Source organism: Lysinibacillus irui (genome assembly GCF_028877475.1).
GTDB classification, from domain to species: Bacteria; Bacillota; Bacilli; order Bacillales_A; family Planococcaceae; genus Lysinibacillus; species Lysinibacillus irui.
Window position 1 is genome coordinate 4093696 of sequence record NZ_CP113527.1, and the last position, 230686, is coordinate 4324381.

Annotated in this window: 243 protein-coding genes, 6 tRNA genes, 3 rRNA genes, 4 pseudogenes, 1 riboswitch and 4 other annotated features (2 of these 261 running past the window's edge); of the genes and pseudogenes, 51 read left to right on the forward strand and 205 right to left on the reverse strand. The window is 37.3% G+C overall.

The window, feature by feature from the left end; translation table 11 throughout:
- Positions 1–208: the end of an Rrf2 family transcriptional regulator gene (locus OU989_RS20570; RefSeq protein ID WP_155593299.1), read on the forward strand. It extends 230 nt beyond the left edge of the window; the window shows 208 of its 438 coding nt (coding positions 231–438); the start codon falls outside the window, past its left edge; its stop codon occupies positions 206–208.
- 48 nt (positions 209–256) lie between these two features.
- On the opposite strand, the gene OU989_RS20575 is transcribed toward OU989_RS20570, so the two are convergent.
- From OU989_RS20575 to OU989_RS20595, 5 genes are all read right to left on the reverse strand, one after another.
- Positions 257–1237 (reverse strand): GNAT family N-acetyltransferase, encoded by a 981-nt coding sequence (locus OU989_RS20575; protein ID WP_274794785.1) that lies wholly within the window; start codon positions 1235–1237, stop codon positions 257–259.
- A gap of 68 nt (positions 1238–1305) precedes the next feature.
- Positions 1306–1683: a VOC family protein gene (locus OU989_RS20580; RefSeq protein ID WP_274794786.1), complete on the reverse strand. Its 378-nt coding sequence runs from the start codon at positions 1681–1683 to the stop codon at positions 1306–1308.
- Positions 1684–2103 (reverse strand): DUF1801 domain-containing protein, encoded by a 420-nt coding sequence (locus OU989_RS20585; protein WP_274794787.1) that lies wholly within the window; start codon positions 2101–2103, stop codon positions 1684–1686.
- Positions 2104–2154: 51 nt separating this feature from the next.
- Complete coding sequence (locus OU989_RS20590) at positions 2155–2811, reverse strand: YdeI/OmpD-associated family protein (RefSeq protein WP_274794788.1); 657 nt, start codon at positions 2809–2811, stop codon at positions 2155–2157.
- A 269-nt stretch (positions 2812–3080) separates the two neighbouring features.
- Entirely contained in the window at positions 3081–3575 is a 495-nt protein-coding gene (locus OU989_RS20595) for a DUF1648 domain-containing protein (RefSeq protein ID WP_274794789.1), read from the reverse strand.
- A gap of 310 nt (positions 3576–3885) precedes the next feature.
- Here OU989_RS20595 and OU989_RS20600 point away from each other — a divergent pair, with 310 nt between their 5' ends.
- A complete protein-coding gene (locus OU989_RS20600; protein WP_274794790.1) occupies positions 3886–5580 on the forward strand; it encodes a methyl-accepting chemotaxis protein in 1695 nt (564 codons plus the stop codon).
- 68 nt (positions 5581–5648) lie between these two features.
- On the opposite strand, the gene OU989_RS20605 is transcribed toward OU989_RS20600, so the two are convergent.
- Positions 5649–6089 (reverse strand): hypothetical protein, encoded by a 441-nt coding sequence (locus tag OU989_RS20605; RefSeq protein WP_274794791.1) that lies wholly within the window; start codon positions 6087–6089, stop codon positions 5649–5651.
- A gap of 211 nt (positions 6090–6300) precedes the next feature.
- Positions 6301–6539: a binding site (T-box leader), on the forward strand.
- Positions 6540–6626: 87 nt separating this feature from the next.
- Between OU989_RS20605 and OU989_RS20610 the strand changes: the two genes are divergently transcribed.
- On the forward strand, positions 6627–8198 hold the full coding sequence (locus OU989_RS20610; RefSeq protein WP_274794792.1) for a 2-isopropylmalate synthase: 1572 nt from the start codon (positions 6627–6629) through the stop codon (positions 8196–8198).
- A 49-nt stretch (positions 8199–8247) separates the two neighbouring features.
- On the opposite strand, the gene metG is transcribed toward OU989_RS20610, so the two are convergent.
- From metG to rsgA, 4 genes are all read right to left on the reverse strand, one after another.
- Complete coding sequence (gene metG, locus OU989_RS20615) at positions 8248–9882, reverse strand: methionine--tRNA ligase (protein WP_274794793.1); 1635 nt, start codon at positions 9880–9882, stop codon at positions 8248–8250.
- Positions 9883–9938: 56 nt separating this feature from the next.
- Positions 9939–10201, reverse strand: a binding site (T-box leader).
- A 101-nt stretch (positions 10202–10302) separates the two neighbouring features.
- Positions 10303–10950, reverse strand: coding sequence for an HAD hydrolase-like protein (locus OU989_RS20620; RefSeq protein WP_274794794.1), 648 nt, complete (start codon positions 10948–10950; stop codon positions 10303–10305).
- 15 nt (positions 10951–10965) lie between these two features.
- Entirely contained in the window at positions 10966–11391 is a 426-nt protein-coding gene (gene fosM, locus OU989_RS20625; RefSeq protein ID WP_274794795.1) for a FosM family fosfomycin resistance protein, read from the reverse strand.
- A 17-nt stretch (positions 11392–11408) separates the two neighbouring features.
- Positions 11409–12479, reverse strand: coding sequence for a ribosome small subunit-dependent GTPase A (rsgA, locus tag OU989_RS20630; RefSeq protein ID WP_274794796.1), 1071 nt, complete (start codon positions 12477–12479; stop codon positions 11409–11411).
- 407 nt (positions 12480–12886) lie between these two features.
- On the opposite strand from rsgA, the gene OU989_RS20635 reads away from it, so the two are divergent.
- Both OU989_RS20635 and OU989_RS20640 read left to right on the forward strand, forming a co-directional pair.
- On the forward strand, positions 12887–13969 hold the full coding sequence (locus OU989_RS20635) for a type III polyketide synthase (protein WP_274794797.1): 1083 nt from the start codon (positions 12887–12889) through the stop codon (positions 13967–13969).
- A gap of 1 nt (position 13970) precedes the next feature.
- Complete coding sequence (locus tag OU989_RS20640) at positions 13971–14513, forward strand: isoprenylcysteine carboxyl methyltransferase family protein (RefSeq protein ID WP_274794798.1); 543 nt, start codon at positions 13971–13973, stop codon at positions 14511–14513.
- A 19-nt stretch (positions 14514–14532) separates the two neighbouring features.
- Here OU989_RS20640 and OU989_RS20645 read toward each other — a convergent pair whose 3' ends face one another.
- Entirely contained in the window at positions 14533–15726 is a 1194-nt protein-coding gene (locus OU989_RS20645; RefSeq protein WP_274794799.1) for a GTP-binding protein, read from the reverse strand.
- A 169-nt stretch (positions 15727–15895) separates the two neighbouring features.
- On the opposite strand from OU989_RS20645, the gene rpmG (OU989_RS20650) reads away from it, so the two are divergent.
- Complete coding sequence (rpmG, locus tag OU989_RS20650; protein WP_274794800.1) at positions 15896–16045, forward strand: 50S ribosomal protein L33; 150 nt, start codon at positions 15896–15898, stop codon at positions 16043–16045.
- Positions 16046–16450: 405 nt separating this feature from the next.
- Here rpmG (OU989_RS20650) and OU989_RS20655 read toward each other — a convergent pair whose 3' ends face one another.
- From OU989_RS20655 to OU989_RS20670, 4 genes are all read right to left on the reverse strand, one after another.
- Positions 16451–17176, reverse strand: coding sequence for a hypothetical protein (locus tag OU989_RS20655; protein ID WP_274794801.1), 726 nt, complete (start codon positions 17174–17176; stop codon positions 16451–16453).
- Between the two features lie 11 nt (positions 17177–17187).
- Positions 17188–17469, reverse strand: a complete 282-nt coding sequence (locus OU989_RS20660; protein ID WP_274794802.1) for a hypothetical protein — start codon at positions 17467–17469, stop codon at positions 17188–17190.
- A complete protein-coding gene (locus OU989_RS20665) occupies positions 17459–18034 on the reverse strand; it encodes a hypothetical protein (RefSeq protein ID WP_274794803.1) in 576 nt (191 codons plus the stop codon). Before OU989_RS20665 ends, OU989_RS20660 begins: the two co-directional genes overlap by 11 nt.
- Before the next feature lie 141 nt (positions 18035–18175).
- Positions 18176–18826 carry a BMQ_0737 family morphogenetic spore coat protein gene (locus OU989_RS20670; RefSeq protein ID WP_274794804.1) on the reverse strand — a complete coding sequence of 217 codons (651 nt, stop codon included), beginning with the start codon at positions 18824–18826 and terminating at the stop codon, positions 18176–18178.
- Positions 18827–19061: 235 nt separating this feature from the next.
- On the opposite strand from OU989_RS20670, the gene OU989_RS20675 reads away from it, so the two are divergent.
- Both OU989_RS20675 and OU989_RS20680 read left to right on the forward strand, forming a co-directional pair.
- The gene (locus tag OU989_RS20675; RefSeq protein ID WP_274794805.1) at positions 19062–20321 is read left to right on the forward strand and encodes a hypothetical protein; all 1260 of its coding nucleotides are present in this window, start codon (positions 19062–19064) and stop codon (positions 20319–20321) included.
- 169 nt (positions 20322–20490) lie between these two features.
- Complete coding sequence (locus OU989_RS20680; RefSeq protein ID WP_274794806.1) at positions 20491–21105, forward strand: exosporium glycoprotein BclB-related protein; 615 nt, start codon at positions 20491–20493, stop codon at positions 21103–21105.
- Between the two features lie 103 nt (positions 21106–21208).
- On the opposite strand, the gene OU989_RS20685 is transcribed toward OU989_RS20680, so the two are convergent.
- The 12 genes from OU989_RS20685 to OU989_RS20740 form a co-directional block, all read right to left on the reverse strand.
- Positions 21209–21721 (reverse strand): YfiT family bacillithiol transferase, encoded by a 513-nt coding sequence (locus OU989_RS20685; RefSeq protein ID WP_274794807.1) that lies wholly within the window; start codon positions 21719–21721, stop codon positions 21209–21211.
- Between the two features lie 81 nt (positions 21722–21802).
- Positions 21803–22282 carry a DUF4871 domain-containing protein gene (locus tag OU989_RS20690; RefSeq protein ID WP_274794808.1) on the reverse strand — a complete coding sequence of 160 codons (480 nt, stop codon included), beginning with the start codon at positions 22280–22282 and terminating at the stop codon, positions 21803–21805.
- A 71-nt stretch (positions 22283–22353) separates the two neighbouring features.
- On the reverse strand, positions 22354–23004 hold the full coding sequence (locus OU989_RS20695) for a hypothetical protein (RefSeq protein ID WP_274794809.1): 651 nt from the start codon (positions 23002–23004) through the stop codon (positions 22354–22356).
- Positions 23005–23217: 213 nt separating this feature from the next.
- Positions 23218–23982, reverse strand: a complete 765-nt coding sequence (locus tag OU989_RS20700; RefSeq protein ID WP_274794810.1) for an alpha/beta hydrolase — start codon at positions 23980–23982, stop codon at positions 23218–23220.
- Positions 23979–24761, reverse strand: coding sequence for an ABC transporter ATP-binding protein (locus tag OU989_RS20705; RefSeq protein WP_274797390.1), 783 nt, complete (start codon positions 24759–24761; stop codon positions 23979–23981). The genes OU989_RS20700 and OU989_RS20705 overlap by 4 nt, the downstream gene beginning before the upstream one ends.
- 29 nt (positions 24762–24790) lie before the next feature.
- Positions 24791–25780: a FecCD family ABC transporter permease gene (locus OU989_RS20710; protein WP_274797391.1), complete on the reverse strand. Its 990-nt coding sequence runs from the start codon at positions 25778–25780 to the stop codon at positions 24791–24793.
- Positions 25781–25814: 34 nt separating this feature from the next.
- Positions 25815–26822, reverse strand: coding sequence for a FecCD family ABC transporter permease (locus OU989_RS20715; protein ID WP_274794811.1), 1008 nt, complete (start codon positions 26820–26822; stop codon positions 25815–25817).
- 103 nt (positions 26823–26925) lie between these two features.
- A complete protein-coding gene (locus OU989_RS20720) occupies positions 26926–27897 on the reverse strand; it encodes an ABC transporter substrate-binding protein (protein WP_274794812.1) in 972 nt (323 codons plus the stop codon).
- A gap of 204 nt (positions 27898–28101) precedes the next feature.
- Positions 28102–28932 carry a helix-turn-helix domain-containing protein gene (locus OU989_RS20725; protein ID WP_274794813.1) on the reverse strand — a complete coding sequence of 277 codons (831 nt, stop codon included), beginning with the start codon at positions 28930–28932 and terminating at the stop codon, positions 28102–28104.
- A gap of 10 nt (positions 28933–28942) precedes the next feature.
- Positions 28943–29407, reverse strand: coding sequence for a DinB family protein (locus OU989_RS20730; RefSeq protein ID WP_274794814.1), 465 nt, complete (start codon positions 29405–29407; stop codon positions 28943–28945).
- Positions 29408–29421: 14 nt separating this feature from the next.
- Complete coding sequence (locus OU989_RS20735) at positions 29422–29985, reverse strand: nucleotidyltransferase family protein (protein WP_274794815.1); 564 nt, start codon at positions 29983–29985, stop codon at positions 29422–29424.
- A gap of 252 nt (positions 29986–30237) precedes the next feature.
- Positions 30238–30603: a YybH family protein gene (locus OU989_RS20740; protein WP_274794816.1), complete on the reverse strand. Its 366-nt coding sequence runs from the start codon at positions 30601–30603 to the stop codon at positions 30238–30240.
- Between the two features lie 119 nt (positions 30604–30722).
- Here OU989_RS20740 and OU989_RS20745 point away from each other — a divergent pair, with 119 nt between their 5' ends.
- Positions 30723–31211, forward strand: coding sequence for an SRPBCC family protein (locus OU989_RS20745; RefSeq protein WP_274794817.1), 489 nt, complete (start codon positions 30723–30725; stop codon positions 31209–31211).
- A 320-nt stretch (positions 31212–31531) separates the two neighbouring features.
- Here OU989_RS20745 and OU989_RS20750 read toward each other — a convergent pair whose 3' ends face one another.
- From OU989_RS20750 to OU989_RS20760, 3 genes are all read right to left on the reverse strand, one after another.
- Positions 31532–32296 carry a hypothetical protein gene (locus OU989_RS20750; RefSeq protein ID WP_274794818.1) on the reverse strand — a complete coding sequence of 255 codons (765 nt, stop codon included), beginning with the start codon at positions 32294–32296 and terminating at the stop codon, positions 31532–31534.
- 73 nt (positions 32297–32369) lie between these two features.
- Positions 32370–34001, reverse strand: coding sequence for a ribosomal protection-like ABC-F family protein (abc-f, locus tag OU989_RS20755; protein WP_274794819.1), 1632 nt, complete (start codon positions 33999–34001; stop codon positions 32370–32372).
- A 355-nt stretch (positions 34002–34356) separates the two neighbouring features.
- Positions 34357–34719, reverse strand: a complete 363-nt coding sequence (locus tag OU989_RS20760) for a hypothetical protein (RefSeq protein WP_274794820.1) — start codon at positions 34717–34719, stop codon at positions 34357–34359.
- Positions 34720–34847: 128 nt separating this feature from the next.
- Between OU989_RS20760 and OU989_RS20765 the strand changes: the two genes are divergently transcribed.
- From OU989_RS20765 to OU989_RS20775, 3 genes are all read left to right on the forward strand, one after another.
- Positions 34848–35708, forward strand: a complete 861-nt coding sequence (locus tag OU989_RS20765) for an endo alpha-1,4 polygalactosaminidase (protein ID WP_274794821.1) — start codon at positions 34848–34850, stop codon at positions 35706–35708.
- A 114-nt stretch (positions 35709–35822) separates the two neighbouring features.
- On the forward strand, positions 35823–36296 hold the full coding sequence (locus OU989_RS20770; RefSeq protein ID WP_274797392.1) for a DUF2243 domain-containing protein: 474 nt from the start codon (positions 35823–35825) through the stop codon (positions 36294–36296).
- Between the two features lie 14 nt (positions 36297–36310).
- Positions 36311–37129 (forward strand): cytochrome c oxidase assembly protein, encoded by an 819-nt coding sequence (locus tag OU989_RS20775; RefSeq protein WP_274794822.1) that lies wholly within the window; start codon positions 36311–36313, stop codon positions 37127–37129.
- 12 nt (positions 37130–37141) lie between these two features.
- Here OU989_RS20775 and OU989_RS20780 read toward each other — a convergent pair whose 3' ends face one another.
- Positions 37142–37651, reverse strand: coding sequence for a DNA-deoxyinosine glycosylase (locus OU989_RS20780; RefSeq protein ID WP_274794823.1), 510 nt, complete (start codon positions 37649–37651; stop codon positions 37142–37144).
- Positions 37652–37669: 18 nt separating this feature from the next.
- The gene (locus tag OU989_RS20785) at positions 37670–38464 is read right to left on the reverse strand and encodes a DUF2268 domain-containing putative Zn-dependent protease (protein WP_274794824.1); all 795 of its coding nucleotides are present in this window, start codon (positions 38462–38464) and stop codon (positions 37670–37672) included.
- A gap of 104 nt (positions 38465–38568) precedes the next feature.
- Between OU989_RS20785 and OU989_RS20790 the strand changes: the two genes are divergently transcribed.
- A complete protein-coding gene (locus OU989_RS20790; protein WP_274794825.1) occupies positions 38569–38829 on the forward strand; it encodes a hypothetical protein in 261 nt (86 codons plus the stop codon).
- A gap of 55 nt (positions 38830–38884) precedes the next feature.
- Here OU989_RS20790 and OU989_RS20795 read toward each other — a convergent pair whose 3' ends face one another.
- On the reverse strand, positions 38885–39619 hold the full coding sequence (locus OU989_RS20795) for a polysaccharide deacetylase family protein (protein ID WP_274794826.1): 735 nt from the start codon (positions 39617–39619) through the stop codon (positions 38885–38887).
- A gap of 270 nt (positions 39620–39889) precedes the next feature.
- On the opposite strand from OU989_RS20795, the gene OU989_RS20800 reads away from it, so the two are divergent.
- The 4 genes from OU989_RS20800 to OU989_RS20815 all read left to right on the forward strand — a co-directional run bounded on the left by OU989_RS20800 (position 39890) and on the right by OU989_RS20815 (position 41902).
- Positions 39890–40012, forward strand: a complete 123-nt coding sequence (locus OU989_RS20800; RefSeq protein WP_274794827.1) for a hypothetical protein — start codon at positions 39890–39892, stop codon at positions 40010–40012.
- 160 nt (positions 40013–40172) lie between these two features.
- Positions 40173–40475: a YunC family protein gene (locus tag OU989_RS20805; protein WP_274794828.1), complete on the forward strand. Its 303-nt coding sequence runs from the start codon at positions 40173–40175 to the stop codon at positions 40473–40475.
- 107 nt (positions 40476–40582) lie between these two features.
- Complete coding sequence (locus OU989_RS20810) at positions 40583–41209, forward strand: DUF2238 domain-containing protein (protein WP_274794829.1); 627 nt, start codon at positions 40583–40585, stop codon at positions 41207–41209.
- 48 nt (positions 41210–41257) lie between these two features.
- Positions 41258–41902: an SIMPL domain-containing protein gene (locus OU989_RS20815; RefSeq protein ID WP_274794830.1), complete on the forward strand. Its 645-nt coding sequence runs from the start codon at positions 41258–41260 to the stop codon at positions 41900–41902.
- Positions 41903–41942: 40 nt separating this feature from the next.
- On the opposite strand, the gene OU989_RS20820 is transcribed toward OU989_RS20815, so the two are convergent.
- The 5 genes from OU989_RS20820 to OU989_RS20840 all read right to left on the reverse strand — a co-directional run bounded on the left by OU989_RS20820 (position 41943) and on the right by OU989_RS20840 (position 45744).
- Positions 41943–42590, reverse strand: coding sequence for a uridine kinase family protein (locus OU989_RS20820; RefSeq protein ID WP_274794831.1), 648 nt, complete (start codon positions 42588–42590; stop codon positions 41943–41945).
- An 86-nt stretch (positions 42591–42676) separates the two neighbouring features.
- Entirely contained in the window at positions 42677–43225 is a 549-nt protein-coding gene (locus OU989_RS20825; protein ID WP_274794832.1) for a histidine phosphatase family protein, read from the reverse strand.
- Between the two features lie 20 nt (positions 43226–43245).
- The gene (locus OU989_RS20830) at positions 43246–44118 is read right to left on the reverse strand and encodes a DUF4097 family beta strand repeat-containing protein (protein WP_274794833.1); all 873 of its coding nucleotides are present in this window, start codon (positions 44116–44118) and stop codon (positions 43246–43248) included.
- 14 nt (positions 44119–44132) lie between these two features.
- A complete protein-coding gene (locus OU989_RS20835; RefSeq protein ID WP_274794834.1) occupies positions 44133–44831 on the reverse strand; it encodes an ABC transporter permease in 699 nt (232 codons plus the stop codon).
- Positions 44824–45744, reverse strand: a complete 921-nt coding sequence (locus OU989_RS20840; protein WP_274794835.1) for an ABC transporter ATP-binding protein — start codon at positions 45742–45744, stop codon at positions 44824–44826. Before OU989_RS20840 ends, OU989_RS20835 begins: the two co-directional genes overlap by 8 nt.
- Before the next feature lie 156 nt (positions 45745–45900).
- On the opposite strand from OU989_RS20840, the gene OU989_RS20845 reads away from it, so the two are divergent.
- The 3 genes from OU989_RS20845 to OU989_RS20855 all read left to right on the forward strand — a co-directional run bounded on the left by OU989_RS20845 (position 45901) and on the right by OU989_RS20855 (position 48049).
- Positions 45901–46623, forward strand: coding sequence for a response regulator transcription factor (locus tag OU989_RS20845; protein ID WP_274794836.1), 723 nt, complete (start codon positions 45901–45903; stop codon positions 46621–46623).
- On the forward strand, positions 46614–47708 hold the full coding sequence (locus OU989_RS20850; RefSeq protein WP_274794837.1) for a sensor histidine kinase: 1095 nt from the start codon (positions 46614–46616) through the stop codon (positions 47706–47708). The genes OU989_RS20845 and OU989_RS20850 overlap by 10 nt, the downstream gene beginning before the upstream one ends.
- Positions 47709–47806: 98 nt before the next feature.
- Positions 47807–48049: a hypothetical protein gene (locus OU989_RS20855; RefSeq protein WP_004231701.1), complete on the forward strand. Its 243-nt coding sequence runs from the start codon at positions 47807–47809 to the stop codon at positions 48047–48049.
- A 48-nt stretch (positions 48050–48097) separates the two neighbouring features.
- Here OU989_RS20855 and OU989_RS20860 read toward each other — a convergent pair whose 3' ends face one another.
- From OU989_RS20860 to OU989_RS20895, 8 genes and pseudogenes are all read right to left on the reverse strand, one after another.
- On the reverse strand, positions 48098–48256 hold the full coding sequence (locus OU989_RS20860; protein WP_004231699.1) for a DUF1540 domain-containing protein: 159 nt from the start codon (positions 48254–48256) through the stop codon (positions 48098–48100).
- Positions 48257–48358: 102 nt separating this feature from the next.
- A pseudogene (locus tag OU989_RS20865) lies at positions 48359–49217 on the reverse strand (helix-turn-helix domain-containing protein).
- A gap of 67 nt (positions 49218–49284) precedes the next feature.
- Positions 49285–50547: an erythromycin esterase family protein gene (locus tag OU989_RS20870; protein WP_274794838.1), complete on the reverse strand. Its 1263-nt coding sequence runs from the start codon at positions 50545–50547 to the stop codon at positions 49285–49287.
- 18 nt (positions 50548–50565) lie between these two features.
- Positions 50566–51303 carry an ABC transporter permease gene (locus tag OU989_RS20875; RefSeq protein WP_274794839.1) on the reverse strand — a complete coding sequence of 246 codons (738 nt, stop codon included), beginning with the start codon at positions 51301–51303 and terminating at the stop codon, positions 50566–50568.
- Positions 51303–52013, reverse strand: coding sequence for an ABC transporter permease (locus OU989_RS20880; RefSeq protein ID WP_274794840.1), 711 nt, complete (start codon positions 52011–52013; stop codon positions 51303–51305). The genes OU989_RS20875 and OU989_RS20880 overlap by 1 nt, the downstream gene beginning before the upstream one ends.
- On the reverse strand, positions 52010–52921 hold the full coding sequence (locus OU989_RS20885) for an ABC transporter ATP-binding protein (RefSeq protein ID WP_274794841.1): 912 nt from the start codon (positions 52919–52921) through the stop codon (positions 52010–52012). Before OU989_RS20885 ends, OU989_RS20880 begins: the two co-directional genes overlap by 4 nt.
- Positions 52922–53057: 136 nt before the next feature.
- Positions 53058–54440, reverse strand: a complete 1383-nt coding sequence (locus OU989_RS20890; RefSeq protein ID WP_274794842.1) for a sensor histidine kinase — start codon at positions 54438–54440, stop codon at positions 53058–53060.
- Positions 54437–55105 (reverse strand): response regulator transcription factor, encoded by a 669-nt coding sequence (locus tag OU989_RS20895; RefSeq protein WP_274794843.1) that lies wholly within the window; start codon positions 55103–55105, stop codon positions 54437–54439. Before OU989_RS20895 ends, OU989_RS20890 begins: the two co-directional genes overlap by 4 nt.
- A 370-nt stretch (positions 55106–55475) precedes the next feature.
- Between OU989_RS20895 and OU989_RS20900 the strand changes: the two genes are divergently transcribed.
- Complete coding sequence (locus tag OU989_RS20900; RefSeq protein ID WP_274794844.1) at positions 55476–56354, forward strand: LysR family transcriptional regulator; 879 nt, start codon at positions 55476–55478, stop codon at positions 56352–56354.
- Between the two features lie 55 nt (positions 56355–56409).
- On the opposite strand, the gene OU989_RS20905 is transcribed toward OU989_RS20900, so the two are convergent.
- The gene (locus OU989_RS20905) at positions 56410–56850 is read right to left on the reverse strand and encodes a VOC family protein (RefSeq protein ID WP_274794845.1); all 441 of its coding nucleotides are present in this window, start codon (positions 56848–56850) and stop codon (positions 56410–56412) included.
- 356 nt (positions 56851–57206) lie between these two features.
- Between OU989_RS20905 and OU989_RS20910 the strand changes: the two genes are divergently transcribed.
- Complete coding sequence (locus tag OU989_RS20910; protein ID WP_274794846.1) at positions 57207–58052, forward strand: aldo/keto reductase; 846 nt, start codon at positions 57207–57209, stop codon at positions 58050–58052.
- Between the two features lie 54 nt (positions 58053–58106).
- On the opposite strand, the gene OU989_RS20915 is transcribed toward OU989_RS20910, so the two are convergent.
- Positions 58107–58490, reverse strand: a complete 384-nt coding sequence (locus OU989_RS20915; protein WP_274794847.1) for a winged helix-turn-helix transcriptional regulator — start codon at positions 58488–58490, stop codon at positions 58107–58109.
- Positions 58491–58599: 109 nt separating this feature from the next.
- Between OU989_RS20915 and OU989_RS20920 the strand changes: the two genes are divergently transcribed.
- The 3 genes from OU989_RS20920 (at position 58600) to OU989_RS20930 (ending at position 61398) form a co-directional block, all read left to right on the forward strand.
- Complete coding sequence (locus OU989_RS20920) at positions 58600–59784, forward strand: MFS transporter (protein WP_274794848.1); 1185 nt, start codon at positions 58600–58602, stop codon at positions 59782–59784.
- Between the two features lie 192 nt (positions 59785–59976).
- Positions 59977–60375 carry a YuzC family spore coat inner layer protein gene (locus tag OU989_RS20925; protein WP_274794850.1) on the forward strand — a complete coding sequence of 133 codons (399 nt, stop codon included), beginning with the start codon at positions 59977–59979 and terminating at the stop codon, positions 60373–60375.
- Between the two features lie 94 nt (positions 60376–60469).
- A riboswitch (SAM riboswitch) is annotated at positions 60470–60577 on the forward strand.
- An 83-nt stretch (positions 60578–60660) separates the two neighbouring features.
- Positions 60661–61398 (forward strand): cyclase family protein, encoded by a 738-nt coding sequence (locus tag OU989_RS20930; RefSeq protein ID WP_274794851.1) that lies wholly within the window; start codon positions 60661–60663, stop codon positions 61396–61398.
- 29 nt (positions 61399–61427) lie between these two features.
- On the opposite strand, the gene OU989_RS20935 is transcribed toward OU989_RS20930, so the two are convergent.
- Positions 61428–62024, reverse strand: a complete 597-nt coding sequence (locus OU989_RS20935) for a DedA family protein (RefSeq protein WP_274794852.1) — start codon at positions 62022–62024, stop codon at positions 61428–61430.
- A 94-nt stretch (positions 62025–62118) separates the two neighbouring features.
- On the reverse strand, positions 62119–62892 hold the full coding sequence (locus OU989_RS20940) for a Cof-type HAD-IIB family hydrolase (protein WP_274794853.1): 774 nt from the start codon (positions 62890–62892) through the stop codon (positions 62119–62121).
- Between the two features lie 336 nt (positions 62893–63228).
- Here OU989_RS20940 and OU989_RS20945 point away from each other — a divergent pair, with 336 nt between their 5' ends.
- From OU989_RS20945 to OU989_RS20955, 3 genes are all read left to right on the forward strand, one after another.
- Complete coding sequence (locus OU989_RS20945; RefSeq protein WP_274794854.1) at positions 63229–63912, forward strand: DUF2225 domain-containing protein; 684 nt, start codon at positions 63229–63231, stop codon at positions 63910–63912.
- Positions 63913–63934: 22 nt separating this feature from the next.
- Entirely contained in the window at positions 63935–64288 is a 354-nt protein-coding gene (locus tag OU989_RS20950; RefSeq protein ID WP_274794855.1) for a hypothetical protein, read from the forward strand.
- A 145-nt stretch (positions 64289–64433) separates the two neighbouring features.
- Positions 64434–65852 (forward strand): erythromycin esterase family protein, encoded by a 1419-nt coding sequence (locus OU989_RS20955; RefSeq protein WP_274794856.1) that lies wholly within the window; start codon positions 64434–64436, stop codon positions 65850–65852.
- Positions 65853–65899: 47 nt separating this feature from the next.
- On the opposite strand, the gene OU989_RS20960 is transcribed toward OU989_RS20955, so the two are convergent.
- From OU989_RS20960 to OU989_RS20970, 3 genes are all read right to left on the reverse strand, one after another.
- Complete coding sequence (locus OU989_RS20960) at positions 65900–67075, reverse strand: DUF4272 domain-containing protein (RefSeq protein ID WP_274794857.1); 1176 nt, start codon at positions 67073–67075, stop codon at positions 65900–65902.
- A gap of 1 nt (position 67076) precedes the next feature.
- Complete coding sequence (locus OU989_RS20965; RefSeq protein WP_274794858.1) at positions 67077–68378, reverse strand: SMI1/KNR4 family protein; 1302 nt, start codon at positions 68376–68378, stop codon at positions 67077–67079.
- 155 nt (positions 68379–68533) lie between these two features.
- Entirely contained in the window at positions 68534–69388 is an 855-nt protein-coding gene (locus tag OU989_RS20970; RefSeq protein ID WP_274794859.1) for a MerR family transcriptional regulator, read from the reverse strand.
- Positions 69389–69474: 86 nt separating this feature from the next.
- Here OU989_RS20970 and OU989_RS20975 point away from each other — a divergent pair, with 86 nt between their 5' ends.
- Both OU989_RS20975 and OU989_RS20980 read left to right on the forward strand, forming a co-directional pair.
- Positions 69475–69942, forward strand: a complete 468-nt coding sequence (locus OU989_RS20975) for a GNAT family N-acetyltransferase (protein ID WP_274794860.1) — start codon at positions 69475–69477, stop codon at positions 69940–69942.
- A complete protein-coding gene (locus OU989_RS20980) occupies positions 69929–71275 on the forward strand; it encodes an MATE family efflux transporter (protein WP_274794861.1) in 1347 nt (448 codons plus the stop codon). The genes OU989_RS20975 and OU989_RS20980 overlap by 14 nt, the downstream gene beginning before the upstream one ends.
- Before the next feature lie 230 nt (positions 71276–71505).
- On the opposite strand, the gene OU989_RS20985 is transcribed toward OU989_RS20980, so the two are convergent.
- Positions 71506–72558, reverse strand: a complete 1053-nt coding sequence (locus OU989_RS20985) for an AI-2E family transporter (RefSeq protein WP_274794862.1) — start codon at positions 72556–72558, stop codon at positions 71506–71508.
- A 431-nt stretch (positions 72559–72989) separates the two neighbouring features.
- Here OU989_RS20985 and OU989_RS20990 point away from each other — a divergent pair, with 431 nt between their 5' ends.
- The gene (locus OU989_RS20990; protein WP_274794863.1) at positions 72990–73379 is read left to right on the forward strand and encodes a RidA family protein; all 390 of its coding nucleotides are present in this window, start codon (positions 72990–72992) and stop codon (positions 73377–73379) included.
- A 113-nt stretch (positions 73380–73492) separates the two neighbouring features.
- On the opposite strand, the gene OU989_RS20995 is transcribed toward OU989_RS20990, so the two are convergent.
- Positions 73493–74074 carry a TetR/AcrR family transcriptional regulator gene (locus tag OU989_RS20995; RefSeq protein ID WP_274794864.1) on the reverse strand — a complete coding sequence of 194 codons (582 nt, stop codon included), beginning with the start codon at positions 74072–74074 and terminating at the stop codon, positions 73493–73495.
- Between the two features lie 305 nt (positions 74075–74379).
- Here OU989_RS20995 and OU989_RS21000 point away from each other — a divergent pair, with 305 nt between their 5' ends.
- The 3 genes from OU989_RS21000 to OU989_RS21010 are packed head-to-tail and all read left to right on the forward strand — an operon-like array spanning position 74380 to position 77608.
- Entirely contained in the window at positions 74380–75540 is a 1161-nt protein-coding gene (locus OU989_RS21000) for an MFS transporter (protein ID WP_274797393.1), read from the forward strand.
- 21 nt (positions 75541–75561) lie between these two features.
- Positions 75562–76635: an LLM class flavin-dependent oxidoreductase gene (locus tag OU989_RS21005; protein WP_274794865.1), complete on the forward strand. Its 1074-nt coding sequence runs from the start codon at positions 75562–75564 to the stop codon at positions 76633–76635.
- Positions 76636–76666: 31 nt separating this feature from the next.
- The gene (locus OU989_RS21010) at positions 76667–77608 is read left to right on the forward strand and encodes an alpha/beta hydrolase (protein WP_274794866.1); all 942 of its coding nucleotides are present in this window, start codon (positions 76667–76669) and stop codon (positions 77606–77608) included.
- Positions 77609–77700: 92 nt separating this feature from the next.
- On the opposite strand, the gene OU989_RS21015 is transcribed toward OU989_RS21010, so the two are convergent.
- From OU989_RS21015 to OU989_RS21040, 6 genes are all read right to left on the reverse strand, one after another.
- Positions 77701–78309 carry a flavin reductase family protein gene (locus tag OU989_RS21015; protein ID WP_274794867.1) on the reverse strand — a complete coding sequence of 203 codons (609 nt, stop codon included), beginning with the start codon at positions 78307–78309 and terminating at the stop codon, positions 77701–77703.
- 14 nt (positions 78310–78323) lie between these two features.
- Entirely contained in the window at positions 78324–79262 is a 939-nt protein-coding gene (locus OU989_RS21020; protein ID WP_274794868.1) for a ring-cleaving dioxygenase, read from the reverse strand.
- 76 nt (positions 79263–79338) lie between these two features.
- Positions 79339–79932, reverse strand: coding sequence for an NADPH-dependent FMN reductase (locus OU989_RS21025; RefSeq protein WP_274794869.1), 594 nt, complete (start codon positions 79930–79932; stop codon positions 79339–79341).
- Positions 79933–80070: 138 nt separating this feature from the next.
- The gene (locus OU989_RS21030) at positions 80071–80415 is read right to left on the reverse strand and encodes a YunG family protein (protein ID WP_274794870.1); all 345 of its coding nucleotides are present in this window, start codon (positions 80413–80415) and stop codon (positions 80071–80073) included.
- Positions 80416–80438: 23 nt separating this feature from the next.
- A complete protein-coding gene (locus OU989_RS21035) occupies positions 80439–80963 on the reverse strand; it encodes a GNAT family N-acetyltransferase (RefSeq protein ID WP_274794871.1) in 525 nt (174 codons plus the stop codon).
- Between the two features lie 14 nt (positions 80964–80977).
- Positions 80978–81400, reverse strand: a complete 423-nt coding sequence (locus OU989_RS21040; RefSeq protein ID WP_274794872.1) for an Lrp/AsnC family transcriptional regulator — start codon at positions 81398–81400, stop codon at positions 80978–80980.
- Positions 81401–81505: 105 nt separating this feature from the next.
- On the opposite strand from OU989_RS21040, the gene OU989_RS21045 reads away from it, so the two are divergent.
- Complete coding sequence (locus tag OU989_RS21045) at positions 81506–81910, forward strand: carboxymuconolactone decarboxylase family protein (protein WP_274794873.1); 405 nt, start codon at positions 81506–81508, stop codon at positions 81908–81910.
- A gap of 115 nt (positions 81911–82025) precedes the next feature.
- Here the strand turns inward: OU989_RS21045 and OU989_RS21050 are convergent, their stop codons facing one another.
- The gene (locus OU989_RS21050) at positions 82026–82532 is read right to left on the reverse strand and encodes a cupin domain-containing protein (RefSeq protein WP_274794874.1); all 507 of its coding nucleotides are present in this window, start codon (positions 82530–82532) and stop codon (positions 82026–82028) included.
- 92 nt (positions 82533–82624) lie between these two features.
- Between OU989_RS21050 and OU989_RS21055 the strand changes: the two genes are divergently transcribed.
- Positions 82625–82768 (forward strand): hypothetical protein, encoded by a 144-nt coding sequence (locus OU989_RS21055; protein WP_274794875.1) that lies wholly within the window; start codon positions 82625–82627, stop codon positions 82766–82768.
- Between the two features lie 19 nt (positions 82769–82787).
- Here the strand turns inward: OU989_RS21055 and OU989_RS21060 are convergent, their stop codons facing one another.
- The 4 genes from OU989_RS21060 to OU989_RS23755 all read right to left on the reverse strand — a co-directional run bounded on the left by OU989_RS21060 (position 82788) and on the right by OU989_RS23755 (position 86456).
- Positions 82788–83909, reverse strand: coding sequence for a serine hydrolase (locus tag OU989_RS21060; RefSeq protein WP_274794876.1), 1122 nt, complete (start codon positions 83907–83909; stop codon positions 82788–82790).
- Positions 83910–84094: 185 nt separating this feature from the next.
- Entirely contained in the window at positions 84095–84538 is a 444-nt protein-coding gene (locus OU989_RS21065; RefSeq protein ID WP_274794877.1) for an SRPBCC domain-containing protein, read from the reverse strand.
- 124 nt (positions 84539–84662) lie between these two features.
- Positions 84663–86111, reverse strand: a complete 1449-nt coding sequence (locus OU989_RS21070; RefSeq protein ID WP_274794878.1) for an Msr family ABC-F type ribosomal protection protein — start codon at positions 86109–86111, stop codon at positions 84663–84665.
- A 300-nt stretch (positions 86112–86411) separates the two neighbouring features.
- Positions 86412–86456 (reverse strand): erythromycin resistance leader peptide, encoded by a 45-nt coding sequence (locus tag OU989_RS23755; protein WP_112118014.1) that lies wholly within the window; start codon positions 86454–86456, stop codon positions 86412–86414.
- A 203-nt stretch (positions 86457–86659) separates the two neighbouring features.
- Between OU989_RS23755 and OU989_RS21075 the strand changes: the two genes are divergently transcribed.
- Positions 86660–87499: a YitT family protein gene (locus tag OU989_RS21075; RefSeq protein ID WP_274794879.1), complete on the forward strand. Its 840-nt coding sequence runs from the start codon at positions 86660–86662 to the stop codon at positions 87497–87499.
- 51 nt (positions 87500–87550) lie between these two features.
- Here the strand turns inward: OU989_RS21075 and OU989_RS21080 are convergent, their stop codons facing one another.
- From OU989_RS21080 to OU989_RS21095, 4 genes are all read right to left on the reverse strand, one after another.
- A complete protein-coding gene (locus tag OU989_RS21080) occupies positions 87551–88459 on the reverse strand; it encodes a D-alanine--D-alanine ligase (RefSeq protein ID WP_274794880.1) in 909 nt (302 codons plus the stop codon).
- A 4-nt stretch (positions 88460–88463) separates the two neighbouring features.
- The gene (gene pdxR / locus OU989_RS21085; RefSeq protein WP_274794881.1) at positions 88464–89915 is read right to left on the reverse strand and encodes a MocR-like pyridoxine biosynthesis transcription factor PdxR; all 1452 of its coding nucleotides are present in this window, start codon (positions 89913–89915) and stop codon (positions 88464–88466) included.
- Positions 89916–90106: 191 nt separating this feature from the next.
- Complete coding sequence (locus OU989_RS21090) at positions 90107–91552, reverse strand: sodium/proline symporter (protein WP_274794882.1); 1446 nt, start codon at positions 91550–91552, stop codon at positions 90107–90109.
- Positions 91553–91638: 86 nt separating this feature from the next.
- On the reverse strand, positions 91639–92520 hold the full coding sequence (locus OU989_RS21095) for a LysR family transcriptional regulator (protein WP_274794883.1): 882 nt from the start codon (positions 92518–92520) through the stop codon (positions 91639–91641).
- 139 nt (positions 92521–92659) lie between these two features.
- Between OU989_RS21095 and OU989_RS21100 the strand changes: the two genes are divergently transcribed.
- Positions 92660–93355 (forward strand): L-2-amino-thiazoline-4-carboxylic acid hydrolase, encoded by a 696-nt coding sequence (locus tag OU989_RS21100; protein WP_274794884.1) that lies wholly within the window; start codon positions 92660–92662, stop codon positions 93353–93355.
- 5 nt (positions 93356–93360) lie between these two features.
- Positions 93361–94572, forward strand: coding sequence for a Zn-dependent hydrolase (locus OU989_RS21105; protein ID WP_274794885.1), 1212 nt, complete (start codon positions 93361–93363; stop codon positions 94570–94572).
- A 46-nt stretch (positions 94573–94618) separates the two neighbouring features.
- Here OU989_RS21105 and OU989_RS21110 read toward each other — a convergent pair whose 3' ends face one another.
- The 4 genes from OU989_RS21110 to OU989_RS21125 all read right to left on the reverse strand — a co-directional run bounded on the left by OU989_RS21110 (position 94619) and on the right by OU989_RS21125 (position 97597).
- Entirely contained in the window at positions 94619–95140 is a 522-nt protein-coding gene (locus OU989_RS21110; protein WP_274794886.1) for a GrpB family protein, read from the reverse strand.
- A 6-nt stretch (positions 95141–95146) separates the two neighbouring features.
- A complete protein-coding gene (locus tag OU989_RS21115; RefSeq protein ID WP_274794887.1) occupies positions 95147–95851 on the reverse strand; it encodes a class I SAM-dependent methyltransferase in 705 nt (234 codons plus the stop codon).
- Positions 95852–96243: 392 nt separating this feature from the next.
- On the reverse strand, positions 96244–97083 hold the full coding sequence (locus tag OU989_RS21120; protein WP_274794888.1) for a hypothetical protein: 840 nt from the start codon (positions 97081–97083) through the stop codon (positions 96244–96246).
- Positions 97073–97597, reverse strand: coding sequence for a sigma-70 family RNA polymerase sigma factor (locus tag OU989_RS21125; protein WP_274794889.1), 525 nt, complete (start codon positions 97595–97597; stop codon positions 97073–97075). Before OU989_RS21125 ends, OU989_RS21120 begins: the two co-directional genes overlap by 11 nt.
- Positions 97598–97736: 139 nt before the next feature.
- Here OU989_RS21125 and OU989_RS21130 point away from each other — a divergent pair, with 139 nt between their 5' ends.
- Positions 97737–98519, forward strand: coding sequence for an ABC transporter ATP-binding protein (locus OU989_RS21130; protein WP_274794890.1), 783 nt, complete (start codon positions 97737–97739; stop codon positions 98517–98519).
- On the forward strand, positions 98516–100138 hold the full coding sequence (locus OU989_RS21135) for a hypothetical protein (protein ID WP_274794891.1): 1623 nt from the start codon (positions 98516–98518) through the stop codon (positions 100136–100138). The genes OU989_RS21130 and OU989_RS21135 overlap by 4 nt, the downstream gene beginning before the upstream one ends.
- A gap of 59 nt (positions 100139–100197) precedes the next feature.
- Here OU989_RS21135 and OU989_RS21140 read toward each other — a convergent pair whose 3' ends face one another.
- The 26 genes from OU989_RS21140 to OU989_RS21265 form a co-directional block, all read right to left on the reverse strand.
- Positions 100198–100740 (reverse strand): AAA family ATPase, encoded by a 543-nt coding sequence (locus OU989_RS21140; protein ID WP_274794892.1) that lies wholly within the window; start codon positions 100738–100740, stop codon positions 100198–100200.
- A gap of 41 nt (positions 100741–100781) precedes the next feature.
- Positions 100782–101396, reverse strand: a complete 615-nt coding sequence (locus OU989_RS21145) for an ABC-2 transporter permease (RefSeq protein ID WP_274794893.1) — start codon at positions 101394–101396, stop codon at positions 100782–100784.
- Position 101397: 1 nt separating this feature from the next.
- Positions 101398–102255: an ABC transporter ATP-binding protein gene (locus OU989_RS21150; RefSeq protein WP_274794894.1), complete on the reverse strand. Its 858-nt coding sequence runs from the start codon at positions 102253–102255 to the stop codon at positions 101398–101400.
- Positions 102255–102632: a GntR family transcriptional regulator gene (locus OU989_RS21155; RefSeq protein WP_274794895.1), complete on the reverse strand. Its 378-nt coding sequence runs from the start codon at positions 102630–102632 to the stop codon at positions 102255–102257. The genes OU989_RS21150 and OU989_RS21155 overlap by 1 nt, the downstream gene beginning before the upstream one ends.
- A gap of 305 nt (positions 102633–102937) precedes the next feature.
- Positions 102938–103213 (reverse strand): transporter suffix domain-containing protein, encoded by a 276-nt coding sequence (locus OU989_RS21160; protein ID WP_274794896.1) that lies wholly within the window; start codon positions 103211–103213, stop codon positions 102938–102940.
- A 38-nt stretch (positions 103214–103251) separates the two neighbouring features.
- Positions 103252–103953 (reverse strand): YwqG family protein, encoded by a 702-nt coding sequence (locus OU989_RS21165; protein WP_274794897.1) that lies wholly within the window; start codon positions 103951–103953, stop codon positions 103252–103254.
- A 156-nt stretch (positions 103954–104109) separates the two neighbouring features.
- Entirely contained in the window at positions 104110–105753 is a 1644-nt protein-coding gene (locus tag OU989_RS21170; RefSeq protein WP_274794898.1) for a DUF4179 domain-containing protein, read from the reverse strand.
- A complete protein-coding gene (locus OU989_RS21175; RefSeq protein WP_274794899.1) occupies positions 105740–106273 on the reverse strand; it encodes an RNA polymerase sigma factor in 534 nt (177 codons plus the stop codon). Before OU989_RS21175 ends, OU989_RS21170 begins: the two co-directional genes overlap by 14 nt.
- Positions 106274–106515: 242 nt before the next feature.
- On the reverse strand, positions 106516–106752 hold the full coding sequence (gene tlp, locus OU989_RS21180) for a small acid-soluble spore protein Tlp (RefSeq protein ID WP_274794900.1): 237 nt from the start codon (positions 106750–106752) through the stop codon (positions 106516–106518).
- A 128-nt stretch (positions 106753–106880) separates the two neighbouring features.
- The gene (locus OU989_RS21185; protein WP_274794901.1) at positions 106881–108092 is read right to left on the reverse strand and encodes an MFS transporter; all 1212 of its coding nucleotides are present in this window, start codon (positions 108090–108092) and stop codon (positions 106881–106883) included.
- A gap of 143 nt (positions 108093–108235) precedes the next feature.
- On the reverse strand, positions 108236–109234 hold the full coding sequence (locus OU989_RS21190) for a LacI family DNA-binding transcriptional regulator (RefSeq protein ID WP_274794902.1): 999 nt from the start codon (positions 109232–109234) through the stop codon (positions 108236–108238).
- 75 nt (positions 109235–109309) lie between these two features.
- Complete coding sequence (gene allD / locus OU989_RS21195; protein ID WP_274794903.1) at positions 109310–110308, reverse strand: ureidoglycolate dehydrogenase; 999 nt, start codon at positions 110306–110308, stop codon at positions 109310–109312.
- A gap of 15 nt (positions 110309–110323) precedes the next feature.
- Positions 110324–111331, reverse strand: coding sequence for a zinc-binding alcohol dehydrogenase family protein (locus OU989_RS21200; RefSeq protein WP_274794904.1), 1008 nt, complete (start codon positions 111329–111331; stop codon positions 110324–110326).
- A complete protein-coding gene (locus OU989_RS21205) occupies positions 111319–112584 on the reverse strand; it encodes a mannitol dehydrogenase family protein (protein ID WP_274794906.1) in 1266 nt (421 codons plus the stop codon). The genes OU989_RS21200 and OU989_RS21205 overlap by 13 nt, the downstream gene beginning before the upstream one ends.
- A gap of 13 nt (positions 112585–112597) precedes the next feature.
- On the reverse strand, positions 112598–114097 hold the full coding sequence (locus OU989_RS21210; RefSeq protein WP_274794907.1) for a UxaA family hydrolase: 1500 nt from the start codon (positions 114095–114097) through the stop codon (positions 112598–112600).
- A gap of 21 nt (positions 114098–114118) precedes the next feature.
- A complete protein-coding gene (locus OU989_RS21215; protein ID WP_274794908.1) occupies positions 114119–115384 on the reverse strand; it encodes an MFS transporter in 1266 nt (421 codons plus the stop codon).
- 36 nt (positions 115385–115420) lie between these two features.
- Positions 115421–116254: an SDR family oxidoreductase gene (locus OU989_RS21220; protein ID WP_274794909.1), complete on the reverse strand. Its 834-nt coding sequence runs from the start codon at positions 116252–116254 to the stop codon at positions 115421–115423.
- Complete coding sequence (locus OU989_RS21225; protein WP_274794910.1) at positions 116238–117269, reverse strand: zinc-binding alcohol dehydrogenase family protein; 1032 nt, start codon at positions 117267–117269, stop codon at positions 116238–116240. The genes OU989_RS21220 and OU989_RS21225 overlap by 17 nt, the downstream gene beginning before the upstream one ends.
- Before the next feature lie 9 nt (positions 117270–117278).
- Positions 117279–118343 (reverse strand): mannonate dehydratase, encoded by a 1065-nt coding sequence (gene uxuA, locus OU989_RS21230; protein WP_274794911.1) that lies wholly within the window; start codon positions 118341–118343, stop codon positions 117279–117281.
- A 12-nt stretch (positions 118344–118355) separates the two neighbouring features.
- Entirely contained in the window at positions 118356–118976 is a 621-nt protein-coding gene (locus tag OU989_RS21235; RefSeq protein WP_274794912.1) for a bifunctional 2-keto-4-hydroxyglutarate aldolase/2-keto-3-deoxy-6-phosphogluconate aldolase, read from the reverse strand.
- A gap of 12 nt (positions 118977–118988) precedes the next feature.
- Complete coding sequence (locus OU989_RS21240) at positions 118989–119942, reverse strand: sugar kinase (protein ID WP_312506580.1); 954 nt, start codon at positions 119940–119942, stop codon at positions 118989–118991.
- A gap of 330 nt (positions 119943–120272) precedes the next feature.
- On the reverse strand, positions 120273–120965 hold the full coding sequence (locus OU989_RS21245; protein ID WP_274794914.1) for a stalk domain-containing protein: 693 nt from the start codon (positions 120963–120965) through the stop codon (positions 120273–120275).
- Between the two features lie 743 nt (positions 120966–121708).
- On the reverse strand, positions 121709–123001 hold the full coding sequence (locus tag OU989_RS21250) for a CitMHS family transporter (protein WP_274794915.1): 1293 nt from the start codon (positions 122999–123001) through the stop codon (positions 121709–121711).
- Between the two features lie 371 nt (positions 123002–123372).
- Positions 123373–124332 carry a tripartite tricarboxylate transporter substrate binding protein gene (locus OU989_RS21255; RefSeq protein WP_274794916.1) on the reverse strand — a complete coding sequence of 320 codons (960 nt, stop codon included), beginning with the start codon at positions 124330–124332 and terminating at the stop codon, positions 123373–123375.
- A gap of 36 nt (positions 124333–124368) precedes the next feature.
- Positions 124369–125046 (reverse strand): response regulator, encoded by a 678-nt coding sequence (locus tag OU989_RS21260; protein ID WP_274794917.1) that lies wholly within the window; start codon positions 125044–125046, stop codon positions 124369–124371.
- A 132-nt stretch (positions 125047–125178) separates the two neighbouring features.
- Entirely contained in the window at positions 125179–126777 is a 1599-nt protein-coding gene (locus OU989_RS21265; RefSeq protein WP_274794918.1) for an ATP-binding protein, read from the reverse strand.
- Between the two features lie 553 nt (positions 126778–127330).
- Here OU989_RS21265 and OU989_RS21270 point away from each other — a divergent pair.
- Positions 127331–128857, forward strand: coding sequence for a DNA methyltransferase (locus OU989_RS21270; RefSeq protein ID WP_404809701.1), 1527 nt, complete (start codon positions 127331–127333; stop codon positions 128855–128857).
- Positions 128858–129115: 258 nt separating this feature from the next.
- On the opposite strand, the gene OU989_RS21275 is transcribed toward OU989_RS21270, so the two are convergent.
- From OU989_RS21275 to OU989_RS21380, 22 genes are all read right to left on the reverse strand, one after another.
- The gene (locus tag OU989_RS21275) at positions 129116–130936 is read right to left on the reverse strand and encodes a hypothetical protein (RefSeq protein ID WP_274794919.1); all 1821 of its coding nucleotides are present in this window, start codon (positions 130934–130936) and stop codon (positions 129116–129118) included.
- 32 nt (positions 130937–130968) lie between these two features.
- Positions 130969–133371, reverse strand: a complete 2403-nt coding sequence (locus OU989_RS21280) for a sensor histidine kinase (protein WP_274797395.1) — start codon at positions 133369–133371, stop codon at positions 130969–130971.
- Positions 133372–133571: 200 nt separating this feature from the next.
- On the reverse strand, positions 133572–133814 hold the full coding sequence (locus OU989_RS21285; protein ID WP_274794920.1) for a hypothetical protein: 243 nt from the start codon (positions 133812–133814) through the stop codon (positions 133572–133574).
- A 16-nt stretch (positions 133815–133830) separates the two neighbouring features.
- Positions 133831–135366, reverse strand: a complete 1536-nt coding sequence (locus OU989_RS21290) for a Tn7-like element transposition protein TnsE (protein ID WP_274794921.1) — start codon at positions 135364–135366, stop codon at positions 133831–133833.
- A gap of 2 nt (positions 135367–135368) precedes the next feature.
- Positions 135369–137195, reverse strand: a complete 1827-nt coding sequence (locus OU989_RS21295) for a TnsD family Tn7-like transposition protein (RefSeq protein ID WP_274794922.1) — start codon at positions 137193–137195, stop codon at positions 135369–135371.
- A gap of 103 nt (positions 137196–137298) precedes the next feature.
- Positions 137299–138987 carry an ATP-binding protein gene (locus OU989_RS21300; RefSeq protein WP_274794923.1) on the reverse strand — a complete coding sequence of 563 codons (1689 nt, stop codon included), beginning with the start codon at positions 138985–138987 and terminating at the stop codon, positions 137299–137301.
- Complete coding sequence (locus OU989_RS21305; protein WP_274794924.1) at positions 138962–141115, reverse strand: transposase; 2154 nt, start codon at positions 141113–141115, stop codon at positions 138962–138964. Before OU989_RS21305 ends, OU989_RS21300 begins: the two co-directional genes overlap by 26 nt.
- On the reverse strand, positions 141112–141951 hold the full coding sequence (locus tag OU989_RS21310; protein WP_274794925.1) for a TnsA endonuclease N-terminal domain-containing protein: 840 nt from the start codon (positions 141949–141951) through the stop codon (positions 141112–141114). Before OU989_RS21310 ends, OU989_RS21305 begins: the two co-directional genes overlap by 4 nt.
- Before the next feature lie 153 nt (positions 141952–142104).
- Positions 142105–143907 (reverse strand): glutamine--fructose-6-phosphate transaminase (isomerizing), encoded by a 1803-nt coding sequence (gene glmS, locus OU989_RS21315; protein ID WP_274794926.1) that lies wholly within the window; start codon positions 143905–143907, stop codon positions 142105–142107.
- Between the two features lie 656 nt (positions 143908–144563).
- Positions 144564–145079: a type 1 glutamine amidotransferase domain-containing protein gene (locus OU989_RS21320; protein WP_274794927.1), complete on the reverse strand. Its 516-nt coding sequence runs from the start codon at positions 145077–145079 to the stop codon at positions 144564–144566.
- 125 nt (positions 145080–145204) lie between these two features.
- Positions 145205–146557 carry a phosphoglucosamine mutase gene (gene glmM / locus OU989_RS21325; RefSeq protein WP_274794929.1) on the reverse strand — a complete coding sequence of 451 codons (1353 nt, stop codon included), beginning with the start codon at positions 146555–146557 and terminating at the stop codon, positions 145205–145207.
- Between the two features lie 221 nt (positions 146558–146778).
- Positions 146779–147867 carry a CdaR family protein gene (locus OU989_RS21330; RefSeq protein ID WP_274794930.1) on the reverse strand — a complete coding sequence of 363 codons (1089 nt, stop codon included), beginning with the start codon at positions 147865–147867 and terminating at the stop codon, positions 146779–146781.
- On the reverse strand, positions 147860–148696 hold the full coding sequence (gene cdaA, locus OU989_RS21335; RefSeq protein WP_274794931.1) for a diadenylate cyclase CdaA: 837 nt from the start codon (positions 148694–148696) through the stop codon (positions 147860–147862). The genes OU989_RS21330 and cdaA overlap by 8 nt, the downstream gene beginning before the upstream one ends.
- 149 nt (positions 148697–148845) lie before the next feature.
- Positions 148846–149472 (reverse strand): anti-sigma factor family protein, encoded by a 627-nt coding sequence (locus tag OU989_RS21340; RefSeq protein WP_274794932.1) that lies wholly within the window; start codon positions 149470–149472, stop codon positions 148846–148848.
- A gap of 13 nt (positions 149473–149485) precedes the next feature.
- Entirely contained in the window at positions 149486–150049 is a 564-nt protein-coding gene (gene sigW, locus OU989_RS21345; protein WP_004225410.1) for an RNA polymerase sigma factor SigW, read from the reverse strand.
- A 133-nt stretch (positions 150050–150182) separates the two neighbouring features.
- Positions 150183–151088: an arginase gene (rocF, locus tag OU989_RS21350; RefSeq protein ID WP_274794933.1), complete on the reverse strand. Its 906-nt coding sequence runs from the start codon at positions 151086–151088 to the stop codon at positions 150183–150185.
- A 185-nt stretch (positions 151089–151273) separates the two neighbouring features.
- Positions 151274–151346: transfer RNA gene (locus tag OU989_RS21355), tRNA-Lys, on the reverse strand.
- Between the two features lie 12 nt (positions 151347–151358).
- Positions 151359–151433: transfer RNA gene (locus OU989_RS21360), tRNA-Gln, on the reverse strand.
- Between the two features lie 14 nt (positions 151434–151447).
- Positions 151448–151531: transfer RNA gene (locus OU989_RS21365), tRNA-Tyr, on the reverse strand.
- A gap of 15 nt (positions 151532–151546) precedes the next feature.
- Positions 151547–151622 (reverse strand) — tRNA-Val (locus tag OU989_RS21370).
- 54 nt (positions 151623–151676) lie between these two features.
- A tRNA-Glu gene (locus OU989_RS21375) sits at positions 151677–151751 on the reverse strand.
- A gap of 115 nt (positions 151752–151866) precedes the next feature.
- Positions 151867–151943 (reverse strand) — tRNA-Asn (locus OU989_RS21380).
- 269 nt (positions 151944–152212) lie between these two features.
- On the opposite strand from OU989_RS21380, the gene mbcS reads away from it, so the two are divergent.
- Complete coding sequence (mbcS, locus tag OU989_RS21385) at positions 152213–153802, forward strand: acyl-CoA synthetase MbcS (protein ID WP_274794934.1); 1590 nt, start codon at positions 152213–152215, stop codon at positions 153800–153802.
- 119 nt (positions 153803–153921) lie between these two features.
- Here the strand turns inward: mbcS and rrf are convergent.
- From rrf to OU989_RS21400, 3 genes are all read right to left on the reverse strand, one after another.
- Positions 153922–154037, reverse strand: a 5S ribosomal RNA gene (gene rrf / locus OU989_RS21390).
- A gap of 187 nt (positions 154038–154224) precedes the next feature.
- A 23S ribosomal RNA gene (locus OU989_RS21395) occupies positions 154225–157152 on the reverse strand.
- A 366-nt stretch (positions 157153–157518) separates the two neighbouring features.
- Positions 157519–159070: ribosomal RNA gene (locus OU989_RS21400) — 16S ribosomal RNA — on the reverse strand.
- The 16S, 23S and 5S rRNA genes sit together here, the layout of an rRNA operon.
- A 268-nt stretch (positions 159071–159338) precedes the next feature.
- On the opposite strand from OU989_RS21400, the gene OU989_RS21405 reads away from it, so the two are divergent.
- Entirely contained in the window at positions 159339–159995 is a 657-nt protein-coding gene (locus OU989_RS21405) for a hypothetical protein (RefSeq protein WP_274794935.1), read from the forward strand.
- A 33-nt stretch (positions 159996–160028) separates the two neighbouring features.
- On the opposite strand, the gene OU989_RS21410 is transcribed toward OU989_RS21405, so the two are convergent.
- Positions 160029–160703: a KinB-signaling pathway activation protein gene (locus tag OU989_RS21410; protein WP_274794936.1), complete on the reverse strand. Its 675-nt coding sequence runs from the start codon at positions 160701–160703 to the stop codon at positions 160029–160031.
- 151 nt (positions 160704–160854) lie between these two features.
- On the opposite strand from OU989_RS21410, the gene gerD reads away from it, so the two are divergent.
- Complete coding sequence (gerD, locus tag OU989_RS21415; protein ID WP_274794937.1) at positions 160855–161469, forward strand: spore germination lipoprotein GerD; 615 nt, start codon at positions 160855–160857, stop codon at positions 161467–161469.
- A gap of 59 nt (positions 161470–161528) precedes the next feature.
- On the opposite strand, the gene OU989_RS21420 is transcribed toward gerD, so the two are convergent.
- The 3 genes and pseudogenes from OU989_RS21420 to OU989_RS21430 all read right to left on the reverse strand — a co-directional run.
- Positions 161529–162584, reverse strand: a complete 1056-nt coding sequence (locus OU989_RS21420; protein WP_274794938.1) for a P-loop NTPase — start codon at positions 162582–162584, stop codon at positions 161529–161531.
- A gap of 72 nt (positions 162585–162656) precedes the next feature.
- A complete protein-coding gene (locus tag OU989_RS21425; RefSeq protein WP_274794939.1) occupies positions 162657–163370 on the reverse strand; it encodes an N-acetylmuramoyl-L-alanine amidase in 714 nt (237 codons plus the stop codon).
- A 131-nt stretch (positions 163371–163501) separates the two neighbouring features.
- A pseudogene (locus OU989_RS21430) lies at positions 163502–164329 on the reverse strand (DUF4822 domain-containing protein); the annotation flags it as partial.
- Positions 164330–164881: 552 nt separating this feature from the next.
- On the opposite strand from OU989_RS21430, the gene OU989_RS21435 reads away from it, so the two are divergent.
- Together OU989_RS21435 and OU989_RS21440 are read left to right on the forward strand one after the other, a co-directional pair.
- Positions 164882–165490, forward strand: a complete 609-nt coding sequence (locus tag OU989_RS21435) for an ankyrin repeat domain-containing protein (protein WP_274794941.1) — start codon at positions 164882–164884, stop codon at positions 165488–165490.
- A 17-nt stretch (positions 165491–165507) separates the two neighbouring features.
- Positions 165508–165987 (forward strand): nucleoside deaminase, encoded by a 480-nt coding sequence (locus OU989_RS21440; RefSeq protein ID WP_274794942.1) that lies wholly within the window; start codon positions 165508–165510, stop codon positions 165985–165987.
- Positions 165988–166094: 107 nt separating this feature from the next.
- Here OU989_RS21440 and rpsI read toward each other — a convergent pair whose 3' ends face one another.
- The 72 genes and pseudogenes from rpsI to OU989_RS21800 all read right to left on the reverse strand — a co-directional run bounded on the left by rpsI (position 166095) and on the right by OU989_RS21800 (position 224673).
- Positions 166095–166487 carry a 30S ribosomal protein S9 gene (gene rpsI / locus OU989_RS21445; protein ID WP_004233744.1) on the reverse strand — a complete coding sequence of 131 codons (393 nt, stop codon included), beginning with the start codon at positions 166485–166487 and terminating at the stop codon, positions 166095–166097.
- A gap of 25 nt (positions 166488–166512) precedes the next feature.
- On the reverse strand, positions 166513–166950 hold the full coding sequence (gene rplM / locus OU989_RS21450; protein WP_004233742.1) for a 50S ribosomal protein L13: 438 nt from the start codon (positions 166948–166950) through the stop codon (positions 166513–166515).
- A gap of 178 nt (positions 166951–167128) precedes the next feature.
- A complete protein-coding gene (gene truA, locus OU989_RS21455; protein WP_274794943.1) occupies positions 167129–167869 on the reverse strand; it encodes a tRNA pseudouridine(38-40) synthase TruA in 741 nt (246 codons plus the stop codon).
- Between the two features lie 14 nt (positions 167870–167883).
- Positions 167884–168681, reverse strand: a complete 798-nt coding sequence (locus OU989_RS21460) for an energy-coupling factor transporter transmembrane component T family protein (protein ID WP_274794944.1) — start codon at positions 168679–168681, stop codon at positions 167884–167886.
- On the reverse strand, positions 168678–169550 hold the full coding sequence (locus OU989_RS21465) for an energy-coupling factor ABC transporter ATP-binding protein (protein WP_274794945.1): 873 nt from the start codon (positions 169548–169550) through the stop codon (positions 168678–168680). The genes OU989_RS21460 and OU989_RS21465 overlap by 4 nt, the downstream gene beginning before the upstream one ends.
- On the reverse strand, positions 169526–170371 hold the full coding sequence (locus OU989_RS21470; RefSeq protein ID WP_274794946.1) for an energy-coupling factor ABC transporter ATP-binding protein: 846 nt from the start codon (positions 170369–170371) through the stop codon (positions 169526–169528). The genes OU989_RS21465 and OU989_RS21470 overlap by 25 nt, the downstream gene beginning before the upstream one ends.
- Before the next feature lie 428 nt (positions 170372–170799).
- On the reverse strand, positions 170800–171180 hold the full coding sequence (gene rplQ, locus OU989_RS21475) for a 50S ribosomal protein L17 (protein WP_012296051.1): 381 nt from the start codon (positions 171178–171180) through the stop codon (positions 170800–170802).
- A 56-nt stretch (positions 171181–171236) separates the two neighbouring features.
- Positions 171237–172181 (reverse strand): DNA-directed RNA polymerase subunit alpha, encoded by a 945-nt coding sequence (locus OU989_RS21480; protein WP_004233733.1) that lies wholly within the window; start codon positions 172179–172181, stop codon positions 171237–171239.
- A gap of 139 nt (positions 172182–172320) precedes the next feature.
- Positions 172321–172710, reverse strand: coding sequence for a 30S ribosomal protein S11 (gene rpsK, locus OU989_RS21485; RefSeq protein WP_004233731.1), 390 nt, complete (start codon positions 172708–172710; stop codon positions 172321–172323).
- Positions 172711–172735: 25 nt separating this feature from the next.
- Positions 172736–173101, reverse strand: coding sequence for a 30S ribosomal protein S13 (gene rpsM, locus OU989_RS21490; RefSeq protein ID WP_004233729.1), 366 nt, complete (start codon positions 173099–173101; stop codon positions 172736–172738).
- Positions 173102–173125: 24 nt separating this feature from the next.
- Positions 173126–173239 carry a 50S ribosomal protein L36 gene (rpmJ, locus tag OU989_RS21495; protein ID WP_000868344.1) on the reverse strand — a complete coding sequence of 38 codons (114 nt, stop codon included), beginning with the start codon at positions 173237–173239 and terminating at the stop codon, positions 173126–173128.
- A gap of 37 nt (positions 173240–173276) precedes the next feature.
- Positions 173277–173495 (reverse strand): translation initiation factor IF-1, encoded by a 219-nt coding sequence (infA, locus tag OU989_RS21500; RefSeq protein ID WP_004233690.1) that lies wholly within the window; start codon positions 173493–173495, stop codon positions 173277–173279.
- A gap of 86 nt (positions 173496–173581) precedes the next feature.
- Positions 173582–173659 (reverse strand): annotated as a pseudogene (locus OU989_RS21505) (type I methionyl aminopeptidase); the annotation flags it as partial.
- Between the two features lie 249 nt (positions 173660–173908).
- Entirely contained in the window at positions 173909–174562 is a 654-nt protein-coding gene (locus tag OU989_RS21510) for an adenylate kinase (protein WP_274794947.1), read from the reverse strand.
- 70 nt (positions 174563–174632) lie between these two features.
- Entirely contained in the window at positions 174633–175928 is a 1296-nt protein-coding gene (gene secY, locus OU989_RS21515) for a preprotein translocase subunit SecY (protein WP_274794948.1), read from the reverse strand.
- Complete coding sequence (gene rplO, locus OU989_RS21520; RefSeq protein WP_004233670.1) at positions 175928–176368, reverse strand: 50S ribosomal protein L15; 441 nt, start codon at positions 176366–176368, stop codon at positions 175928–175930. The genes secY and rplO overlap by 1 nt, the downstream gene beginning before the upstream one ends.
- A gap of 34 nt (positions 176369–176402) precedes the next feature.
- A complete protein-coding gene (gene rpmD, locus OU989_RS21525; RefSeq protein WP_004233668.1) occupies positions 176403–176585 on the reverse strand; it encodes a 50S ribosomal protein L30 in 183 nt (60 codons plus the stop codon).
- A 13-nt stretch (positions 176586–176598) separates the two neighbouring features.
- The gene (gene rpsE / locus OU989_RS21530) at positions 176599–177102 is read right to left on the reverse strand and encodes a 30S ribosomal protein S5 (RefSeq protein WP_004233664.1); all 504 of its coding nucleotides are present in this window, start codon (positions 177100–177102) and stop codon (positions 176599–176601) included.
- A gap of 21 nt (positions 177103–177123) precedes the next feature.
- Positions 177124–177483, reverse strand: coding sequence for a 50S ribosomal protein L18 (gene rplR / locus OU989_RS21535; RefSeq protein ID WP_274794949.1), 360 nt, complete (start codon positions 177481–177483; stop codon positions 177124–177126).
- 32 nt (positions 177484–177515) lie between these two features.
- Positions 177516–178055 (reverse strand): 50S ribosomal protein L6, encoded by a 540-nt coding sequence (rplF, locus tag OU989_RS21540; RefSeq protein WP_274794950.1) that lies wholly within the window; start codon positions 178053–178055, stop codon positions 177516–177518.
- Positions 178056–178085: 30 nt separating this feature from the next.
- Positions 178086–178484 carry a 30S ribosomal protein S8 gene (gene rpsH / locus OU989_RS21545; RefSeq protein ID WP_004233658.1) on the reverse strand — a complete coding sequence of 133 codons (399 nt, stop codon included), beginning with the start codon at positions 178482–178484 and terminating at the stop codon, positions 178086–178088.
- Positions 178485–178513: 29 nt separating this feature from the next.
- Positions 178514–178699 (reverse strand): type Z 30S ribosomal protein S14, encoded by a 186-nt coding sequence (locus tag OU989_RS21550; RefSeq protein WP_004233656.1) that lies wholly within the window; start codon positions 178697–178699, stop codon positions 178514–178516.
- Between the two features lie 21 nt (positions 178700–178720).
- A complete protein-coding gene (gene rplE, locus OU989_RS21555; protein ID WP_004233654.1) occupies positions 178721–179260 on the reverse strand; it encodes a 50S ribosomal protein L5 in 540 nt (179 codons plus the stop codon).
- Positions 179261–179288: 28 nt separating this feature from the next.
- Positions 179289–179597 carry a 50S ribosomal protein L24 gene (rplX, locus tag OU989_RS21560; RefSeq protein ID WP_053482809.1) on the reverse strand — a complete coding sequence of 103 codons (309 nt, stop codon included), beginning with the start codon at positions 179595–179597 and terminating at the stop codon, positions 179289–179291.
- Positions 179598–179632: 35 nt separating this feature from the next.
- Positions 179633–180001, reverse strand: a complete 369-nt coding sequence (gene rplN, locus OU989_RS21565) for a 50S ribosomal protein L14 (protein ID WP_004233650.1) — start codon at positions 179999–180001, stop codon at positions 179633–179635.
- A gap of 43 nt (positions 180002–180044) precedes the next feature.
- Complete coding sequence (rpsQ, locus tag OU989_RS21570) at positions 180045–180308, reverse strand: 30S ribosomal protein S17 (RefSeq protein WP_004233648.1); 264 nt, start codon at positions 180306–180308, stop codon at positions 180045–180047.
- Between the two features lie 18 nt (positions 180309–180326).
- Entirely contained in the window at positions 180327–180527 is a 201-nt protein-coding gene (gene rpmC / locus OU989_RS21575; protein ID WP_004233646.1) for a 50S ribosomal protein L29, read from the reverse strand.
- Positions 180517–180951, reverse strand: a complete 435-nt coding sequence (gene rplP / locus OU989_RS21580; RefSeq protein WP_004233644.1) for a 50S ribosomal protein L16 — start codon at positions 180949–180951, stop codon at positions 180517–180519. Before rplP ends, rpmC begins: the two co-directional genes overlap by 11 nt.
- 1 nt (position 180952) lies before the next feature.
- Positions 180953–181606, reverse strand: coding sequence for a 30S ribosomal protein S3 (gene rpsC / locus OU989_RS21585; protein WP_004233642.1), 654 nt, complete (start codon positions 181604–181606; stop codon positions 180953–180955).
- 3 nt (positions 181607–181609) lie between these two features.
- On the reverse strand, positions 181610–181954 hold the full coding sequence (gene rplV / locus OU989_RS21590; protein WP_004233639.1) for a 50S ribosomal protein L22: 345 nt from the start codon (positions 181952–181954) through the stop codon (positions 181610–181612).
- A gap of 22 nt (positions 181955–181976) precedes the next feature.
- Entirely contained in the window at positions 181977–182255 is a 279-nt protein-coding gene (gene rpsS / locus OU989_RS21595; RefSeq protein WP_004233637.1) for a 30S ribosomal protein S19, read from the reverse strand.
- Between the two features lie 60 nt (positions 182256–182315).
- Positions 182316–183146, reverse strand: a complete 831-nt coding sequence (gene rplB / locus OU989_RS21600; protein ID WP_036124661.1) for a 50S ribosomal protein L2 — start codon at positions 183144–183146, stop codon at positions 182316–182318.
- 47 nt (positions 183147–183193) lie between these two features.
- Positions 183194–183478 (reverse strand): 50S ribosomal protein L23, encoded by a 285-nt coding sequence (rplW, locus tag OU989_RS21605; protein WP_004233628.1) that lies wholly within the window; start codon positions 183476–183478, stop codon positions 183194–183196.
- Positions 183478–184101, reverse strand: coding sequence for a 50S ribosomal protein L4 (gene rplD, locus OU989_RS21610; protein WP_004233626.1), 624 nt, complete (start codon positions 184099–184101; stop codon positions 183478–183480). Before rplD ends, rplW begins: the two co-directional genes overlap by 1 nt.
- A gap of 26 nt (positions 184102–184127) precedes the next feature.
- The gene (rplC, locus tag OU989_RS21615) at positions 184128–184757 is read right to left on the reverse strand and encodes a 50S ribosomal protein L3 (protein WP_004233625.1); all 630 of its coding nucleotides are present in this window, start codon (positions 184755–184757) and stop codon (positions 184128–184130) included.
- Positions 184758–184803: 46 nt separating this feature from the next.
- Complete coding sequence (rpsJ, locus tag OU989_RS21620) at positions 184804–185112, reverse strand: 30S ribosomal protein S10 (protein ID WP_004233624.1); 309 nt, start codon at positions 185110–185112, stop codon at positions 184804–184806.
- Between the two features lie 351 nt (positions 185113–185463).
- Entirely contained in the window at positions 185464–186774 is a 1311-nt protein-coding gene (locus OU989_RS21625; RefSeq protein WP_274794952.1) for a Na+/H+ antiporter family protein, read from the reverse strand.
- A 148-nt stretch (positions 186775–186922) separates the two neighbouring features.
- A complete protein-coding gene (locus tag OU989_RS21630; protein ID WP_274794953.1) occupies positions 186923–188902 on the reverse strand; it encodes an FtsX-like permease family protein in 1980 nt (659 codons plus the stop codon).
- On the reverse strand, positions 188892–189653 hold the full coding sequence (locus tag OU989_RS21635) for an ABC transporter ATP-binding protein (protein ID WP_274794954.1): 762 nt from the start codon (positions 189651–189653) through the stop codon (positions 188892–188894). Before OU989_RS21635 ends, OU989_RS21630 begins: the two co-directional genes overlap by 11 nt.
- Before the next feature lie 96 nt (positions 189654–189749).
- Positions 189750–190763, reverse strand: a complete 1014-nt coding sequence (locus OU989_RS21640; protein ID WP_274794955.1) for a sensor histidine kinase — start codon at positions 190761–190763, stop codon at positions 189750–189752.
- Between the two features lie 5 nt (positions 190764–190768).
- Positions 190769–191458 carry a response regulator transcription factor gene (locus tag OU989_RS21645; protein ID WP_274794956.1) on the reverse strand — a complete coding sequence of 230 codons (690 nt, stop codon included), beginning with the start codon at positions 191456–191458 and terminating at the stop codon, positions 190769–190771.
- A 159-nt stretch (positions 191459–191617) separates the two neighbouring features.
- Positions 191618–192805, reverse strand: a complete 1188-nt coding sequence (gene tuf / locus OU989_RS21650) for an elongation factor Tu (RefSeq protein ID WP_274794957.1) — start codon at positions 192803–192805, stop codon at positions 191618–191620.
- Between the two features lie 136 nt (positions 192806–192941).
- On the reverse strand, positions 192942–195020 hold the full coding sequence (gene fusA / locus OU989_RS21655) for an elongation factor G (protein WP_274794958.1): 2079 nt from the start codon (positions 195018–195020) through the stop codon (positions 192942–192944).
- A 42-nt stretch (positions 195021–195062) separates the two neighbouring features.
- Complete coding sequence (gene rpsG / locus OU989_RS21660) at positions 195063–195533, reverse strand: 30S ribosomal protein S7 (RefSeq protein WP_004233610.1); 471 nt, start codon at positions 195531–195533, stop codon at positions 195063–195065.
- A 44-nt stretch (positions 195534–195577) separates the two neighbouring features.
- Entirely contained in the window at positions 195578–195997 is a 420-nt protein-coding gene (gene rpsL, locus OU989_RS21665) for a 30S ribosomal protein S12 (protein ID WP_004233609.1), read from the reverse strand.
- A gap of 99 nt (positions 195998–196096) precedes the next feature.
- The gene (locus OU989_RS21670; protein WP_132362679.1) at positions 196097–196345 is read right to left on the reverse strand and encodes a ribosomal L7Ae/L30e/S12e/Gadd45 family protein; all 249 of its coding nucleotides are present in this window, start codon (positions 196343–196345) and stop codon (positions 196097–196099) included.
- Between the two features lie 137 nt (positions 196346–196482).
- Complete coding sequence (gene rpoC, locus OU989_RS21675) at positions 196483–200166, reverse strand: DNA-directed RNA polymerase subunit beta' (RefSeq protein WP_274794959.1); 3684 nt, start codon at positions 200164–200166, stop codon at positions 196483–196485.
- Positions 200167–200368: 202 nt separating this feature from the next.
- A complete protein-coding gene (rpoB, locus tag OU989_RS21680; RefSeq protein ID WP_274794960.1) occupies positions 200369–203944 on the reverse strand; it encodes a DNA-directed RNA polymerase subunit beta in 3576 nt (1191 codons plus the stop codon).
- 242 nt (positions 203945–204186) lie between these two features.
- The gene (locus OU989_RS21685; protein WP_274794961.1) at positions 204187–204789 is read right to left on the reverse strand and encodes a class I SAM-dependent methyltransferase; all 603 of its coding nucleotides are present in this window, start codon (positions 204787–204789) and stop codon (positions 204187–204189) included.
- Positions 204790–204867: 78 nt separating this feature from the next.
- Positions 204868–205230 carry a 50S ribosomal protein L7/L12 gene (rplL, locus tag OU989_RS21690; RefSeq protein WP_274794962.1) on the reverse strand — a complete coding sequence of 121 codons (363 nt, stop codon included), beginning with the start codon at positions 205228–205230 and terminating at the stop codon, positions 204868–204870.
- Between the two features lie 72 nt (positions 205231–205302).
- Positions 205303–205803, reverse strand: coding sequence for a 50S ribosomal protein L10 (rplJ, locus tag OU989_RS21695; RefSeq protein WP_025116453.1), 501 nt, complete (start codon positions 205801–205803; stop codon positions 205303–205305).
- Positions 205804–205835: 32 nt separating this feature from the next.
- Positions 205836–205981, reverse strand: a sequence feature (ribosomal protein L10 leader region).
- 51 nt (positions 205982–206032) lie between these two features.
- Complete coding sequence (rplA, locus tag OU989_RS21700; protein ID WP_274794963.1) at positions 206033–206731, reverse strand: 50S ribosomal protein L1; 699 nt, start codon at positions 206729–206731, stop codon at positions 206033–206035.
- A gap of 116 nt (positions 206732–206847) precedes the next feature.
- A complete protein-coding gene (rplK, locus tag OU989_RS21705; RefSeq protein WP_004233593.1) occupies positions 206848–207273 on the reverse strand; it encodes a 50S ribosomal protein L11 in 426 nt (141 codons plus the stop codon).
- A gap of 231 nt (positions 207274–207504) precedes the next feature.
- Entirely contained in the window at positions 207505–208038 is a 534-nt protein-coding gene (gene nusG, locus OU989_RS21710; protein ID WP_274794964.1) for a transcription termination/antitermination protein NusG, read from the reverse strand.
- A 341-nt stretch (positions 208039–208379) separates the two neighbouring features.
- The gene (secE, locus tag OU989_RS21715; protein WP_205446172.1) at positions 208380–208565 is read right to left on the reverse strand and encodes a preprotein translocase subunit SecE; all 186 of its coding nucleotides are present in this window, start codon (positions 208563–208565) and stop codon (positions 208380–208382) included.
- Between the two features lie 49 nt (positions 208566–208614).
- A complete protein-coding gene (rpmG, locus tag OU989_RS21720; RefSeq protein ID WP_274794965.1) occupies positions 208615–208761 on the reverse strand; it encodes a 50S ribosomal protein L33 in 147 nt (48 codons plus the stop codon).
- Between the two features lie 76 nt (positions 208762–208837).
- On the reverse strand, positions 208838–209485 hold the full coding sequence (sigH, locus tag OU989_RS21725) for an RNA polymerase sporulation sigma factor SigH (protein ID WP_274794966.1): 648 nt from the start codon (positions 209483–209485) through the stop codon (positions 208838–208840).
- Positions 209486–209549: 64 nt separating this feature from the next.
- Entirely contained in the window at positions 209550–210065 is a 516-nt protein-coding gene (locus OU989_RS21730; RefSeq protein ID WP_274794967.1) for an NYN domain-containing protein, read from the reverse strand.
- Positions 210066–210067: 2 nt separating this feature from the next.
- Positions 210068–210820 (reverse strand): 23S rRNA (guanosine(2251)-2'-O)-methyltransferase RlmB, encoded by a 753-nt coding sequence (rlmB, locus tag OU989_RS21735; protein ID WP_274794968.1) that lies wholly within the window; start codon positions 210818–210820, stop codon positions 210068–210070.
- On the reverse strand, positions 210820–211260 hold the full coding sequence (locus tag OU989_RS21740; protein ID WP_396631745.1) for a Mini-ribonuclease 3: 441 nt from the start codon (positions 211258–211260) through the stop codon (positions 210820–210822). Before OU989_RS21740 ends, rlmB begins: the two co-directional genes overlap by 1 nt.
- Entirely contained in the window at positions 211245–212645 is a 1401-nt protein-coding gene (gene cysS / locus OU989_RS21745; protein WP_274794970.1) for a cysteine--tRNA ligase, read from the reverse strand. Before cysS ends, OU989_RS21740 begins: the two co-directional genes overlap by 16 nt.
- The gene (gene epsC / locus OU989_RS21750; RefSeq protein ID WP_274794971.1) at positions 212642–213292 is read right to left on the reverse strand and encodes a serine O-acetyltransferase EpsC; all 651 of its coding nucleotides are present in this window, start codon (positions 213290–213292) and stop codon (positions 212642–212644) included. The genes cysS and epsC overlap by 4 nt, the downstream gene beginning before the upstream one ends.
- 189 nt (positions 213293–213481) lie before the next feature.
- Positions 213482–213701: a binding site (T-box leader), on the reverse strand.
- A 49-nt stretch (positions 213702–213750) separates the two neighbouring features.
- Entirely contained in the window at positions 213751–215211 is a 1461-nt protein-coding gene (gene gltX / locus OU989_RS21755) for a glutamate--tRNA ligase (RefSeq protein WP_274794972.1), read from the reverse strand.
- 89 nt (positions 215212–215300) lie between these two features.
- A complete protein-coding gene (gene ispF / locus OU989_RS21760) occupies positions 215301–215777 on the reverse strand; it encodes a 2-C-methyl-D-erythritol 2,4-cyclodiphosphate synthase (protein ID WP_274794973.1) in 477 nt (158 codons plus the stop codon).
- Between the two features lie 229 nt (positions 215778–216006).
- The gene (gene ispD / locus OU989_RS21765) at positions 216007–216687 is read right to left on the reverse strand and encodes a 2-C-methyl-D-erythritol 4-phosphate cytidylyltransferase (protein WP_274794974.1); all 681 of its coding nucleotides are present in this window, start codon (positions 216685–216687) and stop codon (positions 216007–216009) included.
- Between the two features lie 11 nt (positions 216688–216698).
- A complete protein-coding gene (locus OU989_RS21770; protein WP_274794975.1) occupies positions 216699–217784 on the reverse strand; it encodes a PIN/TRAM domain-containing protein in 1086 nt (361 codons plus the stop codon).
- A 280-nt stretch (positions 217785–218064) separates the two neighbouring features.
- A complete protein-coding gene (gene radA, locus OU989_RS21775) occupies positions 218065–219441 on the reverse strand; it encodes a DNA repair protein RadA (protein WP_274794976.1) in 1377 nt (458 codons plus the stop codon).
- A 91-nt stretch (positions 219442–219532) separates the two neighbouring features.
- On the reverse strand, positions 219533–221977 hold the full coding sequence (locus OU989_RS21780; RefSeq protein WP_274794977.1) for an ATP-dependent Clp protease ATP-binding subunit: 2445 nt from the start codon (positions 221975–221977) through the stop codon (positions 219533–219535).
- Complete coding sequence (locus OU989_RS21785) at positions 221967–223076, reverse strand: protein-arginine kinase McsB (RefSeq protein WP_274794978.1); 1110 nt, start codon at positions 223074–223076, stop codon at positions 221967–221969. The genes OU989_RS21780 and OU989_RS21785 overlap by 11 nt, the downstream gene beginning before the upstream one ends.
- Positions 223073–223615: a UvrB/UvrC motif-containing protein gene (locus OU989_RS21790; protein WP_274794979.1), complete on the reverse strand. Its 543-nt coding sequence runs from the start codon at positions 223613–223615 to the stop codon at positions 223073–223075. Before OU989_RS21790 ends, OU989_RS21785 begins: the two co-directional genes overlap by 4 nt.
- A 13-nt stretch (positions 223616–223628) precedes the next feature.
- Entirely contained in the window at positions 223629–224099 is a 471-nt protein-coding gene (locus tag OU989_RS21795) for a CtsR family transcriptional regulator (protein WP_274794980.1), read from the reverse strand.
- 268 nt (positions 224100–224367) lie between these two features.
- Positions 224368–224673, reverse strand: coding sequence for a DUF4870 domain-containing protein (locus OU989_RS21800; RefSeq protein ID WP_274794981.1), 306 nt, complete (start codon positions 224671–224673; stop codon positions 224368–224370).
- A 120-nt stretch (positions 224674–224793) separates the two neighbouring features.
- Here OU989_RS21800 and OU989_RS21805 point away from each other — a divergent pair, with 120 nt between their 5' ends.
- Both OU989_RS21805 and corA read left to right on the forward strand, forming a co-directional pair.
- Positions 224794–225480: a class I SAM-dependent methyltransferase gene (locus tag OU989_RS21805; RefSeq protein ID WP_274794982.1), complete on the forward strand. Its 687-nt coding sequence runs from the start codon at positions 224794–224796 to the stop codon at positions 225478–225480.
- Between the two features lie 37 nt (positions 225481–225517).
- Entirely contained in the window at positions 225518–226480 is a 963-nt protein-coding gene (gene corA, locus OU989_RS21810; RefSeq protein WP_274794983.1) for a magnesium/cobalt transporter CorA, read from the forward strand.
- 56 nt (positions 226481–226536) lie between these two features.
- Here the strand turns inward: corA and OU989_RS21815 are convergent, their stop codons facing one another.
- Positions 226537–226746: a hypothetical protein gene (locus OU989_RS21815; RefSeq protein WP_274794984.1), complete on the reverse strand. Its 210-nt coding sequence runs from the start codon at positions 226744–226746 to the stop codon at positions 226537–226539.
- 278 nt (positions 226747–227024) lie between these two features.
- Here OU989_RS21815 and OU989_RS23760 point away from each other — a divergent pair.
- Positions 227025–227570 (forward strand): annotated as a pseudogene (locus OU989_RS23760) (protoglobin domain-containing protein); the annotation flags it as partial.
- A gap of 252 nt (positions 227571–227822) precedes the next feature.
- On the forward strand, positions 227823–228335 hold the full coding sequence (locus OU989_RS23765) for a methyl-accepting chemotaxis protein (RefSeq protein WP_404809743.1): 513 nt from the start codon (positions 227823–227825) through the stop codon (positions 228333–228335).
- A gap of 48 nt (positions 228336–228383) precedes the next feature.
- On the opposite strand, the gene OU989_RS21825 is transcribed toward OU989_RS23765, so the two are convergent.
- The 3 genes from OU989_RS21825 to OU989_RS21835 all read right to left on the reverse strand — a co-directional run.
- The gene (locus tag OU989_RS21825) at positions 228384–228863 is read right to left on the reverse strand and encodes an acyl-CoA thioesterase (protein ID WP_274794986.1); all 480 of its coding nucleotides are present in this window, start codon (positions 228861–228863) and stop codon (positions 228384–228386) included.
- A 68-nt stretch (positions 228864–228931) separates the two neighbouring features.
- Positions 228932–230359, reverse strand: coding sequence for an aldehyde dehydrogenase family protein (locus OU989_RS21830; RefSeq protein WP_274794987.1), 1428 nt, complete (start codon positions 230357–230359; stop codon positions 228932–228934).
- A 41-nt stretch (positions 230360–230400) separates the two neighbouring features.
- Positions 230401–230686: the end of a DUF4003 family protein gene (locus tag OU989_RS21835; protein ID WP_274794988.1), read on the reverse strand. It continues 683 nt past the right edge of the window; 286 of the gene's 969 nt are visible here — the last part of the coding sequence; the start codon falls outside the window, past its right edge — the gene reads right to left on this strand; the stop codon is at positions 230401–230403.

The window sequence follows — 230686 nt, forward strand, 5'->3', positions numbered from 1 at the left end:
TGAAATTGTGCGTCATACAGAAGAGGATTTTCACCTTGTAGAATGTTTCGACAAAGAAAATAATCTATGTAAAATAGCCCCAGAATGTCAGCTAAAAGGTGTTCTGTACGAAGCTTTACAAGCCTATTTAAGTGTGCTAGATCGTTACACTTTAGATGATTTCCTACATTCTAAAGAAAAATTAATGGCTCTTCTGCTAGGTAAGTAAAAATACCCGCTCAACACTTGTTGGACGGGTATTTCTTTATGAAGATGCTTATAATTGCTTTGAAAAGAAAATCATATCTAAGGCACGAATGCCGTTTTCATAAATTGGTTCTGGGTATTTACGAAAGAAATCTTTTTCAATAGCCTCCATGCGGAAGCCTGCTTTTTGATAAAAGGCAATATTATCAATACTTGAATTTGCTGTTCCAACTAGAACGGTTTGATAGCCTTCCATCTGGCATATTTCAGTGAGTTGTCGTAATACTTCCTTACCTATTCCCTTCCCTTGATACGTTGGAATAATAGCAATATTCTTCAACTCAATTGTTGTATTAGATTGGGGAATTATTAAGGCTACCCCAGCTAGCACCTCGCCACACTTAATTTTATATAAGGTACCCTGATCTAGGTAGTCACGAACTACCTTTTCACTGTCATCCGCTAGTAAGAGCTGCGGTAAGAAGTCTTCACGTTTACCATCTACTTTCTCTAGCGATGTTCTGTAACGAACAAAATCCTCCCGTTCAAAGACATTTAACACACATGGTTGCTTTTCTTTTACCTCTAACCATGAATGCTCTTCTGGATATTCACTTTCAACTCCTAATCGAATAAAAGATAGCTTTTCCTGTGCCTTTTGTGAACGGATATTAACCTTCCTTGCACCTGCAAAAACACGTAATAAACCAAGTTCAAAAAAAGCAATATCTAAGATAGCTGTTTTGGCTTCAAGATTATAGCCCTTTCCCCAAAATGGGTAGCCAAGCCAAGACCCAATATGACAGCTCTTTTTTTGATGGTCTATAAACATTAATGATGTCACGCCAATTAGTTGCCCTTCCTCATTCAAGACAACACGAGGAACTGTTTTACCTTCTTCTTCATCCACACATTCACGTTTAATAAAATTAATTGTATCCTCTACCTTACCAGCAGGTAACCCAAGCGCATCTCGAACCTGTGGCATAGAAGACAATTCATGCATGGCTTCAGCATATTTAATATCATGCTTCACTAAAGTTACCGCCATCTACTATTCCCCTTTACTAACATTGTATTTTTTAACATTCTTTAAGAATATATTCATATCCCTGACCTTCAATTATATGATAGCTGCCAGGACACACCAAAACGATCCTGAATCCACGCAAACTTTTTAGAAAACCCATAATTATCAAGAGGCATTAATGCAAGTCCACCTTCTAATATGTGCGTAACTAAATAGCTTATTTCTTCCTCCGAATCACACTCTATAAAGATAGACGTGGATGGGGTAAATGTGAAATTGTGCTGGATAACACTATCATTCACCATTAATTTTAATCCCTTTAAATGGAGAACTGCCATCGCCACTTGCTGTGAATTTTCCGTATACGACAGACTGGCAACCTCTAAATCTGTAAACCATTGCTGATACTGTTCAATAGCTTCATTCGCTTGCCCTTGAAACATTAAAAATGTAGTTGCACTTTTCATCTATTTTTTTGCTCCTTCATAGTGAGTGATCCATTGTGCTGGGGTCATTTTTGAAACAAGCTCTCCAATTAAATCAAATGGAATATATTTTGTACTTGTAAAACGAATACAGCTTTTCCCCATGTTTAACTTCGTTGGTACTCTCTTCGCATATTCTTCCTGAAACCAAGAGAGCAATGCTGGGTCTGCGTATATCCCCATATGGTATAGCGCAATATGACGTTTTTGGACTGCAAGGCTAATAAAAGGTAATGGGGTATTTGGTGTAACATGATAGCCATCTGGATAGGTTGTTAAAGGAACAACATAGCTAACCATGCCATATTGCATTGTTTGTTCAAATCCATCTTGTATATTCGTTGCAACAACATCTACAAGCTGGCTAAACGCAACACGCCATTTTTCTTCAACTTGCTCCATGTATAAATTCTCCATACCTATTGCCTCACTTTATCATTTATTTTAAAATCTTTATTCATTTGCCTCAGCTTTTGCTTTGCGATATAACTCCTTGGTTTTGTAGCCTAATCCAATAATTTCGCGCATCTCTTGTAGGCGGGCTATTTGTGTATCCTGTTTTTTAGCACTATAAATATAACGCGCCCAGTCCTTTTGATAGCCTGGTGTTAGCTCATCATAAAATGCTAAATCATAAGGGTTGTCTGCAAGTGAATCACGTAATTGAGGAATCATCCTTTCATAATCACTTACACATTGACTACTTGCCGTCTTCTTCTTCCCTTTTCCTTTACCATCTCGCTTGATGCTTAAAATTGAAAATGTATCATCTAATGACATTAGGCTAGCAAATTTCAAATCACTACCAACGATGTACTTTTCGTCGTCAACTTGGATTGCTGGAAAAATTTCATCACGATGGATAAACTGTTCATATTTTTTATTCCCCTTTTTAGGATAAACAAAAAATAAGTAACCTTGTTCTTTTAGACGAGTACCTTTTAACACTTTTTGTAAATACGTTACCATCTCCTCCACAGAGAACACAAATGAAATAATGCGATCAAAAGGTGCTTCTCCTACCTGAGAAATCCCTTCTAATGGCAAATCTTGTGGTTGATTGACTATAGCAACTGATAATTCATCATTCAGTTTAAATTTTTTCTGCATAGCTTACATTCCTCTCCTACTGCTTCTTTATTTCAATTTTAGCATTTAACAAACTGCTCATACATTTACATCTTAGTTTTGATAGTATACTGAAATATTCAAAACTTGGGTATAAAAATATTTCAAGTTTTCCTCTAGTTAGAGATGAATGCTGATGCCTCCATAGGTGATATTTTTCGGAAAAAGAAAAAGAATCGAGATGGTACTTCTCGATTCCTTTTACTTACAGTCTAATCACTTGAAATAATCCCAAGGTTTAGTTTGTTACTTTATTTTATTTTAGCGGTAGCAATAATCCCTTTAATAATCGGAATAGCCGTCCCTATTATAATGACCGGTAAAAACCACCAGCCTATGGAATTGGCTTCACCAAGACCTATACGAACCATTTGAATCGAAATAAATGCGAATAAAATGAGACACAGGTTTTTTACTTCATTTAGTATTTTTCTGCTATTTAAATAAAATGCTTTTACATTATTTTCATTCAAACGTGCTGGATAATTATGCATATATGGTACCTTTTCTAGAAGCCCCAATACAATCCATAAAAACAAACCAATGAATGGTAAAATAAATAGCTCTATTTTCGAACCCCAACGATCAACCTCACCTAAACCATTAAAATGACCAGGAATTTCGCTAGGTATTTTACCCCAGAGTAAAATAATATAAAGGATAGATACAATAAATGCACTACCACCAATATAGTCCCATATCTTTTCTGATTTAGTTTTTGGTAGTTTTAAAATTGGCCTATACATTTTTCCCACCTCTGTTCATTTCCTTTATTATTTCTACGTACAATTACGGTTTAAGTTTCAAAATTCACGAAAATTGACTTAGTATTCAATACATGCCATTAATTATCCCTATTATTAGCAGTATTATAGCCGAAAAATCTCCATTTTTTATTACTCTAATCATAATTTAATACTATCTTCAAACTATTAACTACTGTAAAAATACTCATAATACTTTGTAAAATACATATAATCTGATATAAATGATATATATACATATTTCATTATTTTGTAACATTTCTACTAATTACTGAGAAAGGATATTTCAACTATGCGATTTACTATCTACAAGAAATTATTACTCGGTTTTTTTATAGTTATTTTAGTTCTTGTTACAACAATCGGCTTAAATATAAAACAGCTGGATTCAGTAAACAAAACATATCGATTATTACTGGAGGAGCAAACTACTAAATCTATAAGTATTCAGGAATTACGTGTAATAGCTAAACAAGAAATTGTAAGTATGCGAGGTTATTTACTTCTTGGAGACAAACAAAATTTACAAAGTAATCAAGATTCACGAGAGGAATTTAAGAAAAAATCTGAAGAGTTAATGGCCACTTTGGATTCAGAAGAATCTATTAAGTTCCTGGAAGCTATTAACAAAAGTGAGCAAAACGTCCAACAATTTGCGGACCGAATGTTTTCTTTAAAAGCTGAAGGAGAAACAGAAAAGTATGAAAAGCTTGATAGTACTCAAGGTCGATTAATTATCAAACAGTTCGATGAACGTGTTGAAAACCTTTCTAATTATCAAAGTAAATATATTGAAGAAAAGATGGCTGCTACATCAAAACAAATCCAAGATATTAAATTCCAAATGATTCTTCTTGGGGTCTTCGCTGTTGTCATAAGTCTGATAATTGCTATGGTTGTAGGTAGTTTAATGTCTCGTCCTATCAATGGCATGGCTAAGGCAGCGAAAAGAATAGCTGAAGGTGATTTAACAGCCGAACAAATTCGCATTAAAAATCGCGATGAGGTTGGAGATTTAGCACTAGCATTTAATCAAATGGCTACAAACTTAAAGGAGTTAATTAAGAATGTACGTCAGAACACTGTGCAAGTTAGTGGCTCAGCAGCAGAATTAACAGCAAGTGCTGATCAAACTATACAGGCTACCGAACAAATCACTTCTTCTATTCAAGAGGTTGCTAGTGGCTCGGAGGCTCAGGGTAAAAATGCTACAGAAAGCTCTGAAGCAATGAAAAACATGACAAATGGTATACAACAATTAGCTTCTACAACAGCAGCTGTTTCTGAATTAGCAATGGAAACAAACTCAGAAGCTAAAAAAGGTAATGAATCATTACATCGTGTCATTTCCCAAATGACTACAATCAACACAGCCGTCCTAGAGTCTGCAAGTGTTGTTAAAAATTTAGATGGTCATTCTATTGAAATCGGCAATATTATTAGCATTATTACTGACATAGCAGAGCAAACAAATTTATTAGCCCTCAATGCTGCTATCGAAGCAGCCCGTGCAGGTGATCATGGGCGCGGCTTTGCTGTGGTTGCAGACGAAGTGAAAAAATTAGCTGAGCAATCAAAAAAATCTGCAGAGCAAATTGCTACTTTGATCTCCGAAATTCAGCAAGATACAAGCCGTGCTGTAGCTGTGATGGATACAGGTACCCAAGAAGTTCAAATTGGTATGCAAGTAGTAAAAGTGGCTGAAGAAGGCTTCGCCAAAATTGTTGAGCTTATTGAACAAGTATCCATGCAAATTCAAGAGGCCACAACCGTGTCTGAGGAAATGTCATCGAGCGCGGAGCAAATTTATGCTTCCTTTGATGAAATAGCAACGATTGCTCAAATGTCCTCATCCAATTTGCAAAATGTCGCTTCTGCCTCGGAAGAACAATTAGCTACAATTGAAGAGGTAGCAGCTTCTGCATCAACTCTTTCCAATATGGCAGAAGAACTTCATACGCAAGTCTCTCGCTTTAAATTAGATTAAAACAAGAAAAAGACTGCTCATTTTCTTTAGGTGTGTTGCCTATAGAAAATGGGTAGTTTTTTATTTACTTATTTGAATGCTTCTTTTATAAGAGCAATCAAATCCTTTATAGCTTTTTCCTCTTGTATTCTATAATTTTCACTATCAATTCGTAGCATCCCCTTTTCATTGATAGAAATATGATATGAACTGTTTTTGTGATAAATAATAAACATATATCCTTCGGTATAAGAAAAATGTGAGTTAGACCGTTTTACTTTTAAATCTTCTAGTGATTCGGTTAACGAGAGAAATAAAGGATTATCTTTATTAATGTTTATTATCTTGGTCGTTGATTCATTTAAGATACCAATTTTATGAACTTCTTCACCTAAATGATCTGTAGAAAGAAAATCCTTTATAAGGTATTTTGTTTTGTATTCATTGTAAAAATTTAATAAGATCATTGCTATTAAAAATAATGCTAGAATACAAATAACTTTTTTCTTTATTGAAAACAGCTCCTTCAAATTATGTAAAACTACTTTTCTTCTATCCTTAAATGTTAATCCATAAATTTAATTATATACCATTAATTACTATATAAAATAGGCATTTGCACATACCACTGAATATCAAAATTTTATTAAATTGCCACACCTTTTAGACAGAATTAAAAAAATTTTTAGAAAATTATTGACAGCGCATTAATATCCAAGTAATATTGCTTTCAATAACACATTGCAGGCCAAGATTGGAAATAGTAAAAGTGGTTGTGTACTTGTAGAGAGCCGATGGTTGGTGTAAATCGGTAGACACACATTTTGAACTCGTCCATGAGCTACTCCCTGAACATATTAGTAAGGGATGTCGGTTTCCCCCGTTAACAGGATAGACAGTGATAGCTGTCGATAAGAGGATATTTTCTGTAAAGAAAATGTCAATTAGAGTGGTACCGCGAGCATAAACTCGTCTCTATTTTTATAGAGACGGGTTTTTTTATTTTTATTAAATCATTGGCCTAAGTGTAGATTTTAAACTGATTACTACAAAAGGAGTGTTTGAAAATGGGAAGAAAAATTTGGGTGTTTGATACAACTTTACGTGATGGCGAACAAGTGCCAGGAGCTAAACTAAATCTGTATGAAAAAGTTGAGATTGCCCAGCAACTAAAAAAATTAGGGGTCGATATTATCGAAGCTGGATTCCCTGCTTCCTCACAAGGTGATTTTGATGCCGTCAGAGCTGTTGCTGAAAAGGTTGGCAATACAAATGACATTATGATCACGGCATTAGCACGTGCTGTAAAGGCGGATATTGATGCCGTCTATAATGCTGTCAAATACGCTGAAAACCCAATGATTCATATGGTACTTGGTACATCTGATATTCATGTGGAGAAAAAATTCAGCAAATCAAAGGATCAAATTCTTCAAATTGGCGTTGATGCTGTGAAATACGCAAAAACACTATTACCACAAGTTCAATATTCAACAGAAGATGCATCTCGTTCAGATTTTGAATATCTATGGAAAACGATCGAAGCTGTTATGAGAGCTGGCGCAACTATGATTAACGTTCCTGATACAGTAGGCTTTGCAGAACCAGAGGAATTTGGAGAAATGATTTTTAAATTAAATGACCGTATGAAAAATTTAGATGATAGCGTTCTTTTAAGTGTTCATTGCCACAATGACCTTGGAATGGCAACGGCTAATACGCTTGCTGCCATTAAAAATGGTGCAGATAAAGTAGAGTGTACAATTAATGGTATTGGCGAACGTGCAGGTAATGCTGCATTAGAAGAAGTTGTCATGGCCCTAAAAACTCGTAGCTCTATTTATAATGCTGAAACACGCATCAATACAAAAGAGATTATCAATACCTCTCGTCTTGTTTCTAGCTTTATGGGCTTAGATGTTCAGGTCAATAAAGCCATTACAGGAGATAATGCATTTGCTCATTCTTCTGGTATCCATCAAGATGGGTTGCTAAAATCTCGTGATGCTTATGAAATTGTCCATCCCGAAGACGTAGGTCTTGATGATATGGAGCTAGTACTAACAGCTCGTTCTGGTCGTCATGCCGTAAAAAATGCTCTTGAAAAATTAGGGTTTTCTAATCTTTCAACAGATGAATTTGAAGGGATTTTTGAAGGCTTCTTAAAGCTAGCCGATGCAAAAAAAGAAGTATACGATCACGATTTATACGTTATTGTTGAAAGCTATTATGAAAAGCATGATGCCAACAATAAGAACGCTACACACTACAGTGACCAATTCTTTGATTTCGAAGATCTACAAGTCGTCAGCAATGCAAGCTTCCCTTCTGCAAGTGTTAAGATCTGTAAAGGTGGCGAGGTGTTTAAAGCAAGTGCAGTGGGCTCTGGCCCAATTGATGCTTTATATTCAGCCATTGCAGAAATTACAAACATTGATGTAAAGCTTGTGGAGTACAATATCAATAGTGTCTCACGAGGCAAAGAAGCTTTAGGTAAAGTAAAAATTACGATTGAGCATGCAGGTGAAAAGTATATTGCTAAAGCAGCAGATACAGATATATTAAAGGCAAGCGCCCTTGCCTATATTAATGCCATCAATAGCATTGTCGTGGCAAAATTAACACCTGTGATGAATTAAATAATAGAAGAGAGCAGTATGGCTTTAAGAGTCATACTGCTTTTTGATGCTAGAGACTGTCCCTCACTAATTTTTGATACTCCTCATCAATTCGCTCTACATCTAGACGTTCAAACAATGGCGTCACATCTTGAATGATTGCAGGCAGTTCCACTTGTTCATGCCACATCATATCATTGATGCCTAACATGTTTCTTATTTTCTCAGCTGAAAACGGTAGAAACGGATGTAGTAGCTGGCCTAGATTAGCAATAATATAGACGCAGGTTGCTAATGTATGATTGCCAGCCTTCACATTTTCTTTTACCTGTAGCCATGGCTGTTGTTCGTCAAAATAGCGATTAGCCCCTCGAATATACTCAAAAATAGTCTCTAACGCCTGTTTGAAATGACCAGCCTCTATATGAGTACCAGCTTCATTAAATAGCTGAATCGTTTGTTTACGAATGTCGCTATCCACTTCCGCTTGTGGCACCTGACAAGAGAATGATTTCTCAATAAACTTCAATGTACGGTTCACAAAATTACCATAGGCTCCTAGTAGTTCACCGTTATGGCTATAAATAAATTCGCGCCATGAAAAATCAGTATCACGGTTTTCTGGCGCATTTATTGTTAAAAAGTAACGAATAGAATCTACATCATAGCGACTTAGAATATAAGGTACCCACACAGCCCAATTTTGACTAGTAGATAATTTGCGTTTTTCTAATGTTAAATATTCATTCGATACGATATGTGTTGGTAAAGCCTTAGCTCCGATTCCCATTAAAATTGCAGGCCAAATAACCGTATGGAAAGGAATATTATCTTTACCATGGACATAATACGAAATGGTTTCTTCATTCCATAAGTCTTCTATTGCTATTTGATGCTCTTTTGCCCATTCTAGACTGGCTGTTAAATACCCTGCAACTGCTTCAATCCAAACATATATCTTTTTCCCCTCAAAGCCAGGCACTGGAACATCTATACCATTTGGTAAATCCCTTGTTACCGCTCGGTCAGGGACTCCCTCTGCCAAATAGCGCTCCGTCAATCCTATAGCATTATCCCGCCAACGCTTTTCTGCCTTTGCTTCCGCTAAATAAGACTCGAGCCTTCCTTGAAATTGACTAAAGGTAAAATAAAAATGTTCTGTCTCTCTAATCACTGGCTCATTCCCACAAATTTTGCAGCGCTTATCAATTAAATCTAGCGGATCTAAAATTTCTGAGCAGTTATCACACTGGTCACCTCTTGCCTTCGCACCACAATTCGGGCATATCCCTTCGACAAAACGATCCGGTAAAAATTGCTTATCTGTCTCACAGTAAGCCTGTTCACTTTTTTTCTTGTATAAGAAATTGTTAGCAAGCAGCTGTAAAAATAAAGCCTTAACCGATTCATGATGATGCTCTGCGTCCGTTCTTGTGTATAAATCATAAGTAAATCCTAAGTCATTGAAACATCTTGTAAATTCATCATGATAATGATTGGCAATAGCCTCTGTTGTAGTATTTTCTTGTGCTGCACGAATTGAAATAGGCGTGCCATTACAATCACTGCCCGATACATATAACACCTGCTCGCCTTTTTGTCGGTAATATCTAGCCAAAATATCACCTGGTAATAATGCGGCAACATGACCTAAATGCAAAGAGCCATTTGCATACGGCCAAGCTCCTCCAATAACAATTGTCATTCTAAATTGCTCCCCTCACATAAAAAATGGTAAAAAAAATCGCCCTAATCAAATCTGATTAGGACGAGTATACCCGTGTTACCACCTATATTTACAAATAGCTCACACTATTTGCCTCTATCAGTACGTCTCATTCAATAAATAAAAGATACTGCCGCTGTTGTAACGAGTGCCCATCTCGTCGTAATCTACTTGCTAAAAAGCTTTCGGTACGAAGCTCAAAGGTCATTTTCAAAAGGGGTCATTTACCTCATTTCCACCAACAGAGGCTCTCTACAAAATGCTAGTCCAATTTACTTTTCCTTTTCAATGCTTTTCTTATAGGATTGGCACTATTTTACTCTTTCTTGTGCGAGATTGCAATGATTGTCGTTATAGCAGCCCTTCACCAAAAGTTGAGGGAGGAATGTTTGTAGGTAATTAATCTAGCGTTATGTTTAATAATGCTGTTAAATCCTCTATGACAATATCGGCCTTCGCTAATTCGTTATCTTGCGCAAAGTCAAAACGAACGCCTATCGACAGTAGCTGATTGTCATGTGCAGCCTGAATATCAGAAGATCGATCTCCTACTACTGCTCCGTCCTGTACTCCATTTTCAATTATTACCTTTTTGACCAATTCGGATTTATGACCACTTGCAATAGATTGAATGCTATAGATTCCCTTTATAAAGCGTCCTAATTGATATGTTTCAACAATTGCCTGTAAATAGTCAACCTGCCCATTACTCGCTATGTATAACGGATAATTCTCTGACAATACTGCAAGGGCTTGTTCAGCATGTGGATACAATGCCCCTTTACGATTACGTATTTGCTCAATCAACTTTACATGAAATAAGACATTACTCTCTTCACGTATTTCTACCGAATGCATAGGACATAATGTTTCCCAGACAACAGGTAATGGTACACCCATAATTTCTCGATACTTTTCTATTGGCGTTTCTCCCTGCCATAAGCCCTTTGAACGTAGTACATCAAATGTTGCATCAAGTGCAGGCTCTAAAATGAGATTGGTTTGAAATAATGTACCGTCCATATCAAAAATAAACGCTTTATTCATTGAATCACTCCTTGATTAATGATCAAAAAACTCCATATGCAGCTTTTCCTTCTTATAATAACTCAAACGGTCTTGCAAAGTTCCCGTATGAAATTCAAATTTATGGCCATCAAGGTCCGTAAAGTAAATCGATTTTTTATCCTTTTCGTCTCTTTCTCTACCTGCTAAAATATTAACCTTTAATTGCACTAATCTATCATACATTTGATCAAAGTCATCCTCAGAGATTGTAAAGGCAATATGTGTGTAGGAATGCTGGATATCATTGCGGGGTATATCCTTTTCTACATTAAGGGCAAGCCACAGCCCATTTACATCAAAATAGGCTGTAGTCTTCCCCTTTACTAATAGCTTAGCATCGAAAACATTTTCATAAAAAGCGATGGATTCCTCTAAATTAGAAACCGAAAATAGTAAATGATTGATATGTTGAACTGTCATAGAAGTGCTCCTAATGATTATTTATTTCTTTTTTTCAATCCCTTTGTAATTTGCTTCCACTTACGCTGTTCCTCAAGCTTTGCCTGGGCATTTGTTTTACGTTCGATATAAGCCAATTCTCGTTGTAGCTTAAAGTAGCTCTGCAGACGATATTGGTCCAAATCACCATCTATAATAGCTTGCTGTACTGCACAATAAGGCTCTGTTTGATGGGTGCAATCACGATAGCGGCAAGCTGTTGCTAGTTCTTCAATATCTTGAAAGCTCGACGCCAAGCTATCACCTTGATCCCATAATTGAAGTTCTCGCATTCCTGGCGTATCAATCAAACAGCCTCCAGTAGGTAACATTACTAACTCTCGATGTGTCGTTGTATGACGTCCTTTAGCATCATCCTCACGAATACCCGCTACCTTCATCAGCATTTCTCCACATAATGCATTCGTTAATGTTGATTTACCTGCCCCTGAAGAGCCCAGTAACGCCCCCGTCACTCCTTCTTGAAATAATGCCTGAATCTCCATTAATCCTTCACCAGATAAAGCACTCGTTACAAAAATATCTACGCCAAATGCCACGGTCTCCACTTCTTGAACTAGGCTTGCAACATCCTCACATAAATCCGCTTTTGTCAGTACAATAACAGGCTTTGCACCTGAATCCCATGCGGCCACTAAATAGCGTTCCATACGTCGAATATTAAAATCCGCATTCAAGCTCATAACAAGTAATACAATATCGACATTCGATGCGACAATCTGCTCTTGAATTTCTTGACCTGCCACTTTACGTGAAAAGACAGACTTGCGCTGGAATAATTGATGAATGATCGCTCGTTCCTCACCTGGCATTTTCTCTACTAGTAACCAATCACCAACCGCAGGATAGTCCTCACGAGCTAAAGACGTATAGGCATAATGACCAGCAATTGTCGCTAGCCATTCTCCCTCTTCGGCCAACACACGATAAGAATGTTTATGTTCTAAGATAACCCTTGCAGGCACACAGTTTTTCAGTTTTGGCTGTTTTTTCATTTCTATCATTTGCTCTTCAAAATAAGTTGTAAAACCTAATGTTGTTAATTTCAATTTAATTTCCTCCTAAACGTACATATCATGATGCCTTTTAGCGTAATTGCAATTGACACTTACACCATAGGCTATATCGCGGTTCAGCAATTTGGGACCACGATAAAAAAACCTTGTATCTGCAATTCGGCAGTTACAAGGTTTCACAGGCACGTTTAAAAGGTACACAAATACTCCGAGCTATAGCACGGTGTCATGTTGTATAGTTTAGGCGTGTGAAATTGAACAAACCGAATTGCAGTTCACTAAAAACAGATCTATTCATCATGTCACATCACCTACTTTCCATTTTGTTGTTATTAATATAGCTAAATTTTCAGAAATTGTCAATTCCAATTTTATAAGCATTTATTCCAATCCTCAACGCATAGAATGAACAAGACCACTAACTGCGAGGAGATGTTGGATTGCCTAAAATCATTTCTATTAGCACACATCAACCGCCCTACACATTACAGCAAGCAAATGCAGAGGAACTAACGAAAGAGCTTTTCTATGCAAAAATCCCAAAACTAGAGCGATATTTAAAGGTTTTTGAAAATGGTGGTATCGACACACGACATTTTTGTGTACCACCAGAATGGCATCGTACGAATCACTCTTTTGAGGAACGTAACGAATTATATATTGAATTAGCTACACAATATAGCGTGAACGTCATCCAAGCGTGTTTAGAAAATAACGCCTTTTTATTTTCCCCAATTTCTCCCGAAGAAATTGATGCCATTATTTTTGTTAGTAGTACGGGCATTTCAACACCTAGCATTGATGCGCGTGTTATGAACAAGCTTACCTTTTCAGATCGACTTAAACGTATTCCACTTTGGGGGCTTGGCTGCGCAGGTGGAGCAGCTGGAATTAGTAGAGCTTATGATTTTTGTAAAGCACATCCCCATTCGAAGGTGCTTGTTGTTTGTGTTGAGTTATGTAGCCTCACTTTTCAGCCAAATGATTATTCTAAAAGTAATTTAATCGGTGCATCACTTTTTGCAGATGGTGCCGCTTGTATTCTCATTTGCGGAGATGAAATAGCAATAGACACAAAAGTTCCGTCCCCTACTATTCTAGCTACAGGCTCTAAATGGATGCCAGATTCAGAAAGTGTCATGGGATGGGATGTTAAAAATAATGGGCTCCATGTCATCTTTCAAAAAAGTATTCCTGCCATTATCACCAATTGGCTAGGACCTTTCATTGAACAATTTTTAATGGAACAAGGAATGTACAGCGAACAACTTACTCATTTCATTGCTCATCCTGGAGGAAAAAAAGTATTACAAGCATATGAGGACACACTTTATCTTTCTTCCCAAAAAACCGACATTTCTCGGGAAATATTACGCCACCATGGCAACATGTCATCACCAACAGTGTTATATGTATTAGAGCAATTTATGCTACATGAAGGACAAGTGGAGGATACAGGTTTACTCGTCGCTCTTGGCCCTGGTTTTTGTGCAGAAGCTGTATTATTAAACTGGAGGGAGTAACATGATCTTCTATCTAATTTTAACTCTTGTCATTCTACAAAGACTGACAGAAGTAGTCATTGCCAAGCGCAATGAGAAGTGGATGCTTTCACAAGGAGCTTATGAAGAAGGTGCTTCTCACTACCCGTATATGGTTACTATGCATATTAGTTTTTTCTTGTTTTTAATTGTGGAAGTCGTTACAAATAACAATGGTCTCTCGCCCTTATTTCCATTATTTTTTATATTATTTATAGCTGTTCAGGCATTACGGATCTGGTGTATTCGCTCCTTAGGGACTTTTTGGAATACAAAAATCCTCATATTACCTGATGCTCAAGTTGTTCGTAAAGGTCCATATGAATATATGCGTCACCCAAATTATGCTGTCGTTTGTTTGGAAATTCTCCTTTTACCGATTATGTTTCAAGCTTACTTTACCGCGTTTTGCTTTACATTACTAAACATTACAATGCTCTCTGTACGAATCCCTATAGAAGAAAAGGCATTGCGAGATGCAACAAATTATAATAACGTATTCCAAAAGAAGATTTCGGAGTCTTAACCGAAATCTTCTTTTCTTATTAATGCCATTCCCAGTTAAACGGATTTTGTAGAAGCTCCCATGGGTTACGAAATTCTTCATCTGTTAATAAGCAGCTGTCTAACTGTTTGATAATCTCCTCTTTATCTAGATCAATACCAATCATAACAAGCTGAGTCAATCGATCTCCGAACTCCTCATCCCAATCCTCCAACACTTCTGGACTTTGTTGGAATACATCCTGTTGCTGAGTACTAGACAAAGCTGCTACCCAATATGAAACAGGTTCAATTTTTGCAGATGATCCTGCTTGTGATAGTAATAACGCAACATCCTGGTGTCTTGCACTCCAAATAATCCCCTTTGCTCGTACGATCGAGTCTGGCATTTGATCACACCACTCAACAAATCGCATAGGATGGAATGGTCTTTTGCGTTTATAAGTAAACGAAGAAATCCCATATTCCTCTGTCTCTGGCGTATGATTCTCATGGCCCAGTTCTAACTCCTTTAACCAACCAGCTGATTCTGATACACGCTCAAAGTCAAAGCGACCTGTATTTAATATGTCAACTGGATCAAGAACACCGTTTGTTGTACGAATCAGTTTTGCTTCGGGCTGCAGCGCACGCAAAATACGTTCTAATCGTTCAAGCTCTTCCACAGATACTAAATCACACTTATTTACCACAAGGACATCACAAAATTCAATTTGATCAATAAGCAGGTCTGCAACATCACGCTCATCTAATTCGCCAACTGCTTCCTTCCGCTCCAACAAGCTTTCCCCTGACTGAAAATCATGCCAAAAGCGATGTGCATCTACAACCGTAACCATCGTATCCAATTGACAAAATTTCGTTAAATCAATTCCTAGCTCCTCGTCTAAGTAACTAAATGTTTGTGCCACGGGTATTGGCTCACTAATCCCTGTTGATTCGATCAATATATAATCAATATTACCAAGTTTAGCGAGACGTTCCACCTCCTGCAATAAATCCTCTCGTAATGTACAACAAATACAGCCATTGGATAGCTCCACAAATTTTTCTTCCGTTCGTGAAATACCGCTACCATTCGCAATAAGCCCAGCATCAATATTAATTTCACTCATATCATTGACGATAACAGCAACACGTAAATCTTTCTTATTCTGCAATACATGGTTCATCATCGTCGTTTTACCGGATCCTAAATACCCACTTAATACAGTAACAGGAATTCTCTTTGTCATGTTTACAACTCCCTAAATCGTAATTATTACTATTTACAATTTGTAATTTAAACATACAATATTGAAAAATGCAAAGCTTTTTATTACCTTCAAAAATAAACTTGACAATATTTAATCTTAAATACAATAATTAAATTGTAATCATTACTATTTAAAAAGAGGCCTATTTATGCGTGTACAAGTAACATTAGCCTGCACCGAAACAGGTGATAAAAACTATATAACAACTAAAAACAAACGTAATAACCCTGAAAGGTTGGAGCTAAAAAAGTACTCTCCTCGCTTAAAACGCAAGACACTACACAGAGAAACGAAGTAATTTGAAGAAAGTAACCGTTAGAGATTAAGGTTATCCTTCTTTTGAGCAGATTCCTTTAGATGGTTGATGCCTACCTTTGAGCGGGTTCACCATCCTTTCGAGCGGTTATGCCCTTTCTTTGAGCGGGTTCACCATCCTTCTGAGCGGTTATGCCCTACCTTTGAGCGGGTTCACCATCCTTTCGAGCGGTTATTCCCTACCTTTGAGCGGGTTCACCATCCTTTCGAGCGGTTATGCCCTACCTTTGAGCGGATTCTCCATACTTACGAGCGGTTATGCCCTACCTTTGAGCGGATTCACCTACCTTCTGAGCGGTTCGAGAACCGCATTGAGAGGGTTCCATTCCAGAATAAAAATGACTGTTTCAAAAGTAAACATTTTGAAACAGTCTGTATAAATTCATAGCTATACCTGCTCTCTATTGATTTCTAATGCCAGCTCGTTTAATTTTTGATCTAATTCATCGAGTATACGTAATCTATAATCTATTTGCTCCTCCATATGAATGGACTTTTTCATTTCCTTATTCATATCATTAGTTTGTTTTTCCATTTCATTTGATAATCTTTCAATCTCTGAATTTTTCCTCTCCAACTCTTTTATCAAGTGTTGATGAAGGCTGTCCGTTTCTATTTTATCTCTATATGATTTTTCCAAGACCTCTATCATTTTTTCCATATGACTACCTGCTGCTGATGTAAAGTCGTTTAATTTTTTTTCAAGCCCTCCGACAATCGCTTTATAGTCAATATCAATTGTAGCTTCATTCGAAACTTGTTGGCTTTCCTTTAATAATTTATTTTCAGCCCGCAATTCAGCGATTTCCTTTAATAAAGACTCTATTGATGCAATTTGTTTTTTTCTTTGGACTTCTCGCTTTTGAATCTCTTCATCATATGCCTGCAGCTCCTTATCAAAGTCTCTCTTCAACTTTAAAAGCTCCATCGAAAGTTCTTTTCTAAGCCTTGTTAATTGTACATTCTCTCGTTCAAGTCTTAGTACCAATGCGTAATAATCACTGTCCCTTAGTCTTTTTACTTCATTTTTATACTTAGCTAACTCTGCCCTTAAAAAAATAATCATTTGTTGGAGCTGTATTGGATCATTGTTTTTCACAATATCATTTTCCATCGTCACACCCCCTAACCCGAATAACTTTTTAACAAATCAACCACCTCTTCAAACTGTGCTTTACTATCCTCTAGTATTTCATCTAATTGCTTCATCAACTTTGCTTCTAGTTCTCGGATATCATTTTGTCCAGTATTTTTCTTTTCACCTGAGACCAAATAGGCCATTAATTGATGTAATGTACTTTTTTCAAGAAACGCAAAGCTATTATCTTGTTCATTACGCCGATTGAGTTGCTCCTTTAAAAGTTGTTGAGTTACACTACTGTACTCTTGCTTTTGATCATCCTTCATTGTCATCCTCCTGTGCTTGACCGATACCATTAAGGTTAATAGGATTTAAAACAACAATACCATCTGTTAGCTGATCACAATATGTAAAGCCCATAATAGTGCCAGAATACGATAAATTATGGGACCATTTTATTTGAAAATTAGTAAATGAAATGGTTTCATTGGGCTCAATTGTTGTCTTCCCTACTGGTCTCAGCCAATACTCTTCTTTGCTTAACTTATCATTAAACCGTTCCCAATTAATTTGCCCTTGTGTCTTGAAATTTGGTGTGAAATTTTCATGAACATATCTCCCAGAAAAATAAAATGGAGAATCCTTAGGTACCGTTATGCACAAATAGGGGTTTGTAATAGCTGTACTACCGATGTTGCGAATATGATAGGAGCCTAAACATAAACTCTCTTGCTCAGGAATATAGGAAATATTGAACGAGGTTGTAAAATAACTAATGAGGTTAAACCTGTTTGGAATTGTCAACTCCTCAACTAACTGCTTAATTTCATGAACATAGGCGTTTGTTTGTTCTTTTAGTGCCAGTATTTTGTCTTCTATACGTTTTGTCACTTCGTACCTCCTTGTTGTTATTTACTTACAAAGCGTCTCTTCAACTCTTAGAGAACCACTTGACTCGCTAACACGACAAAATAAAAAAAGAGAGGATAACCCTCTCTTCATGATATGACTTTCTTCTATTTGTTAGCACCATTAACCCATAGGTGGGAAAATAACAGGGCATTGTTGTGGACGAACCGCAGTTGGACATGAGAATGGTAAGTCTGCTCTTGGTTCGCAGAAAGTTGCTAAGAATTCCACAGTAACTGGGAATGTAGATTGAATACTTTGACAAACAGCAACAGTAATTGTCAACGCAGAGAACGTGATTGTACCTGCTGCAGCACCTGTTCCAACAGTAAGTGTTCCAGTTGTACAAACGAAGCAATCTAAATCTGTGTATAAAATTTCAACGTCTGTTCCCTTAGGCGCACATAACGTCACTTGCTCACAGCGAGAAACTGGAATGTTAGTGCTTGTGAAAACAGTACCATTAGGTAAAGTAACGACAATTGTTAGAATGAAGTTCTTTTGAACATTTAGATGTTGCAGACAAACAGTTGATCCATCAATAGTGAATTGGCGATTCTCACGGTTTAGAATCACAATTGGATTTGTAGCTGCTGGAATTACTCGACAAGTAACAATAGCACCTGTTAAGTCAGTAGTTGCTGTAACACCTGGGAATGTAATTGGTCCAGTAGGCGAAATATCAAACGACATTTCTTTTACAATCCAGTCGTATACCTTATCAACATTTATACAGATTAGTTCCTGCGCCTGGGATGGCATATGCTCTTGCATCCTTTTGACACCTCCATAAAATTTTTATCTTTCGTTTGTAGCATATGTTTTTCAGCTATAAGTGCATGGGCTAACAAATAGTTACATTGGATATTTATTAAAATCAGCCAAGATCATTTTTACATCCAGTTCTTTCTTTATGGTAAGAACTAAAATATTGAGAGGACCGGTATATTTGTAACAGAAAGTCAATATTTTTAATAAACTAATAATGGACTGAAAGGGGTGAACTACAATGGAAGAATCAAAATTGTATACCACTCAAGAAATTGAAAATTTAAAGCAAAAAATTGAAACATATAGAGAATCGTTAACCTCGTTAAAAATGGGGACGTCAATTGAAGATTTCCTTTATATGAAGCAGGAATTTGATGGACTAAAAACACAAATGGCCCACTTAGAGGGGATCACAGAGACATTAGATACTAAACAAAATTCATATATAAAAGGATATGATGATCAAATCAGGGTTCTTTCAATACAACTTGAGTCTTTGAATCAAACCATTGAAGAAATGAACCAAGAGATTTTATCAATTTTAAATAAACTATTGCCAGTTAAAGGAGATGATACAACGACCTTACCTTCCTCCATTGAAATGCCTTCTCAAACTTATTCTAATCTTTTGCCAAGACAACCTAGAATGACACAAACAGCAGATCAAACTACAATTACATCAGCACAGCCATCTTATAGACTACTACAAAGTGTGGCAGGTAAAGCCAAAAAACACCAACCAAATGTAAATACCGGGGCTCCCTCTCCTCAAAATGGTCTACAGGCAACTAAACCTGAAGAGCGGCATTTTAATCAGCAATATTTTCAATCAATCAATACGCACCCGAGCCAAATATATAATGGCTTATACAGAAACACGACAGTTGAATCCACCTTCCATTTTAAAAATGCCACGGATGCAAAGGAAGTTCCAGTAAGTGTTTATGATCCATTACAGCCTACTTTAAGTGAAGAAAACATCGAGAATGAACCTTTACAATCTGTTCATGAATCGGAGAGTACTAAAACGACGGAAATTTTAGATGCTCCTATCGAGATTGTGAAAACAGAAAGTGAACATAACCTTCATGAGATGCCAGAAGTATCTAATGAGTCGTTAGAACAAGCTATATCGGAGCTACCTAGCGAGCAAATCAACCAAGTCATTTCAGAAAATGTAGAAGTGCCTGTAGACACATATCACTCTCCTTCATTGGAAACTGAAGAATATGTTGAAGGGTATCAAGCTGGAACAGCCTTTGAGATTCATCCATCCCTTGAAGAAGCGCAACCTGAACCTGTAATTAGGCCGATTGAAGAAGAAAATAAGCAACCCGAACCTGTAATTAGGCCGATTGAAGAAAGTAAGCAGCCCAAACCTGTAAAAGAGCTAATCGAGGAAGAAAGTAAACAGTCTGAACTTGTAAGTAAGCCGATCGAAGAAGAAAATAAGAAGGGAAAGAACTCCTTTTTCGATTTCTTTAAAAGATGGAGTTAAATTTATCGTTCTATAAAACATCCACTATGTATGACCATACATAGTGGATGTCTTTATGTTTCAAATAAAAGCTGACTTTCAGAAATCATTGAATTTATAGGTGATGAAGATATTTGCCCTTCCCCCCCTTTCACATATGAATAGAATAATGAAGAAAGGGGGTGTAAAAATGTGTTTGAATAATTCAATGTGTGGTTGCTCTGGTAATGGTCATGGTAATGGTGAATGTACTGCTCTAGGCCCATTTATCGGAATTGATGCTGCATGTATTACTCCACCGGTAGCTACAGGTGCGATTATCCCATTTTCTTCAGGGATTGACCCTGTTGCATTAGTAGCTGTTGCAGGTGGTTTAATTGGGACTGTAAGTCTTGTTGGCTTCGGGACATCTGTTCCAGGGATAGCTCTTACTGGTGTTAATATAGATTTAACAAGTACTCTTACAGAAGCGTTTAATGTTCCACGCCCAGGTACAATTACATCTATTTCCGCTACAATTTCAGCAACTGCTGCTTTAACTTTAACAGGAACAGGGACAGTTAGAGCACAGATTTACCGCGCAGTTCCAGGAAGTAACGTTTTCAGCCCTACTGCAGCATTTGTTGATTTATTACCAGCATTACCATTAGCAGCTGTAGTAGCTGGTACGATTGCAAGTGGCAATGCAAACGTATCTGTTCCAGTAAATACTGGAGACCGCTTAGTAATGGTGTTCTCCTTGACTACTTCAGGGGTTGCTGCGACTCTTCTTGGTAACGCAAGTGCAGGAATCAATATTGTATAAGAGAATGTAGATCACAACTACTAATAAAGTATTAGCATCCTTAAAAAAATGAAATCAACTGAATGAACTTATAATAGGCGATTTGCAAGAAATCGCCTATTTTTTATGCCCCCAAAGCAAACTGAATATGTGCCAAATGATGCTTACCATGCCAAGCATATAAACCGATTGCTTGCTCCAGTGTTGTCAGTCCTGAATCAGGATGATTGAATGCTCGTTGTAATTGCTCATCTTTTAAGTTACTTAGCAAGTAAACCCAACGTTCATGTAAATTTTCTATTAAATTATAAGAAGTTGCTACTGGCATTGCAGAATCTGGTAGCTGTGCCCATTCCGCTTCATTGTATGGTTTAATGGTTGGGACGTCCTCTGTTAGGGCTAGCTTAAAACGGATATAGCTATTCATGTGGCTGTCGGCAATATGATGGACTAGCTGTTTAACTGTCCAACCATTTTCTCGGTAGGTTTTTGCCAATGCTTGCTCACTTGCTCCACTCAAGGCCTCTGCAAGCTGCATCGGTAATAAACGAATGTCGTCAATCCATTCTTTTACCTGCTGTGAAGTAACCTCTTTTGGTAATTGAAACTGTCCAATAGGATATTGTAGATCTGTCATATTGTTCTCCTCCGTATCAATTGTGTTTTCTGTGCTATTCAAATGGTAGTATTATAACTTACAAGAAAAGGTACTTGCCAATTATTGACGAATATCATATATCAACGTATCAAAGTATTTCCCATTCGTATACAGCAAGAGAGCCCATTCACCAGGCTTAGGGATTTTTACACTAGAGGGTGCATGAGCATCTGCTCCATTTACTGGCCCACCAAGCACAATGCTCCATCCATCTACTAAAATTGGCTGGATGGCCTTTGATTCTTTATGATAACCTACAACCGTTAACTCTGTACTACCACTGTCATCCATTCCCCATAGATGCCACATCCACTTTTGTGTACTTAAGCTTGGCATATCAGCACCAATGACTCCCGATTTATTAGCATTACCAATGATGCCCCTATCACCGAACTCAACTGCTTTACGACTCCAATCAATCGAGGAAAAATCACTTTCCTGTACAAAATCAGGTATACCCTCTGGCATTGTTATGTTCTCTTTATCTGCACAGCCTACTACGAGTAACAATAGAACACATAACAGTACAAATCGTTTCATAACATCCCCCCCATTTCTTATAAACCGTTTTCTTTATTAAATTATTACAGATAATTCAGTAAATTAAAATGCTAAATGCCTAGAGATTTTTTAACAACAGCTACTAATGGCTTTAATGGATGGATAACTGATATAGCTGTTTGCTCTTCAAATTGTTGTGCGGCATCTACCATTGAAAGCTGCGCTACAGAGATCAACCTTTGTTCATCAGTTAATGAAAGCAGAGTCTGTAAAATGGCATCACTGTAGGCTTCCTTTTTTCCCTGCATAATGAGGTCAAATGTATTCTCAATGACTTTTGCCACGACAGTTACTGATTTTTCATGATGCTTAGCATATTGGTGAAGTCTAGCCATTGTTCCTTCAACGGTCATAGGATTTGTAAAAAGAATGGTTATAGGTTGTTGTACTTTACATATGCTTTCAAAATATAGCTCATCAATCTTTATTATGGGAATTGATGAATCGACAGTAGCATCATCCTGTAACAAGGCAATATAATTAGTACATGTTATTAAAATAGCATCCACATCACAGCTAGCTATCCATTCGATTTGTTCCTTAACCTTACGAGCTACATCACCCATTCCTTTTGATACTTGCTGCATGACTCCAGGATCTACAAAATGAAGCAATTCCATATCCTCATCATTTTGGAAAGTACGCTCTATGTACTCTATATTGGAATAATGGGCATGCAAACAGCCAATTCGTTTCTTCAAATACCTTCCTCCTCATTGGAAAGCCTCTTTTCCATTGTTACCTTACCAGATTCCCTCCCATTTCTTCTTTTCTTACAGCATATCTTAATAATTGATCTAATGCACTGGAGTAAATTACTCCACCTCAATTCATCATAGAAAGATGACCTATTAAGCATACATATTCATAAAAATAACCGCATTATCAAAAGACAATGCGGTCTACCAATTTGTTTATTTATGCATAAAGCGTATGGCTCTACTCATAACAGTTGGTACAATTGAAGCATGATTTTCGTCTAAAGCCTCGTAAAACTCAACATTCATTATTTTTTCTAGTAACGTTGCCATTTGGCGCGCATCATCCACCATAAAGGTTTCAAGTTCACCTGCACTAATAAACAATGTTTCGTTCATTTCTTGATGCTCATTCAAAAATACTGACGCACATTGTACTAATTCATGCTCATTCCACCAAATTGAAGGGCTAATAGCTAGATAGCGTTGGAAGCTAGATTGATGGTGAAACAGTTGCCAAAGCGTAAAATAACCTCCTAAGGAATGACCAAATAAAGCTTCCTGTGCTTTATTCACAGGATATTGGGCCTCAATTGTCGGCTTCAGCTCTTCCTCTATAAAGCGGCTAAAATACACTGCTCCTCCTAACTTTTCATGACCCTTCCCTTTAAATCGTGCAGGATAAATATATGTCTCTGCTGGCGCCGTAAAATCATAAAATCTTCTTTCACGCATATCATCGCCATGTCCGATGCCTACAACAACAGCTGGTAGGACCCCCGTCTTTGGTGCATTACGACTTTGTAAACGTATCGCTTCCTTTACAAGATTAAAATAAGATGAGCCATCTAGTACATACAACACCGGAAAGCCTACTTCTGGTGCTTCCTCACTTGGCACATAGATATTAATCGTGTACGTATAATCCGTTAATTTCGATGTTATTTGTTGTGTGGCATGCTCTATTTTAGTTCTCTTCATTTGTCACCCTCCTTTAAAATGTCATAGCCATAGCATACAGGTGTATTCGTTACTGGATCTTCCATAATGCGTGCATCAATATGAAATACTTTACGCATCACTTCTGCACTTACTATTTCCTGCGGCGTTCCGGTTTGTATAATAACACCTTTCTGCATCGCAATAAGATGATCTGAATATCTGGCAGCGTGGTTAATATCATGTAGAACCATGACAATTGTACAGTCGTGCTGCTCATTTAAGCTTTTGACTATATCCAGCACTTCTAGCTGATGTGCCATATCTAAATAGGTAGTAGGCTCGTCCAACAGTAAAATATTTGTTTCTTGTGCTAAAGCCATCGCTAACCAAACGCGCTGACGCTGACCTCCAGACAGCTGTGCAAGCTCTCGATTACGATATTCCATCGTATTTGTGACAGTTAACGCCCACTCAATCATTTCCTCATCTTTATTTGTTAATCGATTGACATTGTTTCGATGTGGATAACGACCATAGGCAATTAACTCCTGCACCTTTAATTGACCAGGTGCAACAGGTGTTTGAGATAGAATAGCTAGTTTCTTTGCAATATCCTTGGTCGATAAATTTTGCATATTTTGCTCTTGCAAGTATACCGTGCCTTGCTGCTTTTTTAATATACGTCCAATTGTTTTAAGAAGGGTTGATTTACCACACCCATTTGGACCAATAATCGTTGTCACCTTGCCCTCTTCTATCGTTAAATTTAAGCCTTCAAATACACGAACCTGCTCATAACCGGAAGCTAAATTTTCCATTCTAAATGCAGTTTGCACATCATTTCCTCCTATGCCTTAGATTTCACAAGTAAATACAAAAAGTAGGGAATCCCAATAATGGAAACAACAATTCCAACAGCCAGTTCCGATGGTGCAAATACGGTTTTGCCAATAAAATCAGCTAAAATTAACAAGGCTGCACCAATCAATGCACTTACCGGCATGACAAAACGGTGTTGAATACCGACCAGCTGCTTCGCAATATGAGGAGCCATTAAACCTATGAAGCCAATACTTCCTGATACGGATACACAGGCACTAACAAGCCCAACACTAGCTAATAACAGCTTCATTTTCTCTTTTTCAACAGCGATTCCTAAACTTGTGATGCTATCCTCTTCAAGCTGAAAATAATCAAGTAAATGCGATTTTCTATACACATACATTCCTAAAACTAAGAGCCAAGGTAACATCGTTAGGGCAAAAATCCAATTCGCATTATAGATAGACCCTGCCATCCATATAGCTGCAGATTCAAAATCTTGAGCACTCATTTTTAAAGATAAGAACAATGACAAAGCACCAAACCCACTATTAATCGCTATCCCTGTTAAAATTAAACGCTGCATATCTAGATGACCATTTTTTAAAGCAAATGAGAAAATCAATATAGCAGCAATCGCACCACCGATAAAACCGAACAATGGCATCATTAAAATAGACAACCAGCTACTCATATCTGCACTCACTAGTTTTAATTGAAAGAAGAACATAAAAATTACGACCGCTGCACCAGCGCCAGCATTAATTCCTAAAATCCCAGGGTCCGCTAGTCCATTGCGTGTAATCCCCTGTAAGACAACCCCTGCTAAACCTAAGCCAATGCCGACTAGTCCGGCAATAACAATTCGAGGCAAGCGAAATTCAAAAATTACTAGATCAAATTTAGGATTTGCCTCAATCCGCAACAATGTTTTAATGACATCCATGACAGACATATCAAAAACACCATTTGTTATATGTAGATAGCTCGCAAGCAAAATTAATAAAATAAGCATTGATATAGTTAGAACAAAAATATTGGAGGTTTTTTTACGCACGTTTTTCACCTCCGTGCTTGCGAACTAAATATAAGAAGAAGGGTACGCCAACTAATGCTGTTAAGACTCCAATTGGCGTTTCAAATGGATAGTTAACATAGCGACTAAGGACATCACAAAGCGCTAAAAAGAAGGCACCAATAACAGCGGCACAAGGAATGATATAGCGATAATCTACTCCAACTAAGAAACGTGTAATATGTGGGATAACTAGCCCTACAAAGGCGATTTTTCCAACAAGAGCCACCGCTGTTCCAGTCAAGCATACTACTGCTAGCATACTAATAATTCGCACTGCTTTTGTTTTCTGCCCAAGTCCCATAGCTATATCTTCACCTAATGACGTAATAGTAATGGCTTTCGCAGATAATAAAGCCAGGACTAATCCTGTTAAACCAAACGGAATAGAAAGAATAAGCATATCCATGTCCACCATATGTACTTTTGTGTTATACCAAGCACTGACTGTTTGCGAGACTTGGAAATACATCGCAATGGCAGTAGCAATACTGCTTAAAAACGTACCAATGACCGTCCCAATAATCGCTAACCTTACTGGTGATAGGCCATTGCGAATTAATGAACCAAAACCAAAGACAATGCCGGCTCCCAATGCTGAACCAAGCATAGATAATAAAATCATTTGATAGTTTGGAAGTCCGGGGAAAAAGACGATAGCTAATGTTATGACAAAAGCGGAGCCGTCGTTAACGCCCATTAATGACGGTGAAGCTAAATAATTTCGTGTAATCCCCTGCATAACTGCTCCGGCTACTGCCAAAAAAGCTCCTACTAACAATACTGCGGCTACTCGGGGAATACGTCCTGTCCGTATAATTTGATGATCAACATTCGAAGGATCAAAAGCTGCCATCGCCTGCCATACTGTCATTGCACTAATATCCTTCGTGCCATACGTAATAGAAACAAGTGCCACAAGGGCAATAAGGAAAGGAAATACCGCTAATATTGAAAATGACACTATGTTTATTTTTTTCAACTTTTACACCTTTTTCTTTACCATTTTCACACCCAAACTGTTACTGAACAAAAGGCCGGTAATAGCCCGGTGACATCACCAAATCTACTACCAGCCTGCTATACTATTTAAGTAATTTTTCAGCTGCAGCATCTAAGAATTTTACCTTAGACCAAGCCGTACCACCTTGTGCTAATGGCTCAATTGCATTAACGAAAACCTGATTATTTTGCGCTGCCTTCAAGCTCATGAAAATCGGATTCTTTTGTAGGTCCTCTAAAGCTTTTGGCGTATCCTTATTCTCTGAATCCTCGAATTGTAAGAAAATCGCATCTGGATTTACTTGAGCTAATGTTTCAAGTGATAGTTCAGCTTGCGCCTTAGCTGTAGTGACCACTTCTGGGACGGGTGCTCCTAAATCTTCATAGAGGACTGGATTTAAATAAACACCTGCTGGATAAATGTACATTACACCACCACGAACACGGATTATTAATACTTGCTTATCTGCTAATTGTTCCTTTGATTTCACTTGTGCATCAGCAACTTTAGCTTCATAGTCAGAGATGATTTTTTTAGCATCCTCTTCTTTACCAGCTAATTGTGCAAGTAATGTTAAATTTTCCTTCCAGTTTGTTGAAATATGTGAGTACGGAATCATTGTTTGAATTTTGTTCAGCTTTTCAGCCGTTTCCTCAGGGAATTTCGAAGTGCCAACGATGACATCAGGATTTAGATTAAGAATGGCTTCCGCATTTGGCTCCATTTTATTTCCTACAAGTGTAGTACCTTCAAAATCCGCTGCTAGATAAGCAGGAACTTTACCACCAACTTCTAGTACACCTACTGGCTTAATGCCGAGCATAGCAGCGTCTTCCATTGATTCTAGACTTGCAGCAACAATATTGTTAACTTGTGCTGGAAGCTCATATTTTTCACCTAAGTATGTAATTGTTTGTGTTTGTGCTTGTTCTGTCTGCGATTCTGTTGCGCTTGTATTAGTTGTTGACGTAGACTCCTCCGCCTTATCTGTCCCACATGCGGCAAGTGACAGTGCTAAAAGTGCCGGAGCACACATTTTAAAATATTTATTCATAAAAATTCTCTCCTAACAATCTTTTATTGATAATGATAATCGTTTTCACAAACAAGTCAATACACAATTGATATTCATTATCATTTACGGATACTATCCTAACAAAGTAAAAAAAGATTGTGAATGGACGATTTCGAAAATGACATGGATTTTTGCCGATTTAAATAATAAAAAAACTGCTTCTTTTTTTATAAGAAACAGCATTTACACATAGTTAGCTTCCTCCATTTTTATCTTTCGATAAGCTGAAGGTGACAAACCAGTACATTTTTTAAAGACTCTACTAAAATAAAAGCAATCTACATACCCTACACATTCAGCAATTTCAGCTATAGGAATTTCAGCATATTCTAGTAAGTCCTTTGCGCGCCGTATACGGTATTCCGTTATATAGGTGCTAGGATTCATACCTGTATGCTGCTCAAATAAATACGCAAAGCGACGGCGTTCAATTCCAAATTCTTTAGAAATATTTGACACCAAAATCTGCTCTGCATAATTCTCATGTATATACTCTAAGGCCTGTTCCATCCATTTACTAGCACTATCTAAAACCTTCATTTTTGCCGCTATAAGAATATTTTCTAGCAAATTCATAAATAAAGTCTTGGACTTAAAAATAGCCATACTTCCTGGAAGTGAGTAGCTTTCTATTATTTGCTGGACGATGTTAATGATTTGCGTGTTAAAGCCTGTATTGATTGAAAAATGTTGCTCTGCTAATGGGAAAAGAGCAGATTCCTCTGTAGGTAGACTATAATGAATAACTGCATATTCCCAACCTTTGTGACTGGTAACCTTTACTTCTATCGGCATCTGGGAACCTGCATGGACAATCATTCCCGGCTCCATAACATAGGGAGTTCCTTTAAAGCTAAAGATGGCACTACCTGCAAGAGGTATAACTAAGCCACATTTTCCTGGCGCTGTTGTTCTTCCTGTATCTTCTTCACCGGGTTCCATTCTTTTAGTAAAAACATCCGTAAATTTTACAGAAGCATGTGCAAAGTAATCAATTAAATATTTGATATCCATACGCTAACTCCTAAACATGTATAACATTCTGAATCTGTGAAAAATGATGTAAATCATGATTGATTAACCCGATAAAATAGTCAACAATGATTATCTCTGATTGACCAATTGTAAATGTCTGCTGCCATTGCTCATCTGTAAATTGCTGAAGAACTTGTAATAGCTGACTCCTTGAGGTAATAAAATCCGTGATTGTTTGATCCATATGCTGTTCCCGACTTTTCTTGGCTGCACTCGTATTTAGCTTTTCAGCATCTGGTCCTTTAGGTAGACGTTCATCAACAAAGAAAAAAGGTATGCGTTGATTTAACACAAAATCATCCCAGGGGTGAAGATGTCCTATCACCTCTGCAACTGACCATTTCCCAGGTTCAATTGGCATACGCCATTGAACTTCAGATAGAGACCTAAAATCGCTTATCCAATCCATTGATTTTTTATAGTGGTTGATAACATAGGTTTTATCTCTTTGCAATAAAGCTCACCTCTTTACTGAAGATTAATTTCTAACTTTGGCCATCTTAAGTGCCACTGTTTAAGATGCATTCTTTGACGATAAATCTCATAATTATTTTCAAGGAAAAATGGCGTCGGCTCTACAATACCTGCTCCTAGATGTCTAATCCCATACGGTGCAGCAATCTCTAGTAAACCATTTGATAATTTCACGCCAATAGCCGTTGGTATTTCAGGGAAATGAGCAATTCCATCAACAGCAGATTTGTACGGTTTACTTCCATTAAGGACGTGCATTCGTGCTTGATTTTTCACAGACCATGGCTCATTTGGAGATATCTGTTTGAGTTCCTGTTCATAGTGTTTTTCTATTTTTTCCGCTACCTTTTCTTTATCAAAATATATCACATCAATATCAGCAATCGGTGTTCTATCTTCTTTTTCATGAAGGACATCCAATACCTTTGAGCGAATGACCCCTGCACATACCCACCAATCTGGCAGCTGCAATGTTTCCACTGTAGATAAAATATCCATCATCCAATCATCTTCCACTATTAGATTTTTTAGTTCTTCCTCCGTTTGTAGCAATCTCAAGTCGTCAGCCTCCAATTTAACTTTTACACCAAACTTTTAATCTTGTCGCTACCATTTCAGGTGCATCTCGGAATATATCATGTCCAGCTCCTACAATTGATTCAACATTTAAATGTCCTATTTTCATTTGTAAGTTCTGGATACAATTTTTTCTTATCGTATCTAACTCTGCAGGTACCGTTGCATGTATTAACAATATGGGGCATTTTACATTATTCTTTTATTGATTATCCAAGTGGCATTTACATTCATTTACTGAGCACCACTCAAATGTTCGTGTATTAACTTCCATTCATCGTCAACGAATGTAAAAATATTTGTTGCTCTACCGCTACCTGTTACAAATTTTCCGTTTAGATAGCCTTCATAGTGATATGTATAAAGACAGGTAGCTGTTTTTTCGTCAACTGTTATCCAGTTTACATCTGATGCCGAATAAACTTCTTCTTTGATTACATTCCACGCATGCTTAAAGTACGCCTCAATTTCTTCTGTAGTAGTGCATGTTTTATCAGAGAACCAATAAATTGCCTGAGGATGCAAAATTGCCTTTACTTGATTAAAATCATGCGTATTTGTTGCTTGTATATACCTTTCCAGTGCTTGTTGATGTGTCATCAGCTCTCCTCCTTTTTAACAATATTATCCTAAATTTTAATGATTGTCGTGTGACATTTTGCTGTTAAAGCCTATAATGAAGATAAAATATATTATGCGTAGTATTTAGGAGGATAGCTATGTTAGCTACTATTAAAAAGCACTTAGATTGTCATGTCGTAACGTACAAAAGACCGCTACCACATTCAATTGACACTGTTTGGAAGGCCATAACTACCAATGAAAACCTACAAAAGTGGATGAGTAATCTTGAAATCATTGACCTACGTCAGCACGGTAAAATACATTTTAATATGAACGATGGAACAGATACCTATGAGGAAATTGCCATAACAGATTATGCTGAAAAACAAGTACTCGAATTTGAATGGGGTCAAGATCGCGTTAGATTTGAACTGTCACCTACAGACAATGGCTCATTATTACGATTAATTGAGACCCTACAAGAGCTAACCGACCACACGCCAAAGGATTTAGCAGGATGGCATATATGCCTTGACTTGTTATCAGATTTATTGAATGGTGTAGAACATCAAAGCTTCCCAATGGAAAACTGGCAGCAACGTTTTAACGAATACAAGAAGCTCATAGATGATGTAAGATCTTAAATTGCAAAAAACCTAGAGCAACTACTGCTCTAGGTTTTTATATTGTTGAAAAACAATCATAGCATGATTACGAAAGGGAAAGTTCGTTTCAAATGGATGTTATCTTTTTAGCAAAGATTTATGTGCTCCCTACTCTTTTAATGTGTGAGCTTCTTACTACGATATGGTTGATTGGCGTTCCAGCGTCACTCCTAGGGGATTAGCGTCACAGATGAGACCCTGGAGCGAACGTTAGGGAGTGAAGCGGCTCATCGGACGCCCCCTGAAAGGGATGCTGGCGGAACAGAAATCAACGCCTCACCTTGCTAAACAATCTTTTTCTATTGATAAAAAGCTGTAGCAATTTCAAGAGCTTTTAACGGCTCTTTGATCGAATCGAGTGTGTAGACAAGCTTTTCATCCTGCCACACAATTAAATTACCAGATTGATATACATCCAGCTGAGCTAAACCATATTGCTTTGGAATAGGTAGCATATGATTTTCTAAATATTTTACTGCCTGCTTAGCAAGCTTAATACCTGCCTCTGGGTCGTCAGTGCGTGTATGTGTGGCGATGGCCCATCTCCCTTCATTCCAACCCGTCCATAACGAGCCAGCACCCGCATCTTGATAACCCGTTATATTGTAGCCAAGATCAACTTCGTGCCCTCCATTTTGACTAAAATTATCGAATGCGATTTGTGTACTAGCCCCTTCAGCACTTTTGTATTGCTTGACGAACAATCTACAGATGGCAGTCGCAGAATTCTTTAATCGAATATCATTAATTGGCATATTTTCTTTACTTTCATAAAAGATAATTTCAACATGGTCCCCTTCAGCACGTGTTGTGGCCGTTAAAAAAGCATCATCTGCAATCGGTAATGTTGTTGGCATTTTTATTGGTATATCCGAATGGATCTGATCCTTTATTTGTTGAAGAGCTTCACCTTGTGACATAACTGTATCCCTATTGTCATTATTAGATTGTACGACGGGTACATCGATCTCATTTTCTTGTGCTTGATGAATTTTTTCATGACCAGCACAAGCACCTATGATACTACTAATCAATAGTAAAATGAGAAATAGCCATCTATTCATTGTGTTAACCTCCATCTTGTAATACCCTTTTTCGGCATTTTTCCCTGACAACGGTTAACTTAAACTTGTTTATCTATTTAAGCTTATTGATTTGCTGTGTCAGCTCATTAAACTTTTGGTCAAGCATTGCATAGTCTTTATCCTTTGCTGTAAGAAAACTCAATTTTCCTAACACCTCTTGCCTTTCCGTTTCAAGCTTTAAACGAAGAGCGACAAGATCATCCAACTGCTTTGGAGCCTCTTTACTCCATTTTTTCTCCATCTGTTGACCGCGAAGCTCCCAAACACTATTCGTTACTTTCTCTAAAAAATATCGATCATGTGATACGACAAGTATTGTCCCATTATATTGGGCAAGTGTGCGCTCCAATTGCTCACGCGAAGGTAAATCAAGATGATTCGTTGGCTCATCTAAAATAAGAACATTCCTATCCTCTAAAATATAGGCCATCAGTTTACACTTTACACGTTCTCCCATGCTCATTTTTCCTATAGTAGACGTCCAATGTGTCGGTGTAAACCCTAAATTCTTCATTAAATTGCGAACCTTGCCCCGCTCTTCAAATGTTTCTCTGTAAAAATATTGCTCTGGTGTCTGATCAATTGGTAAATCAAAAACTTCCTGCGTCAGATAGCCAATATTGGCAGCAGGAGATAGCCACACTTCACCCTCTGCTTCTAACTTGCCTAAAAGTACTTTTAAAAAGCTTGTTTTTCCACTTCCATTGTTTCCTATAATGGCGATTTTATCTCCAAATTGAGCAGTGATATTAACATCTTTAAATAACATGCGATCACCGAAACATAAAGATAAGTTCTTGGTCTCCAAAAGACGCTTACCGACACGCTGAGATGGTCCTAAAGAAAAACGAATGTCTGTATCTGGCTCCACAGCTTCAACTTTTGCCTTTGCAAGCTCAGCTTCTAATCGTTTTTTCTTAGATTTCACTTGCGAGTCTAGACGTTTTGCTTTCACACGATGATATTCCTTAAAGCCTTCTAGTTTTGTTGACTGTGCATGGCCCTTTTGCGACCATGATGTTAGCTCCTGCATTTGATCCTCAATACGCTCTATGTTTTTTTGCTGCTTTTCGTAGGCACGTTGTTGCGTTAATCTTCTATGCTCTCTTTCAGCCATATAACTTGTATAATTGCCATTATGTTCAATCAGACTCTTTTCCTCAATAGACCAGATTTTTGTAGCAACCTTATCTAAAAAATAACGATCATGTGAGACAACCATTATCGTTCCCTTATAGTTTTGTATTTGCCTTATCAAAAAAGCTGTACTTTGTTCATCTAAATGATTGGTTGGTTCATCAAGCAGTAAGAGTTGGGCATTCTGTGAAAAACCCTCTGCTAGACGCATTTTTAGCTTTTCACCACCACTTAAAGCTGTAAATGACACATTTGGCACCTGCCATTTAGCCAACAAATCTGCCTCTCCTGCTGTTACTTCTAGTTTGTCAAATTCGGCAAGCTCCTGCTCAACAAAGGCAATCTTGATATTCTGTATCCCTTGTATTGCCCCCTTAGATGGCAAAACAGTTCCTTGTATTAACTGTAATAATGTTGATTTCCCAGCACCATTTCTACCAATAATACCGATGATCTCACCTTGCTTCACTGTGCCTGTCATATGCTCAAATAGTAAAGTATCCTTTATTTCATAGTGTACATCCTGTAATTTTAAAAGTTCCTTCATTCTATCCATCCTCTCCAGTTGGAGGGACAAAAAAATCCCTCCAAGTATTTTGGAAGGATTAGTCTCTACAATATCATACACAAATAAGCTATTGAAATAGCTATGTTTGTCACTCCAGAATCTTTATGAAAAAGCTTTGGAGTAGCTAAATATTAGTATCTACTTACTAATATTAGCAATTATTATGAAAAATGGGCAGACTAATCCTATTTTTGTTGTTCGCGAAATATAAAATTTCAAATACAAAAAATAAGATTAGTTATTCATTAGCCACCCATCTTCCCTTCTTCATTAGTTACCGTCAATTGTAACATCATTTTTGAAAAATAAAAATTCTTTTACTCTTTATTAATGCTTATCTAAAACATTCATACGAACGGATTTGGTTTCTGGAAATTGTTCGGAAATACCAGCCATATCTTCTACTCCAGCGGAAACCAGCTATAAATTCCCTTCCCACAACTGTTGGGAAAAACCAAAAGCTTCTACCGCTATTCATCCAAATATAAGTATTTCTAAATAAACAGGAACGTATACCACTTGCACCTACACGCGATGTAGGGATTGTTGGTGAAAAGCCTGGTGGGGTACTCATTGGCATTTGCCCTCCCGGAGGTGACCCAAAATTAGAAGGTCCAAATGATGTAGTTTCAAAATCATCATAATCTGCCCAGCCCGGTCTTCTAAAATTATCTTCTCTAAATGGATTATTGTACACACAAACCCTCCTTTTACATTATTCAATATATGTAAAAGGGCGATTAACCGTTGAGCCATTGCCTAACTAAGACAATTCGTTTCCTATTATTGTATAATAAACGGGATATTTTTCTAAAAGGAGTCCCTATGAAAAAAATACTTTTACTCTTCATTGCTATGCTTACAGCAATAAGCATTTGGTTTATGATTACTAAAAATCCTGCTTCATCCTCTTCAACTAGTATTCAAGCAAAACTTGCAGATGTAAAGGATTATAAATATTACTTAGATAAAGGCAATGATACCATTGGCGAGGATATGACTAAGTTAGATTTAGTTATTGTGGAACCCATCGAAATGCAGCAAAAATATATAGATAATGCTCAAAAGAACGGCACTTTAGTTTATGGATATATTAATGCAATGGAGGCAGATCAATGGAATACAGTCCTCTATCGCCAGCTAGAAGAAGATGATTTTTATCGAGACAAGCAAGGTGAAAAAATGTACTTCGCACAGTGGGATTCTTATTTAATGGATATGACTTCTTCGCATTATCAAGACATTTTGCTAACAGAAATAGAGAAGCAAATTGTTCAGAAAGGCTTAGACGGTGTGTTTTTAGATACTGTTGGTAATATCAATTCTTATTTACCTGAAGATGAACAAAAGTGGCAAAATGAAGCCATGTTATCTTTTATCCAACAAATTAAACAACGCCATCCCACTTTATCGGTTGCTCAAAATTGGGGATTTAAAACGCTAATAGATTATACCGCCCCCTATGTCGATTTTATTATGTGGGAAGACTTCTCATATCATGAGGTAGGGAATGATGAATGGTCTCTCGAAATGATGAAAAAACTTGTCCATCTACGAGAGGAATTTGGTACACAGGTTATGGCAATCGGCTTTACAGATGAATTAGAAAGCCGTGCATTGGCGAAGAAGTATAACTTTAAATTTTTTTATAGCCCGGCTGGTTCATACTATAATACCTGGCAATGAGCGTAGCATCCCTCTGAAAACACTTGTTTCGGGGGGATATTTTGTTTAAGAGCTCCTCTCGTGGGTAGACTAAAAGAAATTCAACGTGAGGTGATATGCTTGGGGATGACAGAGATGTATGAGGAAAAAAATCATAAACACGAAAATCGCTTTCACTATAAGCAACGCAATATGTGGACAGGTATACTATTCGGACTTGGGGTTGTTGCATTTATAGATGAGGTTATTTTCCATCAATTATTACATTGGCATCATTTCTATGATAAATCTACAGCTAATATTGGATTAGTGTCAGATGGTTTATTTCATGCCTTCAGCTTTTTTGCTACGATTGGCTCTGCTTTTCTATTGGCCGATTTACATCGAAGACATGGATTTTGGTTAAAAAGATGGCTTGGTGGTATTTTTCTCGGAGCTGGAGTCTTTCAGCTTTACGATGGGATTATTCAGCATAAATTCATGAAACTTCATCAAATTCGCTATCATGTCGATATTCTACCCTATGATCTAGTGTGGAATATATTAGCAGCTATATTAATTGTAATTGGTATCATTTTATTATTCCAAACAACTCAAAAAGCACGTTAGGAGGGTTGCTCATTTTGCATTCTCATGAAGCTCACATCCAAAATTTTTTCACCTTTGGACAGCAAATATTAGCTTTTCCATTTTTTATAGCACTTATTTTCTATATCGTTGCTGTCATTGTTTCGAATCAACATAAAAAGCAATGGTCACATTATCGTACTAGCTGTTGGATAGTAGGATGTGTAAGTGCCCTTGTTACATTAATTGGCCCATTGGCTTCCCTTATTCATGTCAATTTTGTCGCACACATGATAGGTCATTTATTGCTTGGTATGCTTGCCCCACTACTTATGGTATTAGCAGCACCTATGACATTACTTTTAAGGACCTTACCAGTAAATACGGCACGTACTCTTTCTCGGATAATAAGAAGTCCTTATTTCCGTTTTGTTCGTCACCCGATAATTGCATCTACGCTAAATGTAGGTGGTCTATGGTTACTCTATACAACACCACTTTTCAACATGATGCACGAACATTTACTTTTATATATTTTTATTCATCTTCACATTTTTCTAGCAGGTTATGTGTTTACCATTGCTTTTATTTATATTGATCCCACTCCACATCCACACTCCTATGTCTTTCGATCCATTATATTATTAGTAGCATTAGCAGCTCACTCTATCCTAGCAAAATATATTTATGCGTATCCTCCTCAGCATGTAATAGCTACACAGGCAGAGCTAGGTGCCAAGATCATGTATTACGGTGGCGATGCAATTGAAATGATTATTGTTTATATCCTTTTTTATCATTGGTTTAAAAGCGCAAGAAATTTTAAGGCAGCTATTTCTTCTCATTCGAACTACTCAAATGAACCTAGGTTTTAGTGATTGCTGAAATTAAGTTAAATAGGATTGGATAATGCGCCAGTCCTCTAGCTTTTCAGCAATGGATTTTATATTTTTTCCTGGGATTGGACTTGTGGACGGCATTTTTTTGTAAGCTCGTCCTTCAAGCAGTTCTAGGCCAAGATGCTTTTTAAAAACTTCAAATGCCTTCGCTCCATTAAAAAGCACTAATTGGATGTTAGGATACTTTTCAAAAAGTGTTTGAAAATCATTCGGCTTTTCATTACGAATCGCTGCATCTAGACTACCTTCACGTTCACAGGTTTCAATCGTATCCCAAAGACCAATTGAATTGCTTTCTAATAATGCAATTCTTTTATCATATTCATCTGGAATATCTGTTTCCAATACTTCACCAATAATGGGCCAAAAGTGATTGCGTGGATTACCATAGTATTGCTGCTTTTCTAATGATTGCTTTCCAGGCATCGAGCCAACAATAAGCACCTTTGTTGATGAATTTACGACTGGTAATAATACATTTGTTATTTCATTTGACACAACAATCACTCCTTTTCTCTATTGTAACGGAAAATCTGATCCAGCAAGTATATCTTGGCTGGATATGGATAACGGATGATGAGTAGGATGATTCTTTATATATGTCTGCACGATCTCGTAGCCTATACAGTAGCCTATCCATAAAGGAAGCTTTCCACCATATAAAAATGGCCTATGTTTTTCAACTCCTTGAAGTTTTAAATGAGGCAAAAAATAGGTCTTCCACAAAGCTAAAAGCTCTTCCAATTTGTAGTTCTTTAACCACGGTAATAGCCATTTTTCTCCGTATAATTCTTGCACCGCACATTCTGCTAATCCCTCTAAAATAAGAGAATCCAACAAAGTCATATCTCCAAGAGACTTTTTTAAGTTGTGTAAACGGCATACATGGTTATATTCATGGGCAAACAGCGCTTGAAGTTCTCTTGTTTCTATTTCACCAATAAATAAAAAAAGTGCTTGAGGATATGCAACACCGTTTTTATTGGTCATCGTTTGCTGCTGTGTAATTGGAAAAATATAAATAGGTACTGCTGGACCATTCCATTTTTGTTGTAAATAAATAAATTCCTGTTCCACACAATCCCAAACATTGTTTTTCTTTAATTTCTCTAATTGAACTACCTCATTTGGAAGAAAAAGCCCCTGTTGCTGTAATGAAAATTGTATTTCTTCTGGCAATCCATCTTGAAATATCTCTCCTAAACGCTCACAAAGAATGGAACACTGTAAGCTATTTAGTTCTTTTTTTCTTGCCAATTTCCTTGCACTTATAAATTCCTCCAGCCACTTATCTGTTGACACGACTGCCATGTCATCACCTCTATATAGCATATGTTGGAATAGACAATCGGCTAGTGATAAATGCATCAAACCGCATATATTAGCTTGTAATGACATCGAAAGGAGGGATATGTGTGAATCCATCTGATGCTTATAATCTCTGCTGTAAATATCATGGAAAACGTGTAAGGATTTCGGATTCATCTGGTAGAGTACATGTTGGGGAAATCACAAGGGTAGACAGAAGACAGGTATGGATTCTACCTGATAGAAGATATAGTGGTTATGGTTTAGGATTTTGGGGATTCGGGGGATATAGAGGTGCCGGTTTTGGCTATGGAATAGCTTTAGGAACAATATTAGGTATTGCACTAGCTCCAATTATTTTCTTCTAAATCAAACTATGAAAAATAAGCCATTTCAAACCTAGTTGAGATGGCTTATTTTTCGTTATTGAATTTGCTCTTGTTGCTGTTTACTTTCAATCAACTCGGATATTGTGACAAATGAATAGCCTTGTTTTTTTAATGCGGGTATTATTTCTTCTAGTGCCTTAATCGTTTGCGAACGGTTCCCGCCACCATCATGAAATAAAATGACATCTCCAGGTCTTGTTCCCTTCATCACCTTTTGCACTATTTTCTTGACACCAGGCTCCTTCCAATCTTGAGTATCCTGATGCCAAGACCACATTACGACCTTGTAGCCGTCCTTAACAGCAGCATTTATCATAGCATCCGTATAATTTCCACCAACGGGACGGAATAAAACTGGGGAAAAACCAGTAATACTATAAATCGTGTCATTCGTTTGTTGAAGCTCTTCTTGCAATTTTTTGATGGAAACTTTAAATGGATGTGTATACGTATGATTTGCTAATTCATGCCCTTCTGTATAAGAACGTAAAACAAGCTCTGGATACTTCTCTGCATTTTTTCCAATAATAAAAAAGGTTGCTTTAGCATCATATTTAGCTAGTAAGTCAAGCACTGCAGCCGTGTATTTTGGATGTGGGCCATCGTCAAAGGTAAGGGCAACAATTTTATCTTCTGTATTGATATCCCATACAACTTTACCTGTCTCTTCATAATAAGGGCGCCCCTTATCTGCATAGCCTTTCATTCCTAAAAATCCCGAGATGATTAAAAAGCAAACTGTTAGAAGCAGTACATAATTACGTGTCATAGCATCACCTCCCAAGTCCAACATTCAGAACTCCGTCAACTTACTATTTACGAATTACAGTGAATTATACTTCCAAAAGGACTGACGGTTTTCTCCTTTAATTATTTCAAAAAAACATTATGAACTACATAAAATTTTGAACAATATGTGAAAGGTTATGAATAGACCTTTATTTTTTTATGATCTAATGTAAAATAAAATCATCATTGATATATAACAGATTCACAAATAAATTAAATGTTATGTAACACAATGAAGGAGATGACATATATGTGGGTTATTACGGTTTTTGAAAAAAATACGTATCGCATGTTTGAATACAGTACTAAAAGTGAGGCAACAATTGCTTTAAATAATTTTAAGCAAACCGCTTTACTTTCTTATACAAAATAAAGGTAAAGGAATCTATTCATTACGAGTAGATTTTTTTTGGTTTTTTCCATATAACTAATTGATTAGTTTAGTTGTCACCTTCTTTCACATTTTTTTAATAGAAATGTTGAACACCTTACTCACCATCACCATATGTATATAGAGAAAAGGAGTGATTTTGATGGTGACAATTGAACCTATTATGATTAAAGGGCATTTCTTCACAGCAGTAGTTGTTCAATTACCTAAAACAACGCTACTGACCATTTCCAATAATACGGGCTATATTATGTGTGGAGCATTAGATGTTGGTCTTTTAAATAGTCGCTTAGTTGATCGAAAAATTGTTGCTGGTCGTGCAGTTGGGGTGAAGACAATTGATGAGCTTTTAACAGCTCCATTAGAATCGGTAACATATGAAGCAGAGCAGCTTGGTATTACAGAAGGAATGTCTGGCGTAGAAGCACTTTTAAAAATGATTTAACATACTAAAAGCGTCAGTTCTAGAGTAACTAGACGCTTTTTCTTACTACTTCTTGAATAAGCAATTTCCCCCTTCCCCATACTGTGGGACAAAGGGAGTGTATCATTATGAATAATCGGAAACATTTTAAGATACATGTAACATTACTTGCTATCGTCCTGATTGTCTTCGTCTGGTCTGTCATTAAGCCATCCTCCTACTTAGATTGGCTAGCAGAAGTAAGCCATGGCATTGTGGCGATTATTGTTGTTGTTTGTATTTATAATAAATTTCGCTTCACAACATTTTCTTACTTTATCATTGCCCTACTTTCAATCCTTACTTTTATAGGTGGGCATTATACCTATTCGGAAGTCCCTCTTTTTAACTGGATAAAAGAAGAGTTTCATTTACAACGTAATCACTATGATCGCTTTGGCCATTTTTTAAAAGGTTTATTAGCTATTGTTATAAGAGAAATACTACTTAGAAAGACTACGCTTACTAAAGGAGCTTGGTTAACAGGCATAACAATTAGTATTTTGCTTGCAATTGCTGCATTTTATGAAATCATCGAATGGTTAAGCACAAGAGTCTCGAAGGGCAGTAAAGGGGCAAAAGACTTTTTAGGAATGCAGGGAGATCGCTGGGATGCTCAATGGGACATGTTTTTAGCCTTGCTAGGAACAATTTTAACCTTATTATTATTTACAAAGCTCCATAATAAATTATTAAAAAAACTAGACAAGTCATAAACTTTTTTGCATAGCTTATACTATAAAGCTCACGAAGGGTGGTATTGTATGTACTATGCACAGGTCAATCAACAAGCAACCCATACATCGCGTGTTATGACTGTAACTGGCAACGGACAGGTAAAGGCTACGCCCACTTCTGCTCAACTACAAATTGAAGTTCAAACACAAGGGGATAATGTCCAGGTGCCACAACAGGAGAATGCGATCATTATGAATCAAGTCATTCAATCACTCGTAGCGCTTGGTATTCCAAGAGAACAAATTCAAACAACAAGTTATACAATTACACCGCTATATCAGTTTGAAGATGGCAAGCAAATTTTTAATGGCTATGAAGTGATTAATGCCGTTACTGTCAACGTAACGAATATAGACGATCTTGGCTTAATCATTGATACTGCCATAGAGCATGGGGCAAATCGTATTGCCAACATTCAGTTCAATATTGACCATACAGATGCTTACTATCAGCAAGCATTAAGAGTAGCCCTTCAAAATGCTCTATTGAAGGCAAAAACGATTGCGGAAACCATGCATCTTCCTTTACAACCTCTCCCAATTGAAATTGTCGAGGAGCAGGTTAACACACCTATCCTTTATCGTTCTATGGTTGATGCCTCTGGAAATACACCTATCGCACAAGGGCAAGTAGCAATCCAAGCTACTGTTCGCGTAACATATCAATACTAACAAATAGAGCCTTCTGCTTGTGGCGATGAAGGCTCTTTTATTATTTTACAAAAATATTTTTCTCAATATGAAATTCATTTTGATGTGTTTTAATCACCACATCAAAATGCTGACTATACGGATGCATAAATAACTCATATTGAATACGTCGTTCATTATGTGACTGCTTTAAATAATTGAGTTCTGTTCCTCTTTCGTTTACATCACGTCCAGATCTTCTCATTAGTTCTGTAGCTTCATCTGTATAAAAGTAAATTTTCAAGTCAAATAACTCCGGATTTATAAACGCTACACTCATACCTTCAACAATCGTAATTGGCCTTTTGGAAGAAACGAAAGAACTTTTCATATAATGTGTATCGATGGTCCATAAATCTAGTCCTTCTTTTATCATCTGAACATCTCTTTCCAATGAAGGTAGATGATGTGCAGCAGGATGACAAGCAGTCATTTTAAAACGATGATCCTGATGTTGATATGTATAATCAATGATTGCCTGTTTGCGTATATCTGAACTCACAATATACGGATCCGTATTCATATAATTCACTTCATCTCGATTTAAAGCATTTATTAATTTATGGGCAAACGTTGTTTTTCCTGCAGCTCCATGCCCTGAAATGCCAATGATTATCCTTTTATCAGCTAACGTAATCCATGTTAAAATATCTTTTAAAATGGTCTCCATTATACACTCCTTCTTTTATATAGAACAATTTCTCTGAAATCATACTAAAAGGTATGATAAGACACTCCTACCATACCACCTTGTATTTAAAAATCCGGATTCCATACTCGCTCTATTCTGACATTGCTATGCTTTTTACTTAATCGAAAAACATCTGGATTGCTTAAATTTTTCCAGCTTTGAAAATCAACGTCCTTATCATAATACTTCAATAACAATGCAATGATATTGCCATGACTTACGATTACTGTACTCGCAACATTTCGAGCAAATGCTTCTTCTACAACATTTACAATTCGATTCATCGCTTCTTTACTAGATTCGCCACCATCAAATGTTAAATCCAAATCGATAAATGTTGCCTGTAATTTTTCATACCAATCCGGTAAATCTCTAGTACTTAAAAGTCGCTCTGAAAGTCTTTCCTCAATTTCTATCGTAATATTATCCTTCGTACTTAGTGGTTCTATGGATTGAATTGCTCTTAAAAAAGGGCTAGAAAGAATTCGATCAATTTTTATATCCTTGAAAAAATCTACTAAACTTTCCGCCTGCTTTTTTCCCTCCTGCGTTAAAGAGGCATCTTCAGATTGCCCTTCTGCTAGACAATGTCTAATGACGTAAATCTCCCCCATAAAAGCCCCTTTATTTGTATTTATTTAACATTTATTATACCTGCTTTACTGACTAGTTCCAACTTATTTGACGACTCTCCAATTGTCCCACTCATTGAATTTCCACTCACATCTTTTTTGTTTAAACCTTTTAAATCAACAGTAATGTCTGCTGAATCACTCGAAGCTGAAAGCTCTAATGATTGTGGGTTATTTTTATAAGAAATCGTAATATCTCCTGAACCAGTTTCAATAGATAATGATTTTTTTTCTTCTATCTCTTTCAAAACAACTTCACCGCTAGATGAAGTAATTTTCGTCTTTGTGCTAGAAACGTTAGTAATGTAGCTATCACCATTCGTAGCACTTATTAATAATTCTTCCAGAGAGCTATCTGAAATATTTATTTCCCCATCCTTCGATGTAAGTTCTCCTTTATTGGCAGCAAGCCCCTTCATTATAGTTGAGCCTGATTCACTTGATATTGTCATGACCTCAGTTGCTAAATGATTAAGGCGAAGATCGCCATAACTATTTCTTATTGCAATTAATTTAACTGAATTCTTTGGTATAGCAATGTGAATAGTTCCTTTTTCGCCAATACTAATATTTTTTAGAATACCTACTTCTGTATCTCTTTGAAATACACTTATTTTTTGACCATCTTCTTTTATTTCCACAGGGTCACTTTGTTTCTTTTGCTTATTTCCTTTAATATTAATTTTCAGTTCCTCTGAATCTGTATTTTCTAATACAATATTCCACGACTCATTGTCTATTTCTAGTATTTGAATTTGCTGTCCATCAAAAGACTTTTGTTTTTCATAGCTTTGCTCCCCATTTAGTTTCAAGACAACTAATAGTCCACCTACTAGAATAAAAAATAGTAGAGTCGTTACAATGGTTTTTTTCATCAAATCTCCTCATTTCACGTTAGATCCACTTTATCAACTTTGCGGTAGGATAGATAACCTACAAAAAACCCTACTAAACACAACATGATTGGCACAGCAATGATTTGAAATAAACTAGAGGAGGTAGAGCCATCAGAAACTGTTGCGTTAATGACAAATCCAATGAATACAGCTGATGTAATGGTTGAGGCGGTTGATTTTTTTCGCATACCAAAGTACAACGGTATTAAGCTTACGCCAGCTGTCATAAAAGCACTTAGTAGCAGCGAAGGAACTGTCTCAAGCATTTCTTTTAAGTCAGTAGATTCCCCAAAAAGACCCAATGTCGGATTTAAAAAATAAATAAGTAAATTGATAACGATTGTTGCACTTATGATGCTTACAAAACAAAAGCTAAAGACGAGAAGAAGCTTAGCCACTATAATTTTTTTTCTTTTCAATGGATATGAAAATAATAATTGAACTGTTTTATTTTTATATTCATCGATAACTAGACGTGCAAGAATAACACTCGAAAAAATAATAAAGACAATTCTAATTAAAATGTTCGTTAACGACATAAATTCTGTGTAATTCTGAAACTCACTATCCCCCTCAGACCCCACCGCCATTAATGTAACAGCTACAAAAATACCTATTATACTAATGATTAAGCCATTAAAATAACCCGCCATCCGATTCTTTTTCCACTCTAGCCTTAGTAGTTTAAGCATGTTGACTTCCCCCATTAATCAGTTTTAAAAAATACTCTTCTAAATGCTGTTGTTGCTTTTCAATACTATGAACGACGATGCCATTAACAATGAGTTCTTTATTAATTTGAGATGATGAATTATTTTCATCAAATATACGCACCCTCTGTTGACTCGCGATTTCATAGTTTCGAATGTTCAAACTCTCCAGGACATTCGTTGTTTTCTTTAAATCGTCCACCGTGATTTCAAGATATTCCATTGTTTCTTTTCGAATATCATCCATCCTGACTTCTTTTAGTAATTTTCCATGCTGAAGAATGCCTACTGTATCCGCGATAGATTCAATCTCTGATACAATATGACTCGAGATTAAAATTGTGATGCCATACTCTTCTTTTAGTAGCACTAGCAATTCACGCACCTCTTTAATGCCAATCGGGTCAAGACCATTAATCGGTTCATCTAAAATTAAAATCTCTGGCTTGGTAACAATGGCACGCGCAATCCCTAATCTTTGCTTCATTCCCAAGGAAAATTCACTAATCTTTTTATTTTCAACACCTTGCAGGCCAACTATTTTGAGAGCTTCGTCAGCTGCCTTTTTTTCATAAATGCCCATATATTCGCAATGTAGTTCTAAATTCTCCTTTGCTGACAGCCTTTCATAGAATTCGGGGTACTCAATAATGCTTCCTATTTTGCTTAAATATTGATAGGAAGTCCTCGTAACAGGTTGATTAAAAACTTTAATGTCACCAGATGTAGGTTTTATTAAATTTAAAATCATTTTCATAATGGTCGTTTTCCCCGCTCCATTCGGACCTAAGAAACCATAAATCTCTCCTGGCCGAATATTCATATTGACACTAGAGATGGTCTCTACTCCTTTAAAACTTTTATTTAATTGTATAATTTCAATAACAGATTCCACAGTTTTAGCTCCTCACCATTTTGTTTTCGTTACTTTAAGCTTAATAAAGGAAAGTAAAAATAAAGTAAACACAATGGAAAATGACCGTAATATTTTTACTGAATGAGGATTTCAAAACTAGAAGCTGTTATGATGAAAAGGAAAAGAGGGATAAAAGTGGAAACGGCAAATATCTTAATCGTGGATGATGAATTGGGCATTTTAAAATTATTAGATATTACACTACGGAAAGAGAACTTTATAAATATTGAGACTTCTTCTACGGGTAAAGGAACTCTACAGCTTGTTAAGGACAATGATTACGATGTCATTCTGCTGGATATTATGCTACCTGATATTAGTGGCTTTGAGTTATGTACGGAAATACGTAAGTATACCAACACACCTATAATTTTTGTCAGCGCTCGGTCAACAGATTTTGATAAATTAACTGGTTTAGGTATTGGCGGCGACGATTATATAACAAAACCATTTAATCCTTTAGAGGTTGTAGCTAGAATAAAAGTTATTCTTCGACGTCAAAAAATGTATGAGGCTGCTCAGCAACAACAAAGTATTAAGTACGATTTTGGTTATTTTGCCTTTAATCCGGAGTCGGCGACGCTGAAAGTAGATCATCAAATTGTTGAATGCACCGCTAAAGAACTGGAGCTTCTGCACTTCTTCTGTAAAAACCCAAATCGTATTTATACAACTTCTCAACTTTACGAATTTGTCTGGGGAAATGATGTTTATGGTGAGGAGAAGACTGTTACCATTCATATTTCGAAATTACGAAAAAAACTTGGGGATGATACGCGTAAACCTAAAATAATCGTTAATCTGCGAGGCATTGGCTATAAATTTATCCCACCAAAAGAGGGATTATTATGCGAATAAATACTCGATTTACACTACATCTCGCTTTGGGGATCATACTGTGGATACTTTTTAGCGGCATTTGCATTTTAATCGGGCTTGAAGGTATTCTTCCAATCTTTAAGCACACTGTTAGTGAAGATTATGAGAATTTGCTGGTACTATGGATTTTTTGCTTTAGCACGTTAATTTGCATTGCTGTATTTGGCTGGTATTTTGGAGGTCCGCTCGGTTTTATCATGACTTGGATTCAGCAGCTTTCACAGGAAAACTACATAAAACCAAATGGACTTTCTAAGATTTATAACCGGAAAGGCAAACTTCGTATGCGCTTTATGCTATACCAAGAGGTACTAGAACATCTACAATCCTTATCAGCAAAACTCAAGGCTGCCGAAATAGAAAGAGCCCAAGTGGAACAAGCAAAACAAGAATGGATAGCTGGTATATCTCATGATTTGAAAACACCACTTACCTATATTACAGGCTACTCTACACTATTATTAAACGATCAATATGAATGGTCGAAGGAAGAAGCACATAGTTTTATTCAGGAAATTGCTGATAAAGGAAAACATATGGAGGAGTTAATTCAAGATTTAAGTCTCGTTATTCAGTTAAATAATACAAATGGAAAACTACCCCTTCACAAAACAAAACATGATATTGTTGAATTTACAAAAAGAATTGTTGCTAACATAAGCAATTATCCACAAGCAGAAAAATATATATTGCATTTTCAAGCAGATAAAAATTCTATAAACATTGATTTTGACACTAAATACATGCAGCGGATATTGCAAAATATTTTAATGAACTCGATTATCCACAATCCTCAGAACACTGATATTTATACACATATTTTTGATAGCGATCAATTTGTTGAAATTCACATTGTGGATAACGGTGTTGGTATGTCTCCCGAGATGACAGAGAATATATTCCAACAGTATTATCGTGGGACAACTACAGATACCTCTTCTGAAGGCACTGGATTAGGCATGGCAATTGTTTATAACCTTGTTCAAGCACATAGTGGCACTATTTCTATAGAAAGCGAGCTTGCTAAAGGGACTACATTCACCATTAGACTTCCGAAAAGATAACATAACACTAGTATTTATTTCTAAAGAACATCATTCATGAAACCTTATTGTAGCTCATATAATTAGACATCATAAATTGGTTCAATAAGGAGGATTCAATGCAATCTGAAAAATTGCGACTAAGGAAGATCCAGCGTCTTGCATATGAAATCATGGATGAGATGCACAAAGAGAAACATCGCACTGAAATGCACAAATTAATTCCGATTATTGATAATTTGTCGCGGGCAATTGGAGATTTAACAGATTCTGTTGGTAAATACTCGTTGGATTATGTAGAAGAAAAAGTAAAAAATGCGCATGCACTTTTATTTAACAAAGAAAAAGTGGATATTTATTAATAAAGACAGGGATAAAGGGTAATCATATTCATGATTACCCTTTTGTCATTAATGCGTTTCAGGTTCAAATGTTTTACAGTCTGTTTCCTCACTGTTGGAAGCATGTTGTCCCTTCTGGCTGACAACATAAATTTTTTCTGCAGTACATTTGTTTCCAGAATCCCAAAATGTACAGTTATTGACTTCACAAAGAATTTCTTGTGCCATCGTTTCACACCTCCTCTTTATTAGCTTTAACAAATTAGAGGTAAACGATACGTTATTAATCAAAGTCAATCACTGGTGAGCTTGAATAACAAAGCATCAAAATCAATCCATGCTAAAGTCTAAATTAGCTGGTTGTTTAGGTAATCGTTCCTGTGAAAGCATGTTAGTTGAAGGTACCTTGTCGTCGACTTCCTCAAAGCGGAAACCATCTGCCCATACCTTACCCGAGCCAATTAATAACACACCAAAATAAATGGAATCACCTTCTTCAGGCACATCTAACACAATAGAATAGTGATTCCATTCGGTAGTCCCTTTTACAGACCGTTGATCCATATTGTCAAATTGAATCGTATCACCCGTAGCATTGTCAATGCGCATCCATGCACCACATTTGGCAGCATCTACAGTCTTTAAATAGCATGACATTTTCAAGCGCTTGCCTTTAAATTCAGCTGCTTGAAAGCCCTGCATCATCGTAGCGAATTGTCCATTATTCGCTGAAGCGGTTGAAGAATACAATACTCCCGAACGAGTTCCTGAATGAAATACCTTGTCATCTCCCACCGCTCAACATCCAACCCTTAACCTGTTCATTTGATACCACTAATTTTTCCTCCTCCGTCATGCTTAATGATTGCATCATTTTTCGATACTTCCCTGGCGGCAAAGCGTAAATTTCTTTAAAAGCTCGTGTAAAAGCTTCTTGTGATTGAAACTGAAGTGTAAATGCAATTGTTAATATCGATGCATTGGAGTACATTAAATAACTTGCCGCCAAAGCTAGTCGGCGTATACGAATATACTCACCAATTGTTAATCCAGTTTCTTGTTTGAAAATGCGACTTAGATGATATTTCGAATAGCCAGCAGTATGAGGAAGGTGCTCAAGTGTCACTTCTTCTGTCAACTGCTCCTCAATAAAGGCAATGGTCCTTTGCGTTGCCTGACTATACTCCATGTTACTCACCTCATCTTCATCATACTGGAGAAGGAAAAAGCTTTTTTGATAAAGGTTGCTAATTTTTTTAATCGATTATTTTGGTTGGCGTTGCTTCTTGTACAACAATAAGACCATCATAAGCTTCAACAGGTGTCATTTTAATGGTATACAGCATTTGTGTTAGCTTATACCATGGACGAAAATCGTCACCGACATTGCCCATTCTTTGGCTTTTAGAAAGAATACTTGCTAATTCCTCTGATTGACTAGCATGTTCAAAATCTACATAAAAAATAGTATCGTTAACCTCACTAAAAGCATCTACTAAAGCATTATGATGTTCAATCGTGTATTCCTTTCGTTCACCAGACCCATTTTGGGCTTGGAATGTATTTTTTACAAAGTCTGTACCAATCGCAAAATATTGATCTTTATATTGCTCGTTTAAATATTGTCCCATCGATTGATATCCTGCCATCGTCGCAGAGGTTTTCTCAATATGACCATTATGTGCTGACATGAATACTTTATCATGCCCTTTCGTGGCTTCATATTCAACAATCCATTGTAAATTTTCAGCTAAATATTCATCTCGTAAATTCATATAGTTTCCATCATTCAAAAATAATTGCGTTCGCTGCTTCATTATTTGAGCATATTGTGCCGCAAAGGAGAAAGCATCCTTCGATGACTTTTTCTCATATGCCTCTCTATTCGATTGTAAATCTTCAATAATTGTATCAATCGTTTTATCCAGTTCTGTTAGCTGACTATTCGATAATTCTCTCATCGTTTTGTTTGAAATATGTTTTAGCTCGTCCTTAAATTTCTCAGCATTCCCCGCATGTACATCTGTATAATAATCTAGCAATCCCTTTTTGCTATAATCATAGCGTTGCATATCATTACCATAGAAATAAATTTTATCTTGTTCTTCGACTGCCAGATTATAGTCGTGCATCCACTGCACTAATTCTACCATTTGTTCGGTTTGGTAGATGCCATAATCTAAAGCTTTTATAGCTTCCTCCGCCGTACCAATACCCTTTAAAATAAATTGGTTAATTTGCTGGGCACCTCCAAAATCCCCTTCTAAAACAAAGACTTGGACATGTTCATTTTTGATCATCGCTTCAAACAGATCTTTTTTTAATGTTTGAAATTCAATATTTCCGTGTGTTGCTTCCCCAAATCCAATAATTTTCACATCGTCAGGAATAGAAATATTTTCTATTTCACTAATGTATTGCGAGGCATCTGTTACTGCCTCTCCCTGTCCACACCCTGCTAAAGCAATAAGTAGCAAAGATGCAGTGAATAATCGTAAACTTCGTTTAATCATTGTCATGTCAATACTCCCTTAAGGTTAAATCGCTTTTCGTTGGAAATAGTAATATCCGCCGAGGAAAAATAGGATGAATCCCCCACCTATAACTGTTAGTAATTGCTCCCAAGGCACAAAAAATACATCGTCTGTATTGCCACCTATATACATCATTGAAAATGGTTGTGCCCAAGGATAATATGGACCAACTCGCTCAGAATTTACCGCTAAAATAGAAGGTAACGTAAATATGACATTGACAGCAAAGGGAGCAGCAAAGCTTTTAAACATAATGGACATCCACAATTGTAAGGCTACTAGGGGTAATGTTGCCACCCAGCCTCCTACAATACTTTTCCACACGATCTCTATTGGAAAGGGATCCGTGTAGCCCTTCAGCATACCTACAGCATAGATAGATCCTAAATACAATAATTGCATAGCCAAAACAAGCAGCATAACCAATACATATTTCGCGACAAATACTTTCCCTCTTGTTACAGGCAGTGCTAAAAGCTGCTTCCATCCACCTGACTGATGCTCATATCTACAAATGAGACTTGCAAAAACGCCAGTAATAAGAGGTAAAAATAATAATGCATATGTTAAATTCATTGAGAATAAGGAAATAAACCATTCATTGATTTGAACCCCTGACATAGTATTCTCTAGATTGGCTGATAGTCCAATAAACAAACCTATTATTGGTCCTGCGAAAATAATCGGCACCATTTTTGATTTACGTAACTTAAACCATTCGGCTCGAAGTAGAGCAATCATTATTTCACGTCCCTTCTTGCAAAATCAATCATCCCAACAATATATAGTAAAATACCAATTCCTACGCCTAATAACACATTGATGATTGGCTCATCCCATTGGTTCATTAATGATGGCCATTTCCATATCATCCAATCTGGTAAAACAAATGAAGAATAGGCAAATATCACTCCGAAAATACCTACTGTAATAGGAATCCCTTGATTGTGGCTAACACTCGCAATCCAAAGCTGGAGCGCCAATATAGGTAATGCTGCTAGCGCAGGAAAATAACTAAATTTGGCAACCTCTAAGTAAGGTACAGGTGCTCCTAAGTTTAAAAACAGCCCATAACTAAGCGTAAAAATCATCAGTACTGTGGAAGCCAAAAATAGTAATAGGGCCAACACTGTAAATTTAGATAAATACACGGATAATTTTGAAACAGGTAAGGCAATCAGCTGCTTCCAAGCATTTGTCTCATTTTCAATACTCGCCATGAATGAAGTTAGAATAGCAATGCCCAGCACAATGGCAAGCGGTGTAAAGGAATGGATGTTTAATAAGTAATAGCCCCAATCGTCCTCACTTTGTTGTAATAAATAATCTTTCCTTACTCCGTAATTAACCATTTGTAGGGCGACTACACCCAATGGTCCTAAAAGCGTTAAAAACCATAATCCTTTACGTTTGATCTTCAAGAAATCAGCAGTTAACAATTTACCTATCATATCGCCTGCTCTCCCATCGTCATTTGCAGGAAGATTTCCTCCAATGAGCGTTTCTCTTCCTCTACACGGAATACAGAAATGCCCTCCTGAACAAGGACTTGGACAATATGAGCTACTTTTTCATCCGAGCATTCCTCTAAGAAAATAACGCCATTTTGATAATCTGCCTTAATGCCATTTGCCAGTAAACAGCGCCATCCCTTTTCACTATCATTTACTTTAAATAGTACCTTTGGCTGAGCGAATCTCCGCATCTCCTCAATGGAATCTTGGAATATCAATTTCCCCTTAGATACTATACCTACTTGTGTAGCCATTTGATCGATCTCTGATAATAAATGACTGGAAATTATAATCGTCATGCCGTATTCCTTCGGTAGTCGTTTAATTAAATTACGAATTTCAATAATACCTGAAGGGTCGAGACCATTAGTAGGTTCATCTAGAATGAGTAATTCAGGATTATGTAGTAGTGAAGCTGCTATTCCAAGACGTTGCTTCATACCTAGCGAAAAGCCCTTAACCTTCTTATTAGCAGCCTCTTTCAAACGAACAATTTCTAGAACCTCATCTATTCGAGATTTTGGCACACCTAAAATTTTTCTTAGCGCCTCCAAATTCTCATAGGCTGTTAAATGTGGATAATACGAAGGATTTTCTACTAACGAGCCGACATTAGCTAAGATTTGGATACGCTCCTTCGTAATATCCTTTTGGAAGATTTTTATTGTCCCTGAGGATGGCTTCATTAAACCAAGAAGCATACGAATCGTTGTTGTTTTTCCTGCCCCATTCGGTCCTAAAAATCCATATATTTCGCCTTTTCGTATTTGCAAGTTCAAATTTGCTACAGCTTGCTCTTTTCCAAAGCGTTTTGATAAGTTTTGTGTTTGTACGATATATTCCATTGTCCTCACCTCTTTCATTATCATAAGAATAGAAGTTTAAAAATAGGTAAGGGCCAAGTTTAAATTTTGTTTAAAAATGTCTACCATCATCAAATGCCAAGCTTTCACTACACTAAAAATAAAAATCTGCGAGCCTTTACTTCCCAAGCTTCGCAGATTGCATAACATTTTTGATTATAATTTTTGTGCCAGATTGACTAGAAGTTATTTCCCACTCTAAATCCATTCCCTTTACCATAATATCGACAATAGATAGACCAATCCCTGCTCCTTTTGCATTGGATTCATTTTTCATCCCTTGACCATGATCCTCAATAATAAATGCTTTATAGCTATCCGTGGATTTTGTTTTCACACTTATATATTTACCACTGTAAGCGTGACGTAGCACATTTTGAAAGATATTATCAAATATTCGCCCTAGCCATAATGGATCAACACTCCACTCATTGGATTCAAATGCTTGCAGTTCAATATCGATAGTAAATCCTTCTCGTTCAAAAACTGGGTACCAGGTTGTTAAGTGTTCCCGCACAAACCGAATAACATTGATGTTTTTCGGTTCGAATTTATATTTGCTTGCCATTAGCAATGTGTACGACATTAAGTTTTCAATTAAAGCATCAATATTCACAATGGATGCTTCCATTGCTTTTAAAGCCTGTATACCTTCCTCTGACAATGCTTCTTTGCTAATTGTATAAGATTGAGCCCTTACTTTTGTTAAAGGTGTTCGCAAATCATGTGATAAATTGGCGATCAGCTCTCTTCTTAGTTGTTCTTCCTTCTGCTGACGCTGTTTACTATCTCTTAGCTCACAAACCATTCTGTTAAAACTATGCTCTAATTGTCCAATTTCGTCCCGCTTTTTCACCTGTATTTCAATAGGTAAACCGTCAACATCACGAATTTCCATAGCCTCTTGTAGATGTAATAGTCTTTTTCGAATTCCCTTGAAAAATAAAAAGGAAACGGCAATAAAAAATAGGATAACGGCTACAACACCAAAAAATAAGAAGCTACCGTAGTTATCATAAATCTTTATAAGTGGGGGCTTAAAGACATCCCTTGAAATCTCTAACACAATAAAGCCATTTGACACATCATCACCTAAGAAAGCAATTACAGTAAATGGATCACTTCCATAGCGCTCTTTAATAAATTTGGTTGTAAATGCAGGTGTCCATATTTTAGGAAGCTCATCCTGAACATTCATGGTAGTCAGTAAATTTCCCTTTTCACTTACCCAGAACATTGAAGCTGTAGGATATTGCGTTTGCCATTTTTGAAAAAGCTGTTCAATGGTAGCTTCTGATGCATTCTTTATACTTTTTGCTTGTGTATGCCATTGTTCCTCAATATCACTTTCCAGAAGAGCTTCACTTGAAAAGTCTCCAGATCCTGTCTTTGAAATGCCTAACATGAAAGTAGCAACACCGAGATAGGAAATTTGAACAATCGATATAGCTAATACAATAATGAGCATATATTTCGCTAATAATGAACGGAAAAATTTCATAGTTTCACCCTATAGCCAATTCCTCTAATTGTTTCGATAATCTGGGGTTTTGCAGGATTAATTTCTATCTTTTCTCTTAAATATCGAATATGAACCATCAATGTTTTATCACCTTCAATGTAACTCTCACCCCAAACACCCTCATAGAGTTGTTCCTTCGTTAAAATTTGATTTAGATGACGAATAAAATACTGCAATAAATAAAATTGTTTGCCAGTTAGAAGAATTTCTTCTTCATTTAATGTATTAATAATTCGCATATCTTTTGTATAAATTTTAAGATGCTGCAATGCCAATACATCATCGTTTTTTTGATATCTTCTTAGTAATACCTCTAATCTTGCTACTAGTTCATCAGGATGGAATGGCTTTGTTAAATAATCATCAGCAAAATTAAGCCCTTCAATTTTATCCTCAACGGCTGTTCGAGCAGATAGCATCAAAATAGGTAAATCTTTATTCTCTCGTTTTATTCTTTTGCCAATCGAAAAACCATCTAACCCGGGTAGCATGACATCCAATATAGCAAGATCTTTTGAAGCAATATGTTGTTCAAGACCTTCGCCAGACTCTAGCCATGTTACCTCATAGCCTCTTTCCGTTAACTCCTTGCTAACCCATTGTCCTATTTCTTTCTCATCTTCTATGTACAATATATGAATCAATGTTCATCCTCCTTCTTGTTAATAATCAAAAGCTATATTAAAATACCATATTTTGCAATATGAAGTTAACTAGAAATTAAAAACAATATTATTGCATACATGGTTATTATAGGATAAACGCTATTTATTTTCTTAGGAAATGTCTATTAATTGAGTAGATATAAAAAAGCGCAACTATTAATAGCTTTGTGTAAGTTGCGTTTTAAAGGTAGATATTATTATCTGTAATTGCTTTCTCATCTGCTCTAAATACAATTAGAAACTTCACACGTAGGTGCTAGAATATGCTAACATGACACTAACTATATGAAAAACATTAAAAAAATTTGTTTTACTTAGGTTTTACATATAATAAAGGGGTGTGACTTAATTGGATATTCGACAACTAAGATATTTTATAGCGATTGTGGAGGAAAGGAAGATTTCTGCTGCTGCTGAAAGACTGCATATTTCTCAGCCACCATTAAGCCAACATCTAAAAACAATGGAAGAAGAGCTTGGTTCAAAATTGGTAGAGAGAAGCGGCAAGTACTTTGAAGTGACGGAGGCTGGGAAGACCTTATATAAATATGCATTGCAGGTTGCTCAATTAATGGACGAGGCGGAAGCAGAGGTCAAGGATGTAGGGCTAGGCATTCATGGACGATTAACATTAGGCATCAATACATTTTCAGTTGTTGAGTTACCCCAATTATTACATCAATTCCAACAACAATTTCCTAAGGTAACTTATAAAATTCAACAAAATGAATCCTCTTATCTCTGTAAGCTTGTAAGAGATCGTGTAGTAGAACTAGCGATCATTCGTTTGCCCTTAGAATTAGATGATTTCTCTGTCCTTCATATGTACACAGAACCGTTTTATTTTATACAATCCAAGAAGTTTAAGTTGTTAGAACATGAGGTGACTTTGGCCGAAATTCAAAATTGGCCGATTTTATTACCGAGTACAGAAGGGTTAGGAGTTCACTATTCAATTTTAGAAGCATTTTCCCGCTTCCAATTACAGTCCCATATCGTCGGGGAATGTTCAGATACTGCGCTTTTAATGAATTTAATCGAATCAGGTTTTAGCTCCTCCATCGTACCTGAAACCATTCTAAAGCAATTTGAAGACCTACCGCTTCATGCCTACAAAATCCCAACTACAGAGTTATCCACTTCCGTAGGACTTGTATGGATGAAGAATCATTATTTATCTAAAGCTGCACAAAACTTTGTGAATTTAATGAGGGAACATTATTGTTAAGCAGTCAATGGGAAAGAGCACACTAACGTTTCTAGTGAGCTCTCTTTTTGAATCATTATTGAATAATTAGCATATCATTTTCATCAAATTTCCACATATCACCATAAGCTACTTCCCAATAGTAACCGTTTGGATCTTGGAAGTAGCCACTATAACCGCCCCAAAATACTGTTTCTGGCTCTTTTACAATAGACGCTCCAGCTTTTTTAGCTAATGCAAATACGCGGTCCACCTCTTCTTTTGATTTACCATTGTAAGCAAGGGTGATACCTCCAAAGCCGGGGCTAAGTTCTGGTGGGTTTGCTTCATTGATATCGTTTACAAGACGTTCAATTGGAAATAGTGATATTTTAGTTCCCCCATTATTAAAGAACATTACATCTGGATTTGTTTCTTCTCCATACACTACTACTTCAAAGCCAAGTCCCTCTCGGTAAAAGGTAAGTGACTCCACCATATTTTTAACGCCTAATGTGATTAAGTTTAAACGATTCATTTTACAATCCCCTTTTTAAAGCAGTATTACTATTTAAATTCTCTATCCAACAAATTTTTCCTTTTAATTCGGGAAGAAAGTCATTTGGTTGCATCAGCACAGAGATAATCATAATCTATTCATTTTTTTAGATTTCACTATGGATTACCCTTCATTTCTTTATATCCTCCTGATTTCACCTGTAATTTTAAATTGCAAAAAGTACTATTAAAAAACTTTTATCTCTCTAACCATTGGCATCACACAAAAGTTACCTCGACGTTTCTATGAAACAAAAATGTACGTACTTTTTTTTCTTCTTGTGGGGCATCATAATGAAAAAGCAATCAAGCAAACACACAATTGGAGGAATAATAATGATTACTCATTTACAAGATACAATCACATTAAATAACGGCCTACAAATGCCTGGTATGGGTTTAGGCGTTTTTCAAGTAGAAAATGACGCTACTGCAGAAATGGTTAAAAATGCGATCGAGGTTGGCTATCGAAGCATCGATACTGCTGCTATTTATGGAAATGAAGCAGGTGTAGGAGAAGGTATTAAACAAGCTCTAGCATCAACTGGCTTACGTCGTGAAGATTTATTTATTACATCAAAAGTATGGAACGATGGCTTAAGCTATGATGAAACAATTGCAGCATATGAAGAGAGCCTAAAAAAATTAGGATTAGATTATTTAGATCTTTATTTAATTCATTGGCCTGGTAAAGATAAATATGCTGAATCGTGGAAAGCACTTGAAGACCTATATGAACAAGGCAAGATCAAAGCAATCGGTGTATGTAACTTTACTGTGGCACACTTGGAAAACTTATTATCATTTGCTCGTATTAAACCTGTTTTGAACCAAGTGGAATTCCACCCACGCTTACAACAAGTGGAGCTTCGTTCATTCTGTGACAAGCACCAAATTCAACTTGAAGCATGGGCACCTTTAATGCAAGGTGGTCTTCTTGAAGATGAAACGATTTCAAAAATTGCAACAAAATACGGAAAATCAAATGCTCAAGTTATTTTACGCTGGGATGTACAAAATGGAGTGATTACAATTCCAAAATCAGTACGTAGAGAGCGTATGATGCAAAACGCTGATATCTTTGACTTTACTTTAACAGACGAAGAAATGGCATTAATCAATGAGATGAATCGTGAACAACGTGTTGGTCCAAATCCAGATGAATTTGACTTTGCTCTATAAGCATTAAAAAGAGGAAAGAGACTGTCTTGTATGTGACAGTCTCTTTCTCCCTCATTATGATGTTTGCTGCATAGCGATATCTTCATCGCGTTGTTTTAACAGAACATCTTCACCTTTATCCTTTAGTAATTCAACATGCTTTTCGCCCCAAGTGCAAAGCATATTCAAAATAGGCTCCATCCCTTGTCCATAGGAAGTCAATGAATATTCCACTTTAGGCGGTACTTGATTGAAGACCTTGCGATGGATTAAACCAGCTTGCTCTAACTCTCTTAATTGACTTGTAAGCATTTTTTGGGAAATGCCTGGAATCAATCGTCGAAATTCATTTGTTCGAATTTCACCATGGTGGTTCAAATGGCAAAGAATGACCGGTTTCCATTTACCACCAATAACTTCAAGCGTAGCTTCAACACCTATATTATAAATTTTTTGCATTGTAAACCCCCGTAATATTCAAAAGTAACTAAAAGTACTCTACACAACTTTTAGGCATGCATGAATATTACTACACATACTAAAAAAAATCAAAGGAGATATTAGTAAAATGTCACAATCAAAAAAGCCAAATGCAAAATTGACATTGCTAGCACTTGCAATCAGTGCATTTGGTATAGGGTCCACTGAATTTATCAGTGTTGGACTTTTACCATTAATTACAGATGATTTTGGTATATCTTTAAGCACTGCCGGTTTAACCGTTTCTATATACGCACTAGGTGTCACTGTTGGTGCTCCATTATTAACAGCCTTAACATCTCGTCTTAGTCGAAAAACAGTTTTATTGCTTGTTATGACCATTTTTATAGCGGGGAATTTAACTGCAGCTATCGCACCAATTTTTTCTATACTGATAATAGGTCGTATTATTTCAGCATTAGCTCATGGTGTGTTTATGTCGATCGCCTCTGTTATAGCAGCTGATGTAGTTGAACCAAATAAACGAGCAAGCGCGATTGCCTTTATGTTTACAGGCTTAACGCTAGCTACTGTGACCGGTGTTCCACTTGGTACATTTATTGGACAAGTAACAGACTGGCGTATGTCGTTCATTTTTATCGTCATTATAGGCATTATCGGTTTAATTAGTAATGCTTTACTAGTACCTAACCAATTATCAAAAGGTAATCCTATTTCTTTACGTGATATTGGCAAAGTATTAGGCAATATTCGCATGTTATTAATCCTTTTCATTACAGCTATTGGATATGGTGGGGCCTTTGTAGTCTATACGTATGTTTCACCTATTTTAGAGCAATATATGGGCTATTCCCCACATGCAGTAGTAATTATATTAGTTGTCTATGGTATTTGCGTTGCTATTGGTAATACATTAGGAGGCCATTTTGCTAACCAAAATCCGCTACGTTCCATCTTTATAATTTTTGTTGGACTTGCCTTAGCGTTACTTGGTATTGGCTTCACTCTTGAATCACCGATTATCGGTTTAGTCATGGTACTGACAATGGGATTATTTATGTTCATGAATGTCCCAGGATTACAGTTATATGCTGTTCTACTGTCTGAAAAATATGTGCCGTCAGCTATTTCTATGGCTTCAGCATTAAACATTTCTGCTTTTAACATTGGTATATTTTTAGGATCCTATATTGGAGGTTTTATTATTCGCCATCAATCATTAGCACATACGCCTCTTTATGGATTCCTAATGGTTATGCTAGCAGCGATTGTTACATTATTATGGTTGCTTTTCGATAATAAAAAACAATAATATTGTTAGTCCGTTTATCTAGCATTTACTTGATATTTTGGTAATTTAACATCGGTATATATACAATATTGATAAAAAGGAAGCTCCCTGTGGCTTCCTTTTTGTGTTATAAGTAAGACAAGAATGGAGTTACACCTAAATTCGCTTGAATACATAAGATAAGATATCAGCTATAGGATAGGAGGAATTCCATTGTATTACAATCCTTATCCGTATTTCGTTCATCCCTATCATTACTCAGCGCCACCAATTGCCAACCACCTTGCTGTAAGATCCTTTCCCCAACATCTTGCAATGCCGACCAACAATCCCTTTCCACCTGTTGATACACATAAATTAAAATCATCGGTTACACGGATAAAGGCAATTATGCAGCAAGCCCAATTACTGACGGATAAAATTGAAAGCTCCCAGCAATTTGCCCATGATTTAATGAATGCAGCACAACTTTCAAATAAAGCAGAAGTGGAGAAATTAATTTCATCCACAGGTATTACGATGAAATTCGAAACGAACTATACACCTGATAGTTTTAGAATACGTCTAATTGATAATGGCTGTTGTGGTGTCATATTGAATTTAAATTGGTGAAAAAAACCCTAACCTTGTATCCCTATTGAACTTGTAAACTATAGAAAACTATGATAAAGTGTTTGTATTATTATTTCTGAAAATTCTTATATTTTTCTTATCAAGAGAGACGGAGGGATTGGCCCGATGAAGTCTCAGCAACCAGCTCAACAGTATGGTGCTAATTCCAATTGGCCTAATTCCAAAGCCTTGAAGATGAGAAGATGAACTACCGTTGTTTATTCAGGAGTCCTCTTCTATAGGGGGCTCTTTTTTTACTACTATTTTAAGAAAGCAGGGAAAACGATGCCTAATGAATTATTACAAGCATTACAATTATTAAAATCTAAACAATGGGTCGATTTAACACATACATTCGGCCCTAACTCACCCCATTTTTTCATGTTCGAAGATGCAAAATTTGAAACATTATTCTCTCACGATGATGGGTTCTTTGCACAACAGTTCACTTTCCCTGGTCAATATGGTACGCATATCGACCCACCCATTCATTTTGTGCGAGACACACGGTACCTTGAAGAGCTCGATTTAAAAGAGCTTGTTCTTCCCCTTGTTGTCATTGATAAGTCCGAAGAAGCTGCTAGCAATCATGATTTTTCTTTAAGTGTTCAAGATATACTTGAGTTTGAAGCACAGCACGGAAAAATTGAGGCAGGTACCTTTGTAGCGCTACGTACCGATTGGAGTAAACGTTGGCCAGATAAGGAAGCATTCAGCAATAAAGATGCGGAAGGGTATAACCATATTCCAGGTTGGGGCTTAGAGGCTTTACAATTTTTACTGACGGAACGTAAAGTTAGTGCGATTGGTCACGAAACATTCGATACTGATTCAGCAGCTGATTTTCGTAAAAATGGCAAACTAGATGGTGAATACTTTGTGCTCGAACAAGACACTTATCAAATTGAGTTAATGACTAATTTAGACAAGCTACCTGCAACAGGTGCAATTATTTTTAATATTGTACCTAAACCAGAAAAAGCATCTGGATTCCCTGTTCGCTCCTTTGCTATTTTGCCATAACTTAAAAGTCGGTATAGAGATACCGACTTTTATTTTTGTACATTTCTTTTTTTGAATATAAAGTAAACGACGAACATTAATAGAACAAATAATAGGATGAGATACATACTATAATGGGATAAGTAGTAACCAACAAACCGCCATTTCTCTCCAAGCATTTTCCCTAACGTTATAAATGTGAATGTCCAGATAAATGCTCCTGTATAGGCAAAGAACGCAAACTTTTTATATGGATAATTATTAATAGCCGCAATATACGCTGTTATGTGGCGGACACCAGGGATAAAATAGCCTATTAACAATAAGATAGGTCCAATTTTGGCAAACATTTTTTTCGTAAAATCAATTTTTTGTTCAGTTATATGAATTTTTGGCCCATACTTTTGTAGTAATGGTAAGCCAAATCGATAACCAATATAGTAGCTTAAAGTAATACCTCCAACTGCGCCAATCATGGCACTTACTAATGCAGGGATATGTTCAAGGCTTTCCCGATAAACACTATAACCTACATATGTTAAGAAAACCTCATCAGGAAGTGGCAATCCAACTATACCTCCAATTAGGATTACGATAATGCCAAAATACCCGTAATGTTCAATTAGAGATTGCACGTGATGTGCCATAAACTATCCCACCTAAAAATTTTTTAACTATAAAATATACAGGTTTCATTATAATCAAACTGCGGAAAACAGAAGAAGCAACTTGAAGATTGTTTTAAATTATTTGAAGCTGACGCAAAGCAAAGTCAATACCGCCCTCGGTAGATTTCTTTGTAACAAAATCAGCAACGTTTTTCAAAGCTAAGCTGCCATTTCCCATAGCAATTCCTAATCCTACCAGCTCCAGCATATCCATATCATTATCCCCATCTCCAAAAGCAATGGCATTTTTAGAATCAATGTTAAAATAATCTAGTACTGCTTGAACAGCTATTGACTTGGAAACATCCTGCTGTAGTACATTCACAATATAAGGATGCCATCGCTGCCATAATATATTCGGAAATTGACTAACATATCTTTTTTCTCCCTGTTCATCTGTATATAGACACATGAGAAAAACTTCCTCATTCGTAATTTTTTCATTTATAACCGGAAAATCTCCCAAAGACAATGTTTCCTGCATAGCATGTAAAGCAGCTGGACTTTGTATGCTATTCATCGCTAGCTGCTCTGTAAAAAATGTTAAGCTATGCTGTTGTTCCATTGCAAAAGCCTCAACATTTTGGACAATCTCTTTAGCAATAGGCGTTTTATGTAGGACAAGATCATGATGTTTCACATATGCACCATTTGCCGTAATAAAGGTCTCTATCCCCAACTCTTCCAACTCACGGCACATGGATAAAGGTCTTCCTGTAGCTGCTACAAGGTGAATTCCCTTATTCTTTAATAAATCAATTGCCTGCTTTGTACTTTCTTCTACACAGCCATCCTCATAATTGATGAGTGTGCCGTCTACATCAAAAAACACTATTTTATAGTTCAACTTGAATCATCCTCCAAAACAATACTTTTGAACCACACAAAAAAAATCCCTTTAACGATTACTAATAAAATATTTGTACGTATTTCGACAAACTTTCAACCATCTATATAACTTACATTAACAGCACCGATAAATACTATTAAAGGAACAGTTCTAGTGACAATTAATAAATAATGTAATGATTATTTTTATTTTAATAATTCTAAAGGAGTATACCAAAGAACACAGAATTGTTAAAATAAAAGATAATCATTTAAATATATTGAACGATACTTTTTAACGAATAGATAGAACAAAAGAAATAATTTTCTAAAGCAGGCAAAGGAGTTGATTCTTATGGCATTTAACATTTATTACTACGAAAGTAGTGTAGATTGCAAATTTTGCAAAAGGCATTTTACAACATATAAAGTACGCCCTAATCGATATAAAATCATCGAGGAACAAACAGATTTCATGCCTGTTTATGATGGCCTAAATCCTTTGCTGTATGAGGTCGCTGTATGCCCACATTGTGGCTACGCCTACCACAAATCTATGACAAGGACTTATGGACCGTTCATGCAGCTCATTGATGAACTATACATTAAAGAGCTCCAAAAACCCATGGACATCTGCCAGGAACGTACAATCGATGATGCCATAATCAGTTTTAAGCTTGCTTATTTAGTATCCCGTGCTTCAATGGAAGAATCTCTCTTAATGGCGAATTTCGCATTAAAAATAGGTTGGCTATATCGTTTAAAAAACGATGAAGAATCCGAAAAACGCTACCTTTTTGCAGCAAGAGACTTTTATAGTAAATCCTTTGCATCCAATCAGGAGGGTGGAGAGAGAATTCAGTTTTTACATGCTGAACTAAGCCTCCGACTTGGTGATATGGCGGAAGCCCAAAAAGGCTTCTCTCGCTTAATCGCTGATAGAAATGTCTCGCCAAAATATCGAAAGCTTGCCCGTAATCGTTGGGAAAATTATAAATATGACGAACAACCTATAACAGTTAATGAAACTATTAATTAATGGGACGAGGAGAGGACTTGTAATGTTGCTATTTCATAAGAGAATAGATGTGAGAGAAGAGGATATATTTTCAGAGTTGCATCACTTTCTATTAAGGAAAAATAATCGCTACTTAACAAATGATGAGGTTGTCACTTTAACAGGAGTGTCCTCTGAGCTGCTTTTCAAATGGGTAAAAGCAGGAAAGTTAAAAAAATCAATTTTCCCTAATTTAGGTGCACCTTGTGAACGTTGTGGACAAATTACACAGGCTAAAATTTGTGTGAGCTGCTCCTCCTCCATTGTTGGTACGTTAAAACAAGAAGAAAAAGACCGCGCATGGTTCAATCAAATCCAACGTAACCATGTTAGAGCTAGTACGTACCATTATAAATAGCAATCGAACATCTTCATTAATCGAAGATGTTTTTTCTTTTTAACTGACCCTACCAAATTTAAACAAAATTTAAACTAACTCTTCCTAAGCTTTAAACTAAGCTCTCTATAATTAGTATCAACATAAAGAGAAGGACTGATTATCAATGAAGAAGGCTAGGAAGCATAAAGTTTTATTAAGTTTTGCACTGGCAAGTTTAATGACATTGAACGGCGTAGCAAGTGTCTCTGCAGCTGTTCCTGCAAAAGAGCAACAGGTCAATATAGAAAACAAATCTACAGTTAAACAGGCTAGGACCTCTAATGAAACATTACTTGATTGGAAAAAGTGGGTGAACGATCATGCTTACAGTTTGTCATCCATCCAACCTGAAGTATCGAGTGGAACGAAAATCCCTTCTAATCAATTTGAGGATTTGGAGATGCTTAAGCCGTTATTACACGATAAACGTATTGTTTTTCTAGGAGAGAGCTCTCATGGTGTGGCACAATTCAATCATGTTAAAACACGTTTAATACAATTTTTGCATCAGGAAATGGGCTATAATGTTCTTGCCTTTGAAAGTGGTATGGGTAATGTGATGAACGCCCAAGGGCAAATTGACAAACAAGCAGCTCTACAAACAATGAAGGATTCTATTTTTGGAGTTTGGTGGACGAAAGAAACATTGCCTCTGTTTGACTATGCAAAATCAACTCAAGCAACAGAACAACCACTTATACTTACTGGCTTCGATATTCAACAGCAAGGGGCATTTACGAACGGCGATTGGCTCCAGAATCCTAAGTTAGCTCAACAATTTAGTGAAGCTGAGAAACAACTAGCTGAATGGAGCTCCGGGAAAGATTTAAAGGGCTATCAGCAAGTAAAAGCTACAATCATAGATGTGTATAAACAAGTAAAGTCTCAAATTCAATTGAAAGAAAAAGAATTACAAGCGGCTTATCCAAACGAGTCTCATATTGTCAAACTAATGGAACGTACTGTAACAGATCGCATTCGCTTAGCAGACGAATATGTGGAACTAACGATCCAGTCCAATATTGATATTGAACAAAATAATATTGAAACATTTTTAAAAACAATGGAATGGCGTGATCAATCGATGATGGAGAACTTACTTTGGTTAGCTGAGGAGGTTTATCCAACAGAAAAGTTCATCGTATGGGCACATAACGACCATATTCGTAAGGCACAATCGGAAGTAATGGGTTCCCCTTATCCAGTCAAATTAATGGGGGAACGTTTACCAGAAATCTACAAGAAATATAGCTATGTATTAGGTCTATATATGACTAGCGGAGAGACAGCAAATAATATGGGTGAACCGATGGCTGTTTTACCTCCTATCAAGGGATCTATTGAGGATATACTGTCTTCAACTAGTAAACCTTACACATTCATTGATTTGCGCAACCGCCAGAATGAACGAGGCAACTCATGGATGTTCGAGCCCCGCTTATCTTACAGTTGGGGTATGATACAGGAAAGCTTAGTTCCTCGCGATCAATACGATGGTATACTTTTAATTGATAAGGTGAATAAGCCAACTTATGTGAAATAATTTCATATATTAAAATAGCAAACTAGGCTTCCTAGTTTGCTATTCCTTTAAGTATCCATTGATATAGTATCCCATTCTTCATCTTGATAGCCCATCATCCAGAATAAGCCTCTACGTCTTTCCATCACAACACTTTCATTTAACGATAAAGGAGCTACTTGTCCATTTATTCGACTATCTACACAAGCCCAATGTAATCTGTAGATCTTATCTGCTTCATCTAATATCTCTTCCTTACTGCGCAATACTGTTTGCTTATAAAATTGTTCAAATGTTTCACAACGAGAAACGACCTGTATAGCATATTCACAATCACATACGTCGTCAGGGAAATCTAGCTCTTCTACAAGGCCTAATGCCCAAATGAGTGTCCAATAGGCTTCATACTGCCATGAAATATTGACAGCATCTTGAGGACTGGGATGCTGAGTCTCAAGAAAGAATTTTTCATGCTCTGTTAAAGATTCTTGCACCTCATATGTACGTAACATATTAGTGAAGAATTCTCTAGACTCTTCAATATTTCCATTTTGTGCTACATCACAGGCAAATTGAATAACAATCAACAGGGAAACTGCCCTTTTTGCAATTTCTTCTTGGCTCTTAAAGCGGCAACCTTCTAATGGTGGCAGTTGGGGTAGAGAAGTTGCATAAGGGATTTCTTTGTCTGTTAAAAAGGCAATCGTTCTGTTTTTTCGTGTTTCCCCCTGCTCTGATGTCACTTCCTGACTTCTTATCTTCCTTGCACAGGCTTGAGGTCTAAAATTTGCAGGACCTGACTCCCCATTAGAATAAACAATAACGCTACCACTCTGATCCAGTAAAGTGCCATCCGGTAGAAAACCTACACCACCTATGCTTGCTAGCAGTCTCGTAAATAGTTGCATATGGTTTTCCGTTATCTCTTTATCCATTTCGATTGCAATGACTGTATTGAATACAGATATTTGTATCATAACCTGTTCTTTTAAATCTTCATCCTGAAAAGGAATTCTATCGTAATACCCCATCATCCCCGGGATGTTTTGAGTGAAATAATCTGGATTAGTATCTTCAAATAAAACAGTAATAGAACATCTGGATTTTTTGAAAAGCCCTTTGGATTTTACTAAATATCCACTATCACCTCGTTCAATGGTAAAGCCTTTTGCAAATACCTCTGCTATTTTGTCTTGAATATCATCCACATCATTTTTAGACGCAAATATTGTAAAATGATTCAAACTACTCTCTCCTTTGTTGCATAAAGCTTGCCAGTTTCCAATTATCCAAATGATTAAGAACTTGGCTAAACAACTGTCTATTTTTACGAAGAACCTCATGCTCATGCCAATAGGTCAGCAAGAGCCGCCATTTTCCCTCGTCAACAATCGTCGTTGGGATTTTGCCTTGCTGCATCATATGCCAAATAGCTCTGATTGAGGTAATCCTCTCTGCCTCACTACCACTCAACCATTCAAGTAATATATCAGCACTAGGCTGTGACTCTGCCAACAGTATATCCCAACCATCGATTGGAAATGCCACATATGGTCTCATCCATTCTATGATGGTTGGATTGTGTAAATGATGTAATCGATGTAAGGCAGTATAAGCATTAATCTTATCCTTTTCCATATCAGATAAAATGAATGCTAAGCCTTCCTCTGCTGGCAAACAATGTGCCGTTAAATAATCACGCAACCAGTTGGGAATATCGCTTTTCTCTTGCCAAAGCTCTCTTACCCAATTTTCAGCCTCTTTTGAACATACCTTTATTAGCACTTCACTCCATGCCTTTTGATCTGATGGAGATAGCGCCCGCATAATTTTATGTTGGAGAGCCTGATACACCTTCTCTTTATCAAAATGCAAGAAGGCTTCCTGCACTTGAGCTTCCTTTACGCCATGCATGGAAACATAATGAAGTAACGATTCTAGACTAGCTTTAGCCAATTGTAAATTAGAGCTTAAAAATTGCTTTAGCCATGTTAGCCATATTTGTGAGCTTGTCAGATGAATATCCAAACCATTTTCGCTACAAAATTGTCGGTGTTGCCCACAATCTACCCCAATACATCCTAAAGCTGTCATACTGTCAACATATGTATGAAAGCTGTCGGCAAGGAAATCAAATTCATCCTCTTCATGACTCCAATACCAAATCGATTCATCCTCTAGCTTGATAAGAAGCGCATCCCCATTACCTGCAGTAAAAAATTGTACGTATTGTTGTTCAAGATTTTTATCATCCCCGCCAAAGTATGGGAAATCTAAGTCTTTCAAGCTCCAGCCAAACTCACCTGATGGCGTATCAATCAGTTCGTTTGGCAAGATAGCCTCATCTGGCAACGACCAATAGATACTCACTTGTTGTGAGCTGGTTTGCATTGCTTGACGGAACTTCTTAGGAAGTTGTATACCAAGCCTTGACTCTACCTTGCGTAAATCTTGTTCACTAGCGACAGGTTGTACTTCAATTGGATGTACAAAGGCACCTTGTTGCTTCAGCTGTTTCATCAAAAAATTCCAACGCTCAATCCACATTGTTGCTCATCTCCACATCGTGCTCAAATTTCCGTCTTTTTTATTTCTATCGTCAGGAAATCATTTACTAATGAGGTTAATTTTTAATTTAACTACAAAATACTCTTATTTTACTGACATCAAAGCATCCAAGTATGATAAATTACTCAACCAATTTAGTTCGTTCTTCTTAAGCTGTGTTTACTTAATTTTTTTACCTCCATCATAATCTTTGTCACATATTCTTCCTCTCGATTTTTAATAACGGCATCATAAATATATTCCTCATAAACGTATTGACCTAATTCATAGCCCTTTTCATGCATGACATTAAATAATCGTGTATATGTCTCTCCAAGCTTCGCAGAAGGTCCTACATGATAACCAATAACAAATTCACCCTCAATTGCTTTAAAATAAGGATGTCCTTCTCTTGGATTAGGTTGTTCAATATATAGATAGCTATAATTATCGTAATTTCCAGCTAAAACCTGCTCTCTCCTTGTCATTCCACCGATTGGATAACCTGTATCCAATTGAGAACGATCTAACTCCTCGATAAAATCCGATACAGCCTTTACAAACTGCTCTTCTGTAGAATCTTCGATATTTTTACTTAGATATAGTGTTTCTTCAGGAAAATATTCAATTGTAATATCGTCAAAGTTAAGGTGAAGTGCTTCCTCATTTGTTTTAATTTTGACATCAATGATATTTTCAATCATTTCTAGCTCTCGACGTTTCTTTGCTACGATTTCCTTTTGCTGATGCATTAATTCTAAAAAATTTTCTGGGGATTTCTCCGCCATATATTGCTGAATATCCTTTAATGACATACCAACTGCCTTTAATAATTCAATGACACCAAAAAAATCATATTGTGCAAGTGAATAATAACGATAATCTTTACTATCTTTCATGATGGGAGATAACAAACCAATTTGATCATAATAAATTAATGTTTGTTTATTAACCTTACATATTTTGGCAAATTCACCCGTTGTAAAATATTTTACATTTTTATTAAGCATTTTTTGAGTTTCCTCCCTTGACTATATAGTAACTATATACTTTAAATTGTACCTATTCACAATAAAAATAGAAAGGTTTTGACATTATGTTCACGGAGATTCGTGACATTACAGCTTTTAACAAGCAAGAAATTTTAGCATTACGTATCGCTGATAATCAGCAACATTTTATTGAATCAACAGACCAATGCTTAGCAGAGGCAGAATTGGATCAACGCTTTACCCCCTTAGGTCTGTATAAAGATAACATCGCAATCGGCTTCGCTATGTATGGTCTATTCCCCCACGAAGATCACAGTCAGCGTGTATGGCTAGATCGCTATTTAATTGATGAACGCTATCAACAGCAAGGATTAGGTAAACATTTTTTACAGCAACTTATTCAATACTTAGCGGTAAAGTTCAACTGTCGCCAAATCTATTTAAGTGTGTATGAAAATAACGCTGTAGCCATTCAACTATATAAACAATTTGGTTTTATGTTTAATGGTGAACTAGATGACAAAGGAGAAAAAGTAATGGTGCTGGAGGTATATGGACATGACAACCATTAATCCAATTGAAACAAGACCACTAAAACCATTGTTTTTATCGTACTTATTTCCAGCAATGATTGGTATGCTGTTGATGTCTGTTAATATTTTGGTGGATGGTATTTTCGTTAGTCATGGCGTGGGACCATCAGCATTAGCAGGGGTTAATATTGCCGTCCCCATTTTCTCAATTTTGCTATCGATTTCTCTGTGGATCGGTATGGGAGGAGCTACACTTTACTCGATTTCTCTTGGGGAGGGGAATAAACAACGAGCCCACCAACTCTTTACATTGGCGTTCACTACGATGCTAATGGTCGTGATCACGATTATTGGACTTCTTGCGTTCTATCTAAAGGAGATTTCCTATATATTTGGAGCAAGCGACGTTACATTTCCATATGTGCAACAATACCTACACGTCATTTTACTCTTTGGTGTGTTTTACACGATTGAAAATCTATTAAGTATTTTCATTCGAAACGATGGTAACCCGAGACTTGCTATGCTTGGCTTAATAACGACGTCCGTATTAAATATTATCTTAAATTATGTCTTTATCTTTGTACTAAATTATGGTGTCACAGGCTGTGCCTTAGCAACAGCCATAGCTACTATTATAGGTACGTCTGTACTATGTCTCCATTTTTTCCGCCCACAATCTGAATTAAAGTTTGTCCCTTCATTTTTTAATCTGTCAGATTTAAGAAAAATTTTTGCTATTGGACTACCTAGCTTTATCGTAGAAGCTTCGGTAGCTGTTATCGTTATTTTATATAATGTGACCTTCTTACACTATTTAGGGGCAAATGGCATTACAGCCTATGCCATGGTCAACTATATCCATACTGTATTATTAACAATTTTCCTTGGGATCGGTATGGCCCTTCAACCATTAGTTAGTTATCATCATGGGGCAAGATTAATAGAAAGATTAGTAGCATTATTAAAAATCGGCTTAGCTACTGCTTTTATTTTAGGGTTAACGACAGCACTTATTGCCATGCTATTCCCTTCGCAGTTAATGGCATTATTCGGAGATAGCTCATTTGAAATTCGTAGCATGGCTGCTCAAGGCTTTATTCACTTTGCCATTGGCTATGTATTTTTAGGTATTAATATGGTGCTCGCAGAATTCTTTCAATCTATAGAGAAAATTCGAATTGCTACAACCATTATGTTACTACGTAGTATTATTTTATTTATACCGACACTTATCCTATTGCCTAAATTCCTTGGCCCACAGGCAATATGGTGGACCTTTCCAGTAGCGGAGGGAATTACAGCCTGCCTTATTTACTGGTACATTAAGAAAAATCCTCGGACGATTTCAACTTCCGAAATGCTTAAATAGAAAGAGACCTCACGAGATCTCTTTCTGTTTCTCTTAACAAAATTGCATTTTCAGAGTACCCTTCCCATCTTCCACTACAACTTCACCTACTGCTCCATTAACTAAAATTAATTGGGGTGTACATGGCCAATATCTACATCAGACTTGTTGATCTTTTATCAATTTAAATCCCCCCCTTGAACATTAAATAAGGAACCATCTTGTATATGTGGATGATTCCTTTGTTAGATCTATTCTATTTGTTTCTCATTGGGTACCACTACTGCTTTCTTGTGAGGATCTTCCGAGGATGTTACCCCCAGAATATCAAGAAGGAACATAAATAGTGGAATACCTATAATCAATCCCCATACACCAAGGAAATGCTCTGAGAAGAGAATGACCATGAATGTGTAGAAAATCGGTAAATCAGTCTTTGCGGACATTAGCTTTGGATTTAAAAAATAGGCTTCAATAGCATGTAATACCATGACAATCACTAATATATAGACAATATACATCAAACCACCGATACTATAGGCAATAATACTTAGTGGAATTAATGAAATGATAACACCTGCAACTGGTACTAAGCCTAAAATGAAGAGCATGATACCAAGGGCAATCAAATGTGGGAAGCCCATAATAGAAAGGGCAATTACTGATAGCACACAGTTAACCGCTGCAATAATGAACTGTGCCTCAATTACTTTACCAAATGAGCGAATGAATATTCTTGAGAAATAATGAAGTTCATCATAAAGTGGTCCAACCTTACTATCCTTAAACTTTGCTGTGAACTCAATAATGCGCTTCTTTTCTAACAGAATGAACAAACTCAATATAAGTGAAATCAATATTTGCATAATGATTTTACCAATATTCGTAATATTTTTAAGAGTTAAATCTACACCTTGCTCTAAATATTTCCCAAGTTCAATTTTCTCAAAGGTAGGAGCTAAGTACCTAGCAATTTCATTATCATCTGGATCGAGATTAAAACTCGCAATTAGATCAAAAAGCTGTGTAATTTGTTGGGTCACAATCGGCAAATATTTGTATATCACTGCAACTATACCTGCAACAAGTAAAAGGTATAACGTTACCGTAACAGCTTTTTCATTCATCGGTACATATTTTTTAATACCCTTCGTCGTCTTCGTAGTAAGCTGATTCATCAAATAGGTAATAATAAACGTTAGCAGAATTAGATTGATCATACTACGCATTAAATATAAGGCAATAGCAATACCAACTAGAATTATAAAACGTTTAAATCCATTACTCCGAAAGAAATTAGTCATTTATTCACTCCTTCTACAAAACGGCCTCGCTGTTTCTGCTACCTAGGGCTACACTATCAACTAAACACAATAAAAAATTGAATTATAACAATACGCATCATTCTTATGTAAAAATTTCCCTCTTATTAATTAAGTATAGCCAGCTACCTTCAAAATAAGACGAAATTTATGTTTCTAAAGAAGTGTCTATATAAAACCTAAGGCGTGGGTGAATTGTATGTCTTGTCAAATTAAAATGTCAATACTTTTATCCTTTGTGAAAGCTTTATCAGCGTATAAGCCTACATTCTATGAATCTATTATAACCCTTTATAACAGCATATCCAATTTGTATGTTCTTTTATAATGGTATTTGTAAGAATCTTTTAATTACCGATACCTTATGTTAACTTGATTAAAAGTACAATTTAGAAATAGATAGGACTGATTCCATGAAAATTTCAAGAAACCCTGAGAATATTCATCAACCCGTCGCTCCTTATGTCCATCAAATCGAAGTCACTGGTCCACATAGATGGTTAACCTTATCTGGACAAATTGGCATGCAACCAGATGGAACTATACCTGAAGACGCGGTAGCTCAATTGAAGATAGCGCTAGAAAATATTAGAAAAAATTTAGAAAATGCTAATATGGAGGTTCGTGATATTACAAAGCTCGTATTTTATTTAGTAGGAGATATGGAAGCTAGTCAACGAAAGGAAATAATAGGTGATTTTTTGGGAGATCATCTACCTTGCATGACATTAATTTACGTAGTAGCACTGGCTACTCCTTCCTTAAAGGTTGAGATAGACGCATGGGCTTGTAAGGAATTATAAAATCATTCTATGTTAGATTTTAATAAAGTGTGCAGTTTTGTGTATTCCCCCAAGTACCCCTTTACCACTCCTAAAGGGGCACCGCTTCTTCTGCCATTCCTTCATACATTGTTTTATTTAAGTAATGTAAGAGTCGTTGCAATTGCATTGTCAACAAATGATCTTTGGGGCTGTGATTTCAGCATGACCGTTAACCCTATTAACGCAACAATTAAAGCTTGTGCTAATGATTTGGCATCTGTGTCAGCATCCAATTCACCAGTCTGGATTCCTCGTTCTATCGTCTCTTGAAAAATGACAGCTAAATAAAGTTGATGCTCTCTAGTCAAGATCTCAAATCTTTCATCATGAGGTGCCAGTTCTACCATTGTATTTATACAAAAACACCCCTTACTAATATCACCTGTATATTCTCCAGCAATTACATCTTCGAAAAAAATAGTAAATGCCTTTTTTACAGATGAATGACTTTGAAGTCTTGCTCGTATATCAGCCGCTCGAGATGTCGTATATTTACGAAGTGCTGCTTCAAATAGCTCCCTTTTATCCCCAAAGGTTGAATAAATACTAGGACGCTGAATCTCCATTCTAGCAGTAAGATCACTTAAAGAAGTCGCTTCATATCCCTTTTCCCAGAATAATTGCATAGCAGCTTCTAATACCTTTTCCTCATCAAATTCACGGGTTCTTGCCATTCAAATTTTACCTCCGTTATTTAAGGATTCGAGAGTAGGTCTTATATTTTTAAATACCAAACAGTATGTATTTATTGTATTACCTATTGTTATTATTGTCAATTTCCACTTTATAAATCAAACCATTTATACATTATTTTTAATAAACCTTGACATGATAAATACGACTAAGATATATTTACCAATAATTATATTATACCGAACGGTATGTTATGATGACAATTCATTATGAAAGGAGAATATACAGCGTGGACTATGATCCAAAACCACAAAAAGATGCACCCTCTTTAAGTCAACAACCTACGATGTCTCAAGCTGTAACATTATTATTTGCAACCGCCTGCGGAATGTCTGTCGCCAATATTTATTTTGCACAGCCGTTGCTTGATCAACTAGCTCTAGAGTTTGCTATTGATCATTCGATTATTGGTTTGATTATTACTATCACGCAAATTTTTTATGGTCTAGGCTTACTACTTCTAGTGCCACTTGGAGATTTACTAAACCAACGACGCTTGATTATTGGTCAAATGCTATTATCCACCGTGGCTTTGTTTATAGTCGGTACTGCCTCCTATATTGTAGTGCTATTCGCTGGTATGGCCCTAGTTGGTTTACTTGCCGTTGTGACACAGACACTGGTGGCATTTGCAGCAACCATGGCTTCTTCTACAAATCGTGGTCGTGTCGTTGGCATTGTCACAAGTGGCATCGTCATAGGTATACTACTTGCTCGAACCTTTGCTGGTCTATTAACAGATCTTGCAGGCTGGCGTTCTGTCTATCTTGTCTCTGCCACCCTCATGCTTTTAATGGTCAGTCTGTTTCTCAAAGTGTTACCAAGAGTAGAGCGTGAAGTAAAATCACTATCTTATTGGCAGCTAATTAGCTCCGTGTTTACGCTGTTTATTCAAGAAAGAACATTACGTATTCGCTCTGTTGTAGCCATGCTAATTTTTGCTGATTTCAGTATTTTGTGGACGCCACTTGTTCTGCCACTTAGTGCGCCACCATTAGCTCTTTCACACAGTGTCATTGGAGCATTTGGCCTTGTTGGAGTGGCTGGTGCTTTAGCGGCTGCAAAGGCAGGGAAATTAGCAGATCAAGGTTTTGGACAAAAAACCACAGGTATTGCTTTAATGCTTTTACTCATTTCATGGTTGTTTATCAACTATTTAGAACAGTCGTTATGGGCATTAATTGTAGGTATCGTGTTGCTTGATTTGGCTGTACAGGCAGTTCATGTCACAAACCAGGCGATGATTCTTCCATTGCTTAGCGAAGCCCGCAGCCGTCTTACCGCTGGCTATATGGTGTTCTATTCTATCGGAAGCGCTGGCGGTTCAATCGCTTCTACACAGACGTATGCACTCTTCGGCTGGAAAGGCGTTTGCTTGCTTGGAGCTTCTATTAGCACGATCGCCCTTCTTTTTTGGGTAACGACAAAACGATTTACAAATTATTAATTTGATTAGGAGATATACAAAATGGAAATAGGAATTACTTCTTTCGTAGAAACAAAACCAGACATTCACAGTGGTGAAGTAATTAGTCATGCCCAGCGTTTACGTGAAGTAGTAGAAGAGATGATTCTTGCAGATCAAGTAGGATTAGATGTCTTTGGCATTGGCGAGCATCATCGAGAAGATTATGCCGCATCCTCTCCAGCAATGGTGCTATCTGCTGCTGCTTCTCAAACGAAAAACATTCGACTCACAAGTGCCGTAACTGTCCTTTCTTCGGCAGATCCTGTGCGTGTCTTTCAGGATTTTTCCACATTGGATGGACTATCGAATGGACGTGCAGAAATCATGGCAGGTCGTGGTTCCTTTATCGAATCCTTCCCCTTATTTGGCTACGATTTACATGATTACGATGAACTATTTGAGGAACATTTAGACTTACTACTTAACATTCGACAGTCCGAGAAAGTAGTTTGGGAAGGTAGACATCGACCAGCAATCAATAATTTAGGTGTGTATCCTAGACCAGTTCAGGAGTCTCTTCCAATCTGGGTGGCTAGCGGAGGAAATCAACAATCTGCTATGCGTGCTGGCCTTTTAGGATTACCGCTTATGCTAGCCATTATTGGTGGCAGCCCAATGCAGTTTGCACCGATTGTACAGCTGTATAAAAAGGCCGCGCTTCATGCAGGTCATGATTTATCAAAACTTCAAGTAGGTTCTCATTCAATAGGTTTTGTTGGGCCGAATAGGGAATGGGCAGCAGACACATTTTTCCCATCAACAATGGCTGGTATGAATAAATTAGGCAAAGAAAGAGGATGGCCTTATTATGATCGTTCTAGTTATGATGCTGCACGAAGTTTTGACGGAGCATTATATGTCGGAGATCCAGATACTGTTGCTGAAAAAATTATTCACCTTCGTAAACACGTCGGAATTACACGCTTTATGCTATACGTGCCATTAAGTACAATGCCACATGATCAAGTCATGCAAGCTATAGAACTACTTGGAACAGAAGTTGCCCCTCGTGTACGTGAGGAAGTCGCCAAATGGGAAGCTGAAATGGCTCTAGAAGGAGAGCCATTTCTTTAAGACTTCATTATTCAACAGGAGGAGTTTATTTATGACCATTATTAACCGAGTCTTACCAGAATTAAGGCAGGCTTACACAGAATTTCCTGGCTTTCGATTGGAGGAGGATTTAACTTGGAGTCGAAGTCTCCTGTCCCATCCACCTTCGAAAAGATCAGAACATGTACTTACTAGCAACCGGATGATTCCTAGAGATGACGGGAGCGAAATGTTGGTTAAAATCTATGAACCAGCTAAACGGAAGCAGGATAAACTTCCAGCTATGCTTTGGATACACGGTGGTGGCTTTGTCATGGGACACCCTGATATGGATGATGTTTTATGTGAACGCTTTGTTCAAGCAGCTAACTGCGTTGTCGTATCCATCGATTACCGACTGGCACCTGAACATCCTTATCCAGCAGCAATTGAAGATTGTTATGCTGGATTAGTTTGGATGACTAATAAGGAGCAATCACTTGGTATCGATGTCAGACGGGTGGCAATTGCTGGTGCAAGCGGTGGTGGAGGATTAACAGTAGCACTAGCATTAATGGCTCGCGATAAAGGAGGACCATCAATTATATTCCAGATGCCACTGTATCCGATGCTTGATAACCGAAACGAAACACATTCTAGCTATGAGATCATTGATGATCATGCAACATGGAATAGAACAAATAATATGACTGCCTGGCGTATGTATTTAGGAGAGGAAGAGAACATTAATGCCCTTTCTCCGTATGCAGTCCCTTCAAGAGCCGAAAACTTAGCAGGATTACCGCCAACCTATATATGTATTGGTCAACTTGATTTATTTCGTGATGAAACCCTTGATTATGTAACACGTCTTGCACAGGCAGGAGTTGAGGTTGAATTCCACCTCTACCCTGGCAGTTACCATTGTTTTGAGGTCTTTGTGCCAGAAGCGAAAATAAGTCAGCTGGCTATTCAGAACTATTTAGATGCCATGGCACGCGCACTCAATATTTGATTAGTCATTTCGCCTTCTAATCACCCATGAATCAAGAGATATAAAAATGCGAAAATGTTGATAACACAACATTTTCGCATTTATTTGTTCATCTATTGTGGACGTTCTATCGAGAAAATCTCGCCAACTTTAGCATAGTTTGATCCCGCAAGCCTGCTAACAGCATTTAGTTTTCTTGGATCGATTCTTCCTTCATGATAAATTGCTTCATCTATATGAAATTGAACAACTTCTCCAATAAATAAATCTCCTGTCTGTTCCTCCCCATTCATCAAAGGAACGGATTGTACTAGGCGACACTCCATACGAATCTTTGCTTCTCGAATGCCAGGAACGGCAATTTGTTGACTATCGACTAATGTAAAATTTGTTCGTGCAAGTTCGCTTTCTGTAACAGGCAATGAAGCTGCTGTTTCATTCACCTGCTCTACATTATCTTCATCGACAATATGAACTACAAATTGTTGCTGATGATGGATATGTCGAGCTGTGTCCTTTAAACGTCCATTTGGTCTTTGGATCGCTAAAGAAATCATCGGTGGATTGGATGACACGATATTAAAGTAACTAAATGGTGCTCCATTGATACCCCCTTGCTCTGACTTCGTCGTTACAAACGCGATTGGTCTTGGAATAATACTTCCAATCAATAACTTATAGTTTTCGCGCTCTGAATTATTCTTAGGATCAATCAAAATCAAGCGACTCACCCCTCTTAATCAAGCTCACGCACTTTAATCGGGATTAATGTTCTTTCTAATTGCTCTCGATGCTGCTCATACTGAGGTGGCAACATTAATTGGCTACCCATTGTTTCTGGTGTTTCATCATGAGCAAATCCAGGAGGATCTGTAGCGATTTCAAATAAAATTTCGCCAGGTTCACGGAAATAAATCGCATTAAAATAATTACGATCTTTTACTTCCGTTACATGTTGTCCATGATTCATAACATACTCTTGCCATTCTAAATGATCCGTATTATCTTGAGCTCTCCACGCAATATGGTGAACTGTCCCTACACCCATTTGACCACGTTGACCTGCAACTGTTTTTAAATCTACTGTATTGCCGATCTCTGCACTAGATTTATATCGAGTATAGTCACCTTCTGTCGCTACTTTTTCAAAACCCATTACCTCTGTTAAAACTTTTGCCGTTTCTTCAGGGTGGCTTGAATATAGAATAGCTCCACCAAAGCCTTTAATGGCAACTTCAGGTGTGACTTCACCAAATGTCCATTCATTTAATTCACCTTCAGCACGTGCAACGAGTTCAATATGCAGACCATGCGGATCATCGAATTGAATGACTTGCTCACCAAAACGTTCAGCTTTTTGGAAAGGAACAGAGAACTTCGCTAAGCGATTCACCCAAAATGGTAGTGCCCCTTCTGGTACAACATACGTTGTGACACCGACCTGACCGTCACCAATACGTCCTTGATAAGCATTAGCCCAAGGGAAGAATGTAATGATTGTTCCCGGTTTCCCACCTTTATCACCGAAATATAAATGATATGTGCCTGGATCATCAAAGTTTACTGTTTGTTTTACTAAACGTAAGCCTAACACTCCTGCATAAAAATCAATATTTTCTTGCGGATGTCCTACGATCGCTGTGATATGGTGAATACCTGCTGTATGTTTTTTCATGTTAACAAGCCCCTTCATGACTAATTTATCTTACCTTTACTGTGCCCAATTACAACCTACCTCAAACTATATAAGCTTAGCGAATTGTATATAGCGCTTTAGACCAAGGGATTAATTGATCTAACATTTGATTTACTGAATCTGTTTGTACTTCTTTTGGTTTAAAGTCTGTTCCATTTTCAAAATCTGTGAATAATGATAGTGCTGGGTGAACACGTACATCTGCGATTAAAAGCTCGCCCATAATGCCACGTAAATGTTCTGCTGCACGAGCACCGCCAACAGAACCATAAGATACGATTCCAGCTGCTTTGTTATTCCACTCTACACGTAAATAATCTAGTGCATTTTTTAATGCTCCTGTAATAGAGTGATTGTATTCTTGTACGATGAATACAAAACCATCTTGTTTAGCAATAATTTCTGACCAACCTTGTGCTCCTGAAGCATCTTGTCCTGGTTCGCCTAATAAAGGTAATTTATAATCAGCAATATCAATTACTGTATAATTTGCGTCACCGCGTTGATCTGCAATTTCCTTTACCCATTGTGCTACTTGAGGGCTTACTCGCCCCTCACGAGTTGATCCAATAATAATACCAATATTTAATTCTGCCATTGTTTGTTCCTCCTCTTTTTTTGAACTAAATAATTTATTCAAAAAACCCATAATTGTACCTCCTTGCGAGAACTAAAGGTTTGAATTCATTTATCTTGAATTTATATATCTTGAATTCGAGATAATAATAACACGATATTTTATTAAACGTCAACACCTTTCTTTTTTAATTTTAAAAGGCAGAGAAATTTAGCTCTCTGCCTTACTTAAAATCTTATCCACTTGTGATTTTAAATAACTATATTGGTCATCATTCGTATCTTGAAAAGCCTCTGCTCTATTTGAATCGATATCTTGATAGTCAATTATGTATGAAAACTGTTCCTTCGTAAAATCCATTCTTTCCCCATTAATTACATTATAAAAGTGCCAACCTTCATCAAGAAATGTCTTCTTTATGTCGCCACCAAGGATATTCTGTACAACTAAAGAAGTGACTCCACATTGTCCTTTTGCAGGGTTATCTAAACTCCATTTAGAACTAGAATGAATCGACCAAGATTTTCTTAAGACACTTAATAACTCGTTGTTCATGTCAAAGCGCTCCTTACAAATATTTAAAATGGTACTTCATCTATTTTAATGGGTGTAGTTTCTCCTAAAACCCAATCATCTTTAATGGCACCATACAAAATACTATCTGTCACTGTACCATCTTCGTTTTCCCACGCATTTCTCAAATAGCCTTCTTTCACAAAACCAGCTTTACTAAAGCACTTGCGCATGCCAATATTATCAACCCTTGTATAGCCTTCAATACGGATCTTACCTTTTTCGCCAAATAAATAATCTTGTAGCCAACGTAGTGCTTGGACACCGTATCCTTTCCCTCTACATTTTGCATCTAAACGAATATCAAAAAGAGGGATAGTATCGCCTATATCATGAATAATCATAACCCCTATTTTTTCTTCATTTTCAAGTAACCAATATGTTTCACGATCGTCTTTAAAAAAGCCCTTTGCATACGCTGCTCGAACAGACTCTGCTTTTACATGCTGATCCGTGTGATAAAACCATTCATTTTGTGTTAAAAAATGTACTAATGCATCAATTTCATCTACAAATAATTTGATGTCCATCACTATCTCCTTCTTTAATAAATGTCGTCACATATATCAGAAAAGATAAAATTAGTTTTTGTATGTGCATATGGTTGTAATTCATCAATAAATTGTTCTACATCAGAAAAAGATTGAAAATGGGCTTTTAATAAAAAACAAGCTTCACCAGATATTCGATAACAAAAATCCATATTTGTATAAGCCTTAATATAATCTTTAAAATCCGCATAGCGATTATTTTTGATTGTTGCTTCGATTATAGCTTCAATTGGAAAACCTAATGCCTTTTGATTTATATCTAGTGTATACCTCTTAATAACTTCTTGTTCCTCTAATTGCTTTACTCTTTCACGTACAGCTGGTGCAGATAAATGTACCCTTCTCCCTAATTCACTTATGGAAATCCGACTATCTTTTTTCAACTCTTTTAGTATCATTTCGTTAATGAAATCCATTTTGGAAATATCCCTTCTTTTTAAAAGAAAATAATAACATCTTCCTTCGAATGTGTATGTCAACTTCGTTATTCACATTTTACACTAATTAAAGGAGGGATGTTTATGACACTAATTCATTTACACGACAAAGGCTTAACGCCATTTCAACAACTTTTAGGCTATAACGAGGGCATACAGCTGCACTGGCAACAGTTGGGCGAGGTACTCGAAAAGGATGGGCATTTATCTGCTCCATTAAAAGAAGAGGTTCGCAAAACATTGGCTCAAAAAAATGGTTGTCAATATTGTAAGGCAAAGGGAAAACCCGATCCACAGCATTATGATGAGAAAACAGCGATATGTACAGGGTTTGCCGAAGCCTTCCTAGCCTCAAAAGGCCATACAGCTCCTAATGTCACGGCTGTTTTAAAAGACTATTTAACAGAGGCAGAAATTAGTGAGCTGCTAGCATTTATTTGCTTTACAACAGCACAGCAATATTTTGGCGCTCTCATGCAATTAAAATAAAACAGAACTAGGGTATTTCCCTAGTTCCTATCAGTTTATTTTTAGCATTCTATCCATCACTTTAAATACTCTATTAGTTTGTTCAACTGCCCTAACTGTCACTTTTGCCATTCTATCATTCTGCTGCCATCGCATCTGCCTTTGTTATGTGAACAGTTCCAAATGGATGATTTGGTGGTGCATAAATCGAATAAAGCTTTAGCGGTTTATTGCCTGTATTCGTAAGATTATGCCAAGTTCCTGCAGGTACCATGATAGCCGTATCTTCTGAGACATATCGTTGATCATTTAAATAATCCTTTGTAGGACCCATTTGTACTACTCCATGTCCCTCCTCAATACATATAAATTGATCGACATGAGGATGAACTTCTAAGCCTATATCTTCACCTATATTGAGACTCATCACCGTTACTTGTAGGTTTTTACCTGTCCACAATGCTGTGCGATAATTTTTGTTTTGCTTTGTTACCTCTTCAATGTCTACAATGAATGGCTCAGGCCCATAGTCAGTTCTTACAATCTTTCTTTCCCCCTGCTCTATTTGATTTGGATAGGTCCAATAAACCGGATGATAGCCATAATAATACATTTGGTTATTTCCATAATAAGGGTGATACATTCAACTCAATCCTCTCACGCATAATAACATTAGTTTATGCAGTTGAATGAAAGAAGGTACACCTATAAAAAGAGTGGGCGAAGTTGTCATGTATGAGAGACTGGTCAAAAAGCTATCTATCTAGTAGTACTGCGATAAAATGGGTTTCTGAACAAGGAGTTGAAGATGATTGGAAACGAGATGCCGAAGCAGAGCTTGGATTTAGCTTGCACGATCCTACTGCTGGTGTACTATGAGTTCCCTGCTAAAGGCAACTCACGACTCAGACAATTCCTTTTTTAAACGCTTCCGAAAGCCCTCATCTGTAAGAAATTTCAATTGAAAACTATTCATACTATTAGATAATTTCAGTTGTTCCATCGTATTTAAGTCGTTAGCAAAAAAGGCGATTTCCGTTTGATTCCCTTTTTTATCTTCCGCGTAGGCAGCTAAAGTTAACACAAAAGCTGTCGATCCCCCCTTTTGGCCTGCATGTTTGAGCCATTCTTGATTTTTGGGGTTAAGCATCAACTGCTCCATTACAGGATCTAAGTACTTATGTACATCTTCACTAAAATAATTTTTACTATTCAATTTTTCTAAAATAGAGATGTAATTGTCTGTGGAAGCCCTTATTAAACGATCAGACCATACCTTTTGAAAATCCATATTGAGCATTTTTAGTGCCTTTGCTTTCTCTTCTTTTGTTAAAGGGAGCTCTACCCAATTCTCGTGAATAGTCAATGCCCTTTCTCGATATTCAGTCATATCCATATCTCTTAAAGCTGTTAATGTTTCTTTTTTCGTTAAACTCTTTTCCTCCATTAATTGAGTGGGAATATAGATAGCACTTACGATTGGATATAGGGGCTCATGCTCTTTTACAGCGAGTTGTGTAAGAACATCATTTACATATTGAAGACCGAGTATATGCATTAAGTAATCCGTATTCGCATTGGAACTATACGCAATCATACCGTTTGCTACCTCGCTCAAAGGGACACTTTCCATACCCTGAAGGTCTAATTGTGCTAACCATGCTTCATGTGCACCGCCATCTGTTTTAGGAATATAAAATGGCTCTAATTCCTTTAGATCGACCTGTTGCTGAGGATTAATACGACCATCTGCTGCCTGTTGCGCATAAGCGATGGCTACGATTATTTTAACCGTACTTGCAAGCGGTAACGGTTCCTTTGTATTGAGCTCCACCCAATGTTGTTGATTGTATTGAATTGCTACAGAAACATTTTTATCTTCTTTATGTTCCTTGATAAATTGCACAATATATTCAGGATCATCCTTCTTAATTTCCTTCTGAAACTTCCAAAAGACAATGCCTAGTACTGATACTGCACAAACTAAAACAGTGCCAATCACCCAAAACAACGTTCTCATATTCTCCTCCCATCACTCTGCTACTTCCAGCAACCATCGCTGTAGACGATTGATTATTTAAGCGTAACGCTATTTTCTGTGCTTATTTCTTCTGGTAGCATCACTCCCACAAGGATACAAATAGAAGCTCTTGTTTGATTCAAGGCAAACTCCATCGCTGTTAGCCGTTGTCATACCCTTCCTCCTCAATGAATTAACGAAGCTCTTAAAGTACTAATTCCATTCTCTACATATCCTTTGAGGCATGTTAACGTATAAACCCAGCCCTCTTTTTGACCCATCATTTTTGCCACAATTTCTGGGTCATGTGCATTAAATCCTGACTCCACTACAGTAATAATCGTTTCCTTTTCTGACTCTTCAAGGGTAATGGTAACCATTGTCACTTCTCCTTGCTCTTCGCCCCAAACAAACACAATTTTTTTACTGGCCTCCAATTCCAGCACGGTGATGACACCCTCGAACTGATATTCATCATATTTAAGCGTAATTCTTTTACCCACTCCCCATCTTTCAGAGCTGCTAGAGAACCAATAGTTCCCGATCTCAGTGGGAGAAATAATGGCTTCAAATACTTTATGGGCTGGCTGATTAATTTTTAATTTTGTCGTCACACTCGTATTGATCATCGTCATCATCCCTTTTTATAATGTCTATCTTACACCTTCGCCAAATTTTCCCTTTTACCTCCTTCAAAATAAAAATTCAATAAAAAAGATGCGATTCTCCTAATAGAAGAATCGCACTTTTTATTTAAAATATCTTTTTATTTTCTATTACAAACTGGACATCCGCTACATTTTTGATGAACTTTTTATCATGCGTGACAAAGATGATTGTTCCTTCATAGGCAGCCATAAATTGCTCAAGCGCTTCTAATGCATGAATATCTAAGAAATTAGTCGGCTCATCCAATAGTAAAATATTATAGTTTCCCAAAAATAGCTGACAGAGCTGGAGGCGTATGGCTTCTCCACCACTTAAAAACTTTACGACTTTTTGTATATCGGTTCCTATAAACTGCATGGAATGAAGCACACTTCGTAATAGGCCTTCATCATATTCAGAGCGATTTTCCAAAAATTGCAGAACGGTCTCCTCGCTTTTAAATTGATAGCTCATCTGTAGGAAATGACCTATCTTAGCCTTAGGGGAGATGGTTAATCCTTCACCATTATTAGCGATATGTCGTAGTAAGGTACTTTTACCACAACCGTTACTACCTGTAAGCGCAATTTTTTTACCCAATGGTATTTGAAAGCTTACATTATCCAATAGTACCTTTTCCTGAACGTGTAAACAGAGCTGCTCGGCCATAATCGGAAATTTATTGTGTAGTTTTAAAGGCTTCGGTTGCCGGAAAACTATTTTTCTCTCTCCCTGTACAGCCTCTACTTTCCGGAGCTTTTCTATTCGATGCTCGATGGCTTTAGCTGCACGCTGCACAGATTTTTGACTTGTGCCTTTGGACTTTGTCATAAACATACGATTCGGTTTTGCGTTAGCCTCTCTTTTCGACATACTACCTGCTTGAGCAATTTTTTCAGCTTTTTTCAGCTTTTCATCAACAGCTTTTTCAAGTCTGCTTTTTTCTTTCAAGTATTGGTCATATGCTTGACTTTGCTGATCTCGTTCTAATTGCTTTTGGTAAGCATAATCACTGTAATTGCCCGCATAAATTGTGATCTTACCATTTTCAACTTCCCATATGGTTGTAACCAGATCATCTAGTACAGCACGATCGTGACTTATTAGTATAAGTGCCCCATAATAATAGCGCAATTCATCAAGTAGAAACGAAATACCCTTTTGATCCAAATGTGTTGTTGGCTCATCAATGAGCAAAGCTTCCTCATAAATAGAAAATAATTGTGCTAGCTTTAATCGTGTTTGCTCTCCACCACTAAGCTGGTCAGATTGCTTGGGTACGGCAAGTTTGCCCAATAAGGCTGGATCTGGTTTAGTGGATGTCGGTGCTTCCACTTGTTCAAAATACCCGAAATGAACATGGCTTTTTATCCTCCCGTTTGTTAGTCGAATCTTCCCAGCAAGTAATTTCATTAATGTACTTTTACCAGCACCATTTTTACCAACGATTCCTATTCGGTCAAATTGATGCACAGCTAATTTTTCTATATTCAATATCTCTTGATCTAAATAAGTCACGACTACATTCTCTAATTCAAAGCAAACCTTTTCCATGTTGCTACCTCCCGAAATTTAATTTTCGTATCGATAGCTATGGTATCGATACGAGCTTCTATTAAAAGCTCGTATCAAAAGAATAATAGACTGTACATTACATTTCCCTCCCTATATTCAATAAAAAAACACAGACTTGGTTTTGTCTGTGTTGAAAAGTAAAAGAGATATAGTGTAGATTTATTCTCACTAAAAAAGAAGCCCTTGCTTCCCTTTTCTTATACATATGAAGATGATTAAAAAAGGACAGACTATCCCGTTTACTCTGATTTCACAAACAGAGTTTTTGACCCTATTTAGTTATTGGTTCAACATTGGGAAACGTAGTCTCATAGCATGTGTCATTTTTTAATAATCCTCCTTGAATTGTTACGATTATTATAAATTCTATCTACAATATGTCAAGTTTCAATATTCCCTCTAAAGACAAACTAATTATTGTCGATATATCACAAATGAACATTCTAAAAAGTATATCATTTAGAGAAAACCTGATATAGTATGGAATTTAAGAAAAAAATAAACTTCGATATGGTGGTGTTATGTGAATGAAAAAATACGTTATTGATATTTTTATGATTATGCTTGGAGCTTTGCTTTTTGCCCTAGCGGTTAACTTATTTGTTATTCCGAATGATTTGGGTGAGGGTGGCGTAACAGGCTTAACAATTATAGCTTACTATTTGTTCGGATGGTCGCCAAGTATTGTCAGCTTTGTTATGAACGCAGTTTTACTGATCATCGGCTATAAATTTTTAAATAGGCAAACGACAATCTACACAATTATTGCGGTCTCCTTCCACTCGCTGTTCTTACATTTAACAGAATCTTGGTCTATTTCCTCAGATGAAATTATCGTCAATACGATTTTTGGTGGCGTTTTTGCCGGAGTCGGCATTGGCTTGATTATAAGAGTTGGTGGTACAACGGCAGGCTCTACGATTTTAGCTAGAATTACTAACAAATATCTTGGTTGGAGTATTAGCTATGGACTTCTATTCTTTGATTTAATTGTCGCTTTTTCATCTTACTTTATTATTGGGGCAGAGGCGTTAATGCTAACGATTATTATGCTCTATATCGGCACAAAGGTGATGGAGTTTGTCATTGAGGGGGTTAACCCTAAAAAGGCTGTTACAATTATCTCCAAAAAACCTGAAGAAATTGCTGGACAGGTGACTGCTTATATGAATCGTGGTGTTACAGTTCTTGCAGGCCATGGCTATTATACAAAGGAACAAAAGGAAATCCTGTATATTGTGATTAGTAAGCAAGAAGTTGTAAAGCTCAAAAAAATTGTCAAAGAGGTCGACAAAGACGCCTTTATTGCCATTCATGATGTAAGAGACGTTTTTGGAGAAGGTTTTATTGAATTAGCAAAATCTTAAAAAAGTCAAAAACACCTTTTGTTCGCAAAAACAAAAGGTGTTTTCTCTATTTTATCCATTTCTCTTAATCTGTAAGGAGCTTTCAATAATGCTATCCAATAATGCTGAATAGCTAATTCCAGCAGCCTGTGCACTTTTTGGTAGTAAGCTATTTGGTGTCATTCCAGGGAGTGTATTAACCTCCAGCACATAAGGAACGCCATCCTTAACCAACATATCCACTCTAGCATAAACGCTACATTTTAATGCCTTGTAACTAATCATAGCAGCCTTTGCTACTCGTTCATGAATAGCAGGCGGAAGTTCTATTGGCTCCTCTATCGTGGAAGCATCATCATATTTCGCCTTATAATCAAAAAATACTGCCGTATGTTTGATTGATAGGACAGGTAATAGCTCCTCATTCAGTATCCCGCATGTAATCTCGTCTCCGATCAAATACTCCTCGATAATAATTTCGTTATTCGATTTAAATACGTCCGTAACAGCAGCTAATAAGGCACTCCGATCGTGAACGATGTGAACACCTACACTTGAGCCATCCGCATTCGGTTTAACAACAAGTGGATAGCCCATAAGCTCTATATTCTGTAAAGGAAGCTCCTCGCCCTTAACAAAGTGCAGCCAATTAGGTGTAGCAACCCCTTCATAGCGTAGTATTTTTTTAGTCATATTTTTATCCATACACAAACTACTAGCTAACAGACCGCTCCCGGTATAAGGGATATCCAATGCTTCTAATACACCTTGAATCGTACCGTCCTCTCCAAACTTACCGTGTAGTGCCAGTAACGCCACATCAATGTCACGAACCTTATCTATTACCTCTTTGTTGTCATCCAACGTAATGGCAAAAACATCGTATTTGTGCTTATCTAATTGAGCGACCATTTCCTTACCAGTCATAATCGAAACTTGCTTTTCGGAGGAAGTGCCACCCATGATTACGCCAACCTTCATTTTCTCAACCCCTCATGTCATTTTTCAATGTATCACCGATGATTTGAATTCCACGAATTATATCCTCGTCTGATAATCGAGAAAATCCTAAACGAAATGTATTATTACCTCTTCCATTTGTGAAAAATACATCTCCCGGATAAAACACGACACCCTTGTTATAGCATTTCTCCAATAGTATCCGTGCATCTACACCCTCTTCTAGCTCTATAAAAAGATGGAGGCCCCCATCACCTGTTATTCTGCTAAAGGGAATATATTGCATACAAGCTTGACGAGCAAGCTCATATTTTTTCTTATAAACAGACCTTGCCTTCTTTAAATATTTTTCAAAATAGCCATCCTGCAAATATTGGTATAACACCGCCTGATCTAATGTCGATGTATGAATCGTTCGAGCTCTTTTCATGCTCTCTAAATAACTGATTAATTCTTTATCTGCTAAAATCCAGCCAACACGTAGGCCTGGAAATAGGATTTTAGAGAAGCTGCCAATATAGACAATGTTATTACCTGATCCGCTAAAGGCTATCAGTGGTGCCAAATGAGAACCTGTGTACCTTAATTCTTCGTTAAAGCCATCCTCTACAATGGGGATTTGGTATTTTGAAAAGAGCTGGAAAATAGCATTCCTTTTTTCAGAAGAAGTGACGATTCCAGTTGGATTATGATAGGACGGGATGAAATAGGCAAAATCAAATTGCTTTTCCGCTAAGTCTTGTTCCACCTGACCTATATCAACCCCATCATCACTCATATCGATCCCATGAATGTCTAATCCATGCATACGGAAAAGCTTCAATGCTGCATGATGCGTAGGGTTTTCACATAGAACACGCCCTGACTTTTTGGCGAAAGAGGACAATAATATATCTAGCCCCTCCGTAAAACCATTAGTAATCATAATATCTTTATTAGAAATATCTACACCCTTCATTTCCATATAACCAAGAAGGTAATCAATTAAAGGTTTATATCCCTTTGCATAGCCATAATTTAAAACAATATCTCCTTCAATGGACATTCTTGTGAGGAATGCCCTTTTGAAGTTTTCAACATCAAAAAGCTTTTCTTCTGGGGCTATACTAATAAAAGAAATCATGCCCTTTTGCCAGTGTATATCTTGTCTTATTAAATCAATTTCATCTGCTAATAAAGTCGTATCATTTAACCTCTTCTTCCAATCCATTTCAATAATAGACGATGTTTTTAATGTAGTAACCTTTCCAACAAAATGCCCTTTGCCCTTCACTGCATAGATAATGCCATCTTGCTCTAATTCGGCATATGCGTTCAACACTGTATTTCTACTGACTGTTAATAACTTACTAAGTTCACGGGTAGATGGAAGCTTTTGATGCTCCAATAGATGTCCCTTGACAATCATATCTTGAACATATTTCTTTAATTGCACATAAACAGGACCTTCATCTAAAACCTTAAAATCATTAAACAACTTCCTAACCCCCTTGCTTCATTTTTGCATATTCATCGTTTATCTAAAAGGTCCACACATTATGTAATTTCCTGTTAGAGTGGTTGCTCTTCCTTTTATCATATTTCCATTGTATAAAAAGAAAACTCCCATTTTGAGAAATATCTTCAAAACAGGAGTTCCACTTATTATTCTAAAATACTTTTAAACTTCTACACTTTTATTTGCTCTTGCTCTTTATCAGGACATACTAAAGACACGATAACCCCAACAATTAAACAAATAAAGAATGTCGCTGCCTTAGCCGAAACAATGGCCTCCATAGGAGAGAGAGACCATGCAATTGCACTAATGAAACCTACAACAATTGTGGCAATGACCCCAATACCTGAAACACGTTTCCAGAAAAAGATTAAAAGAATGACAACAGAAAATGTATTACCAATCCCTGCCCATGCAAAGGAAACTAAATTATAAATGACTGAGCCTGATTTAAGTGAAATAATAATACCTACAATCCCACTAATCACTGCAACTAGACGAGAAAGGTGAACTAGTTTTTTACTAGAAACATTCCAACGTAATGTCTTGTGGATAATATCCTCACTTATAGACGTTGTAATCACTAATAATTGTGATGATGCTGTGGACATAATTGCTGCTAAAATACCTGCAACAATAATTCCCGCAACCCACGGTGGTAAGATTTCAAATACCATATGAGGTAAAATCATCTCTGGGTCTTCTATAGAGCCTTGTTTATACAAAGTGGATGCGAAAATAGCTGATAAGAAAGCACCTACATATACAATGAGCGTCCAAATGATGGCCATATTACGTCCTGTAATGCGCTCTTTTTCAGTTGTAATAGCCATAAAACGAGAGCTTAATTGAGGTTGTCCGCCTAGCCAACCAAAGAACCATGACAGATTTGTAAATAGCATAGCTCCTAAAGCAAGTCCATTTAAGCCGCCCACCCAGCTATCCGCACCATTGCCCATATTCGCAAGCTCTGTTGAAATGCTTAAACCCTGATGTTGGATTTCCATATAAGCCGCGATAGGGACAATAATAAATGAGATGAGCATTAAAAAACTTTGGATTGTATCTGTCCACACAACAGACATAAATCCTCCCATACATGAATAGGCAATTATTATTGCACCAATAATAATTGTACCCCAAGTAATGTTTAATCCTGAGAAGGAGTAAATCGTTTTGCCCATCCCTGAAAATTGAGCAGCTAAATAACAAACAAAGAATAACACCATAACCGCAGAAGCTAGCCAACGAATAATGTCAGCATGCTTTGGAAATTTGACAGCAATATAGTCTGTTAAACTATTCACCTTATATTTTTGTTGCTCAGTCATAAAACGTTTTGATAAAAATAACCATGAAGCAACTACCCCTAAGAGCATGCCTGATAAAATCCAAATGCCAGAAAGTCCTGCTACATAAATAAAGCCAATTGCCCCTAAAAACATGTAGGCTGACTCCCCAGTAGCTCGTTCTGAAAAGGCTAGCGCCCAGCCAGGTAGTTTATTGCCCCCTAGAAAGTAATCATTATGTGATAAATCTTTTTTGCTAAAGTAAATCCCAACTCCAAGCATTGCGAGTAAATAGATAAATATCTCAACATAAACAATCGTATGCATAACCCAAACGTCCTCCATCTGATTAAAGTAAACAATCCCAATTGGTTTTATCAGATAATAGTTCGGGTTATTTTAATTGTCAATAACTAAATTTGTAAAAAGGATGCAAAGTATTTCGATATTTCTACAAACTTTAAAGCCCCCGGAGAAAGATGAACACTGTGTTTGTATGCAATTCCAACCTGTCGAATATATGCTTGAGAAAATTTTTTTCTAATCAAACTACTTGGCGCATGTAGTAAGAGAGAATTCGGAACAATGGAAATACCTAAATTTTCATTAACCATTGTTAAAATGACCTGATCGACCGATAATTCATATACCACATTCGGGTGGATTTTATGTTTGGCTAAAACCCTTGATACATCTCGGTCAATAGTACGTTTAGGCATAATCCAACGTTCATCCTGTAATTGCTCAATGTTAAGTTCACTCTCTTTTGCTAATGGATGCTCCTTCGCCATGATGCAGACAAGTTCATCATCAAAAATCGCGTCAAATACAAGATGTTTAGAATGTGGTTGTACTAAAAATCCAATATCTACTACCCCATTATGTAACCAATCCTCTATTTGGTCATAATCCCCTTCCAACAAACGAATGTGTAAATCCGGATGATGCTGTTCAAAGTACGCTAAAACCTTTGGCAGTAAGACAAGTGAAACACTTGGTAGAATACCAACGGATAACGTACCACCAATTAGGTTTTTTAATTTAGCGACTGAGGTTTCTAGTTGCTGCTGTTGCTGCAATATCTTTGAGATATGCTCATAAATAATCTTTCCCTCACTCGTTAAAACAATATTGTTACGGTTTCGAATAATTAGTGACAAACCAAATTCTGCCTCTAAATTACTAATCGTGTGACTGATTGAAGACTGTGTAAGATTTAGCTTTAATCCTGTCTCTGTAAAATTCCCCGTATTGATCAGCGTATGGAAAGCAATATATTGTGCCAATGTTGCCATATTACCGCCATCTCCTTTTATGATTTTTTTTCATAATAAATTGTGTAAATATTCATTTGATTTCATTTACTAGCCACCTCTATAATAAAAATAAAATCCAAGTAAATCAATAAGATTTGTATTGAGGGGGCTCATACTAATGGCAGGGGAAAAATTAATGATGAAGGCTTTATCCATGGACGTAATTACGGCAAAAATGTTTACAGAGTTACATCTCTCCATTACAGAGCAATATGGGGAGTATGGTCGTGAATTAATACAAAAAGGTTTAGAGGCATTTGGTTTAAAGGACGCTGAAGCCATGGCTAAGAAGGCAACAGCAGAAGGCGAAAATCATACTTTCTTTGAATATTTACCATCGATCGTGGAAGGTGAAGAGAAATTTGCGGATTTAACAACGTTCGCCCGTTTTTCAAAAATGTTTGCACAAATTGCTAAGCCAGTTGTAGATGAGTTTGGTGAAGCGGGTGAACAGGTCATCATGCGCGCAGTCGAACGTTTCGGCCATAAACGGGGCCAAGGTATTGCTCAACGTGCACGCACAAACGGCCTAGAAAATTCAGTGGATAACTATTTAACAAACTATGATATGGGCCGTAGTGATTTATTTGAAATTGAAACCGTCTATAAAGAAAATGAGGTAGAACAAACATTTACTCACTGCCCACTAGGTCAACAATGGGCTGATGATGATATGGGCAAATACGGCATTTTATATTGCAAAGTGATCGACCCCTCTATTGCCAAAGGGTACAATAAAAATTTAGAGGTGGTTCATGACCAATTTGTCTTGCGTGAAGGTCAATGCCACTTCCAATTCCAAATGAAAGAGTGATTGTCATGATTAATGGAGATAGACTCTTACAGCATCTTCAAGACTTAAGCCAAATTGGCCGTAATGAAGCAACAGGTGGTATTAATCGTTTCTCGTTCACGCCGGAAGAAAAGCAAGCCATTGAGTTAGTCACAACTTATATGGAACAAGCAGGAATGCGTGTAACAGTCGATGCAGTTGGAAACCTTATTGGAACTTATGGTGAGGGTAATGAAACCATAATGCTAGGCTCTCATATTGATACAGTACCAGAAGGCGGTAAATATGATGGTGCATTAGGTGTGCTAGCGGCAATTGAAGTGGTACATACTATGCACGAGCAACAGTTACTACCTTCAAAAAAAATTCAAGTTGTCGCCTTTAAAGATGAGGAAGGTACGAGATTTGGCTTTGGTCTACTTGGCAGTAGCGCAATGGCTGGCCTATTAACAGAGGAACAATTACAGCATAAAGATGAAGTTGGCATCTCCATTGAAGAGGCAATGAAGGAATTCAACTTGACTCCTTATCCTTTAATAAATGCACAACGTAATGACATTACAGCTTATTTAGAAATGCATATTGAGCAAGGAAAAGTATTAGAGAATGAAGATCTACCCGTCGGTGTTGTAACAGGCATAGCAGCCCCATTATGGCTAGAGGTAACCGTAACAGGTGTCAGCGAACACGCTGGTGCAACACCTATGCCGCTTCGTCAGGATGCGCTAACTGCAGCAAGTGAAATGATTTTAACTATTGAGCAGCTATTAAATGACACAACTGAATCTGTCGCAACTGTCGGCAAGTTGACTGTCTCTCCAAATGGCACAAACGTTATTCCTGGCAAGGTCACATTCTCGATTGATCTACGGGATATTGACGAAAATAAAGTAAGTACATTAGAGGCTGCCATATTGCAACAACTGCAACTGATTGCTAAACGAAGACATGTCACATTGACTTCTAAAGTGTTACAGCGCATTAAACCTGCAAAAACAAATACAGCGCTACAACAACAATTAGCTACAAGCATTGAAAAACAGGGAATACGTCCTTACTCCCTCATCAGTGGTGCTGGGCATGACGCCATGAATATCGCGGAAATTGCACCGATTGGGATGTTATTCGTCCGTTCAAAGGACGGTATTAGTCACAATCCTTTAGAATACAGTTCAGATGAAGATATTATTGTAGCAACTAATATTTTTTATGATACCGTTGTCGAGCTTGCTAGATAGACTATTTATAAAAGAAAGCCATTCTCTATATTGTTGAGAATGGCTTTTATAGTAAGTCTTCAACTTTTGCCCTAGCAATAATTTTTTGAATGAACGGCCCTTTTTTCTTGGTATAGGTTTGGCGATCATACTGAAAGTGATTAGCAAGCTGTTCTTTTAACGTTTCATATTCTTTCGCTGCTTGAGGATTTATTCGGAGATAATCTCGGAACAGGCATTTATCATTCCACTCTTTACTGTTATATTCACATACATGTAAATGACATGTTCCTTGGCCCCATAACCCTTTTCTAAAAAATCTTCTATCCATTAGCTCTAGCTTCGGAACGTATTCATAGTCAATATTACTTAGCGCCTCTATTAATTCTGGCACCTCCTCTATACTTTTGACGCCTAGTAGAATATCAATAATGGGCTTGGCCTTCAAACCTTTGATAGATGTGCTACCGATGTGCTCAATCCCTAATAATGCATGTCCAATAACTTTTTGAATTCTTCTTTTCTCATATAAAAATTGTTCTTCCCAATTCAAGTCATACTCTGACAATACCACTTTAATTTTTCTCATCTTTGTTTACCTAGCTATTTCTTTTTTAAATAATCCTACAATAAATCCATCTAATCCGAAATATAGATCATCCGTAGACCTAGATAACATTTTTCTTATTTCTATCTCCTCTAAAAAGTGAAATATTTCTTTTAATTGATTTTGTGTATAGCCAAGTCCTCCCTCTAAACTTCGTTTTAAATATACTTCTTCATCCGTCATGGCAGAACCGCCATATGCACCATTTTCCTCAAACAAGCATAAAGCAAAGTAGCCACCTGGTTTTAATAATTTATCAATCATATCTATATAACTAACACGACGATGTGGCGCTATATGATGAAAACATCCTGAATCATAAATAAAGTCAAAACTATTCTGTTCATAATCCAACTCAAAAATATTAGCGCAGACGAATTCTATATTGACATTTTCTTCATTCATTCTTCTTTGAGCCCATTTCAGTGCGTTATCGGATATGTCCACTCCAACCACGGAACATCCATTTTTAGCTAAATAAATAGCATTTCGTCCAGCACCACAGCCAATTTCCAACACTTTACCAGGATTAATCATATTCTTCTCAAAGTAGTGTACAAGATTTTCGTCAGGCTTATTCACAAAGAAAGGAATATTTTGAAATGTATCATAAAAGTCATTCCAGAAATGTTGGGGCTCACGCAACAAACCGTCTAATAAAACAAGCAAATCTTCATTGGATTTAATTAACATTCCATACCTCCCAATCTTCCCTTTACAACATTAATTATATGGGAATTGCTAAATACAATACCAGCTTCAAAATACCCGAAATATCCCATGTACAATAAGTAGAGAAAATATGATTTTCTCTACTATTTATTAGTATCACCTAATCCTTCTTTCATCCGGATTCAACTTTTCTAATAGCTGATAAATCATATCTTCATAACTGTGGGCTTCTTTATAGGCCCGCTCAACTATCTGCCCCCTCTTAAAACCCAATCAAAATTGAAAACCTTTATTTTTCTTTTTTAGAACGTCCAGACAAATGGTGATGAGCAATTTTATAAAGCCAAGAGAAAAAGAGACCGTATAAGAAAATTGATGAATTAAATTCGGAGAAATTAATTTAGTGGTCACGATTAAAAGATTTTGCCATTTTCATCACAGTAAAATTCAATGGTAAACCTCTTCTCGTATTGTATTGTATTTAGCTCAAATATCCCCTCTATTTGAATACTAAATGTTCGCCCATCGTCAATTAACGCTGTTTTATAGGAGGTTTGCTTCCACGTTCCTGATTGCGTTTTTATTAGGCTTGTAGAAACATTTTCAACAGAAGAAAACAGTTGGCGTTTGTGGGATGCATCATATTGCGTTTCAAAATCCCCTGTTACTTCAACAGTTCTTAAAATATCAGGGAAGTACATATAGGTTTTTTTAGTAGTACTACCATCGTCATTGGTAATTACAGGTTCTGGTGTAATCAGGTAGTTATTAATTCTTTCGCGTTCTGTGGCTAAATGTTGTTTTACCCAAGATTGAACATTCTTTTTAAATTCTTCAGGTGAAATCCAATATTCATCTTCGAAATCCTCCATTGGTCCAACAGCAATGTTTAAACCTGATTTCAGCGCCATAGCCTCCTCTATAATTTTTACATATTGCGCATAGTACTGTTTTTTTATTTCTTCTGTTAGAGGTGGAAGTGGCTTTATAGCAGTACTTTCTACTAATTGAGACTCATCACGCGTATCTGTAGTAGCTAAGGGAGAATCTATTGTAGTTTTCTCTACTGTTTGAAGAGTAGGTAAGAGACTAATTCCAATTAGGACAACTGCAAAAATAGAAACCACCAAAGGTTTCCACTGATATTTATAATTAGGAGATTGGTTTATTTTAGCCAAAATATCTGCTCTATCTTTCTTTGTAAATTTAATAGACGTAGGTATTGATTTCTCCAGTTCATTTTTAATACTCATATTCTAAATTACCCTCCTCTATCGTTATTTTTGCTAATTTCCGCCCTCTAGCTAACCTGGTTTTAACTGTGTTGGGAGAGCATTTTAACACTTCAGCCATTTCTGCTATTGATAATTCAACATAATAGTGGAGCCAAATTACTTCTCGATATTTGATGGGTAAAGAATTCACTATTTGCCCTATAGACTGATTTTGCTCTTGGCGTAAAACATCTAGTTCAATAGAGTCTCTTTTTAACCAATTTTTCACTCTTTCTGTCACTTCAAATTTTTTATAATGCCAGCTTTTTAAGTAATTTTGACATTCATTCACTGCTATTCGATATAAATATGTTTTAATAGTAGAACGTCCTTCAAAGACATCAAGGCTTTTATAAAATTTAATAAAAACTTCTTGTAAAAGATCCTCCGTCTTCTGAATTTCTTTTACATATGTATAAATTAATCTTTTTAAATAATCCCCATGTTGATTCATTACTTCATAAAGCAATTTTTCTTTGTCATCAGTTGTCATAATAAACCCTCCCTTCTTATAAAGTTAGACAAAGCTGGAAATGAACTGGTTTCATTTTACCAAAAGGAATTTTTCTACTTATAAGTATGCTATAGTGTAGTTATGGTAAAATTTCTAGAAATTAGAAAGGAGCTAGGAAATGGAGGAAATTTTAACGATTACGAATTTAACGAAGAGTTATGGGAACAAGGAAATCTTAAAGGGGATTGACCTTCATGTATCTAGAGGAGAAATTATTGGCTATATTGGCCCAAATGGCGCTGGGAAAAGTACAACTGTAAAATTAATTTTAGGGCTTGAGGGCGATTATGGCGGAGAAATCAAGCTTTTTGGAAAAACCATAGAGCAGGATCAAATTGATTATAAGCGGAAAATCGGGTATGTTCCTGAAATTGCGGATGTTTATGATAACTTAACAGGCTATGAATATTTAACATTTATTGGGCAGCTGTATGGACTGGAGCTTGAGGAGGCATCTGACAAATCGAAATCGCTAATGGAACTGTTTGGTGTTGGTGAAGCGTATCATTCTAGAATTTCTTCTTATTCAAAGGGTATGCGACAAAAACTACTAATCATTGCAAGCGTCATACATAATCCAGACCTACTATTTTTAGATGAACCGATTAACGGCTTAGACGCAAACAGTGTCATGATATTTAAAGAAATCTTAACTCAGCTAGCTGCCCAAGGAAAAACCATCTTCTACTCATCTCATATTATGGATGTCGTTGAAAAAATCAGTAGTCGTATCATCCTGCTGTATGATGGGAAAATTGCTGCGGACGGAACATTTGCCCAATTACAAGCTGATAACATGGAAGGAACGCTGGAAAGAATTTTTAACCAGTTAACTGGATTCCATGAACATCAGGAGATTGGAGAAAAGTTTGTCTCCATCGTACAAGGAGTGTCATTATGACGGATTTTAAAACACTTCAATTGCTTGATATATTTCGATGGCTTTTTGTAAAAATGGGCATTGATTATGACATGATGAGAAAAATTCTACAACTTAAACTAACGATGGATGAGCGTAAAGTACCCACACTATTTCAACAGAATAAAAAGAAAGACGATCAAAAATTTGGCTATATTAAGTCTCTATGGATTTATGTCTTATTCGGACTTATACTCATCCCACTTATGGGATTTGGTCAAAACTTTCTTTTTCAAATGAGTATTGCCTTTGCAATGATCTTATTTTTAATTATGACTTCTTTGATTTCTGACTTTTCTTCTGTGCTCTTAGATGTGCGAGATAAAAGTATACTTTCGACGAAGCCGATTTCTGCTAGAACTATTAATGCCGCAAAATTTATGCATATTTTTATTTATTTATCCTATTTAACAATGGCCTTAACAGCTATCCCCCTTGTTATCAGCCTCTTTACGCAAGGAATTGTATTTTTTATTTTAACAGGTTTTGAAATCATACTCATTAATTTATTTATCGTGGCGTTTACTGCCATTTTATATATCGTTATCTTACGTTTCTTTGATGGCGAAAAGTTGAAGGATATGATTAACTATGTACAAATTGCACTATCTCTGATGCTCATGATTGGTTATCAAGTGCTGATTCGATCATTTGAATTTGTTAACTTAGATATGGTGGTTTCGTTTCATTGGTGGAGCCTCTTCCTCATCCCGATGTGGTTCGCCGCTCCGTATGAATTAATACTTCATGGTGACACATCCTTATTAACAGTAATCTACAGTATCTTAGCAGTGATTATTCCTATCATCTCTATTTGGTTATATATCAAACTCATCCCAACGTTTGAACGCAATCTTCAAAAACTACTAAGTACAAGTAAATCTAAAAAAGAGAAGAACAATAGACTCAAATCATTGTTATTATCTCTTATTTGTAGAACACATGAAGAACGAGCCTTCTATCGTTTTTCCACTCTGATGATGAAGCAAGAGCGAGAGTTTAAGCTCAAAGTCTATCCTTCTTTAGGTTTTTCATTTATTATCCCATTTATTTTTATCTTTACCTTTAGCAGATCTGAGGAGATTGACTACTCGAGCAGTATGGGCTACTTAACGATTTATTTTAGTATGCTAATTATACCTTCTGCAGTGCTTTTCCTTGGTCATTCTGCTAAATATAAGGCCGCTTGGATCTATAAAACACTTCCGATTAAAGATTATATAGGTTTACAAAAAGGTAGCTTAAAGGCCTTTTTAATTAAATTGTATATACCTTTATATATCGTACTAAGTATTGTATTTTGCTATATTTACGGCGTTCGAATTATCCCAGATTTGTTAGTGGTTTTAGTAACAAGCTGGCTATATACGGTCTTCTGTTTTGTTATGATGAGCAACAAAATACCCTTTACCAGACCCTATGATGAAATTGGAGATGCTCAAGGCTGGAAAACAATGTTGTTGTTTATCCCTTTAGCTATGCTGGCAGGTTTACACTTTTTAATCGCTAGTCAGGTTACTTTCGGATCCACTGTTTATTTCATTATGCTTTTCTTTATCAATATGGTGATATGGAAAGTTGCTTTTAAATCTTCTTTGTAATTAAAAAAACGGCTGGATTCCCTTTATTCAATGGGATTAGCCGTTTTTTCTTCTTAAAACTATCCGTTTAGCAAGTTTTTTAGTTCACTTAAAACAGAATCTACTTGAATCTCGTTTGTTACATAAAATTCTTTGTATGCATGTTCTACACTTTTCTTTAGCTGATAATCTTTTTGTGAGTTAAGAACATCCTTAAAAGTTTGAACGGTTCGCAAAATAGAGGTATCACGCCTCGCCTCATTAATTCTAGATTCCAGTATTTCTATAGGTAAATCAAATTTGACAATGATGATGTGAAATCCGCTATTATTAAACCTTTGTATAAGACGGTTTCTATTAAATTCGTTTAAATTAGAATTACATAACACAATATGAAACTTCGTATGATCTACCGCATATTGTACGAGTGTTTCTGTTAATTTATATTTAATCGTATTTTCCCCATTATTCGGGATTAGCTTAGAATAAGAATCATATAAAAATTGTGCTTGTTGATCTTGATCTATCACAATACAATTTTGGCACATCTGCTCTAAACTTCGTGCAAATGTAGATTTACCACTGTGTGTCTTACCAATAGTCAGCACACAAAATCTAGTCATGGTAACACCCCATTCACTTTTTTAGTACCTCATTGAAAGTTTTAAAAAGCTTTCCGCTCATAAATACGTATCGATAGCAACCATGAGCTAATAAATAACAGAACAGTAATGATTGTGGCAAAAAGGTATAGTTGTAGTTCCTGTACAGTCATAAAATTTTGCACTAGGGTTCTTAACCTATCATTAAAGTTAGGAACAAAATAATTTATTACGACCATATACATTCCAACTAAAGCAATACAAATAATAGTTAGATACTTGGTTTTAAATTTATAGGATATCGGTAAAATAAATGATATGGCAATCATAACGAGACCCATATTAAGTAATATTTCTTTCCACAATATTAATACCACTGTTCCATTTAAAAGATAATTGGCTAAATACGTATAGCATATGAATAATCCTGTAAAAATTAACGCTCCAATATATTTTGAACTAACAATTTCTTTTCGTGTATAGGGTAATGAATTAAGTAAGATGTTGGCATTATCTTTTTCATCACTAGAGAAAGCATTTAAAATAAAAACAACACTATAAACAAATACTATAAATACCGGAGAAACATTAACCAGTAAATAAAGTAGAATAGTAGCTATGTAGATGATGAGCGTGTTTTTTTGGATTAAGATATCCTTTAGAATAAGATTCAGCATATTACCACCCCTTCTTTGTATAATACATAATATCTTCAAGCGTGGGTTTTTCTACAACAACGGTATCACCAAATATAGTTTTAATACGATGTTTCTCATTCGCTAACGCTTCAAATCCGCTGTTTGTTTTGCGAATGGACACGAACTCCTGCTCCGTTTCACGATCTAATAGATCAAGTGTCCCTTTGACGACGGCATAATCCTCTTCAATCTTATAAAACTCCTTCGTAAATATATGCTCACCTTGGTGAATAAAGGTTATATAGTCTGCAATGCGATCTAAATCTGTTGTAATATGTGTTGAGAAAAATATAGTTTTTTCTTCATCTTGCATTAATTCATGTAAAATATTTAGAAGCTCTCTGCGAAAAATAGGGTCAAGACCTGACGTTGGCTCATCCATAATAATTAATTCCGCATGGTGAGCTAAGGCAATCGCTAATGATGCCTTCATCTTCATCCCCTTTGAGAAGGTTTTCATATTTTTGTTCAGAGGTAACTCAAACTGTTCAATATACTGCTGAAATGCCTTGTCATCCCAGTTTTTATAAGCTGGTTTAATGATTCTTTTCATATCATTTAGTGTGATATTTTCATAAAAAATATTCTCATCATAGACAAAACCGATTCGCTCTTTTATTTCTTTTTCGTGCTTCTTATAACTCTTACCGAAAATAGAAATGGTCCCACTATCCTGCTGTAATAAATTCATAATCATTTTAATTGTGGTCGATTTCCCTGCTCCATTCCCTCCTATAAACCCTGTGACAAAACCTTTCTTAACGTTAATCGAAAGATCTTTTATTTGAAAACCTTTAAAAGATTTTTGTATATGTTGTAATTCAATAACACTTTCCATCACTCATCCTCCGTATACAATAAAGTAAGCATTTCCTTTAACTCAACTAAGCTAATATCCATTTCCTTCGCATTTTGAATCGCCACTAATAACTTTTCCTCAATAGCCTTCATTTTTCTTTCCTTCATGATTTCTGTATTTTGTTCAGAGATAAACGAACCTTTTCCAACAATAGAGTAAATAAAGCCGTTTTTTTCAAGCTCTTCATAAGCTCGTTTCGTTGTAATGACACTAATTTCTAAATCCTTTGCTAGCTGGCGCATGGAAGGTAATGGATGCCCCTCTTGTAATTCACCTGTTAAGATCGATTTTTTAATCTGCGCATATATTTGTTCATAAATAGGCTCTTTTGAACTGTTTGAAATAATAATTTGCATGCAATTACCTCTTCGTGAAATATTGTATATATACTTTATATACAATATATACACATTAAACCAGATTTGCAACTATAATTTACTTTTATTTAGCAATTTTGTGTAACTATCCCCACTACGCGACCAAGACCCACAATAGGGATATAGTTACCGTGAAGAGAAAAAATAGAGCATATAGCCAAATTAATGACTATATGCTCTCAGTTTTTAAAATATAAATTTTTAACGAATTGATCCAGCCATATATGAACAGTCGCTTCAGGAGATGTAATGAAGCGATACAAAAATTCAAACAAGTGCTTTGATTATTGCTTCGATTTCGTGTCGTCTTTTTCTCGCCATTTTTTAGGGTTGAGGTAACTTTTAAATTTGTTAGCTACTTCCTTCCCAACAAGTAGAGCACCTAGCCAAAACATGATTTCAGCTACAATAATACTTCCTGGAATAAGCCCAGCCTTTACTTTTGTAGGTATGGGTGTGAATGGTGTAATGATTGGGACTAACCATAGCGAAAGAGAAAAAATAATAACGCCTATACCAAGCTTATAGGTAAAGGATTTTTTGTTTTCAGTAGAGGGCATAACATGAATCTCCTCATTTAATTTAAAATAGTTCTATTTTACAAACTATAAATATAATAATATAGCTTGGAGAAATCCTTAGCTTTTAGGGCTTCTCTTTCAATAAAGAATTGCATTGTACCTGAATCTAATATCATGGCATAGGTCTTTTTATCATTACCTTCCATATCTAATTGAAACAGCAATTCGGCATGGCTATTATGTTCATCAAAACTATTTTTATCCATGAACGCATAGCCCCCTATCTTTGTGCCACTACTATCCGTTTTATCAAAATACTTACCATACTCAGGATCCTCCATTGGTAATTCATAGTGAACTGAACGTGGATCAGTATAAGGTACTAACTCCTCCTGTAAAGTAGCTTTTAATGCATAAGGGCCACCAAAGATGATCGGTTCACATAGCTCATACTCCTCTTCTTCTTCAGAAAAAGGCTCAATATCAACGGAGGTTTCAATTTCCTCATAGTACCTACAATAATAGCCATCCTCATAAAGACCATAATCCTCATCTGCCAATACAAAAAACTGCAAAAGACCATGCTGTGGGGAATTTTCTAGCTTAGGTAGCTGTGAAAAATTAAGCTGTGCCAAAAACATATAAGGTGTTCCACTCTCATGGATGGGGAATTCATCACCCGGCTTACAATAAGGTTGACCACCTAGTTTACTGTCCGTGTATGTAACCGGCTCTTCTACTGCTTGCAAGACAATCGCTTTTTTCAAAGAATGTTCCATTTCAAATTTCCTTTCTTCCTCATACTAAGAGGTAAATCAAACTAATAATCGTGTGCAATTCTAATGTAACTTATTTAATTATACATGTGCGGTAACTCTATAAAAATAAAATCCCACTCATTTGAAGTATCCAAATAAGTGGGATTGGTAAGCCTTTTATTTCAAAGATTGTAGTGGCACACGTAGCTCTGCATCTGGGTGGTTCGTAGTATATTTCCAAACATATATATCAAGATCTTTACCTTTGAAATTCTTATACTCATCTATATTCTTATTATTATTATCACCGAGAAATCCTACTGTGAGAGGCATCCCATAATTTCGATCTTTATGGTCTAGGTAATAAGTTTGACTGACACCACCAAACGTTGGATCAGAGCTAAAGGATTCAACGTAAAGGTTATTGTCCTTCTTATAATACGTCCATGTAATTGGAAAATCCCCAATCGTAGATGTTTTAATTTGAGGTTTCTCTGATATGTCAGTCAAACGAATCGGTTTATGATCGCCATCTTCTACATCCACTCGGTGTTTGGCTACTAAGGTTATAGATTGTTTCGCCAACATCGACACATCAACCCCCGTCATTTCAAAGCGAAGTTCTACTTTATAGGGATCATTTTCTACATCCCATCTTCCTCCATCTAATAGTACTCCTCCAATATCCAGTTGATAATCCATATAAGGTTGATGAGCATATCTCTCTTCACTTGTCAGAATTAATCGAACTTGTGTTGGTGTAACTTTCATTTCATGAATTTTTGTTCCACCAGGGACATTTTCTAAAGGAATATTTACCACTTTTCTAAATGATCCTTTTTTCAGTTGCTCTTTGGTCAGATTCATCTCAATACTCCAAGTATCCTCTGCAACACCTAAAGTATGTTCATACGCCAGTTGGAAATTTGACCCTTTGGTTTTTAAGCTATCTTTAGTAAAAATTTGTTGACTCAAGTATTCATCTGTTGCTCCAGGAGTACCAAAAACAGGTGTTTCCGCTTCTTGTATAGGTTGATTCTTATCATCTAAAGCCTTGATACGTACCCACTTGTTCTTCATTTTAGCGTCTGTAAACGTAACGGCTGATTGAAGGAGTATTTTCCCCTCTGGTTGTTCAAAAGCTTGTATAGTTACATTATCAATTCCATCCTTTTGAATAGTGAAAACCTGCGTATTAGTATCATTAGGATTATAGTTAATTGACTTCTCTTCATTACCAATCGAATGAATATTTTTCATCGAGAAATTAATATTGGACTTCTGGTCATCAGCAACCCAGTCTGTCTCAAAATATCCTTGGAAGAGGCCGAGATCTTCATTCCAAAGATGTGCATAATTTCCTTTAATAAAATCTCCGTTAGAGTCTGTAAGACCAATTTGATCAAAACTAACATCCTTTCCTTTCCAAGAGGCGTCAGGTTTTAAACTATACAAAAGGAAGGTTCTGTTTTCATCAATAAACACCGTATGTACGGTTAGCATAAACCCACTCTTCGTAACAGATTGTTCAACTTTTTGGCCTAAGCCCTGTTCTAAAGCAGACTGAATTCCCTCTCTATACGAAAGTATGTTAGACCAGTCATAATTCAATGCTGCATAGACAGGGGTAGCCATTAGAGCCACAGCTAGGCCCGCTATTAAAGCAAATTTCTTCCTTCTACGAGGTCGAAGTTCGATTGGTTCTTCTAAAGTCTTTAACTCATCTTTCTGGATACTGCTCCACATTTGATCAAAATCAGGATACTGTACATTATTGGTTGTCTTCATCTTGCTTTTAAGCTTCTTCTCAATGCGTTCCAAATTGATTCTCTCCCTTCAACCAAAGGTTTTGATTTTGCTCCAGTTCTTTTCGCATGATTTTCAATGCTTTATGAAGCCTAGATTTTACTGTGCCTACTGGGATCTTTAATGTTTCTGCAATTTCTGCTAGCGATAATTCTCCGATATAGCGGAGAGTGATAACAGCCATCAGCTTTTCTGGTAGCTGCTTTAGAAGATCTTCCCACTCCTCCTCTGCTGCTTTTTCCAGTACAATGGTGTCGACAGATTTAACTGATGCCGTAGTCTGTTCGTGGAGCAATTGAATCTGACTCTGTTTTTTCAGGTGAGATTGCTTTCTTTTTAGTAGATTTAAGCATTGATTCATTGCAATACGCATAATCCAAGCTCTTATGTGTTCAACGCTTTTCCAATCCTGACGAAAGACGATGACAAAGACATCATGGCAAAGATCTTCTGCATCTTGGGTGTTCCGTAGCATGTAATAACAAGTACGGTATACATCTTTGTTGTATGAATCGAATAATTCACGTTCAGTCAATTTATGGCACTCCTTTCTGCTTGTTCTAACTTATAAACAAATGACTATTAAGAAAGGTTCATTTTTTTAGATTTTTCTATGTAATTTAATTATAAAAAGCCACCATAACATGAAGCATGTTGAAAATAAAAAAGCAGATGGCCATATAGAAATCCTGATAGGACATCTAAACCATCTGATCAATGATATCTTACCCTTATGGGAAGTCGATGTTTTATTTCTTTATTTCCAACAATACAGTACTACACTTCGCCATTTTTACGTGCTGCCATTTCATCTTTCATTTCATCTTTCAACGCTTCTATCGATTGTTTACGACGCTCATTTTTTTCTTTTACCATTTTACTTTGCATAGGATCTGCAAACTCCATACTAATTTCTGCTTCATGAAGTTTTTCTTCGGTATTTTTAATAATACCCTGAATTCGTTCAACATTATTGGATCGATCATCTGGTTTTCGTTGTCTTGAATTAGCCATGTTAACCTCCTAAAATTTTGACATAACATTATTCTGGGTTGTTTTTTTGATTATATGAGTGCTAACTTTTACTAAGAGAAATTCTCTTTAACATGACTAATACTAGCTAAAATTAGAGTGGTCCTACTTCAGACAATCTCTTCTTTCAAACCCTCATATGCTGATTTTGAATGCATAAATACATATAAAATAAGCGAGATAAAAATAGCGACCGCACCAAATACGATACAAACCATTTGTAGCGAAAACCATTCGGCTAGCAATCCTAAAGCTAAAGTAAAACCAATTTGCAGTACATTTATTACCATTGTTGAAACACTGCCAAACCGCCCCATGATAGCTGTTGGAACACTTAATTGATAAAATGTACTATAGCCTGCATTACAAAATGACATACATATCCCTAAGGCAATAAAACTAATAATTGCTAATGTAACATTCGGTGATGAGTAAAATAATGTGTAGCAGATCATTGTCAGGAGCAGACCATAAACAATATATTGTCTTGTCGAAAACTTTTTAGCATATCGTGCAGCCATTGCTCCTCCAATAATGGCACCAATTCCTGCAATACTGACAATTACACCATATAGACCATCTGAAGCTTGTAAGTTCTGTTTAATAAATGTAGCTTCTTGTGAGTCTAATGCAAAAGCAATCATTAAAGCACCTTGAAAATAGAGAAAAACTTTTGCAAAAGCGCCCTCTTTTTTTGTAAATGAATAGACAACACCATAATCCTCTTTTAGCATTTGCCAAGTAATGCGCTGTCGATGCATGTTCTGATGATCTTCTACTGCTGGAAGCTTAAAAATCGAGAAAGCACAGACAAAGAACGTCAAGGCGTTAAACCAAATCGCAACAGATACACTGGATATTGCAATAATAAACCCAGCCAATGCAGGTCCAATTAAAAACGAGCCAGAGCTAAACATTCCTAAAATTGCATTAAAGGATTGTTTATCTTCGTCTGGAATATATTTTGAAATATAATAGGTACTACTCGGTCCAAAAAAGCTACTTACTATATTAGATAAAAATAATACGCAATAAATAAGCCAAATCGAGGATGTAAACGGTAACAATAAAATCAATATGCCACGAACAATATCACTATAAATCATCAATTTTTGTTTATTGGATCGATCAATAATAGAACCTGCAAAAAAGCTCGTTATAATACGCGCAATTGGCCCCACAATAAAGATACTAGCCATAGCTGCTGGGGACTCTGTTAAGTGCCAAACTAATAAATTAAGGGCAACTAAATTCACCCAATTTCCCAAATATGAGAAACCAAAGCCAAACAGAATGAGACGATACTTCCTAATGGTGCTCATAAGTCTCCTTTCTATCATCCAAGAATGAATTATTGGTCTTTTTTTACATAAAAGTATTCCTTTAGATAATCATATCTATCTATGAAATACAGTGCAACTAAAACAAGCAACCCTAGCTAAATGCATAGCTTTGGGTTGCTTGTTTAGTTTGTTGAATCTCGCTGAATTAAAATCGGTTTAAAGCGATATAATTTTTGTTCATCAGCTAGTGGTTCTTTTTTGATTTTTGCTAGGAGCAACGAAGCCGCCTTCTGAGCCATTGGTAAAATGGGCTGCTTCAAGGTTGTAATGGAAGGTGTTAAAAAATTTGCATATGGTACATCATCAACAGCGATTACTTGTACATTATTTGGCACATGTAAGTTTCTTTTTTTAATATAAAGCATTAATTCCTGAAAAATACGATCATTTGCCGCAATAATTCCCTTTGGTGGTTGTTCCAATGTAAATAATTGATTGAATATCTCTGTCATCTCAGCTGGCTCACCATTTTTTATATAGCGCTCATCAATCAACAGATTCCTATTTCTGAGCGCTTGTCGAAATCCTTCTAAACGTTCTACACGAGGAGTAATCGGTAAGGCTAAAGAAGTAGTGATAATGGCTAATGGTTGTTTTTGGAACGTCTCTACCGCCATATCCATTGCAGAAAAATTATCAAGCAACACAGCAGGAATATCTACTCCCTCAATAAATCGGTCAATAAAAACGATTGGCATTGCTTGTTGATGAAGTCTTATATAGAGATTTTTATTTTCTCCCGTTGGAAAAACGATTAAGCCATCCACCTGTTTTTCTAGTAAGGTTTCGATATGCTTTTTCTCTTTTTTAGGGTTATCCGCCGAGTTACATACAATCATATGGAAGCCTTCTTTATCGAACTCTGCTTCCAATGCATTAATAATTTTTGTTGAAAAGTCATGGATTATATTCGCTACTATAATACCTATCGTAAAGGTGGATTTCTGTTTTAAGCTACGAGCCATTAAATTTGGACGATATTGCAAAGTTTCAATAGCTTCTTCAATTTTCTTACGGGTCTCTACACTCATATATTCATATCGCTTATTTAAAAATTGAGAGACGGTACTATTTGAAACATTTGCATATTGCGCAACATCGGCAATTGTTGTTTTTTTCACTAAAATCAATCTCCTACCTATAAATATGAAAACTCTCCTTGGTATTATGTAGCATAGCATACTTTACTAGTTAAATTAACTATTCAAATAGTTATACACTTGTTCAGGTAAATCAATGCCCTTTTCCATTGTTTCCGCACTTCGTTTCTGTTCAATTTCGCCTGGTACCAGTACTTGATCAAAATTTGGTGCCGTTGGAGCATCATGTAATTCATTAATCATTTGTGAGATATTTGCTTTGAATTGATCAATATCTCCAAAAATATTTGGATCTAATACATATAAATATTGTCCTAGATTACGCTTTTGTTCGTAATCACCATACATTTTTGAAATATGTGGACCAAAAGCTGCACTTGCTAAAATTCCGGAGAGAACATCTACTACAAGTGCCATACCATATCCTTTTGCCCCTGCAAACGGTGTTAAAGATTTTACTTGATGAGGATCTGTAGTTGGCGCCCCTTGTACGTCAACTCCCCATGTATTAGGGATTGTCTCTCCTTTTTCACGTGCATATAAAATTTTCCCGAGGGCCACATTACTTGTTGCCATATCCAAAATGATTGGTTTATCGTCTGTTGGAAAACCGTAAGCTATCGGATTCGTGCCAAAATAAGGCTCTTTTCCTCCAAAAGGGACAACTGCTGAGTCGGTTTGAGAGCACATGATAGCAATTAAATTTTCGCTCGTAGCCTGTTCAAGGAAATAGCCGAGTGCCCCACAATGGCTGCTTTCTTGAATAATCGTTGTACATGAGCCATGTTCCTTTGCTATTTTAATCGTTTCATCCATTGCTTCCTTACAAATAACATGTCCAAAACCATTATCCCCCTTAAATAGAAGGTGATTTGTGCCACGCTTTTCAACTGAAAAATTTGGGTTTTTCGTTATGCCCCCTGCCTTTAAACGTGTTATATAATGTTCCACACGCATAACGCCATGAGAACTGACACCACGTAAATCTGCATAAATCAAAACATCTGCTACTTGCGCCGCAGTTTCAGCGTCAACACCATGAGCTGTGAATTTTTGAGCAACTAATTCTTTTAATGCTGATACAGAAATATTCATTGAAAGTCCTCCCCATTATTTAAAATAAATTTGCGCTTTGTTCGTGTTATATTGTTTTGCCTCAAAGTAAGAAATCGCTTCGTCAAATGCAATATTTTTCGTAACATAGCCTTGCTTTATCGCTCCTGACTGCATATAGTTCATCACTGTCTCAAAATCTTCTAAAGTAGCATTTCTACTACTCTTTAACGTTAATTCCTTTGAATGAAATTCAGGATCATTAAATGTAATGGTCTTCTTCATTAAACCAATAAATACTAATGTGCCGCTATTTTCTACGTATTGGAATGAAGATTCCATTGATTGTTGATTACCTGTTGCATCAAAGACAACTGTAGGAAGTTCACCATTAAATTTTTCATGTAACTGCGCCATTATGTCATGGCTACCAACAATCACACCATCCGCTTCCGACCATGCCTGTCCTTCTTTTAAACGTTCTTCGTTCAAATCCATTAATACTGTTTTTGCACCGCGTAACTTAGCAAAACGTGCTGCTCCTAATCCAATTGGCCCTGCACCGATAACAAGTACCGTATCATTTTCTGTTAGTTCCGAACGACGTACTGCATGGGCACCAATAGCTAATGGTTCCACAATGGCTAATTGGTCACCTGATACAGCATTATCTGTAATGACAATACTGTCATCAACTACGATATATTCGCCCATACCACCATCCATATGTACACCTAATACTTTCAAAGATTTACAGCAGTTTGTTTGACCTCGACGACATGCAACACACTCTCCACAATGAATGTATGGAATAACTGTTGCACGATCTCCTACGTAGATGTCCTTAACTGCTTCACCGACTTCCTCCACGATAGCAGCTAGTTCATGGCCTAACACTCGTGGATAACTAAAGAATGGCTGTTCACCTGCAAAAGCATGTGTATCTGTCCCACACACGCCAATATGTGTGATTTTTAATAGAACATCATGACTTTTTTTAATAATTGGCTTGTCTACCTCACGTTCCACCATTTGAAATGGTTCATTAATGATCAATTGTCGCATGCTATTTCCTCCAATAATCTATGAATTGTGGATAATTGCTGAATAACCTTAGTTGCATCACACTGGAAATGTTCTTCAATAAATTGTTGCATTGGCTCTGTTTGACCTTGTTCAAAATGGTTATGGATTTCAGTCAGTATTTCAATAATCTGATCCGATTCACGCATGGAAAAGCGTCTTGGATTCATTGCATAGATTCCTAACGCTAAAGCTTGATAGTATATTTCTGTTTCGGCGTATGGTGCAATTCTCGTTTGCCACTTTGATAACTCATTTAATTGAATATCATATAGCTGATGCTCAATAAATGGATTTAAAAAACGTTCAAAAACATCTTGCTGATAGTGTTCATCCACTTGAAATCGTTTGGTAAAATCATTTGTTACTTTTTCAATAAATGCTCGAATACCTGTGTTAGAAAATGCATCTCTTACAGTTGTATATTGAAAAATTTTCCCAAATGCTGAAAGCAAAATATGACTACCATTTAAAATGGCAACTTTGCGTTTCCGATACATGTCTAAATCATCAAATACAAAAGGTAAATCATTATTTGTTGGCCAATGTTTAAACGGCTCTTTCTGATCAATTACAAAAAGGAAATAGGGTTCACAAACTGTATAAAGGGCATCTTCACCGTGATAATCTTGTGGATAACCTGTTACAATACGGTCTACTAGTGTATTACAAAAAGTTAAAGTAGCAAGCCATTCATTAAATGCTGTAGGCAGGTTCCAGTCTTTAGCATGCTGTAGGCAAATAATTTTTAGGGTAGAACCATTCTGTTCTATTAATTCCAGAGGCACAATGGCCAGTTGTTTTTCACCTTGAAAATGATTGAAATATTGTTCTAGGAAGACTGTTAACTTTGCTGCATAGCTTGTTGGACAGGCAGTTGGATAAGGGATATTTTCGTAATAAATTCCGGCCTCTGTTGTATTTGACACAATCATTTCAAGTGTTTCTGACTGCGCATATTGCAAAAATGAATGCCAGTTCACATATGGATGAATAGTATCTTGAATAACCTTAACGGTGGTTTCTTCTTCTACAACCTCACCATTTTTTAACCCTCGTTCCATCACAGTGAATTGCAACTGTTGTTCTTCTAGTTGTTTGACCGTTTTTCCTCTTGCTGTCGCTGCAACGGAAACGATACTGCAAGGAACTTGAAGTTTTTCAACCGCTAGGTCAAAAAAGCCTCTAATAAAATTCCCATCACCTATTTGCATAATTTTAATAGGATGCTTCATGTCATTTTCTCTCCTACATCGTCACGCCATCTTTAAAAATGGCGATTTCTTTGAAACCATACTTCTCATTATTCGTTTGTACTTCACCTGAAGCTAACGCTAATATATACTCCATAAATCCATCGACTACTTCATCCATAGGCTTACCATCCACTAACTGCCCTGCGTTAAAGTCAATCCAATTTTTTTTGCGTTCATAAAGTGGAGTATTTGTTGAAATTTTAACTGTAGGTGTAGGTCCTCCAAACGGTGTTCCCCTACCTGTTGAGAAAAGAACAATTTGGCAGCCTGTTGCGGCAAGTGCTGTTGTTGATACAAGATCATTTCCTGGGCCATTTAGTAAATGTAGCCCCTTTGTTGACATACGGTCGCCGTAATCAAGCACCTCTTTTATTTCTTGGAATCCACCTTTTTGAATACAGCCAAGTGACTTTTCTTCCAATGTTGTTATTCCACCCGCTTTGTTTCCTGGAGAGGGATTTTCATATACAGGTTGATTATATTTCATAAAATACTGTTTAAAATCATTTACTAAATGCACAATATCCTCGAAAACAGCGGCATCTTTTGCACGTTCCATTAAAATCTGTTCAGCACCAAACATTTCTGGAACTTCCGTTAACACCGTTGATCCACCTGCTGAGATTAATTGGTCAGAGAATAGGCCAATCATCGGATTAGCTGTAATGCCAGAGAAACCATCACTACCACCACATTTCAAACCAATTTTCAGTTCTGAAATAGGTAATGCTTGTCTTTTAAATGTCGTCACATAGTCAAAGGCCTTTTCCAGCAATTGTTGACCCTCTTCCATTTCATCTGCTGACTCTTGAACATTTAAAAAGGCTACGCGTTGTTCGTCATAATGCCCGACTGTTTTCTTAAATAACTCAATATAATTGTTCTCACATCCAAGCCCTAATACAATGACCGCCCCTGCATTAGGGTGGTGAACCAAATTAGCTAAAATTTTTTGTGTATACGTTAAATCATCACCCAGTTGTGAGCAACCATATGGATGGGCGAAATGCTGTACACCATCAAAATTGTCAGCCTTTAATAATTGATTGCCTAACTTCGCCAAATTTTCAGCTACCTTGTTAATACAACCAACCGTATTAATAATCCAGATTTCATTCCGCACGCCAACCTGACCATCTGTTCTACGATAGCCCTTAAACGTGCGCTGTACATGACGAGGCTCTGCTATGGGATGTGTTTTGGGTTTAAATTCATAGCTTAATTCTCCTGATAAATTGGTTTTCATATTATGTGAATGAACCCAACTACCTAATGGGATTTCTTCTGTCGCATGACCAATTGGAAAACCATATTTTGTGATATGTGTATCTTTAGAAAGAGTTGTGATGGCAATCTTATGCCCACGTTGTACTGGTTGCTGTAACGTTATTTCTATCCCATCCAATGGAAGTAAAAAGCCTTGAGGAAGATCACTCAAGGCTATGACAATATTGTCCATCGGATGGATTTTAATAACTGACTGATTGTTCATTTGAATCCATCCTTTCTATTTCTAAGCTATTTCTTTATGAACTATTGGTGTAACAAATTTAATAACTGCTAATGAAGCGATGACTGCTAAGCCACCTGCAAGTAGGAAAGCAGCAGAGAACGTTCCTGTTTTATCTACTAGGAAACCTGTTAAAGTTGGTCCAATAATCCCCGCCGTGTTTGCAAGAAAATGCATAAATCCACCAACAGATCCAACATACTTAGATTCCACCACATCATTAATAATGGCCCAGTAAATAGCCCCTGTTAAATATAAGAAGAAAACGGAAGTGGCAACAAGCGCAACAGCACTAATTGTTGTTGTTACAATACCTGCACAGCCAATAGAGACAGCAGCTAAGAATAAGCATGTAACTAGCACGACTTTACGAGAGAATAAAACACCCTTACGCATAAAGCGTTTATAAATGAAATCTGATACAATCCCACTCAATGCTAAACCTAGGAATCCTAAAATCCATGGGATAACTGTTACGATACTCATATCTTTAACAGCCATGCCACGAGCTTCCACTAAGTAGCTTGGGAACCAAGTCAAGAAAAAGAACAGAATATAGTTATAGGCAAAAAATGAGAAGGCTGTAAATAATACTGTAGGCTGTTTTAAATAATAAGACAGGCCACGACTATGATTGATATCTTCTGCTGCAATTTCTAATTGTGCCATTGATTCTACACTGTCTTCTTTGTTCGGCTTTTCTTTTACTACTTTAAACCATACAATTGCCCAAACAAATCCAAGGATCATGATCGCAATAAATGAATACTTCCAGCCATATGCTAATGCTATATAACCAACAATTGGACCAGCGATCGCACCACCGAGTGGCGTACCACTATTGGCTAGCCCTACTACAGAGGCACGTTTATCCGCTGGGAACCAGTTATTCACCATTTTATTTATGGTTGAGGATAGTGGCCCTTCCGCCATACCAAATACAATACGAACAATAATTAATGAAGCAAACCCTACTACTAATACCATTGCTCCACTGAATAAAGACCATACAATCATTGCTACAAATAGCGTTAACTTAGCACCAAATTTATCGGAAGCCATTCCACCTAAGAAATTGAAAATGGCATACCCAACAGAGAAGCTACTAAAGATAATCCCTAATTGTGTTGACGTTAGATGAATATCTTCTTGAATAAATGGTGCTGCAATTGATAATGCTGAACGGTCTAAATAGTTAATGACACCCGCTAAAAATAGCATGACAATAACAACCGTTTTGCCATCTCCAAAAATACCTTGTTGTTTCATATCATTCACCCCTAAATTTGAAATAAATCCCCTCTGTTAAACGCCGGAGTAAGCCATAAATCCACCATCAACAGGAATCGTTACGCCAGTGACAAATGCTGAGTATGTATCATCAGCTAAAAATAATAATGTTCCTAATAAATCTTGTGGTTTTCCAAAACGTTTTTGTGGTGTAGCTGTAATAATTTTTTCTGAACGGGTTGTTAGTGATCCATCTTCAGTCAGCAATAAATTACGGTTTTGTTCAGTAATAAAAAATCCAGGTGCGATGGCATTAACTCGTAGACCTGCTTCTGCAAAATGCACAGCCATCCATTGCGTAAAGTTATTAATCGCTGCTTTTGCCGCGCTATATGCAGGCACTTTTGTCATAGGGGCATAGGAACTCATGGATGAAATATTAATAATCGTCCCCTTCGTTTTCAGCAATGCTTCTCCAAAAACCTGAGAAGCTATAAACGTACCTGTAAAATTATTCGAGAATACGCTTTCAAAACCGTTTGGCGTTAATTCAAAGAAATTGGGTGTAATTGATTCTTCTTTATATACTTCATCAGCCGTAATAGCATCTGGATGATTGCCACCCGCTCCGTTAATAAGAACATCAATTTGACCATAACGCTGTAAAGTTGCTTGTCTCGCTGCTATTAATGATTCTTTGTTTAAAACATCCACAGTAAAATTAATAGCTTCTCCGCCATTTTCTTTAATCGATTGGACGACTGCTTCTCCTTTTTGTGCTGTACGATTTAAAATGGCAACTCGCATACCTTGCCTAGCCAATTCCCTTGCCATCTCTGAGCAAAGAACACCACTACCACCTGTTACAACGGCAACTTTATTTTGTAATGCTTCATGCACCTTTCTCACCTACTTTTAAAATAACTTTACGTACTTCATTTGGGTTTTTTTCTATATATTCAAAGGCTTCTTTTGCTTCATGTAATGAGAAAGTATGTGTAATTAAACCTTGTTGCTGTAGCTTCCCAGCATCAACAAGCTTCACTACGTTTTCAAATTGGAATGTTTGTAAACGTGATCCTTTTATCGATAATTCCTTTTTCGTGATTGGTAGGGGGGCAAGCTCAATGGCTTCCTCTCCAAAGCTAAGAACTACCACTCTTCCAGCAACTGAAACAGCATCGATCGATTGCTTAAATGTTAGTGGAATACATACCGCATCAATAGATACATTGACACCTACTCCATCTGTCCATTGATTAACAGCCTCTAATAAATCTTGTTCCTTTACATTGACAACTTCATCCGCTCCAAGTTCTTTTGCGTATGAAAGCTTAGCTGGATCCAAATCAGAAATCATTACACGAGCATCCATTAATTTAGCCATCTTTAAAATACAAATGCCAATCGGTCCTGCACCTTGAATTAATAGGGTTTCACCTTTCTGTAGTTCACCACGATATACGGCTTGTGCGCCAATTGTGTAAGGTTCGATTAAGACAGCCTCTTCAAAAGGTGTGTGATCTGCTACTTTATGCAATTGCTTTTCTGCAACTACAAAACGCTCACGCATACCTCCATCTTCATGAACACCAAAAACAGAAAGCTGTTCACAGACGTTTGGTTGTCCTTTACGGCAAGCGTAGCACTCACCACAATAACGAATTGGTTCGACAACAACTTTGTCACCCACTTTTAATCCTTGTACCTCTTGGCCAACCTCTAATACACGTCCAACAACTTCATGCCCAGGTATACGAGGTAATGTCGCTAATGGATTCGAACCATGATAAATATGCATATCTGAGCCACATATTCCAACATATGCTGTTTGTACAAGCACGTCTGTTGAATTTGTTATCACTGGTTCTGCTACATCAATTAAAGCCATTTCAAAAGGTTTCATTACTTGTAGTGCTTTCATACATGTCACCTATTTCTTTAGATTTTCATAAGCATCCCAAAGACCATTTAAATACATAATGCCAAGTGCACGATCATATAAGCCGTAGCCTGGACGACATTGTTCGCCCCAAATATGACGACCATGATCTGGACGAACATAGCCTTCATAGTTTTGGTCATTTAATGTACGGACAATATTTTTAATATCGATTGAGCCATCCGATGTAAAATGCGATGTTTCAAAGAAACTACCATTTTCCTTGATTTTCACATTACGGATATGGGCAAACGGAGCACGATGTGCGTATTTTTCAGCGATTGCTACCATATCATTTTGTGGGTCTGCTCCCATTGAACCTGAGCAAAACGTAAAGCCATTCGCATTTGAATCAGATATTTTAATTAATTTTTCATAGCTTTCTGATCCTGTAATAATGCGCGGTAAGCCAAAGATTGAATACGGTGGATCATCTGGATGAATCGCCATTTGAATACCTACTTCTTCTGCAACTGGTAAAATAGCTTGTAAGAAGTAAGCTAAGTTATCCCAAAGTTTAACTTCATCAACTTCTTTGTACTGCTCAAATAATTCTGAAAGTCGAGCTAATCGTTCAGGTTCCCATCCTGGAAGGGTTAAATCCGAAGAAGCACTTACTTCATTCACCAGTTCTTGTGGATCTAAATTCATTACCTTCTCCTTGTCGAAGTAGAGAGCCGTTGAGCCATCTTCTAATGGATGGAATAAGTCTGTACGTGTCCAATCAAATACTGGCATGAAATTATAGCAAATAACTTTAACACCTACTTCACCAAGGTTCCGAATAGATTGTTTATAGTTCTCAATATATTGATCACGTGTTGGCAATCCTAGTTTAATATCTTCATGGACATTGACACTTTCTACGACATCTGTATGGAATCCAAAAGACTGAATATAATCAACTTCATCTTGAATAGCTTCTTTAGACCATACTTCCCCTGCTGGTAGGTGATGGAGTGCCCAAACAATCCCCTTTACATTAGGTATTTGCTTCACATCTTCTAGTTTCACTGTATCATTGCCACGACCATACCATCTAAAAGTCATATTCATACTTGTTACCTCCTAGTTTGATAGATTTTCCATATAAGCTTTTGCTTGAGCTACAACACCTTCATAGCCATCTGTTGCAAATGCTTTATTTAAATCACTTCCAATACCAACCGCTACCGCACCAGCATCTAACCATTTATTCATATTAGTTAAACCCACACCGCCTGTAGGCATAATTGTGATATTTGGGAGAGGGCCTTTAACAGTTTTAATAAAGCTTGGTTCATATTGATTTCCCGGGAATAATTTTATAATGTCACTACCACCCTCAAGGGCTGTCACCATCTCTGTAATAGTCATACACCCTGGTAAATACGGTATGCTATAACGATTACAAAGCTTCGCAATCGCAGCATTATAGCTAGGACTAACCACAAATTTTGCACCGTTTAATATGGCGTGACGTGCAGTCTCAACATCCAATACTGTGCCAGCTCCAATTATTGCATCACAATCGCGTAATGCTTTAAAGGTTTCTTCAACAAAAGGTGTTGTATACGTTATTTCAATTGCTCGAATGCCACCTGTAATGGCACCTTTTGAAATTTCCGTCGCTTCTTCGGGTGAACGTCCCCGAATAACAGCGACAACTTTTGCATCTGACAACGCTTTCAAAATTTCAATTTTTTGCACTCCTGACAACCCCTAACGTTCAATTAATTTTTCGTCGCCGATAAATTGTCTTAACTCTTGCAATGATGGAAGACCCTCATTATCTCCTTTAATCGTTGCTACCAATGCACCTGCGCCATTGGCTAAACGGAGACGTTCTTCGATATCATCACCATTTAAATAGCTATAGACATAGGCCGCATCAAATGCATCCCCTGCTCCAACTGTGTCAATAGCACGAATAGTAAAAGCCTCTCGATCATACTGCTCAGTGGCTGTATAAACCGTTGCACCTTGCTCACCTTTTTTTACAATAATTTCATCTATTTTATAACTCTCTTGAACGTCCTTAACTGTTCGCCCTTCAAATAAAAGTTCAAATTCATCCTGTCCTGTTAGCAGAAGATTGATAGATGGGTACACTTTTTCATAAACCTCTCTGGCATCTTCTATAGACCATAGTTTTAAACGTAAATTTGGATCAAAGGATATAGGAATACTTTTTGCCTGTGCTAAGGCAATTAATTTCAATGCAACTTGAATGTTATGTTCACATACTGCTAAATACACTCCGCTAATATGTAATAAATCCACATCATCAAGTACTGACTCATCTATACGATTTTCTGTCAACTCAAGTAGAGGTGATGGGTTACGGTAATAAAACGATTTACCTGCCCCGTCTTCCCGAATTTCTTTAAAGTAGATAGACGTTGGAATATGGGGTGTTCGTAAAACATGTGATACATCGATTCCTTCACCACGCGCAAAGTTATAAATTAACTTGCCAAATTCATCGTCTCCAATACAACTAATCCATTTTGCTCCCATATCTAAACGTGTAACACCTATTGCAAAATTTAATTCTGCACCACCAACAGCTCGCTCAAAGGAAGGAACGAAACGTAGAGGACCTGTCTTAGATGGATTAAAAACGACCATTGCATCCCCAATCGTTGCAATTCGTTTATTTCTCAATATGTTCATCCCCTTCACAAGTAAAACGTTTTAGTAAAACGTTTTACTAATATTATCATGATTTTTTTAGTGTTGCAACAATAATCCGACTATTTAGATTGTTGGAAATAAAATACTATTTACTAGGCATGCATAAAAAAAACTCGCAAAAGTTAGAAAGTAATCTAACTTTTACGAGAAAAATTCACTTTTAATAAGACGGCTTTACATCATCCACGTCTTACTCTAAATGATATTAAATACTTTTACCCGCTTATTTTGTAACTTAGCATTTAATAAATAGATACCAATACTAGGACGATGACAACATGTCATCTTCTCTGTTTATTAACGTAACGATTATTGAACAAATTTAGGATTTAATATACCTAATCCACTTCCTACAATTTCAAATTTCACTTTTGTAGCTCCCTCTAAATTAATATTTACCTTCACCTTGTCTTTTATTGAGCCACTATCGTAAATCAATTTATTATCCGCATAAATCTTCAAGGACCCTATACCTGAAGAACCAGCTACTAACTTTTTAACTGGCGCCAAATATGTTTCGAATCCTTTATAATTTCCGTTAGCTAAATATTCAACGGTATGATCTTGTACAGCTCCTCCGCCATGATAACCACCAAGCTGATAGGATTGTTCAAACTTCTCTCCTGTACTAATAACGACAGTGCTTGGATTGTGGAAGAAGTGGTCTTCCTCACTTCCAATAGGCTTTACATCTTTTAAAGAGATAAATTTTGGAACATCACCAATATAAACTGATTTAGTTTTCCCATCCCATGTCACCTTTTCTCCTAAAGACTCAGCAACAAAGCGCATTGGAACATATGTAGTGCCTTGATAGATAAATCCAGATTGACCTTCAGGGGGTACTTTTTCAACTTTATCTACATAATAACTAATCTTATCCTGAACTACTTCGATCTTTTTCGTAATGCTAGCCGCTTCAGATGTTGAGAAGTACGTAAAAGTCAAACCTCCTAATAGAAAAAACCCTAAATAACTTGTTATAATCAATAGCTTTTTCATAAAAACACTCCTTTGTATAAGTTATACATAACTATTTCTTAATTAGTTGAAAACCCACCCACATTATCTTAAAAATATAAACACCTTTTGATTACTTGGCTTACTATATTAAACGTTTTACTATTTTAAAAGGTTACATCTTTATATAAAAAATAATAAATTATGGAAATTAATCTAATAAAAAAATCATTTCACTACTAAGAAAAATAGAGGTAAATGATTTTATTTTCTACTAAGCTACAATCGGTATAGATTAATTTTGGATAGTCCCAAAACCTCTAACCACCCTAAAACTAGTTAAGGAGCCCTTTATTATATTCAATCCATTTTTCCATTTCTCTTTCAACTGCTCTATTTTGCCACTCAAACCAAATACCTGAACATTCGCTACAATGGCTGTCTACCCCAATTTTGTTATGCATATCTTTACAGGTAAATATAGTTTTTTTTCGACAGCTAAAACAATAGATTTCCTTCTCTTTATAAAATTCCATAACTAGTTCCTTTCAATTTTTTTATATTTATATCCGGTTCTAAAATTATCTATTCAAACCTAATGCAATAATCTTAAATGGGTGGGGATGACGCTTGATTGTACATATTAAAGCGTAATAAAAACGCTCAGATTATACTCTGGGCGTTTTTAGATTGAAATGTTTAATTATGTTGATTATCCAAATAAAAACAGATTGATTTGCCGATTCTGTTTTTATGGATAAGAGATATTGCGTAACGATAATTCATTAAAGAGGAAAAATTCCTAATACTACACAAACAATAATCATGACAATTGTAGAGCCGAATGCCCACTTTAAGAAGATACGTTGTAATGTGCCGAAATCTTCTCCAACCATACCGACTAATAAATAAGTAGATGGAACAAGTGGACTTAAAAGGTGGACTGGCATCCCCAAAAGGGAAGCCCTACCGATTAAGGCTGGATCAATGCCATATACTGCTCCTGCCTTAGCAAGTAGCGGCAGTACTCCATAGTAAAAGGCATCATTTGACATAAAGAATGTAAATGGTGCACTAAGGATCGCTGTAACAACAGCAAAATGTGAACCCATAGCATCTGGAATATAATCAATAACTGAGTTTGCCATCGCATCTACCATTGATGTACCTGAAAGAATTCCTGTAAAAATCCCTGCTGCAAAAACCATTGAAACAACAGATAATGCATTGTCAGCATAATTCGCAATACGTTCCTTTTGATCTTTTAATTTTGGATAGTTTACAGTAATCACAATCGCAAAACCAAGCATGAATAATGTAACCGGTGGTAATAACTCCATAATTAATGCTACTAAAAGGACGATTGTTAGAGCATAATTAAAGACAATTAATTTTGGACGTTTTAAATGGTCATCTTCTACTGTTGCAGCAAGCTGAGCTGTAGCTTCAAAATCATATTCTATAACGCCAATTCGCTTTCTTTCTTCTCTTCCGAACATAAATGCCATAAACAGAACAAAGATAGCGCCGCCAATCATTGCAGGAATTACGGGTGTAAAAACCTCTGACATTTCAAGATTCAAAGCTGTCATAACCCTTGCCGTTGGTCCCCCCCAAGGTAGAAGATTCATAACACCTGAAGCTGAAACGGCAATACCAGCTAATACAATTGGTCGCATGCCAATTCTTTTATAAAGCGGCAGAAATGCAGAAATAGTAATCATGTATGTTGTCGTACCATCACCATCTAAAGAAATCAAAAGAGCTAAAACTGCTGTTCCAATGGCAATTTTTACAGGATCACCTTTTACTAACCTTAGAATTGTTTTAATGATTGGATCAAATACACCAGCATCAATCAAAATACCAAAGAATAGAATTGCAAATAAAATCATAATCCCTGTTGGAGCGACACTTTTAATTCCATCCAACATCATCGGACCCATTTCACTTCCGAATCCACCTATAACTGCAAACGTAATTGTAACTACAATTAATGCAATCATTGCTGTAAGACGACCCGTCATAATCAAAATCATAAATACTAATATCATTAAAAAGCCTAAAATTGCTAGCATAATTCTCCCCCCAATTGCTCTACTAAATTATTTACCAATTCGATAAATAACTAATTTTTCGAATATTTACCCTATAATAAAATAATTTCGATCAAATGTAATCGTTTACAAATTAATGTTTATTAATTTCTTTTTATCTATTTCGTACATTTTGTTCACGGTAAATTTAAGATTTACGCCACCTAATGTCTTCCCTAACACAAAACAAAAAAGGCTAACCTAGGACTATGCATGATCTCTCTACCACATGTATGAAATGGTAGAAAGGCAAAAACATAGGTCTCATAAGTCAACCTTGTAAGTCATATCTGAATATAATAAAGAATAAAAAACCATTAATTTTCCATTAAAATATTAAAAAGTAGCTCTTCTTAATAAATTTCTAATAATTTCTCATATTTCTTATTTTCCTCATCAAGAAATTTTGAGGTTTCACTACTGTTCATATAAAAATCTTCCCACATATATTTCTTTAAAGTTTGTTTCCATTCTTCAGTTCTTACCATTTTTGCAAATGTCATCTCCCAAAATTCGATTTCCCTTTTTGACATATTAGGCGGTCCCATAATGCCGCGCCAATGTTTAAAAACTAACTCAATTCCTTCTTCTGTCCATGTAGGAATTTCGGGAAGCTCCTTTAATCGTTTCTCTGATGAAATGACGAGCAGTTGCACCTGATTCAAATCATAATATTTTTTAGCCTCGGATAAAGTCATCGTTGCAACATCTATTTGCTTTTTTAATAATGCATCCACTACTTGATTGCTATTTTCATATACAAAAAAATCTAGTTTTTCAGGTTCTACTTTTGCCTGTTTACTCGCTAATACAAAAGAAATCTGATCATCATTGCCTAATCTCGGGGAGACACCTATTTTATATGCTTGAGGTGTTTCTTTCAGCTTCTCCATTAAATTTTTTGCACTTTTTATTTCTGAATCCTTTGAAACAATGACAACATCCCATTCAGTAGCTAGGGTGGCAATCGGTGTAAAATCTTTATAAGTTAACTTACTTTGTCCCAATAAATGATTGGTAATGAGTAGGCTTGAATTCATTGCCAGCACATGATCTTTTTGCTGCTTTGTATATTTCCATCCTAGCTCTCCACCAGCACCTATTTTATTCAGTACATGAATGTCTTCGTCAACCAAATTGTTATTCACTAAAATGTCCCGTATAGCTCTTGCTGTTTTGTCCCAACCTCCACCTATAGAGCTTGGAGCAATGATTGTTACTGTATCTGTTATAGCTTCTTGCCCCTCATCTTGTGAACAACCACAGCAAAGTAATACAATAAGCGTGAAAATACTCATTATTTTTTTTCTCATTGTTCATTCCTTGTCCATATTATTGATCGAACCTTGTTATCCTTTATAGTAATATTTCCTCTCAGGCCTGCCGACGACACCATATTCATGTTTTGCCGTACAAACATCAATTGAAACGAGAAACTCTAAATACCTTCTTGCAGTGGTACGTGATGCTCCAATTTGTTCACCCATTTCCTCAATGGAAATACCGCCTTTTAGTTCTTTCATTACTTTTTTCACTTTGTCCAAAGTATGACGATCTACACCTGAAGGTAAATCTTTTTGATTGACGGAGGTTTGATTAGCTACCCCAAAATATCGATCAATCAATACTTGGTTCACCTCATCACTATGGCTTAGTAGTCTTTTCTTCTTTTTATATTCTTCAACTGCTTCAACAAACTTCTCCAAGGTCACTGGCTTCAATAAATAATTACTAACACCATATCTCACAGCCGCTTCAAGCATTATTTTTTCTGTTGCAGCAGTCACCATAATAATATCAATTGAAGGATAATTTTCTCGAATCTTTGATAACAAATTTGTTCCAAGATCATCAGGCATATAGATATCTAAAAAAAGCAAATCAACTTCGTAATTCTCTAGTATTTCCATTGTTTCCTTTGCATTCAGTGCCTTCTGAACGACCTTTACATCTGGTACCTTTTGCAAAAACTGTTCTTGTACTTGTGCAATTCGAAAATCATCTTCCGCTATGACAACCTTAATCATTTTTCTCCTCTCCTTCTTTTATCTCGCTTTGCTGGTATATAAACACCAACCCGTTTAACGTCTTAGATGGGAGTAAACCCTTAATTTCAACATCAGTGGAGCTCTAGAAAATTTCACTGAGTAAGTTTCATTTTATCCCTTAATTTTTTTCGGAAGGAATACCGTGAAAATGGCCCCTCCTTCTTTGTCATTATTTACTTCTACTGTTCCACCTAAAGAATCTACAATTTGTTTAACATTAAATAAGCCGTACCCTCTGTTTTTACCTTTAGATGAGCTGTGTAAATCAAATATAGAATCTAACACGTCTTCAGCAATCCCCTTTCCGTTATCTGCTACTTCAATAATGATATCATTCCCAATTCCTGTAATTGAAAAGATCACCTTTCGCTCTTCCTGGTTGACTACTGCATCAAAAGCATTATCAATAAGGTTTCCAATGATTGTAACGATATCAGTGATTCCAATATGACTTGGTAAGAGGTCTACATAACTATCTGGATCAATTTCAAAAGTAACTTTCTTTTCCGATGCTTTGCCTAGTTTCCCTAATAGTATAGCTTGAACATTTATATCATGAATTTGATTAAAAAGTATACGGTTCTGTTGCTGATGATTAGTTGACTCCTTTTGTATAAATTCAAATGCATCTTGGTATCTCTCTAATTGAATTAACCCTGATAATAAGTAAAGTTTATTAGCGTACTCATGAGTTTGGGCACGAAGTCCCTCTGAATATTCGCGAACCTCCGTGATCGTATCAATAAGCTTTTTCAGCTCTGTTTTATCTCGGAAACTAGAAACCACACCCACAATCTGTTCATTTTCAATGATTGGAATAAAGTTAAAAATAAATACTTTATCATTTATTATTATCTCTACATTATGAATTGGCTTACCCTTCTGCAGGACATAGTCGATATTAATGGATGGTAATACAAATTTAATATGTTGGCCAATCGAGGAATCATCAATAAGGTTCAACATTGACCTTGCAGAATGATTAATTAAAGTTAAGAATCCATTATGATCTATTGCTATGATCCCTTCCTTGACCGATAACAAAATGGCGCTTCTTTCCCTATATAATGACGAGATTTCATGCGGTTCCAGGCCCATAGTATCTTTTCTAATACTTTTGGTTAAAAAAATACCACCAATGATTCCTAAAATTAGAACAATTAAAGAGGCAATGAGAATAGACTTAACACGCTTGTAAATATTTTGATAGATGTCTTTTTCCGCGTATTCAACTGCTACGGTTCCAATTACACGAGTGTACTCTCCATTGTCTGAAATGATAGGAACCTTCCCTATTAAAACAGAACCACTCTCGCGTTCCACTTCAAAATTATTAGAGCCACCAAATATTAACCCGTGATTATTTGTATGGTCAAAACTCTTCTTACCGACCTGACTTGGGTTTCTATGCGAATAAATAATCTTCTCCCGATCTTCAATAATAATATTTTCCGCATTTACCTGATCTATTACCTGATCAGCAATTGGGCGAAAACTTAGCTCTAAATCGCTTTTCCCAATGGATTCTTTAAGTTCCGGCATGAGAGAAATAGTCATAGCCGATTGCAATGCTAATTGTTTTACTTGCGTCCTAGCATCAACATATTGCAAGTAAGCAAATACACTTGCAAGAAGACATACAATAAAAAGGATCAGGGTGCTAATTAGTCCCAATATTTTTGTTTGTAATGGAATCTTATTTTTCTTCAATGTATTTTTTCCTTTTCGACTAGTGTACTTCATTTATTACTGTTAATTTTCACCTCACTATAGTTAAAAATATGCCACTCCAATTATTTAAAAAGCGAAAACTTTTTTCATGTCGTTGCTAGGAAATATAAAGACAAAGCTATGTAATCTGACTGCTATTTTGAATATGAAAACTTACTAAATACCATAAGAAATCTAGTTTTAATCAAACTTAATTTCTTGATTATACTATAGTTCAAAGGAATAGTTGAATAACCTTCAATCAATCAGTTGAAGGTTTTATATACCATTAGATGACAGAGGATTTTTGAGAGGAAAACATTATTCATAATTATTGTAGGCTTTTTTAATCTCTATAAAAAATAATCTAGGAAAAAATATAAACCTTGATACAGCAACAATTACTCTGTACCAAGGTTTATAGGACAAATAAAATTATATAATGTGACAGTATTCGTTATAACTCACTGTTGGTTTAAAATAAAGTTTGATTAAAAGTACGCTGCAAACGTTGATTTTATAATAGAAGAAACCCACGTATTTTGAAAAAAGATTGATCAAAATATGTGGATTTCATTTAAAACATGAGATTATTTTTATAAAAAAGTTTGATCATTTTCTAAATAATACAGTGTATAAAGACCTGAGTATTATTCTCGAGATTTTTAAATACCTGGAATATTACTCTTTATTGATATATAATTTAAAAAAGGTGGTGATTTTCATGAATGCAGTTGACCGCAAAATAATTGAAGCTATAGAAAATAGAAAAAGCTCGAATCACCAATATTGGGATTTTAAGTCGGCAACTAAAAAAAGTGGTATTCATACCTTGATGAGATATCCTGCAACAATGGTTCCTGAGATGCAGCAGGAATTAATCAAAATCCTTGTAGAATCTACTGGTGCTAAAAACATCTTGGATCCGTTTATGGGATCTGGAACAGTTTTAATTGAGGGATTGAGAAATAACCTCACTGTATATGGAAATGATATCAATCCATTAGCATATTATTTGTGCAAATCGAAATTAAAGTATATTCCTATTAAAACTTTAAAACGTGAATTAGAAAATCTCGAGACACGTATTGAAAACATCGATATTTCTAATAGTGAATATTATTTCGAAAAAATTGATAAATGGTTTAAGCCAGATATAATATCCTCTTTATCTAAATTAAGAGAAGAAATCATGAAGATAAACAATCAAGAAGTTAAAGAGTTTTTCTTAGTTACTTTGGCTGACATTGTTACTCAAACAAAGAACTCTCAATCATCGACATTCAAACTACACATAAAACCTGAAGATGTAATAGAAAACTATCAAGTTGATGTAATTGAGCTTTATTTTGATAAACTCACAAAAAATATTATGAACTATGAAAGTTTTATACACGAAATTCGAGAAGCAAAAATATGTAATTCTTCTAGTCAAAATAAAAAAGTTAAGTTATCTTGTGGAGATTCAAAAAGTTTAAGTCAAAAATTAAAAATCAATGATGGAGAAATCGACCTGATTGTAACATCACCTCCATATGGCGATAATCATACAACTGTTACATACGGACAATTCTCAATACTCCCTTTACATTGGATAAAAGATGGTATTAAAAAAAGCACCTTAGATATGTCATTGCTAAATAATTTTAATTCCATTGACACAGCTAGTTTAGGCGGTAAAAATGCTAAAGTTGAAATCATCGAAACATCCGGAATATTAGAAGACTCTGCACATTTAAACAATTTCTATAATTTATTACTCAGTTTAGGACAAATAGAAAAGGCCAGAAAAGTAGCCTCATTCATTATTGATTTTAAACTCACTTTGAATGAATTAAGTAAGTTTTTAAAAAGAGATGGTTATATGGTATTAGTTGTTGGTAATCGGAAAGTCCATAATATTGAAGTTCCATTTGACAATATAATTCGAGAGCTATTGGAAAATGAATTTAACTTTATCCATAAGTTCGACAGAAAAATTATTAATAAAAAGATTCCAACGAAAATTTCAAGAGTTAATGCTAACCCTGTAGAATCGATGAATAATGAAATAATTCTCATCTTTAGAAAAAATGTATAAACAATAAGAGCCAAATGGCTCTTATTTTTTTGCAGAATTCTAGATAGCCACAATTACGGCATTTTTAAGACTGTTGTTCATAAACTTAACTGTATCAAGTCTATTCTATTTTATTATGTAGAGGACTTTTTAAAATTAGACCGCTAAGGGTTGAGCATTTAACACGAATAGCAGTTAATAGTTCTCCAATCATCTAACTTAAAGTGGTTATCAAAATGAAGTTTCCTTGTGTTCTTTAAAATAACGTGAACTCTACTCTTATTGTGTGAAGGGAATTGATTCAACTCCTAATCGACTAATTTTATTAGCATAATTTTGAATTATTTTAAGACTATGATTTGAACTCATTCTACCTATTCTTTCCATTTTGAATTCTTTAGTAGAAATGTCTAATGAAACTAAATATTTATATCCTGAGAGTAATTCTAAATATTGCTTCGATTTACCATTCATATCTTCTACCAAGGTAGGATTATTAGTATAATGAGAAACATTAAAAATATCCGTCACCCAATCTTTCAAAACGCTCTCAAAATGTAAGATATAATTATAACTTTTATATTTTTCGAATTCTTCTTTTTTATAGTCTAAACAGGCTTTCCCCTCTTTATTCAAAGTACAAGTATCTAATAGATTTGAATGTACATGTATAACTTTTTCGCTAGGTTTAAGCGCAATAAACATATCTGAATTTCCTCTTTCAATCACCGGCCATATGTATTTATTTGCTGTGTCATTTATTAAATCTTTTTTAGCTTGTTCTATTTCTATAGGAGTATATAATAATAAACTCATATACTCCTCATTTCTTTGTGTACCCTCAGTAAATTTTTTGCCGAATCTTATAGGTATATCACAATTTGCTGTAATTAAAACTCCATAATACTGTTGTTCATCATTATGCAATTTTAAATTAAAAATATCACCTGTTTGTAGATCCTCATAGGTAGTATTTATGGAATAATCAATAAGCCCATACTCTGATAAATTTTTATAACTTGCTTCTTCTAATTTTTGTTTTCTAGATTGCGTTCTAATTTTATCTATCTTATCTATTTCTTTAAAATCATTTATAATTCCTTGGGTTTTTGAATTGAAAATATCAAGTAAATTTTCTATAGCTTGAATATAGATAGTATCACTAGTTTTACTATTAAATTCATTTTTATTTAGTAAACTAAATTGAATTCTCTGTAATACATTTAAGAGTGATTCACCTTCTATTAGAGCATCCTTTAATAAAAGATCGAATTCGTTATCAGAAAATTTTATCAACTCCATTATAGTTGTAGACATGATATTTACTTTTCTATTTAAATATTTATATAAAGTATGACCCAAAATAGCATTAGTAAGAATAGAATTCAATTGTTCAACTAATGCTTCTTGACTTTTTACTTTAGGAATTGCCCATAGTTGATGAGCTAATAAATATTTTTCAGTTTCATTTTGAATTTCAGTATATCCTGTTAAATTTGCTTCTAAATATTGAATTTTCGAAGTGTGATCTTTATAGCTCGTCAGAACTTCATGTGAATATACTATTGCAATATCTAAAGTATTTCTTCTGACTTTGTTAATTTCAATTAAAGTCTCTATTATGACATCCTTACCTTCCCCTAAATCCTCCATATTCATATCCAGCAAAAACAAAATTCTCCCATCAATATTTCTTACATCATCACATTCGAATTTCTTTGAAAATTTACTGAACTGTATATCTTCTTCTTGAATTTCTTTAAATAAATTTTCTAATATTTCCAATTCTTTTTTGTCTCTTTTGGTACCTACATGTTTATTAATAATACTTTTTAATTCACCTAAATCTTCTAATAGGGAATCTAAAACCTCTTGAACTGAGTTAATATCATGTTCAAGCATGATAGGTTCTATTTGTTCAATATCTATATTTTCCCCCATAGTTTCTAAGTATTCTAGTGCGTCCATCTCTAAAATTTGTTTTGGTGGTTCATCTTTCGAATCCCATTCATCGTCAAATGATACTACATGACTTATCCCATTTTTCTTTAACATTGATATAAAAGGTACTTTATTATCTACTTCAGCTTGTAAAACCATATAAAACTTGCTCCTTTATGTTATATTTAGATTTAAAATGAAATTATAATTTTGTAATAGTTACCATATTTATTTTTGTGTATCATATCTAATTCAATTTTTCCTTTTAATCCTTTCAATAATTCCCTGCAAATGTATAAACCTAATCCTCGTCCCTCTGGTTTCATACTTTGATATGGTTCAAATAACAAATTAACAATATCCGGATGTATACCGTATCCTGAATCATAAAATTCAATAATTCTATCTGATGAATATAGATTAATATAAATACTTCTAAAATCTTCTGTGAAACTCTCCAACCAATATAATGAATTAATAAATAAGTTATCAAAAATTGTTATTAAAACACCTTTATTACTATTAATATAAAAATCATCTCCACTTAAAACTACAGATGTATTATTCTCTTTGGCCTTTCTAGACATTACACCATCACTTATATAAACATCTTCAAAGAATTTTTTAAAATTTAATTCATGAATGCTTAATCTATTTTTTTTATAAGTAGGTTCTAAATGTTCTAATTGTTGATCTAAAAATATTAATTCATGCAAATTACTATTTTGTAAATTCAATATATTATTTTTAGTTAAATCATCTATATCCAAACTATTCATTACTTTTTTACCCTCATGAGTATTATACTTGATATTTTTACTAATTTTGTTTAATTCATGAGTTAATGTTTCTATTATAATTCCCTGACCAGCTAACCCAACAAGCGTTTTCAGTGTTCTAATTTCTTTTTCATACTCAAAAATAATTTGCTTCCTCTCTTTCTGCTGCTCTTCCTCCATTTTCTTGATTTTATTTAAATTATTTATTACTAGGCTCACTTCTTGAGGTTCCACGTTTTTATGAGCCATAATACTAATCTGCTTTTCTACTTCTTCATATACCTTTGTTTTTTCAGAGGCAATATTCTTTTTTCTTTTAAATATTATATTTTTGTCTAGTGAGTAAACTTCTGATTCTTCTCCGTTAAATGGCTCACTTTTTATTTTTGCTCGTGTTAGTCTATCTTTTTCAAATAATATTCCAGCTATTATATCTCTTACTATTACGAGAAAATTAGTACCGTATTCGTCTTTTATTAATCCCAATCTATTAGTTTGTTCCTTTAAATTCTCTGAACTCACACTATCTAATTGTATATATCCAGAAACCGTGTGTTCTTTATATGCATTGGCTTTTTCCCTCGTAGCCCTTTTATTAAAATCTAACCAATCTATTTCAGGTCCATATGGTAGGATACGGAATTCATTTCTGAAAAGATAAACTCCCCTAGCAGCTTCCCAAACAGATTTTACCTCTTTAGTAGTAGAGAAAGGTTTCCCGTAATTACCCAATATAGGTAACGTCTCCTTTATCGCATTTGCAGATTGTTCTAGAACGTATAACATTCCTGTGAAATTTCCTGGGTTTGCAAATATACTTTCATTTAACTTTTGTAACATAATATTTTTTAAATAAGGATAATATTTCAAGTATTCATTATCTAATAAATTTATCTGTATTGAATCAATTTTATCTTGATAATCCTTCAATATCTCTACATCAAATCCATTAGTTTTCATCTCTTTGATTAATTTATTTGCAATTCTATCAAAATATTTTTTCTTATATTCCACTTCTAAATTTAATTCACATTTATTGAAATTAATTTTTACACTTATATCACTAATAATACTTAAAATTTCCTCATCAATAACTTGATTCGATATACTCTTATTATCTATTTTCATTTTAATAATAAATTTTTGATTATTTTGTTGTGTAAAAGGACTTACTAATCCAAAAATTTCACTTTTAATTCTTGTTTCTGTTTTTTTATCTAAATCCCAAAAGCCTAAATTCCTAATTCCTTGTATAATTAATTTGGTCCCTTTAGTTGCACTTGGTTCAAAGGTATAATTACACTGTGCTTGAATGTCTGATAGATTCTTCTCTCCATCTTGGAATTCTTTGTTCCAGTCTATTTCCAAAGTGTATTTATTATATTCCTCATAAAATTTTTGCTCTTCTTCAGTAATAATATCTTTTAGCCTATCTATTTTTGGAGATGTAATTATCGTAATATGGTTTCCTAATCTTTGTATTGATAACCTCCCTAATCCTTTTTCACCTAATACTCGTCTTTTATAGAATGGCGAATATTTTTCAACTTTTTTAAAGTTAGTTGATATTCTCAAAAAAACTTTTGTAAGTAATTTATAAGTCATTCCATTCCCATTATCTTCAATTGAAATAATACCCTGCCCATGCGGAGTAATTGCACTAGTATCGATATTTACTTTAACCATTGTTGCATCTGCATCGTAAGAGTTTTTAATTAACTCTGCTAAAGCTACAAATTCATCAGATATTAATTCTTCTCCCAGTTGATAAATGACTCTAGCAGCAGCAGTTAAATTAATCATCTCATTATTCATATTCAAAATGATTCCCCCATGTACAACACTTCGGTATATAACACCAAAACATTGTATATTCTCTTCATGTATTTAAATATAATGTTTTAATACCTTGTTAAGTTACTTTATTTCTAAGGATTTTATCTCTTTATATAGAATCCATCTTTTTCTAAAATGATCATCACTATTTAAAATAGTGAATTACATAAAAATATAAATTATTTTAACTCCCAAATTCCTCGTTTCGAAAGCTTAGTTGTTTTTATTATACCGTGTTTTATTAATTCTTCTTTGGCCCACCTAATATCATATTGCCATGTATAAAACAAATCTCCGGAACACTCCAACTCTTTTTGATAATTCACCCATATATACTTAGCTACAAGTACTATACTTGCAGAACCATTATTTTTTTCCAATGCCTCCACCACTAATTTTTGTAAATCTTTCTTATATAGCATATTTCTAAACAGCTCCTCATATGATATTAAAAATTTTATCGATAAATCTTTTTGCCTGATGTTCTGGATTTTTTCTTACGTGTCTCAAGGTTATGTATAAAATGCATTGAAAACTCAACAGATCTTTATCCCATGTCCCACTATTATCAACTAAATTATCTAGTATTAGATGATATAGGTACTTTTTATTAGCAGTTTTATTTAATACAACTATCAACGTAGATAGGGCCTTATGCTCTCTTTCTACTTCAATCATACTGACTACAGTATTTGGGAGCAATGCAATCTCAGCAATCACATATTTTCTCTCTGTCAAATTATCACTCAAATAAACAAAGCGTTTAGTTTCAGAGAATTCCTTCAAGCTGCCTTGAATAATATTAATTGACTGTACTTCATTATAGCCCTGTAACACTTTCACGACTTTGATAAACTCTCCCAATTCACCATACTGAATATCAGTAGGTATATGTTGTTCTAATCCTCTTGCTAGCTTATTTCCACCTACATCTGCTGTTGATCGTTTACCCTGGTCATTAACAAAGTGTTTTTTAGTATGCTCATCTTCAAAATCACGTTTTTTATTTAAATTTCTGCAAATCTTAGTTATTTTTGGAAGCTTCACATATTCATGCTTTTGATTGTTCATCTCAATTGAGTCGAAGTTATCCGTTGTTCCCTCAACTTTTTCATCGAGCATTAATTCCTCTTGCTGATTATCTATATTTTTCTTAGTATGTAATGTATATTTTTTAGGCTCATTTGATCTTTCAGATTGAACCACTTCTGGATGTTCAAATGAAATTTCACTATAAGGAATTTGCTTATTTTTCATACTTACAACTCTTAAGACTGTGCCACCAGTTGCATTAGGTTTCACTATTGCTTTAATAGTAATTGGCTGTCTAATTGACCAATCAAAATTTAAATTGCCACTGTTATTAAATGTGTACGCCACATTCTCAAATACATTTCTTAAATCTTTATTTGTAAGGAGCCATACAAGCTGGCACAGATAGTTTGATTGTGTATATTTTCGGTGATATTGCGATGAAAAATCCAAATGAATTTTATTACGATCATAGTTTTCTATAAAATATTGAGGAAATGAGTTCGCTTCAAAAAGTCTATATAGCAAAAAACGATTGGGTGCTAAAATACTACGTACCACTTCAATTAGAGGAAGTATATAATTTTGAATTCCTTGTTTTACAATAAAACTTCTTGAAATATCTTTATCGTTAGTACCTATAATATTCCATTTTTTCTCATACTCATCAACCATATTAGGATAAATGGTGATTACTATTGCTTCAGTACCTTTTGGTGGAATACTTTTTCTAATATCACCATCAATATAATAATGTTGAATAACTAATGCTGGAAGTGTTCCCCAATCCACCAGTAATTTTTCTGTTTTGCCATTGGCTCTGAAATAAGCATACATCATAACTTTTTTCTCATATTTAAAAGGGGAGCTAATCCAAATTAATTGTGCTTGCTCCCCCTCTTTAAAAGGCCAGTTGTTCAGTTTAACTTGTTGGTCACTCATCCTTACTTACTCACTTCCTGCTTCATTTCAATATAATGTTTTAATTGAGGTTTAATTTCATGAAAATGATGTGATTTGATTGCTGCAATTCGCTGTATTCGCCACAAATCAATTATGCTGTTCTGCTTTATTAATGCATCAATAACCTTATAGCAGCGACGTATTTGAAAATCTTGAACAGTTTCGGTAATGTCGTTCAATAACTCATTTGTACTTGGTAACTTATCTAAGTGATGCTCTAAGTTTCCCGATATGCCTAATCTTCTTCCTAAAATGGATTTCGTTATTCTTATTGGTTTAAGCTCTTGTAGTAGTTGTTGATGTAGTCTTTTTATTTGCTGCACATATTGCTGATCTCGCTTCGACCAATCTACAGATCTTGTTGGTTTATTCCTTAGCTGTACTTTAGGTAGCACGCTCTCTAAATAACTTCGGTCATAATGATATAAATACATATACTGTTTTGCAATTTTTTTTCGTAATGCTGTACGAGATAGATTTGGGTTCTGTTGAATTTCTTTTAGCAATTCTTGTTTATATTGTCCTAATTTATTAACATCGTATTCATGACTTTCTACTTGTATTAATTCGACATTTCCATTTAAATACCTTTTAATTGTTTTAGAATCTACACCTAAAATTTTCGCCATCGCTCTAATGCTCCATTTTTCTTTTGCAAGAGCTTCTAATTTTTTTATCCATACCTTACCAAACACTTTTACTCGACCTATTTCAAACATATCTTTTGTATGCTTTCTTGCATAAATAAAACCACACGAACAGGTAAATGTACCAATCAAACTTTCCAATTTATAATCTCTTGTTACTTCTACATTTGGAATAACTAATTGCTTGTAATGAGATGCGGCCATATTTAAACAAGGGAATGGACCTTTTCCAAAAGCTCCTGTGTCATCGCTCTGATTAATAAGACTATCTACATCTTGTTGTAAAAAATAAAGTAAAAGTAAATGGCGAAACGGATGTACATGACGTTTCATATTGCGAGTTAATATTTTTAACCAATTATATTCATCTTTCTCATTTAATTCGCTATCATAGCACTGTAAAAAGTTATAGGGAAAAATATTTTTAATAGCTTGATACAACCCATATTGACGAACTTGATTCGACGCAGTTATTAAATTATACTCTCGCAATAACGCTTTATATTTAGAATTAATATTTTCTCTTGAGATTGAATGCAACGGTAAATGAAGCAATTTGTAGGCCTGCTTTGCTAAATATACTGACATTTCTTTATGTGGATCAATCTCATATAACTCTGATAAATTCATATGGTTTAATTCGAAACGAATATACTCAATGCGACTATCTTTGGTTACCGAGTATTCTCTTAATAGAACTTCATGGTGAGGACAATAATCTATTCCTTGTAGTTGATGCTCACGATGAATATACGGCTCTCCATATTGCTCTGTATCTGATTTTGCACAAATAGCACAATAATAGATACCGTTTTTAATACAAATGCTTCCAGCGACCATTCCTAGCCTTGTATAAAGTGCCTTACCATCTTCTCTTACATCGTTTAATATTTCTTGTTGACGCTGCTTCGACAAAAATGAAGCATAATAAGGATAAATTGTGTGGTTAGCCAATAGTGATTCTACAGAATATTGAGCACCTAGTTTTTCTGCTAAAACAGAAAAATAACTACCAATTCCTACACTCGGTATCACAGAACGATTGTCAAACAACTCTTCCAACGTATCTTTACAATCAATATTGCCGCTATAAAAATGATACCGGGCAATTGCTGAATATATTAATTCATTTGGATAAGGATTTGTAAAAAACGGTAACATCTTATGTCCCCCTAGGAATACTCGACTTATTTCTATAATGCCGATATAACTAGCTTTTCAGACATAAGATGTACCGTTAGTTATGAAAGAGTGTCATAAATCATTAAATAAACTCCTCTAAAAACGGTTTTATATATCCATTTACTTGTAATAATTCATACGGATGCTTTTTTCTTTCTAAAGCTTTTGCTCTTAACCTTACTAAAGGTAATAATTCATTTTTATGTGTACGATTTAATTTCTGTTCTTTTTTCTTTTGATTTAAAGTCATTGCATTCTGTATAGCTTCTAACTTTAAATTGTTATATTCACTTTCAATTGGCTGGTTATCTACAACTTTGTAAACTACCTTTCTTATATCATTAGGATTTAAGGTATCGAAAATTCCTAATGAAGCAATCTCATAACTAAGATTTTCCGTTATCTCTAGTCGTCTGTACTGAAGAGTATTCTGACGCTCTGTCATAGCTTCCTTGACTTTACCCTCATATTCGGTATTCTTCTTATGATTAATCATAAGATCATCTAGATTAATCATAATATCCTCATACTTATACATTGCCTTTAGGTCATTTGTACGTAATGCATTCATCATTGGTTGTATAATTTTCATATCTTCTCTTGCTGTTTTCTTTATTACTTTCGGTGTAATTCTTTCTTCTCTATTTTCTTCATCAAATAAAGCTCTTTCTTGAGCTAAAATGAACAAGTTAACTGCTACCGAAGTAATTCCTTGGCATTCCTCATAAAATGTTTTTTTCAACTCTTCTGTTAGTTCCGAATGAATCTTTAAACATTGAAATGCCCATAGAGTTTCTAAGAAGAATTCCCATTCTTCACTATCTTCTACCATACGATCCCATATAATTGAACCATCACTTGCTGCACGGCGAGCTTGTCGGAAGTTCCCTTTAAATAGCTGTTGTGCTTTCGAGGTCCCAATTAATACTGTTGGTATACCTACTGTGTTTGATAATGTCACAAAGAAATTTAGCATTTCTTCCTGGTCATTTTTTGAATGAAGTAAATGTTGAATTTCATCAATGACAAGAACGCCAATCCCGTACATACTGGCTAATGATGTCATGTGTAATAACATTGTTGAGGTAACTCGATTTAAATAACCGAATTTCTCTAAATAACGTGTACCTAATAAATCATCAATTGCTTTGAAAAAACTTTTGCATAAGGTAGATAAACTACCGTCATACGGACAATCTATTTTAAGCCAAACGATTTGAGTGCGATTAAAAGGATGTCCTTCATACAGTTCATGCTTAATGACTTGAGGATACATTAACAACAAACGTTCAATTGCGGTTGTTTTACCGATACCTGAGATGCCAATAATCGATAGACTATCTGCTGTTGAACGAATATGGTTTAAGCGTTCATCAATATATTGATGTGCCTGCTCTTCATCCTCACGTAGGTGATGCAATATTCGAATCCGTTCAAGGAATGATTTATCTAACGGATTACGGGCTAAATAACCACGACGAATCAAAGTCGATAACCGACGCTCTACTTCAAAATGGATTGGCAACGGCTGAATGAAGTTTTTCACACGTTTTAAAACATGATAACGAATATTCGCTGCACTCTTCTTATCTTGTTCACTAATACGTGGAGTCACCATAAAACGATCCAACACATCATCTTCATCAAAGATTGGCGGTAGGGCTTCAATAAAAGGATTATGAGCATATTCAATAAGCATTTGAGTCTTATAACTTGCTTCTTCCATATCTCCTTTTAAGACGACATTATTCATCTTTTCCAAATTCCTCATCTCGCTTCCTCTTTAATTTTTCCATAAGACGTGATGACTTCTTTTGTGGTTGCTCTTCCAGTTTTATTCTCGATGTAAAATCTATGATTTCTGTTGATTGTCCAGCTACAGTGGGTGACAAATCAAATTTTTCTTCCTCGCGATTAGCTTGTTTTTCATTCGCTTTATTATCTCGAATCGCAGCTAGTTTTTCTTTTTTACTTGTTGGCTGATGTAGGGCTTGTTTTTTCTTTTGCTCTGCTGCCTTAATAATTTGATCCATCATCGTATCTGTATTAATTGTCAGTTGCACTTGCTTAGAGCGTTCCTCTTCCTCTAATTCATTTCGTAACTGTTGCTGAAAAACAACTTCTTCTAAAAAGTCCAATTTATATTGCTGGCTAGGCTCTAATAATATGCACGTTTCATAATCCATTCCGTTATCATTCGGGATATAAATTTTGTCTAAATGACGTGGATCATACACAATATCAATACTTTTGTTTTTCAGCTTTGCATACCATTGTTCTTCGATTGCTCGTTTTGATCCATATAATAAATTTTTGAACTTGATACCTGCTCGTGAAATTGTGGCTTTACCACGTGGCAACACATTTAAACGTAAAATATCCCTATCTACTGTTCGAAGACGACCTTTCCGATTTTGAATACCCCAGTTCCATAAATTTATAGGAGTTGGCACAATGCCCTCTGTAATCATCGCTTTTTCCATTGGATACTTATCAATGATTTTATGGTTATGCTGAAGCATCATCGTAATGATTAATGCCGTAAACTCCTTTAAATTCAGTGTAGCATCGAGCCTATAATCTCTATCTCCGCGCTCTCGATATTCTTTTTGAATAGCACCAGGCGCTTTCTGTTTTACTTTGCCATTCATTGTACGGAATTTACGTTCAACGATACCTTTTAAATCCCCTCGATACGCTGTTGTATTTTCGATTTTGATATTTAGATTATTAATAAGACCAGCTACTGCGTAGCCTTCAAATTCGCCTCTGTCAGCGATAATTATTTCGGGTAAATGATATGTTGGCCATTGCTCATCAGTAATCTCAATATCATATTGCTTACAAAATTCAACCTTATCAGCAACCATATTATCTAAAGCCATCATTGCTCCTAACCAAGACGGGCCTTCCAATCCTACATATATCCCTGTAACGATACGTGAATATACGTCAATAATTGCATAAACAACAGGTCTACCTATAATTCTATTTATATCAAAAGAACTGACCAAATAAATATCCGCAATCGTTGCATCGATTTGAAAGCGTGTGCCAGGTCCGTTTGTTTCAATTTTAGAATTACTTAAAATAGGACGATGTTTTAACTCGTATTCCTTAGCACTTTTACGAAATTCAATATCTTTTTTAGGGTCTTCAAGCTTTTTAAACCAGTAGTAAAATTGATGGTATGAAGGAATACGATTTGCTTCCCAAATACGATATTGAATTTCTCCCTCTTCTTTATAACGGTCTGCATAAAAATCACGCAAAATAAAATGGTACACATCTTTTAACGAATAGTTATTGGCTTTGCGGTAGTATTTATTAATGGCATGTTCAAATTGCGTCTTAATCTCCTCAGTTATATTAATGCCACTCCGATATTCACCATTTACCGTTACTCTACGTGGGCGACCAACCTTATCATGGCTAAGATTTTTAGTCTTCCCTCGACCACCTGAATTTGCGTAATCGGGTAACATAGCATTTTTGTTCATACCACGTTGCCAATAGCGACTTAGCAGTTTTTTCACCTTTGTTTTGCCTAGTCCACTCTCGGCGGTAATCTCTACTATTTTTACTTCACGTCCCTTTTTCTTTAGTAGCTCTTTCATATTAGGGAGGATAAAATTTTCTACAGTTGCCCAGTCCTCATCTCGTTTGCTAATTTGAACAGACGTTAATTCATCATCTGGAATTGCTTTTGCAAAAGGATCGCTTATTCTCAATAATTCACCTTGCTCAAGCTCTATCTCTAAATGGCTATATAGCTCTCTTTTAGGCATAGCACTCGTTGTGTCGATATTAACTACATAGGCGTACGATTCTTCAATTTCAATAATACGAATGCGTTGTGAATCTGCTGTATATTGAAGTACTTGATTAATATAAATCAACCGTATTTCACCTTCTTCAACTTGCTTTCATCTATTGATTGAATAACAACTATTTGTTCCACGTTTAACAGCTCTAACATGTCTACCCGAATAATTTTCTGTGCAAGTAAATGATAGAATAGCGTCATACCACTTCCTAAGGGCATATGTGTCTCTTTATCAAATACATTTGTAACTTCTCTAATGTTTTTGCTTTCACTTAATATACTTTGTAACAGTGCCATTGCTAAATCTTCAATATGCTGTTGGTTCATATTTTGAAATGCATCATATTGTTGAATATCATAATAATCATGAATATAGCTAATATTCCGAGCCATTTCTTTAGGAATCTCCAACTCTGTTACAATGCCCCAATCAATTTGCCTTCGCTCCCAATAAACTCGTTCAATCTCAAACTTTTCAATAACTCGTTGTTTTAGTAGCTCATCTTTCATTTTTATTGTTCGTGCAAGCTCTACTAACCCATTTCCTTTTTCTACCGTTAATAAAAAATCCGTTGTCATTACAACTGGCTCATTCGTTTTAGGGTCTGTAGGATGTTTTAGACCTAATTCATCAGCAATGACAATTGTTTCTTCCAACGGCAATAAAGGAAATTGTTCTCGAATATCAACAACAAAATCCGAATATTCGGTTAAATAAAAGTAGTTTCGTTCCAAATCTGATAAAAATTCGTGCTGCCTTTTTGTTTTAATCCCTTTTAAACGAGTGGATCTTCCCAATGAGGAAACATCTTGAATATTTAACCACGGTTTATAATCGGCACCAATTCCCGAGCCACGACCTTCTTTAATCCACTTTTCAACTTTAGATGTTCTAGTTCTTTTAGACATAAAAAACACCCCTTTGGCTAAATAATAACCAAAGGGGTAAAGCTTCGCAACTTTTTTACAATCGTCGCGACTTTATTTTAAACATCGCATCTTTTTTATAAACATCACGACTTTATTTCAAATCTACACTCACAACTTTTTTAACATAAAACCTTACTCAACAGTTACTGATTTTGCTAAGTTACGTGGTTTATCCACATCACAGCGGCGGTGTAGAGCAGCATAGTAACTAATTAATTGTAGTGGCACTACAGATACAAGTGGTGTTAGTAATTCGTGTACATGTGGAATTACTAGACGGTCACCATCTTCGTCAATGCCAGCCATTGCGATAATACATGGATATGCCCCACGAGCAGCTACTTCTTTAACATTACCTCGGATGTTTAGCCCGACAGATGCTTGTGTAACAAGTGCAAACACTGGAGTACCTTCTTCGATTAAGGCAATTGTTCCGTGTTTTAGTTCTCCACCAGCAAAGCCTTCTGCTTGGATGTAAGAGATTTCTTTTAGTTTTAATGCCCCTTCAAGGCTTACATAGAAGTCCATATTACGGCCGATGAAGAATGCGTTGCGTGCGATTTTTAAGTAGTCTTCTGCGATATCTTCTAATACATCTTTTGAATCAATGATTGTTTGGATGCCATTTGCAGCAATCGCAAGCTCTTGTTTTAAATCAAATTCTAAGCCTTTACCATTTGCCTTTGCTGTTACATAGGCTGCTAAAGCAAGAACCGCTACCTGTGCAACATAAGCTTTTGTAGAAGCTACTGCAATTTCCGGACCTGCATGCAATAACAACGTATGATCTGCTTCACGTGATAGTGTGGAACCAGGTACATTTGTAATTGTTAATGTTGGGTAACCAAGCTCTTTAATTTTCACAAGCACTTGACGGCTGTCTGCTGTTTCACCTGATTGAGTAATAAAGATAAATAAAGGTTTTTCTGAAAGTAATGGCATATTGTAGCCGAATTCACTAGAAATATGAACCTCTACTGGAATACCCGCCATTTTTTCGAAATATTGCTTACCAATTAATCCTGCATGATAGCTCGTGCCTGCCGCGATAATATATAAACGATCTGCCGCTCGTAATGCCTCTAAAATCTCTGCGTCAATCGTTAAATCGCCATTGTCCCCTTCATATGCTTGAATAATTTTACGAATAACTGTAGGCTGCTCATCCATTTCTTTAAGCATATAGTGAGGATATGTTCCTTTTTCAATATCACTCATATCAAGCTCAGCTGTATACGGCGCACGCTCTACTACAGAACCATCTAATTTTGTAATTTCAACACTTGCTTTGTGTACGATAACTACCTCTTTATCGTGAAGCTCTACGTATTGATCTGTTACTTGTAGCATTGCCATTGCATCTGAAGCTACAACATTGAAGCCTTCACCAATTCCAACTAGAAGTGGCGATTTATTTTTCGCTACAAAGATCGTATCTGCCGCTTCTGCATCCAATAGTGCAAGTGCATATGAACCATGTAATAGAGATAGAGTTTTACGGAAAGCATCACCTGTGCTCAGGCCTTCTTTCACAAATAACTCTACTAATTGGACGATAACCTCTGTATCTGTATCAGATTTCATTGGAATGCCTTTTAAATATGTTTTTTGTAATAAATGATAGTTTTCAATAACGCCATTATGGACAAGTGTAAAGCGTCCTGATGCACTTTGATGTGGGTGAGCATTTAAACGATTTGGCACACCATGTGTTGCCCAACGAGTATGACCAATACCAATTTTAGCTGCAACTTCCTCATCTACCGCTTCACGTAAGTCGGCAATACGTCCTTTTTCTTTAAAAACCGTTACGCCTTCTTCATTGCGAACTGCAATACCCGCTGAGTCATAGCCACGGTATTCTAGTTTTTCTAAGCCCTTTAATAAAATTTCCTTTGCATCTGATTCCCCAATATATCCTACAATTCCACACATAATTTTTCTTCCTCCGATATTGTCAATTTAATGCAATGACAAATTAGACCTCATCTTATCGAACTTTTTTGAATGGACAAGCTATACTTTATTTTTTATGAAAAATAAAGCCTCCTGTACATGCAAACAAATTACTCATTCAGCCATTCTGAACCGAGCTCTTTCGATATGTGAAGTTTCTTCTATTTATCTTTTGCTTTTAACTATACCTTTTTCATTTTCTGTACATTCAATCACTTAAATGCTTTCAAAATGAAAAATGACAATCGGGTATGTCGATCGGGAGGCATCCGCCGAATTTTCGATAATCCTCCACCTCGTCTGCTGAAGATCTATTCGTCCGATTTCTTCAGCTCAGGCGCTATAATTGTTTTCCGATTTTACGCTTTCTTCCCCTCCTTATGCGCTCGTTAAAGAACAAGGTCGGACCTCATCTTCAACTTCTCCATCATACTCAATCATATGCTATCCGTCAAATTTTCGTTATAAAAAAGACCTATTCATAATGCTTTTTCGTGACAATTATGTAAACAAAATAATATTAGCTATCATAAAAGAGTTACCAATTGATATGATCAAATAACATATGAATTCATTTACAGGTCAACGCCAGAGCCATAAAAAAGCACAAGCAACTTCATGCTTGTGCCCGCTTTTTATTTACTACCCAATAATTTAACGATTTCTCTATTAAAGGCTGGGAGGTCATCTGGTGTTCTACTTGTTACAAGCTGCTTTTGACAAACAAAGACTTCTTCATCATGGAATATTGCCCCAGCATTTTCTAAATCTACTTGAATGGATTTATAGCCTGTTGCATCACGACCATTTAAAGTCTTAGCTGTAATGAGCAGTTGTGGTCCATGACAAATGGCAAAGGTAGGCTTCATATCATCCATAAAGGATTTAACAAATGCCACTACACGATCATCCGCGCGTAATATATCAGGAGAAAAACCACCAGGGATAAAGAGAGCATCGAATTCTATAGCTTTTACCTCATCAATGCCTTTATCGATTTTTACGGTCGCTCCATGTTTCCCCTTTACTTCCTTACCTGCTTCCGTATCAATTGTTACTAGCTGATGTCCAGCCGCTTCTAAAGCTTCTTTAGGACTTGTAAATTCAATGTCCTCGAACATATCCGTAATAACTGTAGCAATTTTAGCCATATCAATAAAACACTCCTTGTTATTGTGACTCCTTATTACTGTTCCCCATCTCACTTATTTAAAACATTTTTACAAATAAGAAAAACCCGATCTCCTGTAAATGGAAATCGAGTTTCTAATTAACACTATTCTGTTAAACCCATTTCTTGACGTACAACGTCCGCAATACGCTCAACAAAATGCTCACAATCATTTTCTGTTGCAGCTTCCACCATAACACGTACTAGTGGCTCTGTACCTGAAGGACGTACTAAGACACGACCATTGCCTGCCATTTCAGCTTCTACATCTGCAATTACAGCTGCAACCTTCGTATTATCCGTCACAGCATGCTTGTCTGTTACGCGAACATTAACAAGACGCTGAGGGAATATTTTCATGTCAGCAGCAAGTTCTGAAAGCTTTTTACCTGTCGCTTTCATAATATTAACAAGCTGAATTCCTGTAAGTAAACCATCACCTGTTGTATTAAAATCTAGAAAAACGATATGTCCTGATTGTTCGCCACCTAAATTGTAATCATTGGCACGCATTTCCTCGACAACATAACGATCTCCTACAGCTGTCTGTACACTTTGCATATCATTGTCTGCTACAGCTTTGTAGAAGCCCATGTTGCTCATTACTGTTGAAACAATTGTTTGCTTCTTCAAACGTCCAACCGCATTTAAATGCTTACCAATGATAAACATAATCTGGTCCCCATCAACAATTTTACCGTTTTCATCTACAGCAATTAAACGGTCGCCATCACCATCAAATGCTAAACCTACATCTGCATTTTTATCTAAAACAAATTTAGCTAATCCCTCTGGATGTGTTGAGCCTACACCATCATTAATATTTAAGCCAGTTGGGGAAGCACCCATTGTAGAAATGTCAGCTTCTAGATCCGCAAATAGATGTGTAGCCAATGATGATGTTGCACCATGTGCACAATCTAGTGCGACATGGATACCATCAAATTCTTCATCCACTGTTTGCTTTAAGTATTGAATATATTTTTGACCACCTTCGAAGTAATCACTTACAGAACCTAATTCTGCGCCGATTGGACGTGGTAATGTATCCTCTTGAGCGTCCAGTAGTACTTCAATTTCCTCTTCTTGTGCATCAGTTAGCTTAAAGCCATCCGGACCAAAAAATTTAATGCCATTATCAGCAACTGGGTTATGTGAAGCTGAAATCATGACGCCTGCATCTGCGCTCATAATACGAGTAAGATATGCCACACCTGGCGTTGAAATAATACCCAGACGCATTACCTCTACTCCAATTGATAAAAGACCAGCAACAAGTGCACCTTCAAGCATTTCACCTGAAATACGTGTGTCACGACCAATTAAAACCTTTGGACGGTCAGTTGCATCCTTTGTTAAAACATAGCCACCTATACGACCAAGTTTAAATGCAAATTCCGGTGTTAATTCACTATTCGCGACGCCACGGACGCCATCTGTTCCAAAATATTTACCCATTCTACTTATTCTCTCCTTCAATGCAAGACTGTGCCTAATGAATAAATTCATTAGATACTTGTCCGCCTACTTTTGGAAAAGTCTGTTTTGTTCATTCATTGGTAATTATTAACATTCCTATCAGCCAGTTTGTTTGGTGAAAGAATAATTCCTACTCACCAAAACAAACTCCGATTGGATTTTTGATTTAGAATCAAAATAAAATTATAGTCACATATTGTTTAAGAATCAATATCTTCCGTTTCCTCAGTTGGCGTATTTTTATCAGTAGTAGTGTTATCATCAACCTCATCAGTTTCTTCAGTTGGAGGTGGCGGTAACTGTGGCGTTTCCTCTGTAGAAGCTGGTGTTTTCGGTTGTTCCTCTTTCTCTACCTTTGTAATATCTGCCTTCACTTTTATTTTTTTGTCAGATATTTTTGTTACACCATCTGGTAATTTTACATCAAATTCATATGTTTTGGACTCTGTAATTTTTGACAGGTCAACTGTAATTGGTATTTCAGTTAAACCATCAATAATTGATTTTCTACCAAATACTTTAATCATTTTCGGTGTAAATGTTAATGAATTAATCGTAATGTCTTGTGCCGCTTGCCCTGTTTCCCTGAGCACAACAGGTATCTCTCGACTATATTCTTCGATATCTACTTGAACCTTAACTGTTTCAGGTTCAATTGTCACATCTAACTTATTTAAATCTCGATCTAATACTTTTACTGCTGCCTCCTGTGAAAATGACTGAGTAAGACCTTGTTCACCTGTAACAGTAGCTTTTACATAGCTTATGCTTTCAATAGCACTTTTTGCACCCGTCACGTAAACGGTAGGAGGATTGGCTGTCATATCTTTTAATATATAACCTTCTTGGATGAGACGCTTATTCATTTCAGGGTCAACACGGAATTCCTGTGTGACCTTTTCCTCAATATTCACATGAACTGTTGCAGGGTCTAATGTAACCTTTAACTTATCAGAAATATTTTCGTATTTTAGCTTTACATCATGTTCTCCAATCAATAAATTGCTTAAATCAACAAATATAGAAAAGTCTTTTGCGGCTTTTGCTTTTAAAACCAGAGGCATTGGACCTTCAATGGTAACATCGACTGTTTCAGGTAAGCCTGATACAATAAGATTTTCATTATCGTAATAAACATCTACTGGAACATCACGAATGACATCTGTTTGTTCGTTCGTTGTTGTTTTACTTATTGGAGATAGCTCAGTACGAACTGAGAAAAAAAGCAAAAATGCTAAAAATAGCGCGATGATTCTTAATACCCAAGGGCTATCCATCATTTTATCCATTCTTTTTCCCCCTCCAAGTCAACTTAGAGGCTGCATTAGATTCCTGTGCTGAACCGAACCACATTTTGCGTAACAGTGTTTCGAACTCCTCTAGAGAAAGATTGCGATGTAGATTACCGTTTAATGTAAGACTAATTGCACCCGTTTCCTCTGATACAACAATTGTAATAGCATCTGTAACTTCACTTAAACCAAGTGCAGCACGGTGACGTGTCCCTAGCTCTTTTGAAATAAACGGACTTTCAGAAAGTGGTAAATAACATGCTGCTGCCGTAACTTTATCTTTTTGCATAATAACCGCTCCATCATGTAGCGGCGTATTAGGTATAAAGATATTAATGAGAAGTTCTGACGAAATTTCAGCATTTAGTCCTATACCTGTTTCAATATATTCATTAAGACCCGTTTCTTTTTCTATAGAAATTAACGCACCAATTCGTCGTTTAGCCATATAACTAACAGACTTCTTCATAGCCTCAATGAGTCTTGTTTGTTCTTCTTCTTCTTGACTAGATGAACGTTGGAATAGCTTTCCTCGGCCAATTTGTTCTAGACCACGTCTGATTTCAGGTTGGAATATGATAATAATCGCTAAGAAACCAAACTCAATGACCTGTTGTAACATCCAGCCTAGTGTTTGTAACCCTAAAAGGTCTGTTGCAATTCGTGCAATAATAATGACGAAAATTCCCTTAAGTAATTGGACAGCCTTTGTACCTTTAATGAGGGTTAAGACTTTATAAACAACGTACCAAACGAGCAGTACATCAATGAAGTTAATAACAATATTCACAGGAGTTAAATCCGTGAAATGTTCGATAATTTGCACGTGGCATCCCCCACTTTTCATTGCGAATCCATACACATTCAAGTATATCACATTCTTAACAAATGTAACTTTTTTCAAATAAAAAGTCTACTCTAAAGAGTAGACCTTTCAGCCTCTCACGTGCACTATTTTTTAGGACGTATAGAGTGTTATTTAGTTTCTTCTTTTTCCTCAAATGTCATGGCCGTCTTTACAGAATTTTTAATCGTATACCAAAGCCATTCAAATACTTCGTCAATTTCCTCAATTCTTCCGGAAACTACCGCTGAAGATGCCATATATTGCCCGTTAATCACTGTGACGTTGCCATCAACTTCACCTTCAACAATCAAATCGCCGTTTTTCACAACAATATCACCCTTCACCACTTCTCCTTCAGGTACAATCACCGTTTGACCATCCACAACTAAATTTGGTTGTTTGGTTACGGAGAAATGCTGATCATCCATGAAGCTACCTAATAATGTAGCACTCATAAATAAGCAAAATACTGCTGCTGCCACAAAAAACGGATGCCGGCGTATCCATTTTTGTATACCTACTCGACTTTTTGGCTTAGGTAAACGAGCCATTACTGCTACTTCAAAATCCGGAGGCGCTGTAATATGGGAAGCACTCTTCACAAAGGCGATTGTTTCACTCAATTCTTGCATCAACTGTTTACAATCATTACATGTATGCAAGTGTTGTTTCAACTCTTGCTCATGCTCACGACTAATGTCACCGTCTAAATAATCATGCATATAGTCTATAATATGCTCTGGACAAGTATTCATGACGCTCCCCCTCCTACAGATTGTTTAACTGTTTACGTAATGCCTCACGTCCGCGGTGAATCCTTGTTTTCACCGTTCCAAGCGGCATATCTAAAATCTCGCTAATCTCTTGCAACGATAACTCTTCTATATACTTCAATACTATAACTGAACGGTATTTATCCGGCAAACGTCCAATTTCATATTGAATGCGATCTTGCAGCTCCATTTGCTCTAACTGCTCCTCTGGTAGCTGGTCGTCTGCTGCGATTTGCGAATACATATCAAGCCCTTCTGTACCAGCTACTTCTGCATCTAAATAATAATCCGGTTTCTTTTTTCGAATACGGTCAATGCAGAGGTTTGTCGCTATGCGATAAAGCCACGTCGAAAACTTTCTTTTCTGATCAAATGTATGCAAGTTCATATAAGCACGCACAAAAGCCTCTTGAGCAATGTCTTCGGACTCTTGTTTGTTGCCTAACATTCGATAGCATACTTGGTACAGTTTGTGCTGATAGAGACTCACAATATCGGCAAATGCGTTTTGATCGCCTTTAAGCACTTGTTTTATTCTCTTATTTACTAACGCATCCATCGTGTTGACTTCTCCACCTTTACAACTGTCTTATACTATACGACCCATCGATAAGAAAAGTTTCGTTTTAATTTAATTATAGCAAAAGATTTTTATGCAATGTGGCAACAGGCAATTTTTTGTAAAATTTTCTTTAAACTAGTGTTTCTCCAAATAATGATCCCATTAATGCAACAGCTACATTTGCCGTTGTATTCTTCTCATCTAAAATTGGATTTACTTCTACAAACTCCGCTGATGTTACCATCCCAGATTCCTGTAGCATCTCCATTGCTAAATGACTTTCACGATACGTAATTCCTCCTGGAACAGGCGTACCAACCCCTGGAGTATATAGCGGATCTAATCCATCTAAATCAAGAGATAAATGTAAACCATCAACATTACGCTCTTTTAAATAAGCGAGTGCATCTTCCATGACACGCGTCATTCCAAGTCGGTCAATCTCATGCATTGTATAAACTTTGATGCCTTGCTCTTTAATCAAATCACGCTCACCAGGATCTACTGAACGAGCTCCGATAATAATAACGTTCTCTGGTTTAATTTTTGGAGCATAGTTGCGAATTTGGACTAAACGTTCGTGACCTAGTCCGATACTAACCGCTAATGGCATACCATGGATATTACCTGAAGGTGTTGTCTCAGGTGTATTTAAATCCGCATGAGCGTCATACCAAATAACACCAAGGTTTTTATAATGCTCACCTAGTCCCGCTAATGTCCCAATCGCAATACTGTGATCTCCACCAAATACAAGCGGGAACTTTTTCTGTTCCACTACTTCATGCACACTATTAGCTAAAGCAGTACTAACCTCCACTACTTCCTCTAAATTAAGTAATTTTTCATCTACTGCGGCATCCGCTTGCTTTTGGCTAACACGAATATCCCCTTGATCTTGTACTTCGTGTCCAATAGCTTCTAAACGTTCTACAACCCCCGCATAACGGATAGCACTAGGTCCCATATCTACACCACGACGTGCTTGTCCGTAATCTGTTGGTACTCCAATAATAGAAATATTAAGTTTATTCATGTTTTTATACCCCCTAAAAGTTATAAGATTATTGTAAAGCCTACATACCACTTGGCTCAACTCGACAAAAACATGCATATTTATTCAAATTTAGAGAACATAAAAAAATCTCCTACTGTTTTCAGTAAGAGATTAGTTATCAGTAATTAATATAACACTTTTGAATGTATTTTATTCTAAAAAAGTGAGCCATGAAGGACTCGAACCTTCGACCCTCTGATTAAAAGTCAGATGCTCTACCAACTGAGCTAATGGCTCATAAAAGAAAAATGGCTGGGGTACTAGGATTCGAACCTAGGCATGACGGAATCAAAATCCGTTGCCTTACCGCTTGGCTATACCCCAATCATTTATAAAACTGGTGGAGGGGGACGGATTCGAACCGCCGAACCCTAAGGAGCGGATTTACAGTCCGCCGCGTTTAGCCACTTCGCTACCCCTCCGGAATAACACAATAATGGTGGAGGATGACGGGCTCGAACCGCCGACCCTCTGCTTGTAAGGCAGATGCTCTCCCAGCTGAGCTAATCCTCCATAGAAACAGGTGTTATGTCACAGTTTATTTTCTTTTTAAAGCCTATGTTTTAATGGTGACCCCTACGGGATTCGAACCCGTGTTACCGCCGTGAAAGGGCGGTGTCTTAACCACTTGACCAAGGGGCCATTCTTATGTCTTAAACAGGACAAGACTTATAATAACATCTTTTCCTAATTGTTGCAACACTTTTCTACAAAAAAATTTTTATGTACAACAGAATCTTAAAAATGGACAAAAAAATGGCTCCGAAGGCAGGACTCGAACCTGCGACAACCTGATTAACAGTCAGGTGCTACTACCAACTGAGCTACTTCGGAACAATACTATTCAATTCGGTTTTAAACAACCTCTTAAGTACATTTCTTATTATAGCAAGCATTCTAAATAATGCAACACATTTGGTGAAAATTTTTATATTTTTTTGTCGAAGGATGCTTACAGATTAATTCAATGCATAATAGTTCTCTATTATATCTAATATTTCTATTTTACGTACTAAATATTCTTGCTGTATATTATTGTAATTGTTAAAATAAAAATAGTTTTATGAATTTTCTATCAAATTTCCTGGGGGAGGAATGTTCTTATGGTATCAAATGATTTAATTGCACCTGAGTTTTATAACATCACAGAGGAATTAGAAAAGTTTTCGCAGGATAGTGATCGTCAAGCAATACGTTGGTTAAATACACAACAAGAGAGAAGAACAGTTTCATATGTTGAACTTGTCCAAAAAATGAACCAATACGCCAATGCGTTTACGAAGATAGGGCTTCAAAAAGGGGATCGCGTTTTAGTTATTATACCTCGCCTACCAGAAGCCTATTTCGTTTTTCTTGGCTGCTTAAAGGCTGGCATTGTTCCTATTTCATGTTCAGAAATGCTACGTGCAAGTGACTTGGAATATCGTATGGAACATTCTTCTGCTAGTGCCGTTATTGCCTATGAGGCATTTACTGGTGAGGTTGATCAAATAGCTTCTACTGTAGACGCATTAAATAACAAATTAGTTATCGGTAGTGCAAAAGAAGAATGGACTTCTTTAGATGAATTAGCAAGTACACAGCCAACTACATTTACAGCTGTAGCAACAAAACGTGATGATATGGCATTCCTTTCGTATACTTCAGGGACAACCGGTAAACCTAAAGGTGTTGTTCATTCACATGGCTGGGGATATGCACATATTCGAACAGCTGCTTCAAAATGGCTTTGCGTTCGTGAAGGTGATTTAGTTTGGGCAACTGCAGCCCCGGGATGGCAAAAATGGATTTGGAGTCCTTTCTTATCCACAATCATGCTTGGTGCCACAGCATTCGTTTATCATGGTGGGTTTGATGCAAAGACATACCTTCAATTAATGCAAGAGGAAAAAATTAATGTCCTATGTTGTACACCGACTGAATATCGTATCATGGCGAAAATTGATAATCTACAAGACTATAATCTTTCCTCTCTCCGTAGTGCCGTTTCTGCTGGTGAACCATTAAATCGTCCAGTCATCGAAACCTTCATGAAGCATTTTGGACTTAAAGTACGAGATGGTTACGGGCAGACAGAAAATACATTATTAATTGGTACACTTGAAAACACTGAATTACGTCCAGGATCAATGGGTGTTCCAACACCAGGTAATATTGTACGTATTATCGACAATGAAGGTAATGAAGCACCGGTTGGCGAGGTTGGTGATATTGCCGTTCACAAATCCTCCCCTGCTCTATTTAAAGAATATTACAAGGAGCCTGAACGTACTCAAGCAGCATTCCGTGGTGATTGGTATATTACTGGTGATCAGGCAAAATGCGATGAGGATGGTTACTTCTGGTTTGAAGGTCGTGGAGATGACATTATTATTTCATCTGGTTATACCATCGGACCATTCGAGGTAGAGGATGCCTTAAACAAACATGAAGCTGTACAAGAGTGTGCAGTTGTTGCCGCGCCAGATGAAATTAGAGGGCATATTGTAAAGGCCTTTATTATTTTACGAGACGGCTTCAAGGCCCGTGATGAAGAAGAGTTAATAAAGGAGCTACAAGAGCATGTAAAAACGTTAACAGCGCCTTATAAATACCCTCGAAGTATCGTCTTTATTGATGAGTTACCGAAAACAACATCCGGGAAGATTCGCCGTATTGAACTTCGAGCTTCTACTGTTCATACGCATTCATAACAACATATTGAAAATAAAAAGGCGCTCCTTTTAAGGAACGCCTTTCTTACTATATACAATTTTTTTATCAGCTTAAATAAAAAAAGCCACTACTGAGTGTATCAGCAGCGACTTTTTGCGCCTAGCGACGTCCTACTCTCACAGGGGGAAGCCCCCAACTACCATCGGCGCTAAAGAGCTTAACTTCCGTGTTCGGTATGGGAACGGGTGTGACCTCTTTGCCATCATCACTAGACTATGTTCGACCTTCAATACACGGCGTATTACTCCGTCAGCTGCTCTCGCTCAATCAGTCACGTACATTAGTACGCTCCCTCAATCACTCGGTTGCTTCCTTGTTCTACTTGTGTCTTGAAGCTCTCTTTTTTGAAAGATTATTCTTTCAAAACTGGATAAACGGTGCATTGAATGCTTCAAACAATTTGGTTAAGTCCTCGATCGATTAGTATTCGTCAGCTCCATGTGTCACCACACTTCCACCTCGAACCTATCTACCTCATCGTCTTTGAGGGATCTTACTTACTTGCGTAATGGGAAATCTCATCTTGAGGGGGGCTTCATGCTTAGATGCTTTCAGCACTTATCCCGTCCACACATAGCTACCCAGCGATGCCTTTGGCAAGACAACTGGTACACCAGCGGTGTGTCCATCCCGGTCCTCTCGTACTAAGGACAGCTCCTCTCAAATTTCCTACGCCCACGACGGATAGGGACCGAACTGTCTCACGACGTTCTGAACCCAGCTCGCGTACCGCTTTAATGGGCGAACAGCCCAACCCTTGGGACCGACTACAGCCCCAGGATGCGATGAGCCGACATCGAGGTGCCAAACCTCCCCGTCGATGTGGACTCTTGGGGGAGATAAGCCTGTTATCCCCGGGGTAGCTTTTATCCGTTGAGCGATGGCCCTTCCATGCGGAACCACCGGATCACTAAGCCCGTCTTTCGACCCTGCTCGACTTGTAGGTCTCGCAGTCAAGCTCCCTTGTGCCTTTACACTCTACGAATGATTTCCAACCATTCTGAGGGAACCTTTGGGCGCCTCCGTTACCTTTTAGGAGGCGACCGCCCCAGTCAAACTGTCCGCCTGACACTGTCTCCTGCCCCGCTAAGGGGCATGGGTTAGAATTTCAATACAACCAGGGTAGTATCCCACCGACGCCTCCTTCGAAGCTGGCGCTCCGAGATCTCTGGCTCCTACCTATCCTGTACAAGTTGTACCAAAATTCAATATCAGGCTACAGTAAAGCTCCACGGGGTCTTTCCGTCCTGTCGCGGGTAACCTGCATCTTCACAGGTACTATAATTTCACCGAGTCTCTCGTTGAGACAGTGCCCAGATCGTTACGCCTTTCGTGCGGGTCGGAACTTACCCGACAAGGAATTTCGCTACCTTAGGACCGTTATAGTTACGGCCGCCGTTTACTGGGGCTTCAATTCGCAGCTTCGCTTGCGCTAACCACTCCTCTTAACCTTCCAGCACCGGGCAGGCGTCAGCCCCTATACGTCACCTTACGGTTTTGCAGAGACCTGTGTTTTTGCTAAACAGTCGCCTGGGCCTATTCACTGCGGCTCTCATGCGCTTGCACGCTCAAGAGCACCCCTTCTCCCGAAGTTACGGGGTCATTTTGCCGAGTTCCTTAACGAGAGTTCTCTCGCACACCTTAGGATTCTCTCCTCGACTACCTGTGTCGGTTTGCGGTACGGGCACCTCTCACCTCGATAGAGGCTTTTCTTGGCAGTGTGAAATCAGGAACTTCGTCCATACGGACTCGCCATCACAGCTCAACGTTACAGTGTGCGGATTTGCCTACACACACGCCTTACTGCTTGGACGCGCATAACCAACAGCGCGCTTACCCTATCCTACTGCGTCCCCCCATTTCTCAAACGGTGAGGAGGTGGTACAGGAATATCAACCTGTTGTCCATCGCCTACGCCTGTCGGCCTCGGCTTAGGTCCCGACTAACCCTGAGCGGACGAGCCTTCCTCAGGAAACCTTAGTCATACGGTGGACGGGATTCTCACCCGTCTTTCGCTACTCATACCGGCATTCTCACTTCTAAGCGCTCCACCAGTCCTTCCGGTCTGACTTCAACGCACTTAGAACGCTCTCCTACCACTGACATCGTAGATGTCAATCCACAGCTTCGGTGAATCGTTTAGCCCCGATACATTTTCGGCGCAGCGTCACTCGACCAGTGAGCTATTACGCACTCTTTAAATGATGGCTGCTTCTAAGCCAACATCCTGGTTGTCTGTGCAACGCCACATCCTTTTCCACTTAACGATTACTTTGGGACCTTAGCTGGTGGTCTGGGCTGTTTCCCTTTTGACTACGGATCTTATCACTCGCAGTCTGACTCCCGTGTATAAATATCTGGCATTCGGAGTTTGTCTGAATTCGGTAAACCGGGATGGCCCCCTAGTCCAAACAGTGCTCTACCTCCAGTATTCTCATCACGAGGCTAGCCCTAAAGCTATTTCGGAGAGAACCAGCTATCTCCAAGTTCGATTGGAATTTCTCCGCTACCCACACCTCATCCCCGCACTTTTCAACGTGCGTGGGTTCGGGCCTCCAGTAAGTGTTACCTTACCTTCACCCTGGACATGGGTAGATCACCTGGTTTCGGGTCTACGACCACGTACTATTTCGCCCTATTCAGACTCGCTTTCGCTGCGGCTCCGCCTTCTAAAGCTTAACCTTGCACGTAATCGTAACTCGCCGGTTCATTCTACAAAAGGCACGCTATCACCCATTAACGGGCTCTAACTACTTGTAGGCACACGGTTTCAGGATCTCTTTCACTCCCCTCCCGGGGTGCTTTTCACCTTTCCCTCACGGTACTGGTTCACTATCGGTCACTAGGTAGTATTTAGCCTTGGGAGATGGTCCTCCCGGATTCCGACGGAATTTCACGTGTTCCGCCGTACTCAGGATCCACTCAGGAGAGAACGAACTTTCGACTACAGGGCTTTTACCTGCTCTGGCGGACCTTTCCAAGTCGCTTCATCTAACTCGCTCTTTTGTAACTCCGTATAGAGTGTCCTACAACCCCAAGAGGCAAGCCTCTTGGTTTGGGCTCTTCCCGTTTCGCTCGCCGCTACTCAGGGAATCGATTTTTCTTTCTCTTCCTCCAGGTACTTAGATGTTTCAGTTCCCTGGGTCTGCCTTCAAGACGCTATGTATTCACGTCAAGATACTACGCGATTAAACGTAGTGGGTTCCCCCATTCGGAAATCTCCGGATCAAAGCTCACTTACAGCTCCCCGAAGCATATCGGTGTTAGTGCCGTCCTTCTTCGGCTCCTAGTGCCAAGGCATTCGCCGTGCGCCCTTAATAACTTAACCTACAGCTTTCAATACATATCGCATTTCGTTGTCAGCTTCACTCGTTCAATCAGTCACGTACTGAAGTACGCTCCTTCATTCACTCGATTGCTTCCTAGAACTGCTTGTGTCTTGAAACCTTACTAATGTTATTAAGCCTATAAAAAACTTAAAAAATAAATGTGTTTGTTACAATTTCAATGTCGTTTTATCCAGTTTTCAAAGAACAAAGTTACTGCCTGCTTCTACTTCTTCGCAGCTTTGCGACGAAAGCGTAGCGACAGGAGCACATATTTGAAGTATTTCATTCGGAAGAATGAACCTTCAAAACTGAACGCAAAACGTAATCTTACAAACCCAAGGTTTGTATTCCGAAATAATCCTTAGAAAGGAGGTGATCCAGCCGCACCTTCCGATACGGCTACCTTGTTACGACTTCACCCCAATCATCTATCCCACCTTCGGCGGCTGGCTCCAAAAGGTTACCTCACCGACTTCGGGTGTTACAAACTCTCGTGGTGTGACGGGCGGTGTGTACAAGGCCCGGGAACGTATTCACCGCGGCATGCTGATCCGCGATTACTAGCGATTCCGGCTTCATGTAGGCGAGTTGCAGCCTACAATCCGAACTGAGAACGACTTTATCGGATTAGCTCCCTCTCGCGAGTTGGCAACCGTTTGTATCGTCCATTGTAGCACGTGTGTAGCCCAGGTCATAAGGGGCATGATGATTTGACGTCATCCCCACCTTCCTCCGGTTTGTCACCGGCAGTCACCTTAGAGTGCCCAACTAAATGATGGCAACTAAGATCAAGGGTTGCGCTCGTTGCGGGACTTAACCCAACATCTCACGACACGAGCTGACGACAACCATGCACCACCTGTCACCGTTGCCCCCGAAGGGGAAACTATATCTCTACAGTGGTCAACGGGATGTCAAGACCTGGTAAGGTTCTTCGCGTTGCTTCGAATTAAACCACATGCTCCACCGCTTGTGCGGGCCCCCGTCAATTCCTTTGAGTTTCAGTCTTGCGACCGTACTCCCCAGGCGGAGTGCTTAATGCGTTAGCTGCAGCACTAAGGGGCGGAAACCCCCTAACACTTAGCACTCATCGTTTACGGCGTGGACTACCAGGGTATCTAATCCTGTTTGCTCCCCACGCTTTCGCGCCTCAGCGTCAGTTACAGACCAGAAAGTCGCCTTCGCCACTGGTGTTCCTCCAAATCTCTACGCATTTCACCGCTACACTTGGAATTCCACTTTCCTCTTCTGCACTCAAGTCCCCCAGTTTCCAATGACCCTCCACGGTTGAGCCGTGGGCTTTCACATCAGACTTAAAGGACCGCCTGCGCGCGCTTTACGCCCAATAATTCCGGACAACGCTTGCCACCTACGTATTACCGCGGCTGCTGGCACGTAGTTAGCCGTGGCTTTCTAATAAGGTACCGTCAAGGTACAGCCAGTTACTACTGTACTTGTTCTTCCCTTACAACAGAGTTTTACGATCCGAAAACCTTCTTCACTCACGCGGCGTTGCTCCATCAGGCTTTCGCCCATTGTGGAAGATTCCCTACTGCTGCCTCCCGTAGGAGTCTGGGCCGTGTCTCAGTCCCAGTGTGGCCGATCACCCTCTCAGGTCGGCTACGCATCGTCGCCTTGGTGAGCCGTTACCTCACCAACTAGCTAATGCGCCGCGGGCCCATCTTATAGCGACAGCCGAAACCGTCTTTCAGTGTTCCACCATGAGGTGGAACAGATTATTCGGTATTAGCCCCGGTTTCCCGGAGTTATCCCAAACTATAAGGTAGGTTGCCCACGTGTTACTCACCCGTCCGCCGCTAACGTCAAAGGAGCAAGCTCCTTGTCTGTTCGCTCGACTTGCATGTATTAGGCACGCCGCCAGCGTTCGTCCTGAGCCAGGATCAAACTCTCCATAAAAGAAATTTGATTAGCTCAAATTGTTTTGCTGGCATCAATTTTGATGTCCAAAATTTTGTTTTGTTCACTAACCGAAACTAGTTACTTAAAACTTTATTGATTACGTTTTGCTTGTTCAGTTTTCAAGGTTCATGTTGTTGATTTCTCTGTCACCTCTTGGCGACTTATACATAATAACATCGATTATTCATGAAAGTCAACAGTAAATCATAAGTTTTTTTAAAGAGATTCATTTTTTCTTTAAAATTTTAGAAACGGGGTTATTATTATGGTCCGCAAAACGTTGATTTCACTGCTTTTTATCGTAACTCTCTTTGTTTTTCTAAAGCCTATAAATTCAACGATGATTTCTGTATTTAATATTGCTAATGCACCAGTAGTAGTCACGAAAGGACATTATGGTACGTCTCTTATTGTTGAGATTTCATTCTCAGATGACTCTCTATTAGAATGGCTCCAAACGGTAAAAGAACCTTATCCACTTTTACTTTTAGATACAGATTGGATTAAGCGTTCCCCCGAACATATAAAAATCATACATGAACGAAAATTACCTACGGGGTTGCTTGGCCCAGAAGATTCAACAGATGAACCAGTAGACATTGCTCTCATAGAAAAAGAAATTAATACCTATGAAAAATATTTGAAGGAAAAACCACTGTGGTTCGCTACTCGGAATCATCAATATTCACAGGACCTGCAAAAATCTCTGTTTCAGCAACAAATGAATTTATTGTCACCTTCTCTTATTTGGCAAGGTGAGAAGACTCCAAAATTGCAAAAAGGCGATTTTGTATTTTTCCCGCTCCATCAAAACAATAAAATACCTTTTAAAGATCTAAATAAACTTATACAACAAAATAAGTTTATGTCAATTGAAGAAAATATATTTGGCTATAAGGTTCAAACAAAAAAATCCCCATAAAAAAATTGCCTCCATTAGTAGAGGCAATTTTTCTTATGCATTTTTTGCTTGTTGACGACGTGCTTTGCGACGTGCTTCTAATTTTTGACGATCTTCATCGGATTTTGCATTATATTTCGGTAATACTAATAATTGATACGCATTAACAGCCAATAACGGGAATAATAATAGCGCAACATATTCATTAATGTTTTCATCACGACCCATTAAAGCAATTGTCCATTCCAATGTTGTAATCACAATCATAAAGAAAAGGGCAGAAATTAATACATGTTTTTTTCCTGTTAATTTTACTTTTTGGACCGCTGTCGCTAATGCTCCAAAAATGAGAACGATCAATAAACCCGTATAAAATAACCAGCTTTGCCCATCCTTTACCCCCGGTACGAAACGGAAGAAGACAATATCAAAAATAGTAATTGCGATTAATAAAAGCTGTACCCAATTCCATAATGTCAGTGTTCTAAAAATATTTACACCTACTTGATGAAGTGTTAAATAAGCAAAAAAACCTGCCTGTGCAATAACACTCATTGTAAAGCCTAAGAAAACCATCCATAAAAGACCAGCAAAAAACTCGCCCCATTGACCGTTTACTATGTAGGGTTGGAAGAATTCCCAGCGAATAAATAAACTAAAAACTCCGTTGACTACACCACCAACGAGCATTGCAAAGAAGAAAAACTTTGCCCAATTTCGTATCGTCACAACTAAAAGTCCCCCAATTTCTCAATATATCTGTCCTTATTTTATCAATGCATTGTTAAAAAAGCTAATTCTCATCCTATCCAATACATAAAGTCATCAGAAATGTGAACAATAATTGAAAGAGTCTATCTAGAGAAAGGACTGATTGTCGATGCGAAAATTCATCTTATTATTGATTTTAATGCTTTTTCTTTCTGCCTGTGCACAAGATAAAACCTCTACCATGTCCTATGATGAAATAAAAAAAATCATGATCGACTCTTTACAAACAGAGGATGGTAAGAAGGCATTGCGACAGCTTTTAGAAGAGCCAAGTTTCCGTGAGCTTTTGATTTTAGAGCATGATGAAGTGAAAAAGGCTACAGAAGAAACATTACTTTCCAAGGAAGCAGAAGACTTTTGGAAGAAAACCTTTGAAGATCCAAAATTTAAAGAAACTGTTGCGAAAAGCATGCAAAAACAGCAACAGGATATTATGAAGGAATTAATAAAAGATCCTACTTTCCAAAAGGATATGGAGGCTTTTTTCGGGCAACCTGATATGCAGAAGCAGTTAGAAACCATCCTAAAATCATCCAATATGCGCAAGCAAATGGAGGAAGTCGTGAAGGATACAATCGAAAGCCCTTTAATGCAATCTAAATGGCAAGAACTTATTAAAAAGAGTGGCGGCGGCGAAACGGGTTCATCTGGAAGTGGCGATAAGAAGGAAGCAAGTGGCGATAGTGGTGGCGGTACGGATAAGGAGCAAAAAGGCACTGAATAACCAGAATAGCAATATAAAAACCGGATTTTCCCCAAAGTGGAGATTATCCGGTTTTTTATTTATTTACTTAATTTCTCAATGACTTTCGTTGCGATATCTAAATAAATTTGACCTGTTGAATGGTTTTCAGCATAAACAGAAGGAGCAAAATCTTCATCCGTCCAATCAGGTTGCCCAAGTGGGATTTGTCCAAGTAGCTCTGTACGTAGCTCTTCAGCTAGCTTAGGACCACCGCCTTGACCAAAGACAAATTCTCGCTCGCCTGATTTAGATTCAAACCAAGCCATATTTTCAATAACACCTAAAATTTCATGGTCTGTTTGCAGAGCCATAGCGCCTGCACGAGCTGCAACAAATGCAGCTGTTGGATGTGGTGTTGTAACAACGATTTCTTTTGATGACGGTAACATTTGATGAATATCTAATGCTACATCACCTGTTCCCGGTGGCAAATCTAATAGTAAATAATCAAGCTCTCCCCATTCAACATCGCGGAAGAATTGATCTAATACTTTACCTAACATTGGCCCACGCCATACGATAGGTGCATTGTTTTCCACAAAGAAGCCCATAGAAATCATTTTTACACCAAAGCGATCTACTGGGTATATACGATTGTCTACTACCTTAGGCATATCTGTAACACCCATCATATCTGGCACACTAAATCCATAAATATCTGCATCAATTAAGCCCACTTTTTTACCTAAACGGGCTAAAGCAACAGCTAAGTTAACAGATACAGTAGACTTACCTACACCACCTTTACCAGAAGCAATAGAAATTACTTGAACTGTGCTTAATGGTGATAAAATATCCTGAGCTTCTGATTCTGTAGCTGTGCCACGGAAGCTTTGTAATTTTTCTGCTGATAATTCTTCAAAGCGAATACCGACTGTGTTTGCACCCGCTTCTTTTAAAACCTCAACAATTTTCATTTGAAGCTGTAATTGTTCTGGTGTGTTTAATTTAGCGATCGCAACTTTTACACTGACATGATTTTTTTCTTCTTTAATTGCTACGTTTGTAATACCATCTGTTTCTGCAAGCGATTTATGTAAAAATGGATCTTGTAGTTGTCCCAGTATTTCTCGTACTTGTTGTTCAGTAATCACGGCGAACACTCCCCTTATCTTGTCTCATTGTTAGTATATCATAATGATTTGATTTACGTTGTAGATGTTGCTCTACTCAATTTTAGCTAATAAATACTCTTCTATACCTTCAACTATAGCATCTGCCATTTTTTCTTGGTAATTCTTATCTATTAATAGTGCACGTTCCTCATCATTACTAATAAATCCAGTTTCCACTAATGCTGCAGGTACTTCCGCTTTCTTCAGTAAATAGATTTGTTTAATAGACAACGCTTCTCGATCGGTGTTTTTTAAGTTATTACGAATGGATTGCTGAATACTTTTAGCTAATATCTCACCATCAGCATGTCCTTCCTTATGATAAAATACTTGGGCACCACGCCATTTTGTTTCCGGTATGGCATTTGCATGAATTGTAATAAACACATCTGGTTTTTCTTTTTCCACGATATCCTTTCTTAAAAAGATATCCTGCTTTTTCCGTTCTCTTAATGTCCCATATTTTTCTGATGGCGCATGCTCATCAATAACATCTCCATTTTTTGTACGTGTCATTACAACTGTTGCGCCTTTCTTCTTTAATTGCTTCTCTACATGCTGAGCAATTGCAAGTGTAATATCCTTTTCAATTACTTCGCCCTTTGAAGCTCCTCCATCCTCCCCACCATGCCCTGCATCAATGACAATTTTAATGCCACCAAGTGGGTCTGGTAAAAAGAAGTTACGGTCCGAAGCATTTGTTTCATATGCCACGACCACTATACTCATTAGCATAATTACTCCTAGTGCAAGCCAGCGCTTCACCCATATCCACCACCCTTTTACATATAGTGTACGAAATTAGTGGATGAACTATGCCAGAAAGAAAAAAAAACTCCCAAGTATTGAACTTGAGAGTTTTAGTTTCTTCTATATTAAAGGGAGGAAGAACAATTTTATTGCATTGTAAATTCTGACTCGAATTCACCTTCGTATGGCTCATGCTCTACAAATACCGTTACATCATTACCATCTTTATCTTTACCTGTTCGTTTGTACGTAAACTTCTTATCATTCATTTCAGTAATTTCAAGTGCGACACCATATTTATTGTCACCAAGAGAAACGTGAGCTCTTATTTTATTATCATGGATGACATCAAAGTAGCCATAGTCTCCACGACTTTCACCCGTTTCAGGATTGAAAAATTCATATTTATTTGTATCAGCATCATATTTTGCAATGCTGATGAAATTTGAATTGAATTCTGTTACATCATGACCCGCTTCATCTAAAACAACAGTTCCATGCCATAGTGTGTTTGCTAAAATTTTGTCTCCATCAATGTTTGTAACAATATCACCAGTTGATGCATCTAGTGTTTTATCCGAATCTGTAAATGCCAAATCTTTTTCTTTATAAGGTATATGTTCCACAAATACTTCTACATCATTCCCAGCAGCATCCTTCCCCATTCGTTTATAAGTAAAGATACTATCGTTTAACTCAATAATCTCTACAACGGCTTGATAGTTCTTGGATTCAGAAATTAAAATCCTTTGTTTCCCATCATTTGTAATAAAGAATGTTCCTTTATCGTCACGACTTTCACCTGTAGCAGCATCAAAAAATTCATAGTGACCTGTTGCAACATCATACTTTGCTAAACCGATGAAATTTGAGTTCTCCGCGGTTAAATCATTTTGATCCTTATCGTATACTTTTGTACCTTGCCAGTTTGTACTGCTTAGAATATTGGCCATTTCTTGACCCTTCGTTAATTGCTCCTGCGCTTGGTCATTCGTTGGATTTTCTGATGTAGCACCTTCTGTTTTTACTTCCTCACTATTCGTAGTGTTGCCTTTTGCAGGCTCCTTATCTTGACATGCTGCAAGTAGTGCCATTGCTGCAACAGAAATTATTAAGAACTTTTTCATAGCTAGTTACCTCCACTGTTTATATTTTTGAGTTATGTCAAACTCATTATGAAAAAACGAAAGGTTTCTTATACCTTCAAAACTATATTAAAACGGAATGTTAAACTTCCTCTAAATAATTTCTTAAAAAAGCATAAACTTATGCGAAAATATTTTTAATAATTTTAAATGGGGCAACTGACTTATCAAACAAGTTCTTCGTTATCATCGTTGTACAACTGTCCTTGTCTATTATATGAAAAAGCTAAGCCATGCATATTTTTTAAATATTATTCATGTAAAATGCTCCATGTTACCATATTTTTATAAGACGGTTAATGATGCTATAGCACGAAATCAGTTCTGCTAGTAACATTTAGCTGCTTTATTGTGGAGATATAATGAAAGAAGGTGGAGGAAATGGATGATCAATTGATTATTAACGCGGCGAACGGTAATACGGAGATAGTATTATCGCTTCTGCAAAATGGAGTGAATATCAATACCACCGATCAAATTGGAAGAACAGCTGTCTTAGCTGCAACCTATAATAATCAGGTGGATACTGTGAGGGTACTTATTGAGCATGGCGCTGATATTAATAGTAGAGATAATAATCTTGAGAATGTACTTTTACATGCAGGTGCATCAGGCTACCTTGAAATAGTAAAGCTTGCTATAGCAGCAGGAGCTGATACAAAGCTAACGAATCGCTTTGGGGGGGTAGCTATCATACCAGCTTCAGAACGTGGACATGTAGAAGTAGTTCGTGAGCTACTTAATCATTCAGATATTGATGTTAATCACATTAATCATTTACATTGGACAGCCCTATTAGAAGCAGTCATATTAGGTAATGGAGGTGAGAAACATCAGGAAGTCGTACAATTATTGGTCGATTATGGTGCTGATTTAAATATTGGCGATAGAGACGGTATTACACCGTTGCAGCATGCGAAAAAATTAGGTTTTCATGAAATCGAAAGTATTTTAAAAAACGCAGAATCTGAGCGCTCTTCTAATAGCTAACATAAGGAGGATTTTTCATGATTCAAGAAACAGATTTAAAGCATCTAAAGAGATGTATTGAACTTGCCCAAAATGCGCTAGATGCTGGTGATGAGCCATTCGGTTCGATTCTTGTGGCTGCTAATGGCGAGGTGCTAGCAGAAGATCAAAATCATGTATCTGGTGGTGACCATACACAGCACCCCGAATTTGCATTGGCACGTTGGGCAGCTAAAAATATGAGTCCCGAGGAAAGAAGTACGGCAACAGTTTACACTTCAGGCGAACATTGCCCAATGTGCGCTGCGGCTCATGGCTGGGTGGGGTTAGGAAGAATTGTTTATGCTAGCTCCTCTAAACAATTAGCACAATGGCTAAAAGATATGGAGATATCTTCTGCATCCCGTGTTCGTAATCTATCCATACAAGAAGTAATTCAAGATACTATCGTAGAAGGCCCGGTGGCAGAACTAGCTGAACAGGTGCATCAACTACATCGTCAGTTTCATAAAAAATAATACTAAGCAATCTTTGGGATCACTCCAAAGATTGCTCTTTTATATTGCTTCCTAACAAAAAAACTCTTTCCACAAAAGTAGAAAGAGTTTTTGTATAAACGCTGATATTAACGTTTTGAGAACTGAGGTGCACGACGAGCGCCGCGTAGACCTGGTTTTTTACGTTCTTTCATGCGTGAATCACGAGTAAGTAATCCAGCTGATTTTAATGCAGCACGGAAATCTGGGTCTACTTGAAGTAGAGCACGAGCGATACCGTGACGAACAGCACCAGCTTGACCAGTGTATCCACCACCGTTAACGTTTACGTGGATATCATAGCTTCCTGTAGTTTCAGTAGCTACTAATGGTTGTTTAATTACTTCACGTAATGCAGCGAATGGTACGTATTCTTCGATTTCACGTTTGTTGATAACAATTTTACCTGTACCTGGTACTAAACGTACGCGAGCTACAGAGCTTTTACGGCGACCAGTGCCGATGTATTGAACTTGTGCCAAAGTAATATCCTCCTCTTAATTTATATTATCCGCGAAGCTCGTATGCTTCTGGTTTTTGTGCAGCATGTGGATGCTCTGTTCCAGTGTAAACATTAAGTTTAGTGAACATTTTGCGACCTAAAGAGTTTTTAGGAAGCATTCCTTTAACTGCTAATTCGATCATTCGTGTTGGGTACTTGTCTAGCATTTCACCAGCTGTACGAGTTTTTAAACCACCAGCGAATTGAGTGTGGTGACGGTAAAGTTTACCTTCTAATTTGTTACCAGTTAAATGGATTTTGTCAGCGTTGATGATGATTACGTGATCACCTGTGTCAACGTTTGGTGTGAATGTTGGTTTATGTTTACCACGTAAGATTGCAGCTACTTCAGAAGCTAAACGTCCAAGAGTTTGGCCTTCTGCATCAACTACTAACCATTTACGGTCTACTTCGTGACCTTTAGCCATGAATGTTGTACGCATGTATATATCCTCCTAATCGATTCGATTACCGTTATTTTTCATTAAACTACACTATAAGTTTCGGGGCTTATTTGTGGTGGTAATGAAAATACCATCTGTTATCATATAATGAATGACTTCTAAAGTCAAGCAATTTCATTAAACACCTGGTGATGTTGTTCAGAATTTCAGAACCCCACTAATAGAACACCTTTTCTAAGTATAACCCTTGTGGTGGCGCGGTTTTTCCGGCTTTATCACGATCTTCAGAAGCGACTACAAGTGCCAAGTTGTCTATTGTACGACGACCTACACCAACCTCCCAAAGTGTACCTGCAATAATACGCACCATATTATATAAAAAGCCATTACCTTCAATCACCATATGAAGCTCTTCTCCATGCCATTCAAATTGCAGAGTCTTAACCGTGCGTACCTTATCCTTCACACTTGTATTCGCTGCACAAAAGCACGAAAAGTCATGTGTACCGATTATAGCCTTTGCTGCCTCCTGCATTGCCTCAACATTAGGCTTAACCCCATTTGTCTCAACCGTGTAATGTCTGCGGAATGGGCTTTGAATAAGCTCACAAGACCATATATAGCGGTATCTTTTCCCTACAACGCTGTAGCGTGCATGAAAGTCATTTGCCACTTCCTCTACCGATAATACACGAATATCTCTAGGTAGCTGTACATTCAATGCCTTGTGGTACTTTTCTGTTGGAATGGAGAGTGGTGTATCAAAATGCAATGTTTGCCCTGTTGCATGAACTCTAGCATCTGTACGCCCACTTGCAGTTACTTTAATCTTTTCCCCTTTATGCATAATAGCTAGTACTCGCTCCAGTTCAGCCTGCACTGTACGTTCCCCAGGCTGTACTTGATAGCCTGAGAAATGCGTTCCATCATAGCTGATAATTACTTTTAATCGTCGCATAAAGCTTACTCCTTTTAACTTCTATAGAAGAATAGCAATACGCCTATTGCTACTAATAGCACAAGCGCAAATGTGTCGCCCATATCCCATTTTAGTCTACGATATCTAGTACGACCTTCACCACCACGATAGCCTCTTACCTCCATCGCTGTTGCTAAGTCCTCAGCTCGCTTAAAGGCACTGACAAAGAGAGGTACAAGCAATGGTACGACAGCTTTTATTCTATCTTTTATCGGTCCAGAGGATAGGTCTGAACCTCGTGCCATTTGTGCTTTCATAATCTTATCTGTTTCATCCATTAAGGTCGGAATAAAACGCAATGAAATAGACATCATTAAAGCCAATTCATGTACTGGTACCTTCAATGCTTTTAATGGATTTAGAAGCACCTCAATACCATCTGTAATAGAAATAGGTGATGTTGTTAATGTTAAAATCGACGTCATAAAGACTAATACTAGAAATCGTATAGAAATATAGATCCCTCGTCTAATTCCTTCATCATAAATGGTAATGAACTTTGATTCAAAAATAGGAACGCCTTCTTTTGTCATAAATATATGAAGAAGGAATGTGAAGGCCATCAGAAAGATAACAGGCTTTAATCCATTAATTAAAAAATATAGGCGAATCCGTGATATTAAAACTACCAATAGTGTAAATGCCAGTAACATAGCGTATGTCACTGTATTATTCGCCAAAAAGACAATAATAATAAACGCAAAGACGAAAATGAGCTTAGACCTTGGATCCAGTTTATGCACAGGTGAATCACCAGGGAGGAAGCGTCCAAATATCATTTTTTCCATCATGGCTCTCCACGCTCCTCTCTTAGGCCTTGAGCAATTTCAGCTGCAAGCTCCTCCTCTGTTAAGCAAACCTTAGAGAAGGAACGTCCTATCATATGCTCAACCCTCTGCTGAAAGCGAACAATACGTGGTGGCTCTAAGCGGAAACTCTTTAATGTTTCTACATCTTTAAAAATATCCCGTGGTGTTCCACTTAAGACATTCTTACCTTCATGCATAATCACAATATTATCCGCATATCGTGCCGCATCCTCCATACTATGTGTTACTAAAATTGTTGTGAGGTGTCGTTCTTGATGAAGCTGATAAAACATATCCATTATTTCTTTTTGACCTCGTGGATCAAGACCAGCCGTAGGTTCATCTAATACAATAACCTCTGGGTCCATTGCTAAAACACCTGCAATCGCCACTCGACGCATTTGACCGCCTGATAAATCGAATGGGGATTTCTCAAGTACGTTGTTAGGTAAGCCAACTAAGCTAACCAGTTCCCTTGCACGAGCTTCGGCTTCCTCCTCTGATACTCCAAAGTTCATAGGGCCAAACATAATATCCTTTAAAACCGTTTCTTCAAATAATTGATGCTCTGGAAACTGAAAGACAATACCGACCTTTTGACGTACAGCTTTTAAATCTTTTGCTTTTTTACCAGCTACAATAATGCGATCCCCAATATGTACTTCTCCTGAAGTAGGTCTTAGAAGTGCGTTAAAATGCTGAAGAATAGTCGATTTACCAGAACCAGTATGGCCAATAATCGCTTGATAAGTATGGGAGGGGATATCAAAATCTACATCGAAAAGAGCCCTCTTTTCAAAAGGCGTCCCCTGCGAATAGGCATAGCTTACTTGTTGAAGTTTGATGTCCATAAATCATTCACCAACTCTTCTTCTGTCATATGTTGTCCCATTAACGGAACACCTTCCTTTTGCAATAGCTTTGATAACTTCAAGGCAAATGGTAAATCCAGTCCGAATTCAACTAGCTTGTCCCCGAGTGCAAAGATTTCAGCAGGTGTACCTTCTGCAAATTTCTTGCCATCATTCATAAAAAGAACACGATTTGCTAGCATCGCCTCTTCTAAATCATGTGTAATCGATATAACTGTTAATCCTGTTTCCGCACGTAAGGTCTGGACAGTTTGCAACACCTCTGCACGCCCCTGTGGATCTAACATAGATGTAGCCTCATCTAAAATAAGAAGCTTTGGCTTTAATGCAAGTGCTCCAGCGATGGCAACACGCTGTTTTTGCCCTCCTGATAGATGATGCGGTTCATGGTCTAAAAACTGGCTCATTTTTACTTGCTCCAGTGCTGCATGGACACGCTTTACCATATCCTCAAAAGGTACACCGTTATTTTCGAGTGCAAATGCTACATCATCTTGCACGGTTGCACCGACAAATTGATTGTCAGGGTTTTGAAATACCATTCCTATTAAAGAGCGGGACTCCCAAAGGTTATCTTCACTTAAAGGCTCACGTAATATACGTACATCTCCTTGTTGAGGAAATAATAAACCATTCATCAACTTAGCGATTGTAGATTTACCAGATCCATTATGACCTACTATGGCAATCCATTCACCTTCTTCAACTGCAAAGCTAACGTTTTCGACAGCATTACGGCTAGCTTGATCTTCTGGCGTATATGAAAAAGTCACATTATTTAAAGATAAAATTTCAGGCATATCTAGAACTCCTCTCTCCATGCTCTGCTCTACTAACTAACTTACACTTTTTTATGTATGAATTCTACTACATTCCGTATGTCGATAAAAGAAAAATACTACAATAACACGTCAAACTAATAATTGGGTAATGGATAACAAAATAAAACCCATATATTAAAAAAAGCACCACAAATTGGCGCTATCTTTAATAATAAAAAAGCGCGCACCTCATTCGATAGAAATGCGCTAGTCGTTACATTTACAAGAAATACGGGTGCTCAAGCCCTTATTTCTCCTGAATGAGGTGCGGAGAGCTAAACGAGACGCCACACCACATAGAGTGTCCGCTCATCATAACGCTCAGCTTAATTATTTGTCGTATAAATCATTTATAAAGAAAGAGGGTGGTGATTCCCACCCTCTTCACCACAAGTTTTCTCTTATGATTAAACTAGTTCAATCACAACAACAGGTGCACCGTCACCACGACGAGGACCTACTTTAAGAATACGAGTGTAACCACCTTGACGCTCTGCATAACGTGGTGCAACATCATCAAATAACTTTTGAAGTGCAAATGATGTTGTTTCGTTACCTTCAGCATCAGTCGTTGTTACTAGTTCACGACGGATGAATGCAGCAGCTTGACGGCGTGCGTGTAAATCTCCGCGTTTACCTAAAGTAATCATTTTTTCAACAGCTTTACGTACTTCTTTAGCGCGAGCCTCAGTAGTTTCGATACGCTCGTTAATGATTAAATCAGTAGCTAAGTCACGTAACATCGCTTTACGTTGAGAACTTGTACGACCAAGTTTTCTGTAACCCATGGATGTTTCCCTCCTTTATAGAAAAAAATCTGATCTTGTTAGTTGTTTTAAATCGCTTAGTCTTCTTTGCGTAATCCTAAACCAAGCTCTTCTAACTTCGCTTTTACTTCTTCTAGTGACTTACGTCCAAGGTTACGAACTTTCATCATATCGTCTTCTGATTTATTCGCAAGTTCTAGTACTGTATTAATACCAGCGCGTTTTAAACAGTTGTAAGAACGAACAGAAAGATCAAGCTCTTCGATAGTCATCTCTAAAACTTTTTCTTTTTGATCTTCTTCTTTTTCGACCATGATTTCAGCAGTTTGTGCCTCATCCGTCATGCCAACGAAGATGTTAAGATGCTCGGTTAAAATTTTTGCTCCGAGCGAAATCGCCTCTTTCGGACCGATGCTGCCATCTGTCCACACATCAAGAGAAAGTTTGTCGTAGTCAGAAGACTGACCAACACGAGTATTTTCCACTTGGAAATTGACGCGTGATACTGGAGTGTAAATAGAGTCGATCGGGATCACGCCGATAGGAAGATCCTCACGTTTGTTTTGATCAGCAGGAGTGTAACCACGGCCACGTTGTGCATACATACGCATACGTAAATGACCGTTTTTAGCGATTGTTGCAATATATAGATCTGGGTTTAAAATTTCTACGTCACTGTCATGTGTAATGTCAGCAGCCGTAACTGTACCATCGCCTTTTACATCAATCTCAATAACTTTTTCTTCGTCAGAGTAGATTTTAAGAGCTAGTTTTTTCACGTTCAAAATGATTGAAGCTACATCTTCTACTACGCCTTCTACAGTTGAGAATTCGTGAAGAACACCATCAATTTGAATTGAAGTGACAGCAGCTCCTGGTAATGAAGACAGAAGGATACGACGTAAAGAATTACCCAAAGTGTTTCCATATCCGCGTTCAAGCGGTTCTACAACAAACTTTCCATATTTGGAATCTTCGCTGATCTCCACCGTTTCAATCTTTGGTTTTTCAATTTCGATCATTTTATTTACCCTCCTTCAAAACATCGAATGTATAGGTTCTTTCCATCATAGATTCGATCGTCAATGACGTATCGTTTATTATCTGCACAAGACAGTCTGTACAAAAAATGATGTTCTCATACAATATGAGACGCACCCATTACACGCGACGACGTTTTGGCGGACGGCAACCATTATGAGGAACTGGAGTAACGTCTTTAATAGCAGTTACTTCTAAACCAGCAGCTTGAAGTGCACGAATAGCAGCTTCACGACCAGCACCAGGACCTTTAACAGTTACTTCCAACGTTTTCAGACCATGTTCAAGGGATGTTTTAGCAGCAGTTTCTGCAGCCATTTGAGCAGCGAATGGTGTAGATTTACGTGAACCACGGAAACCAAGAGCACCAGCACTTGACCAAGATACAGCGTTACCTTGCATATCTGTAATCGTTACGATTGTATTGTTAAATGTAGAACGAATGTGTGCAATACCAGATTCGATATTCTTTTTCACACGACGTTTACGAGTTTGTTGTTTACGAGCCATGTTAAGAAGGAACCTCCTTTACCAATTATTTTTTCTTGTTCGCAACTGTTTTACGAGGACCTTTACGCGTACGCGCATTGTTCTTCGTATTTTGACCACGAACAGGTAAGCCACGACGGTGACGGATACCACGGAATGAACCGATTTCCATCAGACGTTTAATGTTTAATGAAGTTTCGCGACGTAAGTCACCTTCAAGTTTGTAAGAATCTAATTGTTCACGGATTTTGTTTAACTCATCTTCAGTTAAGTCGCGTACGCGTGTATCTTCTGAAATACCTGCATCAGCTAGTACTTTCTGAGCTGTAGTTTTACCAATACCGAAAATGTACGTTAATGAAATTACCACGCGTTTGTCGCGAGGAATATCAACACCAGCAATACGTGCCATGTACGTTGTGCACCTCCTTTAGAATTAACCTTGTTTTTGTTTATGTTTAGGATTTTCACAGATTACCATTACTTTACCGCGTCGGCGAATTACTTTACATTTTTCGCAGATCGGTTTCACAGATGGTCTCACTTTCATCTAACCTAACCTCCTTAGTAGTCCGGAGCGCAAAAGATTATTTAAAACGGTATGTGATACGACCGCGAGTTAAATCATAAGGAGATAACTCGATAGTAACCTTATCTCCAGGTAGAATACGGATAAAGTGCATACGAATCTTACCAGATACGTGTGCTAGAATCACATGTCCATTTTCTAATTCTACCTTAAACATCGCGTTTGGCAAAGTCTCAACAACTGTCCCTTCGACTTCAATTACATCATCTTTCGCCATCTACTCTGTCTCCTCTCTATATGCAAATTAAAGTTCTCATCGTTACATCAAACGGATATCTGCTGCAACTATAGAAGCAACCTCGTTTCAACATATGTTTGGATTGTATGAGAGATGTTTGAAAGACGCTCGTCTGGTTTCGCTTCACACAATCCACGGAATATACAGAACCAGTAAGGGCACTGAATCTCCCATGTTTACACGAATACCGGAATGTCTTGGATGAGATATTCATACCCGTTACACAGATGCTTCCACGAAACCCATTATACTCCTCCAAAAGGTATGTTGCACTTTTTGGTAGAAATATATACCGGGCACAATATGCTTTTGCAACTCTCAAAAAAATTATGTTTCGTTGTTGCTCCCGCATGCCTCCCGCGGAAGCAGTATTCTGCGCCCGGAGCCGGGTATCAGCTGCGGCTGCCCTGTAAAAGAGCATCAAGATCAGCAAACACTTTGTTAATATCTTGCTGTCCATCTATATTAGTTAACACACCTTTTGCTTTGTAGAAATCAAGTAAAGGTTGTGCTTGTTTCATATTTACTTCCAGACGGTTCGCAACCGTTTCAGGATTATCATCTGCACGTGTATAAAGCTCGCCACCATCTTTATCACATTTTCCTTCCTCAGCTGGAGGGTTGAAAATTAAATGATAAGAAGTACCACAAGTTTTACAAATACGTCGACCTGATAGACGAGCGATTAACTCATCTTTTTCAACTTGAATGTTGATTGTATGCTCAATCGCTTTATTTAGATCAGCAAGGATGCTATCTAAAGCTTCAGCTTGAGGAACAGTACGTGGGAATCCATCAAGTAAGAATCCCTTTTCACAGTCAGGTTTAGCCAGTCGCTCACGAACAATACCAATCGTTACTTCATCTGGTACAAGTGCACCTTGATCAATAAACGATTTAGCTTGTAAGCCTAGTTCAGTACCTTCTTTGATTGCAGCACGGAACATATCGCCTGTAGAAATATGAGGAATTGCGTACTTCTCAACAATTTTATCTGCCTGTGTGCCTTTACCAGCACCTGGCAGACCCATTAAAACGATATTCATTAGGAAATATTCCTCCCACAAAAGGTTTGCTGATTTAAGGAAACGATGGAACGTTCCCTAAAAACCAACATTACTTCATAAAGCCTTTGTAGTGACGTTTAACAAGTTGAGATTCTAGCTGCTTCATCGTTTCCAGCGCTACGCCGACTACGATAATAATACTAGTACCACCGATCTGCACTGAAGCAGGTAAATTCATAAAGTTTATGAATATAATCGGCATTACAGAAATAACAGTTAAGAAAATCGCGCCGACAAATGTCAGTCGATATAACACGCTTGTTAAATACGTTTGAGTGTTTTCACCAGGACGAATACCCGGAATATAAGCACCTTGTTTTTTCAAGTTATCTGCCACATTTTCTGGATTCACTTGTACGAATGCATAGAAATATGTGAACGCGATGATTAATGCAACATAAATAATCATCCCAACAGGTTTTGTATAATCAAAAGTGTTATTAATGAATGTTGTTACATTATTTTCACCGAAGAACGGAACTATCGTACGAGGTGTCATCAGAAACGCCGAAGCAAAGATTACAGGAATAACCCCTGCAGCATTTACTTTTAACGGTAAATGCGTTTGTTGACCACCCGTCTGTTGGTTACGCCCAGTAACTCGTTTTGCATATTGAATTGGAATTTTACGAAGTGCTTGTTGCACGTAAATAACTCCAACAACAACTGCTAATAAAACTAATACAAGCAACGCAAGGATGATGATGTTGATAAATAATTTATCTCCTGCACCCTCGATTTGCTGTGCAAAGATTTGGTTAATTCCTGTAGGCAATGCTGCAACGATACCTGCGAAAATGACAACAGAAATACCATTACCAACACCATGAGCAGTAATTTGCTCAGCAAGCCATACTAGGAATGCTGTACCCGCTGTCAATACTATAGCAATTGTAACATACGTTAGAACGCCTTCTTCTTTAATCAATGATCCACCGTACATTCTGTTAAAACCGAATGACATTGCGAATGATTGGATAAAAGCAAGAATAATAGTAAAGTAGCGAGTGAATTGTGCAAGCTTACGTCTTCCGACTTCACCTTGCTTTGCCCACTCAGCAAATTTCGGTACTACGTCCATTTGCAATAACTGAACAATGATTGAGGCTGTGATGTAAGGCATAATCCCCATCGCAAAGATGGAGAAGTTCTTTAAAGCACCACCGCCAAAAGTATTGAGGAAACCAACGAGGTTAAACTCATCAGTTGCCTTTAATACATTAGCGTCAACGTTAGGTACCGGAACAAATGTTCCAATACGGAAAACGATTAACATTAAAAGAGTGAAAATGATTTTATTTCTTATATCTCGAACACGCATAAAGTTAGAGATTGTCTGAAACATTAAATCACCTCAGTAGTTCCGCCGGCATTCTCAATTGCTTCTTTAGCTGAAGCTGAGAATTTATGAGCCTTAACAGTAAGCTTTTTATTAAGAGTTCCGTTACCAAGAACTTTAATTCCAGCTTTTTCGTTACTCACTAGACCAGTTTCAAGTAATAATGCAGCAGTTACCTCTGCACCGTCTTCGAAACGGTTTAAAGCATCAAGGTTAACGATCGCGTATTCTTTACGGTTGATGTTCGTAAAGCCACGTTTAGGTAAACGACGGAATAATGGGTTTTGACCGCCCTCAAAGCCTGGGCGTACACCGCCACCAGAACGAGCGTTTTGACCTTTATGACCTTTACCTGCTGTTTTACCGTTACCAGAACCGATACCACGACCAACGCGATTGCGTTGCTTACGAGAACCTTCTGCTGGTTTTAACTCATGCAGTTTCATAGTGGGTGGCACCTCCTTGTTCAATAATTGAAAATTAAATTTCTTTTACAGTAACTAAGTGAGCTACTTTATCAAGCATACCGCGAGTAGCTGCGTTATCAGCTTTCTCTACAGTTTGGTGTAATTTACGTAAACCTAAAGCTTCAACAGTTTTGCGTTGTGCAGGTTTAGTACCAATCACAGATTTAGTAAGGGTGATTTCTAATTTGTTAGCCATTATCTTTCCCCCCTTATCCTAATAGTTCTTCCACTGATTTACCACGTAATTTAGCTACGTCCTCTACGCGTTTTAATTCAGTTAAACCTTGAATTGTAGCACGCACCATGTTAATTGGTGTGTTAGATCCAAGTGATTTTGAAAGAATATCAGTAATACCAGCAAGTTCTAGTACGGCACGTACTGGACCACCAGCGATAACTCCTGTACCAGGAGCAGCAGGTTTGATTAGGATTTCTCCTGCACCAAAGCGACCTTGCACTAAGTGTGGAGTTGTTCCACCTACGCGTGGCACTTCGATTAAGTTTTTCTTCGCATCTTCAACAGCTTTGCGGATAGCATCTGGCACCTCTTGAGCTTTACCAGTACCGAAACCAACATGACCGTTTCTATCGCCAACTACAACTAATGCTGTGAAGCGGAAGCGACGTCCACCTTTAACAACTTTAGCAACACGGTTAATAGTAACTACGCGTTCTTCAAGTTCTCCAAGTTTGTTTGCGTCAATACGACTCATGAAATGTGTCCCTCCTTCTTATTAAAATTCTAAACCGTTCTCACGTGCAGCTTCAGCTAAAGCTTTAACGCGTCCATGATATAAGTAACCACCACGGTCAAATACTACAGCAGTAATATTTTTTTCCGTAGCGCGTTTTGCGATTGTTTCACCGACTTTAGTTGCTGCGTCAACATTGCTACCAGCACCTTCGAAACCTTTTTCTTGAGAAGATGCGCTAACAATTGTTACGCCTGCTACGTCATCGATAAGTTGCGCGTAAATGTTCTTGTTAGAACGGAATACGTTTAAGCGTGGACGCTCAGCAGTACCCGAAATTTTAGAACGTACACGAGCATGACGTTTTTTACGAACCTGATTTTTATCTTGTTTCGTAATCACAAGGGTCACTCCTTTCTAATGCTTAAGCAGCATTATTTACCTGTTTTACCTTCTTTACGACGTACATATTCGCCTTCATAACGAATACCTTTACCTTTATAAGGCTCTGGTGGACGAACGTCACGGATGTTAGATGCAAGAGCACCAACGCGTTCTTTGCTGATACCTTTTACGATGATTTTAGTGTTAGAAGGAACTTCAATTTCAAGACCATCTTCAGGTGTGAACTCTACTGGATGAGAGTAACCAACGTTAAGTACAAGTTTTTTACCTTGTAATTGCGCACGGTAACCAACACCGATAAGTTCTAAAGCTTTTTCGAAACCTGCAGAAACACCAGTAACCATGTTCGCAAGAAGCGCACGAGTAGTACCGTGGTTTGTGCGGTGTTCTTTTGATTCAGAAGGACGAGATACAGTGATTACGTTACCTTCTTGCTCAATTTTCATATCTTGGTGGAAAGAACGAACAAGTTCGCCTTTAGGACCTTTAACAGTAACAGTGTTGTTTGCATCAACAGTAACAGTTACGTTAGCAGGTACCTCGATAATTTTTTTACCTACACGAGACATTTAGTTGCACCTCCATTCATTTATTGCTAATTACCAAACGTATGCTAGAATTTCTCCGCCAACTTGTTTAGCGCGAGCTTCTTTATCTGTTAATAAACCTTGTGAAGTTGACACTAAAGCGATACCAAGACCGTTCAATACTTTAGGTACTTCATTTGTTTTAGCATATACACGTAATCCAGGTTTAGAAATACGTTTTAAGCCAGTGATAACACGCTCGTTATCTTTACCGTATTTTAAGAAGATACGGATGATACCTTGTTTGTTGTCTTCCACGTATTCTACGTCACGTACGAAACCTTCACGCTTTAAAATTTCAGCGATCTCTTTTTTCACGTTGGAAGCTGGTACTTCTAACTTCTCGTGACGAACCATGTTCGCATTACGAATGCGAGTAAGCATATCTGCAATCGGATCAGTCATTGTCATTACATTTACCTCCTTCCCAAATTAGGGGATTACCAGCTGGCTTTTTTCACGCCAGGAATTTGTCCCTTATATGCAAGTTCTCGGAAACAAATACGGCAAAGTTTGAATTTGCGATATACTGAATGTGGACGACCACAGCGTTCACAACGTGTATACTCTTGCACTTTAAACTTTTGCTTACGTTGTTGTTTAACGATCATAGATTTTTTAGCCACGTTTTCGCCCTCCTTGTTTGATTACTTTTGGAACGGCATACCGAATTGTGTCAATAACTCGCGAGCTTCTTCGTCAGAATTCGCTGTCGTTACGATCACGATGTCCATACCGCGTACTTTTGAAACTTTATCGTAATCGATTTCTGGGAAAATTAATTGTTCCTTAACACCTAAAGTGTAGTTACCGCGACCATCGAATGCTTTTTTAGAAACACCACGGAAGTCACGTACACGAGGTAGTGAGATAGAAATTAATTTGTCCAAGAATTCATACATACGCTCACCGCGTAATGTAACTTTAGCACCGATAGGCATACCTTCACGAAGACGGAAACCTGCGATCGATTTTTTCGCTTTAGTTACTACTGGTTTTTGACCAGTGATAATTGTTAATTCTTCAACAGCTGCATCTAGCGCTTTTGAGTTTTGAACTGCATCACCAACACCCATGTTGATAACGATTTTCTCAACTTTTGGTAGTTGCATAACTGATTTATATCCAAATTTGCTCATAAGAGCAGGTGAAACTTCATTTAAATATTTTTCTTTTAGGCGGCTCATGTGTGTACCTCCCTTCTATTTATACTAATTAGTCGATTACTGCACCTGATTTTTTTGCTACACGAACTTTTTTACCGTTTTCGATTTTATAACCTACACGAGTCGGCTCGCCAGATTTAGGATCGATTAGCATTACGTTCGAAACGTGAATTGCAGCCTCTTGGCTTACAATACCACCTTGTGGATTCAATTGGTTAGGTTTAACGTGTTTTTTCACGATGTTCACACCTTCAACAAGAACGCGATCTTGTTTTGGGTAAGCTGCAAGGATTACGCCTTCTTTGCCTTTATCCTTACCAGTGATCACCTTAACCTTGTCACCTTTTTTTACATGCATGCTGTCGCACCTCCTTGATTGGCACTGTCATGAAATTAAAGAACTTCTGGAGCTAGAGAAACGATTTTCATGAAGTTGCTGTCACGTAGTTCACGTGCAACAGGTCCGAAAATACGAGTTCCGCGTGGTGATTTATCATCACGAATAATTACACAAGCATTTTCATCAAATTTGATGTACGTGCCGTCTTTACGACGAACGCCTGATTTAGTACGAACGATAACAGCTTTAACAACGTCACCCTTCTTGACAACGCCACCTGGTGTTGCTTTCTTAACTGTACAAACAACGATATCACCGATGTTAGCAGTTTTACGGCCAGAGCCACCAAGCACTTTAATTGTAAGAACTTCACGTGCACCTGAGTTGTCAGCAACTTTCATACGACTTTCTTGTTGGATCACTTAGGTTACCTCCCTTCGGAAATTGGTTGTTCCGAAATAGTTATTAAATAATAACCGCTTTTTCTACAACTTCTACTAGACGGAAACGTTTAGTAGCTGATAGCGGGCGAGTTTCCATGATACGTACGATATCACCGATTTTCGCTGTGTTTAACTCATCATGAGCTTTAAACTTTTTAGAGTATTTTACACGCTTACCATAAAGCTTGTGCTTTTTGTAAGTTTCAACTAAAACAGTTACAGTTTTGTCCATTTTATCTGAAACAACGCGGCCCGTGTAAACTTTGCGTTGATTGCGCTCAGTCATACTTGAAAACCTCCTTTATCAGTTATTTGCACTGATTTCTCTTTCACGAATAACAGTTTTCATACGCGCGATTGCTTTACGCACTTCACGAATACGAGCTGTGTTTTCTAATTGACCAGTCGCCAATTGGAAGCGAAGGTTGAAAAGCTCTTCTTTCAGTGATTTCACTTTTAATTCTATTTCAGAAGTAGCAAGGTCACGGATTTCATTAGCTTTCATTAGATTCACCACCAGTTTCTTGACGTTTTACGATCTTACATTTAACAGGAAGTTTGTGTGATGCTAAACGAAGTGCTTCACGTGCAACTTCTTCAGATACGCCAGCAATTTCGAACATTACTTTTCCTGGTTTAACTACTGCTACCCAACCTTCAGGAGAACCTTTACCAGAACCCATGCGGACTTCTAGAGGTTTTTTAGTGTAAGGTTTATGTGGGAAGATTTTAATCCAAACTTTACCGCCACGTTTCATGTAACGAGTCATCGCGATACGAGCAGATTCGATTTGACGGTTAGTAATCCAGCTAGCAGTTTGAGCTTGTAAGCCCCATTCGCCGAAAGTTACTTCTTTACCGCCTTTCGCTTCGCCACGCATGTTGCCGCGGTGTTCACGACGGTATTTAACGCGTTTAGGCAATAACATATTATTTGCCTCCTTCCACAGATTTCTTCGTAGGAAGAACTTCACCACGGTAGATCCATACTTTAACGCCTAATTTACCGTAAGTAGTATCAGCTTCTGCGTGTGCATAGTCGATGTCAGCACGTAGAGTATGAAGTGGAACAGTTCCTTCACTATAATGTTCAGCACGCGCGATATCAGCGCCACCTAAACGACCAGATACTTGTGTTTTAATTCCTTTTGCACCAGCGCGGATTGTGCGTTGGATCGCTTGCTTTTGCGCACGACGGAATGATACACGGTTTTCTAATTGACGAGCGATGTTTTCAGCTACTAGACGAGCGTCAAGATCAGCACGTTTGATTTCGATAATGTTGATGTGTACACGTTTACCAGTTAAATCGCTAAGGTATTTACGAAGGTTTTCAACTTCAGTACCACCTTTACCGATTACCATACCTGGTTTCGCAGTGTGAATTGTAATGTTTACACGGTTTGCAGCACGTTCGATTTCTACTTTAGAAACAGAAGCGTCTTTAAGAGCCGTTTCAATATATTTACGCACTTTGATGTCTTCGTGAAGTAGAGTTGCATAGTCTTTTTCAGCGTACCATTTTGACTCCCAGTCACGAATAATACCAACGCGTAGTCCTATTGGATGTACTTTTTGACCCACGGATTAACCCTCCTTCTTCTCAGATACCACTAGAGTAATGTGGCTTGTGCGTTTGTTAATTGCGCTTGCACGTCCTTGTGCACGTGGACGGAAACGTTTTAATGTTGGACCTTCGTCAACAAATACTTCAGAAACTACTAAAGAGTTGATGTCAAGATCGTAATTGTGCTCAGCGTTAGCAACTGCAGATTTTAATACTTTCTCAACGACTGGAGACGCCGCTTTTGGAGTATGACGTAAAATTGCAACTGCTTCACCAACTTGCTTACCTCGGATTAAGTCTACAACTAGACGTACTTTACGAGGAGCAATGCGTACTGTACGAGCGATAGCTTTAGCTTGTGTCATTAGGATTTACCTCCTCTCAAAATTAGCGTCTTGTTTTCTTGTCGTCTGCACCGTGACCTTTGTAAGTACGTGTCGGTGCGAACTCACCAAGTTTATGGCCTACCATATCTTCTGTTACGTATACAGGAACATGTTTACGTCCATCATATACAGCAATCGTTAAACCGATGAAGTTCGGGAAGATTGTAGAACGGCGTGACCAAGTTTTAATAACTTGTTTTTTCTCAGAAGCCTCTTGTGCTTCCACTTTTTTCATTAAGTGGTCATCAACAAAAGGTCCTTTTTTCAAGCTGCGACCCATGTAGGAACCTCCCTCCGTGATTCCACCACGGCTCTCACATAGAACCGTAGTTTAATCACTTTATTTTTTACGACTACGGATGATAAATTTATCCGATTTGTTTTTCTTCTTACGAGTTTTGTAACCAAGTGCTGGTTTACCCCAAGGAGTCATTGGTGATTTACGTCCGATTGGAGAACGTCCTTCACCACCACCGTGTGGGTGATCGTTAGGGTTCATTACAGAACCACGAACTTCTGGGCGTTTACCTAACCAACGGCTACGACCTGCTTTACCGATGTGTACAAGTTCGTGTTGTTCGTTACCAACTTGACCGATTGTAGCGCGGCAAGTAGCTAAAACTAAACGTACTTCACCAGATTGTAGACGAACGATTACGTACTTATCTTCACGACCAAGTACTTGAGCAGAAGTACCAGCTGAACGTACTAATTGTCCACCTTTACCAGGTTTTAACTCGATGTTATGGATTGTTGTACCCATTGGAATGTTTGCTAATGGTAATGCGTTACCTACTTTAATATCAGCATCTGGACCAGAAACGATTGTTTGACCAACCTCTAGACCTTTTGGTGCTAAGATGTAAGCTTTTGCTCCATCAGCGTAGTTGATTAATGCGATATTCGCAGAACGGTTTGGATCATATTCAATAGTAGCAACTTTTGCCGGAATGCCATCTTTAACACGTTTGAAATCGATAACACGGTATTGCTTCTTATGACCACCACCATGATGACGAACAGTGATTTTACCTTGGTTGTTACGACCAGCTTTGCGTTTAGTTGGTTCAAGCAATGATTTCTCAGGCTTGTTAGTTGTAATTTCCGCAAAGTCTAATGACGTCATGTTACGACGACCATTAGAGGTAGGTTTATACTTTTTAATCGCCATTGTGTTTCCCTCCTTCTTGAGTGTTCAAATCATATATCCATTAAGGATTACATTTCGAATAATTCGATTTCTTTGCTATCAGCAGTTAATTTAACAATCGCTTTACGACGTTTGTTAGTGTAACCACCGTAACGGCCAACACGCTTGAATTTACCTTTGTAGTTAAGAACGTTTACTTTCTCAACTTTTACGCCAAAGATTTCTTCTACAGCGTCTTTTACTTGAGTTTTGTTAGCGCGAGTGTCTACTTCGAAAGTATACTTTTTCTCTGCCATAAGTTCTGAAGAACGCTCAGTAATGACCGGACGTTTTAAAATATCACGTGCTTCCATTATCCAAGCACCTCCTCAACTTTTTCTACTGCAGATTTAGTGAATACAACTTTATCATGACCTAATAGATCAAGAACGTTGATTCCATTTGCAGTTAAAACTGTTACACCTGGGATGTTACGAGCAGATAATGCTACGTTTTCATCTAGGTCAGCAGTTACGAATAAAGATTTTTTCTCTAAAGAAAGATCTTTAAGAATTTTTGTGAATTCTTTTGTTTTTGGTGCTGCTAGAGTTAGAGCATCAAGAACTAAGAAGTTTTGTTCTACTACTTTAGCTGATAAAGCTGATTTAAGAGCTAAACGACGAACTTTTTTAGGTAATTTATAAGAGTAGCTACGTGGAGTAGGACCGAATACGATACCACCGCCGCGCCATTGTGGAGAACGGATAGAACCTTGACGAGCACGACCAGTTCCTTTTTGACGCCATGGTTTACGACCACCACCAGCAACCTCAGAACGGTTTTTAACCTTGTGATTACCTTGACGAAGAGAAGCACGTTGAGCTACTACAGCGTCGAATAATACTGCTTCATTTGGCTCGATTCCGAAGATCGCATCGTTTAATTCGATTTCACCAACTGAAGCACCTGTTTGACTAAGTACAGATACTTTTGTCATTCCTGTTTCCTCCTTTCCTGAAGTGATTACTTAGCTTTAATTGCAGTTTTTACTGTAACTAGAGCTTTTTTAGAACCAGGAACATTACCTTTAACAAGTAGTAAGTTACGATCTGTATCAACTTTCACGATTTCTAAGTTTTGGATTGTAACTACATTGCCACCCATTTGACCAGGTAATTTCTTTTGTTTGAATACGCGGTTCGGAGCAACTGGACCCATTGAACCAGGACGACGGTGGTAACGAGAACCGTGGGCCATTGGACCACGAGATTGACCGTGGCGTTTGATAACACCTTGGAAACCTTTACCTTTAGTAACACCTGTTACATCAATTACATCGCCTTCTGCGAAAATTTCTACTTTGACTTCTTGACCAACTTCGTATTCTTCCACGTTCACGTTGCGGAATTCACGAATGAAGCGCTTAGGAGCAGTGTTCGCTTTTGCTACGTGACCTTGTTCTGGTTTATTAGAAAGCTTAACGCGCTTATCTTCGAAACCAACTTGAATTGCTTCGTAGCCGTCTGTTTCAACAGTTTTCTTTTGAAGAACTACGTTTGGAGTAGCTTCGATAACTGTTACCGGGATTAAATCGCCGTTTTCAGCGAAAACTTGTGTCATACCAATTTTTCTACCTAAGATTCCTTTAGCCATTTGTCACACCTCCTGTAAGTTTTAAAAAGTTATATTGTTTTTACCATTAAAGTTTGATTTCGATATCAACGCCAGATGGTAAATCAAGTTTCATTAACGCATCAACAGTTTGTGGTGTTGGGTTAACGATATCGATCAGACGTTTATGCGTACGCATCTCGAATTGTTCACGAGAATCTTTATACTTGTGAACCGCACGAAGAATTGTGTACACAGACTTCTCAGTTGGAAGTGGAATCGGACCTGATACACTTGCACCTGAACGTTTTGCAGTTTCCACAATTTTCTCAGCAGACTGATCTAAAATACGGTGATCATACGCTTTTAAACGAATACGAATCTTTTGTTTTGCCATTATTTTCCCTCCTTCTCGCCTATTTTCTAGACATTCTCCACGAAAATTCTCCCACACACCGCCATGGCAAAGCGGCCGGGTGTGTCGGCAACCTCTCGCTTCATCGCAGTCAAAGACCAACATTCAACATTATATACAATAAAAAAAGAATAAGCAAGTCTTTTCGCTAAATTCTTTTAAATGTTGCAGATATTCTTAGTACTACTATTTTCTTCGCTTATTTAAGCCGTTTACTAGTATATAAAATTTTAAAACATAATGCAACACTTAAGGTTGTTATATCAACGTTTTCGGACATTTCAAACAACTTGTTAGAAGTAGTCTCTATAGTTTATAGAAACTACTTCTAACTTATAAAAAGAAAACACAGGCAATCCAGCCAAATACAATCAGGGGAATGTTAATAAAAATAAATGTCGGGACACAGGTATCCCAAATATGATGGTGCTGTCCATCTACGTTTAAACCTGCAGTCGGTCCAAGTGTTGAATCTGAAGCTGGAGAGCCTGCATCTCCTAACGCACCTGCCGTACCAATTAAACATAGTATTGCTAAAGGACTCAATCCTAACCCTTGTGCTAAAGGAACAAATAACGTAGCAATAATAGGCACTGTTGCGAACGATGAACCAATCCCCATCGTTACAACTAAACCAACAACCAACATGATAAAGATCGCTAGACTTCTATTTCCTTGTAGAATAGTAATAGAGCTTGTAATTAAACTGTCCACATCGCCAGTAGCATTAATAACTGCTGCGAAACCATTTGCCGCAATCATTACAAACCCGATAAAGGCCATCATCTTCATTCCTTCAGATAGAATATCATCTGCCTCTTTCCATTTAAGCGCACCTGTAAAATACATGATCATAATGCCAGCGAACGAACCTACAATCATTGAATCTGTTAGTACTTGCGCACATAACGCTACAACTAATGCAAGTCCAGTAGAAAACATAACATACTTGGTGACGTTAACATTTAATGATTCCGTCTCCACATCATCCTGTCTATACTGTCGTGGCTTACGATAAATAATGAAAGCCATAATCAACCCTACCAGCATGCCTAGCACTGGGATCGCCATTGCTGCAGGAACATCACGTGAAGATACTGTCATTCCAGCCTCCGACACTTGCGTTGCCACGATATCTTGAAAAATCGCTCCAAAACCAGCAGGCACAAAACTGTAAGTACCTATTAAGCCTACAGCAATTAGGGTTGCAATTATACGTCGATCAACTTCCAACATATTTAAAATTTTTAAAATGGGAGGGATCATTAATGGAATAAAAGCAATATGAATAGGAATGACATTTTGAGATAAAATAGACATCACGAAAATAAGGAAAAAAATTAAGACCTTCACTAACCCTTTTCTATTACTTTCTCCGTTGAGGATGTTTAACATTCCAGCAATCATTAATTCTGGTATTCCTGTTTTGGCAATGGCAATAGCAAAACCGCCAAGAAGACCATAGCTTAAAGCAATTGTTGCTCCTGCCCCTAACCCTTCTGTAAAGGATTGGACGGTTGCTTCAATGCCCATCCCACTTGTCAGGCCACCAACAAAGGCTCCTAAAACTAAGGAAAGAACCACATTAATTCGGAGTAAGCTTAATATTAACATAACGGCTACCGCCATTATAACTGCATTCATAACAACACTTCACTTTCACTTGCTAAATTACTAACATGTTAAACTTTATTATTCTGATAATTGAAAGTCAAGGATTTTCACGGTTTCAAAATAAAAACAGTGTGAAATAGAATCATCACACTGTTTTGAGTTTCTCATTATTAAATTGTTACAATGATTCTCGTACCACCTTTTTATAGTACCCTACCGAAAGGATGGCGAAAATTGTATATAAAGCGATATAACAGCACATCGCAATCCATAATGGGGCAGTTAACTCGGTGCCAAATAAGAACCAACCTGATTTAACAGCAAAATAGCTATGCAGTAAGCCAATAACTAATGGAACACCAAAATTAAACGCTTGCTTCATATATATGCCCTTCATTATATCTCTTTCTGCAAAACCAATTTTTCTTAGGATCGTATAGGAACCACGCTCTTCCTCTGCCTCTGACATTTGTTTGAAGTATAGAATACTACCAGTCGTCATTAAAAATGCTAATCCTAAAAATGCTGTTGTAAAGATTGTAAGACCTAATGACTCAATATTATCTTTACGTTTCCCTTCATAAGATGATTGAGTATATTGCTGTGTCTCACCTTCAGGTTCTGTAGCCGTAACAACACCCGCATTAGTTTGAATATATAGTTCCTCTGCTCTTTCTAACTCCTCTTTTGACTTTAAAGTAATGGTTGTTTGTTGGTGCCAAGGATAAAACTCTGATTGTGTAGATAATTTTGTAAACATATCATCTGTCACAACAAAGATTGGGCCGCCACCACCAGCTGTTACAACACCACTAATAATACTTTTATCATGAACTTCTACAACGTGAAATGTTTCCTTCAGCTCCCCTGCCGTTACATTTAAGTCATGATCCTTCTCTAAGGGGAACATCTCGGCCATATACCCTCCATAGTTTGTTAAAATAACATCGTTACCTGTTAATGAGGCTTCTGGAACACTTTGCTGATAATCCGAAAGTGGGATGGTATAAATGGTTCCTTCCATTGTATATAAAGGATTATCCTTTTGCTTTTTAGACATTAATTGACCTACCGAAGCTGTTACACCTTGTAAACGATAATCTACTTTATCATAGGCAATGTTATTGTTCTCTAACTCATCTAAAAATTGAGTACCTTGCCCCTCAAGCAGAATGAAATCACCTGGTACTTGGCTATATGCAGATGCCTCTGACGAATAGTAGGCGATATAGGATAAAGTCGTTACACCTAGCGATACACCAGTTAACACGGTGATAAGTGTTAAAGACTTTGCGTTACTCTTCATACGATGCATAATTGGCGTTAATGCTAGTACATCTCGAATTGATAGATGCCCTTTTTTCTTTAAACGAATCGTATTCATAATAAATGCGACTGAGAAACGAAAGACAAGGAATGTCCCGCCTATTGTAGTAGCTAATATGATAATCATATTGATAAATAGGTTACCTGCAGATTCAATATCAAATAACTTTGTTGACGCATAGTAGCCATAAACAATCAGGACAAGCCCGATAAAGCCAATTGCCATTTGTAATGCACTAAAACGTCTTACACGCTCGTCTGCTTGTTTGGCTGCGCTAAATAATGATAATAATGAAACGTGATGGATCATCCAAGCCATCTGTACAAGGACAATGATTAAAAGAATGGTAAAGACAATCATTGACTGCTGTAATGCCTGTGTACTAAACGTCATAGTTACAAGCGCTTCTTTTTCAAGTACACGTAATAAAATCATCGCAAATACACGAGAGCTAAAGAAACCAGCAAGCATTCCTAAAATAACAGCCCCAACAAATAATAAAATGTTTTCGATTGCTAATAAACGGACAATCAATCCCTTTGTCATGCCTATCAATTGGTACAAGCCGATTTCCTTGCTACGTCGCTTCATAAATAAGTGATTTGCATATAGGACGAAGAACAAAACGATAAAATATAGAATATAAGTTGCTGCCTTAAATCCTGCTGTGGCCGTTCCGCTCATTTGAACAGCGTCCCATACTTCAGAATTATTTTGCAATGTTACAAAGGAAAAATATAAAGTAACACTAAAAATAAGTGCAAAAAAATATAGATAGTAGTGCTTCATATTTTTCTTCATACTCTTTAGCACTAACTTACTAAGACTCATAACCATCACCGCCTAGCACACCTTGAGTATGCATGATTTCCTGAAAGAAAGCCTGTCTTGTTTTATCGCCTTTATATAGCTCACTATAAATATGACCGTCTTTTAAAAATAAAACACGTGTACAGAAGCTTGCAGCGACAGCATCATGCGTAACCATCATGATTGTCGCTTCTTTTGTCTCATTAATGTTTTGTAGATTTTGGAGCAAGGCTGTGGCTGATTTTGAATCTAATGCACCAGTAGGCTCGTCAGCAAACACTAACGATGGATTCGTAATAAGTGCACGGGCAGCAGATGTACGCTGTTTTTGCCCACCTGATATTTCGTTAGGATATTTATTTAAAATTTCAGTGATACCTAGTAAGGATGTGAGTTCCTTCACTCTACTTTCTGCAACAGCTTTCGGTAACTTACTGATCGCTAACGGTAGAAGAATATTCTCCTTTACTGTTAAAGTGTCCAGTAAATTATAATCTTGAAAAATGAAACCAAGCTGCTCTCGACGGAAGTTCGCTAAAGCCTTTTCTTTCATACCACGCAAATTATGACCGTTTATTTCAATAACACCTTCTGTCGCAAAGTCAATTGAGCATAAGACGTTTAAAAGTGTTGTTTTCCCAGAGCCAGAAGGACCCATAATCCCTACGAACTCACCTTTATTCACTTCTAAATCAATACCCTTTAATACTTCTTGAGCGGTTGATTTTTTACCATATACTTTCTTTATCTTACGACCAATTAAAACTGTCACTTGATAGCGCCCCTTTCTATATTCCAAGTGTACCCTGTCACATCTGAACATTCGTGCGTTTTACATGACAATATAAAAAGGTAGGTGACATTTTCGTCATCTACCTGTTAGTTTGATATATTCATTTTGTAATGGGAAACGCAACGTAAATAATGAGCCTTCCCCAACACTCGATTGAACACTAATACGAATACCAATTTTCTGGGCTACATTATACGCTAAATAAAGACCCATTCCTGTAGATTGTGAGGATTCTCTTCCTGCTGTTCCTGTATACGATTTTTGAAAAATTCTAGGTAGATCTTCCAAGGGTATTCCAATACCTACATCTTTAATATGTAATAAAGTGGCTCCGGTTGGGTCAAGTTCAGTAAAGATCGTTATTTCAGAACTTGCTGGACTATACTTGATGGCATTTGAGAGTATTTGTCGAACAATAAACGCCAGCCATTTAGGATCCGTTGTAACCGACTCTTTGAGCTCATCGACTTCAAAGCCAATCCCCTTTTCAATACACCATGCTTGCAAATCCCTGATTTCTTTATATACGATCGGTTTCAGTTCAACTTTATTTAAATAATTATCCTTTTCAATTGAGGCTAACCTTGTTAGATGCAGCTGTTGGTCAACCAAAAGATGTAACCTCAGCCATTCATTCTCTAATTTTCGACGCAGTTGTAAGTCTTCAACATGTTCTAACATTAAATTAATGGTTGTTAAAGGTGCCTTTACTTCATGAACCCATGCCAATAACTCATCTGAATACTCTTGTAGCTGCACTTTAGCTTGATTTAATTCCCTGTTCTTCTCATCAAGGATATCTTCAACTTTTCGAAAGCATACATCCTGAAAAGGAGTTAAAGCAAGTCCGCCCTTATGTGCATCATCAAGATGGCTATCCATATTTCCCAGGAAATCTTTTAATTTCCCAACTTCAAAAATATAACGCCACATCAAAAAAAGTGAAAAGCTAACAAGCAAACTAACGTTAACATACCAAATGGAGACACTATTTAAACCAACATCTAGAAGAAATAACATATTTAACATTACAATAATGAAGATAAAAAAGCCTATCCATGCAATGCGTTCTCTAATAAATAATATCAAATTACTCACATCCCTTGGCTCACTGCCATATACCCCAGGCCTTTTTTCGTTTGAATCACATCACGTAAACCAATATCCTCTAACTTTGTACGTAATCGATTAACATTTACCGACAAAGTATTATCGTTTACAAAACGTTCATCATCCCACAGTTTTCTCATTAACTCATCTCTCGAAACAATATGATTAGCATTTTCTACTAAAATCCGTAATATAAAGAGCTCATTTTTAGTTAATGAAGCGATACTTCCGTCATACATAATTTCACTTCTAGCATAATCAATAACAGCATCATTAAAACGTGTGACGTCCATTTTATCGTCAACATAGTCATATGTTCTTCGCAATATAGCCTGTGCTTTTGCAAGTAACACTTCCATATGAAAGGGCTTTTGTATAAAATCATCTGCCCCCATTTGCATGGCCATTACCATATCCATAGGATGATCTCGGGAAGATAGAAAAAGAATTGGTACTTTTGAAAGATGACGGATTTCTCGACACCAGTGAAAGCCGTCAAAGGCAGGCAATTGAATATCGATTAGCACAAGATGAGGCTTCTCCTCTATAAAATCATCCATTACTTTTTGAAAATTTTTAGGTCCGAAAACATGTAATGACCACTGCGCAAACCGTTCTTGAATCATCCTAAAAATAGAAGGATCATCTTCAATCAGCAATATTTTCATTTCCATATTCAAAACGCCTTTCTTTTTAAATATTTTTTCTAAATGACATGCTAACAACTATATACACATAAACTAATAAAAACCTTATTTTCCCTTTATTTTAACACAAAAAAACCAATCTGTAGGCGTCCCTACAGATTGGTTTGAAATTAGCATAAGCTAAAATTATTTTTGGATAGAAGCAACTACGCCAGCGCCTACAGTACGGCCACCCTCACGGATAGAGAATTTAGTACCTTCTTCTAGAGCGATTGGAGCGATAAGTTCAACTGTCATTTCGATGTTATCACCAGGCATTACCATTTCAACGCCTTCTGGTAAGTTACAGATACCTGTTACGTCAGTTGTACGGAAGTAGAACTGAGGACGGTAGTTAGAGAAGAATGGAGTATGACGGCCACCCTCTTCTTTTGATAAAACGTAAACTTCAGCTTTGAAGTTAGTGTGTGGAGTGATTGAACCTGGTTTAGCTAATACTTGACCACGTTGGATTTCTTCACGAGCTACACCACGAAGTAAAGCACCGATGTTGTCTCCAGCTTCAGCATAGTCTAATAATTTACGGAACATTTCTACACCAGTTACAGTAGTAGATTTAGCTTCTTCAGCAATACCGATGATTTCAACTACGTCACCAACTTTAACTTGACCACGTTCAACACGGCCAGTTGCAACTGTACCACGACCAGTGATAGAGAATACGTCCTCTACTGGCATCATGAATGGTTTGTCAGTTTGACGTTCTGGAGTTGGGATGTAAGAATCTACAGCGTCCATTAATTCAACGATTTTTTCTTCCCATTCTGGTTCACCTTCAAGAGCTTTAAGAGCAGAACCTTTGATTACAGGAATATCGTCACCTGGGAAGTCATATTCAGATAGTAGGTCACGGATTTCCATTTCTACTAATTCTAATAATTCTTCGTCGTCAACCATATCACATTTGTTCATGAATACTACTAAGTATGGAACACCTACTTGACGAGATAAAAGGATGTGTTCACGAGTTTGTGGCATTGGGCCATCAGCAGCAGATACTACTAAGATACCGCCGTCCATTTGAGCAGCACCAGTGATCATGTTTTTAACATAGTCAGCGTGTCCTGGGCAGTCAACGTGTGCATAGTGACGAGTAGCTGTTTCGTATTCTACGTGAGAAGTATTGATTGTGATACCACGCTCTTTTTCTTCTGGAGCGTTATCGATGTCAGCGTAAGATTTAGCTGTACCACCCATTTTTTTAGAAAGAACTGTAGCGATTGCAGCAGTTAAAGTAGTTTTACCATGGTCAACGTGTCCGATTGTACCAATGTTAGCATGCGTTTTAGAACGGTCAAATTTTTCTTTAGCCATTAGAGATTGCCTCCTCAAAATTGTATGTTTTAGATTTAAAATTTATAGAATGAATGCTGATAGAGAACGGGCCCATCCCCTATCCTGCAATCATAGCTTACAAATTAGTTATACTTTATGCAAGATGAAATTTCAATTATTCACCTTTATTTTTTTTGATGATCTCTTCAGAGATTGATTTAGGTACTTCTTCATAATGATCGAATACCATTGAGAATACACCACGACCTTGCGTTGCAGAACGTAAAGTTGTTGCATATCCAAACATTTCTGAAAGTGGAACCATCGCACGAACAACTTGAGCGTTACCGCGAGCTTCCATACCTTCTACGCGGCCACGGCGAGAAGTGATGTTACCCATGATATCACCAAGATATTCTTCAGGAATTACAACTTCAACTTTCATCATTGGCTCTAAAAGAACTGGGCTACATTTTGATGCAGCAGCTTTAAGTGCCATAGATGCAGCGATTTTAAATGCCATTTCGTTTGAGTCAACATCATGGTATGAACCATCGAATAATTTCGCTTTGATGTCGATTAATGGATAACCAGCGATTACACCGCGGTCAAGCGAGTCACGAAGACCTGCTTCAACAGCTGGAATATATTCACGTGGAACTACACCACCAACGATAGCATTTTCGAATTCAAAGCCTTTACCCTCTTCGTTTGGAGAGAACTCGATCCATACGTCACCGTATTGACCACGACCACCAGATTGACGAGTAAATTTACCTTGAACTTGAGCAGAGCCACGGAATGTTTCACGGTAAGATACCATTGGAGCACCAACGTTAGCTTCTACTTTAAATTCACGACGCATACGGTCAACTAAGATATCAAGGTGAAGCTCACCCATACCTGAGATGATTGTTTGACCAGTTTCTTGGTCTGTATGTGCACGGAATGTTGGATCTTCTTCTTGTAGCTTTTGTAAAGCTTGACCCATTTTATCTTGGTCAGCTTTAGATTTAGGTTCTACAGAAAGAGAGATAACTGGCTCTGGGAACTCCATAGACTCAAGGATAACAAGGTTTTTCTCTTCACAAAGAGTGTCACCAGTTGTTGTATCTTTAAGACCTACAGCAGCTGCGATATCACCAGCGAATACTTTTGAAATCTCTTCACGGCTGTTTGCGTGCATTTGTAGGATACGACCTACGCGCTCACGTTTACCTTTTGAAGAGTTTTGTACGTATGAACCTGATTCAAGAACACCAGAGTACACACGGAAGAACGTTAATTTACCTACGAATGGGTCAGTCATAACTTTAAATGCTAAAGCTGCGAATGGCGCCTCGTCTGAAGATGGACGTTCAGTTTCATCACCATCTGGAGTTGTACCTTTAATAGCAGGTACATCAACTGGAGATGGTAAGTAGTCGATAACTGCATCAAGCATTTTACGAACACCTTTGTGTTTGAATGCTGTACCACAGATTACTGGATAGAATTCTACTGCGATTGTCGCTTTACGGATAGCCGCTTTAAGCTCTTCTTTAGTAATTTCTTCACCAGCAAAGTATTTTTCCATGATTTCTTCATTAACTTCAGCAATTGCTTCGATTAACTTTTCACGGTACTCATCTGCTTGAGCTTGATATTCTTCAGGAATTGGTTGACCTTCACGTAATGCTGTACCTTCTTCGTTATCGTAGTAAGTTACATCCATTTCTACTAAGTCAATAATTGCTTTGAATTCATCTTCCGCACCAATTGGTAATTGGATTGGATGAGCATTTGCTTGTAAACGCTCGTGTAAAGTACCTACAGAATATAGGAAGTCTGCACCCATTTTATCCATTTTGTTAATGAATACGATACGTGGTACACCGTAAGTTGTAGCTTGACGCCATACAGTTTCTGTTTGAGGTTCAACACCAGATTGAGCATCAAGTACAGTTACTGCGCCGTCAAGTACACGTAAAGAACGTTCTACTTCTACAGTGAAGTCTACGTGTCCAGGAGTATCGATGATGTTTACGCGGTTGCCTTTCCATTGAGCTGTTGTCGCAGCAGAAGTGATTGTGATACCACGTTCTTGCTCTTGCTCCATCCAGTCCATTTGAGAAGCGCCTTCATGAGTTTCACCGATTTTGTGAATCTTACCTGTGTAATAAAGGATACGCTCAGTTGTTGTTGTTTTACCAGCATCAATGTGAGCCATGATCCCAATATTACGAGTATTCTCTAGAGAGAATTCGCGTTTCATTAGGTATTTCTCCTTCCATATTGGGCTTATGCTATGTTTAGATTACCAACGGTAGTGAGCGAATGCTTTGTTCGCTTCTGCCATTTTGTGCATATCTTCACGTTTTTTAACTGATGCACCAGTGTTGTTAGAAGCATCAAGAATTTCGTTAGCTAAACGCTCTTCCATAGTTTTTTCACCACGAAGACGAGAATAGTTAACTAGGTAGCGAAGACCTAAAGTTGTACGACGTTCTGGGCGTACTTCAACTGGTACTTGGTAGTTAGAACCACCAACACGGCGAGCACGTACTTCAAGAACTGGCATTACGTTATTTAGAGCAGCTTCGAATACTTCGATTGGATCTTGACCAGAACGTTCTTTAACTAGTTCGAACGCACCGTATAAAATCTTTTGAGAAGTACCTCTTTTACCATCAATCATCATTTTATTGATTAAACGAGTTACTAGTTTTGAATTATAAATTGGATCTGGTAACACGTCACGTTTGGAAACAGGACCTTTACGAGGCATGTGTTTTCCTCCTTTCATTGAGTAAATAACTTATATATTTTATATTATTTTTTTTCTTTAGGGCGTTTTGTACCGTATAGAGAACGTGATTGCATACGACCGTTTACACCAGCAGTATCAAGAGCACCACGAACGATATGGTAACGAACACCCGGTAAGTCTTTTACACGACCGCCACGGATAAGAACAACACTGTGCTCTTGTAAGTTATGGCCTTCACCAGGAATGTACGCAGTAACCTCGATTTGGTTAGTTAAACGTACACGAGCGTATTTACGTAACGCTGAGTTTGGTTTTTTAGGCGTCATTGTACCTACACGAGTACAAACACCACGTTTTTGTGGAGATTTAACATCAGTTAAAGATTTTTTAAATGAGTTATATCCTTTGTTTAACGCTGGTGAATTTGATTTCGTGATTTTAGATTTACGAGGCTTACGTACCAATTGGTTAATTGTAGGCATCGATTTTTCCTCCCTTCATTCCTTCTTTTTTTAATACCACACATCCAGGTGGTTCATTTTTTGGGTAAAAACAAAGTCTTTGTGCTTTTTACACAAAAACTACTCTACAGTAATCGCAACTACTGCAGCTCCAACATGGATTCCACAGGCCTTGCCCAGTTCCTTTTTGGACTCAACAAGAATAACTGGTATACCGATTTCTCTCGCGAAAGATATGGCCGAATCGGTTACCCAATTGTCTGCATCAAGTGCCACAAAAAGTTCTTTCACTGAACCAGCTTGCATTGCTTTTACTGCTTGCTTTGTACCTATGATTGTTTGACTAGCCCTTACTTTATCATAAGACATTTTCATATCCTCCGAAGTACAGACAGTTAACTATCAACCTTCAATATATTATCATTACCAGATTACACTGTCAACCAATATCTTTAAAAAGTCCGAAGAGATGATGAAAATACATCTCTTCGGCCCTATTTTAATGTTTATTCAGCAGAAACGACTTCTGTGTCAAGCTCATCTTTTTCGATGCGGATTTGACGATAACGTTGCATACCAGTACCTGCTGGAACAAGCTTACCGATAATTACGTTCTCTTTTAATCCAAGAAGCTCATCACGTTTACCCTTAATTGCTGCATCTGTTAACACACGAGTTGTTTCTTGGAATGATGCAGCAGATAAGAATGACTCTGTTTCAAGAGAAGCTTTTGTAATACCAAGGATCACTGGACGACAAGTTGCAGGGTTTTTGCCATTCATAACAGCATCTGCATTTGCCTCTGAGAATTGGTGGATATCTAGTAATGAACCTGGTAGTAATTCTGTATCACCAGCTTCAATTACACGAACTTTACGAAGCATTTGGCGAACCATTACCTCAATGTGTTTATCCCCAATTTCTACCCCTTGCATACGGTATACTTTTTGAACTTCTTTTAATAAATATTCTTGAACAGTTGAAACGTCTTTGACTTTTAGCAATTGTTTTGGATCGATAGAACCCTCTGTTAAAACTTGACCACGTTCTACATTATCACCTTCGATAACTTTTAGACGTGCATTATAAGGTGCTTGGTATTTACGAGTTTCTACGTCACCTTGAATAGTAATTTCTTTTAAGCCTTCACGAATTTCTGTGATATCTGAAACAGTACCAGCAATTTCTGAAATAACAGATTGACCTTTTGGATTACGTGCTTCAAAGATCTCTTGGATACGTGGAAGACCTTGTGTAATATCATCTCCGGCAACCCCACCTGTATGGAATGTACGCATTGTTAATTGTGTACCTGGTTCACCGATTGATTGAGCTGCAATAATACCAACTGCTTCCCCAACTTCAACCTTTTCACCTGTTGCCAAGTTCATGCCGTAACATTTTTTACATACGCCATGTTTTGTATTACATGTAAATGCTGAACGGATTGTCACTTCTTCAATACCAGCCTCGATAACTGCACGAGCGATATCTTGGTCGATTAATCCGTCTTTTTCTAGAATCACTTCACCAGTTTCAGGATGGAAGATTGTTTTCTTCGTATGACGACCAACAATACGCTCATCAAGAGCCTCAATTAATTCAGTGCCTTCCATTAATGCGCCAATTGTTAAACCGCGGTCAGTACCACAGTCATCTTCACGCACAATAACATCCTGTGCAACGTCAACAAGACGACGAGTTAAGTAACCTGAATCGGCAGTTTTTAGGGCAGTATCGGCAAGACCTTTACGAGCACCGTGAGTAGAGATGAAGTACTCTAATACTGTTAAACCTTCACGGAATGAAGATTTAATTGGAAGTTCGATGATACGACCAGCCGGGTTGGCCATCAGTCCACGCATACCAGCTAACTGAGTAAAGTTAGATGCGTTACCACGGGCACCTGAATCAGACATCATGAAGATTGGGTTTGTTTTCTCAAGTGATTTCATCAGCTTCGCTTGAATTTCATCTTTCGCAGCACTCCAACTTGAGATTACACGATCATAACGCTCATCTTCTGTGATGAAACCACGACGGAATTGCGCTTGAACTTTATCCACTTTTTCTTGAGCTTCAGCTAAAATTTCACCTTTATCTGGTAATACCACGATATCAGATACACCTACTGTAATACCAGCACGTGTTGAATATTTGAATCCTAGGTTTTTCATGCGGTCAAGCATTTTAGATGTTTCAGTAATGTGGAAACGTTTAAATACTTCTGCAATGATATTACCTAAGAATTTTTTACGGAATGGATTTACAACTGGTACAGATGCAAAATATTTACGTAATACAGCTGTACGTTGTGCATCGATTTTCCCTTTTTCATCAAGATTTTTGTAAGCATTATCTGATTCAAGCTCTTTTAGCGTTTCTTCGTCAATTGTTAAATTAGCGAAGTATTTTTCAGGTGTTTCATGCTCTAAGTTGAAATCAGTTGGCTCATTGATGTACGGGAATGACTCAGGCAATATTTCATTAAAGATAACTTTACCAACAGTTGTTAATAAGAACATATTATTTTGTTCTTCTGTGAATGTTGGGTTATTTAACGAACTTGCTTTAATAGCGATACGTGTATGCAAATGTACATGACCTGTGTCATAGGCAATTAACACTTCATTTGGACCATAGAATACAGTACCTTCACCACGAGCACCTTCACGTTCAAGTGTTAAGTAGTAGTTACCTAATACCATATCTTGAGATGGTGTTACAACAGGTTTACCGTCTTTTGGATTCAGGATGTTTTGCGCAGCAAGCATTAGAAGACGAGCTTCAGCTTGTGCTTCAGCTGATAACGGTACGTGAACCGCCATTTGGTCACCATCGAAGTCAGCGTTATAAGCTGTACATACTAATGGGTGAAGACGGATCGCACGGCCTTCAACTAGTGTTGGTTCAAATGCTTGAATACCAAGACGGTGAAGCGTTGGTGCACGGTTTAGTAGTACTGGATGCTCACGGATAACATCTTCTAAAACGTCCCATACGTCGTTGTTTAAACGTTCGATTTTACGTTTAGCAGATTTAATGTTATGTGCAAGACCACGTTCTACTAGCTCTTTCATTACGAATGGCTTGAATAATTCGATCGCCATTTCTTTCGGTAAACCACATTGGTACATTTTTAAGTTTGGACCTACTACGATAACGGAACGACCAGAATAGTCAACACGTTTACCAAGTAAGTTTTGACGGAAACGACCTTGTTTACCTTTCAACATATGTGAAAGTGATTTTAATGGGCGATTACCTGGACCAGTTACAGGACGTCCACGACGACCATTATCAATTAGTGCGTCAACAGCTTCTTGTAACATACGTTTTTCGTTTTGTACGATGATGCTTGGAGCACCTAAATCTAATAAACGTTTTAAACGGTTATTACGGTTAATTACACGACGGTATAAATCGTTTAAATCTGAAGTTGCAAAACGTCCACCATCTAATTGCACCATTGGACGAAGCTCTGGTGGAATAACAGGTAGTACATCTAAAATCATCCATTCAGGTGAGTTACCTGAGTTACGGAAAGATTCGACAACTTCAAGACGTTTGATCGCACGAGTACGTCTTTGACCTTGTGCAGACTTTAACTCTTCTTTTAAAGATTGTGTTTCATCTTCTAGGTCAATTTTGCCTAATAATTTTTTGATTGCTTCTGCACCCATTGAAGCTTCGAATGTGTTTCCGAATTTTTCACGGTATGCACGGTACTCTTTTTCAGAAAGTAATTGCTTGCTTTCTAAATTTGTAGCACCTGGTTCAATCACTACGTATGATGCAAAATAAATAACTTCTTCTAATGCACGTGGTGACATATCTAAAATTAGACCCATACGGCTAGGAATACCTTTGAAGTACCAGATGTGAGAAACTGGTGCTGCTAATTCGATGTGTCCCATACGTTCACGACGAACTTTAGCGCGTGTTACTTCAACACCACAACGATCACAAACAACGCCTTTATAACGTACACGTTTATATTTACCACAATGACATTCCCAGTCCTTAGTTGGACCAAAAATACGCTCACAGAATAAACCATCTTTTTCTGGTTTTAATGTACGGTAGTTAATAGTTTCAGGTTTTTTAACCTCACCATATGACCAAGAACGAATCTTGTCAGGAGATGCTAAACCAATTTTCATATATTCAAATTCATTAACGTCTATCAAGGAGCCTACCTCCCTCTAGTATAGGTCTTTATAAAGACTCTTTTACGCAGCTCGATAATCGTTTGCAAAGAATTGCCTCTTTGGCAAAGGATTAGAAATAGAATGATTTATTAAAAGAAAAAGCCAGGCAGGGCGTTAAATCCTGCCCGGCTAATTTGAAAAATAAGTTTGACCTATTCACAACTGTGAATTTGGTTTTCCATTATTCAAAAGACTCTACTGGCTCTTCTTCTGTATCTGGCTGTGGTGCAATGTTAAGTGCGTCAGCTGGTTGAAGATCGTCTTCTTCATCTAGATCACGAAGTTCTACTTCTTCATCATTAACTGTTAACATCTTAACATCCATACCAAGAGATTGAAGTTCTTTAATCAATACTTTGAATGATTCTGGAACGCCTGGCTCTGGTACACTTTCACCTTTAACGATGGCTTCATAAGTTTTCACACGACCAACAACGTCATCGGATTTAACTGTTAAAATTTCTTGAAGTGTATAAGCAGCACCATATGCTTCAAGTGCCCATACTTCCATCTCACCAAAACGTTGTCCACCAAATTGCGCTTTACCACCAAGTGGCTGTTGCGTAACTAGTGAGTAAGGACCAGTTGAACGTGCATGAAGTTTATCGTCAACCATGTGAGCAAGTTTGATCATGTACATGATCCCAACTGATACACGGTTATCGAATGGTTCACCTGAACGTCCATCATACAGGATTGTTTTACCATCACGGTTCATACCTGCTTCTTCCATCGTTTCCCAAACATCTTCTTCATTGGCACCATCAAATACTGGTGTAGCCATATGAACGCCAAGGTAACGAGAAGCCATACCTAAGTGCAACTCTAAAACTTGTCCGATATTCATACGAGAAGGTACACCAAGTGGATTTAACATAATATCAACAGGCGTGCCATCTGGCATGAATGGCATATCTTCCTCTGGTAAGATACGCGAGATAACCCCTTTGTTACCATGGCGTCCGGCCATTTTGTCACCAACGCGGATTTTACGTTTTTGAACAATATAAGCACGAACTAATTGGTTAACACCTGGTGGTAATTCATCGCCATCTTCACGGTTAAATACTTTAACGTCAAGAATGATACCGCCAGCACCGTGTGGTACACGTAATGAAGTATCACGAACCTCACGAGCTTTTTCACCGAAGATTGCGTGTAGTAAGCGTTCTTCAGCTGTTAATTCTGTAACCCCTTTAGGCGTTACTTTCCCTACTAGAATATCACCATCACGTACTTCTGCACCGATGCGGATGATACCACGTTCGTCTAAGTTACGAAGTGCATCTTCCCCAACGTTAGGAATATCGCGAGTGATTTCTTCAGGTCCAAGCTTTGTATCACGAGACTCTGATTCATATTCTTCAATATGAACAGATGTATAGACATCGTCTTTTACAAGGCGCTCACTCATAATGACAGCATCCTCATAGTTAAAGCCGTTCCATGTCATGAATGCAACTAATACGTTACGTCCAAGAGCTAGTTCGCCTTTTTCCATTGAAGGGCCATCTGCTAAAATGTCACGTGGTTTCACACGCTCGCCTACTTTTACAAGTGGACGTTGGTTATATGAAGTACCTTGGTTTGAACGAATGAACTTTTGTAATTTATATTTCGTTAAATCGCCTTTAACCTCTTTACCGTCTACGACTTCAATGCGGCGAACATGGATAGAGCGAGCTTCAACGTGCTCAACAATACCATCATATTTCGCTACTACAGCTGCACCTGAATCACGCGCATCAACATGTTCCATCCCAGTACCAACGAATGGTGCTTCTGGGTTAAGAAGTGGAACTGCTTGACGTTGCATGTTGGCACCCATAAGTGCACGGTTCGAGTCATCGTTTTCTAAGAATGGGATACATGCAGTCGCTGCAGAAACTACTTGTTTAGGAGAAACGTCCATATAGTCCATTTGAGCTTTATTGAATACTGTATTATCCCCACGGAAACGACCTACTACTTCGTCGTTAGCAAAAGTACCGTCTGGATTTAACGGAGAGTTTGCTTGTGCTACGTAGTAGTTATCTTCTTCATCAGCTGTTAAGTAATCAATTTGGTCCGTTACTCGACCTGTTTCATGGTCAATACGACGATATGGTGTTTCGATGAAACCAAATTTATTTACTTTGGCAAATGAAGATAATGAGTTGATTAACCCAATGTTTGGACCCTCTGGTGTCTCGATTGGACACATACGACCATAGTGAGAGTAGTGAACGTCACGTACTTCGAAACCAGCACGTTCCCGTGTTAAACCACCAGGTCCTAATGCAGATAAACGACGTTTATGTGTTAACTCTGCTAATGGGTTTGTTTGGTCCATGAATTGTGATAATTGAGAACTTCCGAAGAATTCTTTAATTGACGCAATTACAGGACGAATATTAATTAATTGCTGTGGTACGATCGCAGCTGTGTCGTTAATTGACATACGCTCACGTACAACACGCTCCATACGAGATAAACCAATACGGAACTGATTTTGTAGTAACTCACCAACAGAACGTAGGCGACGGTTACCTAAGTGGTCAATATCATCTGTAGCTCCTACTTGGTAAAGTAAGTTGAAGAAATAACTTACTGAAGCTAAAACGTCAGCAGGTGTAATATTCTTCACTTCTTCATCAATGTACGCATTACTAATGATATTAATTTCTTTTTGCGCTTCATCTTTTGGTGCATAAATCTTAATAGATTGGATGGTTACATCATCCTCAAGTACACCACCAACTTGTGATAAAGTGCGGAAACCGATACCTTTCGATGAATCTTCAAGGTAAGGTAGGATTTTATCTAAAGTACGACGATCAAGTACAGTACCTTTTTCTACTAAAATTTCGCCTGTTTCTGGATCTACAAGCGTTTCAGCAATCGTTTGGTTAAATAAACGATTCTTAATATGAAGCTTTTTATTCATTTTGTAGCGACCAACATTCGCTAGATCATAACGTTTAGCATCAAAGAAACGAGAGTATAATAAGCTCTTCGCGCTCTCTACTGTTGGTGGCTCACCTGGACGTAAACGTTCATAGATTTCTAAAAGTGCCTTTTCAGTACTTTCAGAGTTATCTTTTTCTAACGTATTACGTAAATACTCGTTATCACCGATAATATCGATAATCTCTTGGTCTGAACCGAAACCTAACGCACGAAGTAACACTGTTACTGGTAGCTTACGAGTACGATCGATACGCACATATACTACGTCTTTTGCATCTGTTTCGTACTCTAACCACGCACCGCGGTTTGGAATAACTGTAGCGCCAAAACCTTTTTTACCGTTTTTATCAGTTTTATCATGGAAATACACACTTGGTGAACGAACTAATTGTGAAACGATAACACGTTCAGCACCATTGATAATGAACGTACCTGTTTCAGTCATTAATGGGAAGTCACCCATGAAGACATCTTGTTCTTTCACTTCGTCTGTTTCTTTGTTGTAAAGACGTACTTTCACACGTAATGGAGCTGCGTAAGTAACATCTCGCTCTTTACATTCATCAACATCATATTTAGGCTCACCTAATGAATAATCGATGAATTCTAATGAAAGATTACCTGTAAAGTCCTCGATCGGCGAAATGTCACGGAACATTTCACGTAAACCTTCTTCAAGGAACCACTCGTAAGACGCCGTTTGAATCTCAATCAGATTTGGAAGCTCAAGCACCTCTTTAATACGCGCAAAGCTTCTACGCTGGCGGTGTTGTCCGTACTGAACTAGTTGACCTGTCAACTCATTCACCCCTCAATAAAGCGATATTAGGTCTTTGCAAAATCATACAAATAGTGTATGATTTCGAAAGACAAAAAGAAAACGAGTCTTCAAAAAGATCTCATTTTCGGTTAACTAAACTTATCTTGGCAAGTATACCCACATTAAAACAAAATTATACAAAAAGGGCATACGACCTCAAAATAATATTTTTGCATTGTATCATATTATCATAGCCGATTTGTCAAGTCAATAAATTATACATATTTCATTTATTTTTTTGCACGTACTATCCAGTATCCTTTTTTCTTCTCAACAACATCGACTTCTGAAAATTTTCCTTCCAAGTAACTCACTGTCGATGGCGCTCCCTGTTTCTTCTGGATTACTACCCAAAGCTCACCTGAAGACACTAGTCGATCATAAGCTCCATCGTAAAAGCGGAAAATCGTTTCCTTCCCCGCACGAATTGGTGGATTCGTTAAGATAGCTGCTGCTTCCACATCGTTATCAACCATCGATAGGCCGTCACTCACAAATATTCGCACATTTTGAACACCGTTCACTTGCGCATTTTTTTGCGAAAGCGCAACTGCACGTTCGTTTATATCCATCATAAAAACGGTACGGTCTGGATTTGTTTTGGCAATCGATAACCCTATTGGACCATATCCACAGCCTACATCAAAAATCGCACCATCAATATCTGGCATTTGAAAAGCGTCTATTAAAACACGGGATCCAAAATCTACTTCGCTTTTACTAAAAACACCTGCATCCGTTTCAAAAGTAAACGAATGCCCCAGTAAATTGAATGTCCAGTGACGTGGTTTACTCTCAGTTTGAGGCTTGCTTGTATAATAATGATCTGACATTTTTTCACGCCTCCTCAGAATGAAGAAAAAAGCTCGCCAAAATGACGAGCTTTCCTTTTGTTAAAAAGTAACGCGAGATTACTTAACTTCTACAGATGCGCCAACTTCTTCAAGTTTAGCTTTGATTTCTTCAGCTTCATCTTTAGAAACGCCTTCTTTAAGAGCTTTAGGAGCGTTATCTACTACTTCTTTAGCTTCTTTAAGACCTAAACCAGTGATTTCACGAACCACTTTGATTACTTTAATTTTTTCTGCACCAGCAGATGCTAATACTACGTCGAACTCTGATTTTTCTTCAGCAGCGCCAGCAGCACCACCAGCAACTACTGCTACAGGAGCAGCAGCTGTTACACCGAATTCTTCTTCGATAGCTTTTACTAAATCGTTTAATTCAAGAACTGTCATAGCTTTGATAGCTTCTAAGATTTGCTCTTTATTCATTATAATTTCCTCCTAATTGGATAATGTTTTATTGTTTGCGATCAGGCCGCAGAAGTGTTGATGCGTATTAAATTACGCGCCTTGTTCTTCTTTTTGTTCTGCAACAGCTTTTGTTGCAAGTGCGAAGTTACGCACAGGAGCTTGAAGTACAGATAAAAGCATAGAAAGTAGACCTTCGCGTGATGGAAGTTCTGCAAGTGCTTTAACATCTTCAACAGAAGAAATCGTACCTTCAATAATACCAGCTTTAATTTCTAAAGCTTCGTTTTTCTTAGCGAACTCGTTGATGATTTTAGCAGGCGCTACAACATCTTCATTTGAGAACGCAATTGCGTTAGGACCAACTAATACGTCGTTGATTCCTTCAAGACCAGCAGCTTCAGCAGCACGACGAGTTAAAGTGTTTTTGTAAACTTTGAACTCAACGCCAGCTTCACGAAGTTGTTTACGAAGCTCAGTTACTTGTGCAACGTTAAGACCACGGTAATCCACAACTACTACAGAAGAAGCGTTTTGGAATTTTTCAGTAATCTCTTGAACTTGTACTTGTTTGTTTTCGATTGCTTTGCTCATGATGACACCTCCTATTAGAATGGGTCATTTATACCGACAAAAGAAAAGCCTCTGAGTCAAATAGACACAGAGGCTGAAAGTCATCATCTTTAAATAAGAATCTGAATTCCGATGTCCTCGGTAGGAACATTAAGTGACAAGTCACTCCTACTGTCTACGGTACAAATGGATAATTCACAACAGCAATCATGATATCATGTATTATTGCTGTTGTCAACATATATATAAATTATTTTACTACTACATTAGCAGCGTCAATTTTAACAGCTGGACCCATTGTAGTTGTAACGTTTACAGATTTCATGTAAGTACCTTTAGCTGCAGCAGGTTTTGCTTTTTGCACTACATCAAATACAGCTAAGAAGTTTTCTACTAATTTTTCTGCTGAGAAAGAAACTTTACCGATAGGAGCGTGGATGATACCAGCTTTATCAGCGCGGTATTCTACTTTACCAGCTTTGATTTCTTCGATAGCTTTTGTTACATCAAAAGTAACTGTACCAGTTTTAGGGTTTGGCATTAAACCTTTTGGTCCTAAAACGCGTCCAAGTTTACCAACTTCACCCATCATGTCAGGAGTTGCTACGATTACATCGAAATCAAACCAACCTTGTTGGATTTTTTGGATGTACTCTGCATCACCTACATAGTCAGCGCCAGCTGCTTCAGCTTCTTTAAGTTTTTCACCTTTCGCGAATACTAATACGCGTTGAGTTTTACCAGTACCGTTTGGAAGCACTACTGCACCACGGATTTGTTGGTCGTTTTTACGAGTATCAATACCTAGACGGAAAGCAACTTCTACAGTAGCGTCGAAGTTTACTGTGCTAGTTTTTTGAGCAAGTTCGATTGCTTCTTGAGCACTGTATAGTGAGTTACGATCAATTAATTTTGCTGCATCTTGCAGTTTTTTACCTTTTTTAGCCATTATATATTTCCTCCTTGATTGTGGTTATAGCGGATTTTACCTCCCACGAATAAAGGTTGCGTGTTCACAAAGAAACTTCGCAACCTTCCAAAAAACAAAACATCAAGTAAATGGGATTAGTCTTCGATAACAATACCCATGCTTCGTGCAGTACCTTCAACCATTAACATAGCAGCTTCTACTGAAGCAGCGTTAAGGTCTGGCATTTTAGTTTCAGCGATTTCGCGAACTTTATCACGTTTAACCGTTGCCACTTTTTTACGGTTTGGTTCACCAGATCCAGATTGGATACCAGCTGCTACTTTAAGTAGAACTGCTGCAGGTGGAGTTTTTGTAATGAAAGTGAAAGAACGGTCCTCGAATACTGAAATTTCAACTGGAATAATAAGACCAGCTTGATCAGCAGTACGCGCATTGAATTCTTTACAGAATCCCATGATGTTCACACCCGCTTGACCTAATGCAGGACCAACCGGTGGAGCTGGGTTAGCTTTACCAGCAGGGATTTGAAGTTTTACAACTTTAATAACTTTTTTAGCCACGAGACACACCTCCTTAAGTCCGTGATGTGGTAATTGGGTTGCCCCTCCCACTCAATATCTGTCTGTCAGCTAATTGCCGATAACATTAAAATTATCATTACAGATGTCAAACCAAAGTATGACAGTCTGACCTATGAAATGATACCACTTTTAATTTTTTTAAGCAAGTAGTAATTAACAAAATCTGCGAAACATCTACCAATTGACATGCTCACAGTTCTATTATTGGAACTATAATTTTTGAATTTGTTCGAAATCTAGCTCCATAATCGTTTCGCGACCAAACATATCAACTGTCACTTTTACTTTGCCTTTTTCCGTGTCAATTTCTTCAACACGTCCTTGGAAATGAGCAAACGGCCCTTCTAACACTTCCACTGCTTCACCAACCGTTATATCCACTTCTACAACCTTATCAGTCATACCCATTTGTTGTAGTAAACGGTCCGCTTCTTCTGGCAGTAAAGGAGTTGGTTTTGCTCCACCACCAGATGAACCGATAAAGCCCGTAACACCCGGTGTATTTCGAACTACATACCAAGAATCGTCTGTCATAATTAACTCTACTAATACATAACCAGGGAAAACTTTACGCATCATTGTACGTTTTTTCCCATCCTTCATTTCTGTTTCCTCGTGCTCTGGCACAATCACACGGAAGATTTTATCTTGCATTCCCATTGTTTCTACACGTTTCTCTAGGTTTGCTTTTACACGATTTTCATACCCAGAATACGTATGAACAACATACCAATTTTTCTCCATAATTAATAGGACTTCTCGTCCGTCCCTCCCTTACAAATAAAAGTGAAAATGATTTGCGATATGCTCAGCGCATTCTTTACTCTTTTCACAAACATCTCATTTGAAAATCTTATTTTCGCTAATAGTAAGCAAAAGCTTGCGGATATATACCGAAACTAGCATAGTCATCTATCGCTACTATCATACTCTCCTAGTAGCATCCTTATCATAATGAGAATAAATTACTGCTCTTCATTTCACCTAACCAATAATATGGAGCTACGATTGAATGAAGATAAAACAAACGAAAAAACCCGTTATTGCTATGGACGGGCTATTTCAAAAGTATGCTATTTACTAAATTATAAATCTAAGTACCAGCGGAATAATGATGAAATGCCTAAGTCAACTAACACAAAAAATAAAGCCATAATGACTACAGTTGAAATTACAACGACTGTATATTTCGTCAGTTCTTTACTTTTTGGCCAGCTTGTCTTGCGCATTTCCGACATTACATCGCTGAAAAAGCCTTTGATCTTGCCCATTCTAGCTTAACCTCCGAATCAATCATATCTGTCTATTTTCATATCATTTTTATAGCGTTTGTTTATGCACTGTATGTTCATTGCAATGCGAGCAAAATTTCTTTAATTCGAGACGTACAGTAGATCCTTCTTTAGCCGGGAACGTGTAATTTCTCGATCCACATTTCTCGCAAGTCAGCACGACTTTTTTTGCCATTTAATCACCTTTTTCGGCACTATGTCTTTTTAAGACTAACACCGATATTTGTCAATGTCAATAAAGGCCTATAAGGCTAAGACATTTCCTCAAGAACTAAATGTCGCTCTAATTTACGCTTCACTCGCTGCAATGCATTATCAATGGATTTCACATGACGGTTTAATTTTGCAGAAATTTCATGATAAGACTGGCCATCTAGATATAGGGCTAAAACTTGTAACTCTAATTCACTTAAAATCTCACTCATCTTTTCTTCTAAATATCCAAACTCTTCTCTATGAATCATCAATTCTTCTGGATCATCCATAATAGCACCTGTTAGCACATCCATAAGCGTTCGATCTGATTCTTCATCAAATATGGGCTTGTCCAAAGAGATATAGGAATTTAACGGTATATGTTTTTGCCTAGTGGCTGTTTTAATAGCCGTGATAATTTGCCTTGTAATACATAACTCTGCAAAAGCCCTGAAAGATGCAAGTTTATCTCCCTTAAAATCGCGGATTGCCTTATATAAACCGATCATGCCTTCTTGCACAATGTCTTCCTTATCTGCTCCAATCAAAAAATAGGATCTTGCCTTCGCTCTTACTAACAAACGGTATTTCGTAATTAAAAAATCCAACGCATCTGTATTACCTTGATGCACCATTTCAATAAGTTCTTCATCATTGAATCGTTCAAAATCTTGTGTCACTTGTACAATGCTATTTTTAAACATGGTATCACCTCAGTCACAACAGATAATTAGGAACAGTATAACGGAATTGGAAAATATGCGTCAATCAATCTTTCAAGCCACGTCTCCATTTTTCAAAGGCAAGAGCAACATCTGGCTTTAATTCTATACGAGAAGGTGGCTTGCTTTCTTGTTTTCGCTTTACATCATGTGAAATTTTATGTTGGATAATGCTAGTATCAATTTCTAGCTCTCTTGCTGATTTCCTTAGGGCGCCATTACCAAATATAACGCTTTGCTCTGCCATATCAGAGGTTGCTACATGTATTTGTACATTTCTAGCCTTTAATTCATGTGTCATTTTTTCAATACGTTCATCTGCTGTTTCATTTTTCCGAGTATAAATGACCTCTACATCATTTTCTATATAAGATTGCTCCACTCCTGGTACAAGGTGTGCGTCAAAAACAATAATTACGCGCCAACCTATAGCTGCTTTATATTCAGCCATAAGTTCGATTAACCTTCTGCGCGCATCTTCAAAATTTGTGTCACGTAATGGCCGCAGCTCTTTCCAAGATCCAATCATATTATAGCCATCAACAAGCAAAATGTTTTTCATTGTTAGTCATTCGCTTCTTGACGTTTACGATACACTTCGTACATTAAAAGCGCTGCAGCTACTGATGCGTTTAGTGATGTAACATGCCCAACCATTGGTAAGTGATATAAAAAATCGCATTTTTCTTTTAATAAGCGACCCATTCCCTTGCCCTCACTACCAATAATGATAGCTAATGGTAATGTCGCATCCATTTTTCGATAATCGACAGAACCTTTCGCATCTGTACCAGCAATCCATATACCTCGTTCTTTTAACTCATCAATTGTTTGAGCAAGATTGTTCACACGTACAACTGGCACGTGCTCAATAGCTCCTGTAGATGCCTTTGCTACTACAGCTGTTAAACTTACTGATCGACGCTTCGGAATAATAATTCCATGAGCTCCTATAGCATCGGCCGTTCTCATAATAGACCCTAGGTTATGAGGATCCTCTAACTCATCTAAAATTAAAAAAAAGGGATCTTCCTGTTTATTTGCAGCTGCTGTAAATAAGTCCTCAAGTTCAGCATACTGATATGCTGCAACAGAAGCAACAATTCCTTGGTGATTAGCACTCGATAATTGATCGACTTTCTTTTTTGGAACAAACTGAACGATGACACCACGTTCTCGAGCTAAATCTAGCAATTCATTCACACCAGATTTTTTAACACCCTCTGCAATCCATACTTTATTCATATCGCGGCCTGAACGAAGTGCTTCTAACACTGGGTTTTTACCGGCAATAATTTCACCATTTTGTTCTACCATTATTTCGACACTCCCTTTGATTCCTCGATTATTTGAATAGCATATGCAATGATTTCATACACCCGTTCTAGTTCATTTAATAAATATAAACTACCAAGCACCGCCTCAAAGCCTGAGCTATTACGATAGGTTTGGATATCAGTATTCTTTGGTACAGAGCCGGATTTGGCATTGCGTCCACGACGGAACACAGCCAATTCCTCCTCAGTTAAATAATTTTCATCCATCATGCGATGAACGATCATAGATTGTGCTTTTGCTGAAACATAGCGAGTCGCCTCACGATGGAGTGTATTTGGTTTAACACGTCCAGAGCGTAGTAAATGTTCACGGATTTTTTGCTCCAATACAGCATCACCCATATAGGCTAACGCTAGCGCATTTAATTGCTTAACATCTTCATTGCGAAGTTTATCCAACTTAATTACCCTCGTTTCCATCTAGTTCCTTGTCGTGTATCTTCTAAAATGATACCTTGGGCTTGCAAATGGTCACGAATCTCATCAGATCGAGCAAAATCACGATTTTTACGTGCCTCTACGCGTTCTTGTAGCAATGCTTCAATTTCTTCGTCTAATAGTTCTTCTTCTTTTGCAAATTCAATACCTAAGACGTCACCTAATACCTCAAAAGTTTCAATAAATGTTTCTAATACTTTCTTGCAAGTATTAGCTTCATTCAAGTAAATATTAGCAATACGAGCTATCTCAAATAATACAGAAATAGCGTTAGCTGTATTAAAGTCATCATCCATCGCCTCTTCAAAATGCGCTTTTTGTTCAGCAATTTTGCTAAGCCATTCTTCTGAGTTGTCGCCTAGACTCGCCGTAGTAGTAAGGCGATGCTTCACGTTGTTGTAAGCTGTACGAATGCGTTCTAAGCCCGATGCAGCAGCTTCTACTAAATCTTTCGCAAAATTAATTGGATGGCGGTAATGAACAGATAACATAAAGAAACGAAGTACCTGCGGGTCAATTTGTTTACGGATATCATTAACAAGAATGAAATTACCAAGAGATTTGGACATCTTTTCATTATCGATATTAATATAACCGTTATGCATCCAATAACGCGCAAATGTTTTGTCATTATGTGCTTCCGATTGAGCAATTTCATTTTCGTGATGCGGGAAAGTTAAATCCTGCCCACCTGCATGAATATCAATAGTATCTCCTAAATGTTCACGAGCCATTACAGAACATTCAATGTGCCAGCCTGGACGGCCATCTCCCCATGGACTTTTCCAGAAAATTTCACCTGGTTTAACCGCTTTCCACAAGGCAAAATCTAGTGCATCATCTTTTTTCTCTCCTGCTTCAATACGGGCACCAATTTTTAAATCATCCACTGATTGGTGCGATAATTTACCATAGCCATCAAACTTACGAGTACGATAATACACATCGCCAGCAGATTCATATGCGTAGCCTTTTTCAATTAACACTTGAATAAATTGAATGATATCGTCCATATGTTCTGTCACTCGTGGATGAACATCTGCTTTTTTGCACCCTAGTGCTGTTACATCTTCAAAGTATGCAGCAATAAAGCGCTCTGTTAATTCATGTACTTCTTCTCCCAGCTCATTTGCTGCCTTAATAATTTTATCGTCTACATCCGTAAAATTTGATACAAACTTTACATCATAGCCTTTATATTGAAAATAACGACGTACTGTATCGTAAACAATTACAGGACGTGAATTCCCGATATGAATATAGTTATAAACAGTCGGACCGCACACATACATTTTCACTTTACCTTCTTCTAACGGTACGAAGGTTTCCTTTTGTCTTGTTAATGAGTTAAAAATTTGAATACTCATCGTGTTTCTCTCTCCTTTTGTAAGCGTTCGATTTCCTGCTGCAATTTGGCGATCTGCTTCTCGAAACCTTGACAACGTTCTTCTACAGGATCAGGTATATTTTGATGATCTAGCTTTTTCTCTAGACGCACGCCATCCTTAATTACTATTTTACCAGGAATACCGACAACTGTAGCGTTTGGTGGTACTTCTTTTAAAACAACAGAGCCAGCACCAATTTTACTATTTTCGCCAATCGTGATAGAGCCTAAAACTTTAGCTCCTGTTGCAACAAGCACATTGTCTTCTAAAGTAGGGTGTCGCTTCCCTTTTTCTTTTCCTGTACCTCCTAAAGTGACACCCTGATACAAGGTAACATTATCACCAATCTCACAAGTTTCACCAATAACAACACCCATACCATGATCTATAAAAAAGCGTCGGCCAATTTTCGCACCAGGATGAATTTCAATACCAGTAAAGAAACGGCTAATTTGCGAAATGGCACGAGCTATAAAGTAAAAGCGTCTTTTAAAGAACCAATGTGCCACTCGATGTGCCCATGTAGCATGCAGGCCTGAATAGGTTAACACCACTTCAAAAACACTACGTGCTGCTGGATCATTCTCAAAAATCGTAGCCACATCTTCCTTCATTCTTTTAAACACAAAAAACTCCCCCTCTTCATGTTGGTCTAATTTACATCCTTTGAAATCCTACAAAGCAATTGTCATTTTCCTTCAGACTCTCCTGGGTAGATGATTGTGGTAAGGACGCTTCTTTAAGCCTTGCCTAATTGCCGCTCTTGAGATGCTTCACTAAAAATAAAAAGCGCCTCTATCATCCCAAAAAGGAATGACAGAGACGCTAAATTAACGTGGTTCCACTCTGATTGAAGGCAAAAAAGCCTTCCACTTTGGACGTTCTTTAACGGGAACGACTCGATAAAGCCTACTATAGTTCAGCTTTACGCTCAAAGGTGCATTTCAGTTTTGCCTAGACTCAGACCACTTTCAGCCGGTGATGGTCCTCTCTTGAGAGCGTGCGCCACTTACTTCTCCTTATCAACGCTTTTTCAATGTAAATACATTTTACAACGAAAGAATGAATTGTCAATAAATTTCTCTTATTGTGCAAATTTTCCTACGCGGTCAATTGTTTTTTCTTTCCCAATTAAGCAAATTGCATTTGGTAACTCTGGGCCATGTGTTTCACCTGTTGTTACAACGCGGATTGGCATAAATAGATTTTTACCTTTATGACCTGTTGCTTTTTGCACAGCTTTTATAGCAGCTTTTACTGTGTCTGGTGTAAATTCTTCTAACTCCTCGAGCTGTGCTTTAAATGCAGCCATTACTTCAGGAACTTGCTCACCTGCTAAGACCTCTTTTGCTTCTTCATCATATTCAATATGATCGTTAAAGAATAGGCTAGATAGTTCAACAATTTCCGCACCAAAGCTCATTTGATCGTGGTAAAGGGCAATTAAATCTGTCGCCCATGCACGTTGCTCCGCAGTAAGTTCTTCGGGTATTAGGCCAGCTTTTTGCAAATGTGGTAAAGATAAAGCCACAACTTCTTCTAAAGATAGCTTTTTAATATATTGATTATTCATCCATGTTAATTTTTGCTTATCAAACATCGATGGTGATTTAGATAGACGTTTTTCATCAAAGATTTTAATAAATTCTTCTTTGGAGAAAATCTCTTCTTCCCCTTCTGGAGACCAACCAAGTAGTGCAAAGAAATTGAACATCGCTTCAGGAAGATACCCTAAATCTTTGTATTGTGTAACAAATTGAATAATTGATTCATCACGTTTAGATAACTTTTTACGGTTTTCATTAATAATTAATGTCATATGTCCAAAACGAGGATATTTCCAGCCAAATGCATCAAAAATCATCATTTGTTTTGGTGTGTTTGATAAATGCTCTTCACCACGGAAAACGTGAGAAATTTCCATGAAATGATCATCTAAAACAACAGCATAGTTGTAGGTTGGGATACCATTAGCTTTAACAATTACCCAATCACCAATGTCCTTTGATTCAAAAGTAACTTGGCCACGAACTAAATCTTCAAATTCATACGTTACATTTGCCGGTACACGCATACGGATTGTGTATGGCTCACCTGCTGCTTCTTTAGCTGCAACTTCTTCTGCAGATAGGTGACGGCATGTACCATCATAAGTTGGAGCCGCCACACCTCTCGCTTTTTGTTCTTCGCGAGATGCTTCAAGTTTTTCTGACGAACAGAAACATTTGTAAGCTACACCTTGCTCCAATAGCTTTTCAGCGTGCTCTTTATAAATATCAAGACGTTCCATTTGACGATAAGGCGCATAAGGTCCACCAATATCAATGGACTCATCATATTCAATACCTAACCATTTTAGGTTATCTAGCTGAGATGCTTCTCCGCCTTCTACATTACGTTCAATATCCGTATCTTCAATACGTACAATGAATTTACCGTTATGATGTTTTGCATATAAATAATTGAATAATGCTGTACGCGCTCCACCGATATGTAAATAACCTGTTGGAGATGGCGCGTAACGAACGCGAACTTCTTTCGTCATAATTAAAAGCCTCCTAAATTTTCGATCAAAAATTGACTTTGTTCATTTTACCACTCTGTTACTGGAAATAAAAGCGTTGTTAATCGCAGTCACTTCTTTATCAATAGAATTGTTGCCATAGCTGCTATACCTTCTTCACGACCTGTAAAACCTAATCGTTCAGTTGTTGTTGCCTTTACATTGACTTGTGATGGTTCTGCGTGTAACAGTTCTGCGATGCGATTTTGCATCTGTCCAATATATGGGGCCATTTTGGGACGCTGTGCCATGATTGTACAATCAACATTCCCTAGAACATAGCCTTTATCCTCAACCAGTTTCCAAATATACTCTAATAATTTTGCTGAATCTGCATCTTTAAAGGCTGGATCTGTATCAGGAAAATGACGACCGATATCTCCTTCTCCAATTGCCCCTAATGCCGCATCCGTAACTGTGTGTAAAAGCACATCAGCGTCTGAGTGTCCTACTAACCCTTTTTCATGCGGAATAGTAATACCTCCAATAATTAATGGTCGACCTTCTTCAAATGCATGTACGTCAAAACCTTGTCCAATTCGAAACATATGATAGAGAGACTACTTTAACAAAACATGTGGATTTGATCAGTACTTGTTTGCTAAATACGCAGTCTCATTCACCTTCTTTCACTTTTATATTTACTCACTATTATACCCTCACATTTTAACATATTTCCTAGGAAATTGAGCTGATAGCAAATAGTGAGTATTTTGTTGCACAAACACATAAAATCTCATTAGCAACAATCGCCAATGAGATTTTTTAAACTACAAATTATGCTCGCTTGCGTAAAATGGCCTCTCCAAATAGTAAATCTTCTTGTGTCGTCATTTTGACATTTTCGTAGCTACTTTCTACAATGTGCACCGTATGTCCTAAACGTTCGACTAGCATAGCTTCATCTGTACCAAGAAAACCAACTTTCTCAGCAACTTCCTCAGCCTCCACTATTAAATCATATTGAAAGGCTTGTGGCGTTTGAATCATCCATAGGCTGTCACGGTCAACAGTCTCTTCAATGATACCATTACGGACCTTTTTCATCGTATCCTTCGCTCGAACCCCAGCAATAGCTGCACCGTTTTGATGTGCACTTTGTACAAGATTGGCGATAATATCATGCGTAATAAAAGGTCGGGCTGCATCATGGACAAGCACAATATCCACCTGTTGCATCTCTTTCATACAGGAATGAACTGAATGCTGCCGCTCCGCACCACCAGCAGGCAAGCCCTTCACCTTTGTAATCCCAAATTGCTCTAGCAATCCTTGAATATAGACGCGTTCTTCCGGTTTTACAGCCAACCAAATCCCTGTGCAAAAAGGGTCTTGTTGAAACACTTCTAACGTGTGTATCAAAATTGGTTTATCCAAAAGCTCTAAAAATAACTTATTTTGTCCTGCGCCCATGCGTTTTCCGCTTCCCGCTGCAGGTAAAACTACTTCATAATGCATGTTTCCACATCCTAATCGTCCTTCGGCTTCGCAAATATCATACGACCTGCTGATGTTTGCAGCACACTCGTTACTGTAACTGTAATTGCCTGTCCTATATAGTTACGACCACCTTCAACAACAATCATCGTTCCATCATCTAAATAGGCAACTCCTTGATTATGCTCTTTACCATCCTTTATAACCACAACCTGCATATCTTCTCCTGGGATTACCACAGGCTTCACCGCATTCGCTAAATCATTAATATTTAATACCTTCACATGGTGTAGCTCACAGACCTTATTAAGGTTAAAATCATTCGTGACAATTTGCGTGTCGTTACCCATTTTCTTTGCAAGTCGTACGAGCTTTAAATCTACTTCTTGTACATCCTCAAAATCCTCGTCCGTTATCTCAACTTTTGTCTTACGCTCATCTTGGAGTTTTCTTAAAATATCTAAACCACGACGACCTCTTGTGCGTTTTAACGTATCAGAAGAATCCGCAATATGCTGAAGCTCCGTGAGGACAAATTGGGGTACAACTAGGATACCTTCTATGAAGCCTGTTTCTGAAATATCCGCAATACGACCATCAATAATAACGCTCGTATCTAGCAGCTTATAGCTCCCTCGTACTTCTGGGATCTCAGCACCTTCAGTAGCTTTTTTCTTTGTATTATTACTCCGTAAGGTAAAAAGCTGTATTAATTCATCTCTTTTTCTAAAACCAAGACGAAAGCCTAAATACCCTAATACAAATGACAGGATAATAGGGAGTACCTCTGTAATAACAGGGATTTGCACACTATCGATAGCAAAGCCTAAAAAATAAGCGACTATAAGGCCAATTATTAAACCAAGCGTACCAAATAATAAATCTCCGACAGGGACCTTAAACAGGACCTCTTCCATCCAGCTAATGAGCTTCACAAAATAATCGGAAAATGCAAACGAAAGGGTAAAAAGTAAAAGTGCGCCTAATGCTACCGATACGTAAGGATTATCTAGCCAAGGATTAGATGATAGATGAAGCAATTCGTATAATGGCGGTAAGAAAACAAGGCCTAATGCTCCTCCAATCAGTAAAAACGCAATTTGAACAAATTTTTTCACAAGCTGTCACCTCCTATTGTTAGTTAAGATTATACATAGTTTACAGTAGAAAATCTTTCATCAGGTCATCAAATATCATTATTTTTAATGTTCCTGAACTTAGATAAATTATTTACATAAAATTCTTCAAACATCCATTTTAGTTTGTTTTATATTATTTCTTCATAACTCTTTTCTTACTATAAACAAGGACGTTTATCCCCTTACTTGAGTTTCCGAATTCATCGTCAAAAATGAAGGAAAAAATGCATGTCAGAATAATATCCAACATGCACATTTTTTACAACTCTCTGAAGCAGGCATTAAGCGCATCTTTTATCGTTTCTACACCGACAATTTCAATTCCCTGTGGAAAATCCCAACCACCAATATTAGATGCGGGAATAAAGGCTCTTTTAAAACCTAGCTTCGCTGCCTCAATAACACGTTGTTCTATACGGGATACACGACGCACCTCACCTGTTAGCCCTACTTCACCAATAAAACAGTCCGTTGCTCGTACTGCTTGATCCTTAAAACTAGAGACAATGCTAGTTAAAACAGCTAAATCAATAGCTGGCTCATCCAGTTTGACGCCACCAGCAACTTTAATATATGCGTCCTGGGCTTGTAGCATGAGACCCATCCGCTTTTCTAGTACCGCCATTAGTAGTTGCACGCGGTTTTGGTCAACACCAGTAGCCATACGTTTAGGATAGTTAAAGCTTGTAGGTGTAACTAAAGACTGAATCTCAACAAGAATTGGCCTTGTCCCCTCCATCGATGCAACGATAGTTGAGCCCGCAGCTCCTTGTGAGCGCTCCTGCAAAAATAGCTCAGAAGGATTTAAAACTTCCTTTAAACCTCCTTGAAGCATCTCAAATATCGCAATTTCATTTGTGGAGCCGAAGCGGTTTTTTTGGCTTCGTAGAATACGATGGTTATGATGTCTTTCCCCTTCAAAATACAATACGGTATCCACCATATGCTCTAAAATACGAGGCCCGGCAATTTGTCCTTCTTTTGTTACATGTCCAACTAAGAAAATTGCAATACCCTTTGTCTTAGCAATTCTCATAAGCTCTGCTGTACATTCACGGACCTGTGAGACACTTCCTGGGGCACTCGTTACCTCTGGATGGAAGACCGTTTGAATCGAGTCGACAATGACAAATTTCGGCTGTACTTCATCAATTGTTTGGTTTAAAAATTCAAGGTTCGTTTCGGAATAGATGTAAAGCTCCTGGGAAACAACCCCCAAACGCTCTGCGCGTAACTTCGTTTGACGAATGGATTCCTCACCCGAAATATAAAGTACACGATGCCCCTTATTCGAAAGTAAAGCCGAAACTTGTAATAATAAAGTAGATTTCCCTATCCCAGGATCACCACCTATTAACACTAGAGAGCCCGGTACGATGCCACCACCTAGAACGCGGTTCAATTCGCCCATTTCCGTCGCAACACGGGATTCTTCAGTTGCTTCAACCTGTATAATCGGAAGGGCTTTCTGGGTTACTGTAGCAGAATGTTGAAATGCGCCACGTGATCCTTTTGCTACGACTTCTACTTCTTCCACCATTTTATTCCATTCTCCACATCCTGGACATCTACCCATCCATTTAGCAGATTCATAGCCACAGCCCGAGCATACGAATTTCGTTTTTTTCTTCGCCAAATTCTTTTCACCTCGAATATTTGTTCTTATCATCAATTGTACAGAAAAAAAGACAGCTTGGCACCTAAAGCCTCGCTGTCTTTACATGAAATTATTTAGAGATAGAAACTCCCTCTTTTTTCTTCACAACAAATTCATCATTTACATAATCAATGACTACTTGATTACCCTTTTCTACGTTACCTTTAAGCAATTCTTCGGATAATCGATCCTCTACTTGTTTTTGTAATGCACGGCGTAGTGGACGCGCACCGTATTGAGGGTCATAGCCTTCCTCTGCAATTTTCTCAAGGGCTGCATCTGTTAGCTCTAACGAAATATCTTGCTCTTTTAAGCGTTTCGTTAATGCATTGCCCATCATTGCAATGATCTCTTTTAAATGCTCTTTTTCTAATGAGTGGAAGACAATCATTTCATCGATACGGTTTAAGAACTCTGGGCGGAATGCTTTTTTCAATTCTTCTAGCATTGTACCCTTCATGTCTTTATGTTTAGATGCCGCACCGCCTACATTGAAACCAAGGCTCTTTTGATATTTTAAAGCATCAGCACCAACGTTAGATGTCATAATAACCACTGTATTGCGGAAGTCTACAACACGCCCCTTAGAGTCTGTTAAACGACCATCTTCAAGAACTTGCAGAAGAATATTGAACACATCAGGGTGTGCTTTTTCAATTTCATCTAATAATACTACTGAATAAGGTTTACGACGAACTTTTTCAGTCAGTTGACCACCATCATCGAAGCCTACATAGCCTGGAGGTGAACCTACTAGGCGTGAAGTCGAATGTTTCTCCATGTATTCAGACATATCGACACGTATCATAGCATCTTCATCACCAAACATTACTTCAGCAAGCGCTCTTGCAAGCTCTGTTTTACCAACACCTGTAGGTCCTAAGAAGATAAATGAACCAATTGGTCGTTTTGGATCTTTTAAGCCTGCTCTTGCACGGCGGATTGCACGGGAAATGGCCTCTACCGCTTCTCCTTGCCCAACAACACGTTTGTGTAATTCCTCTTCGAGTTGTAACAACTTAGATGATTCTTCGGAAGCAATTTTAGCTACCGGGATTCCTGTCCACATCGATACTACTGCTGCAACATCATCCACAGTCACTTTTGATTCGGCTTTGCCTTGCTCTTCTTTCCAATTTTTCCGAGTAGCTTCAATTTCATCTTTCAGCTTTTGCTCTGTGTCTCTTAGAGATGCTGCCTTTTCAAACTCTTGGCCCGATACGGCTGCATTTTTTTCCGAGCGAACATTTTCAAGCTTATCTTCAAGTGCCTTTAGGTTTGGTGGCACTGCAAATGAACGTAAGCGTACTTTAGAACCAGCCTCATCAATTAAGTCAATCGCTTTATCTGGCAAGAAGCGGTCAGAAATATATCTGTCACTCATTTTTGCAGCTGCTTCGATTGCTTCATCTGTTATTTTTACGCGGTGATGTGCTTCATAACGATCACGTAAACCTTGAATAATTTGAATCGCTTCTTCTACTGTTGGTTCATCCACTTGAATTGGTTGGAAACGACGCTCTAATGCTGCATCCTTTTCAATATATTTACGGTATTCATCAAGCGTAGTTGCCCCAATACATTGAAGCTCGCCTCGTGCTAAAGATGGTTTTAAAATATTGGATGCATCAATCGCACCTTCTGCACCACCAGCACCGATTAATGTATGCAATTCATCGATAAATAAAATAATATTACCAGCTTGGCGAATTTCATCCATTACCTTTTTCAAACGGTCCTCAAATTCACCACGATATTTTGTACCAGCAACGACAGTTCCCATATCGAGCGTCATCACTCGCTTGTCACGAAGGATTTCAGGCACTTCGTTATTTATAATTTGCTGTGCTAGCCCCTCCGCAATAGCTGTTTTACCAACACCAGGCTCACCAATCAATACAGGGTTATTTTTAGTACGACGTGATAAAACCTCGATGACACGTGTAATTTCCTTACTTCGACCAATAACAGGGTCTAATGTACCTTCACGTGCAATTTGTGTTAAATCACGTGCTAGGCTATCTAATGTTGGAGTATTGGCAGCTTGTGCTGCTTGTTGTCCAGATTGTGCATTATCGTTATTACCTAGTAGCAATAGTACTTGTTGACGTGCTTTATTTAAACCGACACCGGCGTTATTTAGGACACGAGCTGCCACCCCTTCTCCTTCACGAATAAGGGCTAGTAGCAAATGCTCTGTGCCGATATATGAGTGACCTAATTTACGTGATTCGTCAACTGATAGTTCAATTACTTTCTTAGCTCTTGGCGTATAATGAACAATTGGGCCAACGTCTTCTTTACCCTTACCAACTAACTCTTCAATACCAGCTTCAATTCTTTGAGGACTAATATCAATAGCTTCTAACGCTTTTGCAGCAATACCGCCGCCTTCACGTATAAGCCCTAATAGAATATGCTCTGTGCCAATAGATTCGTGCTTCCAACGAATAGCCTCTTCTTGAGCAAGCTGTAATACTTTTTGCGCGCGTTGTGTAAAACGATTAAACATCATATAAATCCTCTCCTTTTTCCCCATTTATAGGCTTATTCGTATATTCTCGAGATAACGCCTCACGAAGCATTTCTGCTCGTACACGATCTCGTTCAGCAGGGGGCAGTGCCTCGCCTGCATAGTGCTGTAAAAAACCTGGTTGCATACTGACAACACACTCATTTAACGTTGTTGCATGAATACCTGCAATCAACTCTAAATCCACACCTAGACGAACATTAGATAGACAGGTAGCTGCTTCCTCACTTGTTAAAATTCTCGCATGAGTTAGAGTACCTAAAGCTCGATATACTCTATCTTCTAGAGCAAGCTCCGCTTTTTCCATCAATTTACTTCTTGCATGTCGTTCTTTCTGAATAATCTTTTCAGCGACACTTTGGATATCTGCTAAAATGTCCTCTTCTGTCTTACCAAGAGTAATTTGGTTAGACACTTGATAAACATTGCCTAAATTTTCGCTGCCTTCTCCGTATATACCTCTTACAGTCATGCCTAAGCGTGTCATAGCATTAATAATTTGATTCATTTGTCCCGTTAAGGTTAGGGCAGGTAAATGCATCATGACGGATGCTCGGAGACCCGTACCAATATTCGTCGGACAACTTGTTAAATAGCCAAATGTATCTCGGAAGGCGTAAGGTAATACCTTCTCTAGAATACGATCAATTTTATTTGCTTGTTCATAAGCACTTTGAAGTTGAAAACTTGCTGTCATACATTGAATGCGCAAATGATCTTCTTCATTCACCATAATGCTAACGGATTCATCTTCAGAAAGTAGGATAGAGCCCACTTGTTCTTTTTTAGCTAATTGCGGACTAATTAAGTGCTTTTCGACAAGAATTTGACGCTGCAAAGGTGTTAAATCCTTTATAGCAAAATAAGCATAATCATTTTGAAGCGTTGGGCTATCACTTACTGCATGTGTAACTGCCTGCTCCACTTGCAATGCTTCATTCTCTGAGAATGCCAGCGGAAAACGATAACCATCTAAATTTCGAGCAAGGCGAATACGTGTACTAATGACAATATCTGAATAATCATCCTCGATATGCATCCAAGATGGCGTCGCACGCTCTAAAAATGATTCAATCATCATGTCACATCACCACCTTCAAATTGCAGCTGCTTCTCTAACTCTTTGACTTCATCTCGAAGCTTAGCCGCCTCTTCAAATTGTTCTTCATCAACAGCCGATTTCATTCGCTTACGAATATCCTCAATTTGCTTTTTAATTACATACACATTACTGCGAGCGCCAGGCATTTTTCCGATGTGTTGGGGTCCTGCCTGGATGCGATTAAAGAGCTTTGGTAAATGCTCACTAAATGTGTCATAACAGCTTGGGCATCCAAATTTCCCTTCTTTTAAAAATTGTTTATACGAAAATCCACATTGTGGGCATGTTTGCTGTTGTGGTTGTACTTGTTGTTTTTCTCCAACCTTTTGCCACGTTGGTGAGCCAAACCAGTTTGATAATAACTGTTGTATAGAAACTGGCTCTTGTTTAAATTCTGCATGAAATGGATGGAACTGTGAGGCGCAGACGTCACAATAATGGTGCTCCACCTTTTGCCCATTTTGAACTTGTGTTACTGTAACTGTTGCATTACGTTGTTTACAATGTTCGCATATCATTCCCATCACCTCACTATTTTTGCTGTTCATATTTGATTGTTGTCAGCATCGCTCGCAATATTTTTGATCGAATGGTATCTCTTAGAGGGAGATGTAAATCGATCGTTGAGCGATCAATTGCTGCTAACATTAATTTCGCTTCTCGTTTTGAAATTACCTGCTCATCGATAAGCCGATATATTAAATCCTCTGCCATCGTTTGTGAGGCTCCACCTTCAATTTGCCTGAGAACATCATCGATTAAATCAATCTGTGAATTCGCGCGGACACGTAAAATTCGAATGTATCCACCACCACCACGTTTGCTCTCAACAAGGTAACCTCGCTCGGCAGTAAATCTTGTATTAATGACATAATTTATTTGTGATGGGACACATTGAAATTTATCAGCAATCTCACTACGTTTAATTTCAATATGCCCTTCTCCACCTAATTCAAGTACTTGCTTTAAGTAACCTTCTATGATGTCTGATATATTACGCATTTTAGGAATACACCTCGCTTGCTTCACTGACTTTGACTATCTTTGACTTTCTTTGAGTATATTATACAAAACGCTTGAAAATAATTGCAATGATTTCGCCCATAGAAAATGAAAAGTACTGAAATTGGCTATTTTATGCTCTTGAAACTAGCTCTTTTTTTATCATATCTGTTCGGTTCTCTATTTCCTCATACACTTAATGTACCCTTATTAGCCATAGAAAAAACGCAAGCATATGCAACTAGCATATACTTGCGTTTATAAAAATTTATACCCAACGTCCAACTATTGGATAACGCCAAGGTTCATCAGACAGTGCTTTAACGATACCGATAATCGGTACAACAAATAGCATAATGCCGAAAATAAGTAAAAACGGTAATCCAATAAGGACAAAGCTTAAAACAACAGAAATAGCAATTAAAACTCCCATAACGATTTGGAATAGCAATGCTTGAATGGAAATTGCTTTCACTTCCTCATCAGAACTAATTAAGAAGAAAATAATGGGTACTAACCATGGCGCAAAAAATGCACTAGCGTGTATGATTACTTTAGACCATTTACTCTCCATATATATCAACCCTTTCTTATCCTTTGTTTATGTTTTATGTACTTCTATTTACGGAACTATACCCGTAATAGTTTCACATTGAATTGGATTTTTAAAAATTTTTTTGGAAGGCAGTGATGCATGATGGAATTTAACAATACTTTAGCAAATGAATATGAAAAAGGTATTCGTCGTACTTTACCAAGCTATGATGCAATGCTTCGTTTAATACAAACCTTTTATCATTCTACATTGCCTGAAAAGGCTGAGATTTTAATCGTAGGTTCAGGAAGCGGCAACGAGATTTTACAACTTGCAGAAGGCAGACCCTTTTGGTCATTTACTGGCATTGATCCCTCAGAATCCATGCTCAAAATAGCTAAAGAACGTTTAAAATCACTAACCAATAGGATGTCATACCATCAAGGAACAATACTAGATACTCAGTTATCTACTGAAAATTATGATGCAGCCAGCCTAGTACTCGTCCTTCATTTTATTCAGGATTATGAGGATAAGCTATCGACATTGAAAGAAATAGCAAAACATTTAAAACCCGGTTCCCCCTTTGTCCTTGTCTCAAAATATGGTGAACCTGGTTCGATCGAAACAGAGCTTCAATTTGATTTATGGCGTTCCTATTGGTTACAACATACAAAGCTTTCGGTATCCGATGTAGCAGAAATGGAAAAATCCATTCGCTCCCTTTCCTTTATGCGAGAAGAAGATATTGTGACATTGTTACAGAAAGCGGGTTTTATAAAACCTAGTAGATTTTTTGCCACTACTTTGTTTGGTGGATGGGTATGCTTTAAAGAGGAGCATTAAATAAATATTTTGTAGTAATAACTTTGAGGTGAAAGCTGTGATAAGCACCATTGGCATTACAAAAAAACAACAACTACTAAAAGATTTCCCTTTGGAAACTATACATCAGCAAGAGTTTGAATGGTATTGGGTTGATTTTAACTGTCCTACTGCAGAGGAGGAATCCTTGCTGGATTCATTTTTTCATTTCCACCCGCTAGCTATTGAAGATTGCTTAATGCGCTTACAGCGTCCAAAGCTCGATTTTTACGATGATTTTCATTTTTTTGTTATTCATCGATTAAACGAAGAGACATTAGGAGCGGAAGAGGTAAATATCTTTGCCTCTAATAAATATATTGTGACATTCCATAAGAACCCTGTACCCGAAATAGAGAGGGTTCAAAAACTTTTGGAAAACCAGCCAAAGAATTGGGAACGTGGCACTGTTTACCTAACTTATCAAACTATAGATAAAATCGTTGATAGTTATTTCCCTCTTGTTTATAAAATTGAGGATCATTTAAATGCACTAGAAGGCGAGCTTACATACCAAAGCAATGTAAATGCTATGAAGATTGTCTTCGAATTTCGAAGCGATTTGCTTGACTTAAGACGTACCATTTTACCAATGCGTGACCTTTTATATCGGGTGCTTAATTCTTATCGATTTTCATTAAATAAATCAGAACGAGCTTATTTTGGAGATATCTACGACCATTTACTTAAATTAACAGAAATGGTTGAATCCAATCGAGAACTTACAGCAGATATGCGCGATAGTTATATGGCCATGAGTTCAAGTCGTATGAATGGTATTATGATGACTTTAACGATTGTGTCGACCATCTTTATACCGCTAACTTTTATTGCTGGCGTCTATGGGATGAATTTCGATAATATGCCTGAACTTCACGGTCAATATAGCTATTTTATTGTACTTGGCATCATGATTATTATCGTTATCTTTATGCTTGCTATCTTTAAACATAAAGGCTGGTTTAAACTTTTTAAACCATAAGGACAAAAAACTGCTCGTTTTTTTTGGAAAAAACGAGCAGTGCTATTTATCTATTGTTAATACGGCCCACGATCATCAATTTTATTTTCCCCTTGTTGCGGGAATAAGAAGTATGCTAATACCCCAGACCCTAAAGTTGCACATACAGCAATTAATAATTGCTCAACATCTGGTACCTCAGCATAATAGTTTCGTAACATGTAAATGGAACCAATTGCGACAATAACCATGACTGGAATAACAAATTTAAAACGTTTTTTCTCCATGCAATACCTCCTCTATTTCTTTTTTACGAACAATTAGTAGCTGTTTAAACAGTTCGTATTTTACAGGTTTCCTCATTTAAATTCAAATGTACTTTGCCACAAAACGGTCTGATAATAAAGTAAAAAATAAAGAAATATCCAAAATTTTATCCAAATATTCAGCAATTAATAGTAAAATAGATTTAGTACCAATTATTTATCAAATTTACAAAACAAACATTTCAAAAGTACTTTTTACTTTCAATTTATTATGGATATTAAGAATGGAGCAAACAATAATGAGTTGGTTTTCAAAAAAAAGCAGTTCTAGCTACTCAATTTCATTAACACCAGAAATTTTTAAGAGCGATGTAAAACTAGATGTATTGAATCATCCAAATCTCCAAAAACAGTTACAACTTTTAAACTTAACGATTGAGGATTTAGCGATTATTAAGCAACTACAACCTTTAGCAAAGGACTTAATCCCTGCAATGGTGGAGCAATTTTATGCAGCCATTAGTTTGAGCCAAGATTTACTTGATATTATTAATAGAACTTCGCATATTGATCGTTTAAAAATTACATTACATAAACATTTAAGTGATATTTTTGAAAGTCATATTGATGATGCCTATATTGCCGAAAGAAAAGCAATTGCTGAGGCTCATGTGCGTATTGGGTTACAATCAAAATGGTATATTGCATCATTCCAATCACTCACTTCTACCTTCACAAATTTTGTGAATGAAGTAGATCTTTCAAAAAAGGATGCTATTCGTGCCATAAACGCTTTTTGTAAAATCATTAATTTTGAGCAACAACTTGTAATTGAGGCCTATGAAAAAGAAGAAGAACGTATTCGTACAGCTGCCGATGCAACAAAAAATGCACTTGTTACGACCATTCAAAGTACTGCAGAGGAGCTTAATGCGATTAGTGAAGAAACAGCCGCTTCACTACTAGTAATTTCCTCACAAACTGATGATATTGCTGTCGCGACCAAACAAGGGTTGAGCTTCGTTGCAGATACTCAAGAAAAATCAAGACGTGGTCAACAGCAGCTTAAAGAACAAAATGATTTAATCCAAGTTATATTGCAAAGTGTTAACAGTCTTGAGGTAACGATGAATCAGCTACGTACCTCTTCTCAAAAAATATCTGAGATTGTTGGACTTGTTACAGGCATTGCTGATCAAACAAATTTATTAGCGTTAAATGCATCGATAGAGGCTGCTCGGGCTGGAGAACACGGTAAAGGATTCGCAGTAGTAGCCGAGGAAGTACGTAAGCTTGCTGAGGAAACAAAAAATGCCGTGCAGAATGTTTCTCACCTCATTAAAGAAACAGAAAGTAATATTACAACCATGGCTAGTTCTGTTATCAACGTTGATCAAAAAATTCAGCATAGTGTCAATACACAAGAGAATTTATCCAAGTCATTTAATGATATTGCAGATGCTGTTGCAGGGATTCAACAGCAATATGTCAATACATCTAGAGATATTTCAGCCATCTCTAATTTAATTACTGAATTATCACAAGGTGCTACCCTTGTTTCTTCATCTTCTGACTCGCTCATTAATGTCGTCAACGAACTAAATATGTAAAATAACAAAGGGAGCCTCACTATTTTAATAGTGGAGCTCCCCTTGTACTTAGTGTGGCAATGCACGTTTTTGTTTACGGTGCTCTCGTCTTGCTGGCCCTGTTTCAAATAAACGCTTTTCCTCATCTGTTTCAGGGTAAATCGCAGGAACCGGTACTGGTTTCCCTTTCTCATCTACCGCAACCATCGTAACAAATGATTCTGTCGTTAATTTTTCCTCACCAGTCTCAATATTGCGAGAAACAACGCGAACATAAACCTCCATTGAAGAACGTCCTGTAGACGAAACAATACTCTCGATTTCAAGAATATCTCCTACATGTGCGGCTGATAAAAAATCAACCGAATCGATAGAAGCCGTAACTACAAGTCCCTTAGCATGTTTCATTGCTGTAATAGCAGCGATTTCATCAATATAAGCTAACACTCTTCCGCCAAATATAGAATTGTGATTATTAGTGTCTGGGGGTAATACGAGACGCGATTGAACCGTACGTGATTGGCTCATAGGTACAGCGTTGTTTGGCATAATTCATGCAACTTCCCTTCATGTATGTTCTGTCGTCATCGTATCGCAGAAAAAGAGCTGATGCAAATCTAGAATGACTTTTTCATCGAAATAAATTTCATATCTGTCATTTCTTCAATTGCCCACTTAATTCCTTCACGTCCATAACCACTCATTTTCACTCCACCATAAGGCATGTTATCTATCCTGAATGTCGGAATATCATTAATAATGACAGCACCAGCTTGCAATTCGTCTGCTGCATAAAGGGCGTCGGATAATATATTCGTGTAAATACCTGCATTTAAACCAAGGTCCGACTCGTTCACAAGTCGAATCGCGTCGTCTAATGTTTCATATGAAACAATTGAGACGATTGGTGCGAATGTTTCCTGACAAACAATTTTCATATCAGCAGTGACATTCGTCATAACAGTCGGTGTTAAAGAACGTTCTGTAAACACACCACCAGTTGCAATCACTGCACCTTGTTCCTGAGCTTCCTTAATCCAATCCCTAATTCTTACAACTTCATTCGGATTAATCATCGCACTAACATCGGTATTTTTATCTAATGGATCTCCTACTATAAGTTTTTCAGTTTCTGCAACAAATGCTTTAGTAAACTCATCAACTATAGAAGAATGGACATAAATACGTTGTAATGAAATACATACTTGTCCCGCAAAATTAAAGGCCCCGCTCACACAGCGACTAATAATTTTATCGATTGGCGTCGATGGTTCGACAATTACCGCTGCATTAGAACCTAGCTCTAATGTTATTTTACGCAGGCCTATTTTTTCCTTAATTTTCAAACCTACTTTACCACTACCTGTAAATGTTACCTTTTTGACATAAGGATGTGTAACAAGTGTATCACTAAGCTCACCACCACTTCCTGTCACAATCTGTAGCGCTCCGTCCGGTAATCCTGCTTCACGAAAAATATCAGCCATGACAATAGCACTTAATGGTGTTTGCGTTGCTGGCTTTAACACTACCGTATTACCCACTGCGAAAGCCGGGCCTAATTTATGTGCTACTAAATTGAATGGAAAATTAAACGGTGTAATGGCAGAAATAACGCCCAACGGTTCGCGCTTTGTCCATCCTATACGATCCCTTGCTCCAGGTGCTGCATCCATCGGCACAGTTTCACCCTTTGCCTGTTTTGCGCCCTCTGCTGCAAATTGATAAGTTGCAATTGTGCGGTCGATTTCTGCTATTCCAGCTGTTATCGGTTTTCCTGCCTCTAATGCTAAAATCTCGGCCAATTCATCTTTACGTTGTCGCATTATATCAACGACTTTATATAATATTTCGGCACGCTCGTAGGCTGTTGTTTTTTTAAACAATTGGAATGCCTGCTGTGCGCCTTCGATCGCTCTTTCTACATCTTGAATCGATGCTTTTGCTATATGAGCAATAACCTCACCACTATATGGAGATGTTAGCTCATAGCTTTTCTCTGTATCTTGCCACTGACCATTAATCCACAGTTTTGTTTCCTTCATCCTTGAATGCACCTCCAAATAATATGTTCCTTCTTATTCTATCACGAAGAACTTGAACTAGAAGCAATGGCGGCTGCACTAACCGCTGCCATCATCGCAGCTTGCTGTGCTTGAATTAATAATTCAATGGAAGACATAATGGTCATGGATAGAGATTTTTGCACCTTCGCCATGTCGTAAATGGCAATTTGTACAGCCATAAACAGGACAAATTCGCGGTGCCATTTTAATAATTTCAAATCCTTTAATTCATGATGAAGATCAATGATATCTTGTAGTTGTGTTTTATTAAGATTTAGTATGGCCAAAAAACCAAGTAAAGGATAG

Excerpts from the sequence above, each read along its gene's own strand:
- OU989_RS20575 (WP_274794785.1), bottom strand. The coding sequence starts at position 1,237 with ATGGCGGTAACTTTAGTGAAGCATGATATTAAATATGCTGAAGCCATG.
- OU989_RS20580 (WP_274794786.1), bottom strand. The coding sequence starts at position 1,683 with ATGAAAAGTGCAACTACATTTTTAATGTTTCAAGGGCAAGCGAATGAA.
- OU989_RS20585 (WP_274794787.1), bottom strand. The coding sequence starts at position 2,103 with ATGGAGCAAGTTGAAGAAAAATGGCGTGTTGCGTTTAGCCAGCTTGTA.
- OU989_RS20590 (WP_274794788.1), bottom strand. The coding sequence starts at position 2,811 with ATGCAGAAAAAATTTAAACTGAATGATGAATTATCAGTTGCTATAGTC.
- OU989_RS20595 (WP_274794789.1), bottom strand. The coding sequence starts at position 3,575 with ATGTATAGGCCAATTTTAAAACTACCAAAAACTAAATCAGAAAAGATA.
- OU989_RS20600 (WP_274794790.1), top strand. The coding sequence starts at position 3,886 with ATGCGATTTACTATCTACAAGAAATTATTACTCGGTTTTTTTATAGTT.
- OU989_RS20610 (WP_274794792.1), top strand. The coding sequence starts at position 6,627 with ATGGGAAGAAAAATTTGGGTGTTTGATACAACTTTACGTGATGGCGAA.
- metG (WP_274794793.1), bottom strand. The coding sequence starts at position 9,882 with ATGACAATTGTTATTGGAGGAGCTTGGCCGTATGCAAATGGCTCTTTG.
- OU989_RS20620 (WP_274794794.1), bottom strand. The coding sequence starts at position 10,950 with ATGAATAAAGCGTTTATTTTTGATATGGACGGTACATTATTTCAAACC.
- fosM (WP_274794795.1), bottom strand. The coding sequence starts at position 11,391 with ATGACAGTTCAACATATCAATCATTTACTATTTTCGGTTTCTAATTTA.
- OU989_RS20640 (WP_274794798.1), top strand. The coding sequence starts at position 13,971 with ATGATCTTCTATCTAATTTTAACTCTTGTCATTCTACAAAGACTGACA.
- OU989_RS20645 (WP_274794799.1), bottom strand. The coding sequence starts at position 15,726 with ATGACAAAGAGAATTCCTGTTACTGTATTAAGTGGGTATTTAGGATCC.
- rpmG (WP_274794800.1), top strand. The coding sequence starts at position 15,896 with ATGCGTGTACAAGTAACATTAGCCTGCACCGAAACAGGTGATAAAAAC.
- OU989_RS20655 (WP_274794801.1), bottom strand. The coding sequence starts at position 17,176 with ATGGAAAATGATATTGTGAAAAACAATGATCCAATACAGCTCCAACAA.
- OU989_RS20660 (WP_274794802.1), bottom strand. The coding sequence starts at position 17,469 with ATGAAGGATGATCAAAAGCAAGAGTACAGTAGTGTAACTCAACAACTT.
- OU989_RS20670 (WP_274794804.1), bottom strand. The coding sequence starts at position 18,826 with ATGCAAGAGCATATGCCATCCCAGGCGCAGGAACTAATCTGTATAAAT.
- OU989_RS20675 (WP_274794805.1), top strand. The coding sequence starts at position 19,062 with ATGGAAGAATCAAAATTGTATACCACTCAAGAAATTGAAAATTTAAAG.
- OU989_RS20680 (WP_274794806.1), top strand. The coding sequence starts at position 20,491 with ATGTGTTTGAATAATTCAATGTGTGGTTGCTCTGGTAATGGTCATGGT.
- OU989_RS20685 (WP_274794807.1), bottom strand. The coding sequence starts at position 21,721 with ATGACAGATCTACAATATCCTATTGGACAGTTTCAATTACCAAAAGAG.
- OU989_RS20690 (WP_274794808.1), bottom strand. The coding sequence starts at position 22,282 with ATGAAACGATTTGTACTGTTATGTGTTCTATTGTTACTCGTAGTAGGC.
- OU989_RS20700 (WP_274794810.1), bottom strand. The coding sequence starts at position 23,982 with ATGAAGAGAACTAAAATAGAGCATGCCACACAACAAATAACATCGAAA.
- OU989_RS20705 (WP_274797390.1), bottom strand. The coding sequence starts at position 24,761 with ATGGAAAATTTAGCTTCCGGTTATGAGCAGGTTCGTGTATTTGAAGGC.
- OU989_RS20710 (WP_274797391.1), bottom strand. The coding sequence starts at position 25,780 with ATGCTTATTTTATTAATTTTGCTTGCGAGCTATCTACATATAACAAAT.
- OU989_RS20720 (WP_274794812.1), bottom strand. The coding sequence starts at position 27,897 with ATGAATAAATATTTTAAAATGTGTGCTCCGGCACTTTTAGCACTGTCA.
- OU989_RS20725 (WP_274794813.1), bottom strand. The coding sequence starts at position 28,932 with ATGGATATCAAATATTTAATTGATTACTTTGCACATGCTTCTGTAAAA.
- OU989_RS20740 (WP_274794816.1), bottom strand. The coding sequence starts at position 30,603 with ATGACACATCAACAAGCACTGGAAAGGTATATACAAGCAACAAATACG.
- OU989_RS20745 (WP_274794817.1), top strand. The coding sequence starts at position 30,723 with ATGTTAGCTACTATTAAAAAGCACTTAGATTGTCATGTCGTAACGTAC.
- OU989_RS20750 (WP_274794818.1), bottom strand. The coding sequence starts at position 32,296 with ATGAATAGATGGCTATTTCTCATTTTACTATTGATTAGTAGTATCATA.
- abc-f (WP_274794819.1), bottom strand. The coding sequence starts at position 34,001 with ATGAAGGAACTTTTAAAATTACAGGATGTACACTATGAAATAAAGGAT.
- OU989_RS20765 (WP_274794821.1), top strand. The coding sequence starts at position 34,848 with ATGAAAAAAATACTTTTACTCTTCATTGCTATGCTTACAGCAATAAGC.
- OU989_RS20770 (WP_274797392.1), top strand. The coding sequence starts at position 35,823 with ATGTATGAGGAAAAAAATCATAAACACGAAAATCGCTTTCACTATAAG.
- OU989_RS20785 (WP_274794824.1), bottom strand. The coding sequence starts at position 38,464 with ATGGCAGTCGTGTCAACAGATAAGTGGCTGGAGGAATTTATAAGTGCA.
- OU989_RS20795 (WP_274794826.1), bottom strand. The coding sequence starts at position 39,619 with ATGACACGTAATTATGTACTGCTTCTAACAGTTTGCTTTTTAATCATC.
- OU989_RS20800 (WP_274794827.1), top strand. The coding sequence starts at position 39,890 with ATGTGGGTTATTACGGTTTTTGAAAAAAATACGTATCGCATGTTTGAA.
- OU989_RS20805 (WP_274794828.1), top strand. The coding sequence starts at position 40,173 with ATGGTGACAATTGAACCTATTATGATTAAAGGGCATTTCTTCACAGCA.
- OU989_RS20810 (WP_274794829.1), top strand. The coding sequence starts at position 40,583 with ATGAATAATCGGAAACATTTTAAGATACATGTAACATTACTTGCTATC.
- OU989_RS20815 (WP_274794830.1), top strand. The coding sequence starts at position 41,258 with ATGTACTATGCACAGGTCAATCAACAAGCAACCCATACATCGCGTGTT.
- OU989_RS20820 (WP_274794831.1), bottom strand. The coding sequence starts at position 42,590 with ATGGAGACCATTTTAAAAGATATTTTAACATGGATTACGTTAGCTGAT.
- OU989_RS20825 (WP_274794832.1), bottom strand. The coding sequence starts at position 43,225 with ATGGGGGAGATTTACGTCATTAGACATTGTCTAGCAGAAGGGCAATCT.
- OU989_RS20830 (WP_274794833.1), bottom strand. The coding sequence starts at position 44,118 with ATGAAAAAAACCATTGTAACGACTCTACTATTTTTTATTCTAGTAGGT.
- OU989_RS20835 (WP_274794834.1), bottom strand. The coding sequence starts at position 44,831 with ATGCTTAAACTACTAAGGCTAGAGTGGAAAAAGAATCGGATGGCGGGT.
- OU989_RS20850 (WP_274794837.1), top strand. The coding sequence starts at position 46,614 with ATGCGAATAAATACTCGATTTACACTACATCTCGCTTTGGGGATCATA.
- OU989_RS20855 (WP_004231701.1), top strand. The coding sequence starts at position 47,807 with ATGCAATCTGAAAAATTGCGACTAAGGAAGATCCAGCGTCTTGCATAT.
- OU989_RS20860 (WP_004231699.1), bottom strand. The coding sequence starts at position 48,256 with ATGGCACAAGAAATTCTTTGTGAAGTCAATAACTGTACATTTTGGGAT.
- OU989_RS20870 (WP_274794838.1), bottom strand. The coding sequence starts at position 50,547 with ATGACAATGATTAAACGAAGTTTACGATTATTCACTGCATCTTTGCTA.
- OU989_RS20875 (WP_274794839.1), bottom strand. The coding sequence starts at position 51,303 with ATGATTGCTCTACTTCGAGCCGAATGGTTTAAGTTACGTAAATCAAAA.
- OU989_RS20880 (WP_274794840.1), bottom strand. The coding sequence starts at position 52,013 with ATGATAGGTAAATTGTTAACTGCTGATTTCTTGAAGATCAAACGTAAA.
- OU989_RS20885 (WP_274794841.1), bottom strand. The coding sequence starts at position 52,921 with ATGGAATATATCGTACAAACACAAAACTTATCAAAACGCTTTGGAAAA.
- OU989_RS20890 (WP_274794842.1), bottom strand. The coding sequence starts at position 54,440 with ATGAAATTTTTCCGTTCATTATTAGCGAAATATATGCTCATTATTGTA.
- OU989_RS20905 (WP_274794845.1), bottom strand. The coding sequence starts at position 56,850 with ATGAATCGTTTAAACTTAATCACATTAGGCGTTAAAAATATGGTGGAG.
- OU989_RS20910 (WP_274794846.1), top strand. The coding sequence starts at position 57,207 with ATGATTACTCATTTACAAGATACAATCACATTAAATAACGGCCTACAA.
- OU989_RS20915 (WP_274794847.1), bottom strand. The coding sequence starts at position 58,490 with ATGCAAAAAATTTATAATATAGGTGTTGAAGCTACGCTTGAAGTTATT.
- OU989_RS20920 (WP_274794848.1), top strand. The coding sequence starts at position 58,600 with ATGTCACAATCAAAAAAGCCAAATGCAAAATTGACATTGCTAGCACTT.
- OU989_RS20930 (WP_274794851.1), top strand. The coding sequence starts at position 60,661 with ATGCCTAATGAATTATTACAAGCATTACAATTATTAAAATCTAAACAA.
- OU989_RS20935 (WP_274794852.1), bottom strand. The coding sequence starts at position 62,024 with ATGGCACATCACGTGCAATCTCTAATTGAACATTACGGGTATTTTGGC.
- OU989_RS20945 (WP_274794854.1), top strand. The coding sequence starts at position 63,229 with ATGGCATTTAACATTTATTACTACGAAAGTAGTGTAGATTGCAAATTT.
- OU989_RS20950 (WP_274794855.1), top strand. The coding sequence starts at position 63,935 with ATGTTGCTATTTCATAAGAGAATAGATGTGAGAGAAGAGGATATATTT.
- OU989_RS20955 (WP_274794856.1), top strand. The coding sequence starts at position 64,434 with ATGAAGAAGGCTAGGAAGCATAAAGTTTTATTAAGTTTTGCACTGGCA.
- OU989_RS20965 (WP_274794858.1), bottom strand. The coding sequence starts at position 68,378 with ATGTGGATTGAGCGTTGGAATTTTTTGATGAAACAGCTGAAGCAACAA.
- OU989_RS20970 (WP_274794859.1), bottom strand. The coding sequence starts at position 69,388 with ATGCTTAATAAAAATGTAAAATATTTTACAACGGGTGAATTTGCCAAA.
- OU989_RS20975 (WP_274794860.1), top strand. The coding sequence starts at position 69,475 with ATGTTCACGGAGATTCGTGACATTACAGCTTTTAACAAGCAAGAAATT.
- OU989_RS20980 (WP_274794861.1), top strand. The coding sequence starts at position 69,929 with ATGACAACCATTAATCCAATTGAAACAAGACCACTAAAACCATTGTTT.
- OU989_RS20985 (WP_274794862.1), bottom strand. The coding sequence starts at position 72,558 with ATGACTAATTTCTTTCGGAGTAATGGATTTAAACGTTTTATAATTCTA.
- OU989_RS20990 (WP_274794863.1), top strand. The coding sequence starts at position 72,990 with ATGAAAATTTCAAGAAACCCTGAGAATATTCATCAACCCGTCGCTCCT.
- OU989_RS20995 (WP_274794864.1), bottom strand. The coding sequence starts at position 74,074 with ATGGCAAGAACCCGTGAATTTGATGAGGAAAAGGTATTAGAAGCTGCT.
- OU989_RS21000 (WP_274797393.1), top strand. The coding sequence starts at position 74,380 with ATGTCTCAAGCTGTAACATTATTATTTGCAACCGCCTGCGGAATGTCT.
- OU989_RS21005 (WP_274794865.1), top strand. The coding sequence starts at position 75,562 with ATGGAAATAGGAATTACTTCTTTCGTAGAAACAAAACCAGACATTCAC.
- OU989_RS21010 (WP_274794866.1), top strand. The coding sequence starts at position 76,667 with ATGACCATTATTAACCGAGTCTTACCAGAATTAAGGCAGGCTTACACA.
- OU989_RS21020 (WP_274794868.1), bottom strand. The coding sequence starts at position 79,262 with ATGAAAAAACATACAGCAGGTATTCACCATATCACAGCGATCGTAGGA.
- OU989_RS21025 (WP_274794869.1), bottom strand. The coding sequence starts at position 79,932 with ATGGGTTTTTTGAATAAATTATTTAGTTCAAAAAAAGAGGAGGAACAA.
- OU989_RS21030 (WP_274794870.1), bottom strand. The coding sequence starts at position 80,415 with ATGAACAACGAGTTATTAAGTGTCTTAAGAAAATCTTGGTCGATTCAT.
- OU989_RS21035 (WP_274794871.1), bottom strand. The coding sequence starts at position 80,963 with ATGGACATCAAATTATTTGTAGATGAAATTGATGCATTAGTACATTTT.
- OU989_RS21040 (WP_274794872.1), bottom strand. The coding sequence starts at position 81,400 with ATGGATTTCATTAACGAAATGATACTAAAAGAGTTGAAAAAAGATAGT.
- OU989_RS21045 (WP_274794873.1), top strand. The coding sequence starts at position 81,506 with ATGACACTAATTCATTTACACGACAAAGGCTTAACGCCATTTCAACAA.
- OU989_RS21050 (WP_274794874.1), bottom strand. The coding sequence starts at position 82,532 with ATGTATCACCCTTATTATGGAAATAACCAAATGTATTATTATGGCTAT.
- OU989_RS21055 (WP_274794875.1), top strand. The coding sequence starts at position 82,625 with ATGAGAGACTGGTCAAAAAGCTATCTATCTAGTAGTACTGCGATAAAA.
- OU989_RS21060 (WP_274794876.1), bottom strand. The coding sequence starts at position 83,909 with ATGAGAACGTTGTTTTGGGTGATTGGCACTGTTTTAGTTTGTGCAGTA.
- OU989_RS21065 (WP_274794877.1), bottom strand. The coding sequence starts at position 84,538 with ATGATCAATACGAGTGTGACGACAAAATTAAAAATTAATCAGCCAGCC.
- OU989_RS21070 (WP_274794878.1), bottom strand. The coding sequence starts at position 86,111 with ATGGAAAAGGTTTGCTTTGAATTAGAGAATGTAGTCGTGACTTATTTA.
- OU989_RS21075 (WP_274794879.1), top strand. The coding sequence starts at position 86,660 with ATGAAAAAATACGTTATTGATATTTTTATGATTATGCTTGGAGCTTTG.
- OU989_RS21080 (WP_274794880.1), bottom strand. The coding sequence starts at position 88,459 with ATGAAGGTTGGCGTAATCATGGGTGGCACTTCCTCCGAAAAGCAAGTT.
- OU989_RS21090 (WP_274794882.1), bottom strand. The coding sequence starts at position 91,552 with ATGCATACGATTGTTTATGTTGAGATATTTATCTATTTACTCGCAATG.
- OU989_RS21095 (WP_274794883.1), bottom strand. The coding sequence starts at position 92,520 with ATGGCAACATTGGCACAATATATTGCTTTCCATACGCTGATCAATACG.
- OU989_RS21100 (WP_274794884.1), top strand. The coding sequence starts at position 92,660 with ATGGCAGGGGAAAAATTAATGATGAAGGCTTTATCCATGGACGTAATT.
- OU989_RS21105 (WP_274794885.1), top strand. The coding sequence starts at position 93,361 with ATGATTAATGGAGATAGACTCTTACAGCATCTTCAAGACTTAAGCCAA.
- OU989_RS21110 (WP_274794886.1), bottom strand. The coding sequence starts at position 95,140 with ATGAGAAAAATTAAAGTGGTATTGTCAGAGTATGACTTGAATTGGGAA.
- OU989_RS21115 (WP_274794887.1), bottom strand. The coding sequence starts at position 95,851 with ATGTTAATTAAATCCAATGAAGATTTGCTTGTTTTATTAGACGGTTTG.
- OU989_RS21120 (WP_274794888.1), bottom strand. The coding sequence starts at position 97,083 with ATGAGTATTAAAAATGAACTGGAGAAATCAATACCTACGTCTATTAAA.
- OU989_RS21125 (WP_274794889.1), bottom strand. The coding sequence starts at position 97,597 with ATGACAACTGATGACAAAGAAAAATTGCTTTATGAAGTAATGAATCAA.
- OU989_RS21130 (WP_274794890.1), top strand. The coding sequence starts at position 97,737 with ATGGAGGAAATTTTAACGATTACGAATTTAACGAAGAGTTATGGGAAC.
- OU989_RS21135 (WP_274794891.1), top strand. The coding sequence starts at position 98,516 with ATGACGGATTTTAAAACACTTCAATTGCTTGATATATTTCGATGGCTT.
- OU989_RS21140 (WP_274794892.1), bottom strand. The coding sequence starts at position 100,740 with ATGACTAGATTTTGTGTGCTGACTATTGGTAAGACACACAGTGGTAAA.
- OU989_RS21145 (WP_274794893.1), bottom strand. The coding sequence starts at position 101,396 with ATGCTGAATCTTATTCTAAAGGATATCTTAATCCAAAAAAACACGCTC.
- OU989_RS21150 (WP_274794894.1), bottom strand. The coding sequence starts at position 102,255 with ATGGAAAGTGTTATTGAATTACAACATATACAAAAATCTTTTAAAGGT.
- OU989_RS21155 (WP_274794895.1), bottom strand. The coding sequence starts at position 102,632 with ATGCAAATTATTATTTCAAACAGTTCAAAAGAGCCTATTTATGAACAA.
- OU989_RS21160 (WP_274794896.1), bottom strand. The coding sequence starts at position 103,213 with ATGCCCTCTACTGAAAACAAAAAATCCTTTACCTATAAGCTTGGTATA.
- OU989_RS21165 (WP_274794897.1), bottom strand. The coding sequence starts at position 103,953 with ATGGAACATTCTTTGAAAAAAGCGATTGTCTTGCAAGCAGTAGAAGAG.
- tlp (WP_274794900.1), bottom strand. The coding sequence starts at position 106,752 with ATGGCTAATTCAAGACAACGAAAACCAGATGATCGATCCAATAATGTT.
- OU989_RS21185 (WP_274794901.1), bottom strand. The coding sequence starts at position 108,092 with ATGAGCACCATTAGGAAGTATCGTCTCATTCTGTTTGGCTTTGGTTTC.
- allD (WP_274794903.1), bottom strand. The coding sequence starts at position 110,308 with ATGAATATTTCTGTATCAGCATTAAAAGAATTAGTTGCTCAAAAATTC.
- OU989_RS21200 (WP_274794904.1), bottom strand. The coding sequence starts at position 111,331 with ATGCGACAATTGATCATTAATGAACCATTTCAAATGGTGGAACGTGAG.
- OU989_RS21205 (WP_274794906.1), bottom strand. The coding sequence starts at position 112,584 with ATGAAGCATCCTATTAAAATTATGCAAATAGGTGATGGGAATTTTATT.
- OU989_RS21210 (WP_274794907.1), bottom strand. The coding sequence starts at position 114,097 with ATGAACAATCAGTCAGTTATTAAAATCCATCCGATGGACAATATTGTC.
- OU989_RS21215 (WP_274794908.1), bottom strand. The coding sequence starts at position 115,384 with ATGAAACAACAAGGTATTTTTGGAGATGGCAAAACGGTTGTTATTGTC.
- OU989_RS21225 (WP_274794910.1), bottom strand. The coding sequence starts at position 117,269 with ATGAAAGCACTACAAGTAATGAAACCTTTTGAAATGGCTTTAATTGAT.
- uxuA (WP_274794911.1), bottom strand. The coding sequence starts at position 118,343 with ATGAATATGACTTTTAGATGGTATGGTCGTGGCAATGATACAGTGAAA.
- OU989_RS21240 (WP_312506580.1), bottom strand. The coding sequence starts at position 119,942 with ATGAACATATTGAGAAATAAACGAATTGCAACGATTGGGGATGCAATG.
- OU989_RS21245 (WP_274794914.1), bottom strand. The coding sequence starts at position 120,965 with ATGAAAAAGCTATTGATTATAACAAGTTATTTAGGGTTTTTTCTATTA.
- OU989_RS21250 (WP_274794915.1), bottom strand. The coding sequence starts at position 123,001 with ATGCTAGCAATTTTAGGCTTTTTAATGATATTAGTATTTATGATTTTG.
- OU989_RS21255 (WP_274794916.1), bottom strand. The coding sequence starts at position 124,332 with ATGAGAAAAAAAATAATGAGTATTTTCACGCTTATTGTATTACTTTGC.
- OU989_RS21260 (WP_274794917.1), bottom strand. The coding sequence starts at position 125,046 with ATGATTAAGGTTGTCATAGCGGAAGATGATTTTCGAATTGCACAAGTA.
- OU989_RS21275 (WP_274794919.1), bottom strand. The coding sequence starts at position 130,936 with ATGGTTTTACAAGCTGAAGTAGATAATAAAGTACCTTTTATATCAATG.
- OU989_RS21280 (WP_274797395.1), bottom strand. The coding sequence starts at position 133,371 with ATGAATAATGAGATGATTAATTTAACTGCTGCTGCTAGAGTCATTTAT.
- OU989_RS21285 (WP_274794920.1), bottom strand. The coding sequence starts at position 133,814 with ATGCTATATAAGAAAGATTTACAAAAATTAGTGGTGGAGGCATTGGAA.
- OU989_RS21290 (WP_274794921.1), bottom strand. The coding sequence starts at position 135,366 with ATGAGTGACCAACAAGTTAAACTGAACAACTGGCCTTTTAAAGAGGGG.
- OU989_RS21295 (WP_274794922.1), bottom strand. The coding sequence starts at position 137,195 with ATGTTACCGTTTTTTACAAATCCTTATCCAAATGAATTAATATATTCA.
- OU989_RS21300 (WP_274794923.1), bottom strand. The coding sequence starts at position 138,987 with ATGAGGAATTTGGAAAAGATGAATAATGTCGTCTTAAAAGGAGATATG.
- OU989_RS21310 (WP_274794925.1), bottom strand. The coding sequence starts at position 141,951 with ATGTCTAAAAGAACTAGAACATCTAAAGTTGAAAAGTGGATTAAAGAA.
- glmS (WP_274794926.1), bottom strand. The coding sequence starts at position 143,907 with ATGTGTGGAATTGTAGGATATATTGGGGAATCAGATGCAAAGGAAATT.
- OU989_RS21320 (WP_274794927.1), bottom strand. The coding sequence starts at position 145,079 with ATGGCTAAAATTGCTACAGTTATTACGGATATGTTCGAGGACATTGAA.
- glmM (WP_274794929.1), bottom strand. The coding sequence starts at position 146,557 with ATGGGTAAATATTTTGGAACAGATGGCGTCCGTGGCGTCGCGAATAGT.
- OU989_RS21330 (WP_274794930.1), bottom strand. The coding sequence starts at position 147,867 with ATGGATAAAATGATGGATAGCCCTTGGGTATTAAGAATCATCGCGCTA.
- OU989_RS21340 (WP_274794932.1), bottom strand. The coding sequence starts at position 149,472 with ATGAATACTTGTCCAGAGCATATTATAGACTATATGCATGATTATTTA.
- sigW (WP_004225410.1), bottom strand. The coding sequence starts at position 150,049 with ATGGATGCGTTAGTAAATAAGAGAATAAAACAAGTGCTTAAAGGCGAT.
- rocF (WP_274794933.1), bottom strand. The coding sequence starts at position 151,088 with ATGAATAAACTTAATATTTCTATTATTGGAGTACCAACAGATTACGGA.
- mbcS (WP_274794934.1), top strand. The coding sequence starts at position 152,213 with ATGGTATCAAATGATTTAATTGCACCTGAGTTTTATAACATCACAGAG.
- OU989_RS21405 (WP_274794935.1), top strand. The coding sequence starts at position 159,339 with ATGGTCCGCAAAACGTTGATTTCACTGCTTTTTATCGTAACTCTCTTT.
- gerD (WP_274794937.1), top strand. The coding sequence starts at position 160,855 with ATGCGAAAATTCATCTTATTATTGATTTTAATGCTTTTTCTTTCTGCC.
- OU989_RS21435 (WP_274794941.1), top strand. The coding sequence starts at position 164,882 with ATGGATGATCAATTGATTATTAACGCGGCGAACGGTAATACGGAGATA.
- OU989_RS21440 (WP_274794942.1), top strand. The coding sequence starts at position 165,508 with ATGATTCAAGAAACAGATTTAAAGCATCTAAAGAGATGTATTGAACTT.
- rplM (WP_004233742.1), bottom strand. The coding sequence starts at position 166,950 with ATGCGTACAACATTCATGGCTAAAGGTCACGAAGTAGACCGTAAATGG.
- truA (WP_274794943.1), bottom strand. The coding sequence starts at position 167,869 with ATGCGACGATTAAAAGTAATTATCAGCTATGATGGAACGCATTTCTCA.
- OU989_RS21460 (WP_274794944.1), bottom strand. The coding sequence starts at position 168,681 with ATGATGGAAAAAATGATATTTGGACGCTTCCTCCCTGGTGATTCACCT.
- OU989_RS21465 (WP_274794945.1), bottom strand. The coding sequence starts at position 169,550 with ATGGACATCAAACTTCAACAAGTAAGCTATGCCTATTCGCAGGGGACG.
- OU989_RS21470 (WP_274794946.1), bottom strand. The coding sequence starts at position 170,371 with ATGCCTGAAATTTTATCTTTAAATAATGTGACTTTTTCATATACGCCA.
- rplQ (WP_012296051.1), bottom strand. The coding sequence starts at position 171,180 with ATGGGTTACAGAAAACTTGGTCGTACAAGTTCTCAACGTAAAGCGATG.
- OU989_RS21480 (WP_004233733.1), bottom strand. The coding sequence starts at position 172,181 with ATGATCGAAATTGAAAAACCAAAGATTGAAACGGTGGAGATCAGCGAA.
- rpsK (WP_004233731.1), bottom strand. The coding sequence starts at position 172,710 with ATGGCTCGTAAACAACAAACTCGTAAACGTCGTGTGAAAAAGAATATC.
- rpsM (WP_004233729.1), bottom strand. The coding sequence starts at position 173,101 with ATGGCACGTATTGCTGGTGTTGATATTCCTCGCGACAAACGCGTGGTA.
- rpmJ (WP_000868344.1), bottom strand. The coding sequence starts at position 173,239 with ATGAAAGTGAGACCATCTGTGAAACCGATCTGCGAAAAATGTAAAGTA.
- infA (WP_004233690.1), bottom strand. The coding sequence starts at position 173,495 with ATGGCGAAAGATGATGTAATTGAAGTCGAAGGGACAGTTGTTGAGACT.
- OU989_RS21510 (WP_274794947.1), bottom strand. The coding sequence starts at position 174,562 with ATGAATATCGTTTTAATGGGTCTGCCAGGTGCTGGTAAAGGCACACAG.
- secY (WP_274794948.1), bottom strand. The coding sequence starts at position 175,928 with ATGTTTCAGACAATCTCTAACTTTATGCGTGTTCGAGATATAAGAAAT.
- rplO (WP_004233670.1), bottom strand. The coding sequence starts at position 176,368 with ATGAAACTGCATGAGTTAAAACCAGCAGAAGGTTCTCGTAAGCAACGC.
- rpmD (WP_004233668.1), bottom strand. The coding sequence starts at position 176,585 with ATGGCTAACAAATTAGAAATCACCCTTACTAAATCTGTGATTGGTACT.
- rpsE (WP_004233664.1), bottom strand. The coding sequence starts at position 177,102 with ATGAGTCGTATTGACGCAAACAAACTTGGAGAACTTGAAGAACGCGTA.
- rplF (WP_274794950.1), bottom strand. The coding sequence starts at position 178,055 with ATGTCTCGTGTAGGTAAAAAAATTATCGAGGTACCTGCTAACGTAACT.
- rpsH (WP_004233658.1), bottom strand. The coding sequence starts at position 178,484 with ATGACAATGACTGATCCGATTGCAGATATGCTTACTCGCATTCGTAAT.
- rplE (WP_004233654.1), bottom strand. The coding sequence starts at position 179,260 with ATGAGCCGCCTAAAAGAAAAATATTTAAATGAAGTTTCACCTGCTCTT.
- rplX (WP_053482809.1), bottom strand. The coding sequence starts at position 179,597 with ATGCATGTAAAAAAAGGTGACAAGGTTAAGGTGATCACTGGTAAGGAT.
- rpsQ (WP_004233648.1), bottom strand. The coding sequence starts at position 180,308 with ATGACTGAGCGCAATCAACGCAAAGTTTACACGGGCCGCGTTGTTTCA.
- rpmC (WP_004233646.1), bottom strand. The coding sequence starts at position 180,527 with ATGAAAGCTAATGAAATCCGTGACCTTGCTACTTCTGAAATAGAATTA.
- rplP (WP_004233644.1), bottom strand. The coding sequence starts at position 180,951 with ATGTTATTGCCTAAACGCGTTAAATACCGTCGTGAACACCGCGGCAAC.
- rplV (WP_004233639.1), bottom strand. The coding sequence starts at position 181,954 with ATGACACAAGCTAAAGCTATCGCTCGTACAGTACGCATTGCTCCTCGT.
- rpsS (WP_004233637.1), bottom strand. The coding sequence starts at position 182,255 with ATGGGTCGCAGCTTGAAAAAAGGACCTTTTGTTGATGACCACTTAATG.
- rplB (WP_036124661.1), bottom strand. The coding sequence starts at position 183,146 with ATGGCGATTAAAAAGTATAAACCTACCTCTAATGGTCGTCGTAACATG.
- rplW (WP_004233628.1), bottom strand. The coding sequence starts at position 183,478 with ATGGAAGCACGTGATATTTTAAAACGTCCGGTCATTACTGAGCGTTCT.
- rplD (WP_004233626.1), bottom strand. The coding sequence starts at position 184,101 with ATGACAAAAGTATCTGTACTTAGTCAAACAGGTGCTTCAGTTGGTGAA.
- rplC (WP_004233625.1), bottom strand. The coding sequence starts at position 184,757 with ATGGCTAAAGGAATCTTAGGTAGAAAAATTGGTATGACACAAGTTTTC.
- rpsJ (WP_004233624.1), bottom strand. The coding sequence starts at position 185,112 with ATGGCAAAACAAAAGATTCGTATTCGTTTAAAAGCGTATGATCACCGT.
- OU989_RS21625 (WP_274794952.1), bottom strand. The coding sequence starts at position 186,774 with ATGAATGCAGTTATAATGGCGGTAGCCGTTATGTTAATATTAAGCTTA.
- OU989_RS21630 (WP_274794953.1), bottom strand. The coding sequence starts at position 188,902 with ATGAGTCTTAGTAAGTTAGTGCTAAAGAGTATGAAGAAAAATATGAAG.
- OU989_RS21645 (WP_274794956.1), bottom strand. The coding sequence starts at position 191,458 with ATGGAAATGAAAATATTGCTGATTGAAGATGATCCTTCTATTTTTAGG.
- tuf (WP_274794957.1), bottom strand. The coding sequence starts at position 192,805 with ATGGCTAAAGAAAAATTTGACCGTTCTAAAACGCATGCTAACATTGGT.
- fusA (WP_274794958.1), bottom strand. The coding sequence starts at position 195,020 with ATGAAACGCGAATTCTCTCTAGAGAATACTCGTAATATTGGGATCATG.
- rpsG (WP_004233610.1), bottom strand. The coding sequence starts at position 195,533 with ATGCCTCGTAAAGGTCCTGTTTCCAAACGTGACGTGTTACCAGATCCA.
- rpsL (WP_004233609.1), bottom strand. The coding sequence starts at position 195,997 with ATGCCTACAATTAACCAATTGGTACGTAAGCCTCGTAAATCTAAAATC.
- OU989_RS21670 (WP_132362679.1), bottom strand. The coding sequence starts at position 196,345 with ATGTCTTATGATAAAGTAAGGGCTAGTCAAACAATCATAGGTACAAAG.
- OU989_RS21685 (WP_274794961.1), bottom strand. The coding sequence starts at position 204,789 with ATGTCAGATCATTATTATACAAGCAAGCCTCAAACTGAGAGTAAACCA.
- rplL (WP_274794962.1), bottom strand. The coding sequence starts at position 205,230 with ATGAATAAAGAGCAAATCTTAGAAGCTATCAAAGCTATGACAGTTCTT.
- rplJ (WP_025116453.1), bottom strand. The coding sequence starts at position 205,803 with ATGAGCAAAGCAATCGAAAACAAACAAGTACAAGTTCAAGAGATTACT.
- rplA (WP_274794963.1), bottom strand. The coding sequence starts at position 206,731 with ATGGCTAAAAAAGGTAAAAAACTGCAAGATGCAGCAAAATTAATTGAT.
- nusG (WP_274794964.1), bottom strand. The coding sequence starts at position 208,038 with ATGGAGAAAAATTGGTATGTTGTTCATACGTATTCTGGGTATGAAAAT.
- secE (WP_205446172.1), bottom strand. The coding sequence starts at position 208,565 with ATGGGCAAGATCAAAGGCTTTTTCAGCGATGTAATGTCGGAAATGCGC.
- rpmG (WP_274794965.1), bottom strand. The coding sequence starts at position 208,761 with ATGGCAAAAAAAGTCGTGCTGACTTGCGAGAAATGTGGATCGAGAAAT.
- sigH (WP_274794966.1), bottom strand. The coding sequence starts at position 209,485 with ATGTTTAAAAATAGCATTGTACAAGTGACACAAGATTTTGAACGATTC.
- OU989_RS21730 (WP_274794967.1), bottom strand. The coding sequence starts at position 210,065 with ATGAAAAACATTTTGCTTGTTGATGGCTATAATATGATTGGATCTTGG.
- rlmB (WP_274794968.1), bottom strand. The coding sequence starts at position 210,820 with ATGGTAGAACAAAATGGTGAAATTATTGCCGGTAAAAACCCAGTGTTA.
- OU989_RS21740 (WP_396631745.1), bottom strand. The coding sequence starts at position 211,260 with ATGGAAACGAGGGTAATTAAGTTGGATAAACTTCGCAATGAAGATGTT.
- cysS (WP_274794970.1), bottom strand. The coding sequence starts at position 212,645 with ATGAGTATTCAAATTTTTAACTCATTAACAAGACAAAAGGAAACCTTC.
- gltX (WP_274794972.1), bottom strand. The coding sequence starts at position 215,211 with ATGACGAAAGAAGTTCGCGTTCGTTACGCGCCATCTCCAACAGGTTAT.
- ispF (WP_274794973.1), bottom strand. The coding sequence starts at position 215,777 with ATGTTTCGAATTGGACAAGGTTTTGACGTACATGCATTTGAAGAAGGT.
- ispD (WP_274794974.1), bottom strand. The coding sequence starts at position 216,687 with ATGCATTATGAAGTAGTTTTACCTGCAGCGGGAAGCGGAAAACGCATG.
- OU989_RS21780 (WP_274794977.1), bottom strand. The coding sequence starts at position 221,977 with ATGATGTTTAATCGTTTTACACAACGCGCGCAAAAAGTATTACAGCTT.
- OU989_RS21785 (WP_274794978.1), bottom strand. The coding sequence starts at position 223,076 with ATGATGATTGAATCATTTTTAGAGCGTGCGACGCCATCTTGGATGCAT.
- OU989_RS21790 (WP_274794979.1), bottom strand. The coding sequence starts at position 223,615 with ATGATATGCGAACATTGTAAACAACGTAATGCAACAGTTACAGTAACA.
- OU989_RS21795 (WP_274794980.1), bottom strand. The coding sequence starts at position 224,099 with ATGCGTAATATATCAGACATCATAGAAGGTTACTTAAAGCAAGTACTT.
- OU989_RS21800 (WP_274794981.1), bottom strand. The coding sequence starts at position 224,673 with ATGGAGAGTAAATGGTCTAAAGTAATCATACACGCTAGTGCATTTTTT.
- OU989_RS21805 (WP_274794982.1), top strand. The coding sequence starts at position 224,794 with ATGATGGAATTTAACAATACTTTAGCAAATGAATATGAAAAAGGTATT.
- OU989_RS21815 (WP_274794984.1), bottom strand. The coding sequence starts at position 226,746 with ATGGAGAAAAAACGTTTTAAATTTGTTATTCCAGTCATGGTTATTGTC.
- OU989_RS21825 (WP_274794986.1), bottom strand. The coding sequence starts at position 228,863 with ATGCCAAACAACGCTGTACCTATGAGCCAATCACGTACGGTTCAATCG.
- OU989_RS21830 (WP_274794987.1), bottom strand. The coding sequence starts at position 230,359 with ATGAAGGAAACAAAACTGTGGATTAATGGTCAGTGGCAAGATACAGAG.